Here is a 229,698-nt window from a genome sequence, read left to right on the forward strand (position 1 = left end):
CCGGGCCGACGCACCACGAACAGCTTCACCGTCTCACCGCGATAGGGATCGGGCGACGACACGAGGCAGCATTCCTGGATGGCGGGATGCCGGTGCAGCGTCGCCTCGCACTCGGCCGGCCAGACCTTGTAGCCGGAGACGTTGACCATGCGCTTCAGGCGATCGATGATATGGAAGTAGCCGTCCTCGTCGACCCAGCCGAGATCACCGGTGCGCAGGAATCGCAGCCTGTCGCGCTCGAGAAAAGTCTCGGCATCGGCGTCGGGACGGTTCCAATAACCCTGCATGATCTGCGGCCCAGCCACCACGATCTCGCCGACCTCCCCGCGCGGCAATTCATCGAACGTCTCGGGCGACACGACACGCGCCACCGTGTCGTGCACCGGAATGCCGAGGCATTGGGCTTTCGGCCGGTCGAGTGGATTGAGATGCGTGGGCGAGATGGTCTCGGTCATCCCGTACCCCTCGATGAAATGCAGCCCGAAGCGGCGTTCGAGTTCCGCGGCGACAGCTTCCGGCATCGTCGCCCCACCACCAGTGATGATCTTCAGGCGGGCGAAGGCCTTATCCTCCAGGCCGGCACCCGACAGGACATCGATCACCATCGTCGGGGCGGCGCTCCACAACGTCACGCCATAGCGTTCGAACAAAGGCCCCACGAGGTCACGATCCCAGCGCGACATGATGACCAGAGACGCGCCGGCGGCGGCACAGCCGTTGAGCGAGAGCTGCATGCCGGCGACATGGAACATCGGCATGAACCCCGTCAGCACCGTGTCGTCGTCGTAGCCGTACCAGCTTGCCTGCAGGAGCGCCGTATGCAGCACGCTGGCGTGGGTGTGCTTGCACGCCTTGGGCTTGCCCGTCGTCCCGGAGGTGTAGGGCATGACGCAGAGATCGCCTGGTTCCGTCCTGTCGGGGAGCGGCGGCGCTGATTCGGCAAGCGCTTCCTCCCAGGCGATAGCACCGACCGGCAATGGCGCCGGCAACACGCTCTCGGCGATGACGGACGGCAGGCGGAAGGGCGTGTCGGCCGGAATCTCGTCGCCATAAGTCGCGATGACAAGATGCTCGAGCGGTGCCGGAACCAGCGACGCATAGCGATCGAGCAGCTCCGCCCCGATGATCGCCGTGCGCGCGCCGCTGTCGGTGGCGAAGTAACCGAGTTCGTCCGGCGTGTTCATCGGATTGACGGGAACCACAACCGCTCCGGCGCGGACGATCGCCTGGTAGCCGATCACGAAATGCGGTGAGTTCTGCATGCCCAGCAGGACGCGATCGCCCTGGCGGACGCCACATCGATGCTGGAGAAAGGCCGCAAGTCGCTCCACGCGGCCCAGAAGATCGGCGAACGTGATCTCCGCACCGTAATAGGCGATCGCCAGCGCCTCTCCCCGCCGTGCCGCCGTTAGCCTCAAGGCCTCGCCGAGACTTCGCGGCAGTGGGCCGAGGTGGCGCGGCACTCCCGCAGGCCAGAAGTCTGTGCGACTGTCGGAAGCTGGCCTACCCATTCTCGTTCGCCCCGTCAGTGTGCCTTGTTCATCAGGGTATTGTGCTCGCGATCGGCGAGTTCGAGGCTTTCATCGAGAATGCCCAGCAGGCGATCGGATTCCTCGTCCGAGATGATCAGCGGCGGTGCCAAGAACAGCGAGGTCTGTTCGCCGCTGGTGCCGACCACGGCGCCAAGCGACAGCGCCTTGGCGCTGACGCGCGAAGCAATGGGCGGTTCCAGCGTATCGGCAAGCCACTGCCGCCAATCGGGACCATGCAGCTCGATGGTCCAGTGCAGCCCTTGACCGGCAATGCGCGCGACGCTCGGGTGCCGCCGCCCGATCTCCCTCAAGCGATCGGCATAGCGCCGCTCCAGCTCATGCACGCGGCCGAGTAGCCCTTCGTCGCGAACGATGCGGAGATAGGCGCTCACCGCGGCCATCGCCAGGGGATGGCCGCGCAAGGTTCCATAGTTCTGCCAGCTCTTGCCCTTGAGCTCGGCGACCACATCCTTCGACAGCACGATGGCCGCAACCGCCACCATGCCGCCGCCCAGTCCCTTGCCCAGGGTCACGATGTCTGGCCGGCTCGCACCGCCCTGGAACGCGAACCCACGTCCCGCGCGCCCCAAGCCCGTGACGACTTCGTCGGCGATCCACAGCGCGCCCTCGCGCCGGGCGATGCCCGCGACGGCATCCTGATAGGCGCCATCGTGATAGAAGCCGCCCTGCGTGTAGTCGATGATGACCGCCGCCGACTGGGCCAACTGCGTTGGCGCCTGTGCGAGACGCTGTTCCAAGGTCTCGTTCGATTTCAGATCGGAACCGGCGAGATAAAGAGCACCATCGGGCGCCGGCAGTACATGCACCGGCGCGCACGGCGCCGGCATCTTCGACCCGCCATTCGGCGCGGCGAGGCCACCATGCCAGTGCGGCTGGACCGTGACGTCGCGGCTGAGGCCGACCAGACCATGATAGGCGCGCTCACGCGTCGCGATCGCCTGACGTCCGGTCAGCGCCTGCGATAGCGACAGGGCCACGTCATTGGCTTCGCTACCGCTCAGGCAGAAGCGAACCGCGCCGGCCCATGTGTCTTCGCCGACGAGCCCAATCTCGAAAAGGTCGTCGGCCGCCTTGTCGCGCCCCTGCCAGTTCCATCCCTCGCTCACCATCGGCAAGTCCGCAGCCGCGCGCAGGGCCTCGGCCATCCTGGGGTGACCATGACCAAGCGGGCCGCCGGTGTTGCTGCCGTCGAGCACGGACTGGCCGTTGCTCAGAAAGAAGTAGGCTCCCCGGCCACCGACAACCTGAGGTGACTCGCCTCCTGCATTGAGACCGGTATGGAGCAATCTGCGCATGCCCTATTCCATTCCTTCCTGTACTGGCCCGACCCTAGGGGCATCATGTGGTTTGCGACAGCGCCAGTTCTCGGCGGGTTCAGTGAGCCAGATGCTGTGCGTCTTGGATGATCGCGGCCACGCTGGACAATCGCGGCAGCGCCTCTTCCGCCTTGAGCTGGCCATAGCCAATGAGCAGCCCCTGGCGATCCGGCACGCCCAGGTAACATTGGGAAAGCGGCTGGACGAAGTTGTTCACGGCCCGACTGCGCTGGGAAACGTCGCGATCGCTGACCCTCTCGGCGAGCGATGGCTTGAACAGCGCCGTGAGATGGAGTCCGGCGGGATCCGGTGGAATCTCGAGTTCGTCGGGCAGAAGCTGGCGCAAGGCAGCGAGAACGGCTTCCCGTCTCTCGGCATAGGTTGCGCGCATGCGCCTCAGATAACGAAGCAGATGCCCCTGCCGCAGGAACTCCACGAGGGCAAGCTGAGCGGTGCCGGCCGTGTGGACGTCTATCCGCGCCCGACCGCGGCCAAAGGCTTCGACGAAGCGCGGACTGGCGACGAGATAGCCGATCCTGAGGCTCGGCAGCATCACCTTCGAGAAGGTGCCGAGATAGATCACGCGGCCGCTGCGATCGAGCGACTTGAGTGAGGCAGTCATGCTGTCGCGATGGCGGAATTCCGAGTTGTAGTCGTCCTCGATGATCCAGCCACCATGGCCGTTCATCCATTCCAGCAATTCCTGCCGGCGCTCGAGCCCCATCGTCACGCCGAGCGGGAACTGGTGCGATGGCGTGACGACAGCGAGCTTGGCCTTGGGGGCGCGCCTGATCCCCTCGGCAACGCACAGGCCTTTGTCATCGACCGGCACCGGAACCAGCTTGGCGCCCGCCGCCTTGAGGCTCCAGCGCGCCTCGATGAATCCCGGCTCCTCGACCCAGACTTCGTCACCCGGATCCAGAAGCATACGACAGCAGAGATCGAGCGCGCCGGAACTGGCCGTCGTGACGGCTACCTCCTCCGCGCGACAGAGCAGGCCACGCACCGCCCCGAGATATTCGGCCGTCGCCTCGCGCAGCGGCTGCCAGCCCAGTGGCGACATGTTGGAGGAGGCTGCCTTCGGCGGGTTGGCCCACACCTGCCGCAGCAACCGGGACCAGACGTCAAAGGGGAAGAGAGAGACGTCAGGCGCGCCGGGACTGAAGGGAGACGACAGATCGAAGTCGTACTGAGTCTTCAGTACGGCGCGCCAGCGCTGGGAAAGCCATTCATCGGCCGCTCCCGCATCCATCGCCGGAACCATCGACCCGGACGGTCGAGCAACAGCGGCAACCTCGACGCCGCCGCGAGGGACCGACTGCAGGTAGCCTTCCGAGTAGAGCAGGTCGAACGCGGTCAGGACGATCGCCCGCGAGCAGCCGAGTTCCGCCGCCAGTTGGCGCGAGCCCAGCAGTCGGGTCCCCGCACGCAACCGGCCGTCCAGTATCTGGTTGCGCAGATGGGTGGCAACCTGCTGATAGAGCGGCAGATCCAGATTGCGGTCGAGTCCCGCGCCCGCCATCGACATGCGCTGCCGCGATGCTCCGGTTGTCATGCGATGTCCCATGACGACCGCGCCGCTTCAGCCTGCCGAAACCGGCGCACCGAAACCGCCGCCGCCACAGCCCTCCAGCGTCACGAGATCGCCGGCCTTGAGCAGCATGTTCGTCTTGCCCGAGATCCTCTCGACCTTGCCGTCACGCTCGAGCGTGATCCTGAACGGCAGTCCGGGTTCGCCGCCCTTGAGGCCGTAGGTCGGCATGACCGATCGCTCCACGCAGCTCGTCAACCACATGGTGGGTGCCAGCACGCGATAGCTGCGGATCACGCCGTCGCCGCCACGATGCCGGCCTGCGCCTCCGGAACCGCGCCGGATCGCCTGACGTTCGACGCGGATCGCGTAGTTGGCCTCGATGACCTCGGTGGGCGTGTTCGAGGTATTGGTGAGATGCACGCGCGTGGCGGGACAGCCGTCGCGGTCGTGACGCGCCCCTTCGCCGCCGCCATGGACCTCGTAGAGCATGCGCCATGACTGGTCCGGCATCGGCTCGGCGAAGGCGAGCAGGCCGGAGGTCGCGGGTCCGCCGGCCGACAGGCGTTCGGGAATGACGTTCTCCATGGCGCGAAAGACGGCATCGACGATTCGCATGGAGGTCTCGTGATTGCCGGCGGCAACCGCGGCACGCCAGCCCGGATCGAGGATCGAACCTGGCCGCGTGATCACCGTCACCGGCCGTAGCGCGCCGGCATTCTGCTGCATCTCGCGCCCGCTCATGATGCGCGCGGCATAGACGACCGCGGACGCGGCGATGAAGGGCGTCGTGTTACAGAAATTGGCGACGCGATCGCTCGAGCCGGAGAGATCGAAGGTGGCCTCGTCACCGCGAATCTCGATACGGACATGGATGCGCGCTGGCTCGCCATTGGGGCCGCCGTCATCGAGGAAGTCCTCGCCCTCGTAGATACCGTCGGGCAGCTCGGTGATGGCCGCGCGCATCTCGGCTTCGGACAGATCGTGCAGCCGTGCCATCATGGCTTCGAAGGCCTCGACGCCGAACTGGGCGCACATCTCCTGGATGCGCCGCTCGCCGGCCGCCGTGGCGGCGATCTGCGCCAGCAGGTCGCCCTCGCAGGACACCGGATCGCGCACATTGGCGAGGATGAAGTCCAGCACCGGCTTGTCGAGCTGACCGGCCCGCACGATCGGCATGGGTGGAATGCGGATCGCTTCCTGATAGGTGTCGACCGCCTGCGAGAGATAGCTGCCTGGCCAGGTACCGCCTACGTCCGGCCAATGCGCCAGGCTGACGGCGAAGGCCACCAGATTGCCGCCGACGAAGACAGGCCGCGCCACCTTGACGTCATTGAGATGATTCCCGCCGAGCGCGCCGACATTGTAGATGATGGCGTCGCCCTCGCGCATGGTCGCGGCCGGATAGACCTTCAGCAGCTCGGGAATGGTGTAGGACATGGCGCCGAGGTGGATCGGGATGTCGCGCCCCTGTCCGACCAGGCCGCCCGCCCCGTCCGTGATCGCCGACGACAGATCGCCCGCCTCGCGCAACAGCGGCGAGCGCGCCGATCGCGTCATGACGAGACTCATTTCTTCGGCCGCCGCCGACAGTCCGTGACGAACGACCTCGATGACGAAGGGATCGAGCCTGCTCATGCCGCCCTCTTGGTAAGAAAGAGATTGCCGCGATTGTCCGGCCGCGCCTGCCAGCCGGGCGGCACGATCACCGTCGACCAAGCATCCTCGATGATGGCCGGCCCTTCGACCACGCCGCCGAGTTCCTCGCGCGGCAGGATCTCGGTACGGATGGCCTCGGGCCCGTCGAAATAACAGTCTCGGGCGCGGCGCGGCGATGGCGGCCGGTCCGAGGTCGGCCGTGAGAACGGTGTCGACGAGGGCTTCAACGCCTGCACGCGCACCGCTTCGATGACGCAGGCCTCGCCAGTGGCGTAGCCGAAGAGTGCCTGATGGCGCCGGTGGAAGTCGGCGCGTAGCGTCGCGGGATCCAGCGGCATGGCGAAGCGGATCGGCAACGTGTCGCTCTGCGCCGCGTAGCGCACGAGGGCGACGTATTCGAGCGCAATCTCCGTTTGGGGAATACCGTTGGCGATCAGCGGTGCCGTCGCCTCGGCCACCAGATCGTCGACGCGCTCGGAGAAATACGAGGAGGTCATGCCCTCCATCGGCACGCGCAGCGTGCGCTGCTGCAGGAAGGAGAAGTCCGCCGTCAGGCAGCCCAGCGCTGAGAAGGCGCTCGATGCGGCCGGCACGATGATCTCCTTCAGCCCGTAGATGTCGGCAAGGCCGGCGGCATGCATCGGTCCGCCGCCGCCGAACGCCAGCAGTGTGCAGTCGCGGCCGTCGATGCCGCGTTCGACCGTCACGCGCCGGAGCGCCCGCGCCATGGTGGCATTCGCGACCCGGATGATTCCCAGTGCCGTATCGACGAGGCCGAGCCCGAGCCTGTCGGCAATAGGGGCGACGGCACGCCGCGCTGCCTCGACATCGAGCTTGATCGAATCGCCCAGCACGGCCTCGGGGTCGAGATAGCCCAGCACGGCATTGGCATCGGTGATCGTCGGCAGTTCTCCGCCACGTCCATAGCAGGCCGGACCGGGTACCGATCCGGCGCTTTTCGGCCCCACGGTAAGACCGCCCGGCCCGAGATTGACGATCGACCCGCCGCCCGCGCCGATGGAATGGACCGCGAGCATCGGTTGGCGCAACGGCCGCCCACCCATCATGCGCGTGTCCGTCATCTCGGCCGCACCATCGACGATCAGGCAGACATCGGTGGTGGTACCGCCCATGTCGAAGGTCAGCACGCGCGGCCGATCCAGATCGCGCGCGATACGTGCCGACGCCGAAACGCCCGCCGCCGGCCCCGACATGGCCATCACCAGCGGACGCCGCTTGGCGGTCGGGATCGGCACCATCGCGCCGGCCGAATGGAACACCTGAAGGCCCGCGCCGAGAGGCAGCTTCTCCTCGAGCTCGGTCAGGTATTCGACCGCGATCGGCATGGCTGCAGCGTTGAACACGGTCGAGGAGGCGCGCTCGTATTCACGTGCCTCGGGATTGATCTCGTGCGAGACGCAGAGGTTCGGCACCGCCCCCTTCAGCCGCTCCGCCAGCATCCGTTCATGGATGGGATTGGCGTAGGAATGCAGCAGGCAGATCGCGACGCTCTGCACCTCGTTGGCGCGCAGCCAGGCGACCAGCCGCTCGATCTCCGCCTCCTCGAGTGGCTGCAGCACCGCACCGCTGTGATCGAGACGTTCCTTGAGGCCGAAGCAGAGCGCGGGCGGCACCAATGGCGGCGCCTTGGGCGGCACGTCGAGGCGATACAGTTCGTCGCGGCGATAACGCGCGATCTCCAGCACGTCCTCGAAGCCCGCCGTGGCGACCAGCGCAACCTTGGGCAGTCGGCCCTCGACCAGCGCATTGGTGACACGGGTCGTGCCATGCACGAAGCGGCGCACGTCTCCGGCGCCGAGTCCGACCGCCGCCAGCGCTTCCAGCATGGCGCGTACCGGCGCGTCGGGCCGCGACGGAACCTTGGCCGTGCGGGTCTCGTGGCTGCCGGTCTCGACGGCAACGATATCGGTGAACGTCCCGCCGATATCCGTCCCGATATCCCAGAGTCTGGTCCGCACGTCCTTAGTCTCCTCGTTCTCCAGTCATGGCGGCCTGTCAGGATGCGGCCTGCAGCCGGTGCTCGAAATGCGGAATGGCCGCCAGCAGATCGCGTGTGTAGTCCGTGCGAGGCGCGCGGAACAGCACGTCGCTCTCGCCTTCCTCCACGACGGTGCCGCGGCGCATGACGACGATGCGCTCGCACATCATGCGTACGACATTGAGGTCATGGCTGACGAACAGGAAGGCGAGTCCGCTGTCGCGCCGCAGGTCGTCCAGCAGCTTGAGCACGACCGCCTGAACCGATACGTCCAGCGCCGCCGTTGGCTCGTCCAGCACCAGGAGCCGCGGGCCGACCGCGATGGCGCGGGCGATGCCAACGCGGGCCTTTTCGCCACCAGAAAGCTGATGCGGGAAACGCGACAGCAGTCGCCGCGGCAGGCCGCAACGTTCGGCCACTTCCTCGACGCGGCGCCGCAACTCGGCGCCGTCCTTGATCTTCAGCAGGCGCCGGACCGGATGGGCGATGCAGTCGAAGGCGGAGAAGCGCGGGTTGAGGCTCTCGTGCGGATCCTGGAACACGATCTGGATGTCGCGGCGCAGCGGCGATGCGTGGAAGTCGCGGGCCGGCACGTCGCCGATATCCTCGCCGTCGAAGACCACGCTGCCGCCGTCATGGTCGATCAGGCGGCAGATCATGCGCGACAGCGTGCTCTTGCCCGATCCGGACTCGCCCACGAGACCGACGCTCTCGCCGCGCTTCATCGTCAGCGACACCTGGTCGACGACGGGGCTGCCGCTATAGCGCTTGGTGACCGCCTGAACATCGAGCAGCAACGGCGTTCCGCGTTCCTCGGGTGGCCGCACGATCGGGGCCGCGGGCGGTGCCCCGACGAGATCATTGACGGTCGAATCGAACGTCGGCGAGGCCGCCACCAGCTTGCGCGTATACGGATGGGTGGGATTGCTGAAGAGCTCAAGCGTCGGCGCCCGTTCCACCACCTGCCCCTTCTCCATCACCATGACGTTGCGGCAGTAGCGCGCGGCGAGGCCGAGATCGTGGGTGATGAGGATCAGACCCATGTTGCGTTCCGCGATCAGCCGAGTCAGCAGGTCCATCACGGTCTTCTGCGTCGTCACGTCGAGACCGGTCGTGGGTTCGTCGGCGATCAACAGTGCGGGATTGCAGGCGATGGCCATGGCGATCATGACGCGCTGGCACATGCCGCCGGAGAGTTGTTCGGGATAGGCGTCGAACCGGCTTTCGGCGTCGCGGATGCGCACCGCCTCGAGGAGCTCCAGCGCCCGATTGCGCAGCTCGGCCTCGGGCGCGGCGTTATGAGCCGACAGGGCATCCATGATCTGGCGGCCGATCGGCCGGATGGGGTTCAGCGCGGTGCGCGGGCTCTGGAAGACCATCGAGATGGCCGCACCCCGTAGCGTTTTCATCCGCGCCGGCGCCGGCCGCGTGATGTCCTCGCCGCGGAACACGATCTGCCCCTGCTTGATGCGCGCCGAGCGGTCGAGGAGCTGCATCACCGAGTAGGCGGTGACCGACTTGCCCGAGCCGCTTTCGCCGACGATCGCCAGCGTGTCGCCAGCCGCCAGCTCCAGTCCGATGCCGCGCACGGCATCGACGACGCCGCCCCGCGTATGGAAGGCGACATGGAGGTCGCGAACGACGAGCAGCGATCCGTTCATGTGCGCATCCGCGGATCGAGGATGTCGCGCAGACCATCGCCCAGCAGGTTGAAGCACAGCACTGCCAGCATGAGCGCCAGGCCCGGGAACGCGACCAGCCACCATTGGCCGGTGCCGATGAAGCGCGCACCCTCGGCGACCATGATGCCCCATTCCGGGGTCGGTGCCTGGACACCGAGGCCGAGGAACGACAGGCCGGCGGCATTGAGGATCGCCCAACCGAGATTGAGCGAGATCTGCACCGCCATCGCCGGCAGGATGTTGGGGATCAGGAACCACAGGACGATGGAGAAGCGGCCTTCACCGCCCGCCCGCGCGGCCTCGACCCAGCCGGCATTGCGCCGCACGCTGACCTCGGCACGGGCGAAGCGGATATAGAACGGCAAGTTGATGATGGCGGTGGCGATGACGATGTTCTCGACCCGGTTGCCCAATGCGGCGACCAGCGCCATCGCCAGCACGAACAACGGAAAGGCCATCAGCACGTCGACCAGACGGCCGACCCAGCGGTCGAGCGCGCCGCCGGCGTAACCGCACAGCGCCCCAATGACGGCGCCGGCCACGAAGGACAGGCTGACGGCGGAAAAGGCGATGGCGAGATCGAGCCGCGCAGCGGTCAGGAGCCGGCTGAGGATGTCGCGGCCGAGCTGGTCCGTTCCCGCCCAATGCGCGGCCGACGGCGGTTTGAGCGCGTTCGACACGTTGGAGACGATCGGATCGTAAGGCACGATCCACGGCGCCAGAATCGCCAGCATCACCAGGGCGAACATCGCGGTGGCAGCAATGGCGGTGACGGGGTTGCCGCGAAGCACCCAGCCGGCATGGCGAAGCGTGCTGTTCACTCGATGCCCATTCTCGGGTCGACGACGCCGTACAACATGTCGATGGTGAGGTTCACGAGGACAAAGATGGCGGCGATGAGCAGCACGAAGCCCTGCACCGGCGCATAGTCGGAGGCCAGCAGGGCATCGAGCGCATAGGACCCGATGCCAGGCCAGGAGAACACTTTCTCCACCAGAACGTTGGCGCCCAACATCGTCGAGAAGACGACGCCGATAATGGTCAGCACCGGCAGCATGGCATTGCGCAGCCCGTAGACCAGGATCACGCGCCAGTCGGCCATGCCGATGGACCGCGCGGTGCGGACGAAGTCGCTGCCAAGGGCGGCCAGCATCGAGGCCCGCGTCATGCGGGCCAATGGAGCAAGCACGAACAGCGCCATTGTCGCAGCCGGCAACACAAGCTGCGAGAAGGCCGCCCGCCAGCCCTCGAAATCGCCGGCCAGGGCGAAGTCGATCAGCAGGAAGCCGCTAATATCCGGCGGCGGCGACGAGAAGACATCCAATCGTCCCGTCGGATCGGGAGCAAGACCAAGCACGTAATAGAAGGCGTAGATCAACAGCAGGCCCGAAACGAAAGTCGGCACGCAGACTCCGAGCGTGCACAGGACCCGCACGCCGTGGTCGATCACGGAGTTCGGCCTCAGCGCCGCGGCGATGCCGAGCGGCAAGGCGAGCGACAAGGCGATGACCAGGGCAAAGAAGGTGAGCTCGAGCGAGGCCGGTAGCCGATGCGCCAGATCCGAGACGACCGGCTGGCCTGTGGTCATGGAGCGGCCGAGATTGCCGGTCGCAACGTCACCGAGATAACGCATCAGCTGCACGGGTATCGGACGGTCGAGTCCGAGTTGCTTGCGCAGCTGCTCGATTTCCTCCTGACCCGCGTTCGGTCCGGACGCGAAGAAGGTGGCCGGATCGCCCGGCAGGACGCGCATCAGGATGAAGGTGAAGACGACAACGCCCAGCAACGCCGGCAGCGAGGCAAGCAGTCGCCTCGCCGCCCGTCGACCGATGTTGCGGAGCGCGCCCAACGCTCAGGACCGACGCAAGTCGCGGTAGTCCACCTGACGGTGGAACCAGTAGGTGAAGCCGTCGACATTGGGCGCCATGACCGCGTCCTGGTTGGGTTGCCACAGCATCAACGCCGGATCCTGACGGCCGACGATCGTGATCATCTGCCTGCACATGGCTGCGTATTTGGCCGGATCGGTCTCGAAGCGCGCTGCCTGCACGAGCCGGTCGAGTTCGTCGTCCTTGAAGCTGCTGAAATTCCAGCGCTGGTCGCCATTGAAATAGGTCCGCAGGAAGTAGTCCGGCGCCGGCAGCCACGCGGTGCCCGTCTCCAGGAAGAATGGCAGCCGACGCTCCACTTCCATGGTGGCAAGCTGGGCATCCGGCATCTTCTGGATCGAGACCTCGATGCCGATCTTGGCCAGCGCCTCCTTCAGCAGCGCCGCGGCGGGTTCAGCTGCAGCGGCCGCGCCGGCCGCGAAGGCGAAGCTGGTCGCGAAGCCATTGGCGAACCCGGCTTCGGCCAACAGCGCCTTGGCCTTGGCAAGGTCGGTGCGCAGCGGCAACGGCTGCGGGAAGGAGTCATTCGGAGCCTCGGACCAATCGGCGCCAAACAACTTCCGGCCGCGACCGAACAGAGCTGCCTTGAACATGTCCTCGTAGGGCAGAGCCGCCGCGATGGCCTGGCGCACCTTCACGTTGTCGAAGGGTGCCATGCGCGTATTGAAGACGATGGCCGTGAAGCCGTTGGTCTGCGGGATCGCCACCAGCTTGACCTTGCCCCGCTGCACCAGCGGATCGATGTCGCTGGACTGAAGATCGATCGAGAGGTCGGCGTCGCCCTTCTCCAGCAGGCTCGCGCGGGTCGCGGCCTCGGGCACCGTCTGGGCGATGATGCGGCGGAAGAAGGGGAGCTTGCCGTCGACGCCATTCTTCCAGTCGTCGTTGCGCTTCAGGATGGTCTGCTGTCCGGGCTTGTGCGACTCGACCATGTAGGCGCCGCCGGCCGCGGTATTCTCCTTGAGCCAGCTCTGGGCCCACGGATCTTCCGTCGTCGCGTTCTTCTTCGCCAGCGTGCTGTTGAACATCGGCGCCAGCGGGATACAGAGATTGGCGAGCGCCAGGCGATCGGGACGCTCCAGCGAAACCTCGATCACGCCATCGCCGACGACTCGGAACTGTTCCGGCTTGACCAACGAGCCGGTGCTCAGCTGCGCCGCGGACAGCGACTTGGCACTCACGGCACGGTCCAGCGACCACTTGACGTCAGCCGCCATAACCGGCGTCCCATCATGCCAGCGCGCGCCCTGCCGCAGGTGGAAGGTCAGGGTGCGACCGTCCGCCGAGCGGTCGATCTTCTCAGCCAGTTCGCCGCGGATCGTGTCGAAATCAAAGATCCAGTAGCCGTTGACCTGCTTGCGGCCGAAGGAGGCCAGCCGGTCATAGACATTCATGGCGAGGCCAAACACTTCGCGGGTGCTGCCCGGAGCCGTGGCATCGAGGGAATTCAGCGTCCCGCCCATTACCTGACGAAGCGTCTCCGCCCGGGATTGCGCCTGGGCTGCAGGAACCGATGCGAACGCGCCCAAGGCTGTGCTGGCGCCGGCGGCGAGCGCCGCTTTAAGTCCTTGGCGGCGGCTGACGAGAACTCCACGAGACTTCATGACCCAACACCCCTCAAAGCTGCCCATGAGCCCGCAGCGCGCGCGCCCTTCCCTTCTGGCCTATCGGACCTCACCTGATAGGCGCCATGAAAGGTCCAGATTCTACCCAAGTCTCTGAGCCAGACACCTGCAATTCCGCATGCAGTTCGCGTGCCGGGGGTGCGGCATGAACGATTCGTTCGAATCGGCGGAGGACCGGCCGCGTTCCATTTCGCCGCCAGGACATACGCTGCAATTACCATTCCAGGATACGGAAGATCATCCGGGCAAGTTTCAGCCCTGGCCCGCAGATCACGGTCCGCGAGAAGTGTGGGCGGTCCAACCGCCAGGTCTGTGGGTCCTACCTGAAGGGAGGTTCGTCGAAGCTGCGCAGCTTGCGCGAGTGAAGCGAACCCAATTCACCGCGCAGGATGTCGATCGCTTCCAGTCCGATCTGCAGGTGCTCGCCGACGGCCCGCTGATAGAAGCTGGTCGCCGCACCGGGCAGCTTGATCTCGCCGTGCAACGGCTTGTCCGACACGCAGAGCAAGGTCCCATAGGGAACGCGCAGCCTGTAGCCCTGCGTGGCCAGGGCGGCGCTTTCCATGTCGACCGCGATGGCCCGGCCGAGATTGATGCGATGCCGCTCCTGCGACCAGCGGAACTCCCAATTGCGATCGTCGTAACTGACGACGGTCCCCGTGCGCAGGCGCCGCTTCAAGGCGTCACCGCGTTCACCGGTGACGCGCTCCGCTGCGACCTGCAAGGCAAGCTGCACCTCGGCCAGGGCGGGTACCGGCACTTCCGGAGGCACGAGATCGTCGAGGATGCGATCGCGGCGCATATAGGCATGCGCCAGCACATAGTCGCCGATCGTCTGCGACTGCCGCAGGCCACCGCAATGCCCGATCATCAACCAGCAATGCGGCCGCAACACCGCGAGGTGATCGGTGGCGTTCTTGGCGTTCGATGGCCCCACGCCGATATTGACGATGCTGATGCCGCCTCGATCGTCCGATCGCTGAAGATTGTAAGCCGGCATCTGGAAACGATGCCATGGCGCACCGGCGATGGCGGCAGCGACCGCAGACGGATCGTCGCCCCGTCGTACGGTGGCGCCGCCGGGCAAGGCGAGCTGGCTGTAGGGGCTCGCGTCGCGACCCAGCTCCGCCATCGCCCAGGACAGGAACTGATCGACATAGCGCTGGTAGTTCGTGAACAGGATCCACGGCTGGATCGTGCGCCAGTCCGTGCCCGTGTAATGCATCAGCCGACGCAACGAGAAATCGACGCGCAGTCCATCGAACAGGGAAAGCGGGCGAGAGCGCCGCTTCTCGAAGACCCAGGTACCGTCGGCGATCTCGTCACCCACATTGGCCAGGACGGGAGTCGGAAAGTGGCGCGCCAACTCGTGGACCGGAAGATCACTTCGGATGAACTCGTCGCCGGCCTCGGTGACGAAAGGATAGGGAATTTCCTGCTCGCTCACCCCGACATCGATCGTCGCCCCGAACTCCTCAGCCAGCGGCCTCAACTGTTCGAGAAGATAGCGGCGAAAGAAGGCCGGCTGGGTGATGGTCGTCGAGTAGAGACCCGGCGCCTGGAACTTCGCCCAAGCCCGCCGGGTAAAGTGTACGGCGCCTGAGGGCTGCCAATCGACGCGCAATTCGGGGTAGCGGAACTTTCCTCTTTCCTCAGGCGTCGGCACAATTCCGCGCCGCGTGAAGCGGGACAGTGCCTCGCGCAGAGCGCCACTCGCCTCGGCATGAAGACGCTCGAGGCGATCGACCGCCTGGTCCGGCGTCAATCCCGACCGTCCGGTTCCTTCAGCGCTTGTCATATCCATCGGAGTGCAATGATCTCCCGAGAGGAACGACCAGGCCAGATCCGCACGGGAGCGGATGCTGCAAGACACTAACATATGGTCGATCGGCGCTCCATGCGAGGGCAGGTTCACATATCCGACATATGACATCGATAGAGCAGCATCAGCCGAGAGAGCCAGGTTCGGCACAGCAAACGAGTCACAAAGGAAAGAGCCGTGGGAAACGCACTGCCATCGATCAAGGACACCGCATCCGTCGGATACGACACTCATATCCATCCCACTGCCGTCGTCAGGGACTCGAGACTCGGGAGCTACGTCGATATCGGAGAACGGGTGACGCTCGATGAAGTCATCATGGGCGACTTCAGCTACATCGCTCGCGATGCCATGGCCATCTACACCACGATCGGCAAGTTCTGCTCGATCGCCGCGGCAACACGCATCAATCCCGGCAACCATCCAATGTGGCGGGCGACGCAGCATCATTTTACCTATCGCAGCAAACGCTACGGCATGGCCGATGCCGATGACGACGCATTCTTCCAGTGGCGGCGCGACGCCCATGTCTCGATCGGACACGATGTCTGGATCGGCCATGGGGCGGTTCTGCTGGCAGGCGTATCGGTCGGGACCGGAGCCGTGATCGCAGCCGGTGCCGTTGTCTCCAAGCCTGTCGATCCCTACACGATTGTCGGCGGCATTCCGGCCAAGGTAATCAAGAGACGGCATCCGGCCGCCATCTCCGAGCGACTGATGGCGTTGGCGTGGTGGGACTGGCCGTTCGAGCAGCTGAAAGCCGCCCTTGCCGACTTCAGGACCCTCAGCGTCGAGCAATTCGTCGAGAAGTACGAGGCTCAGTAACGCTCGACGCAGCGACAAGTCGCTCGAGGACGGCGGCATGCTATAAGTCAGTCGGCAAAACCGTCGATTGAGCGATCGCGATGCAATTCAAGGCTGGTGCGTTTCCGACAGTCGTCGGCGCCTTCTTGTCGATCTGGGCGCTATCCCTGTCTGCGTCGGCCCAGACACCTCATCTGACACCGTACGTGGTCGACGTTCTGGCGGCGCCAAGGACGATGTATGGCGCCGACGACAGGCGGCACCTCGTCTATGAACTGCGCATCGCCAATCCAACCAGCTCGGAGGTCAAGCTTTCCGCGATCCACGTCATCGACAGCGATACCGGCAAGATGCTGCTCGAACTCGGACGCGACGATATCGCCAAACGCTTCTCGATCGGTGGACGACGAGGTGCCGAGTCGGCGGATCTCGGTGTCGGCCAGTTCGGCGTGCTGTTCGCACACGTGGCCCTCGACCCCGGAATACCAACGCCGAAATCGATCGCCCACCAGGTCACGGCGCAGCTGGTGGACCGCGGTCTTTCGATGACGACGACGGTCGGCCAAATCTCGGTCGAAGACCCTCCGCCGGTGGTCCTGGGCCCGCCCCTGATCGGCAAGGGCTATGTCGCTGGCGACGGCTGCTGCGACACGATCCGCCACGTGCGAGCGCTGTTGCCCCTCAACGGTCGCTTCGCGCTGGCCCAGCGCTTCGCCATCGACTGGGAGCAGGTAGATGGGCAGAACCGATTGGTCAACGGCAACACCAAAACGTTGTCGAATTACACCATCTTCGGCAAGGAAGTGATCGCTGTCGCCAATGGGACCGTGGTTGCCATCCGCAACGATCTGCCAGAGCAGGTCCCTGGCAAGCTGCCGAAGAATCTCGATGTCGCCGAGGCCGACGGGAACTTCATCGTGCTCGACATTGGCAATGGCGCCTACGTCCTCTATGCCCATCTGCAGCCGGGCAGCGTCAAGGTGACCGTCGGCGCGAAGGTACGGCGCGGGCAAGCGCTGGCGAAGGTCGGCAACACGGGAAACAGCCAGGCGCCGCACTTGCATCTTCACGTGATGGATGGTCCCTCGCCGCTGCTATCGAACGGCATCCCCTACGTCATCGACGAGTTCAGATTGACCGCCGTCGATCGTGCCGGCACCGCGGACTTCGACAAGGCCGAGGCGACCGGCGCTCCAATGACGCTTTCGCCGCAATCGCCACCGCAGCAGAAGAAGAATGTCCTGCCGATGGATCTAATGGTGGTCGATTTCTCGCGAGATGCCGCCGCCGATGAACGGAGCAGGTGATCTGTCGGCGCGACGCTGACGACGCTCGCCTTTTCAGTCCCGGGCCACGATCTGGCGGTCGGCGACGATGCCGGCGAATTTCCCGATCGTGCTGTCGAAAAGCTTGGCGAATTCCGCGCCGCCAAGTCCGATGGGATCGAAGCCGAGTTCGCGCAGCCGTACCGCCACTGACGCGTCGTTCAGGGCGGCGAGAACCGCCGCATGCACGCGCAGGCGAACATCTTCAGGGGTGCCTTTCGGCGCCAGGAAACCCATCCAGGTCGCCTGCACAAAACCCGGCGCGATCGTCTCCCCGACCGTCGGGACATCTGGAAACGCCGAAGCCCGATGGGCACTGGTGACAGCCAATGGCACCAGCTGGCCAGCGTTTGCCTGCTGCGCGCCCGCGGAAAACGTGATCGTGGCGGCATCTATGTTACCGGCGATCAGGTCCTGAATCAGAGGACCGCCGCCGCGATAGGGAACGTGCGTGACGGCGAGATTGCCCGCGGCCTTGAATACCAGTTCGCTCGTGAGATGCTGTGAACTGCCGATGCCCGGCACGCCGACATTGAGCTGGCCGGGCCGAGCACGCGCCGCGGCCGCCAGATCCTGGATGGACCGGAGGCCGGACTTGGGATGGGTGAACAGGCCCTGCGGCGCCGAGATGGCGAGGCTCACGGGATCGAAGGCTGGCCGCAAGGGCGGCGTGCCGGCGATCGGCAACGCCTCGGTTGCCGCGAAGCTGTCGTTGGCCAGCAGCAACGTGTAGCCGTCCGCTGCCGCACGCGCCGCGGTCTGGGTGCCGATGCGCCCCGAGCCACCGCCGATATTGTCGATGACGATGGCCTGTCCCAGCTCCTTTGCGAGCGCGGCCTGGATCACGCGACCGAAGGTGTCGACGCCGCCACCGGCCGGCCAAGGAACGATGACCCGTATTGGCCGAGCGGGATACGATTCCTTGCCATGGGCCACCCATGGCGCCATCGCGAACGAAGCCGACAAGAATCTCGCGAAGGTTCGACGACGGATCGACATGCTCTTCCCGACAGTGGTTGATCCGCTCGACCATCGTCGAGGGGAGGAGCCGGGTAAATAATCGGAAAAACCAAAGTTCAGCGGTCGCGGGAAATCCCCTTCTGCGGCCCGATGTCCCGGCAGAGCGATCTTCCATCATGGCCAGCGACGTCGCTCCGCCTGTCGCGCTCCAGGTCGATCGCTACTCCCGCTCGGGCACCGGCACATTGAAGGCATTCAACGTCGTTGAGACGAGACAGTACAGCCCGACCAGATAGATGAGCTCATTCGCGCCGTGCTGCCCGAACAGCGCGACGGCGCGCGCATAGCACGGTTCCGGCAGCACGCCGCCGGAGGTGAGGGAAGACGCGACATCGTAGGCGCACCCTTCCTCCTCGGAAAGATCGTCGGGACGGTTGCCCGCCACCAATGTCGAGAGCCGCGCCGGACCCATGCCTTCCTTCTCTGCCACCGCGACATGGGCATAAAGTTCGTAGGCTGCGCGAAAATGAGCCCCGACGACCAGGATGGCGATCTGGCGAACCGAATCGGGCAGGCTCGCCTGCATCGTCATCGCCTTGGTGAGATTCCAGATAGCGGCGCCGATTATGGGTTCGTGCAACCAGGCATTCCACGGACCGATGAGCGATCCATCATCCGCCATATTGCGAAAGGCATTGAAGTTGGACGCCATGCCCTTGCGCATGTCGTCATACAAGGCGCGCTGTTCGGAAGACAATTCCGACGGCGGGATGAGCGGCAGACGCATTGGCACCTCCAAATGTGCGAGGCAACGTACACGCAATAGACGCGCCAGAGTCGCAGCGCTCGACTCTTAGCGCGACTCCGGACAGTCCGGCACCTTGTGCATCTCCAGTGCCTGAAGGTCCGCGGTGACGGTCGCGATGCCTGCATCGACCGTCAGGCGATCGAGCACGCCTGTATTGAAGAGCTGGGCGCGAATGGAGAACAGCGCCTTCGGATTCTCCTCGCGTGCCCGCTTGAAGGTCATCAGCACCGGCCAGGATTGCGCCGCCGGCACCGCGACCGGGTCGAGCCAACGCGGCGCAGCGCGCAGCGATTCCGAGCCGACTTGCCGAACATCGATCTGGAAGACGTCGCCCATTGCCTCGGCGCTGAACATCAGCGTGGGAGAGAACGCCGCCTCGGCGCGCAGTTGCTCGACCAGCCGCCCAATGGCGGCAACCGGCATCAATGTCGGCGGCGGAAGAACGAGCTGCTCGGGACCGACCGCCGAGATGATCTCCGCACGGATCTCGTTACCGGCATGCTCGACCGTTCCATGCGTGTCGCGGTGAGCGCCATTCTCGATCTGGACGGCACGATACCGAAAGGCGCTGCCGTCGCTCGGCTCCTCGCCGTCGAGCTTCGACGCGATGCTCACTTTCAAAGACGGCGTGAAGGCAATCTCCGAAGAGAGATCGCGCTTGATATGCCAACCGCTGCAATCGAGGGCGATGTCCTGCACGGCCGTGCCAATTCGTGGCGCATTGGCAGCGCTGCCAAGCCGTAAGGCGTATTCGGCGCGGTGGGGCTGAAGCTGCGCGCTCGCCGGCTGCGATACCAGCAGCACCGCTGCGACGATGGAAAATGCTTCTCCCCTCATGAGCGCAGCTTGCTCAGCACCGCCGCCCGGGTCAATCACGCATGCTCCAGGCGGGCGATGCTTCATCCAAACAATAGACAAATCCGCGTCATTGCCCTTCAATGCAACTCATCAAAAGGGCGAGCACAATGAAAATTGGATCGCAAGAGCATCGCGACGCTTTTTGCCGGCATTTTGAGCAGACTTACACCGAATACGATCCTCATACCCTTCCTTGGCCGGAACTCGACGAAGCGGCGTTGCAGCGCCTGCGGACTGTGCCCTTCTGGGCGGAGGTATTTTACACCGAGCGACGCGCCGGCGCGATTGTCGCAGCCTTCACTGAAACGGTAAGCGATCCGGTTCTGAAAGAAGCACTGGCCCTGCAAGGCCGGGAAGAAGCCCGGCATGCCGACCTGATCCGGGTCATGATCGACAAGTATGGACTGGATGCTCCTGAGCGGCCGCTGGAAGATATCAGCGACAACATCGACAGGCGCTTCAAGGATTTCGGCTTCGGGGAATGCCTCGATTCCTTCCTCGGCTTCGGCCTGTTCAAGATCGCGTGGCAATCGGAATTCCTGCCGAAGGAGATGCTGCAGATCTTCGAAACCCTGATGTACGAGGAAACCCGGCACATCGTCTTCTTCGTCAACTGGATGGCCTACACGGAAGCGCAGCGCGGATGGCTGTCGCGCACCCTGCTTCCCGTGACGAGCTTTCACTATTACACGCGCGCGCTGCGTCGCATGATGGGCCTTGCCCAACGCAGCAAGGAAATGAACGACGGCAAGAACTTTGCCGCCACCCAGGTCAGCATGTTCCTGGATGGTTTCAACTTCCGTCGTTTTCTCGAGGATTGCTATTCGGAGAACAGCCGACGCATGGGCGCATTCGATCCGGAGTTGCTGCGCCCGAGCTTCCTGCCACAACTGGCGGAAACTGCGCTCAAGGCGCTCCGCCTCTGGAATACGCGATCCAATCTGGCGCCCGATTCGGCAACCTCGAGCTGATGCTCCCGCGCTAGAACCAGCGCGCGCTGCTCGGTGGCAGCGCCAGCAAGGCGGGACGGAACAGCAGCGTCACCAGCATCTCCCAGCCGAGCGAAATCATCAGCAATCGGCCCATGCTGGCCGTCCCCGGATGCGTCGATAACCAGAGCGCACCGAACGCCGTGGCCGTGGTCATGGCGCTGAAGATCACGGCCCGCATCAGACTCGACTTCAGCATCGCGGTCTCGCCGGACCGCCATGCCATGACGAAATAGATATTGAAGACGACACCGACACCGAACAGCAGCGGCAAGGCGATGATGTTCGTGAAGTTCAGCGGCAGATCGAACGCCGCGCAGGTCGCAAAGGTCAGCAGACCGCTCAACAGCACGGGCAACAGTGTCAACACCACATCGCGTGGACGACGCAGGACGATCGCCAGCAGCAGGATGATGGCGACGATCGAATAGGCACCGGCCTGCAGGAAAGCATCCACGACGCTGTCGCCCGAAGCGCTGGTGGCGATCGGGCTGCCCGTCGCATCGGGCGCGATGTTCTGGATTGCCTTGGCAAAGCGCCGGAGGGCAGCATTGTCTTCCTGCCCGCTTTGCGGCAGCACCTGGATGCGCGACCGGCCGTCCTTCGTGATCCAGTCGGCCACCAGCGTTGGCGGCAGACTTTGCACCGTGACCGGGCTCGCCTTCAGCATGGCTCGCATCTGATCGAGCACGATGCGCAGCGGCACCGTGACCACGGCGGCGGCCCTGGCACGGGTCTCGGGCGTGGCCTTCTCGAGACGCTCGAGCGCATCCGCCAGATGAAGAGCCGATAGAGATGCGGAGTCCTTCCCGTTGGCCGCCGCCTCGCGCAACGCAACCGCGGTCGAAGCAAGCACCTGCTTCAACTCCTCGTCAGAGGGCGGTGCCGCCAGCGTTCCCGGCTCGAGAGCGGGTCCCACTTGACTGGCGGCGTTGTGAATCAGCGCGAGCTTCTCCTCCTGCTGCGAAGGGATGAAGCTCTCGAGCGTCACGGTGCGAGACACTTCGGGCAGCCCGTCGAGCAGACGCGCCAGCGCCACCGATTTGGGCAGCGACGGCGCCAGGACGTTGATGGCGTTGGGTGTCCAATCGGGATCCGAGGACAATGCCTGCAATGTCATCATCGACTCCGACTTCGGACTCTTGAGGTCCAGCGGATTGAAGTCGAAACGCACCATCGGCAGCAGGCCGGCGGCGACGACCGCGGCCAAGGCCGACAACGCCAGCACCCCGGCGCGTCGGCGATGCACGAAGATGTCGATCGGTGCCAGGACCGTGAAGCCCACCTCCGTCCGTCGCGCGGCCGGGAAGCGCAGAAGCACCAGAAGCGCTGGCAGCAGCACGATGCTGAGCACGAAGGCGACGATCATGCCGAGACCGGCGATGGTTCCCAGTTCGGCGACGCCGATATAGGTGGTCGGCAGAAACGCGAAGAAGCCGAAGCCGATCGCCGCGGCGGACAGTGCCAGCGCCCGTCCGATCCCGCCCCCTGCCGCGACGAGGGCAGCCTCGCGGCTCGGCTGGACCAGTCGCTCCGCCAGGCTGCGCACGCTGAACTGGATGCTGAAGTCGACGCCCAAACCGACGAAGAGCGGAATGAAGGCAACCGATATGAGATTGAAACGCCCCGTCGCCAGCAGGCCGACCGCTGCCGTGATAACGAGCCCGATCGCCGTCGTCAGGACGATCGCAAGAACGACCCGGACGGATCGCACCGCAAGCCACAGGATGCCGAGCAATGCAGCAACCATGGCGCCCATGATCAGGTGGGCATCTTGGGCCAGCGTTCCGAATTCCTCGTCCGCAAGCGGCACGGGGCCGGTCAGGTGAACGATGATGCCGTGAGCCGCATCCAGTCCAAGCGATTGCGCCGTGCTGCGGATCGCCTCGCTTGCCGCCATTCCTGGCTCGAGGGCGGTGTAGTCCATCACCGGCTGGACGAGGATCACATGCCTTGTCTCACGCGGACTGGCCGGCACTCCGGTGATCAGCGTTCGCCAGGAGAAGAAGGCCGGCTGCCCTGCCAGGACCTTGTCGAACGTTTGCCCGAGGGCCGCTGCCACGGGTTCGATGTCGTGCAGGGATGCCTGACCGTACTTGACCCCCTGCAGCAGGGTCGACAGTGCGTTCAGAACACCGCGCAAGCTCGGGTCTGCGGCAAGCGTCGCCAGAAATGGCTTGGCGTGAACAAGCCCCTGCGTCGTGGCTGCGACCTGATCCCGAGGCAGCAGCAGCAAGCCGTTCTGATCGAAGAACGGTCCACCATCCGGCCGCTGCACGGTTCGGAAGGACTTGGGTTGTTGCTCCAAGGCAGCCGCCAGTCGCTTGGCGGCATCGTCCGCCAACTCGGGCGTCGTGCCGTCGATCACGACCATGGTCAGATTGTTGAGCTGCGGGAAGGCCGCTTCGAAGGCAAGCTCGCGCTGCCGCCATTTCAACTTGGTCGAGATCAGCTCGGCGGTGTCGGCCGTCATGGCGAAGTGCTGCGCGGTATAGACCAGCGCCGCGACTGTGAAGCCGATGGCAGTCAGCAGCACCAGGAAAGGATGGCGGGTACTGAACGCAACGGCGCGTCCAATCAGTGAGGCTTTGGTGGGCACGAACCCCTCAGAGGCAACGAAGCAAAGGTGGCGGCGATAACCCGCACGCCCAACGGAGTGCGGGCGTATCGCACCGGCGATGGTTCCGCAAGGTAACCGCCCGAGCATTGCCCAAGCACGGCCAGAGACGCCAAGGCATTGAGGTAACGCCAGAAAACGCCGGCGTATCCACCGCAAAGACCCTTTTTCGTGAAGTGCCAATCAAGGTCGTCCACACCTGGAATAGCTCTACCGCCCGGGCCTGCGTCCTACCCTTGTATTCTGCGTGCACGATGAAGCTTTAACGCATGGCCAGACGTACCTTTACGCACACTCGCGCGGTATTACTGCCAAGTTTCCTGACCAGAAGAGCGGTATAAGCTGGCCCCGCTCTCGATTGAGGTCGGCTGCCAGAACTTGATGTTGCAATTCTGGTAAACTGGCTCGTAAGCACCAAATTCCGATTGCGACCTGCACGCCGATAGAGGAGTTGATCTGGATGCGCGTTCTACTGGCTCAGCCCCGAGGCTTTTGCGCGGGCGTCGTGCGGGCAATCGAGATTGTCGAACGGTCCTTGGAACGGTTCGGTGCCCCGGTCTATGTGCGGCACGAGATTGTCCATAATCGGCATGTGGTTGAAAGACTCGAGCGCATGGGGGCCGTCTTCGTCGAATCGCTGGACGAGATTCCCGACGGCGCGACCACGATCTTCAGCGCCCATGGCGTGGCGCAATCGATCATCGACGAGGCCGTTTCACGCGGCCTCCCGGTACTCGACGCAACCTGTCCGCTCGTGTCGCGAGTGCATCTTCAGGGCAAGCGGTACGTGGCGCGTGGCCGCGCCCTGATCCTGATCGGTCACGCCGGCCACCCCGAGGTCGAGGGCACGATGGGCCAGGTCGAGGCCCCGGTCCATCTCGTCTCGACGGTGGAAGACGTGGCCCAGCTGCCGCTGTCGCCGGATACACCGGCTGCCTATGTGACCCAGACGACCTTGAGCGTCGACGATACGCGCGGCGTGATCGCAGCGCTGCACGAGAAGTTCCGCGATCTCGAGGGACCGGACGTTTCGGACATTTGCTACGCCACGCAGCATCGCCAGTCGGCTGTGCGTGCCTTGTGCGAGGCGGTGGACCTGCTGCTGGTGGTCGGCAGCCGTAACAGCTCGAACTCGAATCGCCTGTGCGAGATCGGCTTGGAAAAAGGTCTGCCGAGCTATCTCATCGGCGATGGCAGCGAACTCGACCCGGCCTGGCTGACCGGCGTGAAGACGGTCGGCGTGACAGCCGGAGCCTCGGCGCCGGAAGAACTGGTTCTCGATGTCATCGAGGCTCTGCGTCGCCATGCCGACGTGCAGGTCGAGCAGATGGACGGTGTCCGCGAGGACATCGAATTCCGCCTGCCCAACGAACTCAGGACGCCGCCCGCCAAGCCGGCTGTCACATCCAACCAGTAGAGGAGCGGTCTCTTGGGTATTCCTTTGCTGCAAGCGGTGCGGATCGGCACCTACGTTCTTCGTCAGCATCTCGCCCGTCGCGAGCGCTACCCGCTCGTGCTCATGCTCGAACCCTTGTTCCGCTGCAATCTGGCCTGCGCCGGCTGCGGCAAGATCGATTATCCAGACGAGATCCTGGATCAGCGCCTGTCCTACGATGATTGCATGACCGCGATCGACGAATGCGGTGCTCCGGTCGTCTCGATCGCCGGCGGCGAGCCCTTGCTGCATCGGGAGATGCCGAAGATCGTCAATGGCTTCCTGGCGCGCAAGAAGTTCGTGATCCTGTGCACCAACGCGCTGCTGCTCGCCAAGAAGATCGACGATTACAAGCCGCACCCCGCTTTCACCTGGTCGATCCATCTGGATGGCAACCGCGCGATGCACGACAAGTCGGTGTGCCTGCGCGGCACCTATGACAAGGCGGTGGAGGCGATCCGGCTCGCCAAGTCCAAGGGCTTCCGCGTCAGCATCAACTGCACGCTGTTCAACGACGCCGATCCCGCCCAGGTCGCCGAGTTCTTCGACGAGATGAAGGCACTGGGGCTGGATGGCATCACCGTTTCGCCCGGCTATGCCTACGAGCGCGCGCCCGATCAGCAGCACTTCCTGAACCGCACCAAGACCAAGGAACTGTTCCGGGGAATCCTGTCGCGGGGCAACGGCGGCAAGAAGTGGCCCTTCAGCCAGTCGATCAACTTCCTCAATTTCCTGGCGGGCAACGAGAGCTATCACTGCACGCCCTGGGGCAACCCGACCCGAACCGTCTTCGGCTGGCAGAAGCCGTGCTATCTGCTCGGCGAAGGCTACGCCAAGACCTTCCGTGAGCTGATGGACGATACGGCGTGGGAGAAATACGGCGTCGGCAACTACGAGAAGTGCGCCGACTGCATGGTCCATTCGGGCTTCGAGGCCTCAGCCGTGAAGGACATGATGCGCCGGCCGCTAAAAGCTCTGTCCGTCACCCTGCGCGGCGTGCGGACCGACGGCCCGATGGCGAAGGACATTTCCATCGATCATCAGCGGCGGGCCGAGTTCGTGTTCTCGGATCACGTCCAGCGCAAGCTAACCGAGATCCGGACCGGCAAGGCCGCGCCCGAGAAGGCGGTGGCCGCGGAGTAAGGCCCGGAAGGCCTTCTCCGCCTCCCATCCCGTGCGGATCAGGGCCGGAAGCTGGCGCGGATCCGCCAGCAGCGACCGCAGAACCGCCGCTATATCCATCCCGCCGTCCGGACGCATGCCGACTTGGGCGGCTCGCGGCAGGCTTCGATGCGCTGGATCACAGACGACGCGGGCTGCGGCGAACGGCAGCCCCAGGCGCTGCGCCACGCGGGCCGCGATATGCGATTCCATATCCACCGCGGCCGCACCGGTCGCGCGATGCAGGGCGGCCTTGTGCGTTCGCTCGACGATCATCTCGTTCGAGCCCAACAACGGTGCTCGCGTCGCGCCAGGCAGAGCCGCCACGAGCCGTTCTGTCCAGGCAACATCTGTCGAGATCGAGTGCGGGCGATCGAGGACGGCCGTCGCCACCACCCATTGGCCGACAACCAGGTCCGGAGCCAAGCCGCCGGCGATGCCGATGCTGATCAGGCCGCTCTTGCCTGCACCGAGCTGTTCGAGCCGGACTTCCAGCCGTTCGTGATCGCCGCCGCCAGCGATGATCTCGAGGTCCGGTCCGGCAAGCAGGTGCCGCTCCCGCTCCAGTCCCGTGGCGACGAGAATCGTCACATGCCGTACGCCACCCGCCGGCTGTTGGCGCGCTTCAGGTTGCGGTAACGCGCCAAAGCCCAGAGCGGGAAGAAGTTCGGGTAGCCGTGATAGCGTAGATAGAACACGCGCGGAAAGCCGCCGCCGGTATAGGCATCCTGAGACCACAGACCATCCTTGGTCTGTGTACGGCTCAGATAGCCGATCCCGCGCTCGACCGCCGGATGATCCGCTTCGCCCGCTGCCATCAGGCCCAGCAGCGCCCAAGCCGTCTGCGAGGCGTTGGAGGGCGCCGGCTCGTGGCCCTTATAGTCGAGCTTGTAGCTGGTGCAGTCCTCACCCCATCCGCCGTCGGCGTTCTGGATAGCGATTAACCAGTCTGCCGCCTTGCGCACGCTCGGCCTCGCTCCGTCGAATCCCGCTGCGTTGAGCGCGCACAAGGCAGACCAGGTGCCGTAAATGTAGTTCACGCCCCATCGTCCGAACCAGCTGCCATCCGCTTCCTGATCGCGCTCCAGATAGGCCAGAGCGGCCTTCATCTGCGGACTTTCAGGCGTTTGACCCAACTGGGCCAACATGCTGATGCAACGGGCGCTCACATCGGCCGTGGGAGGATCCAGCAACGCGCCGTGATCGGCAAAAGGGATGTTGTTGAGATAGAGGTCGACATTGTCGGCATCGAAGGCGCCCCAACCGCCGTTCTGGCTCTGCAGCCCCACCGTCCACTCGACGGCGCGGGAAACGGGCTCGTCATACGCTTTGCCACCCGCAGCCTCGCGCCGCGCCCGGTCCATCGCCATGACTACGACGGCCGTGTCGTCGAGATCGGGATAATGCGCGTTGCGATACTGGAAGGCCCAGCCGCCGGGCCGTACATCCGGCCGCCGCTCAGCCCAATCCCCCTTGACCTCGAGCTCCTGTAGCGGCTTCAGCCATTCCAACCCATGCCGGGCCGCTTCGTCGGCCTTCTCTCCGCCAACCTCCAGCATGGCATGGACCGCAAGCGCCGTGTCCCAGACCGGAGAAACGCAAGGCTGGCAGTAAGCCTCCTCCTCGCGGATCACCAGCAGCTTCTCGACCGAGCGACGCGCGATGGCGCGCAGCGGATGCTCTGGCGGATATCCCAGCGCATCGAACATCATGACGCTGTTGGCCATGGCCGGATAGATCGCTCCGAGACCGTCCTCGCCGTTCAGGCGCTCGCTCACGAACGCCACGCAGCGATCGATGGCGCGTCGCCGCATCGATTTCGGCCAGAGCGGCTCGACCCTCTTCAGCACCCAGTCGAGGCCATTGAAGAACAGCGCCCAGGCGCGCTTCTGATGCGTCGCCGCGCGCTCCCGTGTGACCTTTCTGGATGGCTCGGCAAAGAGCTCGGGAATGCCGATCTTGCGTGGATTGCGCGCCCGACGGCGCAAAGCGGCCAGGACCAGCAGCGGCACGATCACCGTCCGCGCCCAGTAGGACATGCGCGACAGATGGATCGGGAACCAGCGCGGCAGCAGGATCATCTCCACCGGCATGGTCGGCACATGGTTCCACGAAAGCTCGCCGAACTGCGCCAGCAGGATCCGGGTGAAGACATTCGCCTTGGCTGCTCCGCCCTGCGCCAGGATGGCCGCTCGCGCCCGCACCATATGTGGCGCCTGCGGATCGTCTCCGATCATCTTGAGGCAGAAGTAAGCCTTCACCGAAGCGCTGAGGTCGAACGCGCCATCGTGGAACAGAGGCCAGCCGCCATGGTCGCCCTGGATGCGCCGCAGATAGACTCCGATCTTGCGTTCGAGTTCCGGCGCGTCCGGCTCGCCAAGATACTGGCGCAGCAGCACATACTCAGAGGGGATGGTCGCATCGGCCTCGAGTTCGAACACCCAATGCCCATCCTGTCGCTGCTGACGCAACAACGCCTCCGTCGCCCGCTGGATGTCGGCTTCGAGCATGGAAATATCGATCATCGCGTCGTCCCTGAACCAGTCGCCAGACTGGCCGCCACTTCGCCGGAGCGAAGCGCCCCTTCGATCGTTGCCGGCAGCCCCGTCGCCGTCCAGTCGCCTGCGAGAAACAGGTTGTGCCAACGCGTGGCTGCCGCTGGCCGTCGCGCTTCCTGTGCCGGCGTCGCGGCGAAAGTGGCTCGCTTCTCCTTCACGATCCGGGTCGGCGGAACCGGACCTTGCAAATCATGTACGGCAGCGACATCGGCCCACAGCAGCGACGCCAGCCGGTCCGTGTCCATGTCGAGCAGCCGGTCGGCGGCGCTCACCGTCACGGACAGACGATCGTGAAAGGCAAAGACCCACTCGGCCGTGCCGCCGACCAATCCCGTCAGAGAGGCGGCACGAGGCGGCGGAGCGATTCGGAAGTGCCCATTCACGATCGCATTGAAGGCCGAAGGCGTTTTCACGTCCGGCAGCAAGGACTGGGCAGTCCAAGGCGGAACGGCGAGGATCACCTGCTCTGCCGCGTCCACCTGCTGTTCGCCGTCGTCGAAATGCAATGCCGCCACCCGATCTTCAGCCAACGTAATCGCCCGCAGCGGACGTCCGAATCGGATCTCCGCTCCCTGTCGTCCCAGATGCATCAGCGCGGGATCGACAAAGGCGGCAGCGAGGCTCGGCGTGGCGACCAGCGGTCTCGTTGCATGGCCTCCCCTGGCGAGCGTCTCGCGCACGACGGCACCGGCGAGATCGGCTGACCCTTCCTTCGGGTCCGTATTGAGCGCCGACACCAGCAGCTGTTTGAGGAACATGTCCCACAGCGGCCCCCGGCAGGAGAGCACTTCGTCGATGCGCCGCCCCGGGTGACGCCGCATCAGCGTCGCGAAGGCGAGGTACTCGAGCGGGTTGGTACCGGGAACCCGCCGATGCGAGTCGAGAATCCACCATGGGATCGGTCCATCGTTCGGACGCAACACCCATCGCCTGCCGGTGCCGAGATCGAAGAACGGGAATATCGGATGATCGGGGCCAGTCAGCCGATCGGCGGCGCCGATCGCCCGAAGATAGCGCGTGACTGCGACGTTCCCGGACAGCACCAGGTGATTGCCATTGTCGATCACCGTATCCAGCACGCTGTCATGATAGGAGCGGCAGCGCCCGCCGGCCTGCTTCGCCGCCTCCGACAGCACGACACGCAGGCCGCGATCCGCAAGCACGACCGCAGCCGACAGACCTGCAAGTCCGGCACCGACGATGTGGATGCGCGGCGGCTCAGCCATAGCCCTCATGGCAGCAGGCAGCATCTCGCAACGATGGCGAGCAGGCGCGGCTTGCCGATCCGGACACGCCGACGCGGCGGCTTCCATCCTTCGGTCCGCATGTCCTCAAGCATGGCACGATAGACCGCAGACATCAGCCGCGGCGCCAGCAGGCGACCTCGCGGCCGCGCACGCATGACCCGGTCCGCCGCCGAAAAATGTTCGGCCGCCTCTGCCGCCAGCGCGCGGCATGTGTCATCGACGCGGACATCCTGGACTGCCGTAATTGGATCCGATGTCGTGATTCCTGCCGCGACCAGAAGCTCCCGCGGCAGGTAGAGCCGACCAATGGCGGCATCCTCGTCGAGATCCCGCAAGATGTTTGTAAGCTGCAGTGCCCGCCCGAGACGGTCGGCGAGTTCCAGCCCGGGTGCCTCGTCCATGCCGAAAATGCGCGTCGACAGGCGTCCGACCGCGCAGGCGACTCGATCGCAGTACAGGGCGAGCAGATCCAGATCGGGAGCCTGGATATCAGAGACGACGTCCATCTCCATGCCGTCGATCACGGCAAGGAAGTCCGGCTTCTTCAAGCCGAACGCCTGAACCGGGCCCTGCAGGAAGTCCGCCTTGCCCGCCGGCCGGCCGGCATAGAGCGCCTCGATATCGGCGCGCCACTGCTTCAGTTCGAGGGCGCGCTGGTCCCGCGACCGCGTGCCGTCATCGGCGATATCGTCGACCAGGCGACAGAATGCGTAGATCGCAAACATCGCCTCGCGCTCGGCCTTGGGCAGGATACGCATGGCCGCGTAGAACGAGCTGCCGGACACCTGCGCGCGCAGCGCGGCCGCATCGAAGGCCTTCGTCGCCGTCATCCCCGATTGCCCGGCAGTGCGGCCTGTCCATGGCCGAACATTCGTCCGATACGACCGATCGCTACCGCTGCGGCGCCATAGGCTGCGAGACCCGCCATCTCGACCGCATTGTGGTGCACTCGCTGCGACAAGGGATCCCGTCGGCGGAGACGTGCGCACAGGCTCTCGGCCAACGTCTGGATCACGCCAACTTCCAGCGCGAGTCGCCGATCGGCAATGCGCCCAGCGAAGGGCCGCGACAGATCGAGCAGCGCATCCGTGCGGTGTGCCAGTCCGGCGATCACGATGCGCAGAGCCCGAGACGCTTGCGAGTCGGCCAGGGCCTCGGTTCCGATGCCTTCGGCGGCAAGAACATCGAGCGGAATATAGACCCGATCCAGCGCGCGATAATCCTTGGCGCAATCCTGCAGATGATTGATCACCTGCAAGGCGGCGCAAAGCGCGTCGTTCATCGGCCAGAGCGTCCGCGACTCGCCATGCAGGTCGAGCACGAAGCGGCCGACGGGTGCCGCCGAATAGCGGCAATAGTCCATCAGCTCCGCCCAGTCGGCGTAGCGTTGCTTGACGACGTCCCTTCGGAAGGCCTCGAGTAGGTCGAGGGCATGCTGGTCGGTCAGGTTGCGCACCTGCAGGACACGGCGCAGCGCCTCGCCTTCGGGGCTTCCGCCGGCATCGCCGCGCAGTCCGGCCTCCAGCCGAGCGAGTTGCTCGAACTTCTCTTCCGGTCCCGCCGTCGCGTGATCGGCAACGTCATCCGCTGCCCGCGCAAATCGATAGAAGGCCAGAATCGGCGCGCGCAGTTCGGCGCGGACGAGGCGAGAGGCAACGGGAAAGTTCTCGTCCCCGTGCCCCTTGCCCGAGGCGAAGTCGGCGGCGCGGCTCACGAGTCCCCCGTGATCGCCTGCGCCCGGCCTTTCCACATGCCGCCTCGGCCGCGCCACACGGCGACAGCCGACTGGACGGTGAAGACGGTATAGGCGGCGGCTATGGCCGGAAGAGCGACACCCCAGAGCGGGGAGCGCCGATAGAAGCGAAGCATCGGCAGGAACGACATCGCCATGAGAAGCCACGCGCCCGCTCCTGCCCCTTGGGCCAGGCCGTCGCCGAATAGGGCGAGAACAGGGGGCGCGAGATAGGTCAGGGCCATGCCCGCTACAGTACCCGCAAGCAACAGCGGCGAATAGCCAAGCTGGGCGTAGGCGGATCGCGAGATCATGCGTCCGATCTGACGAAGACTGATGTAAGGCCGCAGGCTCCGGGCACGATGCGTAAGGCCGAGCCAGATCGGACCCTGCTCCTTCAGTCGTCGGGCGAGGGCGCAATCATCGATGATCTCGGCGCGAACCGAGGCGAGCCCCCCCGCCTTCTCCAGAGCCTCCCGCCGCACGAGCATGCACCCGCCGGCGCCGGCAGCGAGCTTCAGATCCGCTCGCGCCACCCAGGAGAACGGATAAAGCATCTGGAAAAAGAACACGAAAGCCGGAATCAGGAAGGCCTCGGCGCGAGTCACACAGGACAGTTCCGCCATCAATGAGACCAATGCACGATCCCCGTGCTCGGCCCGCGCGACGAGCGCCCGCAGATTGTCTGATGAATGGCCGATATCGGCGTCGGTCAGCAGCAGGTAATCTGGCAAGTCGTCCGACACGAGCGCCTGCTGGACGCCCTGCTGTAGCGCCCACAACTTGCCCGTCCATCCTGGCGGCAACGCCGCGCCGTTCACGATTTCCAGCGGCCGGCCGGTTCCGAGAGTGGCCGCCACGCGTCTCGCCGTCGCTGCGGTGCCGTCGTCGCTGTCGTCGTCGACGAGGATGACCCGGAAAGTGCCGGGATAATCCTGGCGCAGCAAACTGCCGATCGACTGGCCGATGACATCCGCCTCGTTGCGCGCCGGCACCACGGCCGTCACGCTCGGCCAACGAACCGGATCGGCCGGCACATCCTTGTCGTCGCGTTCGCGCGCCAACCAGTATCCGCCTCTGGCCAGCACGAGATAGAGCCAGATCGCCAGCGCGACCAGGCCGACAATGGTGCCGCCCGTCATGCCCATCAAGCTCGTCATGCCAAGTATCCAGCCTGGCGGAACCAGGCCAGCGCATCGACCACGCCTTCCTGACAGGGGCGGCTGCGATAGCCCAGTTCACGCTCGGCCTTGGCCGAGGTGAAGAACATGTGATAGCGCGACATGCGCAATGCATCGACCGTGAGCAGCGGCTCCTTGCCGGTAAGGCGGGCGACAGCCTCGGCGCCGAACGCCAGCGGAAAAAGCGGACCGCGCGGCAGCTTGATCCGCGGCGGCCGCCGACCGGTGAGCGTCGCGACAACGCCCAACAGTTCCCGCAGCGACAGGTTCTGTCCGCCGAGGATGTAGCGTTCGCCGATCCGCCCGCGCTCGAAGGCAAGGAGATGCCCTTCGGCAATGTCGTCCACGTGGGCGAAGTTCAGGCCGGTATCGACGAAAGCCGGAATCTTGCCCTGCGCGGCATCGAGCAGGATGCGCCCCGTCGGCGTCGGCCGGATGTCGCGCGGCCCGATGGGCGTGGTCGGATTGACGATGATGGCCGGCAGCTTGTCGCGCAGGATCAATTCCTCGACGACCCGCTCGGCCATCGTCTTGCTGCGCTTGTAGGTGCCGATGGCGTCCTCGACGGACATCACAGCGGTCTCGTCGACCGGACCGACCGCTCCGGCGAGCCGAAGCGTCGCTACGCTGCTGGTATAGACAATGCGCTCGACGCCGGCACGAAGCGCCTCCTCCATCAGGTTGCGCGTTCCCTCGACATTGGCGCGCAGGATCACCGCGGGATCGCGTGCCCACAGGCGATAATCGGCCGCGACATGGAACAGGTACCGGACATCGTGCAGAGCAGTCTTGAGAGACTCGCGGTCGGTGAGATCGCCGGTCACGACCTCGCACTCCAATCCGCTGAAATTGCCGCGCGGGCTGGTCGGGCGCGCCAGGGCGCGGACGCGCATGCCGCGGGCAATCAGCGCCCGCACGACGGACGAGCCGAGAAATCCCGACCCGCCTGTCACAAGAACAAGCTCTCCCTGCCGCATCGGCCCAGTCATTGCAGAATCACCTTGAAGCCGGTCGATCCCGGCTTCTTTCCCTCTCGTCTTATCAGGCCTGCCGGCGGGCTCAACCCTCAGGCTGGATGTTCGCGCGAGGCTTCCTGCGCGCCCATGGCCTTGTAACGAACAGGGCGATTCTGGCCAATGCCGGTACCGTCGTCGGACGCACCAGGCGCGCATCATAGCCAGAGAAGCGGCGATCGTTTTCCTCCAGGCTGAGCGTCAGGAGATCGCGGATCTCGATATTCCCCTCGGTCACAGCGCTGGCGCTGTTCGCCGTGAAATTGCTGTCGGCCTGCTTGTTCTTGACGCCGCCGCCAATCCCGCGGGCAAGCCCGATGCGTTCGCGGGCGATCGCGAACCAGACTGCGGCGACCCTTGCTTCGAATTGGAATCGGCGCCACCAGGGCAGGCTCGCCCGATGCCATGCCAGCCAATTGGCGAACAGCAGGATATGCCGGCATTCCTCCTGAACGACCGGCTCGAACGTCTCCACCAGTTCCTTCGGAAAGAATCCGGAGCGCCGCGCCAGTTCGAACAGGCCAAAGGCAAAGAAACTGTCGATGCATTCGGAGAAGCCAGTGATCAGATAAACCCATTCCGGATCGCGCGGCGCCTCGAACGTCGGCTCGGGCGCCAGAGGGATGGCATAGGCCTCGACGAGCTTGGCCAGCACCTCCTTATGGCGATGCTCCTCCCATGCATTCAGCATGATCGCTCCCCGGATCTCGGGATCGGCGATCGTCCTTGCATAGGCGGCAAACCGCAGCCGGGCCCTGCCCTCGGTATGGACCGCGATGTCCCAGATCGGCAGTGACGTGACGCGGCGCGCTTCCTCCGGACCCAGCTTCGGCCAGGCAATCACCGAAGGCCGGTACGGGTTGAAGGTCTCGCGAAACATCCTGCACACTTCGCGCTTGTGGGCGTCCGAGCCTGGCTCGAGAGAGCCGGCATGAGCGCTCGTCCAGAAGCGCATCGAGCGATCGGCTGCCTCGATGGTTGCGGATGTCACGGGCTCGATGGGCTCTTTGGGGGGATCGAAAGCGAGCACGCTCGCCAGAAGATCGTCGCTTTGAAGCATCCGCTTCCTTGGCCTCTACTCTTGCGGCCATATTATTGCATTCCGTCTTTCAATCGTAGCCAAATCCCCGCAATTCATGTCATTTTTGCAGGCTTCGGCAAGAACTGCACGGCCCGTCGAAGACCAGTCATCTCGACACAACCAAGGCTCGCATGTGGGAATGCCGCGGGCACGAGCAATTCGGCTGGCCGATTGACATGGATCATGGGCGACACCGATCGCCTCCCAGTCATCTAGGCGAGCTTGCTTACGGGAGGGAAACGGATGTCGAAGAAGAAGAATTCGGACGAACAGAAACTCTCGCGCAAGGTCTACGAGCAGGAGCTGAGGAAACTGCAGGTTGAGCTTTGCTATCTGCAGAACTGGGTCCGCAAGAGCGGCGAGCGGATCATCATCGTGCTCGAAGGTCGCGACGCGGCCGGCAAGGGCGGCACGATCAAGGCCATCACCGATCGCGTCTCTCCGCGGGTCTTCCGCGTCGTTGCGCTGCCGGCGCCGTCGGACCGCGAGAAATCCCAGATGTACATCCAGCGCTACATCGAGCATTTCCCGGCGGCAGGCGAGGTCGTGATCTTCGATCGCAGCTGGTACAACCGTGCCGGCGTCGAATACGTGATGGGCTTCTGCACGCCCGACCAGCATCAGAGATTCCTGGAACTCTGCCCCAACGCCGAGAAATTCATCGTCGAAGGCGGCATACGACTTCTGAAGATCTGGCTGGAGGTGGGCCAGGAGGAACAGGAACGCCGGTTCCGCGCCCGCATCGACGATCCCATCCGGCAATGGAAGCTCAGCCCAATGGATCTTGAGTCCTTCCGCCGCTGGCACGACTACTCCAAGGCGCGCGACATCATGCTGGACTATACGGATAGCATGCACGCGCCGTGGTATCTGATCGACTCCAACGACAAGAAGCGCGCCAGGTTGAACTGCATCAGCCACATCCTGTCGCAGATCCCCTACGAGCGGGTCGAGCACGAGAAGGTGAAGCTGCCGGAGCGGTCACAAAAGCGAAAATATGACGATGCCGCAACATTGGCGCGGCGGAAGTTCGTCGATCAACGATACTGAAACCCTTGTCGCCAGCGGCCGCCGGCCAGCTTGGCATCACACGGGCCAGTTGACCTATCTCAATGTCCGATTGCTCCGCAGCGCCGATCCTTCACAAAGGCATTGATTTTCCACGCTAGAGGATAGGCATGCTCAATCTGCCAACAGCCAAGGACCTGCAGACCAAGATCGCACTCGCCGAGGCGGAGAAGGCTTCGGCTGCCGCGAAGGCTCACGACGCGGCTGAAGCGGAGAAGCAGGCCTTCCTGGACCGGCTGACCCGTCCTTCCGGACTGAGCGACGAACAGGTCATCGAAAAGGCCGCCCATATCATCAATCGGGCGGTCGAGAACGGGCTGACCTCCGTCCAGGTCTTCCGCTTCCCCAATACCATCTGCACCGACGATGGCCGCGCCATCGACGAGCATGAGGAAGGCTGGGAAAAGACGCTGACCGGCATTCCCCGGGAGATTTATTCCTTCTGGGAGCGGCAGCTCAAACCACGCGGCTACCACATCAAGTACGAGATCATCGACCGCAAGGGCGGCTTGCGCGGCGACGTCGGCATCTTCCTGAGCTGGGGATAGCGACCAGCTAGATCACTGCGAGAACTGTTATCCGATTCGCCTGTTCGGAGGCCTGCCATGTCCGGTGCGAACCCGCTGGATTTCATCAGTGAGTACTGGATCGATGCCTGGCAGCGGTCGGTCCTCACCCTCGACGTGCTGCGCCAGCGCGGCAACATCTATCTCGAGCACAGCGCCCGCAATGCGCCGCACGTCCTGAAGTTCAAGGCCGAACTGGTGCGCGACGGCCGCACCCTGCCGCGGCCGGTGAACTATGCGCTGGTGCGTATCGTGCCGACCGAGGGTCCGGAAACCGACCCGACATTGCGCCCCTTCGTCGTCGTCGATCCGCGTGCCGGACACGGTCCCGGTATCGGCGGCATGAAGCAGGACAGCGAGATCGGCGTCGCCATGGCCGCCGGCCATCCCTGCTACTTCATCGGCTTCCTACCCAAGCCGGAGCCGGGGCAGACCATCGAGGATGTCTGCGTCGCCGAGGCGGCGTTCCTCGAGGAAGTCGCAAAGCTGCATCCCCAGTCGGAAGGAAAGCCTGCCGTGATCGCCAACTGCCAGGCCGGCTGGCAGATCATGATGATGGCGGCCCTCAATCCCGAGCTGACGGGCCCGATCGTTCTCGCCGGATCTCCCTTGTCCTACTGGGCCGGAGTCCGAGGCAAGAATCCGATGCGGTATCTCGGCGGTGTGCTGGGCGGCACGTGGATGACGGCCCTCGCCGGCGACATCGGCAAGGGGATCTTCGACGGCGCCAACCTCGTCGCCAACTTCGAATCTCTCAATCCGGCGAATACCTATTGGGAGAAGGGCTACGGCGTCTATTCCAAGATCGATACCGAAGCGCCGCGCTTCCTCGACTTCGAGACGTGGTGGGGCAGCCCGGTCCTGCTGAATGCCGAGGAAATGCAGTGGATCGCCGACAATCTGTTCGTCGGCAACAAGCTGTCGTCTGGAGGTCTGCGAAGCTCCAACGGCGTGCGCATCGACCTGCGCAACATCAAGTCTCCGATCGTCGTGTTCTGCTCGTGGGGCGACAACATCACGCCACCGCAGCAGGCCTTGGGCTGGATCAGCGATCTCTACGACGACGAGACCGAGATCGTCGCCAACGGCCAAACCATCGTCTACACGACCCACCAGACGATCGGGCATCTCGGCATCTTCGTTTCCGGCAAGGTCGCGACCAAGGAACACGCCGAATTCGCCAACTGCATGGACATGATCGATCTGGTGCCGCCGGGCCTGTACGAGGCCGTGATCACCGAGGTCGAGCCAGATACGGCGAATCCGGAACTCATCAAGGGCAAGTACCTGTTCCGACTCGAAGCGCGAACAATGGCCGACATACGCGCCTTCGGCGGCAACGACGAAGCGGACGACCGTCGATTCGCCACAGCGGCCCGGGTGTCGGATGTGAATCTCGGTCTTTACCGGACCGTCGTTCAGCCTTTCGTTCGTGCCGCGGTTACCGACGAGACGGCGGAATTGACGAGAAGCCTGCATCCCAGCCGGCTGCGCTTTGCGACGTTTTCGGATCGCAATCCGTTCATGCAGCCGATCGACGAGATGGCGCAATGGGTTCGAGCCAATCGAGCACCGGTCTCGCCCGACAATCCCCTGACGGTCATGGAGACGGTCGTTTCAACGGCCATGACGACGTGGCTCGACGGCTTCAGGGCGGGGCGCGACGCCATGACCGAGGCCCTGTTCCTCAGTACCTACGGCGCTCCCGTTCTGCAGGCCCTCACCGGCTTCGGGCCTGGGGTGGCTTCTGCCCAGCCTCATATCGAGCGTGATCTGGCCCGCGAAGCGGTCGCCGCCGCCACGCGCGGCCAGCTCGAGGAGCAATTCGAGCTGGGCGGCCTGACGGAGGCCGCCGTGCGCGGCCTGATCTATATCCGCATGAAGGCCAAGAGCGTGGACGAACGCGGCTTCTCGATGATCTGGGCCATTCGCGGTCTGCGACCCGCGTCGGAGCGGATGCATCTGGCCGACATGAAGAAACTGATGCGGACGCAGTACCTGCTGCTGCGTCTCGACGAAGAACGCGCCATCAAGGCGATTCCGAAGCTGCTCCCGGACGATCGGGAGGCGAGACGGGAGATACTGGACCTGCTGCGCAAGGTCCTGGAAGCGCAAGGAGCGCTGACCGATGAGGAGACGGAGAGGCTACGGCTTGTCGAAGGACTGTTCGACGTCGCGACGCTGCCGCTGACGAAGAAGAAGGAGATCTCTCCTCCTTCCCTGCAGTCTCCCCTTGCGATGGCGCCGGTCGCTCACGAAACGAAACACTAACTCGGGCCGCTCTTAGGCCTCGCGACAGGGCATCGCCGTGATGGTGGTGATGCCCTCAGTGATGCGTCCTGTATTCCTGAAAGAGCACGAACAACATCAGGATGCACGGAACGCCGAAGAAGATGATGACGTCCCACGGTGTCACGTAGTCCGTCAGGACAGGAGGTATAGGATTCATCGATCTCTCCCCTCAATCTGCATCGCAATCTGCGTCGACACTGATTATGGGTCAGTCGCGTCGTCACACTTTGCGCTGGATCAACTATAATCGAGCAACCTTGGCTTTGTGATTAGCTGATTGATTTTTCTTCTTGCGGTCGGTCGCCGCTGCGGCCACACGCCCCCGCCTCGACCGCTCCGGCACCTTCTCGTCTCGCGACAGGTTGTCGTGCCGCTCGTCCATGAGCCGGTAGTCCATCGTCAGCTCCTCGCCGGCCGCGATGTCGCGTAGCGCATGATAAGTGACATCGCCATCATCCGACCCGACATTGGGATCGGCCGAGTGATTCATGTACCACCCGGTCGAGATGCGCAGGAAATCGAGAGGCGCCCAGTAGCCGCCACGGGTTCGAATGCCGAATCTCTTGAAGAGAAGAGCCTGGGGCGAGCTGTGCGCCTCGCGCAACGGGACCCAACGGCTGTCCTTGCCGTCCCAGCAGCGAACGATTTCATCTTTGCGGATGGGACGGTCTGCGAAGCATCCAATGCCATGGATCGCCGACGGACCAAGATAAACGAATGCCTTGCTGATCTTACGCTTCATGCCGGTGCTGTTAGCACCAAAGCCGACGCCAGGACCAGCCTTCTCGACAGCAAGGCACAAGTCGGAACAGTTACGGAGTCGAGAAGGTCAGCGTCCCTTTTTCATTCCCCTCTGCCGACCATCAGGCCGCCCTGGACCGCGCCGTGGACGGTTGAAACGCGTTCGCGACCACCTCTCCGATCTGTGCACTTCCGGCCCTGGCAGCCTCCGGCCGATCCGCGCGATCGAGCAAGGGGAAGACGAGCTCGGCAAAGCGATACGCTTCCTCGAGATGCGGATAGCCGGACAGGATGAATGTATCGATTCCGAGGGCTTGATATTCGCCGATGCGTGCGGCGACGGTCTTTGGATCACCGACGAGGGCCGTCCCGGCACCGCCGCGCACCAGGCCAATTCCCGCCCACAGGTTCGGGCTGATCTCCAGCTGGTCGCGCCGCCCGCTGTGAAGCTCGGCCATTCGACGCTGCCCCACCGAGTCCATGCCAGCAAACGCCTTCTGTGCCTTGGCGATCGTCTTGTCGTCGAGATGGCTGATCAGCGACTCTGCAGCCGCCCAGGCTTCCTCGTTCGTATCGCGCACGATCACGTGCAGCCGGATACCGAAACTCACTGTCCGTCCCTTGCGCGCGGCGGCGATGGAGACCGTCGCCAATTTTGCCGCGACCTCGGCTGGGGGCTCGCCCCAGGTGAGATACTTGTCGACATGTTCCGTGGCGACGTCGATGCCGGCCGGCGAAGAGCCACCGAAATAGATCTGTGGACCGCCGACCTGGACCGGCGGAAACACGAGTTGTGCGTTCTCGACCTGCAACCGCGAGCCTTGCTGCGTTACGGCTTCGCCACGCAGCAGGCGGCGATAGATACCCAGGAATTCACGGGTTACGGAATAGCGCTCGTCGTGGTCGAGGAAGATCCCCTCGGAACGGCTTTCCGACGGATCGCCGCCAGTAACGACATTGATCAGAAGCCGGCCGCCGGACAGGCGGTCGAGCGTCGCTGTCATGCGTGCCGCGAGCGTCGGCGACAGAAGGCCGGGCCGCACGGCCACAAGATAGCGGAGCCGTTCCGTGACCGGCGCCAGCGCCGAGGCGACGAGCCACGAATCCTCGCAGGACTTGCCGGTCGGCAGCAGGACGCCGAAGTAGCCGAGGGAATCCGCCGCCTGTGCGATCTGACGCAGATAGCCGAGATCGACAGGACGGGCACCGATCGTCGTGCCGAGATAACGGCCATCGCCGTGCGTCGGCAGAAACCAGAGAAAATTGGCGTCCTTGCTCATGACGAACTCCCTTGAGCCACATATCCCGCATCGCTGAACAGGCGGCGCAGCACCTGCTCCTCCAGCGCCGCGATTTCCGGCGATCCGCGACGTCGCGGCCTCGGTAGATCGACATCGAGTTCGAGCGTCACGACGCCATCCTCGATCAGCACGACGCGATCGCCCAGCACGATGGCCTCGGTGACGTCATGGGTCACCAGGACAGCCGTGAAGCCCTGCTCCTGCCAGACCTGTTCGACAAGGGTCTGCATATCCATGCGAGTCAAGGCATCGAGCGCCCCCAAAGGCTCATCGAGCGCCAGCACGTTCGGCCTGCTCGCCAGGGCGCGCGCCAGCGCCACGCGCTGCTTCTGCCCTCCCGACAACACCGACGGCCAATCCCGCGCCCGGCTCTCCAGTCCAACGGCGGCAAGCTTCGCCAGGGCGTGTCGTTCCGCGCCCGCCTCATAGCGTCGATCGCCGAGCCCGACCTCGACATTGTCGATGACCCGCGCCCAAGGCAACAGGCGCGGCTCCTGGAACATCAGGCGCGCGACATGGGAGCTGTGCGCGCGGGGAAGAGAGTCGAACAGCACGTCTCCCGAATTGGGTTCGTCCAATCCCGCCAGGATGCGCAGCAAAGTGCTCTTGCCGCTGCCGCTCTTGCCGATGACGGACAGGAATTCCCCCGACCGAACGTGAAGGTCGACACCCTGCAAAACAGCATGACTGCCAAAGGCCTTTGTCAAACCGCGCACCGTGAGTGACACACCGCCGGGCGGCGTTTCGGGAAAATCGGCTTCCGGCTCCTCGATCGGCAGCAGCCGTTCGTCGAGCAAGGCCCGGACGAGAATGTCATCGACCATGTCAGCCCTCCTTGGTCACGCGCTGGAAAGCCGGATGCCACTGCAACGTCGCACGCTCGAGCAGCCGGGCGACGCTGTCGGCGAGTTTGCCCAGGGCTGCGTAGAGCAGGATGGACAGGACGACGACATCGAGCTGCATGAACTCGCGAGCGCTCATGGCCATGTAGCCGATGCCGGCATTGGCAGCGATCGTTTCGGCAACGATCAAGGTCAGCCACATGATGCCCAGCGCGTATCGCAGGCCGACGAAGATCGATGGCAGCGCGCCGGGTAGAATGACACGCGCAAGAAGCTCCGACCGGCTCATGCCGTAGGATCTGCCCATCTCCACGAGATGCGGATCGACATTGCGGATGCCGTGATAGGTATTGATGTAGATCGGGAAGAACACGCCGAGCGCCACCAGGAAGATCCGCGCGCTGTCCTCGATGCCAAACCAGAGGATGACCAGCGGCACCATGGCGAGATTCGGAATGTTCCGGATCATCTGGAACGTCGTGTCCGTCAATCTTTCGCCGATCCTGGACACACCGTTCACAAGGCCGAACGCGAGCGCGAGACCACCGCCGATCAGAAGGCCGATGGCTGCCCGCTTGGCACTTATGGCAATATGAGCCGCGAGCTCTCCGTTGGCACCCAGGCGCCACGCCGCCGCGACCACCTCGCTCGGCGCCGGCAGCACATTGGCAGGAAGAACGCCGAGCTGTGCCGCCAGCTGCCACAGGGCCAGCAACGCGGCCGGAACGAGCCAGCTCGCCCAGTTCGAGTGCAGGAACCGCCGCACGGTATGGCGCAGGCGAGGTCCAGACGCCCCAAGGACGTCCATGGCCGCTGGCTGCTCGAGAGTGATCTGGGACTCGCTCATGTGCGTGGTTCCCACTTCCAGACGATGTCGCGCACGACGATCTTGTTCGGGATCAGCCCGAGCTTGTGAAAGCGATCGGCGACCCGTTGCTGCTCCTCGATCACGCCTTCGTCGAGGGGAGCGATCCGATATTCCGTGCGCGCCACGGACCGCTGCCAGACCGCGAGATCAATACCGGTGGCCTCGACCAGCACGCGGGCAACGGCATCGCGGTTGGCCTCCGCCCACGTAGCCACCTTGGCGAGTTCCTCGTTGACCGCCGAAATGACCTCCGGATTCGCCCGCGTATAGTCGCTGTTGCCGAGAAAGAACGCGTTCTGCTTCGCGATGCCTTGTGCCGTCGCCAGTACCCGCACGCCGGGGCGCGTCTCCGCCACGGCGAAGTACGGATCCCAGATCGTCCAGGCATCCAGTGCGCCGTTCTCGAAGGCCGTGCGCGCATCCGCCGGCGCGAGCTGCACCGGAACGATGTCGTTCCAGGAAAGTCCCGCTTTCTCCAAGGCTGCAATCGTGAGGTTGTGCGCGCTGGAGGCACGCGCGAATCCTACTCGCTTGCCCTTGAGGTCAGCCAGGTTCTGGAGCGTCGAGCCCGGCGGCACCAGAATGGCCGAGCCGGAGCCACCCGCCTCGACAGCGGCGACGTAGAGCAGCTTGGCCTTGGCGGCCTGGGCAAAGATCGGCGGCGCATCGCCTGTGACGCCGTAGTCGAGGCTCCCGACATTCAGCGCCTCGAGAAGCGGTGGACCGAACGAGAACTCCGACCATTTGACGTCGACACCGAGAGGGTTCAGGCGCTTCTCCAGAACGCCCTGCTGCTTGGCGATCAGCAGCGTGCCGCTGCGCTGGTAACCGAAGCGCAGCTCTTTGGCCTTGGCCGGTTGCGCAATCGCTGGGGCCGCAATCAAGGCTCCCGGCACAGCAGCAAGCAGATGCCGTCTGGTAATCATGTCTCTCTCCGAAAAGTCGTGCTGGAGCGATAGTGGGCCGCGATCTCGATCAGCGGCGCGCTGAAGGCCTATGCGATCAGCAGGATCTACACGGCGGCGGTCCGCAAACGATGTCGAACGACAGGAAGATCATGCGGTTGAAGGTGGCCCGCTGACAGCAAAGGGTCAATGAAACGAGTCCATCGATTTGCGATCGAGATGGAGGCGTTTTTGCTTCGCCATCGCCTTGAAGGAATTGGCCGTGAGCGAATGCCTGTGTCGCCCTCGGCCCTAGCCATAATGCCGATAGGCGAAGGCATGCGAGAGCGATTGCGCCTCTTGTCGCGCCGTCTCGATGATCGAATGGTCGGGCGAGAGGGAACAGACGGGGTCGGCCCGGGAGGCGTCGCCGGCGAGGAGGAAGGCCTGACAGCGGCAACCGCCCCAATCGATCTCGCGCCGGTCGCAGCTCCGGCACGGCTCCGGCATCCAGCCGGTACCGCGAAACCGATTGAAGGCCTCGGAATGGTACCAGATGTCGGCCAGGCTGCCGTCCCGCACGGACGGGACGACAAGGTCCGCGATCGTCTGAGCCGCGTGACAGGGCACCACCTTGCCGGCAGGGGTGACATTCAGGAACTGCCGACCCCATCCATTCATGCAGGATTTCGGTCGCACCGCGTAGTAATCGGGAACCACATAATCGATCGTGAGCACGCCCTTCAGCCGCTCGCGCGTCGTCTCGACAAGGCCGGTTGCGGCATCGAGCTGCTCCCGCGTCGGCAACAAGGCCCCGCGATTGGCCAAGGCCCAGCCATAATACTGGACGTGGGCGATCTCGATGCGGCGCGCCTGCAGCGCCACCGCCATCTCGATCATCTCCGCCAGTCCGGCGACGTTCTGGCGATGGACGACCACGTTGAGCGTCAGCGGGAGCCCCACGGCCCTGACCGCCTTCGCGAACGCGATCTTCTTTTCGTGCGCCCTCGGCAGGCCGGCAATGCGGTCGCCGCCGTTCGAGGTGGAATCCTGGAAGCTCAGCTGGACATGCTTCAAGCCCGCGGCGGCGAATGTTTGAAGTTCGCGCTCGCCGCCCAGCGTGCCCGACGTGATGAGATTGCTGTAAAGGCCGCAGCGACTGGCTTCGCCGATCAGCGCGGCAAGATCGCGACGCACCATCGGTTCCCCGCCCGAGAAATGCACCTGCAGCACGCCGAGCGCGGCCGCCTGCGTCAGGACCCGACGCCATTCCTGTTCCGGGAGTTCGTGGCTGGCGCGGTCGAGCTCGATGGGGTTCGAGCAATAGGGGCAACGCAGCGGACAGCGATGCGTTACTTCGGCAAGCAGTGCGAGAGGCGGCTCAATCCGTGACGCCATCGGCGAGCACTCCCTTGTCGGCGAGGTCCTGCAGCATGGCGGTGACGTCGCGGGCAATCAGCTCGCGCGGCGCCTGGCTGTAGCGGGCAGCGAGCGTGTCGATGATGGTTCCCACGCCCGTCTGGCCGTCCATCAGCTGCAGGATCTCGACGGCCTGCTCGTCCGGCAACATCAACCGCTCCGGCGCCATCATGATCCAGCGCTGCCGCGTCTCATCGAAGCGGAAGACGATGTGCGGCGCCAGGCGCAGGATGGAAGCGGCGGAGACGACGAGCCGATCCATGTCGGGCTATTCCGCTGCAGGAACGAATGCGCCGGGAGGAATCAATCCGGGGTCGACATAGGCCAGGTAGAGCGCATCGAGCTGCGCCCACAGGACATCGCACTTGAACCGCAAGGCGGCGAGGACGGCCGCCTGCTCGGCCGCCGTCCGCGCCTCCGCCTTCACATAGCGCAGCGCGAAGTCGACATCCTGCGGCGCCTGTGTCAGGCGCGGCGTGAAGTAGGCCAGCGTCTCCTCGGTGATGAAGGCATAGCCAGCCAGCATGCCGCGGACTCGATCGGCAATGATGCCAGGCGAGAACATCTCGGTAAGGGACGAGGCAATGCCCTCAAGGATCAGCCGGTCGCGGACAAAGTTCACATAGGCTTCGACGGCAAAGCGCGTCCCCGGCAGGATCCCGTCGGTCGACTGGACATAGGAGCGGTCGAGTCCCACCCCTTCGGCGAGCTTGAGCCAGCGCTCGATGCCGCCGGTCCCGGGACCATCGCCGTCGTGGTCGATGATGCGACGGCGCCATTCGCGACGCAGCTCCGGAGCCGGCATCTTGGTCAGGGCGTGCGCATCCTTAATGGGAATCATCGCCTGATAGTAGTAGCGATTGAGTGCCCAGGCCTGCACCTGTCCGCGCGTGAGCGCGCCGGCATGCAGCAGGCGATGGAAGGGATGAAGATGGTGATAGCGCTCGGCGCCGATAGCGCGCAGCGCCGCTTCGAGTTCATCCGGAGCCAGAACGCGGTCGGTCGCAGTCGAATCGATATGGACGTTCATGGGCTCACCTCCATGCCGTCATAGGCAACCTCCCATCCGGCCTTCATCACGAGCCGCCGCTCGACCGAGTCGTCGAGCAGGATCGGATTGGAGTTGTTGATGTGCACGAATATCTTGCGCCGAACGGGAATGTCGCGGAACGCCGCCATCGTTCCCTTATCTCCGCTCACGCTCATGTGGCCCATGCGCGCGCCCGTCTTGGGGCCAAGACCGAGGCGGATCATCTCGTCGTCCTCCCACAGCGTGCCATCGAACAGAACGACGGATGCGCCGGCCAGACGCTGCTTCAGGCGCTCTGTCACTTGAGCGCAACCGGGGATGTAGATGAGCCGCTCTCCCCTCGCCCGCACCTCGACACCAACCGTGTCCCCGGGCTCGCCTTGCAGGTCCGCCGGTGACGATCCCCGTTCGAGATAGAGCGCCACTTTACCGGGCACATCGAACAGCTCGACCTCCAGCCCACAGGCGCTCCCATCGACATGACGCGGTTCGAACGGTGCATTCAGCGCCACGCGCTCGCGGCGGACGCAGTCGCGCGCCAGCACATCGAAAATCGGATTGGCCTCCAGAACGGCGAGCACGCGGTCACTGCCATAGACCGTGAAGGGCTGTCGCTCGCGCAGATGCAACAAACCGGCGATGGCATCGACGTCGGCACCCGTAAGCATCACGCCCTCGATCGGCGATGACCGCAGCCCCTGGCGCGGCTGGATAAAAGGTTGCGCCTCGATCTGCTGACGCAGATCGGGCGAGGCATTGATCACAAACCACCTCTGCCCATCGCCGCTGATAGCCAGCGACGCTTGCATGCGAGGGCGCGCTGCCGCATCGCCGGCACGCGCACGGCGGCAGGCGACGGCATTGGAATTCCATTGTGGAAATCCGCCACCCGCTGCTGCTCCCAGGACGACGGCCTTCATGGTGACCGTCGCTCGCTCGTGCCGACGGCCTTCAGGCCGTCACGGTTACAGATCGGCGCAGGCGTAAGAGTTGATTTCCATTCCGACGGCGATCTCGACGATACGCGGGGTCTTCCAAGCCATGGGGCACTCCCTGAAATGGATGTTGGATCATGTCGACGATTCGAACGGGGTGTCAAGGTTTGCCGGCGAGATAGGTTGCGATCATACGAATGTCCTCGTCGCGCAGTGTGACGGAGACCTCCATCATCGTGCCCATGCCGCGGCCGCGCCGCTTGGCGGCGCGAAAATCCGACAAGGCCTTCACGAGATAGTCGGGCCGTTGGCCGGCCAGCCGCGCCGTCTCGCCTTGCCCGGAGAAATCCGACTTGTGGCAACTGTCGCAGTGGCGCGGCTGGATCAGTGCGGCCACGGCCGCGTCGTCCACATGAGCGTCGGACGCGATCGGCGGCGGCGCGGGCAGGGCAGCATAATAGGCGCCGAGATCGCGGATGTTGTCGTCCGTCAGCTTCTTGGCGATTTCCTGCATGGCCTCCACCGTCCGACCGCCGTCACGAATGAAGACCAGCTGATACTGGATAAAGACATCGGGCTGGGCAGCAAGCGACGGCACGCCCTCGGTTACGGACACACCGTCCTTCCCATGGCAGGCCGCGCATGTCTCCACGAGATCCTTGATCTCGGCCGGCGGCTCCGCGGCTTGGGCGCGGGCGACAGCCATGGTCGACAGCAGAGCCATCGAAGCCGCCAGAGAACGGATCGACCAATGAGGCATTGGACCAGCGGCTTCCGGGTGGGTCGGCTGGAAGAAACGTCTCTCCGCCCGCGAGGTTGCGTGGGCAGAGAGACAATCGGCGCGCGCTACTTGTGATAGCTGATCTGGTAGATGGCGCCGGCCTGATCGTCGGCCACCAGAAGCGAACCGTCGGGCGCCTGCAGGATGTCCGCCGGCCGACCGAGGATCTTCTGGTCGTCGAGCCAGGACTCGGCAAACACAGTGTCCTTGGCCTGCTTGCCGTCGGGACTGACGGAGACGAAGTTGATCCGGTATCCGTTCTTCTTGTGCCGGTTCCACGAACCGTGCTCGGCGATGAAGATGCCGTTCTTGTACTCGGCCGGGAACTGGTCGCCGGTGTAGAACTTCATGCCGAGCGGCGCGACATGCATGCCGAGCTTCACCACCGGCGGCGTGAATTCGGAACATTTGTGGCCCATGCCGAACTTCGGATCGACGACGTCGCCCTGATGGCAATAGGGATAGCCGAAATGCTCGCCAAGGCGCGTCACATGGTTGAGCTTGTCGCTGGGAATGTCGTCGCCCAGCCAGTCGCGCGCGTTCTCCGTGAACCACAGATCGCCGGTGCGGGGATCGACCGCGCCGCCGACGCTGTTGCGGATGCCGAGCGCCACCACCTCCGCCGTCCCGTTGGCCGGATTCACCCGGCGATACTGCGACACGCTGGTCGGCGGCAGGCAGATGTTACAGGGCGGTCCGAGCGGGACGTAGAGCCAGCCCTTGCCGTCGGGAATCAGATACTTCCAGCCATGCGGCACATAGGGTGGCATGTCGTCGTAGACCACCCTGGCCTCCGGCGCCTTCTCGAGATTGGCTTCCGGATTGTCGTATTTGTAGAGCTTGTCGATATCGATGACGTAGAGCGCGTGATCCATGAAGGCGACACCGGTGGGCATGCGCAGCCCGGTGATGAACGGCTTGGCGACGCGCTTGCCATTGACCTCAGTGACGGCGCTGACGGTGCCCTTGTCGAAGGTGCCGACGAACAGCGTGCCCTTGTCCCCCCATGCCATCTGGCGCGCCTGCGGGACGTTGGCGGCCCAGACGCTGATCTTGAAGCCCTCGGGTAGCTTGATACGGGCGAGGATCTTGTCCAGCTCGGCCGCCGGCGTCGGCAGGGGCTGGCCGGCGTTGGGCGTCAGCCCCTTCTGATCCTTGGTTTCGTCGCCCAGGAACCAGTCGTCGGGCGGATGCATCCAGAAGTCCTTGCCGTTGGACTCGTAGTGCTTGAGGTCCTGGGCCTGGACCGACAGGGAGCCGCAGCCGAGTACCGCCAGGGCGGCACCGACAAGGTACGCTTTGGACAAAGCCGTTTCTTGCCGTCTCATTCTGGTGTCTCCTCTCTTGGTCGTACAGGAGACGCATCGGTTGAGTTCGACGCTCTGCGTCTACTGCCGAGCGAGCAGGCTATGCCGGCCCATCAGACCGAGCAAGACAGCGGCCGCGCATATGAGCGGCACCCTCAGCCGCACAGCGCATCGGCCCGGCTTTACCTCGCGCAAGCGCCTCGGTACCTACTGGATCGAAGCGGCTGCCGATTTCCCGGAGCCCGAGGCTGAATCAAAAAAGAGGCTGCAGTGACTTTACCGCTCGAAGGAGTTCGCGTGATCGAAGTGGGCCAGGCGCTGGCCGGACCTCTGGCCGGCGTGCTGCTGGCCGACATGGGAGCGGACGTCATCAAGGTCGAGAAGCCGGACGGCGGCGACGACGCCCGCATCTGGGGCCCTCCCTTCGGGCCCGACGGCGTCACCTCGCTCTACTTCCACAGCCAGAACCGCAACAAGCGGTCGGTCGTCCTCGACCTCAAGTCCGCGGCCGACATCGATGCCCTTCATCGGCTGTGCGAGGACGCCGACATCCTGATCCAGAATCTGCGTCCCGGCGTGGTCGACGAGATCGGCATCGGGCCGGAGGCGATGCTGAAGCGGCATCCGCGGCTGATCTACTGCTCGATCTGGGCCTTCGGCTACAAGGGACCGATGCGCCTGAAGCCGGGCTTCGACCCGCTGCTGCAGGCCTATGGCGGCATGCTGAGCGTGACGGGCGGGCCGGACGATCCGCCGACCTTCTGCGGCGCCTCGATCAACGACAAGGCCACCGGCATGTTCTGCACCATCGGCGCCCTGGCGGCGCTGCGGATGCGTGACCGCACCGGCAAGGGCTGCCTCGTCGATACGTCTCTGTTCGACTCCGCGGTGCATTGGGTCGACGGCCAGCTCAATGCCTATCTCGCCACCGGCATCCCGCCGAAACGTCACGGCACGGGCTCCGGCGCCATCGTCCCCTACCAGGTGTTCGATACGACCGACCATCCGGTCTGCCTCGCCGCCGGCAACGACCGCCTGTGGGCGCGCGCGGCCAAGGTGCTGGAGCACGCCGAATGGGGCACCGACCCGCGCTATGCCACCAGTGCACGCCGGGTCGAGAACCGCGCCGAGCTGGTTGGGCTGATCGCGGCGGTAATGCGGACCAAGAGCCGCGAGCACTGGCTCGCCGCCTTCGAGAAAGCGGGCGTGCCCTGCAGCCGGGTCAACGACATCCCGCAGCTTGCCGAAACCGAGCAGCTCGCCGCCTCGGAGATGGTGCAGGACCTTCCCAACGGCGGGCCGCGCGTGCTTGGCCTGCCGATCTCGTTCGACCGCAATCGGCCGCGCTCGGCCCGGCCGGCACCCAAGCTCGGCGAACATACTGCCGAGGTCCTGGGGCGTCTGGCGAAGCGATAGCCGGCTCGGTCCGGACGACGTGCCTAGGCGCCCGCCCGGAAGCCGCGCACGATCAGCGCATTGAGGCGCTTGGCGAAGCCGGCCGGATCGGCCGGAACCTCGCCATCGAGGATATGCGCCTGGTCGAGCAGGAGGGCGGCGATGTCCTTCACGTCATCGCCGCAGCCTGCGCTCTGGGCCGTCGCCAGCATGCGCACCAGCTCGTGCTTCATGTTGAGCTCGAGGATGGGCTTGGCGCCGCCGCCGCGATTCTGCCGCGCCAGCAGGCGCTCCAGCTCGCGGTCGCGGCCCTGGGCGCTCGCGACCAGGCACGCCGCACTCTCGGTCAGGCGCTGTGACGCCCGCACTTCGGAGATCTGATCGCCCAGCGCCTCCTTCACCGCCGTGAGGATCGCCTGATCCTCGTCGGAGGAAGAAGGCTTCTCTTCCTTGGCGCCGGCCTCGTCCAGCAGCGGGATCAGTCCGAAATCGAGATCGCCCTGGCTCAGCGACTTCAGCGGCTTGCCCTCGAACTCCTGCGGCATCATCGTCCAGAACGCGTCGATGGGATCGGTCAGCAGCAGGACCTCGACTCCCCTCGCCCGCGCGGCCTCGAGCTTGGGATTGGACTTGAGGCGATCGATGCTGTCGCCGACGAGATAATAGATCTCGGTCTGGTTCGGCTTCAGATCGGCGACATACTCCTTGAGCGAGCGCAGCGTGTCGCTTGCCGTGGTCGAGAAGCGCGTCAGCGCCAGGAGCTGCGCGCGACGCTCGTGATCCTCGTACAGCCCTTCCTTCACGATGGGACCGAAGGCACCCCATACCTTGGCGAAGGCATCGGCGTCCTTGGTGGCGAGCCCTTCGAGCTCGTTCAGCACGCGTGTCGCCAGGCCGCTGCGGATCTGCTTCACCTGCGGATTGTTCTGCAGCATCTCGCGCGACAGGTTGAGCGGCAGGTCCTCGCTGTCGACCACGCCGCGCACGAACCGCAGATAGGCCGGCAACAGATCGGCATCGTCAGTGATGAAGACGCGCCGGACATAGAGCTTCACGCGGCCCTTGCGCGCCGGATCGGACAGATCGAACGGCGGCGTCGTCGGCACGAACAGCAGGACCGCATAGGATTGCCGGCCTTCCACCTTGTAGTGCAGCGTCAACGCCGGCTCGTCGAAGGCCATCGCGATGGAGCGATAGGCCTGCGTGTAGTCCTCCGTCGTGACCTCGGACTTCGCGCGCTGCCACAGGGCGCTGGCGGCGTTGACCTGCCGCGCCTCGCCCTTGTCGTCGACCAGCTCGATCGGAAAGAGGATATGATCGGAATAGGCGCGGACGATGCGCTCCAGCTCGAACGCCTGCAGGTAGCGGGCCGCATCCTCCTTGAGATGGAGAACGATCCGGGTGCCGCGCGGCACTGCCTTGGCCTGCTCGTCGCTGGCAGCGGCGACCTCGTAGCCGGCCCCGCCCGCAGAAATCCATACCCATGTCTCGGACGTACCGGCCTTGTGGCTCACGACCTCGATCCGGTCCGCCACCATGAAGGCGGAGTAGAAGCCGACGCCGAACTGGCCGATCAGCCCCAGCCCTTCCTTGGCGTCCTTCAACCCCTGCAGGAACGCCTTGGTCCCCGACCGCGCCACGGTGCCGAGATTGTCGATCAGCTCCTGGCGGTCCATGCCGATGCCGTTGTCGGCGATGGTCAGCGTCTTGGCGGCGCTGTCCGGGATCAGCCGGATGGCGAGCTTGTCGTCTCCCGCCAGCAGCTCGGGCCGGGCGATGGCTTCGTAGCGGATCTTGTCGCAGGCATCCGAGGCATTGGAGATCAATTCGCGAAGGAAGACATCCGTTTCGGAATAGACCGAGTGAACCATCAGGTTCAGCAGTTCGGCCACCTCGGCCTGAAATTGATGCGTCTGGGCGCTCCCAGTGTCCCCGTTCATTTCAACTTTCCACGTCGAGTGATTTGAGCCGGCGCTGGATATAGTCCGTTGATCGGATTGGGCAAGTAGGCTGCAGCCAGCTAGCCGATGGTGAGCGCATAATCCCGCCCGTCCTGGGCGCCCGACCGGCCGGAACGCAGAGTGAATCGCAGCACCACCCCGGCCGGCAGCTGGTCGGCCGGCAGCTCCGCCAGCTCCAGGCCGAGGCCGATCGCCCGGGTTTCGATCTCCCCGCTCTGTCGCCAGTCATCGACCGTCCACCGCACCACCGTCGGCTCCTCCAGCACGAGGCGCAGGGCGCATCCCGAGGGCAGCCGCCGGATCATGGCGCGCCGCGACCAATGGCGATGCCGGGGCACCACCGGCTTACCGCCATAGCGCCGCGCCACGGCCGACGACTGGTCGACCGGAACCCGTCCGGCCAAGCCGGTGGCCAGCTTGACGAACTCCGCATGCGCCCACACCAGCGGCATGGCCGCACCGGTCGGCTTTCCCGGATAGAGGAAAGCAGCGGGCAAGGCCTCGCGATCCCACACCTGCTCCGGGAACAGCCCGCCGCGGCCGGCCATCCGCCGCATCGCTTCGAGATACGGGAGCGGATCGGCACCCGCCACCAGCGCGTAGTGACCGCGCTCGCCCGTCAGCAGCGGCCACGGCCGCCCGATGCCGTCGCCCAGATAGGGAAGTCCGCCCTCGCGCTCGCCATAGCCATCGCCATTGTAGCGGTACCAGACCGGGCCGGACGGCGTGTCGACCTTGATCGTGCCGTCGACGACCTTGAGCGTGTCGAGCACGACCTTGTGGTCGGGCCGCCTCAGCCCGAATCGCACCAGTTGCAGGAAGCCGGTACTGACCTGATCGAACGCGACGATCTCGGCATCGGGTCCGCGATTCTTCATGGGGATCCGGTCGGCCAGCGCGCCGCGGTCTTCGAGCACGCGCGCAGGCGCACAGCGGACATAGTACGACTCGGCGCCGAAGCGCGCAGCAAGCGGTGTCCCGGTTGCCGCAGTCCAATCCTCGATGCTGGCGTTCCAGTCGTCGGCGACGGCGCGCGCGATCTCGGCCAACGGCTCGTCCAGGAATTCGGCGCCCGCGACCAGGGCGGAGATGCAGGTCGCGAGGGTGAAGGCATTGATGCCCGAGATCTCCTCCCAGCGATCCTGGTCCGATGACGGCCCGGTCCGTATCAGGAATCCCAGCGCGCCCCGCACCATGTCGACGACCTTGATGTCGCCCAGCGCGTCGCGCTCCGCCAGGGCCGATGCCAGCAGGACGGGCCAAGCCACCTCGTCGAGCTGAACGCCGGTCCAGGACGGCGAGCCACCCAGCCACTGGTTCTGATACCAGCGACCGTCGGGAAGCTGCGTCGCGATCAAATAGCGCAAGACGTCACGCGCCTCGTCGAAGGCGCCGAGCGCCACCAGCGCCAGCGCGCTCTCGACGAGGTCGCGCGGCCAAACAAGGTGATAGCCGCCGATATCGTCGCGGCTGTTGCCCCACGGAATCGAAAGGCTGGCCACCATCGCGCCGGGAAAGGTCTTGTCCTGGTGCGTGCGCAACACCATGGCCGACAGGCGCACCGGCTCGCGCAGGCTTTCGGGAATGCGCCCATCGATGTCGAGACCGGCGTGCCAGTTCCGCCACCGCGAGACATGGTCGTCCCATACCGCGGCGAAATCCTGAACCAGCGCCGAGATCGCCAGCGTCGCGGCCGCCTCCTTGCTGCCGCCGAAGGCGAGCGCCAGCGTGACGCGCCGCGGCAGTTGACCCATGAGAGCGACGTTGCCCGGTCCGGCCTGGCGATAAGACCAGCTCATGCAGCCGTTGCGCTTGAAGTCCTGCCATCCGTCGCTGCTACCAACATAGCCCGCGCTGGCCATGCCCCAGGCATCGACCTGGTTCTCGTCGACCGCCGCCAGAGCGAGGCCGAAAGGTCCCTGCTCGGCCGCGAGCACCGTATGTCCGCGCTCGGCATAGACCGTTGCCGTATTGCCGTGGCCGGTTCCTCCCAGATGAGGCGCCAGCAGGGCATAGGGAAACAGCGTCTCGTCGCCCTCGAGCGTCAGTTCGATCAGGAGCACGTCGCGCTTGGGATCCGGGGCGATGCGCTGCCTGATGCGGAAGCGCTCGTGCGTATGGACGATCTCGGCGGCTGGAATGCCCGGATCGGGCGTCTGCACCCGATGCGTGCCCAGTCGCTTCACCTCGACCCAGAAGCCCTCCCCGTCGCCGACAATGAAGCCCAGATCGCGGATCTGTGGCAGGTCCACGCGCGGATAGTAGACTTCGTTGACGATGCCGTAGCCGATCGTGAACCACAGGCGCGACGGTCCGAGCGCCGTGCCGACCACGTCCTTGGCGCTGCTGGCCCAGGTCGGAAGCATGCCGGGCGCACCGGGCGCGAATTCGGCTGCCTCGCGTGGCGTGCGGGGGGATCCTCGCAGAGTCGCTCGCGGCGACTGCAATCGATTGAGGTCGGTCGAGCTGGCAGGCGCATCGTCGTGGTCGATCGGCACTGGGCCCTCCGTCGAGATCACGCAATCACTGTCAGACTGGGTCGTCCACTGCTGCGCCGTCGAGGCAGCTGACCAAGTTCCCGGCCGGCGCGACCGGTCGAGCTTGAACCTCGGGCGCCATGGAACGTTGCAATCGGATATCCGACCGTCAACCCCATGCCACAAACGATCTCACCAGAATGTCCCGCACCCACGATATCGTGGTCATTGGCGGATCCGCCGGTGGCCTGGAGGCACTGCGGCCCCTGCTGGCACGGCTGCCGGTCGGGCTGCCCGCCTCGATCCTCATCGTCCTGCATGTCGGACCGGTCAGCTATCTCCCGGAGATACTGGATCGAATCTGCCCCCTTCCCGTCGTGGCCGCCAGGAGCGGGGAAATGCTCCAGCACGGTAAAGTCTATATCGCCATTCCGGGGGTCCACCTGCTGGTGCACCACAACCACTTGCTGTTGCGGCGTGGTCCGCGCGAGAACCTGTCCCGCCCTGCCATCGATCCCCTCTTCCGATCGGCCGCCGCGTGCTGCACGACCCGGGTAATCGGCATTCTGCTTTCGGGCGCCCTGTCCGACGGGGTGGCGGGTCTGGGGACCATCAAGCGCTGCGGCGGCATCGCGCTGGCGCAGGATCCCGATGATGCCCTGGTCCCGGCCATGCCAGCCAACGCCCGGCGCGCCGTCGATCTCGATCTTGTCCTGCCGATGGCCGAGATGGCGGAGGCACTGGCCGCGCTGGTGCAAAGGCCGGCGCCGCCGCCTGTCGAGGTGCCCATGGACATCCAGCTGGAGACCGCCATTGCCGCCCAGGAGCTGGCCGACATGAAGGTGGACGACATCCTTGGCAAACCGTCGCGCTTCACCTGTCCCGAATGCCAGGGCACGTTGTGGGAAATCCGGGACGGCTCCATGCTGCGATTCCGCTGCCATGTCGGACATGCTTTTAATTCCGAGGCCGTTCTTGCTGCCTATGGCGAGCAGATCGAGAATACCCTGACGCGGCTGCAGCGGTCGCACCAGGAGCGTGCAGCTCTCGCGCGAAGGATGGCGGAAAGCGAGCGAGCAGAAGAAAGACATCATCTCGCCGATGAACTGGAGCGGCGAGCAGACGGGTACGACGAAGATGCGTTATTGGTTCAGCACCTGATGCGTACCGGATTTGTCGGCCCAAGAGACGAGAGCCGAGACGATGAGCCAGGAGATACAAGACAAGATGGCGAGATCGGAAGCTAGCGGCGGTGCGCCTGTGGCCGACGATGCAGCACCCCTTCCCGTGGTGCCGATTGTCGGTATCGGTGCATCCGCCGGTGGCTTGACCGCTCTGGAGATGCTGCTGCCGCCCATCAAGCCGGGAAGCGGGCTGGCTTATGTCGTCATTCAGCATCTCGACCCAGATCACGAGAGCGCCCTGCCCTCGCTGCTCGAGCGCAGCACCGCCCTTCCCGTGGCGGTCATCACGAACGGCATGGCCATCGAGGCCGATCGCATCTACGTCCTTCCCCCCAATGCCGGGGTCGCGATCGAGGACGATCGGCTTCGTCTGGCGGAGTTGCCGAGGCCGCGCGGTCCGCAAACCCCGATCGACGGCTTCTTCACGTCCCTGGCGGAGGCGAGAGGCGAGCGGGCGGCGGCAGTCATTCTCTCCGGCTCGGGCAGCGACGGCACGCTTGGCCTGCGCGCGATCAAGGAACATGGCGGACTGACGATCGCCCAACGGGGCGCCGAGTATGACGGCATGATGCGCAGCGCCGTGCAGACAGGGATGGTCGATGTCGTGCTGCCCGTCGCCGAGATCCCGGCCAAACTTGCCGACTATTTCCGTGACCTGGATCGCCGCAAGAGCCAAGCCGAGGGCCAGGGAGCGCGCGATGCCCTGACCCAGATCCTGGCGCTCCTGCGCGCGCGCACCGGTCACGACTTCAGCGGCTACAAGGACAGGACCGTCGCCCGTCGGGTGCAGCGTCGCATGCAGGTCCTGCAGATCGATACGGTCGCGACTTTCATCGAGCGACTGCGCAAGGATCCGCAGGAGGTCGATCTTCTGCTGCAGGATCTTCTCATTGGCGTAACCAACTTCTTCCGCGACCCACAGGCGTTCGCCGCACTGGAAGAGAAGGTCATTCCGTATCTGTTCGAGGGCAAGGGACCGAACGACACGATCCGGATCTGGGTTCCCGGTTGTTCCACGGGAGAAGAAGCCTATTCGATCGCCATCCTGCTGCGCGAGCATCTGCCCAAGGGGCAGGCGGGTCCCAGGCTGCAGATCTTCGCCAGCGACATCGACGAGCAGGCGCTGCAGACTGCCCGGATCGGACGCTATCCGGCGGCGATCGCGGGAGACGTGGCGCCCGAGAGGCTGGAGCAGCATTTCGTCCGCGAGGACGGCACCTATCGTATCGCTTCGGACCTGCGCGAGATCTGCCTGTTCTCCGCCCACAATCTGCTGCACGACGCACCGTTTTCGAAACTCGACCTGATCTCGTGCCGCAATCTGCTGATCTATCTGACTCCAGAGCTGCAGAACCGCGTGATCCCGCTGTTCCACTATGCGCTGAACGAGTCGGGCTATCTGTTCCTCGGCAGCTCCGAAAACCTCACCAGGCACGCGCGGCTTTTCTCCACGCTCGACAAGCCGCATCGCATCTTCCGTCGCCGCACCCCGATCGAGCGCCGTCTGCCCGAATTTCCTCTCACGACGACGGAGGGAGCGCGACATCGCACGCCTGCCGCACAGCGCATAGTCGCGGATCCGGACTCTCTGCAATCGCTGGCGGAACGGCAGCTCCTGGAGCGTTACTCGCCGGCCTATGTCGTCATCAATGCCGAAGGGGATGCCCTGCACGGCTCCGGCCGGACCGGGAAATATCTCGAACTGGCGCCCGGCGCGCCCAAGATCGATGTCTTCAGCATGGCGCGCCAGGGCTTGCGGCCAGACATGCGCGCCGGCGTCCACAAGGCGGCGAGCACCGGCCAGGTCGTGGTCCAGAAGAACGTGATCGTCGGCACCAATGGCGGGCGCCAGACCATCGATCTGATCGTCCAACCGCTGCGAACGGCCCCGGCTCACGATCCCCTCTACATGATCGTGTTTCAGGATATCGGCGGCATCAAGAACGGCCAAGAAGCCAATGGCGCGGTCGACGACGAGGATCTCGAGAGTGCCGGTCTGCGGCAATTGGAGACGGAGCTGCGGGCCACCAAGGAGCGGCTGCAGACAACGACGGAAGAACTCGAATCCACCAACGAGGAGCTGAAATCCGGCAACGAAGAGCTTTCCTCCATGAACGAGGAGCTCCAATCGGCCAACGAGGAGCTCGAGACCTCGAAGGAAGAGCTTCAATCGATCAACGAGGAGCTTCAGACGGTGAATGCCGAGCTGAATTCCCGTGTCGAGGACCTGAGTCGGGCAAACTCCGACATCGCGAACCTGCTGGAAAGCACGCAGATCGCCACGCTCTTCCTCGATCGCGATCTGAACGTGAAGAGCTTTACCCCGGCCGCCAAGGACGTCTTCCGACTGATCGAAAGCGACATGGGCCGGCCGATCACGCATGTGCGGGCCTGCTTCAAGGCCGACACGGTGCAGGACGATGCCGAGCGCGTTCTCCGCACCCTGAGCACGATCGAGCGGCAGATCGAGGGTGCCGACAACGGAGCGCGCTACGTCATGCGCATGATGCCCTACCGCACGGTGGACAATGTCATCGCCGGCGTGGTGATCACCTTCGTCGACGTCACCAAGATGAGCGCCGCCGAGGCGCGGATCAATCAACTCACCCGCGACCTGCGAGACCGCATCCAGAGCCTGGAGATCCTGCTCGATGTGGTGCCGGTTGGCATCCTCATCCTTCAGGACCGACAGAAGATCGACGAGATTCGCGTTAACCGCTATGGAGCGCAGCTCCTGGGCCACGGCGCCCAGGGTGAGGCGGGAAGCGGACCGCGGCTCCTGAGCGCCGGCGTGAGGCTGTTCCAGGGAGATCGCGAGCTTCCCCCGGACGAACAGCCGCTGCAGCTCTCGACGCGGTCGGGTCACGCAGTCGCGAACTTCGAAGGTCAGCTTCTGCGGCCGGATGGAGAACGCCGCGATGTGATGATCACCTCGACTCCGCTGTTCGATGACGCCGGCAAGACGCGCGGAGGGATCGCAGCGATCGTCGACATCTCCGAGCGCAAAAACGCCGAGGCACGCCAGCAGATCCTGCTCTACGAGCTTCAGCACAGGGTGAAGAACATCATCGCCACGGTGAGCGCGCTCGCCAATCGCAGCCTGCCGACCGAAGGCCCGATGGCCGCGATCGGGGAGGCCTTCCAGGGCCGGCTGCGCGGCATGGCCGCCACGCACGAGCTTCTGTCGCGGGCGAACTGGCGTGGTGCACCGCTGGCCGAGCTGATCGAGGCCGCAACCCGGTCGCTGACCGGCTTCGAAGGCAGCAATGTCGACGTCCACGGCCCAGACGTGCTGATGACCCCGGCGGCCGCGGCAACACTCGGTATGGTGTTCTACGAGCTGGCCACGAACGCGGTCAAATATGGCGCGCTTTCGAAGTCGGGCGGCCGGGTCGATATTGACTGGCAGGTGACTGGCAGCCCGACCATCAAGACCCTTTCGCTGACCTGGACGGAGTCCGGCAGCAAGCCGATTGCGCCCGACGCGCGCGCGGGCTTCGGCATGACTTTCATCAAGCGCAGCATCGAGTACGAGCTCGCCGGCAAGGCCGATATGGAGCCTACCGCGGACGGGCTGCGTTGGAAGATGGATTTGCCGTTCGCGCAGAATGTCCAGCATGCCTAGGAGTCGGCCGCGATGCCAGTACCGGGGAGGGAACTCGAGGGGCTGAAGATCCTGGTGGTCGAGGACAACTTCCTGGTGGCCGAATATCTGCGCGACATGCTGGAAGATCACGGCTGCGAGGTCGTGGGCCCAGCGCCGCGCGTCCGCCTTGCCCTTGACCTGCTGCAAGGAGAATCGAAGCTCGATGCCGCGATCCTCGACATAAACCTGAACGGGGAATTCTGCTTTCCCATCGCGACAGCCCTGAGGGCCGCCTCGATCCCTTTCCTCTTTCTGACGGGCTACGACGACGACACTATCGTGCCGGCGGATTTCAAGAGCACGCGGCATCTGCCCAAGCCCGTGGAACGGACCCAGCTGCTGGAAGCGATCCTCGAAATCCACGGCCAGCCGGGGTCGTGACGGGCCGCCGCCATTAAATAAATGGAAATATAATGAAAACGGCTTCTCGGGCGGCATGAGCGACTAAGGACTTCCCACTCTGCCGCCACAATACGCTCCGGCACGTCTCTCGACCGATTCCGGTCGTCAATGCCCGACGGAGACGCAAGCTTCGGTGCCCGACCTCCGCCGGCTACAGCGCGATGACTTTTCGCGGAATCAAGCCGTCGCCCCGACGCAGGCGCTGCTATGCTACGAGCGTCAGGGCGACGCCCGAAGCAAAAGTCATCGCGCTTTAGCAGTCGCCTCCCGCCGGTACATCTTCCGATCCCCAGCAGATCTCGCCCGCCTCGCGCATCAAGGCGCCATAATCGAGGATCTCGACCACGTTGCGCCGGGCCCGGATGACTTCGCGCGACTCAAGCATGTGCAGGGCGACCGTCACGCCCGATCGGCGGACGGCCAGCATACGGGACAGGCTGTCATGGGTGATCGCCAGGGTCTTGCTGCCCAGCCGGATCGAAGCCGTCAGCAGGCGCCGCGCCAGTCGCTGCTCGATCGTGCCATAGCCAATGGCAAGACTGTTGCGGGCCATGTGGCCCGTAAATCGGTAGGCGGCCGCCAGAAGCGCGCTGTACAGTTCCGGCAGTGCCTGCAACTCGGGAACGATGGCGGCCGGAAGCCGCCATGCTTCACCCCGATGCTGGACGACCGCCTCCACCTCCGAGCCGGTGGAAGCCAGCAGAGCACCGATGCCCGTCACGCCTTCGCGGCCGACCAGGCCGACTTCGATCCGCTTGCCGTTCGTGGATACCGCCCGGACAGAAATCAGGCCGCTGACCGGAAAGTAGACATGGCGAATCTCGGCGCCCGGCGTTTCCAGCACCTGGTCGACATCGAGCGTCGCGCGCTCGAGCCGCGGTAAGACGGCACGCCAATGGGCCGCCGAGAGCCGACCGAGGACGAGGTTGCCGCGGTCCACGTCCTGCCCTCCCGAGGTAAGGGTGGCCAGGGCGCTCTCGAATTCCCGATCGTCCAGCGGCTTGAAGAGCCGCGGCCGGTCTTGGAATTCCGGTGGAAGAACGTAGTTGGGGCCGTATCCCGTCAGGAACAGGAACGGGATCTCCCGCTTCCTGAGCTGGTCGCACAGCGGGAAGCTGGTCGTGCCGCGGAGATCGATGTCCACGACCGCGCCATCGACATCGTTCTGGCACAGGAACTCGACCCCGGTCTCGACCCGTCCGACAGCGGCGGCGACATCGCACCCGCATCGCTTGACCATGTCGCAAACGGCCTCGGCGGTCAGGTAGCTGTCCTCGACAACGAGGATCTTTGGCTTCGGCTGTTGCTGGGCAACCAACATCTTCCAACTCCCCAAATGCACGAATGGGTTGAACGCACAGCCGGGTACGCCGTTCGGTGCGAAAGCGTCCCGCCTGTTGAGGCGCGAAGGTGGATAGAGAGGGCCACAGCTTGCCTGCGCCAGTCCGCCAATTCAAGCGGGCGCGACAGAAAGAGCAATCGGGCGTCGTTTGCGGCAGTGATTGCAGGAGGTGAGCCGATGCGACAGCGGCTGTGCAATCGAGTTGGCGCATGTGCACGAGGGCGCTGCACTCCATCCGCCGGGAGTCGGCGGCCGCCACAGCGGGGGAGAACGAGCAGCATGGCGACCGCCGACGGCGCCGCTATTGGGGATGGCAGGGCAGCGCCAGTGGCACAACGCCGGTGTCGTCCATCGGTGCCGCGAATTTCGTAGGCGGGATGCAACTGTGCACAAGCGCACCGCTCGCAAGGCCGATCACGTCCAGCCACCGCCAAGGGCCTTGTAGAGCGAGACGAGATCGGTCGCCAAAGCCTGATGGCTTTGCGCCAGCTGGTCCTGGGCCGACAGGTAATTCGACTGCGCCGACAGCACATCGACGTAAGTCACGAGGCCGCCTTGGTATTGCTGGATCGCGATCGCCAGGGACGAGCGTCCGAAGGCAACCGCCTTCTCGAGCGACTGAAGCCGTTGCTGCTCGGTGACGTAGCGCACCAGCGCATCCTCGACGTCCTTCACGGCGCCCAGGATGGTCTTCTGGTAGGAGAGATAGGCCTGCTGCTCTTCCTCCTGCTTGGCCTTGATGTTGGCGCGGATCTGGCCGCCCTTGAAGATCGGCCACATGATCGATGCCAGGCCGATCTGTCCGAAATTGCCGGCTGAGAACAGGGTGCCCAGGGCGTTGCCCGAGTAGGACAAGGCGCCCAACAGGTTGAACTTGGGATAGAGGTCGGCGATCGCCACGCCCTCCTGCGCCGTGGCGGCGGCGAGCTGCCGCTCGGCGGCGCGTACATCGGGCCGTCGGCGCAGCAGATCGGATGGCAAGCCGACGGGCAGCTGTGGCGGCACGGGCGGCAGCGGCCTCACCGGATCGAGCTCGGACGCCAGGCTCTCCGGCTGCTCGGCCATGAGGATGGCGATGGCGTGCTCCATGACACGGATCTGCGCCACCAGCAGCGGGATCTGCGCCGTCGTCGAGGCCAGCAAGGTCTGCTGCTGGTTGACGTCGAGCTCGGTCACGAAGCCGGCCTGGCGACGGGCGCTGATGATCTGCAGCGTATCGGTCTGGCTCTTGGCCTCGCCGCGCAGGATCGCAAGCCGCGCCTGTGTCGCGCGCAGGCCGAGGTAATCGGCAGCAATCTCGGCCGTAAGCGTCACCTGGGCATCCCGCGCCTGCCACTGCGCCGCCTGGGTGCCCGCCCGCGCCGCCTCGACGCTGCGACGCACGCCGCCGAAGACGTCGATCTCCCAACTTGCATCGAAACCCGCTGAATAGAGCGTGACGTTCGTCGAGGTCGGCGTCGTGTTGCTGCTGGCTGCCGCAGAAGCAGCGGACGCTGCCGCCACCGAACTGGCAGCGGCCGCGGCGGGAGAGGCGCCGCCGATGCCGGCGGCGATGTTGGAATTGGAGTGCAGCTTCACCCCGGCACCGGAAAGGTTGAACTGCGGCAGGCCGGCGGCGCCGGAAATGATCTCCTGCTGACGCGCCTCGCGCACCCGCGAGGCCGCAATCCGGAGATCAAGATTCGTCTTGAGCGCGCGATCGATCAGGCCGTGCAATTGCTGATCGTCCAGCGTCGTCCACCAGTGCGAAAGATCGGCCTCGGTGGGCAGCGGCACGCTGATCGGCGCATCCTGGGCCCGCAGGCTCACGCCCTCATAGGAAGACGCCGTCTGCAACTCCGGTTCGTGATAGTCCGGACCGACCGCGCAGCCCGCGACCGACAGCGCGGCCGCCAGGGCGAGCGGGCGCCTCAATGACCAGCCGCGGGAGCACCCGCGCCCGCCTTCGGCTTCTGCATGAGCAGGACCAGCGGCGTCGCCGCCAGCACGACCAGCATCAGCACGTGAAAGACATCGATGTAGGACAGCATGTTCATCTGCTGTCCCAGCGTCTGATAGAACTGAGCGATCGCCGCTTTCGCCGCCTGGGCGTGGGAGAGCCCCTGGTTCATCAGCACATGCGTCATATGATCGATGCCAGAGGCGTAGTTCGGGTTGAGCGGATTGAGGCTCTCGACATATTGCGACTGATGCACCTGGCTGCGCCGCGCCAGCATCGTCTGAACCAGTGAGATGCCGAACGTTCCGCCGAGATTGCGCGACACGTTGAGCAGTGCCGACGCCTGATTGTTCTCGCGCGGGCGCAGGCCGACATAGGCCGCGCTGGTGATGGGAATGAACAGGAACGGCAGGCCGACTGACTGGATCAGCCGCGCCGTGGCGGCGTTGGCGAACGACATCTGCGTATCGAGGGTGCTCATGTTCCAGAGCGCGATCGCCTGGATCGCAAAGGCCGCGCCGATCAGGTAGCGCGCATCGACGCGACCGGTGAGGAAGCCGCTCAGCGGCATCACCATCAGCGTGGCGGCGCCTCCCAGGGTCAGAGCCAGGCCGGCATCGGTGGCGGTGTAGCCCAGCACTTCCTGGAGAAGCTGGGGAATGAACTGCGTCGTGCCGAAGATGATGACGCCCATCACCAGCATGAAGACGTTGGCGATCATGAAATTGCGCTGGCCGTAGAGCTGGATGCGGACGATGGGTTCGTCACGCGTGAGCTCCCAGGGGATGAAACACAGAAGCGCCACGGCGCTGGTGATGGCGAAGGTCGTGATCATGCCGCTGGAGAACCAATCGTCACGCTGCCCCCGGTCGAGCGTGACCTCCAGGCAGCCGAGAAACAACGCGACGAGCACGAAGCCCTGCCAGTCGACGTTGAGCCCGCGCTTCAGTAGCGCCTCGCGGGCCTTCACCAGCGCCGGCGGCTCGGCGACGAAGGCGCTGACGAGCGCCAGCGACAGCAGGCCGAACGGCAGGTTGATCAGGAACACCCAGCGCCATGACCAGTTGTCGGTGATCCAGCCACCCAGGGACGGTCCCAGGATCGGCCCGACGATGACGACGACGCCGTAGGCGGCGAAGGCCGCGCCGCGCTTGGAGGGCGGGAACGTGTCGACCATCATCGATTGCTCGACCGCCGCCAGCCCGCCGCCGCCGATGCCCTGAAGGACCCGCGCGATCACCAGGAAGGCGAGGTTGGGCGCCATGCCGCACAGCAGCGAGGCGGCGGTGAACAGCGCGACGGAAATCATGTAGTAGCGCTTGCGGCCCAGCACGTCTGCCAGCCAGCCGCTCACCGGCACCACGATCGCGTTGGCGACCAGGAAGCTGGTGATGACCCAGGTCGCCTCGTCGTAGCTCGCCGCCATCCCGCCGGCGATATGGGCAAGCGCCACGTTGGCGATGGAGGTATCGAGCACCACCATGAAGGTGGCGATCGAGATCACGGCGATGATGGTCCAGGGGTTGCGATCGCCGGCGACCGAGCGCTCCGGCGTCCAGCCCGCATCCGCCGCCGGGCGCGCCATCAGCGCACCTTCACCGTCGGTACGACGCTCATGCCCGGGCCGAGCAGGCAGTCCTTGGGCGGGTTGTCGAGGACGATCTTGACCGGCACGCGCTGCACGACCTTCACGTAATTGCCGGTGGCATTTTCGGGCGGCAGGATGCCGAAGGCCTGGCCGGCGCCACGCTGCACCGAGTCGACATGGCCGCGGATATCCTCGCCCGGACAGGCATCGACCTCGATGGTCGCCGCCTGTCCCGGCCGCATGTAGGTCAGTTGCGTCTCCTTGAAGTTGGCGGTGACCCACAGTTGCAGCGGGACGATCGCCATCAGCTCCTGACCGGGCGAGATGTAATTACCGACGGCGACGCTGCGCTGGGCCACATGGCCATCGATCGGCGAGACGATGTGCGTGTAGGAAAGATCGAGCTTCGCCGCCTCGACCTGCGCCTTGTAGACGTCGATCAGCGCCTTGGAACTCGCGATCTGGGCGCGCGCCGCTGCCAGTTGCGCCGCCGTGTTGGTCGCGGTCGCCACGGCCTGATCGAGCTGCTGCTGCGCCACGGCCTGCGGCGTCGTCTTCTGCAGGGTGCGGTAGCGCTCGAGATCGCGGCTGGCATTCTCGGCCTGCGCCGCCGCCCCCTTCTCGGTGGCCAGCGCCTGCTGGTACTGCGTCTCCGCCTGCTCTTGCTGCGCCTCGACCTGTGCAAGCTTCGCCTGCACATCGGCCGGATCGATCTCCACCAATGGCTGGCCGGTGTGCACCTGCTCGTTGTCGTTGACGTAGACCTTGGTCACGCGGCCGGAGATCTGCGGCGAGAGATGCACGATATGCGTGTCGACGAAGGCATCGTCGGTATCCTCGTAGTGACGGGCGTTGAGCCACCACAAGACGCCTGCCGCCACCACGGCGGCAATGACCACGAGCGCACCAAGACGAACGAGAGGCCGACGGAAGAAGCTGCGCTTCTTCTCCGCCTCCTCGTGATCCTGCTTCTGCTCCTCGTCGAGCGCGGCTCTTTCGTCGTGGTCGTGCCAGTCCGGGCGGCTGGATGAATCGCGATCGTCTTTTTCGCGCGCAGCCGCACGCCTGCCTTCGTCCGGCGCCATTGGGACTGTTCCTGGAACAACTCGGGACACAACGTCCCTCGCACGGTCGGGTTCCAGGCATCCGTGCCGGCATGCGGTCGCAGACCCGGACAGGCTTCGCGACTTTTGTGTTAGCGTGCGCGCCGATATCGCGAACCCGCCAACGACCAGGAGCCGCCGCTTGGCCACCCCTACCGAGGTCCTGCTCTGGACCGATTCGCCCGCCGCCTATCTGGATGCCATCAAAGTCGCTGGCCTGGAGGATCGAGTCCATATTAGCACGCTGCCGCGCAAAGACCGTCCTGGTATGGACCAGCTGACCAGGACCGAAGTCCTGATGGCAGCCGTCGTCCCGCCCGGCCTGCTGTCCACCATGCCGAAGTTGCGCTGGGCGCAGGCGATGACGGCCGGTGTCGAAGGATGGCTCGGCCTGCCCGATCTGCCGGACGGTCTCGCCCTGACCTGCGCCCGCGGCACGCACCGCGAGTCGATGCCGGAAAATATCCTGGGTGCGCTGCTCTACGTCGCCAAGCCATACGCCAAGGCGGTCGAGAACCAGAAACGCGGTCAGTGGATCCATACCGTGGCGCAGCCGCTGACCGGCAAGACACTCGGCATTCTCGGCCTGGGGGAGATCGGCCAGGAAGTGGCGCGGCTCGCCTCGTCCTTCGGCATCCGGGTCATCGGCACCAAGCGCCGGCCGACGGCAATGCCGCATGTCGACGAGGTCCTGTCCCCCGAGAGCACACCGGAAGTGCTGGCGCGATCGGATTTCCTGTTGCTGCTGCTACCGGCGACACCCGAGACCGACAACTTCATCAATGCCGAACGGCTCGGCCTGATGAAGCCCACCGCCTGGCTGTTGAATTTCGGGCGCGGCCATCTGATCAAGGACGAAGACCTCATCGCCGCGGTCAAGGGCAGGACGATCGCCGGCGCCGTGCTCGATGTCTTCCGTCAGGAGCCACTTCCAGCAGACCATGCCTTCTGGAAGACGGACGGCATCATCGTCCTGCCGCATATCGGCGGCCCGCATCCGCAGCGCGACCAGATCGTCGCGCGCCTGTTCGTCGACAATCTGGGACGCTTCCTGCGAAACGAGCCGCTGCGCCAAGTGGTCGACCGCAGCGCCGGCTATTGATCAGAGGTCAAGAGAGAGAAACGACATGCTGCGCCTGCCTTATCACAATCGCTACAGTTACTCGCCGATCGTCGAGCGGCCGGATTACTCCTGGCCCGGCGGCAAGCGCCTCGCCGTCTATCTCGGCCTCAACATCGAGCATTTCGCCTTCGGCGCCGGCGACGGCCATCTTCTGACCGTTGCCAATCCGCCTCCCGATCCGCGCACCTTCGCCTGGCGCGACTACGGCAACCGTGTCGGCGTGTGGCGCTGCCTGGAACTGTTCGACGAGCTCAATCTGCCGGCGGCGCATCTCATCAACACCACAGTATTCGATTACGCGCCGCAGATCGTCGATGCGCTGAAAGCGCGGGGCGACGAATTCATCGGCCACGGCCGCACCAATGCCGAGCGGCATGGCCATATGTGGGAATCTGACGAGAGGCGATTCCTCGAGGAAGTGCGGGATGCCATCGAAAAAGCGTCCGGCAAGCGGCCGCGCGGCTGGATGGCGCCCTGGATGGCCTCCACCCATCACACGCCCGACCTTCTGAAGGAAGTCGGCTTCGACTTCCTGATGGATTGGCCGGCGGACGATCAGCCGCTGTGGATGAAGACGCGCTCGGGTCCGCTGATGAGCGTGCCGTATCCGATCGAGATCAACGACAGTCCGCAGATCCTAGTGCGCCACCATTCGCCGGAAGAGTTCCGGGACTTCATCATCGGCCAGTTCGAGGAACTGCTGCGCCAGTCAGCGAAGCAACCGCTGGTCTGCGGCATCGCTCTGCACACGATGATCGTCGGCCAGCCCTACCGGCTGCGCCTGCTGCGGGAAGCGCTACAGCACATCGTGAACCATCCGCAGAAGGACAAGGTATGGTTCACTCGCCCGTCGGAGATCTACGATCACTGCGCCAACCTGCCGAAGGGCACGATGGTGCCGCCGCCGGCGTGAGCCGCCAGGAAGTCGAGCAGCACCGCATTGAACCGTTCCGGATCGGTCACGTTCATCGCGTGACCGCCCCAGGCGCCGATGCGCAGCACGCCGCCGTCGAGCGCCTGAGATAGCCGCTCGGACTGGGTATAGGGCACGAGAACGTCGTCCTTCGCCGCGACCAGCAGCACAGGAAGTTTCAGATCCGGCAAATAGGCACTGGCATCGAAGCGCAGCAGCGCCTCGATACGGCGGATCAGGTTGTTGACGCCCTGGAAGCCCGCCAGCGCATGGGCATCTTCCTGCACCATCCGCGCCTCGTTCGCCGCCAGCCATGCTGCCGGATAGAGGAAGATCGGCTGCGCCCGCACATAGGCTTCGATGCCGGCCTGCTTCAGCAGGGCCAGGCGGATCTCGAAGCACCGGCGCGTGTGGGCATCGGCGACGGCCCATCCGTTGACGACCGACAGGGACTGCAGACGGTCGGGCATCCGCGCCGCGAGATCGAGGCCGATCAGCCCGCCCAGCGCATGGCCGACGAAGTGGCATGATTCGGTATCGGTGGCGTCGAGTATCTCGATCACCTTGTCGGCCATGTCCGAGATGCTGTGGCCGACGGACAGCTCCGTCGAGCGGGCGCGTCCGGTTCCGGTCTGATCATAGGTGATCACGCGGTAGCGGCGCTTCAGCGCGGCGAGTTGGGGTGCCCAATAACCCGCGGCGCCGCCAAGGCCGGACGACAGAAGAACGGTCTCCGCCCACGGCCGATCGCTCTCGTGGACGTCGAAGGTCATGGCGGCGTCAGCCTTGCTTGCCGACATGGGCGATGGTCGCAATCTCCACCAACGCCTCCTTCTTCACCAGCCCGCATTGGATGCAGAACCGCGCCGGCTTGTCGCCCGGAAAGTACTTGGCATAAACGGCGTTGACGGCGGCGTAGTTGGCCCAGTCGGTGATGAAGATCGAATTGAAGGTGACATCGGCCATCGTGCCGCCGGCCGTCTCGATCACCGACTTGATCTGCTCCAGCACGAACTCCGTCTGTTTGCCCGCATCGCCGACGTGAACGACGTTTGCTTCCTTGTCGAGCGCCAAGGTCCCCGCCACATAGACCACCCCATCCGCCATCGCCCCAGGCGAATAGGGCGCCAATGTCTTGCCGGTACCGGCTGGAATAACGGGAACCATCGGCATCAGGAGCCTCCTTGCGGCCGGGCGAGTGGGTTGGCATTGGCGGTCAGCGCCGTCCGGAATTCGGCCACGGAAGACACCCAGCCGAAGAACTTCTCGATATTGTAGAGGGATGCTTTCTGGATGAAGTCCGGCCCGGCATGATGGGTCGCGTCGTGCAGCACGACACCGAAATACTCCAGGAAGAAGCCGTCACGCAGCGTCGACTCGACACAGACATTGGTGGCGATGCCGGTGAAGACCAGAGAGCGGATGCCCCGCGCCCGCAGAAGGCTGTCGAGGTTGGTGTTGAAAAAGGCGCTGTAACGCGGCTTCTCGACGATGATGTCACCCGGCTGAGGTGGCAGCGCCTGCACCAGCTCATAGTCCCACCCGCCCTTGGCCAGCAGCTTGCCTTGCAGCTCGGGGCGCTTGCGCATCGTCTTGAGCGCATTCGACTTGTGCCAGTTGGGCGATCCGGGCCCGCCCGCCTCGACGTAGTCGCGATCCCAGCCGTTCTGGAAGAAGATCACCGGCATGCCCGCGGCCCGCGCTGCGGCCGTGGCATCCTGGATCTTCTCGATCGCCGGCGCCGCGCCCGAAATGTCGAAGCCGGCAATGTCGAGATAGCCGCCGGGCGACGCGTAGGCATTCTGCATGTCGACGACGATCAGCGCTGTCTCGGCGGGGCGGATCATCAGTGGTTCTGGCGTTGCGGGAAGATAACGCGCGGCCGGATCGTCGACCGGAAAATAGCTTACAGGGGTGCTCATGCGGCGGCACTCGCAGGGGCTGGGATATGCTGGCGGCAGGCCATCAACGGCTGGATGCGCTCGCCGAATGTTTCCGTGCCGCTTACGAACTCATCGAACGTCAGCAGCACGCCGGCAAGACCAGGAACGGTCGCGACCTCGTCGAGCAGGCTGGCAACGGTGGCATGTGATCCGACCAGCAGGCCGATATTGAGGTTCACCATGGAGCTCGGATCGATGGCATGGCGGACGTTGCTGTCGCCGCCGGAGGACTTGTCAGCCGTGGCCTGCTCGACCATCCAGGCCAGAGCCTCCAGATCGGCGCCGTCCTTGTATCGCTCGTACTTGGCCCGCGCCTCCTCGTCGGTCTCGCCCGTGATCACCATGAACAGCGCGTAAGCGGCAACCGGCCGGCCTGTCTTCTCGGCCGCGGCTTGCATCCGTCCGACCGTATCCGAACAGGCCGTCGGCGTGTTGATGCCCTTGCCGAAGCAGAAATTGTAATCGGCATGCTTGGCGGTGAAGGCCATCCCGGCGTCGCTGGTACCGGCACAGATCACCTTCATGTCGGCCTGCGGCCTCGGGCTGAGCCGGCAGTCGTTCATGGTGAAGAACTCACCCTTGAAGTTCGAGACCCCTGTCGTCCACAGGTCCCGCAGGACCTGGACGTATTCGGCTGCATAGTCGTAGCGCCGGCCGAAATACTGATCTCCCGGCCACAATCCCATTTGCGAATATTCTGGCCGCTGCCACCCGGTGATCACATTGAGGCCGAAACGGCCATTCGAGATCGAGTCGATGGTGGCGCACATGCGCGCGGCGATCGCCGGGGGAACGACGAGGGTCGGAACGGTCGCGAACAGCTTGATGCGCGAGGTGACAGCGGCGAGGCCCGCCATCAGGGTGAACGATTCCAGGTTGTGATCCCAGAACTCGCTCTTGCCGCCGAACCCGCGCAGCTTGATCATCGACAGGACGAAGTCGAGCCCATAGCGCTCAGCGTTCAGCGTCACCTGCCGGTTGAGCTCGAAGCTCGGCTTGTATTGCGGCGAGGTCGTGGAGATCAGCCAGCCGTTGCTGCCGATCGGAATGAATACCCCGATTTCCATGCCCTTTCAGGCAGCAAAACCTGTGCCATCCGCTCACCTGGAAGAGACGGCCTTAGGCTTTCTTCTTGCGACTGGCGGTCTTCTTGCGGCTTGCCGACTTCTTCCGACTTGCCGTCTTGCGCTTGGGCACTTTCTTGCCCTTCTGGCGCGCCTCCGACAGGCCAATGGCAATGGCCTGCTTACGGCTCTTGACCGTGCCGCCCCGGCCTCCCTTGCCGCGCTTGAGCGAGCCGCTTTTGCGCCGGCTCATGGCGCGTTTCACATCCTTGCCGGCGCTGCGGGAATAGCGCGCCATGTCACCGCCAGAAGATGGCGAGCAGGATAATGATCGGCAGCGGAATACCGATCAGCCACAGGAGAAGTCCGCGTCCAAAGCCCATAACGACCTCCTCTGCGTCCACGTATTGGGACGTGCGTTTCTGGACCGATAACGAGGGAGCGAGGATGGACGTTGCGTCCAAAGGACCGGCGCCGGGAGCCGAATGCCGATCAGGGATGCGCGCCACCGGCAGCGATGAACACGACGGTGGTATCGGCCGGCACCCCTTCGAACTCGGTGCGCGCCAAAGCCAGCGCCTGCTCGGCCGAGCCACCTCTGGCAAGCTCGACGATATGCGACCCGAGAAGGATGATGATATCCGCCAGCGCTGCGCCGCCGCCGATCTTCGACGTTGTCCGGCCAAGCAGGTGCCGGAGAGTCGCGAGCCCCTGCTGCGCGACGGATCGCGTGACGGTGGCAGCGCTGCGCCGCAGCCGGATCGTCCCCTCCAGATCGACCACCCGCACGGCCGGCCGACCGGCATCGCGCAAGACCGCCTGAAGAACGAACAGACTGTCCGTCGCCGCGGCGACGCGGATGGCGTCGACCGGCACCGCCATCGACTCTGCAGCGATGCGGCAAGCCTGCCCCTCGGTAATGGCCTTTGCGACCCGTGTCCGCATTCCACAGGCACCTGTCGCCACGGCACGGACGCGCTGGGTATAAGGATCGATCTCGATCCTGACCTCGACGGTCTCGGGTGCCGCTCCCTGGCGGACGACAGCCTCGAAGGCTTCTCGCTTCAGCGCTCGCAGGTCCTCGGGCTGAGGGTCCGGAATCAGGCGTTCGACCACATCCCGCACCAGAGCCAACGCCACGCCGATCGAGGAGATCACCTCGGCATCCTTCGAGATGACGGAAGCCAGTTCCAGGCGCTCGGCGAGGAAGGGCACCAGCGCCCCGGCACCGCCGCCCTGCCCTACCAGCATCGCCTGATCCCGGTCGAGCCCGTATTCACCGATCAGCTGCAGCACCACCGATTCGATCTTTCGCGCCGCCGCCTCGAGTATCGACCGCGCCACCTCCTCGACGGTACGACCAAGCATCGAAGCCAGGGGCAGCATTGCCGCACGGGCCGCTTCCGCGTCGCCGCAGGCATGCATACCGGGCTTGGCATATCCCAGCACGTTCGCCGCGCAGGTGAGGGTGATCGCATGCAGGCTGCCGTCCGTCGCGCGCACGGCCACATAGTCTGGCGGATCGTCCGGCGCCGGGCGAAACAGCTCGATCTTCCCTTCCCTCAAGACGTCCGCCTGGCCGAACGCCGCATAAGGCAGGCCTGCGATGTGCGCGCTGCGCGGCCCGACATCGAACAGGGCCCCTTCCCGAACGCGCACCATGCTTCCACCGGCGACGCCGATCACCCGGACGTCCAGCGAGCTGACATAGGTGTCGTGGCCGCCCAACCGCGCATATTTCACAGTCGGCTGGCCGTTGCGGATCACGCCGATATTGGTGCTGGTGCCGCCGACTTCGAAATAGATGCCGTCGGAGACACGCAGATGCATCAGCGCTCCGGCCACGCTCGCGGCCGGGCCTGACAGCATCGTCATCGCCGGGCGTCGTCTCATCTCGTCGGTATCCATGACGCCGCCATCGCCACGCATGATCATCAACGGCGCGGCGATACCCGCCTCGCGGATGCTGAGCTCGGTCATGGCCGCTGTTTGGATCATGCGCGGCAGGATGCTCGCATTGACGACGGCCGTACGGGTGCGTGTTGCCAGGCCGTAGAGCCCCGAAACCTCGTGCGCCGGCGAGACCGGAATTCCCCTCACGCGGCCGGCCTCTTGAACAGCCTGCTCGCAGGAACCATCGTCGACGGCAAAGGCACTCGTGGCGACAATCGCCTCGGCCCCCTGTGCGCGCAGTTCATCGATGGCGGCAAGAGCGGCGGCCTCGGTCAGCGTCTCGGTCGTCAGGAACCGATGGTCTGGTCGCAGGGATCGACCCGGCGCCAGCTCGATCGCGTCGATCCGGCTTTGCTGCCGGGCCAGATCGGCCAGCTGTTCGCTGGCGATGCCGATTACCCCGACCCGCGCCACGTCGCCTTCGAGCAGCGCATTGGTCGCCTGTGTCGTACTGTGGGCAATGAACACCACGCTGGCAGGCTCCACGCCGGAGCGTGCCAGCACCTGTCGGAACACGTCGATCACGCCACGTGCCACGCCTCGGGCATTGGTGTGGGTCGTCAGCACCGACGCGCGCTCCACGACCTCCAGGGTGTCATTGTCGATCAGCACCGCCTTGGTGAAGGTGCCACCGACATCGATGCCGATGCGGTACGCTCTTTTCTCCATGCGGCCGGCATAGTGACGCCACCGCGGCCGGAAGCAAGATGCCCTATTCGAGATCGATCAGGGCGATGCCGAGCTCCGGCCGCTTCCTCCGGCGCAGATGGGCTGGAGTCTCGACGATCGTCACCTCCAGGGTCGGACGAACGATGCCGGAGAGGAAATGGCCGCCCCGGACCGACCCATCCTGAAGGCCAACGACAGCATGCATATGCAAGCTCGGCTTCCCGTCATCGCCGATCGCAATGTCGCCGACCAGGCTCAGCCCCTCGCACTGTTCGTCGATATCGATCGGCCGATACTTCTTCGCCTTGAGGTCGAACCAGCCCACGGTGACGCGCTCGAAAGCTCCCAAGGCCGTGAAGGAGGCCGCCGTCAGACCGGTCTCCGCTCCGAAGGCGCTGATGGCCTGGAACGCCTCCTCTCCGGCATCGAGAACCAGAACGAATGTCCGTTCGCCGCGGCTTTCCCAGACCAACTTGGACTGCATCCAGAGGCTCCCTGTGCGCTCGGGATGGAACGGCGTCGTCCGGCGATCGTTGCGTACCGTCGCCAAAAGGCGATGCATGCGCTATAGGATCTGCAACAAGGACATTCGCCCTCCCGTTCTACTGTGATGCGCTTCCGCTTCCTGCCCACAACCGCAATCGCCGCCATGGCGCTGCTCGGCGGCTGTGCCGGCGCCGGCGACATCGCGGGTACGGATTACGCCCCCGAGTACGATTACAGCGAGTTCTACGCCGTCACGAACAACAAGACGTTCAGGGTCATCGTGTCGGGAAATCCCTTTCCGGACATGTCGCAACAGGAGATGGAGCGCCGGCTGCTGCCCGTGATGCAGGCGAACAAGCCGCAACCTAATCTCACCTTCACCTATGCCGTTCCGGTCGAGGAACCGCGCCCCGACTACAGGCTGGTGCTGGTGTTCAATGCGGCGACCGACCTGACCGCGGCGCGCGTGTGCGCCAACCAGATCCGCCATAAGCCGGTGCCGGCCCGTCCGTTCGACCTGTTTGCGGTATACTGCCGTAACGATCTGGCCCTCTCCCAGAGCACTGCCTGGACACCCGCAACCGGTCCCGACGATCCGCGCGTAGGTCAGCTCTTCTCGAGGCTCTTCATCGTTCTGTTCGATCCTTTCCGCCGCCCGCGCCCCCATCCTTTCCCGTTCATGGTGTTCTAGGCGAGGAATTGCGCGTGGGCGTGGTGATGATGGCTGCCGGCGAAGCGGTCGATATGCAACGGCTCCTTGGCGAGACCGGGACAGAAGGATCCCACGACTTTTCCAAGCTTCTCATATAGAGCGCGGGCCGGCCGATTGGCGGCCTCCAGGCGAGCACGCGCCTTCTCTGCCTTGCGCGCCAGCTCGTGGAGGTCGACCGTCAGGAGCTTCCGGTTCTCGACGATCATGCGTCCGCCGACCATGACCGAATGAACGGCCGTGCCATCCTCGCTATGCACGATCTGATTGGTGGGATCGTTGCAGGGAATCCAATTCACATGGTCGAGGTCGAGGAACACGATGTCGGCCTTGTAGCCGGTTTCGATCCTGCCGATCCTGTCGCCGAGCCCAAGCGCGCGGGCGCTGCCGACGGTGGCGGCCTCCAGCACCTCGTCGGTCGTGATCCAGCGCTGCCAGTCCGGCCCCTGGACTTTCGACGCCATCGAGGCCAGCCGCATGTTCTCGTACATGTTCTGATTGTCGGAGCAGGAGGCGCCATCGGTCCCGATGCCGACATTGACCCGGGCATCGAGCAGGCCCCGCATATCGGCGATGCCATTGCCGAGTCGCATGTTGCTTCCCGGATTGTGGGAGACGGACGCTCCCTTGTCGCCCAGCCGTTTCATGTCATCGGCATCGAGCCATACGCCGTGCGCCACCGTGAAATTCGGGCTGACCATGCCCAGCTCGTCCAGATAGGCAGTCAGCGTCGAGCCGTACTGCCTGTAGCCTGCGATGACTTGGACCTTCGACTCGGCCACGTGGCTGTGCAGACCGGTGCCATAGTCCTTGGACAGCTTGAGACACGCCAACAGGAACGCACGCGAGCAATGGTGCGGAATGGTCGGCGCGACGGCAAGGTGGACGCCCTGGCGGCTCAGTTTCCAACCATGCAGCGCCTTCTTCATCTGGGCCACGCTCGCCTTGTACGGAGCCAGGGCGAACCGTCCGACGTCCTTTTGCAGGGCCGGCGGCAGACGCTCCATCAGGCCGGGGATCGCATCGAAGAAGCTGGTGTCCGCCACCATGGGAGCAAGCACGGCGCGCATGCCGACATCGGCGTAGGCCTGGCCGACAGCGGTCAAACCCTCCACCGTCGGCATCGGGAACTCGCCGGTGAGGTCGTACGCCGCGGTACAGCCCTTCAAGACCATCTCCGCCGCGCCGATGAGGCTCGACAGGTATTTGTCCTCGAGCGTGCGATGGCCGTTCATCCACGAACCGGCCGTGAGAAGCAATTCGAGTGTGACGCAATCCACCAGCCCCTTGGCGAGATTGCCATGGCTATGCGTATGCCCGTTGACCAGCCCCGGATGAAGAAGCCGGCCTTTGGCGTCGATCACTCTCGCTTCGGGCGGAGCAGCGAGGCCCGGTGCTCCGATCTCCGCGATCGTGTCCCCCTTCAAAAGGATGTCCGCTCTGGGTGCCGCATGGGCACGAATATCAAGCAGACGCCCACCGCGGATAACCGTCATCGCCGCCCTTGCCATTGTTCCCCCGCCTCTGCTTCGACAATGTGTCCAAGCCTATTCTGAGCAAGAGCGGGGCCATCAGCCAGACAAGCAAAAGCCCGCCGGACCTGGATGTCCGGCGGGCTCCTGTCTCCAGGTAGCGAAGCTACTGCACCATCACCCGGCCAGCCGGATCGAGGACGACAGCGACCTCGACACCGTTCTTCACCGCCCGGCCTCGCCAGGTACCGTCGGATTGCTGGCTCAAGCCCTTGACGTCGGTGAAGCCGGCGGACTCGATCTGAGCGCGTGCACTGGCAAGACCCGCCGTCTGGTTCTGGGAGTCGATCGCGCCGGCGCGGGGGGTGCCCGTCGTCGACGGCGGCAAGGCGGGGCTACCGGTTCCCGAATAGGACGTCCCCGGCGGCGGATTCGTAGCTCCCGGCTTCAAGGGAGCATTCTGGGCCAAAGCAGCGCCCGACAGGGCGAGAATGCCCGCGGCAGCAATTGTCAGAGTTGTCTTCATGGTGATCCTCTCCTGTGTGATGGCCGCGCTGATCCAGCGGCTCGGCTGGAGTGGCATCGACCGTGATCGATCGATGACTGCGATCTCCTGCAGATTGCCGTCTGTGCGGCGATCCCCCTTAAAATGCCGTCGGTCCTCCGAGGTTGCCTCTGTACGCCGGCAACCCGAGCGCCACCGTCCCGTTCCTGCCTGCAGGACTGCTCGAAGGGATGGACGATGGCTATCAGACCACCGCGCAAGAAAGAGGAAGCCGCCGGCCGCTATAGCGGGACCGATCAGCAAAGCGTGCCCGAATACGGACACGGCAATCACAAGCAGGGGCAAGCCGCCGCCGAAGCCCCCGACCAGGAAGGCAAGCCGTGGCAGGGTCCACCGCATCGGCGCGAAGGCGAATACGGCTATCGGCGCGACGAGGGAGCCCACGGCCGCGAGGTCGACGGCGATATCCCCAGGAAGCCTCGCCGCGGGCACAAGGCCTGACGTGCAACAGGGCGCTGCGGAGGGACGTTGATCCTGCGTCCCTCTCATGCGGAGACGTCCATGCGTGCCAAGGATCACGAGACCGAACATCACGACGCCAGGAATTGCGAGGATCGCGCGCAGTCTTCCTCCCACGACCGCGCTTCCCGTCGATCGGTTGTTGCCGGCGCCACGACGGGGCTGGCGGCGATGGCGCTGGCGGGTGCCGCAGGCGCACAGCCGGCCCGGGTTAACCAGGCGTCGGCGCCCACGGCGGGGCCTGCCCTGAAGAATCCCGTTACGGAGTATCCGCGACCGCCGTTCGAGAAGCAGCAGCAGCCCTGGCCCGGTCTCGCCAGCAAGATGACGCCGCGGCCAGATCATGGCGAGCAGAGCTACAAGGGCTCCGGACGACTGGCGGGTCGCAAGGCCCTGATCACCGGCGGGGATTCGGGCATGGGGCGCGCGGCCGCGATCGCCTTTGCGCGGGAAGGCGCAGACGTCGCCATCAACTACCTTGCTGCCGAAGAGCCGGACGCGGCGGAGGTCGAACATTTCATCACCGCGGCCGGACGCAAGGCGGTGAAATTGCCTGGAGACATCCGGAACGAGGCCTTCTGCGCCAAGCTGGTGTCCGACGCTGCGCGAGAACTCGGCGGCCTCGACATTCTGGTCAACAATGCCGCGCGCCAAATATCGCAGAACTCCATTCTCGACATCACCACCCAGCAGTTCGACGATACGTTCAAGACGAACGTCTACGCCATGTTCTGGATCACCAAGGCCGCCGTGCCCCTGATGAAGCCCGGCGCCACCATCATCAACACGGCGTCGATCAACGCTTACGATCCGAGCGAGAACATCGTGGATTATGCCGCCACCAAAGGCGCCATCATGATCTTCAGCAAGGGTCTCGCAAAGCAGCTCGCGTCGAAGGGCATTCGCGTCAACGCCGTGGCGCCGGGCCCGGTCTGGACCCCGCTTCAGGTCACTGGCGGGCAGCCGACGGACAAGCTACCGCAATTCGGCGGCAACACACCGATGGGACGTCCTGGCCAGCCGGCCGAGCTGGCCCCTCTTTACGTTCTGCTGGCGTCGGACGAATCGAGCTATTCCACAGGCCAGGTTTTCGCGGCGGTCGGTGGCCGCGGCGGACCGTAAGGGTGCTCAGTCGGCTGCTTTCGCAGCCGCCTGCCGGCGGGCAAGCCATTCGCCCATGGCCTGTTCCATGGTCATGAACGCAGCGCCGCCGGCTGCCAGACGCTTGATCAGCCGCTCCAGCATCATCATACGGTGACCGCGCCCGATGACGTGCGGATGGAACGTGTAGGTCAGAATGCCGAAGTCGGGGCAGACCTCGGTCATGTAGGTGAAGTCGTCGACGAAATTCTCGAGAACGGCATTGGCATTCATCAAGCCGGCCTGAATCGAGCCGTTCGGATTGCGCATGTATTCGAAGTGGGGAAAATCATCGAGTGACCAGCTGATCGGCATCTCGATCAAGGGCGTCTCGCGACCGCGCACGAACGGCTCCTTGAGTTCGACCACGTCACCCTGGCGCGCATAATAGCAATCGTAGTCGTGCCCCATCAACGAGCTGTCATATTGGATGCCGTGCTTGAGGAGCAGTTCGATCGAATGGGGTGAGAGATCCCAGGCCGGGGAGCGATAGCCGCGTGCATATCTTCCACTCACGCGCCTGATCGAATCGTTACCCCGGACGATCTCTTCCTCCTCCTCCTCACGGGACAGCGTTACCGGCAGGCGGTGCGTCCAGCCGTGATGCGCCAGCTCGTGACCGGTCTCCACGTAGGGCATGACTGCCTGCGGCGAACTGTCGATCGTGTGGCCGGGCGTGAAGAAGGTGGCTTTGATGTCGTACCTGGCCAGCAATGCGACCAGCCGCGGAATCACAACCATATCGTACTCACCGCGCGAGACCGCCGTCGGCGACGTCAGGCCTCGGGCGATGAAGCCGGACAAATGATCGTGATCGAAAGTCAGACAGACGATATGGCGGCCCATGTCACCCTCCCGCTGGAAGAGCACGGAGCATATCGGGCTCTCCCGGACCGGTCACGACAGATGCAGCGGTACGGCGATCAGGGCTTCAGCAGGTAAGGTTTGGCCTCGCGGTCATAGTCGGCATAGCCCAGCGTCGTCCGCAGTTCCGCCGGCGCCATGGCGCTCTTGGCCTCTGCCTCCCCCGCTGCGAGCGCGGCGAGCCCAGCCTTCATGCCGGCGGCGGCCGGAGCCAGCATTGCGGTCGGATAGGTACCGATCTTGAAGCCGAGCGCCGCAGCCTCCTTCTGTGACGGCGTCGCGCGGGGTGCACCTGGCGACAGGACCACGAAGGATGGCTTTCCCTTCGCCGCCGCCACAGCGCGCCGGATCTCTCCTTCGTCCGCCGGCGAATCGAGGAAGAGGATGTCGGCCCCCTCCTCGACATACATCTCGATGCGCGCAACCGCTTCGTCGATGCCCTGCGTCGGGCGGCAATCGGTGCGGGCGAGCACCAGGATGCCCGAGTCCTTGGCCGCGGCCACGGCGGCCCGGATTTTCATGCGCGCCTCCTCGCGCGGCAGGCAGGGCTTGCCGGCGGCAGTCAGGGCGCGCGGCGTGATCTTGTCTTCGATCAGGATTGCCGCGGCGCCGGCCCGGCCATAGGCCCGGACGGTACGCTGAACATTCATCGCGTTGCCATAGCCGTGATCGCCATCGGCGAGGACGAGCAGATCGGGCGCGGCGCCGCGCACCATGTTGAAGGCGTCGAACATCTCGCCAAACGAAATAAGATCGAGGTCGGGCCCACCGAGCCGGCTGGCGGCGACACAGGAGCCGGACAGAAACGCCGTCTTGAAGCCGGCCGCGGCCGTCAGTTTCGCGGTAAGGCCGTCCCACACCGCCGGCATCACGACAAAGCCGGGCTCGGCAAGCAGGGCGCGCAGTCGATCGGGAGCAGTCATCTCGTGGTCCTTCCTGAGCGGGTGCGGGACCATAGGCTGCCCCCGATGCAAACGCCAAGCACTTGACCGTCCCGGTCTCACTCCGCATCGTCTGTCAAAATAAGAGAGTCTGGGAAGGAAACACCGATGAACGGCACGCGCGGGGCGAAGGTCGCCTGGACGCCGTCGGCGACGCTGCCCAAGCAGCGAGTCTCTTTCGCCACGGTCGGTTACGAGGAAATGGTGGCCCGTGCCCGACGCCTTTCGCCCGTCATCGCGCAGCGGGCCGAGGCATGCGAGCGCTTGCGACGCCTCCCGGACGAGACCGAACAGGACCTTCACACCGCGGGGCTGTTCCGGATGGTCCAGCCGACGCGCGTCGGCGGCGCGGAGCTCGATGTCGGCATCTTCATCGACACCTGCACCGAGATCGCCAGGGTCTGCCCTTCGACGGCCTGGAATCTCGGCAACCTCGCCAGCCATCACTGGATGCTGGGCTATTTCCCACCAGAGACGCAGGACGAACTGTGGGATGCATCACCGGACGTGCTGATCGCAACGTCGCTGGTCTTCCCCGCCGGGCGCGGCCGGAAGGTCGATGGCGGCTACGAGATCTCCGGACGATGGCCACTGTCGTCGGGGGTCGACAACTCCGACTGGAACATGCTCGCCTTCATGGTCCGCGAGCGCGACGACGGCCCCCCCATCGATCAGCGTCTGGCGCTCGTCCATCGCTCGCAGTACGAGATCATCGACACATGGCACGCGGTCGGCTTGTCGGGCACGGGCTCGAAGGACGTTGCCATCAAGAGCCTGTTCGTGCCCGAGCGGCGCACGCTCTCAGCCTGGGACCTGAGCGGACGTCCGCATCCGGGCCTCGCCGTGAACAAGACACCCTTGTTCCGGCTGCCGATGCTTGCCCTCGGCCCCTATATCCTTTCGGGAGTGATGCTCGGCTGCGCACGCGGTGCCTATGAGTCGGCCGTCGGCGGGGCGCGCAAACGCAATGCGACGATGACTGGCCTTCCCGTGGGCGCGAGCCAGTCGGTTCAGATCAAGGTCGCCGAAGCAGGGGCGCGAATCGATGCCGCCGAACTGCTCATGCGGAACGTCTGCGAGCATGCAATGACGGCGGCCCGCACCGGTGCCGAGCCGGCGCATGAAGACAAGGTCCGCTATCGCCGCGACGCGTTCTTCTCCGTTCGCATGTGCCTCGAAGCCGTCGACATCTTGATGGGGATCGCGGGTTCGGGCGGACTCTATCTCGGCAGCAGCATGCAGCGTCTGTTCCGGGACGCACACGCCGCCAACGCCCATGTGATGTTCTCGCCGGACGTCCAGGGCGCGATCTTCGGCCAGCACGCCCTCGGTCTTTCAGGGCCGCCGCCAGTTCTATGACAAGGCATCTGTAGGAGTGGCAACGAGTAGCAACGCGTTCACACATCATAAACGGGAGGAAGGTCATGCGTATGGAGCGTCGAACGTTCGGAAAGCTGGCCGTTGCCGGTACTGCCGCGAGCATCATTGGCAAGGCGAGTGCGCAGAACAAACCCCTGACCATCGGCTTCGGCATGGCCCTCACCGGCAGCCTGGCCCCCAATGGCAAATCGGCGCTGCTTGGCATGCAGATCTGGGAGGAAGACGTCAATGCGCGCGGCGGATTGCTCGGACGCCCCGTGAAGCTCGTCTACTACGACGACGCTTCCAACCCCTCGAACGTTCCCGGCATCTACACGAAGCTCCTCGACGTCGATAAGGTCGACATCGTCACCAGCGGATACGCGACCAACATGGTGGCACCGGCAATGCCGATCGTGATGCAGCACGACCGCACCTTCTTCTCGCTGCTGGGGCTCGCGGTGAACTCCGAGTTCCACTATCCGCGCTACTTTTCGATCACTCCCACGGGAGGACCGAACCCGAAGGAGTCCTTCTCCCAAGGCTTCTTCGCCGTCGCCATGGAACAGAACCCCAAGCCGCAGACCGTCGCCCTTACGGGCGCCGACGCCGAGTTCCCGCGCAATGCCCTCGACGGCGTGCGGGCACAGCTGAAGAAGCTCGGGCTCAAGATCGTCTACGACAAGACCTACCCGCCCAACACCGCCGACTACACACCGGTCGTTCGCGCGGTCGCGGCCACAAATCCTGATATCTATTTCTCGGCTTCCTACCCGGCTGACACGGTGGGCATCATCCGCGCCGCGCACGAGATCGGCTTCAAGCCGAAGCTGTTCGGCGGCGGCATGGTTGGCCTGCAGGCCACGGCCATCAAGACGCAGCTCGGCCCGCTGTTGAACGGCATCGTCACCTATGATTTCTGGCTGCCCTGGGCCGGCTTCGCGACTGATGAAGGCCGCGAACTCATCAAGAAGTACCAGGCCCGGTCGGCGGCCGCGGGCGTCGATCTCCTGGGTTATTACCTGCCGCCCTTCGGTTATGCGCTGTGCCAGGTCGTGGAGCAGGCCGTGAAGGCGACCGGCGGCACCAACGACGACAAGCTGGCCGAGTATGCGCGCAAGAACACCTTCAAGACCGTGGCCGGCGATATCCGCTTCAATGCCGAGGGCGAGTGGGAGGAATCGCAGGTCATGGCGGTGCAGTTCCAGGGCATCACCAGCAACTCGGTCGATCAGTTCCGCGATCCCAAGACGGAGGTGATCCTGTGGCCAACCAAGTACCGGACCGGCAATATCATCTATCCCTACGATCCCAGTAAGTAGCGATGGCTGGGCGCGCCGACGGAGCGGCGCGCCCCTCAAGCGCCGAGATAGAATTCCCGGATCAACTCGTTGTTGTTCAGCGCTTCCGCCGACTCTCCGGCGAAAGCGATACGGCCATGCACGATCACATAGCCGCGGTCGGCGATGCGCACGGCCTGGGTGAAGTTCTGTTCGGCCATCAGGACGGTGAGATTGAAGCCCTCCTTCAGCTCCTTGATCTTGTCGATCGTTCGACTGACCAGCAGCGGTGCCAGCCCGACCGATGGCTCGTCGATCAGCAGGATGCGAGGCGAGGACATCAGCGCCCGAGCCAAGGCCAGCATCTGCTGCTCGCCGCCGCTCATGCTGCCGGCGAGCTGGCGCGATCTTTCCTTCAGGCGTGGAAAGGTCTCGAAGCAGAAGTCCAGGTTGCGGGCAATGGCTGGCCTCGCGGTCGGCCGATAGGCCCCCAGCAGCAAGTTCTCGGTCACCGTCTGCTTGGGGAACAGACGCCGGCCCTCCGGGACGAAGGCGATCCCGAGATCGACGATCTCCTCCGTCGATCGGCCGACGAGCTCGTGCGAAGCGCCGTCGATCGTCGCCATGATGCTTCCGGAGGAAGGCCGGACAATGCCCATGATGGCCTTCATCAAGGTCGACTTGCCGTTACCGTTGGTCCCCAGCAGCGCCACCGTCTGGCCCGCCCCCACGGTCAACGAGACGTCCTCCAGCACCCGCACGGCACCGTAGCCCGCATCGACGTTCGAGACTGTCAGGCTACTCGCCAAGGTAGGCCCTCACGACTTCGGCATTGCGCACCACATCCTTGGGAGCGCCATCGGCAATCTTTCGGCCGGCGACCAGGACGACCAGACGCTGCGACAGCTCCATCACCGCCCGCATGATGTGCTCGATCATGATCACCGTCACACCCTGACGATTGAGTCGGAACAGCAATGCGATGATCTCGTCCACTTCGGTGTGGGACAGGCCGGCCATCACCTCGTCGGCAAACAGCAGTTTGGGCTGCGCCGCCATGGCCCGCGCGAGTTCGAGTTTGCGCATTTCGATCTGGGTGAGGTCGCGCGGCAGGCGATCGGCCTTCTCCGCCAATCCGACCTCCGCCAGCAGATCGAGGCAGCGCGCTTCGATTTCCGTTCCAGTGAGCGCCTGGCCGCCCCGGGCATTGACCGCGTAGAGGATCGGAATGCGCAGGTTTTCCGCGAGCGACAGGGTGGTGAAGGGCCGCGGAAGCTGGAAGCTGCGGGCCAGCCCACTGCGCGTGCGCTCGTGGGCCGTCAGGCGATCCAACGCCTTGCCGCCGAACCGGACCTGGCCCATGTCGTGCCGCAGTGTGCCACAGATGCAATTGACGAGTGTCGACTTGCCCGAGCCGTTGGGCCCGATCAGCCCCAGCCGCTCGCCCTCCTGGACCTCGAGGTCGATATCCTGCAAGGCCGTGAAGCCGCCGAAGCGCTTGCCGAGTCCGGCGATCTCGAGCAGCGCCGTCACCGCTTCCTCCGAAACAGGCCGACGATGCCCTCGGGCGCGGCGATGACGAAGGCGACCATGAGCACGCCGGCCACCAGAACGTTGGCCGCCGACGAGATCGTCACTCTGATGTATTCCTGAAGCCCGCCGACCAGCACCGCACCGACGACCGGTCCAAGCCAGCTCGACGTGCCGCCAATCAGCGGCATGGCGATGGCATTGACGGCGTAGTTCAGGCTGAAGCCGGACGCAGGATCGAGATAGGTGACGTAATAGGGCAGTGGCGCGCCGGCCATGCCCATGAAGCCGCCGGAAAGCACCGTCGCGATGAGCTTCAACTTCAGGGTCGGCACCCCCGACGCTTCCGCCGCTCCCTCATCGTCGCGAATAGCGGCGAACCCGTAGCCCAGCGCCGAGTGCTCGATCGCACGAGCCGTCGCCACGGCGATGACGCAAAGGCCCAGCATGACCAGAAACAGGTACTGGATGTAGTCACCACCGATCAGCGGCGCCATGCGCGGCCGCAGCACATAGGCACCGCGAGCGCCGCCGACGAAGTCCCAGTTGGTGATCAAGGTCTGCACCACCACCGCCAACGCCAGCGTCGCGATCGAGAAGAACACACCGCGCAGGCGCAGGGTCAGATACCCCATGCCCAAGCCGACAAGTCCCGCCAGCGCGCCGCCGATGATGACCATCGCCGGCAGCGGCAGCGACGGTACCACCTTGTAGAGGAACACGCTGGAATAGGCGCCGATGGCGAAGAAGGCGGTAATGCCGAAATTCACGTAACCGGTATAGCCGCCGAGGATGTTCCACGCCGTCCCGAGGACGATGTATTGCAGCACCACATAGCCCGCGAAAAAGGCATAGCTGATGTTGAGCCAGCGCCCGAAGGCGAACAGGGCGCCGGCGACAACGAGCAGCGCGAGCAGAAAGGGAACGCCGCGCATGACCGGCGCAGCACTGGTTGGTTTATCGGCCAAGGATACCACTGGGCCGCACCGCTAAAGTTACGAGGAGAACGCCGAACGAGACGGCGGGCGCCCAGGACGGGCCGAAGAAGGTCGCCGTCAGGCTCTCGACGACACCGAGCGTGACCGCCGCGATCACCATGCCGGAAAAGCTGCCAAGCCCGCCAAGAACGCAGATGGCAAACACCCGACCGATATATTCGCGGCCGATCGACGGTTCGACCGGCTGGATGATGATCAGGATCGCGCCGGCGATGGCCGCCGTCGCGAACGAGAGGCCGAACGCCATGCGCTTGATCCGGGTCGGATTGGCCGCCATCAGCCGCAGAGCCAGCTGATCCTGGGCAACGGCCTCGATGGCCCGGCCGGTAAAGCTGCGGCGCAGGAACATCTGCAGTCCGATCACCATCAGCATCGACACCAGGAACGGCACGAGGAGACGGAGGGGCAGTTCGAGGAAACCGAGATGCAGGCTGGGCCCGATATAGACCGCTTGGACCAAGCGGTAGTCGACGCCGAAAATCAGGACCAACGCGACTTCGGTGATGAACATGAGACCGAAGAAGAAGGATAGCCCGCGCAAGGACTGATCCTGCCGACGCTCGAACGAGACGTAATAGACCTGGTAGACAGCGACACCGAGCAGATAGAAGGCCGGCAGCGCAATCACCGCCGTCAATAGCGGATCGAGGCCGAGAACCGTGTTCGCCAGATAGGCGACATAGGATCCCAACAGGATGAAGGCCGGATGGGCGATGTTGACGATATCCAGCATGCCGAAGGAGATCGCCACGCCCGTCGAGACGGCGGCGTAAAAGCCCCCCAGCAATATCCCGGATACAATCGCGTTCACCAACAGGCCGAGCGATCCATCCATGGTGGATCAGTCCACGCGCGCGCCGACGAAACGGCAGAGCCGCTGCGACATTGATCTTCCTCCCGGTACGCGGCGATTTGCTCGCCTTTCTGACGGCAGTGTGCGCTCGGCGAGGGACGCTTGCCTAGTACCGATTTTCATTAGCGCGTCGTTTTTGCGTCCCTGCCCAGTGATTCCCACGGTAAAAGAGGCGGTCTGGCTGCCCGGGCGAAAGCAGTCCCCGAGAAGTCACAAGCATGGGAAGTGGAGGAAGGGCGTCGGATGGATAGTTTCGACTACGTGATTGTCGGCGCCGGGTCGGCCGGCAGCGTGCTCGCCAATCGGCTGAGCGAAGACGGCACCGTGACCGTCTGCGTGCTCGAGGCCGGTCCCCGCGACTGGCATCCATTCATCCATATCCCGGCCGGCTTCATGTACACGCTGGTCGATCCCAAAGTGAACTGGCTCTATTCCGCGGAGGCGAGCGAATGGACGGGCGGACGCCGGATCGCGGCACCCCGCGGCAAGACCCTGGGCGGCTCGAGTTCGATCAACGGCCACATCTACAATCGCGGCCAGCGCCTCGATTTCGATGGCTGGGCGCAGCGGGGCAATCGCGGCTGGGGCTATGCCGATGTCCTGCCCTACTTCCGCCGCAGCGAACGCCGCATCGCCCACGAGGTCGATGACACGTTCCGCGGTCGCGAGGGCCAGATGCCAATCACCGATCTGGAGTGGCGAGATCCGCTGTGCGAAGCGTTCATCGAGGGGGCCGTCGAGATGGGCATCCCGCTGAATCGCGACTACAACGGCGCCCAGCAAGCCGGCGTGAACTACGTCCAGCGCATCATCCGCAACGGCCGACGCGTCAGCGCGGCGCGGGGCTATCTCCATCCGGCCATGAAGCGGCCGAACCTCACGGTCAGGACCAACGCGCACGCGACGTCCATCGTGCTGGAGGGAAAGAAGGCGGTCGGCGTCCGCTATCGCAAGGGCGGGCGAAACGGTCCGGAAATCGAGGTCCGGGCGCGGCGAGAGGTCATTCTGAGTGGAGGCTCGGTAAACTCGCCGCAGCTCCTGCAACTGTCGGGCATCGGACCGGCTCCCCTCCTTCAATCGCTCGGCATCGCCGTGCAGCACGAGTTGCCTGGCGTAGGCGAGAACCTGCGCGACCATTACGCGCCGCGCTTCGTCGCCCGAGTCAAGAACGCCGAGACGATCAACGAGAAGTCGCATGGCCTGAAGCTAGCCGGCGAGGTCATGAAGTATTTCGTGTCGCGCAAGGGCATCCTCGCCCTCAACCCGACGCTCATCTATGTGTTCTGGAAGTCGGACGAGCATATCGACAACTACGACCTGCAGCTCACCTTCACGCCGGCGAGCTACAAGGAAGGCGTCCAATCCAAGTTGGACGATTTCCCGGGCATGACCATCGCTTCCTGGCAACAGCGACCGGACAGCGTGGGCTACGTTCGCGCGAAATCGGCCGACCCGTTCGTCCATCCGATCATCCAGCCGAACTACCTCGCCGCCGAGAGCGACCGGCGAGTCCTGCTGGCCGGCATGAAGTTGGCCCGGCGGCTGTTGGCATCGAGACCGCTCAGCAAGTACTACGATCGTGAGGAATTCCCCGGATCACAGGCCCAATCCGACGAGGACCTGCTGACGGCCGCCAAACAGCGCGGCACGACCACATTTCACTTGATGGGAACTTGCCGGATGGCACCGGACAGCGATCCCACCGCCGTCGTCGACGATCAATTGCGAGTCCGCGGCATCGATGGCCTGCGCGTCGTCGATGCGTCCATCATGCCAACCATGCCCTCCGCGAACCTAAATGCATCAGTACTGATGATCGCAGAGAAGGCATCGGACATGATTCGCGGCAAGCAGGCATTGGACCCGGTGATATTGGCCGACTGACAGCCTAAAGCGCACACGGTGCGCAATTGCGCCGTGATTTTCCTTGTTGGCAAGACGAGCGGTTGAGGCGAATAGTAGCGACGGTGTTGGGGAACATGCGCCCTCGGCCGCCCAAGGATGATCGCGCCGCTTAGCCTTTCGAACGTACTGACTGTCGCCGTCGCCGTATTGTGTCTCTGGACATCCGGCTCCCAATCGTCCGGCGGCATCGTGAAGCTTTGGCGTCTCGCCGTGCCGCCCGGTCTGGCTGCCGTGGTTGCCCTCGTTCTGCTGGCCGGCGTGTTCAATGCGACGATCGCGCACGACGCCGAGTGGGCGATCGGCGCGGTCCTTGGAGCGGCAATCGGCCGGATGCGCGGCTGGATGATGTGCATCGAATCGGATCAGAGGTGGGGCTTGGTGAAATTGCCGCGCTCCGTCGATGGTCTCGCGGCGGCGTTCGGCCTCGTCGTTCTGTCGATGATCGACTTTACGGGCGCCGCCCTGGAGGACCCGGTGATCGAGCCGCAATATGTGGCGGCAGGAGCCGCATTATGTGCGGGCTACCTCGTCTTTCGGGCCATCGCCATGACGTTGCGGGCCAGTCGTGCGCCGCATGTCGAACTCTACGACGCCAGTTCGGCCCGCTAGGCGTCGACCCGTCGTTAACGCTCGAACACCAAGTCGCCGGTGTAATGGCGCGCCTCCCAATGATGGCGCTCGAGTTCGGGGTCGAGATGTTCTTCGGCCGGCCACCCCAGATCCAGATAGGCAACGAGCGTCCAGCCACTCGGAACATCAAGAATCCGGGTGACGGCAGCGGGATCGAGAATCGAGACCCATCCCATGCCGAGCCCTTCGGCGCGAGCCGCCAGCCACAGCGTCTGGATGGCGGCGACGACTGAATAGCGCACCGTCTCGGGCATGGTCTGGCGGCCAAGCCCGCTGCCAGTGATGCTGCTCTCGTCCGAGAACACGGCGAGATGGATCGGCGCTTCCTTGAGGCCGGCCAACTTCAATCCGGCATAGGTTGCGCGCTGTTGCCCATCGTAGTTCTCCAGCGCCTTGGCATTGGCGGCAGCAAAGTTCTCCCAGACGGCGCGGCGCCGCTCCGTCGACTTCACCTTCACGAATCGCCACGGTTGGCTGAAACCCACCGACGGGGCGTGGGTGGCAAGTTCGATCAGATCGTCGAGCAATTTCTCCGGCACCGGATCCGTGCGGAACCGCCGCACATCGCGTCGCCACAGGACCAGATCGCGAAATGTCGCGCGGAACGTCGCATCGAAAGGAAGATGAGTATGCGGCCCCTGCTTTGGATCGGTCATGGCGATCCTACCCCGATGGCATGGAAGAACGTGCCGGTGACGGACCCGCGGCGCGCTCCGGACTCCGTAACGGGCAGATCATCGGCGTCGCGACAATCGACCACCGGATCATCGCCGATGGACAGGATCGAGGCGTAGTGGAACTCATGGCCCACAATCTCACTTCCTTTCTTGCCGAGGAGGCAATCGGCCTGCAGCCGCGCGAGCCGATACCCGAGATGCAAGCGGCGTTGGGCGAACGACGTTTCAAGCTGGAGCAATCCGGCCATGGCGTGGCGGACGCCTTCGGCATCGACCAGCCCGTCCCCCAGCACCATGTAACCTCCGCATTCGCCATGGACCGGCACGCCGCGAGCGGCCGCACCCCGCAGCCCCTTCAGGAAGCGCTCTGCCTGCGCCAGCACCCCTGCATGCAATTCCGGATAACCGCCCGGCAGCCATACGGCATCCGCGTCAGCTGCTGGCGCCTCGTCGCGCAGCGGCGAAAACGGCATCACTTCGGCGCCTGCATCGCGCCATTGCTCCAGCAGATGCGGATAGAGAAAAGAAAAGGCCGCGTCCTGCGCGACGGCGATGCGCTGGCCCGGCGGCGGCAAGGACGCAAATGGAGAAGGCCGAAGCGTCGCGGGCCGCGCGCTATACTCCAGTGCAGTCAGATCGACCGACTCCGCAAGCACGTCGGCCAGCGCGTCGAGTCGATGCTCGACATGCGCGGTCTCGCCGGCCTGCACCAAACCGAGGTGGCGCTCAGGGAGAACCAGACTCTTGTCCTGCAAAACGGCGCCGAAGAGTTTGACGCCGATCCGCTCCAGCGCCGGCTGGATCAGGGCCAGATGCCGTGGACTGGCCACGCGATTGAGAATGACACCGGCGATTTCGACATCGTCGCGGTAGTGCATGCAGCCGGCGACAAGGGCCGCCGCCGTTTCCGTCTGGCCCTTCACATCGAGCACCAGCACCACAGGCCAGCGCAGAAGTGCCGCGACATCGGCCGTCGCGCCTCGGCCGCGAACGCCATCGAACAGGCCCATCACGCCTTCAGCGACGGCAATGTCGGCCGGATGCCGCACGACCAGATCGATCAGCTGCCCCGGCGCCATGGCCCAGGCGTCGAGATTGAAGCTTGGCCGACCCGTGGCGACGGCGTGAAAGGCCGGGTCGATATAATCTGGACCGCATTTGAATCCCTGCACCCGGCGGCCCCGGCGCGCCAGGCCACGCATCAGCCCGAGCGCAATCGTCGTCTTGCCCGAGCCCGAACGCGTCCCGGCAATGACGAGACCACATTGGGTCATCGCCAACCAACGAGATTGGCCAGCAACTGCGAGCGCAGGCCGGCCACGGCACCGACCACCAGAAGCGCCGGCGCGCCGATCCCTTCTCTCGCCGCGTCCGCCGCAACCGACCCAAGCGTGCTCTCCAGCACGCGTTCTCCTTCCGTGGTCGCCGACTGTATCAGGGCCACGGGAGTTCGCTCGCCCATCCCTCCTTGCCGCAGTGCGGACACGATGTCCTCCAGTTGCGACATGGGCATGTAGAGGATGATGGGCTGGCCGAGCTTTGCCAGCGCGGCCCAGTCCGTGGTCGAGGTGCCGTCTTCGGCGCGATGGCCAGCGGCCAGGATCACGGCGTGATTGGTGTCGCGCGTGGTGGCCGGAATGCCGGCAAGTGCCGCAGCCGCCAAGCCGGAGGTGATGCCCGGAATGATGCGAAAGCGGATACCGGCCGCCGCCAGAGCCGATGCCTCGTCCCAGCCCCTGCCGAATACGAAGGGATCGCCGCCCTTCAGCCGCAGCACTCGTCGGCCAGCGCGGGCGCGCTCGATCAGGATCTCGTTGATGTCGCGCTGATGCGGCGACGGCTTGCCGCCGCGTTTGCCGGCGGGAATGAGTACGGAGTCAGGTCGGCGAAGATCGAGCGCGCGACGATCCACCAGGGCGTCGTGCACGATGTCGTCCGCTGTCGCGAGCGCGTGCAGGGCGAGCAGCGTCAACAAACGCGGATCGCCGGGGCCGGCACCAGCGAGCCAGACCTCGCCGGCGGGAAAATCTGGCATGGGCGGGAAGCCGGGAAAGCTCATTGGTCGCGTCCCCGGAACCGGCGTTGATAGGCAACGTCGTAGAGAGCACTGTTCCGGAAATCCCGCGCCGACAGCACTCTGCCAACCAGGATCAGCGCCGTGCGCTCCATCGGGCTCTTGCCGACTTCGGCGACAATGGTGCCGAGTGTGGCACGGACGATACGTTCGTCGGGCCAACTGGCGCGGTAGGCGACGGCAACGGGACAATCCGCACCATAGAAGGGCACAAGCTCAGCCACGATCTTGTCCAGCACATGGATCGACAAATGAATGGCGAGCGTTGCCCCCGTGGCCGCGTAGGCCTTGAGATCTTCGCCGGAGGGCATGGCCGAGGCGCGACCGGAGGTGCGGGTCAGCACCACGGTCTGTGCCAGCTCGGGCAAGGTGAGTTCCTGTCCCAACGCTGCCGCCACTGCCGCAAACGACGGCACGCCGGGTGTCACAGTATAGGGAATTCCCAGTTCGTCGAGCCGCCGGACCTGCTCCCCCAGCGCGCTCCAGATCGACAGGTCACCGGAATGGAGGCGCGCCACGTCCTCGCCGGCATCGGTCGCGCGTTGGCATTCGGCCACGATCTCGTCCAGCGACATCGGCGCCGTATCGACGATCCGTGCGCCTGGCGGGCAATGATCGAGCAGAGCCTTGGGCACCAGCGATCCAGCATAAAGGCAGACCGGGCAACGGCCGATGAGATCGCGGCCACGAACGGTGATGAGGTCGGCCGCGCCGGGACCGGCGCCGATGAAGTGGACCGTCATCGACCGTCTCCATCCGCCAGAGCGCAGGTGGCCCGCGGCGTCGACACGCGCGCCCCGAGCAGGCAGCCGTTTTCGCCTGCGACGACCAGCGCACAGGCTTCCGCGACCGAGGGGACGCCCTTCGCCTCCAGGACGCGGGCGGACCTCGTCAAGATCCGATCCGCCACGCGGCCAAGTTCGTCGATGGTGCAGCCTCTCGCGGGTACGCCGAACCGCCTCGCCGCGTCCACAAAGGCGGGCTCTGCGGCCTTCCCAGCCTCGGTGGCCAGCGCCTCCAGCCGACCGGCAGACACTTTGAACACACTCAACGCCATCCGTACCACCTGCTCGATTTCGTCTGCCGAGGTGGCCGTGCGGCAACCCACACCCGCGACGATCATGATTTCCTGACCCGCCATTGGACGATCGGCGCAGCCAGCCGCCAAACGAAGGCTTTGCTATCGCCGCTCCCGGCCTTGCCCGATCGCGCCACTTCGAGGCGCACCAACTCGCCACCATGGCGTTGAAGCAGCTCGATCAGCCGCGCTTCGGAGGCCAGCGACACGGCATTGGCCACCAGCCGGCCGCCTGGCTTGAGCGCCGACCATGCCGCCTCAAACACAGCCGCCTTCGACAGGCCACCGCCAATGAAGATCGCGTCGGGCGTGGCGAGGCCGGTCAGGGCGTCCGGCGCCTTGCCTTGAACAATCCGAAGGTCCGGGGTTCCCAGGCTCGCCGCGTTGCGGGCCGCACGCGCAGCGCGTTCCGGGTCGGCCTCGATGCCGATCGCCTTCAGGGAAGGATGCCGCAGCAACCACTCGATTGCGATCGATCCGGCGCCGAGCCCGATATCCCACAGCAACTCGCCCTGGCGCGGGGTCAGGGCCGACAAGGTCACTGCCCGGACCTCACGCTTGGTGAGCTGCCCATCATGCTCGAACAAAGTGTCATCGAGGCCCGATGCCAAGGGCACGATCATGGCATCGCCAGTAGCAACGACCTCAACCGCCACGATATTCAGCGCGGCCACGTCGCCAAGGTCAAACGATGCCGCCGTGGCCTTGCGGATGCGTTCCTTCGGTCCACCGAGATGTTCCAGCACCGTAATCGATGAAGCGCCCATGCCCCGCGCGGTCAGGAAGGCCGCCAGCTTGCCCGCCGTTTCTCCGTCCCAGGACAAGGCGAGGATACGGGCCGCCGGCTGCAAGGAGCGAACGATACCTTCGAGGGCCCGGCCATGGAGACTCACCAACGACACGTCCTGCTGCGACCATCCAAGACGCGAGGCCGCCAAGCTGAATGCCGATGGCTGCGGCAGGCACAGCATTTCGTCGGCAGCGACCGAGCGCATCAGCATGTCGCCGACGCCGTAGTGGAACGGATCGCCCGTGGCCAGGACGGCGACCGGCCGGCCACGGAGCTTCTCGATCTCCGGCAGAGCCTTGCCGATCGGGCTGGGCCACGACAATCGTTCGCCGTGAATGAGACTATCGGCCAGAGCCAGATGGCGCTTGCCGCCCAGCACCAGTTCGGCTTTCGAAATGAGGTCGCGCGCGACTGGCGACAGACCATCGACGCCATCCTCGCCGATGCCGATGATGGACAGCCAACGTCCGCCGCGGCAGGGTGCGGCTTCACCAGTCATGAGCATGCCCCTTCGCGTTCTGATCCTCGGCGGCACGACCGAAGCCTCGGCGCTCGCACGTCTTCTCGCCGACGATCCGCGATTCGCGGCGACCCTCTCGCTCGCCGGCCGAACAGCAGCACCGAGCAGACAACCGCTGCCGACGCGGATCGGCGGCTTTGGCGGCGCCGATGGTCTCGCCCGGTTCCTGCGCGACGAACGGATCGAGCTCCTGATCGACGCTACACATCCCTACGCTGCGCAGATTTCTGCCAACGCCGTAGCCGCCAGCCACGCCGCAGCGGTACCGCTCGCTTCCCTGCTGCGCCCGGCCTGGAGCATACAACCCGGCGACCAATGGCAGACCGCGCGCACGGCGCGTGAAGCGGCCGAGACGCTCGGGCCGATACCACAGCGCGTGTTCCTGAGCCTTGGACGGCAGGAGCTGCATGCCTTCGTCGCGGCGCCGCAGCACCATTATCTGGCACGCGTGATCGATCCACCCGACACGGCAGCCCTGCCGCCGGACCTCCGGCTGCTGCAAGCACGCGGTCCGTTCGACCGCGACGCCGAAGTCCGCCTCCTCTGCGATGAACGGATCGACATTCTCGTTTCCAAGAATGCTGGCGGTGCGGCGACCTACGCCAAGATCGAGGCCGCGCGCGAACTTGGCCTGCCGGTGATGATGATCGCCCGTCCCGACAAACCTGCCGGAGACGTCGTGGCCGACGCGGAGCACGCCCTGGCCTGGCTGGAAAGCCATCTTCACGCCCCTCGTTCGCGGCGCGGCGTGTAGATCCACCGCCCAACCTGGCGCGTCGTGCTCGCACCGATGATGACGAGCGTACGCATATCCGCCATCGAACCGTCCGCCATGCCCAACGTTGTGCTGACGACCTTGGCCTCGCTCGTGCCGGCCGCACGGACGAACAGCACGGGAGTCGCAGCATCCTTCACCGAGCGCAGCAGGACGAAGGCTTCCGCCAGCTGACGCGGGCGTGCCTTCGATGCGGGATTGTAGAGCGCGATCACGAAATCGCCGTGCGCCGCCGCCTTCAGACGACGCTCGATCGTCGACCACGATTTCAGATTGTCCGACAGCGATATGGCACAGAAGTCGCCGCCCAGTGGCGCGCCCACTTCCGCCGCTGCCGCCAACATGGCCGTGACGCCGGGCTCGACGCGAATATCGAGCGTGCGCCAAGCCGGATCGCCCACTTCGACAGCTTCGAAGACGGCGGCAGCCATGGCAAAGACACCCGGATCGCCGCCGGAGACGACCACCACGTCCCGCCCTGCCGCCGCGAGAGACAGCGCGTGGCGGGCGCGATCGAGCTCGACCCGGTTATCCGACGCATGTCGGCACTGGCCGGCCTTCATCGCCGGGATGCGATCGAGGTAGGGGCCGTAGCCGACGAGATCGGTCGCCTTTGCAATGGCGGCCTGGGTCGCTGGCGTCATCAGTTCGGCCTTGCCTGGGCCTGTTCCCACGACCACCAGTGAGCCGCTCACAGCCGCCTCCCCTCGCCCGGGATGAGCACCATGGCGAAATAGGCGCCTTGCGGTTCGCCGCACTCGGCCAGCGGCAGGATGCGCTCTTCCTGCATGGTGCCGCGCTCGACATAGATGGCGCGTGACAGCAAGCCGGCGGCATCGACGGCCCGCCTGACCTTGCCGAGATTCTTGCCCACTTTCATGATCACCGCGGCATCGGTGCGGCGCAGGCGATCGACCAGCTGCTCTTCCTCCAATGTCCCGGGCAGAACCGACAACGTATCGTTGCCCCAGGTGATGGGCACGTTGGCGCGCGTCCAGCAACCCGACATGCCCGTCACGCCGGGCACGACCTCGACAGGAAAATCCGCCGAGAGACGACGCCACATATGCATGAACGAACCGTAGAAGAACGGGTCACCCTCGGACAGCAAGCCCACCGACTTCCCTTCGCGCAGCAATGACGCCAGCGAGGCGGCGGTCTCGCGATAGAAATGACCGATCTGGTCCTGGTAGTCGGGATGCTCGGCCGGCAGCTCGTCCGTGACAGGATATTCGAAGCGCCGTTCATCCCGGTCGTCCTTCATCAGCGGCGCGACGATCCGCCGGGCATTTCCTTGCTGGCCGCGTTTGGCGAAGAAGGCAACGACATCCACCGAGCGCAGCAGGACGGTGGCGCGCAAGGTGAGATAGCGCACATCACCCGGGCCAACACCGATGCCATAGAGCGTGCCCGCTTGCACTCCGCCCGCCAGGGCCTCCAGCGAAATCATTCTGCCTCGCTCGCCAGCGCATTGACCGCGGCGGCGGCCATGGCGCTGCCGCCCTTGCGGCCCTTGACGATCAGGAAGGGCACACGGCCATCCGCTGCCAGCGCCTCTTTCGATTCCTTCGCGCCGACGAAGCCGACGGGCAGGCCGATCACGGCCGCCGGTCGCGGCGCCCCTTGATCGAACATCTCGAGTAGGCGGAACAGGGCTGTCGGTGCATTTCCGATCACGACGAGGGAGCCGGCCAATTGGTCACGCCACAACTCCATGGCCGCCGCACTGCGCGTATTGTCGATCTTGCGTGCCAGCTCCGGCACCGAGGGATCGTCGAGCGTGCAGATCACCGGGTTCCCGGCAGGCAAGCGCGCCCGGGTGATACCGTTTGCGACCATCTTCGAATCGCACAGGATCGGCGCGCCCCCGATCAGCGCCCAGCGGGCATTATCGGCAAAACCGGGCGACATAACGATGTCGCGCGCGACCTCGACCATGCCGCAGGCGTGGATGATGCGAACCGCAACCCGCTCCTCGGCCGGCGAAAAGCGCGCGAGATCGGATTCGGCGCGGATGATGGCAAAGGAGCGACGATAGATTTCCGCGCCGTCGCGAATATAGGCGCGTGGATCAGCCATGGAGTACTGCTCGCAGTTCGTTGGATTGGATGGTTCCCTGGGGAGTGTCGCGCGTCGTACCGCGCCGGACGACATGATAGCGGCCGGCGTCGCCCACCAGGACAAGATCTGCCGGCTCCGAGCGCGCACAGCCCTTGATGCAACCGGAGACGTGGGCCGTGCCGGTCATGCCATGAGCGGCCAACCATCGGGCCGCTGCACGGCTATCCACCGTTGCCGAGTTGCAGGACGGCGCGCCTGGACAGGCGTCGACTCGCAGCAGGGGATCCCTGGAATCTACGATCAGACCGAGTTCGGCGCCGCCTTCGATCAAGCGGCCGTCTTGCACGTCGACATACAGGATACGCCAGGGCGAAAGGCGGAATTCGGATGCGCCCGCATCAGTTGCCCGCGCCGCCAGACCGCGAAGTTGTGCCGCCTCGATCTGGCCGAAAGGCACGGCAATGCCAGTCGCTCCTGGCAGCAACCCTAAGGGACGATGCTGCTTGACCTCGATGTGCCCGATCGGCTCGAGACTCGGACTCACCGCCGCAAGCAGCTCCTGCCACTGCGCCTCCGACAACTTGCGCATGCGGTTGCAGGTGCCCAGCGTCAGGAACGCCCGCGCCGCCGTCAGAGCCGCCGCCAGCGCCTCGTCCGGCGTTCCGAGGCCGATCCATTGAGAATCGAGGCGTAGCGCGATCCGCTTACCGATAGCAGACAAGGCGATATCCACCCGCTCACCCCGGATCGATGCGACCCCGCCACCATCGACGAGCCAACCGAACTTGGCCGGCAAGCCGGCGAGCGTGCGGTCCGTCGCGAGGACCGCAGTGAGCCTGCGCGCAAGCGGCCGCACGTCGACCGCGTCCGGATCGAGACCCGCCAGCGGCCCCACCATGATGTTGCGCGCAGCTTCCGTCTCGACATCGCGGTCCAGAAGGCCGAGTGCGTTCAGGGCCGCATGCAATTCCGGCAGCGCATCGTGAGGCAATCCGCGGATCTGGAGATTGGCCCGTCGCGTCAGTTCAAGATGCCCGTTGCCCAGCCGGTCGGCGATGTCCGCAAGCGCGCTCGCCTGCGACAGAGTGAAGGCGCCGATCCACGGCCGCACACGGGCGATCCATCCGTCGCCGCTTTCCATCGGCCGCAGGGCGCCGGGACACCAGCCCTTCACGGAGGGAGCGACGACCGCACTCACGATCCGCTCCCCATGGCATGCGCCAGTTCTTCTTTCACCGCATTGCGTCGCGGGATCCAAAGGCCTCGGGCCAGCGCGTCCTGCAAGCGGGCCACCATGGCCTCGACCGCGGCCGGGTTCGCCTTCTTCATCGCCGACAATCTGGCCTCGTCGCCAAAAAGCGCCGCGTGCGTCGCATCGAACAGATGGCTCGGAACCACCGATGCCAGGGCGGCGAAGGCGTAGAGAGCGTCGACGCCCTGCGCGATCTCGGCGACTCCACGATGGCCGTGATCCAGCATACGCTCGAGCCAGCGCGGATTGGTGAGGCGGCCGCGCACGATGCGCGCAATCTCCTCGGCCAGGCGCCGGGCTTTCGGAGCCTCGGTTGCACTGGTGTCGAGGTGGTAGAGTTCCGGCGTGTTGCCGAGCAACGCTGCCGCTGCGGCGAAGCCGCCGGCAAAATCAGCCACGCCGTCGCCATCGAGGATGTCGCGCTCGCGGTCATCCTGCGGATGCACGAGCGCGTCGGCCGCCGACACTCGATTCCGAAAGCCGTTCCCGGCAGGCCGCATGCTGTCGACGCCGCCGTACGCGTGTGTGACAGCGGACAGGTACGCCGCGCCAAGGTCGTCGCGCGAGTGCCAGACGCCGTCGAGAGCCATGTCGCCGGCTCGAGCGCCATAGTTGCCGGGTGCCGCGCCGAAGACCCGCGCCAGATCGCCGCCCTTTCGGCACGCCTCGGCCAACGGATTGTCCGCGGAGTCCTCGTCGAGCGCCGCCACGCGTTGCACGGCCATGTCGAACAGCGCGATCTGCGCTTCGAAGATGTCGCGAAAGAGTCCGGAGATGCGCAGCGTCACGTCGATCCGTGGCCGATCGAGCGCCGCCAGCGGCAGCACCTCGATTCCGATCACGCGACTGGAGGTCTTGTCCCAGGTCGGCCGTACGCCAAGATAGGCGAGAGCCTGGGCCAGATCGTCGCCTCCGGTGCGCAGCGATGCCGATGCCCAGAGATCGATGACGAGCACGCGCGGATAGTCGCCGTGATCCTGAAGATAGCGGCGGACCACCTCGTCGGCCGCACGCTTGCCGATCGCTGCCGCCGTGGTCGTCGGAATCGCACGCGGATCGATCGAGGTGAGGTTCCGGCCGGTCGGCAGCACATCGGCGCGTCCGCGCGTCGGCGCGCCTGCCGGTCCGGGAGACACCCGCCGGCCGTCGAGCGCAGCCAGCAAGGCCCGTCGTTCCGAAACAGCACACGCCTCGAGAGCGGATTCCGGTACTCTGATGGCGTTGGCCAGAGCGCCTGCTGCGGTGGCTTCAGGCATCCGGCCGAAGATGTGCAGGCCATCGCGAATGCTGAGTTCCTTGATATCGCACAGCTGCGCATCGAGCTTGGCGATCGCGTCCCGCGCCGCTTCGCCGCGCACGAGGCCGCAGTCCGCGGCAAGCCCGTTGCTCCAGGCGCGATCGACGATCTCCTCCTCGAGATGACGCAACCGGCGCGCATCGAGCCCATCGGCAGCCGCGTACTCCTCGATGATGCCTTCCATTTCGCCCAGGGCGCCGTGCAATCCAGCGTTTCCCAGTGGCGGTGTGAGATGGCCGATCGTGACGGCAGCCAGCCGTCGCTTGGCCTGCACCGCCTCGCCAGGGTTGTTGACGATGAAGGGATAGATGACCGGGACCGGCCCCAGCACGACCTCGGGCCAGCATTCAGTCGACAGCGCCAGCGCCTTGCCCGGCAACCACTCGAGTGTGCCGTGCGTGCCGAGATGGATCAGCGCATCGATCCGTTCAACCTCGCGCAGCCAGGCATAGAGCGCGACATAGGCATGTCGCGGCGGGCAATTCAGATCGTGATAGCCAGACTTGCGATCGCCCGCTGCGCCGCGATTGGGTTGCAGCAGCACCAGCACCTTGCCGCAGCGACGAACGGCAAGGCGGAAATCCTGTTGGGGCTCGCCCCAGGTCTCACGCAACGCGCGTTGCAGGCTTTCCGGCAAAGCTCGGAGCTGTTCCCGGTAGAAGGCGAGCGGGATATCGATGTGTTCTACCGGTGCATCCAGCAACGCAGCGATGCCTTCGTCAGGCACGGCGGTATCGTAGCCTTCGCCCTGCAAGAGCTGCAGGATCTCCCCGGTGCTGGCGGCCGTATCGAGCCCGACTGCGTAACCGGCCCGGCCACCACGTGCAGGATAATCCGACAGGACCAGCGCCAGCCGGCGCTCCGATCGCGACGTCCGCCGCAGCTTGGTCCACGCCGATGCCAACCGCGCGACATAGTCGATGCGGTCCGGTTCCGTCACGTGACGGACCGCAGCGAATTCGAGCCGCGGATCCATCGGCATCTCGGCCTTGAACGAGACCGCTCTTGTCAGCAGCCGGCCATCCAGTTCGGGCAGGACCACATTCATGGCGAGGTCGGCGGGCGACAGGCCACGACCGGACTTGCGCCACGCCTCCTCAGCGCTTCCTGACAGAACGACCTGCAGCACCGGCACGTCCGCGGCGTCCAGCACCGTCGTGTCGTCCTCGCGCAAGGCGGAGAAGGCGGTGGTGTTGAGGATCACCGCCGGCTGCCGCGTCGCAATGAGTTGCACAAGATCGGCCTCGATCGCCGGGTCCTTGAGACTGCTGACCGCGATGGCGACCGGCGCCAGTCCCTGGCTATCGAGCGACGCCATCAAGGCGTCAATAGGGGCCATGTCGCCGGCGATCAGATTGGCGCGATAGAAGACGATCAGGGCAGTGGGCCGGCCAGCCTGCGACGGCCCAATCACCGTCAGGGACCCCAGCGGAACGGGCGCCGTCCACGTCGTTTCATGGCCAAGCAGAGACGCGACATATCTCAAGGCCTGGCCGAGATTGCCGGGACCGCCTTCCCGGAAGAACCGATCGAGCAAGGCGACTGCGTCGGCAGCCATTGTCGACATCGCCGCCAGCCGCGCATCCTCGCGATCGTCGCCGGGCAGGGCCGCGAACAGGATGCCATGGTCTCGTGCCGCGTCGGCAATGTGCTCCAGGCCATAACGCCAGTAATCGAGACCGCCGAGACAGCGCACGATGACGGCGCGCGCCTTGGAGACGACCTGCTCGACATAGAGGTCGACCGACATCGGATGCCGAAGCCGCTTGAGGCTCGCGAGGCGAAGCGTCGGCAGCTGCTCGGCGTCCCGTTGCCACGCCGCGGCCAATGCCGACAAATCACTGTCGGAGAAGGACAGGACAACGATGTCAGCCGGCGATTGGCCGAGGTCGATCGCAACATCGGCCTCCTCCAGATTCGCCAGCTGTGTCGCCAGAACGTGCATCGACGGCGCGCCTCAGCCCGCGACCAACGTTTGGATCGCAGTCTGGTCGAGGCCCTTCTCGCCAATCACGACCAATCGGCCACGCCGCACCTCGTCGCTCGACCAGCGACGATCGAACTGATGCTGGATGCGCGCCCCGACTCCCTGCACCAGAAGGCGCATCGGCTTGCCGGCAATATCGACGAAGCCCTTGAGGCGCAGAATGTCGTGGGCCATCGCCGCCTTACGCAGCCGGTCGATCAGCACCTGGGGTGACTCGAAAGCAGGCAGATCGACGATGAAGGTGTCGAAATCGTCGTGATCGTGCTCGCCCTCCAAGTCATGATGCGAAGGGCGATTGGAGAGATCGCTCTCCGCTTCCGCGCCCAGGCCCAACAGCACGGCAACGGGCACTTGTCCGTTCTGCGCCTCCACGACCTTCACGGCGCGCGGCAAGGTCTTGCCGATCTCGCCGGTCACTGTGCTTCGCTGATCGGCAGACAGCAGATCGGCCTTGTTCAGGATCACGAGGTCGGCGCACAGCAGCTGGTCCTCGAACACCTCCTCCAGCGGATTGTCGTGATCGAGCGACTCGTCGCTGGCCCGCTGCCGGGCGATCGCTTCGGGATCATCGGCAAAGCGGCCGGCGGCAACCGCGGCGCCGTCCACCACCGTCACCACGCCGTCCACCGTCACGCGCGAGGCGATCTCGGGCCAGTTGAATGCTTTCACCAGCGGCTTTGGCAGGGCGAGGCCCGAGGTCTCGATGACGATGTGCTCGGGCGGCGACGGACGGTCGAGCAGGTTCTTCAACGCCGGCACGAAATCGTCGGCGACCGTGCAGCACAGGCACCCATTCGCCAGCTCGACGATCGCATCCTCGGGGCAATTCTCGACCCCACAGTTTTTCAGGATCTCGCCGTCGATGCCCACGTCGCCGAATTCGTTGACGATGACGGCAAGTCGGCGTCCCTGGGCATTCTCCAGAACGTGCCGGACAAGAGTGGTCTTTCCGGCGCCTAGGAATCCCGTGACGATGGTGCAGGGCACTTTGGCCAGCGAGCTCATGCGATCTCCTTTGCGACGACCGGCAGCGGCGGAATGCGCGCGATGGTGTTCTTGCGGACATGCTCCGGGCGGCTTCGCCAGGCCGGAAGGCCATCGGTGGCCTCGCGGTGCAGACGCGCGAAAGCCAGCATGTCGGCGGCATGCTGCTCGGGATCGAGCTGGCCGATCACGTAGGTCCACTTGCCAGGTGCCGATACCGCGGCCGTGCAGCCGCGCTGGCAATTCGACAGGCATTCGACAGGAACGACCGCGAGGCCCTCGGCACCCTGCCGCAGCGACTCGAACAGCTGCGCCCCTGGTCGGGGCTCCTGTGCGTCGTCGCGGCCCGCACGGCATGTCACGCAGACGAACAGCGTGGTAGGCGGTCGATCGAGCAAAGCCAAACGCATCCTCCGTCGTTTGCGTCCCGTGAGGGGTCCGCTTGCTGCCACTCCGACGGAGCCCAAAGCGCGATCGGCTTCGGGTTGGCCTGGCCTTCGCGACTCCCCGCGCGAGGCTCGGATGCGGCATTACGCGACGGCAGGTTTCCTGGCTCTCGGGTCGCCGCCTCCGACCACCTTCCCGGGTTCCCTTGCGGTACTTCCAGTGGCTTCCTGGCCGTCAGCTCGCCGACTACAGTTGCGGGGGCAGCCGCGGATTGAACCGCGTTCCCTTTTCATCCCCGAAGGGCACCGTCGCCCGCTTGATAGGAGCCGCCCGCCTTGATGACAAGGGCTTTGCCGTCCATTTTGGTCGCATGACGACAGCAAATGACGAGCAGACGCGCCACAAGGCCAAAATGGCCAATCGCAAGGCGATCCAGGACGCGGAGGTCGCGGCCAAGACTGTCGAGAAGGGCCTCCTGATCGTCCATACCGGCAAGGGGAAGGGCAAATCCACGGCCGCCTTCGGCCTGATGCTGCGGGCCCTGGGCCGGGGCTTCCGCTGCGGTGTCGTTCAATTCGGCAAGGGGGCGTGGCAATCCGGCGAGCGGACGGCCATCGAGCGATTCGGCGATCAGGTCGAATGGCACACGCTGGGCGAGGGCTTCACCTGGGAGACGCAGGACCGCCAGCGCGATGTGGAGGCCGCGCGACGCGCCTGGGCCGCAACCCGGAAACTCATGGCCGACCCCACGATCCGGCTGATCGTGCTCGACGAACTCAATATCACCCTGCGCTACGACCATCTCGACGTGACCGAGGTGGTCAGCGCCCTGCAGGCCCGGCGCAACGACCTGCACATCGTCGTCACCGGACGCAATGCCAAGCCCGAGATGATCGACGCCGCGGACCTCGTGACGGAGATGACGCCCGTGAAGCATCATTTCGCCGCCGGCGTAAAGGCCCAGGAAGGCATCGAGTTCTGATGACGGCCGCAATCAAGGCGCGTGCCCTGATGATCCAGGGCACGGGTTCCGATGTCGGCAAGTCGTTGATCGTCGCGGGACTGGCCCGTGTCTTCACGCGGCGCGGCTTGCGCGTCCGTCCCTTCAAGCCGCAGAACATGTCCAACAATGCCGCCGTGACTGCCGATGGCGGCGAGATTGGCCGCGCGCAGGCACTGCAGGCGCGCGCCGCCCGGGTGATGCCGAGCGTGCACATGAATCCCGTGCTGCTGAAACCCCAGAGCGACCTCGGCTCGCAGGTCGTTGTGCAGGGCAAGGTCGTAGGCAATGCCAAGGCCCGTGAGTATCAGGCGCTGAAGCCCAGCCTGATGGCGGCCGTGCTCGACAGTTTCGCCCGACTTGGCGCCGAGGCCGATCTCGTTCTCGTCGAGGGTGCGGGCTCGGCGTCCGAGATCAATCTGCGCGCGGCCGACATCGCCAACATGGGCTTTGCGCGCGCCGCCGACGTCCCCGTGGTGCTCGTCGGCGATATCGATCGCGGCGGCGTTATCGCGAGTCTGGTCGGCACGCGTGAAGTCATCGATCGGGCCGACGCGGCAATGATCGAGGGATTCATCGTCAATCGCTTCCGCGGCGATCCATCGCTGTTCGCCGACGGCATGAGGATGATCGCCGAGCGCACGGGCTGGAAGGCGCTCGGCCTCGTGCCGCACTTCGAGGCAGCGCATCGCCTGCCGGCGGAGGACGCCCTCGGCCTACCGATGAATCGGGATGACCACGGCCTGAAGATTGCCGTCCTCGCCTATCCCCGTATCGCCAATTTCGATGATTTCGACCCGCTGCGCCTCGAACCGTCGGTCGACTTGGTGTTCGTGCGCCCGGGGGAGGCTATTCCCGGCGACGCGCGCCTCGTCATCCTGCCTGGCTCCAAGGCCACGATTGCCGACCTCACGGCGCTACGCGACGCCGGCTGGGACATCGACCTCAAAGCGCACCTCCGGCGCGGTGGTCACGTGCTCGGCATCTGCGGCGGCTACCAGATGCTCGGCCGCACGGTGGCAGATCCACACGGCATCGAGGGACCACCCGCCACCGTGGAGGGATTGGATCTGCTTGCCGTGGACACGGTCCTGGAGGGTGACAAGGTGCTGATCGAGATCGCGGGCCATACGGTGGAAGGCATCCCCTTCAAGGGATACGAGATGCATGTCGGCCGGACGACCGGCGCCATCGCCCCCCTCCTCCAGCTGGGAAACGACCATGATCGGGGCGCGGTCAGCCCTGACGGACGGATCGCCGGTTGCTACATCCACGGCCTGCTGAGCGACGATCGGCAACGTCGACACTGGCTGGAACGGATCGGCGGCAAGCCCTCGGCATTCAACTACGAAGCCGATGTCGATGCCACGCTCGACCTGCTCGCCGATCATCTCGAAAAGCATATCGATTGCGACCGGCTGCAGGCAATCGCGCGTGTCCCCCAGCTCAAATCAATACGCTGAGTGCCAGGACAACGCCGAGTGCCGCTAACTGGAAACCGCAGGCCGTACGGTACAGGACGAGCGCCGAGCGGATATCGCTTGCCGCGACGCGCGTCCTGCCGTCTCCCATCCAGGGCGCGTCGATCTTTTCTCCGTCGTAACTGCGCGGCCCCATGAGCCGTATGCCGAGCGCACCAGCCATCGCCGCTTCGGGCCATCCTGCATTGGGCGAATCGTGCTGGCGCGCGTCCCGCAGAGTCGTTGCCAATGATCGCCGAGCCGATAGACCGGGCAGCCACAAAGCGCCCAGCACGAGCCACAGAGCCGACAGGCGCGACGCCGGCAGGTTGGCCAGATCGTCGCTGCGGGCAGCGGCCCATCCGAAATGCAGATAGCGCTGGGTCTTGTGGCCGATCATGCTGTCGGCGGTATTGATCGCCTTGTAGGCCAACGCGCCAGGCAAGCCGGCGACGGCAAGCCAGAACAAGGGCGCAACGATGCCGTCGGAGAAGCTCTCGGCCAGGCTCTCGATCGCGGCACGGCTGACGCCCGCCTCATCCAACTCGTTGGTGTCCCGCCCGACGATCATCGCGACAGCCTGGCGCCCGGCGAGCAGACCGCGCGCTTCCAGGGCGTCCGCCACCGCCGTCACGTGGGTATCGAGGCTGCGCTGGGCCAGCAGCGTGCTGGCGACGACGGCCAAGACGATGAAGGCCAAAGCCGCGGGCAGCAGAAGATGAAGTACCCTCGAAATCAGAACACCAATGACCGCCGCGCCCGCGATCAGCACCAGCATCAAGACGATACCGTGCACTCTTTGCTGCAGTTCGGAGTGCTCCTCGGAATTCCACGTCTTGTCGCCCCATGTTATGACGCGCGCGATCCAGGTGACGGGATGGCCGATAGTACGGAAGACAAGATTGGGATAGCCGACGACGGATTCGATGAAGGCGGCAAGAAGAGCAAGACCGACGGACATGGCGCTGTGCCTATCATGGGCAACGCGATCGTCAAACTGACATGAGGGCCGTCCTGCATGGCGGCGACCTGAGCGCCGCCCGCCGCCGCCACCCGGATGCGCCGCAGCCATGGCTCGATCTGTCGACGGGCATCAATCCGGTCGCCTACCCGGTCGGCACAATCGCCGGCGATATGTGGTCGCGCCTGCCCGACGGCGAGCAGGAGCGGGCGCTCATCGCCGCCGCCGCGCGTCGCTATGGCGTCGCCGAGCCCGCGCGTCTGGTGGCTGCGCCGGGAACGCAGGCCTTGATCCAGCTCCTACCCCGTCTCGTCGCGCCGTCGCGCGTGGCGATCGTCGGCCCCACCTACGAAGAGCATCAGGTGGCCTGGCGCCGCCAGGGGCACGATGTCCGGATCGTTGCCGACATGGCCGATGCCGCCACCGCCGACGTCATCGTGGTGGTGAACCCCGATAATCCGACGGGACGGCTCCTGGCTCGGACCGAGCTGCGGGCGCCGCGAACGCTGCTGGTCGTGGACGAAGCCTTCATCGACTTTCTGCCTGCCACGGCGAGCGTGTCAGGGACATTGCCGCCGCGAACGGTGGTCCTTCGCTCCTTTGGCAAGACCTACGGCCTGGGCGGCCTGCGCCTGGGTTTCGCCATCGCCGAACCGGACCTCGCGGCCCGTCTGCGCGACGAGCTTGGACCCTGGGTCGTTTCTGGTCCCGCCCTGGCGGTCGGTCGCACCGCGCTATTGGACAATATGTGGTTGCAAGCCACGAAGGAGCGCCTCGAAGAAGATGGCCGACGCCTCGACGCCATCCTGACGGCAGCCGGATTCAAGCCGCTGGGCGGGACGCATCTCTTTCGTCTGGTCGAACAGGCTGACGCCCCGATCATCGTTCAGCGCCTCGGCGAACACGGCATCCATGTCCGCTCCTTCATGCGACAGCCACAGTGGCTGCGCTTTGGCCTGCCGGGAGACGACGCGGCGTTTAGACGCCTCGCCGCCGCCCTTGGCACACTCGCATCGTGACGGTTCGATAAGCAATCTCGCGCTCGACACGAGATCGCCTCATGCGACGCTGCCGCAAAACTTTGGCGTCTCGGACCCTGGCTAGGTAAGGTCGGCCATGGCAGATCTGAACGATAGAATTCTTGCGCTGGCAGGCGGCGTGGGCGGCGCCAAGCTCGCCCTGGGGCTGGCCGGCGAATTGCCACCCGACGCGCTGACGGTCGTCGTCAATACGGCGGACGATTTCGACCATCTCGGCCTCAGCATTTCCCCCGATCTCGATACGGTCATGTACACGCTGGCCGGAGTCGCCAACCCCGAGACGGGCTGGGGCCGCCGTCAGGAGACCTGGACGGTCATGGAAGCGCTGGGGCAGCTTGGCGGAGAGACCTGGTTTCGTCTCGGCGACAAGGATCTCGCCACGCATATCGAACGCACACGCCGGCTGCGGACCGGAGAGACGCTGTCGGCCGTCACCCGAGATCTTGCCCGACGGCTCGGCGTCAGGTGCGCCATCGTCCCGATGACCGACGATGCAGTCCGCACTATCGTCACCACCGACCAGGGCGATCTCGCCTTCCAGGACTGGTTCGTGCGTTTGCACTGCGAGCCCGCCGTTCGCAGCCTCCACTTTGCGGGCGCGGCGACAGCCACGCCGCACCCCGTGCTCCAAGATCCCCCCGACCTGCGCGGCATTGTCATCTGCCCGTCCAATCCCTTCGTCAGCGTCGCGCCGATCCTTGCCGTTCCCGGCGTGCGGGACATGATCGAACGGCTGAAGGTTCCCAAGGTCGCTGTTACGCCCATCGTCGGCGGGCAGGCCATCAAAGGACCGGCCGCGAAAATGCTGGCCGAGCTTGGCCACGATGTTTCCGCGCTCGGCGTGGCACGTTACTATAAGGGCCTGATCGATGGCTTCGTGCTCGATCAGGCCGACGCAGGGCTCGCCCCCGCCATCGAGGCGTTGGGCATCGAGGTGCAGGTAACGGATACCATGATGCGCAACGACCTCGACAAACGCCGGCTCGCTGCGTCGACCCTCGATTTCGTGGACGCCCTCGCCCGCTCTCTGCAACACTCCTGACGATGCTTGTCGCCGTCGTTCCAATGAAGGCCCTGGAACTCGCCAAGAGCCGCCTTGCCAGTGTGCTCGATCCGCCGCGGCGACGCGCCTTGGCCCAGCAGATGCTGGATCACGTGCTGGAGACGCTGCGCCGGGCAGGCGTCGAGCGCATTCATGTCGCGGGCAGCGATCGCGGCGAGGGCGATCTCAACGCCGATGCGGCGGCGGCGGCACGCCTTGTGGAAGCGGAGGGGGCTACCCAGCTTCTGCTGGTGACGGCGGACCTGCCTTATCTCTGCGTTGAGGACATTGCTGCCATGATCGAGGCTGGACGGGAAAGCGCGGTGGTCATCGCCGAAGCCAAGGACGGCGGCACCAATGCCTTGCTGCTACGTCCGCCGACCATCCTGGGCTTTGCTTTCGCCACGCACCGTCCAAGCGCCGGATTGCATGCCGAACGCGCAAGGTCTACCGGTATCGAGCCGGCTTTCGTGCGCCGGCCCGGCCTGGCCCGCGACATCGACACCCCAGCCGATCTTGCCGCGCTCGTTTCCGATCACCCCGTGTATCGTGTGTTCCGCCATGTCGCCTGAAGTCGAGCAAATCCTCGCCCAAGCCAGCGACCTGCCCAGCCTGATGCGGAAGGCGGCGGCGATTCGCGACGCCGCCTTCGGCGATCGCGTGACCTTCTCCAAGAAGGTCTTCATTCCGCTCACGCATTTGTGCCGAGATACCTGCGGCTACTGCACGTTCGTCCATCCGCCCAAGCGCGGCGAAGCAGCGTATCTCTCCCCCGATCAGGTCCTGGCGATAGCCCGCGCCGGCCAGGCGGCGGGCTGCGCCGAAGCGCTGTTCACGCTCGGCGACAAGCCGGAACTGAAATGGAAGCCGGCCGCCGAGGCACTCGCGACCATGGGATATGTGTCGACACTCGACTATCTGGCGGCCATGGCCGAGCTGGTCTTCAAGGAGACCGGTCTGCTGCCGCACCTCAATCCCGGCCTGATGGATGCCGACGATCTTGCCAAGCTGCGCCGTACATCGGTGTCGATGGGCATCATGCTGGAGAGTGTGGCCGCTCGACTCTGCGAACGCGGCGGTCCGCATTTCGGCGCTCCCGACAAGGATCCGGCCGCCCGCCTCGCCACGATCCGCGCCGCGGGCAAGGCCAAGGTGCCTTTCACCAGCGGCATCCTGATCGGCATCGGTGAAACCCGCGCCGAACGGATCGAAGCGCTGCTAGCTTTGCGCGATCTCCATCGCCTGTATGGTCATCTTCAGGAAATCATCGTCCAGAATTTCAAGGCGAAGCCCGGCACGCGCATGGCCCAGGCGCCGGAGCCTTCGTTCGACGAACTGCTCTGGACCGTTTCCGTCGCCCGCCTGATCTTCGCGGACACGCTTTCCATCCAGGCGCCGCCGAACCTGCAGGAACCGGGCTACGGCCGACTTATCGAGGCCGGTATCGACGATTGGGGCGGCGTCTCGCCCGTAACACCCGACCATGTGAATCCGGAACGGCCTTGGCCGGCGCTCGATGCGCTGGCAGCCGAGAGTGCCAAACACGGCAAGGTGCTGACCGAACGTCTGGCCGTCTATCCCCGCTATGTCCACGACAAGGCATGGATCGATCGCGCCTTGCGTCCGCGCGTGCTGACGATGAGCGAGGCCAGCGGCCTGCGGCGCGACAACGACTGGCGGCCTGGTCTTGTCATGGAGCTGCCGGACGCCGATGTCCGAACGCTGTCCCAGCCGGCCGTGCGGCCAAGCGACAGCCTCGCCCCCAGCATCGATCGCGCCATGCGAGGCGACGATCTCAACGAAGACGAGATCGTCCGCCTGTTCGCCGCACGCGGTGCCGACTTCGCCGCCGTGGCGCAGGCGGCCGACACGCTGCGCCGCGAGACCGTCGGCGACACGATCTCCTATGCCGTCGTGCGCAACATCAACTATACGAACATCTGCTATTTCCGCTGCGGCTTCTGCGCTTTCTCGAAAGGCAAGCTGGCCGCCAATCTGCGCGGTGCGCCGTACGACCTCACGGTCCAGGAAATCGTGCGCCGAGCCAAGGAGGCCTGGGATCGCGGCGCCACCGAAGTGTGCATGCAGGGCGGCATCCATCCCGACTATAGCGGCGAATACTATCTCGAGGTCTGCCGCGCGGTGCGCGAGGCAGTGCCCGGCATGCATGTCCATGCCTTCTCGCCGCTCGAGGTCTGGCACGGCGCGACGACGCGCAACCGCTCGATTCCGGACTTCCTGACCGAACTGCGCGAGGCCGGCCTCGGCAGCCTGCCGGGAACGGCGGCGGAAGTCCTCGACGACGAGGTGCGCGACATCCTGTGCCCCGACAAGGTCTCGACACAGCAGTGGCTCGACATCATGCGCGCCGCCCACAAAGCGGGCCTGCGTTCCACTGCCACCATCATGTTCGGACATGTCGACCGGCCCATCCATTGGGCGCGTCATCTGCTGCGCCTGCGCGACCTGCAGAAGGAGACGGGCGGCTTCACGGAGCTGGTGCCGCTCCCCTTCGTCGCCGCCGAAGCGCCGATCGCGCTCAAGGGCGAGGCGCGGCTGGGGCCGACTTTCCGCGAGGCCGTGCTGATGCACTCGATCGGCCGCCTGGCGCTGCACCCGCACATTCCCAACATCCAGACTTCGTGGGTGAAGATGGGCATCGAGGGCGCCCGGCATTGCCTGAATGCCGGTGCCAACGATCTTGGCGGCACGCTGATGAACGAATCGATTACGCGCGCCGCCGGCGCCGAGCATGGCGAGGAGCTTCCGCCCGACGCGATGGAAGGCCTGATCGCGAGCCTCGGCCGGGTCTCACGCATCCGCACCACGCTCTACGCCGACGCCGATGCCGAGCGTCATCTGGCGGCACACAGCGCCCAGCCCCTGGAACCGATCACGCTCGAAATCGCGACCCGCTGGGCCGGCCCCGCGACGGAACAGGACAAGCGCCGCAATCTGCCCCGTCCGCGAGCCTGACGCTCAACCTTCGGCGCTTCTCGTCACCCCGAGCGCCGCGCCCGGGGTGACGGCCATGGTTTAGGATCGCGCTACTTCACCTCGACGATATCGGCGACGGCGACCTTCCGGTTCTTCACCGTCTGCAGCACGACATAGTGACCCATCGAGTTGTGGTCGTCGAAGGTCACGGTCTTGCCCAGGAGGTTGTCGATCTTGACCTTACGCATGGCCTCCATGACCTTCTGCCCGTCGGTGCTGTTCGCATCCTTGATCGCCTGCGCGATGATGCGGATGCACTGGTAGCCGGCCCAGGTCTGCAGGTAGGGCTCTGACTTGTACTTGGCCTTGATCTTCTCGACGAACGCCTTGTTCAGGGGATCGTCCACCGTAGCATTGTAGACCCAGGCGCTGATCGAGTTCTCCATGCCCCCGGCCTCGATGATGGGCTGGTTGCGGCCGCCCAGTTCGACACGGCCGGTATAGGGAATGTGCAAGCCGAGCTGCATCGCCTGGCGGAGAAAGTTGATCGAATCGCCGCCCAACTGGAACGTCGCGATCGCGTCCGGGCGCAATTGCTGCAAGCGGGTCAGCAGGCTGGTGAAGTCCGGCGTGTTCTGCGGCGGAAAGTCGGTCGATACGATCTTCACGCCGGCCTTGTCGGCAACGGCCTTGAAGGCGTCTGCTCCACCGCGTCCGAAGTCGGTGTCTTCGCCCACGATCGAGACCGTCTTGAAAAGCTTCTTCTGACCGAGATAGATGCCGAGCGCATCCATCATGGCGCTGTCGGACGGGCTGATGCGAAATGCGTATTCGTTACGCCCCGGACCGGCCAGCTCGGTGATCTGTGGGTTGGAGGCGATGCCTGTGATCATCGGGATCTTGGCATCGGCGATGATCTTCATCGTGGCGAGATGAACCGAGCTGCAATGCGCGCCCTCGATCGCGACGACCTTGGCCTCCACGAGCTTGTTGGCGACGTTCACCCCTTCCGAGGGATTGCACTTGTTGTCGAGCACCATCAGCTCGACCTTGCGCCCGCCGAGCAGGCCGCCCGCGGCGTTGATCTCGTCGACAGCGAGGTTGGCACCCCACATTTCCCATTCCGACGCGACCGCGGCGGGACCGGTCTTGGGCGTCGAGACGCCGATCACGATCGGCTGCGCGAGGACCGGCCCGGCGCCCAACAAGAGAACGGCCGCAACCGCCGACAGCAATTTCCCCTTCATCATGTCCCTCCGCTCACACTCCCCAGGGTCAACAACGTAGCAGACGGCATGCCAAGCAAACGCGAGATGCGCAGGGCCGCCGCCGTCACCAGGGGCTCGACGCTCGCCAGCGTCAGGCCCGAATCGAGATACTTCGGAAACGCCACGCTCAGCGCCGCGATGACGGCACCGGTGCGATCGCAAATCGGCGCGCCGACCGAGAGCACGCCCGGAATATTCTCCTCGTTCACCAGCGCGAAGCCCTGACGCCGCACCTTGGCGAGCGAGGCGACGAGCATGCCGGGATCGGTGATCGTATGCGGCGTGATGGCAGTGAGCTTGCGCGGGCCGAGGACCTTGCGCGCCTCGCCATCGCTCAGCGATGCCAGCAGCACCTTGCCGGCACTGGTACTGTGCAACGGCATCTCGCTGCCCGGGCTGACCTTGATCGCGACCGGACCGTCGGCCTGCACCGCCAGCAGATAGATCGCACGTCCGCCGCGCAGGACCGAGACGAAACCGTTGAGGTGATGCTGGTGCGCCATCTGCTCGAGCTCGCGCCGTGCCGCGACGACATAGTCGAATGCGCCCTCGCCGCTCGCCCCCAGCGCCAGTGCGCGGTGGCCCAGGCGATAGCGCGCCGTGTCTCTGTTCTTCTCAAGGTAACCGCGACCGGCCAGGGAGCTCACCAGGCGCTGCACGATGCTGGGGCTCAGGCTGCAGCGGCGCGCGAGTTCACGAACCCCCAGCTCCCCGCCTTCCGCCGCCACCGTTTCCAGCACGTCGAGTCCGCGTTCAAGAGACTGCGACCGCGCCCGCTTTTTGGGCTCGACACGCGCCGTTTGAGGCCGCGGTGCGAGGATCACACGCCGGCCCGGGTGCTTGGGCGCCGTCATCTGGGCTGTGCCGTATATCGGTACATCGTTTCGATAGTTGCAGGGTCACAGGATTCGCGATTATCTGTCAACTGCCCTCCATGGTCCGGGATTTGCAGAGCCGCGACGACAATGACCATCGACGCCACGTACCTCCTTCAGCTCACGCTGAACGGCATCGCGCTCGGGCTGCTGTACGCCCTGATTGCCGTCGGTCTGTCCCTGATCTTCGGGGTGATGGAGATCATCAATTTCGCGCATGGCGAAATCCTGATGCTGGGCGCCTTCGCGATGACGTTCGCCCTGCCGGTGCTGGGGCTGCTTTACTGGCCGGCCCTGGCCGCGGCGATCCTGGCCACCATGCTGGCGGGTCTGCTCATCTACGAGGTCCTGCTGGCGCGTCTGAGGACGGATGAATTCGAGCGCAGCATCCTGATCACGCTGGGCCTGTCGATCATCCTTATCCATACCGCGCAGTACTTTTTCACCGCGACGCCGCGGATGGTCGACACGCAATACGGCTTCGACGGGGTCGAGATCGGGACGATACGCCTGACCTGGACACGGCTGATCGGGGCTGCGGCCGCGCTGGTGGCCTTCGCCGGACTCTATCTCACGCTGCGGTTCACGCAGTTCGGACGCGCCATGCGCGCGATCGCGCAGAACCGGGAGGCGGCACTGATGGTCGGCATCCGGCCGCGCGTCGTGGCGCGCAACGCCATGATCCTCGCCGCCGGACTGTGCGGCCTGGCCGGTTCGGCAATTGCTCCGATCCAGCTCGTCACGCCCTATATGGGGCAGTTCCTGATCTTCAAGGCCTTCGCCTTGGTGACGATCGGCGGGCTCGGCAATATTCCCGGCGCGGTCGTCGCCGCCGTCGCGCTGGGCCTGATCGAAAGCTGGGTTGGCGGCTTCTTCGCCAGCGCCTGGCAGGAAGGAGCGGTCTTCCTGGTGATGATCGTGGTTCTGCTGCTGCGGCCGGAGGGCCTGTTCAAGCGCGGAGGCATGCGCGTCGGATGAAGCTTGCCGCAGCTCTTCTCGCGGCACTCGCCTTCGCCGCGCTCCCTGTCCTGACGTCTTCCAACTACGTCGTCGGTGTCGGCATCTCGGCGCTCATCTTCACCGCAGCCGCGGCGGCGCTCAATCTCGTCTATGGTTTCACCGGCTTGCTGTCGTTCGCCCAGCTCGGCTTCTGGGGCATTGGCGGCTATACCGCCGCGCTGACCGTCGTGTCTCTTGGCGGTAGCTTCTGGACCGGTCTTCTCGCCGCGGCGCTGTTGAACGCGGTGATCGCCGTGCTCGTTGGTTACCCGATGCTGCGGACCAACCGGCATGCCTTCGTCATCTCCACCCTCACGTTTGCGCTTCTGGTTACCCTGATCGCCCGCGACTGGGTCAGCCTCACGCGCGGCCCGTTGGGCATCCCGGACCTGCCGGCACCGCAAGCTTTCGGTCTTCTCTTCGACACGCCGCGGAAATTCTACTGGATCGCCTGGATCTTCTCGGTCGCGGCAATCGCCTTCCTGTTCGCGCTCTGCAGCTCGCGGATCGGCCGCACGCTCGTGGCCATCAAGCAGAACGAGCCTCTGGTGCGGGCGCAGGGCATCTCGCCCATGCCCTACAAGCTCACCGCCTTCGCGCTCAGCGCCGCCATCACCGGCGCGGCGGGCGGCGTCTACTGCTTCAATCTGCGGATCATCGACCCGAGCTTTCTCGATTTCTATTACATGCAGACCTTCCTGATCATCGTGATCATCGGCGGGGCCGGCAGCTTCTGGGGCGTGATCGCCTCCGGCATTGCCCTCTCCGCGCTGCCCGAGGTTCTGCGCTTCTCCGACGATTTCCGCATGATCATCTATGGCGTGATCCTGGTGATCGCGATGTTCGTCATGCCCTCGGGCGTCGCCGGATTGCTGCGTGAGCGCCGCGTCGCCCGGATGCGCGAGGCGTTGCGATGAGCGCTATCCTTCGCGTTTCCGATCTGCGCAAATCCTACTCCGGCATCCATGCACTTGACGGCGTCTCCTTCGACGTCGAAGGCGGCAGCATCACCGGATTGATCGGACCGAACGGCTCCGGAAAGAGCACCGCCATCGACTGCATCTCCGGCTTCCAGAAGCTGGACGGCGGCACGGTGACGCTCGGCGGCACCGATATCACCAGCCGACCCGCGCATCTCATCGCGCGCGCCGGCCTGATGCGCACATTCCAGACGGTACGTGTCTATGACCGGCTGTCGCTTGCCGATAATCTGGCGATCGCCGCCCAGCAGTTCGATCCGGCCGGCTGGATCGACGAATTCCTGCGCACGAGGCGCTATCGGCAGGCTGTCGAGTCGTCAGAGCAACGGGCCCGCCAACTCGTCGAGTTGATCGGCCTGCAACGCTATTACGAGGCCGAGACAGGCATCCTCTCCTACGGCCAGAAGAAGCTGGTGGCGCTTGCGGCGGCGCTGATGCCGCACCCCAAGATCGTCGTCCTCGACGAGCCGGTGGCGGGCGTCAATCCAAGCCGCATCCGCGAGATCGAAGTCGCCCTGCAGCAGCTCAACCGCGCCGGCGAGACGTTCCTGATCGTCGAACACAATGTCGAGTTCATCACCACACTCTGCCACCAGGTGATCGTGCTGGAGCAGGGCCGCAAGCTGACCGAGGGCACGGCGGCGGAGATCCACACCGATCCCCGTGTGCTCGAGGCCTATCTCGGCATCACGCCGGAGATGGCCGCAGCGGAAGTGCGGGGGGCGGCATGAGCTCGCCCGTTCTCGAACTGGTCTCGGTGACGGCGGGCTACGGCGACAATCCGATCGTGCGCGATTTCTCCGCGCGGCTGCAGGCGGGCACGATCACGACCCTGATCGGCGGCAACGGCGCCGGCAAGTCGACGCTCCTGCGCGCCATCTATGGCACCAACAAGTTCTTCTCCGGCCAGATCGTTTTCAAGGACGAGCCCGTCGAGCGCCTGCCGCCCTGGGAACGGCTGAAACGCGGCATCGGCTTCGTGCCCCAGGGGCGGTGCAACTTCCCGGCCATGAGCGTGGGCGAGAATCTCAAGATGGGCTGCTATACGCTGGCATCGTCACGCCACGACGTCGCCATCGAGCGCGTGGTCAGCCTGTTTCCCCTGTTGCGGGAGAGATGGCGCACCGAGGCCGGCAACCTGTCGGGCGGCCAGCAGCAGATCCTGGAAATGGCGATGGTGCTCCTGCTCCAGCCCAGCCTGCTGTTGCTCGACGAGCCGTCGCTCGGCCTGTCGCCGAAGATGCAGGGCGATGTCTTCGCCACCGTGCAGCGCATCGCTGCAACGGGCGTGACGGTCCTGGTCGTGGAGCAGAATGTGCGCGGCGCGCTCTTGATTTCGGATCGCGCGCTGGTGATGGAACAGGGGCGCAAATTCATGGAAGGGCCGGCCGCCGAGGTGCGGACCGATCCGCGTATCCGCCAAGCCTATCTTGGTGGCAATATCCAGACGGCAGCGTAGGAAGGTATTGGAGTGATGGACAAGGCAAGGCTTGCGGTCGATATCGGCGGCACGTTCACCGATCTCGCGCTCGAAGCAAACGGCAAGCGAACGAGCGTGAAAGTGCTCACGACGCCGCGGGCACCGGAAGAAGGCGTTCTGACCGGCATCGACGAGATCCTGAAGGCATCGGGGCTGAAGCCCGCCGACTTCAGCCTGATCATCCACGGCACGACGCTCGCAACCAACGCCATCATCGAGCGCAAGGGCGCCAAGACCGCGCTGGTCGTGACCGAAGGCTTCCGCGATTCGATCGAGATGGCCTTCGAGCACCGCTTCGAGCAGTACGACATCTTCATGCAGAAGCCGACGCCGCTGGTGGCGCGCGATCTGCGGTTCGGCGTTCCCGAGCGCCTGGACGGACGCGGCAACGTGCTGATCCCGCTCGACGAGGCAGCCGTCCGGGCGCTGGCGCCCAAGCTGAAGGCCGCCGGCATCGAGGCCATCGCGATCGGCTACATGCACGCCTATCTCGACGGCACGCACGAGCGCCGGACACGGGACATCCTGAGCGAATTGCTGCCGGGCGTCTCGATCACGCTGTCGAGCGAGGTGTCGCCGGAGATCCGCGAATACGAGCGCTGGTCGACCGCCGTCGCCAACGCCTATGTCCAGCCGGTGATGGATCGCTATCTCGGCCGTCTCGACAAGGCACTGCAGGAGCGCGGCTTTGCCTGCCCGCTGTTCATGATCACCTCGGGCGGCGGCCTGACCGCGCTCGACACGGCGCGCAAGTTCCCGATCCGCCTGGTCGAATCCGGCCCGGCGGGCGGCGCGATCCTGGCCGCCTCGCTGGCCAAGCAGTGCGGCCTCGACAAGGTGCTGTCCTTCGACATGGGCGGCACGACGGCGAAGATCTGCCTGATCGACGATGGCGAGCCACAGCATTCGCGCACCTTCGAGGTGGCGCGGCAATACCGATTCATGAAGGGTTCGGGCCTGCCCCTGCGCATTCCCGTGATCGAGATGGTCGAGATCGGCGCGGGCGGCGGCTCGATCGCCCATGTCGATTCGCTGTCGCGCATCAATGTGGGACCGGAAAGCGCCGGCGCCGAACCCGGCCCGGCGAGCTACGGCCGCGGCGGCACTGAGCCCACGGTCACCGATGCCAACGTCGTGCTGGGCCGCATCGATCCCGCCTACTTCGCCGGCGGGACCATCACGCTCTCCCTGGACAAGGCCGGCGCCGCCGTCGACAAGGCAGTCGGCAAGCCGCTGGGCCTGAAGCGCCTCGACGCCGCGTTCGGCATCAGCGAGATCGTCGAGGAGAACATGGCCAATGCCGCCCGCGTCCATGCCGTCGAGCGCGGCAAGGAACTGCAGAACCGGACCATGATCGCCTTCGGCGGCGGCGCCCCGCTCCACGCGGCGCGCCTGGCCGAAAAGCTCGGCATCGGCCGCGTGATGGTGCCGAAAGGCGCCGGCGTCGGTTCGGCGGTCGGCTTCCTGATGGCGCCGGTGGCTTATGAGGTCGTGCGCAGCCGGTACGTCCAGCTCGATCCCGAGAAGTTCGACCCGGAGTACGTGAACAGGCTCTTTGCCGAGATGCATGCGGAAGCCGAGGCGATCGTGAAGGCCGCCGCCCCGCAGGCCAAGCTCGTCGCCACCCGCACCGCCGACATGCGCTATCGCGGTCAGGGCCACGAGATCACTGTCGACCTGCCGGCCGGCGCGTTCACGGCAGCGTCTCGCGAAACGCTCGTGAAGCTCTACGAGGAGGGTTACGCCGCCACCTTCGGTCGGACCATTCCCGGCCTGACGGTGGAGATCATGAACTGGACGCTGCGGCTTGCCGCCGAACAGCCGCCGATGCCGAAGAGTCCGCCGCAGCCGGCCGACAAGGCGGCAACGCCGCGCCACAAGCGCCCGGTCTACGACGCCCTGGATCAGGACCTGACGGAGATTCCTGTCTATCATCGCAACGACCTTTCGGTCGGCAGCTACGTCCCCGGCCCCGCCGTTATCACCGAGGACGAAACGACCACCATCGTTCCCAAGAGCTTCGCGGCGCGCGTCAGCCCGATTGGCGCCATCCTGCTGGAGAAGGTGTGACCATGAACATCAACGATCCTCTTTCGCCCATCCGCCTGCAGCTGATGTGGGACCGCCTGATCGCGGTCGTCGAGGAACAGGCGCTGGCCCTGATCCGTACCGGCTTCTCGACCTCGACGCGCGAAGCCGGTGATTTGTCCGCGGGCGTGTTCGACCTGGACGGCGCCATGCTCGCCCAGGCGGTGACCGGCACGCCGGGACACATCAACTCGATGGCGCGGGCCGTGCGGCACTTCCTCGACAAGTTCCCGGCCACGACCATGAAGGAAGGCGACATCTTCCTCACCAACGACCCCTGGAAAGGGACCGGCCATCTGCACGACTTCACCTTCGTCACGCCGACCTTCCGGCGCGGCAAGATGGTGGCGCTGTTCGCCTCGACCTGCCACGTGGTCGATATCGGCGGCCGGGGCATGACGACGGATGCCCGCAGCGTGTTCGAGGAAGGCCTCTACATCCCGCTGATGCGCTTCGCCCATGGCGGCAAGGTGGACCAGACGCTGGTCGATATCGTCAGCGCCAACGTGCGCGAGCCGGTGCAGGTGGTGGGTGATCTCTACTCGCTGGCGACTTGCAACGAGATCGGCTGCCGCCGCCTGATCGAGATGATGGACGAGTTCGCGATCGACGATCTCGGCCGGCTCGGCAAGCACATCCTGGAGAAGTCCAAGCAGGCCTCGCTCGAGGCGATCGGCAAGATCAAGCCGGGCGAATACACCTTCTCGATGCGCATCGACGGCTACGACAAGCCGATCGACCTGGTCGCGACGATGAAGATCGGCCCGACCGGCATCGACGTCGATTTCGCCGGCACATCGGGTGTCTCGGCCTACGGCATCAATGTGCCGGTCTGCTACACCGAGGCCTATTCCTCGTTCGGCGTGAAGTGCATCGTGGCGCCCAAGGTGCCCAACAACGAAGGCTCGTTGTCGGTCATCCGCATCACCGCGCCCGAGGACACGATCCTCAACGCCAAGAAGCCGGCACCGGTGGCGGCGCGTCATGTCACCGGCCAGATGCTGCCGGACGTGATGTTCGGCTGCCTGCACCAGGCGCTGGGCGGCCAGGTGCCCGCCGAGGGCACATCGTGCCTGTGGAACCTGTTCGCGCTGGGCGGGCCGGGCGCCACCGACGGCGATCCGGCCGAGACCGTGCATGCCCAGCAATTCAGCGTGATGAGCTTCCACGCCGGTGGCACCGGCGCCCGGCCGGGTCGCGATGGCCTCTCGGCCACCGCCTTCCCGAGCGGCGTGCGCAACGTGCCGATCGAGGTCAACGAAGCCGTGTCGCCGATCGTCGTCTGGAAGAAGGAATACCGCCAGGATTCCGGCGGCGCCGGCGAATTCCGCGGCGGCCTGGGCCAGATCATGGAAGTCGGCACGCTCGACAAGGCGCCGTTCGCCCTCAGCGCCTACTACGATCGCATCGACCATCCGCCGCGTGGTCGCGACGGCGGCCACGACGGCATTGCCGGGCGCGTCACCCTGTCCTCGGGCAAGGTGCTGCGCGGCAAGGGCCTGCAGACCGTGTCGCAGAAGGATCGCGTCATCATCGCCATGCCCGGCGGCGGTGGGCTCGGCGATCCGCGCAAGCGGCCGGTCGCGGCGGTGGCCGACGATGTGCGCCAGGGCTTCATCTCGGCCGAGGCGGCGCGGCGCGAATACGGCGTCGCCGTCACCGACGACGGCAGGGTCGACGAGGGTGAAACCGCCAGGCTGCGCGCCGTCGCGGCCGAGTAAGGGAGACCAGACGCATGCGCGTAAGTGCCGGCCTGCCGACCGGAATGGAAGGCCTGACCTATCCGATCCCGTTCTCCGATCCGGAGAACGTCATCAGGATCGCGCAGGCGGCCGAGAAATTCGGCTACGACTCGGTGTGGGGCAACGACCACATGACGACGCAGAACTACGTGCGCGCCGAGTTTCCCGTCCCGCCCCGCTTCTGGGAGCCGCTGGTCACCTACGCCTTCGTGCTTAGCAACACCAAGACCATCAAGGTCGGCACCGGCATTCTGGTGCTGCCCATGCGCCACGATATCGTGGTGGCCGCCAAGCAGATCGCCACGCTCGACCATTTCGGCAAGGGCCGGCTCGAGCTCGGCGTCGGCATCGGCGCCTATCGCGAGGAATTCAAGGCGCTGCAGCCCGACAGCCGGATGGAGCGCGGCGACATCGTCGACGAGGGCCTGCAGGCGCTCAATCTTCTCTTCAACCAGCGCGTCGCGAGCTTCGACGGCAAGTTCTACAAGTTCAAGGACGTCGAGCTCTGGCCCAAGCCCTATCAGAAGAAGCTGCCGATCTATGTCGGCGGCAACAATGCCAACAACATCCGCCGGACCGTGCAATGGGCCGACGGCTGGCTGCCGGCCGGCATGCATGTCGACCGGCTGCGCGCTGGCGTGCAGAGCCTGCGCGAGGAGGCCGAAAAGGCCGGCCGCGACTGGCGGACCATCGAGGTCTGCCCGCAATTCATCGTCCATGTCGGCAGGACACGCGAAGCGGCGATCGAGAACTTCCGCAAGAGCCAGATGAACAAGCATCTCATCTCGCTCAGCAAATCGACGCTCAAGGGCCAGGGCACCGCGAGCCATGAGGACATCAACTTGATCGGCACGCCGTCGGAGATCGTCGAGAAGGCGCTCGCCTTCCGCGAGGCCGGCGTGACGCATCTCCTTGGTCTCTACTTCGCGGCCAATTCCGTCCCCGAGCTGCTGGATCAGATGCAGGTCTTCGCCGAGGAGGTGATGCCGAAGGTGAAGTAGCTCACCTTCGGCTCATTCCCTGCCGTCGAGGCTACGCAAACGCCTTGCGGATTCGCGCCCAGTCGGCGAGCGCCTGTTCCTGTCCCGGGATGAGCTGGATCGTGAACTGCGTATAGCCGGCGGCGCGCAGCTGCTCGATGCGCCGCTTGATCTCCGCTTCCGTCGCCGTGAAGGACGTGCTGCGGATCAGGTCCGCGGTGACGAACCGCTTCTCCTCGGGCTTCAGGAACATCAGGTGCCCGCGATGGTTCTCGAGGTAAGGGGCATCCCTCGGCTCGAAGGTGCGCGCCAGCGCGATATAGCCTTCCAGTTCGGGCCGCCCCTTCGAGGGCATGCCCGTCGTTCCCGGCTTGAGCCCCGCCAGGGCTTCGTCGGCCGCGCGATGCAGCATCACCGCCGCCCGCGGCCCGGCCTGCGCCAGGGCGCGTTCCGAATCGGCCGGCTCTCCCTCCTCGAGGACACAGCCCAGCGCGAAGGCGGTGGCCTTGAGGTCGTCGACCGGATGGTCAGCCGCGAGCCACGCGGCGCGCATGGCCTCGACCTCGCGCGCACCGTGCTCGGCCGAGGAGACGAAATCGATCCAGCCCGCCTTGAGCTTGGCGGTCAGCTCGCGCGTGTGCGGGCCGAACGCCGACAGGTGCAGCGGGATCGGATCGCGTGTGTTGAACAGCGGCAGCTCCGGATTGAGGAAGCGGATCTTGCGCTTCTGCCCTTCCATCTCGAAGTCGATCGTCTGGCCGCTCAGCAGGCCATAGACCTGCTGGATGTAGGTCTCCATGTCGCGCACCTTCATGGCGCCGAAGCCCATCGCGCGGCGTGCGGTGAAGCCGGTGCCGACACCGAAGTCGATGCGGCCCGGCGCGAGTTGGTTCAGTGAGGCAAGTGCGTTGGCCGCAACCGGCGCGATCCGGTTCGACGGCACCAGCACGCCGGTGCCGAGACGGATCTTGTTCGTATTGACCGCCGCCGCGCCCATGGCGACGAAGCAGTCGGCGCTCAGCATCTGCGTGTCGTAGAACCAGGCGTGACTGAAGCCGAGCTCCTCGGCGCGCCGCACGACCTTCCACGAGTCGGCTGCCGTCGGCAGGGCAATGCCGAAGTCCATCGTTTCCTCCTGTTGTCGTTGATCGTTCTAGGTGTCGGCCAAGGCCTCCAGTATCCGGTCGCGCGCGGCAAAGTCGCCGTCGGCATGGACCGGCTGCAGGCAGACATGGGTGGCGCCGGCCTCGAAATGGGCGCGCAGGCCCTTCCTCACGGCGTCCGCGTCACCCCACAGCACCATGGCGTCGATGAAACGGTCGCTGCCGCCATCGGCGAGATCCTGCTCGGTGAAGCCGAGGCGCAGCCAGTTGTTGCGGTAGTTCGGCAACACCAGGTATCGCGCCAGTTCCTTGCGCCCGAGTTCGCGTGCCCGCGCGGGATCGGTTTCCACCGTCACCTTCTGCTCGACCGCCAGGACCTTGTTGGGGCCGAGGATCTTCGCCGCCTCGGCGGTGTGCTTGGGCGTCACGTTGTACGGCACCGCACCCATCGACTTCTCGGCGCTGAGCGCCAGCATCTTGGGGCCGAGCGCGGCCACCAGCACCGGCGCCTCGGTATCGGCAGGAAGATCCTTATGGATACCGTCGAGATAAGCCCTCATCGTGGCTACGGGCTTGTCGTAGCGATGACCACGCAGCCCCTCGACCATCGGGATATGGCTGACGCCCAGGCCCAGCATGAAACGTCCGCCATAGAGGCTGTTCATGGAGACCATCGCCCGCTGGGCGGTGAAGGCGTCGCGCGCGTAGATGTTGGCGATCGAGCTGCCAACCATCAGCCGCTCGCTTTTCGACAGGAGATACGAGGCCAAGGACATCGACTCGTAGCCGCGCGCCTCCGGATACCAGAACGCGGAATAACCACACGTCTCCACGGTCCGGATGAGATCGGCGAGCTGCGCGCCGTTCAGCTTGTCCGTCGAATACCAAACGCCCAGACGTCCCAGCTTCATGACTGTCTCCTTCTTCGGATGCGTGTAGCATACGCCGAACACAGCAACGGGACAGCACATGCAGATCGGAGTCGTCGGCCTCGGGCGAATGGGTGGAAACATCGTGCGGCGGCTCACGCGTGCCGGGCATGACTGCGTGGTCTACGACGCAAATCCTGCTCCCGGTGCCGCTCTGGCAAAGGAAGGCGCCACCGCCGCTCAGTCTCTCGCAGCAGTCGTGAAGGCGCTTACGCCCCCACGGACGGTGTGGGTGATGCTGCCCGCCGGCAAGATAACCGAAGACACCATCGCCGAACTCGCCGGGATGATGCAGCCGGGCGATGTCGTCATCGATGGCGGTAACACAAACTTCAAAGACGATGTCCGCCGCGGCAAGGAGCTCGCGTCGAAAGGCATCAAGTATCTCGATGTCGGCACGTCAGGCGGCGTGTGGGGACTGGCGCGCGGCTACTGCCTGATGATCGGCGGCGATACCGAGGTGGTGAATCGGCTCGATCCCATCTTCTCCGCCCTCGCCCCCGGCCTGGGCTCGATCGAGCGCACGGAGGGACGCGAGCAACTCGATGCACGCGCCGAGCGCGGCTACATCCATGCCGGTCCGGTCGGCGCCGGTCATTTCGTGAAGATGATCCATAACGGCATCGAGTACGGCATGATGCAGGCCTTCGCCGAAGGCTTCGACATCATGCGCAATCGTGCTTCGGAAAAGCTGCCGGCGGACGAGCGGTTCGACCTCAACCTTGCCGACATCGCCGAAGTCTGGCGGCGCGGCAGTGTCGTGACGTCGTGGCTGCTCGACCTCACGGCCAGCGCGCTGGCCAAGGATGCGAAGCTCGAGCAGTTCTCAGGTCATGTCGAGGATAGCGGCGAAGGCCGCTGGACCATCGAGGCGGCGATCGAGGAGGCGGTGCCGGCGGACGTTCTGGCGGCCTCGCTGTTCGTGCGCTTCCGGTCGCGCCAGCAGCACACTTTCGCGGAAAAGGTCCTGTCGGCCATGCGGCTGGGCTTCGGCGGGCATGTCGAGGCGCCGAAGAAGTAACGAGTTTCATCACGGAGGACAGGCGATGCGCGTTGGCGTCTTCTATTTCCCCACCGACTACGGCATCGACATGTCGGAGCTCGGTCGCGCGCTCGAGGATCGCGGTTTCGAGTCTCTGTTCGTGCCCGAGCACACCCATATCCCGCTCAGCCGCAAGACTCCCTTCCCCAGTGGCGGCGAGTTGCCCAAGCGCTACTCGCACACCCACGATCCGTTCGTCGGCCTCTCCTTCGCCGCAGCGGCCACGCGGAAGCTGATCGTCGGAACCGGCATCCTGCTGGTGCCGCAACACGATCCCATCGTCACGGCCAAGGCCGTCGCCAGTCTCGACCAGCTTTCGGGCGGGCGTTTCGTCCTGGGAATCGGCGGCGGCTGGAACGTCGACGAGATGGAGAATCACGGCGCCCGCCATGCCACGCGCTTCAAGCAGATGCGCGAGCATATCCTGGCGATGAAAGCGCTGTGGACGGAGGAAGCCGGATCGTTCCACGGCGAATTCGTGAACTTCGACCCCGCCTGGTCGTGGCCCAAGCCGAAGCAGAAGCCGCATCCGCCCATCCTGCTGGGCGGCGAGACCGATCATACGCTGCGCCGTGTCGTCGATTACTGCGACGGCTGGTTCCCGCGGCCGCGCGACGGGTTCGAGCCGGCCGCGGCGGTCGAGCGTCTGCGCCGCATGGCGGCCGAGAAAGGCCGCGATTTCTCGACGCTGTCGATCACCGTCTTCGGCGCACCCGCCGACGAAGCGACGCTGGCGAGCTACCAGAAGGTCGGCATCCAGCGCGCCCTGCTCGCCATTCCCGATCTCGGCCGGGACGAAATCCTGCGCCATCTCGACACGATCGCGCCGCTGGCGAGGCCCTACGCGTGACGGTCGCCGTCGGCCTCGGCCTGATGGACTTTCCCTTTGCGGGCGCCGCCGACTACTGGCGGTGGGTCGATCTTTGCGAGTCCGGCGGTGTCGATTCGATCTGGCAGACCGATCGGCTGGTAAGCCGCCAGCCGATCCTCGAATGCATGGCGACCATGGCGGCGCTGGCGGGACGCACACGTCGCCTGCGCTTCGGCATGAATGTCGTGTCGCTGGCGCTGCGTGACCCGGTGCTGCTGGCCAAGCAATGCGCCACCATCGACGTGCTCTCCGAGGGCCGCCTCCTCCCCGCCTTCGGCATCGGCAGCCCCGTCGGCCCCGAGTGGCAGGCCCTGAACTTGGATACCCGCACACGCGGCAAGCGCACCGACGAAGGGTTAGAAATCATCCGCCACCTGTGGCGCGAGGACAGCGTCGATTTCGACGGCACGCATTATAAGCTGCGCGGTGCATCGATCTCGCCCAAGCCGGTGCAGCCCGACCTGCCGATGTGGATCGGCGGCTCGTCCGATGCCGCCATCCGTCGCACCGTGCGCTACGGCACGGGCTGGCAGGGCGGCGGCGAGACGCCGGAGCAGGCGGCGCGCATCGTGACGGCCATCAAGGAGGCCGCCGCCGGTGCAGGGCGCTCCATCGAGGAAGATCACTACGGCGCGAGCTTCCCGTTCTATTTCGGGACACCGCAGGATCGGGCCGTTACCGCCGCCATGACGGCCTACAGCAAGCGCACCGGACGCGAAGCACAGGACTACTTCGCCGTCGGCGACGCCGCGACCATCGTCGAGCGCATCGCCCGATATGTCGAAGGCGGCGTGGAAAAATTCATCCTGCGTCCAGTGGGCGCCGACGGGCCGGAGGTTCTCGCTCAGACGCAGCGGCTCATCGAACAGGTCCTGCCGGCCGCCGCGACGCGCTGGCCCAAGGTCGTCAAGCAAGCATAGGCTGAACTGTGAGGGAGGAAGGCATGCATATCGGCGCGGCAATGTTCTTCACCGACTACTCCATGACCCCGGCCGAATTGGCCCGGGCGCTGGAAGAGCGTGGCTTCGACTCGCTGTGGGCGCCCGAGCACTCGCACATCCCGCTGTCGCGCAAGTCGCCTTTCCCGAGCGGCGGCGACCTGCCGAAGAAATACTACGATGTCATGGATCCGTTCGTGACGCTGACGGCGGCCGCGACGGCAACGAAGAGCTTGAAGGTCGGCACCGGCATCTGCCTCGTGGTCCAGCGCGATCCGATCCAGACGGCGAAGCTCGTCGCCTCGATCGACCAGGTCTCGAACGGCCGCTTCCTGTTCGGGGTCGGCAATGGCTGGAACAGCGACGAGATCGAGAATCACGGTATCCCGTTCAAGAGCCGGCACAAGGCGGCGCGCGAACGAATCGAGGCGATGAAGGCGATCTGGACCAAGTCCAAGCCCGAGTATCACGGCGAGTTCGTCAATTTCGATCCCATGATGACCTGGCCCAAGCCGGTGCAGAAGCCGCATCCGCCGATCCTGGTCGGCGGCGCCTTTCCCTACGCCGCCAAGCGCGCGCTGCGCTACGGCGATGGCTGGATGCCGCATCGCGCACGACCCGACTACGAGAACGTGCGCGACCTGCTGCCCAAGTTCCGGCAGATGGCCGCCGAAGCCGAGCGCGATCCCGCCACCGTTCCCGTCACCATCTGGGGCGCCAAGGAAGACGACGACATGCTGAAACGCGACCGCGACGCCGGCGTCGTCCGCGTCATCATCAGCCTCGACTCGGCAAAGTCCGACGTCATCCTCCCCCAGCTCGACCGCTGGGCCAAGTTCGTGCAGGCAGTGGCCTGACCTGAATCCTGGTCCTCATCGGAGCGCGCAACTCCAGTTGCGCTCACGTCATGCAACATGTCCACCGACGCAATGGCCGGCATCGCATGAAGCGCCACTGGAGTGGCGCGCTCCCATGAGCCTGAAGGCCATCTACCCTCATCGGAGCGCGCAACTCCAGTTGCGCTCATATCATCGGACATCCCCGCCAGCGCAATGGCCGACATCCCATGAAGCGCCACTGGAGTGGCGCGCTCCCATGACCCTGAAAGCCGCCCTCCCTCATCGGAGCGCGCCACTCCAGTGGCGCTCATGACTGCGAAAGGCTGGCATTCCCGTGGATATCTGCCGCATTTCGACTCGCCGGAGACCATCCAGTTCCTGACCTTCCGCCTCGCCGACAGTCTGCCGCGCGAGGCGATCGACGCGCTCCGGGCAACACCAACGCTCTCCGACAGCGAACGTGATGCTCTCCTCGACGCGGGCGCCGGCGCTTGCTGGCTGAGGCGACCGGAGATCGCCCGTATTGCGGAAGACGCTTTGCTTCACTTCGACGGACAGCGCTATCGGCTCTTCGCCTGGACCATCATGCCGAACCATGTGCATGCCCGGATCGCACCGCAGCACGGCTTTCGCCTCGGCGAGATCGTCAGCTCCTGGAAGCGCTTCACGGCCCGGGCGGCCAACCGCGAACTCTGCCGATCAGGCGCGTTCTGGCAGGACGACTACTGGGACACCTACATCCGCAACGAACGGCACTTCGAGTCGACGATCGCCTACATCGAGAACAATGCGGTGAAAGCGGGCCTGGCGGCACGGCCATCCGACTGGCCGTGGAGCCACACGCGCCGGTGTGAAGGCTGATGTCTTATGAGCGCAACTGGAGTTGCGCGCTCCGATGAGAGTGGACGACCTTCGGACTCATGGGAGCGCGCAACTCCAGTTGCGCTCATGACCCGATAAGGCCGGCGATCGCGCAGATCGCCCCTGACACCCGCTCCGACGAGGCTTAGCGGAACATATCCTCGGCGGCGGGGCGGATCAGCTCCGATGCGGGCGTCGGTGCCGCGCTCCAGGAGAGGCCGCGGACGAGGACGGCGGGCTGGGCTTCATCGCCCTGACCCATGACCAGTGACGCGGCCGCGGCGATCTCGTCGGCGAAGGCGGTGATGCTCACCTGCAGGATGCGGCCGAACATGTCGGGCTTGCCGCGCAGGTCGATCATCGAGGGCAGGCCGGCAGCACCGATCGCGATACCGACGGTGCCACGGCGCCACGGACGGCCGAAGCTGTCGATGATCACGACGGCCAACTCGACCCCCAGCAATTCGCCGAGCCGCTTGCGAAGCGTGGCAGCGCTGGCGTCGGGATCGCGCGGCAGGAGCAGGGCACGCTCGACGCCGTCCTGCGGCGCGACGTTCGACTGGTCGATGCCGGCATTGGCCATGATGAAACCCAGCCGATGCTCGACGATCAGCACGTTGGGCCGGCTGCGCACCACGCGCACCGACTCCGACAGGACCAGCTCGACCAGCCGCGGATCCTTCTGCACCTCGGCCGCGAGCTCGATGGCGCGCGGCGACGGAGTCACCGACGACAGCTCGACCATCCGCCCTTCGGCCTTGGACACGATCTTCTGCGCCAGCACCAGCACGTCGGTCGGCTGCGGCGGAAATCGCGCGCTTTTGAGGCCGGCGGCAACCAGCGCCGCCAGATCGTCACCCGCCTTCACGCGAGGAATGCCAGGAACCGCGAGCAGTTCCACGGCCTTGATGGCCGCCATCAGCCGAACCGCTTGTGCAGGCGCGGCGTCACCTGTTCGCCGAACAGCTTCAGGAACCGTTCCTGGTCGGGACCCGGCGCGTGGAAGACGAGATGGCGGAAGCCGAGATCGACATAGGGCGCCACCTTCTCGACCAGCTCGTCGGGATCGTTCGACACGATCCAGCGGCTCGCCGCGCGCTCGATCGGCAGGGCATCGGCCAGGCGCTGCATCTCGACCGGATCCTCGACCGACATCTTCTCTTCCGGCGTCAAGGACAGCGCCGCCCAGTGCCGCGTGTCCTGCAGCGCGCGCTCGCGATCGCTGTCGAACGACACCTTGACCTCGATCATGCGGTCGTAGGGCTGCGCCTTGGGCTCGGTCGCGGCGGCGATACCCTCGGCGACCTTGGGCAGCAGCGTCTCGGTGTAGAGCTTCCAGTCCTTGCCACTGGTGCAGATGAAGCCGTCGCCCGAGCGGCCGGCGTAGCGCGCCACCAGTGCGCCGGCGGCGGCGACATAGATCGGGATCTCGACATCCGGCCGATCGTAGATCGTCGCCTTCTCGGTCTTGTAGTACTCGCCCTCGAACGATACCCGCTCCTGGCGCCACAGCGTGCGCATCAGCGTCACGGCCTCGCGCAGCCGCGCAAACCGCTCCTTGAAATCGGGCCAGGGTTGGCCGGTCGAGGGCACTTCGTTCAGCGATTCACCGGTGCCGATGCCCAGGATCACGCGCCCCGGAAACATCGAGCCCAGCGTGCCGAAGGCCTGCGCCACGATCGAGGGGTGATAGCGGAAGGTGGGCGTCAGCACGCTGGTGCCCATGACCAGCCGCGACGTACGCGCGCCCAGGGCGCCCAGCCAGGTCAGCGAGAACGGCGCATGGCCGTCGACATGCTTCCAGGGCTGGAAATGATCGCTCACGAACGCCGAGTCGAACCCGGCCTCCTCGGCGAGACAGGCGAAATCGAGCAGCTTGGCCGGCGCGAATTGTTCGGCCGACGCCTTGTATCCGAGCTTGAGCACGGCGAATGTTCCTTGTCTGTCTGGAGACGATTCCTAGCACATACGTCGGAATGGTCCACGCGCCTCCGCGTCCTCTCATCGAGAGGCGATAGGGCGGCCGAACTTGCGCTCCAGGAACTTGCTGTATCGGGCCATGGAGAAGCAGAAGCAGAAATAGATCAGGCCGGTCATGACATAGACCTCGACCCCGTAGCCCTGCCAGACGGGATCGGCCAAGGCGATGGCGCTCGAGCTCAGCAGGTCGAACATGCCGATCACCAGGACAAGGCTGGTATCCTTGAAGAAACTGATGAAGGTATTGGCCAGGGGCGGAATCACGAGCCGCAGCGCCTGAGGCAGAACGACGAGTCGTCGACTCTGCCAGTAGGTGAGACCGAGTGAGGCCGCCGCTTCATATTGCTGCTTGGGCAAGGCCTGCAGACCGCCCCGCACCGCTTCCGCCAGATACGCTCCAGCGAACAGGACGATGGCCAGTTCGGCGCGCAACAGATTGTCCGGCACGATCGCCATCGGCAGGAACAAGGGCATCAGCATGCTTGCCATGAACAGGAGGCTGATCAGCGGCACGCCGCGAATCAGTTCGACATAGAGCACGCAGAGAATGCGCACGGCCGGCAGCATGCGCGACTGTCGGCCGAGCGCCACGAGGACGGCGAGGGGGAAGGCGAAGACCAGTCCCATCGTCGCCAGGATCAGGGTGAGCGGCAGGCCGCCCCATTGCTCCCGCGGCACAGGCGCGAGGCCCAGAACGCCGCCCGACATCAGCACCGCGATCGCAATCAGCGCCGCGCTCCACAGCAGCAGCAATTCCCGGCGCCAGAAGCGCGGCAGGGCGGACAGAGCGAACAAGCCGACGAACAGCAGCACGACCATAGCCGCGCGCCACTGTTCGGCGATGGGATAGCGGCCGAACAGGATGAGCCGATACTTGTCGCCGATCACCGCCCAGCAGGCTCCCACGCCCCGTGCCGCGCGACAGGCGGACGGATCGAGTTTTCCGGCCGTATCCGTGCCGACGCTCCAGACGCTGTCGACCAGCGACCAGCCGACGAATTCCAGGCCCAGTTTCAGAAGCAGGTAAGCCAGCGCCAGCGTGACCAGGCTGGACCATAGGGACTTGAAGAGGTTGGCGCGGATCCAGGCGAAGGTGCGTCTCGCGGCCGCGCTGCTGCTCGGCGGCGGCTGGCGGTCCGCAAGGGCTTCGAGGATCACCGTTCCACGAGCGCGAGGCGCGCGTTGTACCAGTTCATGAATAGGGAGATGCTGAGGCTGATGCCCAGATAGACGAGCATGATCAGCGCGACACCCTCGATCGCCTGACCGGTCTGGTTCATGGTGCCGTGCACGATGGTGACGACATCGGGATAGCCGATCGCCACCGCCAGCGAGGAATTCTTGGCGACCCCGAGATAGATGCCGGTCATCGGCGGAACGATCACACGCAAGGCCTGCGGCAACACGATCTTGCTGAAGATCGGATAGGGACACATTCCCAGTGCCCGTCCGGCATCCCACTGGCCAGGCCCCACCGACTGGACGCCGCTGCGCACGATCTCGGCGGCATAGGCGGAGTGATAGAACACCAACCCCGCGACCAGCGCGGCCAGCTCGGGCGTGATCACGCTGCCGCCGCGGAAGGCGAAGCGATCTCTCACCGGGACATCGAGATCGAAGGGCGCGCCGAGCATCATCCAGGTCGCCACTGGAACGACCAATAGCGCAACGCACGCGACTGGCCAGATCCGCGGACGGCGCCCGGTCGACGCCTGGACACGGCTTGCCCGACGAGCCGCCAACACGGTCGCGGCCAGTCCGGCCGCCAGAACCGCGATCATCCATCCATATGCCGGGTGCCAGACCGGAACCGGTAGCCGGATGCCGCGATTCGACAGGAACACGTCAGGCAGCAGTTCGATGGCATTGCGCGCGACCGGCAGCGACAAGAGGATCGCGTACCAGAACAGAAGATGCAGCAGCAGCGGAATGTTCCGCAGCACCTCGACGTAGCTTTCGGCCAGTCGCGCCAGCAGCCAGTTGTCCGACAATTGCGCGACACCCACGACAGCGCCCAGCAGCGTCGACAGCACCACGCCAATTGCAGCGACCTTCAATGTGTTGAGGATCCCGACGAGCAGGGCACGGCCGTGCGTATTGATGGCCGGATCGTAGTCGATCATGTGCTCACCGATCGGGAGACCGGCCGTCCGCTGAAGGAACGCGAAGCCCGTGGCGACGTGCTGCTGCGCGAGATTGGCAGTGGCGATGGAGGCCAGATACCAGCCGGCCGCCACAGCGGCTCCCACGATCAGGACCTGCCAGAAGATCGCCTGCAACCGCAGGTCGGAGCGAAAACCGGCAAGGCCGCGAACCCAGCCAATGGGACGCCCAGGACGATCCGAACCGACGGCCGCAGGCGCGAATCGGGGTGCCGCTGCCGGGAGGGCCAGACTGACGGGCTGGGCTGCTTGTCGGTCACTGAACACGGCTCCCACTTCCTCCAGGTCGATGGCCAGCGATCAGTTCCGGGAACGACACTCCGAGAAGAATACGGGCGATGGCCCGCCAGCGCTGACGATTGTTCAGCGGATGGGTGGCGCGAATTGCAGGCCGCCGGCCTTCCATAGCTTGTTGATGCCGCGCGGCACCCCGTAAGGAGTGATGTCGCGATCCCACATTTCCCCGTAATTGCCGACCTGCTTGATGACGTTGAACGCCCATTTGTTGTCGAGGCCGAGGGCCTTGCCGAGATCGCCCTCGAGGCCCATCAGGCGGCGCACTTCCGGCACCTGGCTCTTCAGCGCGTCATCGACGTTGGCGGCGGTGATGCCCTGCTCCTCGGCCGCAACCTGGGCGAAGAAAGTCCACCGTACGGCATCGAAGAACTTGTCGTCTCCCTTGCGCACCATGGCGCCGAGAGGCTCCTTGCTGATGGTCTCCGACAAGAGGATATGGTCCGAAGCCTTGTCGCCCTGTTGATAGCGGAAGCCGGCAAGCGCCGACATGTCGCTGGCATAGACGTCGCATCGGCCGGACAGGTAGGCCCTCTGCACTTCCTGCAGATCCTTGATCAGGATCGGTGTGTATTTCATCTTGTTGCTGCGGAAGAAGTCCTCCACCACCAGTTCGGTGCCGCCGCCGGGGGAAATGCAGACGGCGGCCCCATCGATATCCTTGGCCGATTTGACGCCGAGCGTCGCTTTCACCAGAAAGCCGGTCCCGTCGTAGAAATTGACGCTGGCGAACATGGCGCCGAGATTGGCTTCGCGTCCGAGGCTCCAGGTCGTCGACCGATACAGCATATCGACCTGGCCCGACTGCAGGAGTGGAAACCTGCTCTCGGGCGTGGCCGGGACGAACTTGACCTTCTGCGCATCGCCCAGGATCGCTGCCGCCACCGCGCGGCAGGAATCGGCATCCAGACCGCGCATCACGCCCTGGCTATCCGGAAACGAGAACAGAGGAGACGTCCCGGCGACGCCGCAGATGAGTTCGCCGCGCGCGCGGATCGCCTCAATGGTGGGCGAGCCTTGGGCCAGCGCCCCGGAGACGCTGGCCAGCAGGATGGCTCCCGCAACGATCCCCACCCGCACTCGCAACGCACTCATCATCGATGCTCCCCTGCTATGGCCTGTTTCCGCGACGACGCGCTACCGGAAGGCCGGCGTCGCGGGATCGAGAGGAACGTTTGGAGCCTTGCGGCCCGCGCTATGGACGCCACCGCGTTCGGCGCCGCGCTCGACCTTGATCCACTTCTCGGCCAGCGCTTCGGGCAGTTGCGGACCGTCGGACATGGACAGCCAGATTCGCATCAGGTGGCGTTTGCGATTCTCCTCCGGCCAGTCGCGATATTCCTCGCGGGCGTGATAGACGACCGGATTGTGGAGATAGACGAGATCGCCTGCTTGCATGGCAATGCGCAAGGCGATGTCCGGGTCGTTGCAGATCTCGCGGAACAGCCGAATCGCGGCCCACTGGGTCTCGGACATCGGCACCGCGTCGGGATAGCGCCGCGCCGATTCCATGTACTCGTCGAGCGGGCCGTAGCTCGCGAAATGACCATCCTGCATCATGAAGACGGGGATGGCCGCCCACGGCTTCATCCCCTCGGGAATTTCACCGCGACGATCCTCGTTCACGGGTTGGTAGAGCGCATGGCACAACTCGGGATCGCGTCGCAGCATCTCGTCATGCACTGTCACGGCGCTGACGATGGTGCTTTCGCCTCCCTGCATCGCCGGCTGGATGCACATCAAGCCGAGCAGGTCGCATGAATCGGAGTGGCACTGGAGCTCCACGGTCGATTGGGTCAACCGGCGCCCGAGATCGCCCGGACGATCGCCGACATCGATGACGTGGCCGATGAGATGCCCGTTACGGTTCTGCGGCACCGGATCGCCCAGATGCCGCGACAGGCCCCAATAAAGCCGAATCAGCGTTTCGTTGTCGTAGCGGTCGACCGGCAATCCGCGCAGGAAACCGAAGCCGAATCGCTCGACGCAATCCTTGCGCAACTCGGCCAGCTTGGCCGACAGACGTGGCAGCGGAAAGTCCTTGGCCGTGATGGCCATGATGTCGAGGCCGGCGGCGCGGGTCGCGGCAACGGCCGCCTCGATTTCGGCGATGTCGCCATCGTCGACTTCGTGGATCCACTCGGCTCCGTCGCGAATTTCTTCGCTGCGCCAGGCGAATTCACCGCCGATCGGGCCGTCGGAATATTCGATGGCTTCAGGCTGAATTCCCATGTCCTTGCTCCCCTCCGCTCGACCGCAGTCGTCCGCCGGTTGGGAAGCATCGGGTCCACCTGTGGTGGCCGGCATGGCATAACCAACCTGTATAGACATGTTGGTTATCCGGGTTTTGGATGACGTTTTCGTGGATCGCAGCCGACATTGTGATGACGGCGTGAACGAATCAGCCGGGAAACTGGACCCGCAACTCCAGCCGGTCGCCGCGAAAGCGCGTGACGCAATATTCGACCGGACGGCCTGTCGCGGTGTCCATGTTCAGGCTCCTGACCTGCAACACCGGCTGGGACGGATCGATACGCAAGAGCTGCGCGTCGCCCTCGTCCGGCAGCATCGTCGAGATCATGGAACCGAGTCGGCCGAGCTTGATGCCGCCGCGGTCGGCCAGGAAACCGTGCAGCGATCCCTCGTTATAGTCGGCAGCCACGTATGGGACGATGGCGTACGGCAGAAACTGCGACTGAACGCAGAAGGGCTGCTCGTCCACGGAGCGCACCGCCTCGATCGCGATCATCTGATCGCCTGCCTCCAGGCCCAACTGCTGCGCGATGTCATCTGTGGCACACGTTACGGTCTTGCGCAGGATCCTGGTGTCGGCGGAATGACCGCTATCCTCGATCATCATGGTAAAGCGCGTCGCCGGGCTGAGCTTGTAGTCGATGGCGCCCGGCAGCACGTGGATGCCCACGCCGCGCTGCCGTCTGACAAGTCCGCCCGAAACGAGAACGTCGACAGCCCGCCTCAACGTGTGCCGGTTGACGCCGAAGCGGGAACTCAAGGCCAGTTCGGACCACGGCTTGCCGATGTCGCGGCTTTCCAGGATCTCGGCCTCGAGAACGTCGGCGATCTGCCGATAGATCGGCATCGATGCGCCGTCCCTGCCTGGCCGAGCGCGCAGGCTCGCTGCGTTCGATCCCTTCGGCCGCGGCATCCTCTTTCTCCCGAGCTCGTTCGATCCCTGCAGGCCTATCATATAGATCGAAATCGCGCGTTCAGGCCAATCGTCGATCACACTGGTTGCGATTTGCCGGAGTTCGTCTCGGCACGCGCCGTGCCGCGATGCGCATGCGACCCGCCTGGGCGAGCTGAATTGTTTGGTCGAGGGCTTGTCTCCAGCCGCACGCCCGGCAAAGGTTATTCAAGTCCGCCAAATCAGAAGAGCATCGGCGGCACAGAGGGGAAACGCCCATGCCACTCGAAGCGTCAGTGTCGACCGACGATCGAGAGGGAGGCACGCCATGAAGTTCACCCTGCATTTCGGCAACAACAACTTTCCCGACCTGGCCGGCGCGACGCGGTTCGTTCAGTTGGCCGAGGCCGCCGGCTTCGACAGCGTGCTCGCCATCGACCATGTCGTGTTCCCGCACGACTACAAATCCACCTACCCCTATTCCGCCACCGGCCGCCTGTTCGGCAGCCCGTCCGACCCGCTTCCCGACCCGCTGATCTGGATGGCCTTCATGGCCGCCGCGACGACGCGGCTCCGGTTCATGACCGGCGTCATCATCCTGCCGCTGCGCCACCCGCTGGTGCTCGCCAAGCAGGTGGCGACACTCGATTTCATGAGCCAAGGCCGAATCGAACTCGGCATCGGCGTCGGCTGGCTGAAGGAGGAATTCGAGGCGCTCGGCGTGCCGTTCGAGAAGCGCGGCAAGCGTACGGACGAATACATCGCCGCCATGCGCGCGCTGTGGGCAAACGACGGGGCGAGCTTCACCGGCGAGTTCGTGAACTTCACCGAGGTGAGCTGCAATCCGAAGCCGATCAAGGGCCGCGTACCGATCGTGATCGGCGGCCATTCGGAAGCCGCGGCGCGGCGGGCCGGGCGGATCGGCGACGGCTTCTTTCCCTCGATCGGCGCCCAGGTCGACACCCGGCCGCTGTTCGACATCGCACGGCGGACGGCCGAGACAGCCGGTCGCGATCCCGCCGCGATCGAGATGATCGCCGGCTGCCCCGAGCTGCTGCCGGGCGCGAGCGGCGATCCGCAGGCCGCGCTGTTGGAGCGCAAGGAGCGCGGCATCGGTCGCATCGTGGTGCCGGTCGGCCCGTTCCTGCCCGACCTCGAGGAGACGCTGGGCCGGTTCGGAGAAACCATCATCAAGCCATTCGGCCGCCTCTGACACCACCGGGACAGGTTGGGACAGGCGGGACGCGCGGGACAGGCCGGGACACGGGGGACGGCGGGACAGGAATAGCCATCGCCTTGTTCTAGAAGAAGAAATCCGTCCCAACGCGGCGGGACGGGGAGAGGACGGTCAAAGCACCGTCTTGGCGAACCACTCCACCTGGTCCTCGAACTCGGCCATCGAGTCGGCGGGGATCATCAACGCGCAGGCATGATCGACACCGATCTTCTTCAGCCCCTCGACCTTCTCGCGGATGAGGTCGGGCGAGCCGACGAGGTTGGCGACCACCTGCTGGGAAAGATCGCGCCCCGTGTAGGCGAGCGACTTGCGGTGCGCGACGAGGCCCGAGGCCATATAGCGCCGCTCCGCCTCCTCGGCTGTCTTGGCGATGGTCAAAGAGAATTGCGGCGCGATCTCGATCGCCGCCGGATCGCGGCCGAGTTCGGCAGCGCGCGCCTTGAGCTGGCGGATGCGCTCGGCGAGCTCGGGCCAGGGGCGCCACCCCGGCAGCCAGCCGGTGCCGATCCTGGCCGCACGCTCGACCGCCGCCATGTTGTGGCCGCCGATCCACAGCGCGAAGGGATCGCGCTTGGGCTTCGGATACATCTCGATGTCGCGCACGGCATAATACTTGCCCTCGTGCGTGACGCGCCGCTCGCTGAACAGGCGCTGCATCAGGGCGATGCCTTCATCCATCATCTCGCCGCGCTGCGCCTTGGGGGCGAGCCGCGGCGCCCAGGCGGCGAACTCCTCGCGATAGGCGCCGATGCCGAGCGCCAGGATCAGCCGCCCGTTGGAGAGCTGGTCGATCGTCGCCGACTGCTTGGCGAGCCAGAACGGGTCGCGCATGGGCAGCACCGCGAGCGCCGTGCCGACCTCGAGCGTGGTCGTCGCCGCCGCGCAGAACGACAGCACCGACATCAGCTCGTAGAAGTTGGGCGGCGAGTCGGGGAAGAGATCGCGCACGTAGTGCTGGCTCTGGATGTGGTCGTTGCCCCACACCGAGTGATAGCCGAGCCGCTCGCACAGTTGCGCCATGCGCACGAAATCACCGGGCTCCACGAACGGGATCGGATACATCACGCCTTCGAATCCCGTCGGCAGGCAAATGCTGAACTTCATGTCGGCTTACCCTCGTGCCGCGGCCAACGCGGCGGCGATGCTCGAAGCATCGTCCATGCCACCGATGATGACTTCGTCCAGGCCGATGGCGCGATATTCCTCGAGCCGCGCCTTCACCTGGGCTGGCGTGCCGCAGGCCGCGTGACGCCGCACGACGTCGTCGCTTACCAGCCGGTCGACCTCGGCCCAGTTCTCGGACGCGTAGGCACTGGCCAGGGCCGCCTGATCGAGCGTGGCGCCGCCGAGCCGGATATTCTCGGCATGATGCGCGCCGCGCAGCACGAAGCCGATCGGCCGGCGGATCGGATCGATGCCTTCCTTCTCGGTGGCGCCGAGCCTGGTGTAGACGATACCGAGCTTGCGGAACGGCTTGCCGGCCGATCCCTCGGCCGCCTGATCGAGGCAGGCTTTCACGAAGGGCGGCGAGGTCGCCGCCGAGATCAGAACCCCATCTGTCTCGCGGCCTGCGAGCTGCAGCATGTTGGGCCGCGACGCCGCAATCACGATCGGCACGTCGCACGGCGCGTTGGCGAGGCGGCGTCCGCTGACATTGAAGACCTTGCCGTGGAAATCCGCCATCTCGCCCGCGAACAGCGAGCGACACACCTTCACCGCTTCGCCGATGGTGACGAGCGGACGGGCAGCCTCGATGCCCGCCGCCTTCAGGTCGGCCGGTGCGCCGGCACCAAGGCAAAGCGTGACGCGGCCGGGATACATCTCCGCCAGGCTCGCCGCCGCCATGGCGATGTAGACCGGATGGGTCGTATAGGGGCTGAGGGCCATCAGCGCGATCTTCAGTCGCTTGGTGGCGCCGAGCGCCAGCGCCGCCGTCGTCACGGGGTCGCGCAGGAACAGATGGCAGGCGATCCAGAGCGTCGATGCGCCACCCTCCGCCGCCGCACGCGCCTGGTCGGGAATGGAAGTGATGGGAGCGCGCCCATCCATGGCAATGCCGAAATCAGCCATGAGAAAATCCGTATGTGTTTTTGAGGGCGGTCAGCAGGTCCGGCAATCCGCCGGAGACCAGGGGCGGCTCCGGCAGGGCCGTTTCGATCGGTCCCGGATCCTTGAGACCGGAAGCCGTGAGAAGCGCGACGCAGCGGTCGTGTGGCTTGATGATGCCTTGGCCGCGCAGCCGCTCGATGGCGGCGAAGGGAGCGGCGGAAGAAGCCTCGGGCCAGATGCCTTCGCGGGCGGCGAGCGTCACCACCCAGCGCCGCATTTCGTCGTCGCCTACGGTCACCGCCGTGCCCCTGGAGCGGCGGAGCACGTCGAGCGCCTGCACTGTCGCCTGCGACGCACCGATCGAAGTGGCGATGGAGGGCGCATTGCGGGCAATCTCGGGCGGCATGGGATCGCCGCTCTCCAGTGCCGCCGGCAACGATCCAGATACCTCGGCCGCCACGAAGCGCGGCGTGCGCTCGATCCAGCCCAACGCCTTCAGCTCCTCGAACCCCTTCCACATGCCGTAGAGCGCATCGCCGTAGCAGACCGGCAGCACGCACCAGTCGGGCGGCTCCCAATCGAAGGCTTCCGCGATCTCGAAAGCGATCGTCTTGTAGCCTTCCATGCCATAGGGATTGCTGCCGACGACCAGCCCGAAGAAGGGCGAGGTCGGATACCAGCCCAGCTCCTTCACGCCGAGCGACTGCAGCCGCCAGCGATCGGCCTTGTCGGCAACCTTCACCACCATTGCGCCGTAGGCCCGCATCTGCAGGACCAGAGGACCCGCCGAGCCGACGAAGGTGAAGACGATACACGGTATGCCCGCCTTGGCGGCATAGGCAGCCGCAGCCGCACCGGCATTGCCGGAGGAACTGGAGGCGATGACCTTGGCGCCGAAGTGCCGGGCCATGGTCAGCGCGCCCGAGGCCAGGCGGTCCTTGAACGACCAGGTGGGATTGCGCGATTCGTCCTTGATCCACACATCGCCCAGGCCCAGCGACGATGCCGGCAGGAGCGGCGTGTTGCCCTCCCCCAGTGTCACGGCATCGGCGGCCCGTGCGTGCAGAAACCCTTCCCAGCGCCACATCGAAGAGGCGCGGGAGGTCGGCTTCGCCCGATCCAGGCCGGCGCCGGGTGCCTCGTCATAGGCCACGGTCAGATTGGCCGGAGCCCCTTGGCTTCGGCAGCTCGGACAATCTTCCGCATAACGATCAGGGGGATGGCGGGCGCCGCAACGAACGCAGACAAGCGCACTGGGAACAGGCATTTGGCCGTCACGTTGGCGTCCTGTCTGCGATACGTCAACCTGGATGCCTTTGGGCAGAATGCCCTCTAAAGTGCAGATCGATGTCGACCCTGCTGATCAGCCATCCGGCGTTCCTCGAACACGATCCCGGCGAATTCCATCCCGAATGTCCCGACCGCCTGCGCGCGGTGATGGCGGCGCTCGAGAACGAGTCCTTCGCGCTCTTGCAACGCGCCACCGCGCCGGAAGCGACGCTCGAGCAGATGATGCGCGTGCATCCGCAGGCCTATATCGAAAGCATCCTCGCCATCCGACCGCCCGCTGGCGAGGTGGTGATGATCGATGGCGATACCGGGATGAGTGCGGGCAGTGCCGAGGCGGTCGTGCGGGCCGCCGGCGCGCTGGTGGCTGCGGTCGACGCGGTCATGACCGGCGAGGCGGAGACCGCTTTCGCCGCCGTCCGTCCGCCGGGACACCATGCCTCGCCGGACATCCCGGGCGGTTTCTGCCTCTTCAACAATGTCGCCATCGGCGCCCGCCACGCGCAGGCGCATCACGGCATCGAACGCGTCGCCATCCTCGATTTCGATGTCCATCACGGGCAGGGCACACAGACCGTGGTCGAGCCGGATGCTTCCCTGTTCTACGGCTCCTCGCATCAGTATCCGCTTTATCCCGGCACCGGCACCGCGCGCGAGCACGGCATTGCCGGCAACGTCGTCAACGTGCCGCTTGCCGCCAATAGCGGCAGCGCGCAATTCCGTGCCGCGTGGAGCGAGCGCATCCTGCCGCAGCTCGATCGGTTCGCCCCGGAACTGCTGATCCTCTCCGCCGGCTTCGATGCCCACCGTCGTGATCCGCTGGCGCAGCTCCAGCTCGAGACCGACGACTTCCGCTGGGTTACCGAGGAACTGCTGACCATCGCCGATCGCCACGCCAAGGGCCGGGTCGTATCGGCGCTGGAAGGCGGGTACGACTTCGAAGCCCTGGCCGCCTCGGTCGCCGCGCACGTTCGCGCCCTGATGCGCGTCTGAACCAGCGACAGGCGACCGACGTTTGCGTTCGGTGCTTTGCCCTTGACCCCCAAATGCCCGAGGCGTATTCGCCCCGGCGGTCGCCGAGGAATGTCGGCGGTCTTCACAACGGAAACACAAGATGGATAGCCACCCACGTCGCGCTGCCCTTGAGGCGGCGTTCCGATTCGAGAGCTTAACGCTCGACCGGATGTGTCGGGTGGGCGAGGGCAGTCGGCTTAGCGCTGGCTGACGCGTTCATCCTCGTGGCCGGTCGGGCCAGGGGATGAACATGCGTAGTGTACAAATTTCCAGCGTCCGGCTGGTGCCGAAACAGAAAATTAACAAAGTCGCAGCGAGGGCGATTTCGCGGCGCGGCGCGATCCGTGATACGGAGACGCCAATGAAGGCGTTTGCTTGCTTTGGGGTTGCCGCGGGCGGTATCGCGGCTGCGATCTCTCTCCTCGCGGTGCGGCCTGCCTTGGCAGCCGACCCCGTCCCCGCTTCAGGTTTCTATGCCGGCGCGCATATGGGCTACCTGTTCGGGAACGCGACCGCGACCCTGGCCGATCCGACGGGAGGCGTCGCCTCCGCCGGCGGTACCAGCCCCTACGGCACGCTCGCCGGCGGCGTCCAGGCAGGGTACCAGTGGATCACGCCGTCGCGCTGGATGCTGGGCCTCGAGGCCGATCTCACCTTCGCCAATTTCATGGACCTGAGCGACACGCTGTCCTATCGCGCGACAGGCACAGGCACGGCCAACGAGCAGCTCGAGTTCCTCGGCTCGCTGCGCGGCCGCGTCGGATACACGTTCGGCGCCTGGACGCCGTACCTGACCGGCGGCCTCGCCTTTGCCAGCACCCGCTTCTCGCGCACTGACCTGACGACCGGCAACGAAGACGCGACGCCGGGCCAATGGCGGACGGGATACACGGTCGGCGGCGGTGTCGATTACATGCTCGATCCGCGCTGGTCGGCGCGTCTCGAATATCTCTATACCAATCTAAGCCTGCGCGGCTTCAGCTTCGCGTCCGCGCCGGCGTCCTACAGCTCGCAGTACAGCCTGAACGAATTCCGCGTCGGCCTGAACTACCACTTCGGCGCACCGGACAAGGCCCGCGAAACACCGCCGGAAGCGGAAGACCTCGGCCCGGGCACCTGGGAAGTCCATGGCCAGTCGACCTTCATCTTCCAGGGCTATGCGCCCTTCGGCGCGCCCTATTCCGGACAGAACAGCCTGCCGCCCGAAGGCCAGTCGCGAGAGACCTGGACCAGCTCCCTGTTCCTCGGCATGCGCCTCTGGAAGGGCGGCGAACTCTACTTCAATCCGGAATTGCTGCAGGGTTTCGGCGTCGCCAACACGACCGGCGCCGCGGGCTTCCCCAATGGCGAGGCGCAGAAGTCGAACTTCCCCTTCCCGCGCTTCAACATCTCGCGGCTGTTCCTGCGCCAGGAGTTCGGCCTTGGCGGCGAGACCGAGACGGTCGAAAGCGACTACGGGCAGCTCGCCGGCAAGAAGGACGTCTCGCGGGTCACGGTGCAGATCGGCAAGTTCGCGGTGCACGATCTCTTCGACACCAACGACTACGCCCAGGACCCGCGGGTCGATTTCCTCAACTGGTCGATCTGGGCTTCCGGCGCGTTCGACTACCCGGCCGACCGCGTGGGCCTGACCTACGGCGTCGCGGCCGAACTGAACCATCCGCAATGGGCGGTCCGTGCCGGCTATTTCCTGGTCGGCAACGCACCGAACGCCAATGTCATGGACTGGAACCTGTTTTCCCGCGGCGGTTACGTGGCGGAAGGCGAATTGCGCTATAACGCGTTCGACCATCCCGGTGTGTTCAAGGTCGGCCCCTGGCTCACCAGCACCTTCTCGGGTTCCTACAGCCAGGCGGTCGCGCTCGCCAATGCCAACCCCGGCCTGACGGCCAACGACACCATCGCCCAGACGCGCCAGGGCCGGGTGAAGTACGGCATCTACACGAACCTGCAGCAGGAGATCAGCAAGGAACTCGGCGCCTTCGCGCGCTGGAGCTGGAACAACGGCCAGAACGAAACCTCGGCCTTCACCGATATCAGCCAGAGCGTCTCGTTCGGCATGCAGCTCAAGGGAAATGCCTGGGGCCGCGAGAACGACGTGATCGGACTGGGCGCTGCGTTCAATATGTTGTCCGCCTCGGCAGCCTCCTACTTCGCCGCCGGCGGCATGGGCGTTCTTGTCGGCGACGGCGCCCTTTCCTATGCCTCGGAGAATGTCTTCGAGACCTACTATGCGCTGCAGCTCATCAAGGGGCTGACGGCGACGGTCGATTACCAGCTCCTGGTGAATCCGGCCTACAACACGGTGCGAGGACCGGTGAACGTCTTCTCCGCCCGACTGCACGCCTTCTTCTGATGTGATGCTTTTGGCCCGGCGCTTTATCCACCAAGTGCCGGGCCCTTATTGCACCGCACAAGGGAAGCGTCATAGGACGGACATCCAGCTTTCACACGACCTGCATACGGTGGCGGCTCACGAGGAGTTCGCCCATTATGTTGTTGTCTCGTCGCCGATTGGTGGCCGCTACCGGTTTCACGACCGCGAGCCTGATCCTTCCCCGCATCGCCATCGGCCAAGCCGACAACCGGCCCACGATCACCATCGCCGTTCAGCAGATCTCGAACAGCGCATCGCTGGAACCGCTGCGCGAGCAATCCAATGTCGGGTCGCGCACCTTCTCGTTCCTGTTCGAAACGCTGATCATGCAGAACCTGCTCGGCCAGCTCGAGGCCGTGCCGGGTCTTGCCGAGAGCTGGAAGCGCATCGACGAACGGACGGTGGAATTTTCCCTGCGCAAGGGCGTGCGGTTCCACAACGGCGACGAGATGACGGCCGACGACGTGGTCTTCACCTTCAGCCGCGACCACATGTTCGGTCCCGACTACGACATCACCAGCAACAAGACGCTGTTCACCAACGTCGTCGTGCGCGATTCGGGTGACGGCAAGAAGCTGCCGCCGGAACTGCCGGCCGTCGCCAAGCGTCTCTTCCCGGCGCTGGAGAAGGTCGAGGCGGTCGACAAGTACACGGTCCGCTTCGTCAACCGCACTCCGGACGTCACCCTGGAGGGCCGCATCGGCAGCCTCGGCGCCAACATCATCTCGCGCCGCGCTTTCGAAGAGGCCAAGAGCTGGGCCGATTGGGCGCGATCGCCGGTCGCCACCGGGCCCTACAAGGTGCGCGAATACACGCCCGACCAGTCGCTCGTTCTCGACGCTCACGACGACTACTGGGGCGGGCGGCCGCCCCTCAAGACCGTGCGGCTGATGGTGGTGCCGGAAGTGGCGGCGCGCATCAACGGTCTGCTGGCCGGTCAGTTCGACTTCATCTGCGACATGCCGCCGGATCAGATCCCGACCATCGAGAAGAATCCCAAGTTCGAGGTGCTGGGCAGCACGATCGTCAACCATCGGCTGACGGTGTTCGACATGCATCATCCGCAGCTCGTCGATCCTCGCGTGCGCCAGGCCTTCAGCCACGCGATCGATCGGCAGGCGATCGTCGACAGCCTGTGGTCCGGCCGCACCCGCGTGCCTGCGGGACTGCAATGGGAGTTCTACGGCCCCATGTTCGTCGAAGGCTGGACGGTGCCGGAATACAGCCTCGACAAGGCCAAGGCACTGCTCAAGGCCGCCAACTACAAGGGCGATCCGATCCCTTACCGCCTTCTCAACAACTACTACACCAACCAGGTCGCGACGGCGCAGGTGCTGGTCGAGATGTGGAACCAGGCCGGCCTCAACGTCCAGATCGACATGAAGGAGAACTGGCAGCAGATCTTCGACACCAACAAGCAGCGCGCCGTGCGCGACTGGTCGAACAGTGCCGGCTTCAACGATCCGATCTCCTCGATCGTCGCCCAGCATGGGCCGCAGGGTCAGCAGCAGCAGGCCGGCGAATGGACTAACGCCGAGATGAATCGCCTGTCCGACGCCATGCAGGTCGAGACCGACATGACCAAGCGCAAGGCGATGTTCAAACGCATGCTGGAGATCTGCGAGCGTGAGGATCCGGCCTACACGGTGCTGCACCAGAACGCGACCTTCACGGCCAAGCGCAAGGACATCCGCTGGAAGGCCTCACCTTCCTTCGCGATGGAATTCCGTTCGGTCAACTTCGCCACCTGAGGCGCGGACAGTGCGCACTCCTCTCGTCGCCATCGAAGGGCTCACGGTCGATTTCGGCCATGGGCCGCAGAGTTCGCGCGCCGTCGACGGTATCACGCTCGAGATCGCGGCGGGCGAAGCCCTCGGAGTCGTGGGAGAATCGGGATCGGGCAAGAGCGTCACCTGGTTGGCGGCTCTCGGTCTCCTTCCGGCAAAGGCGCAGATACGGGGCTCCGTGCGGCTCGACGGGCGGGAACTGATCGGCGCGCCGCAGCGCCATCTCGAAGCGGTGCGCGGCAAGCGCATCGCCATGATCTTTCAGGATCCGTCGAGCTGCCTGAATCCGGTTCATCGCATCGGCTGGCAGCTCGGCGAGGCGCTGCGGCTGCATCGCGGCCTCGATCGCCGCGCCGCCGATGCCGAGGCGCTGCGCCTGCTCGATCAGGTGGGGATCGCCGATGCCCGGCGGCGTCTCGGTGACTATCCGCATCAGCTTTCCGGCGGCCTCAACCAGCGCGTGATGATCGCCATGGCGCTGGCAGGCCAACCCGACCTGCTGATTGCCGACGAACCGACCACCGCGCTGGACGCCACGATCCAGGCCCAGATCCTCGATCTCCTGCGTTCCGTGCGGCGCGATACCGGCATGGCCATGGTGCTGATCAGCCACGATCTCGGTGTGGTGGCCGAGAATGTCGATCGCGTGGCCGTCATGTATGCCGGCCGTCTGGTCGAGGAAGCACCCGGCGCAGCGCTGTTCTCGCGGCCATGCCATCCTTATACGCAAGGCCTTCTCGCCGCCTTGCCGGAACTCGCCGGCGGCCGCCGCCGGCTGGTCGCCATTCCCGGCACGGTCCCCGAGCCCGGCAGCGTGCCCACAGGCTGTCGCTTCGCGCCGCGCTGTCCGGTAGCAGATTCTGGATGCGCCACCGAAGCACCGCCGATCCAGGCCTTCGACCGGCAGCATCGCTCGATCTGCCATCGCCGCATCGATCCCGGATTCTCCGTCTGGACCCTGCCGAAGGCAGCCGAATGACTCCTCTTCTCGAGGCCGTCGACCTTCATCGCCATTACGCCGTGCGGACCGGCCGCAACCCGTTCTCGGCCAAGGCGCTGCTGCGCGCCGTGGACGGCGTGTCGTTCCGGATCCAGCCGGGCCGGACGCTCGGGCTCGTGGGCGAATCGGGCTGTGGCAAGTCGACAACGGGCAAGCTCGCGCTCGGCCTGATCCCCCCAAGTGCCGGCGAGATACGCTGTGAGAGCGAGCCGATGCCGGCCGCGGGCACCGCTGCCTGGCGCACCCTGCGGCGGCGTCTCCAGATGGTCTATCAGGATCCGCTTGGCGCGCTCGACCGGCGTCTGCCGATCGGTGAGCAGATCGCCGAGCCGCTCGTCATCCATGAGCAGGCCAAGCCGGCAGAGCGGCGCGAGCGGGCGCTGTCGGTCATGGAGGCGGTCGGCTTGCAGCGGCACCTGCTCACCCGCTATCCGCACGAACTCTCCGGTGGCCAGCGTCAGCGCGTCGTCCTGGCGCGCGCCCTGATCACCGAGCCACGGCTGCTGGTGTGCGATGAACCGATCTCCGCGCTCGATGTATCGATCCAGGCGCAGGTCGTGAATCTGTTGCTCGACCTGCAGGAGCGCCTGGACATCGCCTACCTGTTCATCAGCCACGACCTTCGGGTGGTGCGGCAGGTAAGCCACGAAGTCGCGGTGATGTATCTCGGCCGCATCGTCGAGCGGGGCGAGGCCGAGAACGTGCTCGCAGAGCCGGCCCACCCCTACACGCGGGCACTGGTTTCAGCCATTCCAACAGTGGGCAGCAAACGGGAGCGCATCCTGCTCGGCGGCGACCCGCCCAGCCCCGCGAATGTGCCGCCCGGCTGTTCGTTCCATACGCGCTGCCCTTTCGCGACGGCGCAATGCCGCAGCGAGATTCCGACACTGCAGCCGTTGGCCGACGGCCGCGACGTCGCCTGCCATCGCGTCCACGAAACCCCTCTCCGACTCGTCGCCTGATGCTTCTGTTCGCAACTTCGCGCCTGCTGCGTGCGGCGCTGACCATCCTGTTCGTCATGACTTTCGCCTTCGTCGTGCTGCGCGCTTCGGGCGATCCGGCTTTGCTGATCCTCTCCGTCGACGCGCCACCCGACGCTATCGCTGCCTTCCGCAAGGCCTGGGGGCTCGACCAGCCGCTCTGGCAACAATATCTCAGCTATATCGGTCACGCCCTGACCGGCGACTTCGGCAAGTCCATGCGCGACGGGCGCCCCGCCATCGACCTCGTGATGGAGCGGGTCCCGGCCACCCTCGCCCTGACCCTGCCCGCCCTTGCGCTCAAGATCGGAATCGGCATCCCGGCCGGCATCTACGCAGCGCTGCATCGGAACACCTTCGCCGACCGCATGACCATGGCGCTGTCGGTGGCCGGTTTCACCATGCCGAGCTTCGTGCTGGCGCTGCTGCTGGTGCTGATCTTCTCCGTGACGCTCGGCTGGCTGCCGGCCAGCGGCAACGAGTCGCCCGCAAACGCGATCCTGCCCATCATCACCTTGGGCACGGCTGGTGCGGCGATCATGGCCCGCTTCACGCGCTCGGCCATGCAGGAAGTATTGGGCCAGCCCTTCGTGCGGGCAGCGTCGGCCAAGGGTTTGGCCTGGCGCCGCGTGATCTCGCATCACGCCTTGCCCAATGCCGCGATCCCGACCGTCACCATCGTCGGTTTCATGGTCGGCAGCCTGGTCGCCGGTGCCGTCGTGGTGGAAAGCGTGTTCGCCTGGCCTGGCATCGGCCGGCTGCTGGTGTCATCCGTCGCCAATCGCGATCTCGCCGTCGTGCAGGCGCTGCTGATGGTGATCGCGGCCTGGATGGTCATGGCCAATCTCGCCGTCGACCTCGCCTATGGCTGGCTCGACCCGCGCGTGCGCTCGGCCGTCGGCGCCACCGGCCATTGAGGAGAGCGAAGATGGCTTTGAACGACGCCGCGGTCCCGCCCGCGCTTCCGGCCTTCGGCCTGTCCCGCCTGTGGCGACGCCTGCGTCGCGTGCCGCCGCTGGTCACGCTCTGCATGCTGTGGCTTGCCGTCATGATCGTGACGGCGCTGGCCGCGAACCTCATCGCGCCCTATTCGATCACCGCCTTCGACCTCAAGGCGAGGCTCGTACCGCCACTCCTGTTCGGCGGAAAGCTCCTGGCCCATCCACTCGGGACCGACGAGTTGGGCCGCGATGTGCTGTCGCGCCTGATCGTCTCCATCCGCATGAGCCTGCTGATCGCCTTCTTCGGGACGCTGATCTCGACGGCGCTGGGGACCATGCTGGGCTTTCTGGCCGCCCATTTCCGCGGCAAGGTCGAGCAGCTTGTCCTGATCGCCATCGATTTCCAGGCCAGCATGCCGTTCATGATCATCGCGTTGAGCGTGCTCGCCTTCTTCGGCAACAGCCTGGTGCTGTTCGTCGCGCTCATGGGCTTCAATGCCTGGGAGCGCTATGCCCGCATCACGCGCGGCCTCACGCTCGCCGCCAACGAGCAGGGCTATGCCGCAGCGGTACGGCAACTCGGCGCCGGCCCGGCGCGGATCTACGGCCTGCATATCCTGCCGAACATCGCCTCGACGCTGATCGTGTCGATGACGCTGACCTTCCCGGAGATCATCCTGCTCGAGAGCGGGCTTTCGTTCCTGGGGCTGGGCGTGCAGCCGCCGCTGACCTCGCTCGGCAACATGGTCGGCTACGGTCGCGAATACATCACGCGTGCACCCTGGATCATGCTGGCGCCGGCAAGCGTGATCGTGCTCACCACCTTCTCGATCAGCCTGTTGGGCGACTGGCTGCGCGATCGCCTCGATCCGACCTTGCGCTGACGAACCCTGCGGCAACAGTGGGCGTCAGAGGGCGCCGCGCAGTTCCGTCGTGTAGGAGACCAGCTTGCCGTCGAGGAAATCGATGCGGGTGCGGTTGAAGACGCGCGAGGGCGGCCCGTCCCATTCGACGATCGAGTAGGCGCTGCTTGCGGGCGCACCCGGCGTGACCAGGCTGCCGGAGCAACCCATCACCTGGATCGTCTCGTCGTAGCTCATGCCCCGGCGCAGAGCCGCGAGCTTGTCGGTCGTGGCGCCGCACCCTGACGCGCAGCCCGGCAACAGCACCGCCACTCCGAGCAAAAGCAATGCGCTCAGCAGCGCAGCGAGCAGCTTCATATCGACCTCCTGTCCTGCGCGAGACACCGGCATCGATCTAGATCCGCTCGCCGGTTGTCTTCGCGGGTCCATCGGTCGTGGCATTGGACGAGGTCGGCGCGGAGTCCGGCCATGGCTGCGGCTTGGGTGGCTTGGTCGGTGCCTTGCAGGTCGCGCGCTGCGCGGGATTGAGCGCGCCGGTGCTGTCGCGGTTCCACCAGCCGCCGCCCAGCGCCTGGAACAGCGCCGCCGTATCCGAGTAGCGGGCCGCACGCGCCTGCACGAGGGCCATCGCCGCCGACTGGTACGTGAGTTCGGCGTTGAGGATGTCAAGGATGCCGGCATCGCCGGCCGCCATCCGTCGCTGCGTGATCTCGAGGCTGAGCTTGGCGGCGCGCTCGGCATCGGCAGCCGCCTTCAAAGTGACTGCATCGTTCTCGAGAGCCCGCAGCGAGTCCGCGACGTTGCGGAAGGCCGTCAGCACCGTGGAGCGGTACTGGGCCTTGGCCTGCTCCCAGGTGGCGACCGCGGCCCGACGCTTGGCCGAGAGGGCACCGCCATCGACCAGGGTCTGGGTGATGCTGGTGGCGCCGCCGGCGAAGGTGGCCCCCAGCTCGGGACTGAACAATGTCGCGAGATCCGTCGCGGTCGAGCCGAAGCTCAAGCCCAGAGTGATCTGCGGCAGCATGTTGGCGGTCGCGACACCGACATCCGCCGCCGCCGCATGCACGTTGGCCTCCGCCGAGCGCACGTCGGGCCGCTGCTCGACCATGCGCGAGGGCAGGCTTACCGGCAGCTCCTGCGGCAGGGTCAGGGCTTCGAGCTGGAAGGTTTCGGCCGGAATGTGCGCGGTCGTCTGGCCCGTCAACTGCGCCAGGAGATGCCGCTGCTGGCTGAGCTGGTTCCTGAGCGGCGGCAACAAGGCCTCGCTCTGGGCCAGCGCCGCCTGCTGGGTCGCGACGTCCGCCAGGGCCGACTGACCGATCGCCATCCGGCGTTGCAACAAGGCGAGACTCTGCCGCTGGATCTCGATGGTGCGTTCGGTCGCCGCGATCTGGCCGCGCAGGGAGGCTTCGGTGACCGCCGTGACCACGACATTGGACGACAGGCTCAGATAGGCCGCCTCGAGCAGGAAGCATTGCGACTCAGCCAATGCCTCGAGCGATTCGGCCGCGCGCCGGTTGCCGCCCCACAGATCGAGGACATAGGTGACGTTGAGCAGCCCGTTGAACAGGCCGTACACCGTGTTGTTGTTGGAGGGTACCGGCGCCAGGGCGGTGCTGGTCTGATTCTGCGTCGCCGAGCCGCTCAGTCCGACCGTCGGGAACAAGGTCGCCCGCTGTGCCTTGGCGGTTTCCTGTGCCGCCTTGAGGGCCTGGATCGCCGACTGGATGTCGGGATTGGCCTTCATCGAGCGGTCGATCAGATCGTCGAGCGGCTTGGACTTGTAGACCTGCCACCATTGGGCCGGGATATCGAGATCGCCGACGAAGCGTTGCGCCTCGCCGCCCAGCACGTCCCTCGTGGCGACGGTTTCCGGCGCCGTGCCCGAGGCGAGGTAGGTCTTGTCCTTGGGCGGATCGGCCCGCACGAAGTCCGGGCCGACAGTGCAGCCGGTCAAGGCAAGGACAGCCGCGACCTTGGTGGCGGCGGCGGCCGGAGCGGACAGCCGGCGAAGAGCGGAGGTGATCATTCTTCGTCCTCCTCGGTGGGACGATCGGGGCTACGTGTATAGGGCCGGAGGAAAACCGCGCGGATCGCGGGCGCGACAATCAGCAGCATGAGCGGGCCGAGCAGCATGCCACCGACCACGACCGTCGCCAGCGGCCGCTGCACCTGACTGCCGATCCCCTGCGAGATCGCGGCCGGGAACAGGCCGACACCGGCCGACAGAGCGGTCATCAGCATCGGCCGCATGCGCTGCTCGGTGCCCTGGAAGATCGCCTCGCCGAACGACAGGCCGCGATCGAGCAACTCGCGGAAATAGGTGATGTTGAGGATGCCATCCATCACTGCGACACCGGCGAGCGAGATGAAGCCGATCGCCGCCGACACGCTGAAATTCTCGCCCGTGACGTAGAGCGCGATGACGCCGCCGGCGATGGCGAACGGAATGCCGGCGATCGCGATCAGGCTGTCGCGCAGCGTGTTGAAGAGGCCGTAGAGCAGGACGAGGATCAGCAGAAAGGTGATCGGGATGATGATCATCAGCCGCGCCGTCGCCTTCTGCAGATTGTCGAATTCGCCCGACCACAGAATGCGATAGCCGGTCGGCAGTGAAATATGCTGGGCGATCCGCTCCTGGGCCTCGGCCACGGTGCTGCCGAGATCGCGCCCGCGCACGCTGAACTTGATGGGGATATAGCGGGCGCTGCTTTCGCGATAGATGAAGGAGGCACCGGTATCGAGCGAGATGTCCGCCAGCTCGCTCAACGGCACGTAGGCATTGCCCCCGTTGGGCAACTGATACCCGACCTTGATGTTCCGGATCGTGTCCAGGGACTCGCGATAGCGCCGCTGGAGCCGCACGGCCAGATTGAACTGGCGATCGGCCTCCAGCACGGTGGTCGCGGTCGTGCCGCCGACGGCCGCCTGCACGATCGCGGTGACGTCGCCGCTGTTCAATCCGTAGCGCGCCGCCTTCTCCCGATTGACGCGGATATTGAGATTGGGCTGGCCAAGCACATGGAAGATGCCGAGGTCGGCGACCCCCTCGACGTCGGCCATCTCGGTCATGACCTGGTCGGCGATCTTCTCCAGCATCGTGAGGTCCGGTCCGACGATCTTGACCGAATTGGCGCCTTTGACCCCGGACAGCGCCTCCTCGACATTGTCCTGGATATACTGCGAGAAGTTGAACCCGACGCCGGGCAGCGCCTCCTCCAGTTCCTTCTGCAGGATCTCGGTCAGCTTGTCCTTGGTCAGGCCGGAGGGCCACTGGTCGAACGGCTTCAGGGGAGCGAACAGCTCGACGTTGGAGAACGGCGAGGCGTCGCTGCCATTGTCGGGCCGTCCATGTTGCGACACGACCGTCAGAATCTCGGGATGCCGCAGCAGGACATCCCGCATCTTCTTGGTCGCCGCGACGCCGGCCTCGAGGCCGAGCGTGGGCGGCATCGAGGCGCGGATCCAGAAGTTGCCCTCCTCCAGCGCCGGCAGGAACTCACTGCCCAACTGGGTCGCCAGATAGCCGGACACGGTGAGAAAGGCAGCGCCCAGCGCCAGGGGCAGAGCGGTATGGCGAAGGGCCCAGCGCAGGATCGGCGTGTAGGCGCCGCGGATCGCGCGCACGATGATCGTCTCGACTTCCTCGACATGCCGGGGCAAGACCAGCGATGCCAGAACCGGCGTGACGGTGAAGGTCGCAAGCAGGGCGCCCGAGAGCGCGTAGGCATAGGTCCGCGCCATCGGGCCGAAGATCTGGCCTTCGACGCCGCTCATGGTGAACAGCGGCAGGAACGCGGTCACGGTGATGGTGGCCGTGAAGAACACGGCCTTGTCGACCTGCAGGGCGCTGATGAAGATCAGCCGCAGCCTGTCGGTCCACAGCATCGCGCTGCCGTGCCCGCTCGTCGACGCGGTGGGATCGGTACCCCACAGGCCCTCGCTGAGATGCTGGAGCAGGCGCTGGCGCGCGTCCTGGTTGCCCTGGAAATTGCGGAAGATGTTCTCGACCAGGATGACCGCGGAATCGATGATGATTCCGAAGTCGACGGCGCCGACCGAGAGCAGGTTCGCATCCTCGCCGCGCAGGACCATGATCAACACGGCGAAGAACAAGGCGAAGGGAATGTTGGCGCCGACGATGATGGCGCTGCGCAGGTCTCCCAGGAACACCCACTGGATCAGGAAGACCAGCAGGCATCCGAAGACCAGATTGTGCAGAACGGTGTGGGTCGTCACCGACACCAGCGTGCTGCGGTCGTAGTACGTCACCACCTTCACACCCGGCGGCAGGCTGCCGTCGGAATTGATCCGGGCGATCTCGGCCTCGACCTTGGGCAGGATCTCGTTGGTGTGCTGGGTGCGGCCCATGACGACGATCGCGGCAGCGATGTCGGGATCGTGGTCGCGGCCGGCAATGCCCAGTCGCGGCACGTATCCGACCGAGACGGTCGCTACATCCTTGATCTGGATCGGCAGGCCGTTGTTCTGGCCCAGCACCACGTTCTCGATGTCGTTGACCTTGTATCCGTCGAGCAGATTGTTGGTGCCGCCGTCATCGACGAGGCCGAGTCCCCTGATATTGACGGATTGCTGGCCGATCGTGATCTCGCGCCCGCCGACATTGACATTGGCGTTGCCGAGCGCGGTGATGATCTGGGGAATCGTGATGTTGTAGGCTTCGATCTTGTGCAGATCGACATCGACGTTGAACTGCTTGGTCGTTCCGCCCCAGCTGTTGATCTGCACGACGCCGGGAATCGTCAGCAGCCGCCGCGCCACGATCCAGTCCTCCACCGTCCGCAGATTGGTGAGGCCAAAGTGGGGCGGACCGACGATCTGGTAGCGCACGATCTCGCCCACCAGGCTCGATTGCTGGATCTGCGGCACCTGCGTGCCCGGCAGGTTCACGCCCTGCTGAAGATAGACAGCGGCGTTGGCATAGGCCGTGTTGTAGTCCGTGCCATAGGCGAAGGTGACGCGCACGAAGCTCAGCCCATAGAACGAGGTCGAGCGGATATTGACCACGCCCGGCGTCGGATAGAGCGCGATCTCCATCGGGATCGTGTAGTACTTCTCCATCTCCTCGGCGCTGAGACCGGGCGCTTGCGCCGTGATCTCGAGAATGACGGGAGCCGGATTGGGATAGGCTTCGATATTGAGTCGCGTGAAGGCGAACACGCCGGCACCCAGGAACACCAGGACGGCGAGCACAATGATCGGGCGGCGTGTCAGCCCGAACTCGAGAATCGACTTGAGCAAATTCGGCTCCGTAAGCTACGCGGATCGACGATCAGCCCGCCGGGCTGATCAGGAGCTTGTTGCTCAGGAAGACCGCGCCCTCGGTGGCAATCAGCTCGCCCGGCGTCGCGCCCTCGAGAATCTCGGTGAAGCCCTTTTGCCGAAGCCCGATCTTCACCGTGCGCTTCTCGAAGTGGCGGCGATCGGTCGTGACCCAGAGCGTCATCGTGCCATCGCCTTCGCGCACCACGGCGGCATCCGGCACCGCCACCGCGTCGCGCGTGTCGCCGACCTTGATGGTGAAGGTCGCGAACATGCCGGCGCGCAGCAGGCCATCGGGATTGCTGATCTCGGAGCGGACCCCGATGCGGCGCGTCTGCATGTCGACGGAGGCTCCGACGACGACGATCTGGCCGTCGAACTCCCGCCCCGGCAACGCGGCCACGCGCACCTTCACGGGCTGGCCGACCCGCAGGTCGGCGCTGTCCGCCTCGACGGGATTGGCGATCATCCACATGAGGGATGTGTCGGCGACGGTAGAGGGGGCTGGTGCATTCCCCGGCTGGACCAGCAACCCGGGGGCGCCGACGCTCTGCGTGATGACGCCGTCAATGGGGCTGCGAACGATCAGGATCGGATCCGCCTGGCGGTTGGCGATGATCCGGTCGATTTCCTCGTCCGTCTTCCCGAAGATGCGCACGGCATCCCGGGCAGTGTGCAATGCGCCCTCCGCCGCCTGCTGGTCCGACGTCGCCTGGTCGACGTCCTTCTGCGCGCCGCCACCGCTCCTCAGATTCTCCGTCACCCTCTTGAGGGTGCGCGCCTGCAGGATGGCGACGCCCGCCGCCGATATCAGCGTATTCTCCGCCTGGAGCAGATCGGGACTGTCGACAGTGAAGAGGACTTGGCCGCGCCGCACGCGATCGCCGGGCCGGCCGAAGGTCGCCACGATGCGTCCCTGATAGGGCGTGAACACCTGGACCAGCATGTTCTGGTTGAAGTCGATATTGCCGACGGCCTGGCGCACGAGCTCGAAGTCGGCGCGCCCGATCGGGCCGACGCGGAAGGCGGCCGCCTGGCTTTCCGTCAGCTCGACTTCGACCTTGGTCGGCTGGACCGGCGCGCGGCCCTGGCGCGCGGCCCTTTCGGAAACGTCGACGCTGGGGCTCCGCGGCTGCAAAAGCCACCATCCGGCTACGGCGATCGCACAGAGGGCACCAACAACCAGCCACACTCTCGGAGGCGAGAGCAGCGACCTCAGCCAAGCCTGCATTTAATCAATCCCCCAACGCGGTATCCCACTGCGACCGTCAACGATTAACGAGTCGAGAGTACACCCCCGTCCTTACATCCATCTTTCCAATGACAACGGCATGACGTCAACCAACGCCCACAACCTGCGGTAAGGCCGCGATCATGTAGCCAACGCCCCGAATGGTATGGATCTGGACCGTCGCTCCCGCTTCCTGCAGTTGCCGGCGCAGGCGATGGATGTAGACGTCGACGGTATTGGTCTCCTGCTCGCCCTCCATCCCGAAGAGCTGCGCCTCCAGGTAGCGGCGCGGGACCACGGCGCCATGATGCCGCATCAGGATCTCGAGCAGCACGGTTTCGCGCAGGCGCATTGGCAGGACCCTGCCGGCAACATTCACTTGCCGGTTGTCCAGGGCCAGCGCGACGTCTCCGGCTTTCAGGACATCCTTCAGAAGAACACCGGGGCGCCGCAACAGGGCCTGCAGGCGGGCGATCAGCTCGTCGGCGGAGAACGGCTTGGCAAGATAATCGTCCGCTCCCTCCCGCAGCCCCCTGACCTTGTCGTCGAGACTGTTGCGGGCCGTCGTGATCAGGACGGGCATGGCATGGCCGGCGTCGCGCAGAAGCCGCAGGAAACTCAAGCCGTCGGCATCCGGCAGGCCGAGATCGAGAATGACGGCGGCATACTTGACCGACTCGACCGCCTCTCTCGCCGCCTTGGCGCACAGCGCCACATCGGAATCGAAGCCCGCGCGTTGCAGATGATCCGCGAGGATGCCGGCAAACGTCTCGTTGTCTTCGACGATAAGCACTCTCATCGACAGACACTCCCCTTCCGCCGTCGCGTATCAGGGGCGTCTTCGAGCGGCAACCGCCAAGGCGTTAAGGTTGGCGTAATTCAAACGGCGTCGTCAGCTTTGGGTAATGTGGTGCGAAACCACATCACCCGTGACGCAACGAGAGAACTACTCGACTCCGAGATAGACGCGCTGCACGTCCGGGTTGTCGGCCATGACCTTGGCCGGGCCCTCCAACACTGTCCGGCCGACCTGCAGCACATAGGCATGGTCGGCGGCCTCGAGGGCGACATCCACCGACTGCTCGGCCAGCAGGATCGTCTGCCCTTCTTTGTGAAGGGCGGCGAAGCTGTCGTACATGGTGTCGACGATCGCCGGCGCGAGACCGAGGCTCGGCTCGTCGAGCAGCAGCAGTTTGGGCTCGCTCATCAGAGCGCGGCCGACAGCCAGCATCTGGCGCTCACCACCCGACATGGTCCCCGCCCGCTGCGCGCGGCGCTCGGCCAGACGCGGGAAGACGGTGTAGACCCGATCGAGGAGACGCGGAACGCGCGCCCTGTCCGCCAAGGGTGTCGCGCCGAGCAGCAGATTGTTCTCGACACTCTGCTGGGCGAACAACCGCCATCCTTCGGGCGAGAGGGCGAGACCCTTGCGAACGATGGCATAGGCCGGTTGACCCGCGATGTTCTCGCCGTCGAACACGACCGAACCGCGCGAGACCGGCACGATGCCGGCGATGGCGTTGAGGGTCGTGGTCTTGCCGGCGCCGTTGGAGCCCAGCAGCGCCACGACCGATCCGCGCGGCACTTCGAGCGATACGTCGGCGACGCCGATCAGGTCGCCATAACGGACTTCGAGATGGTCGATCTTGAGCAGAGGGCTGGTCACGACTCACCCGCATGCCGGACCTTGCGCCGGCCGAGATAGGCTTCGATCACATGCGGATCGCTGGTCACCTCGCGCGGCGTGCCGCGGGCGATCTCGCGACCCTGGTGGAACACGACCACACGCCGCGTGAGCGAGGTGATGACTTCCATCAGATGCTCGACGATCACGATCGTGACGCCGCCGGCATGGATGCGGCGCACGAGCTCGATCGCCTCGCGGACCTCGGTCGGCGTGAGGCCGGCCATGGCCTCGTCGAGCAGCAGCACCTTGGGTTCCGAGGCAAGGGCCCGCGCGATCTCCAGCCGCTTGCGCCCGGGCGTACCGAGGCTTTTCGCCGGGGCATCGGCGAGGCGGCCGAGGCCGACGCGGTCGAGCACCTCTCGCGCCTTGGCCTGCGCCTCGCGTGCATTGTGATGCCGCAGCAGGGCGCCGATCGTGGCGTTGTCCAGCACCGACATCGATTCGAAGGTCAGCGGCACCTGGAAGCTGCGCGCCAGGCCGAGCCGCGCCCGCTCTTCCGGCGGCGCTGTCGTGATGTCGGTTCCAGCGAAGCGAACCGTACCGGAGGTCAACGGCATGTCCCCGGTGAGGCAGTTGAAGAAGGTCGACTTGCCGGCGCCGTTCGGCCCGATCAGGCCCAGAATATCGCCTTCCTCGACCGTCACGGACGCGTTGTCGACCGCCTTGAAGGCGCCGAACATCTTGGTGACGCTTTGCGCCTCAATCAGCATGGCCGCTCGCCGGATTTGCCGTGGACACAGCGGGCTTCTCGGCCGTCGGCCGACGCTCGAACAGCGACAGCAGCCCGGCCGGCAGGAAGCGGGCGATGATGACGATGATCGCCCCGTAGACGACGAAGGTGATGCCCGCCCCCTCTCCGCCCAGCAGGCTGTTCGACAACTCTTCGACCGGCACCAGGATCAACGCTCCGACCAGCGGGCCGAAGAGCTGGCCCGCGCCGCCCAGGGCCGCCATCACCACCATCTTGACCGACAGCAGGATGCCGAAGCCCGACTCCGGATCGATGAAGCCGAACATGCAGAGATAGAGAGATCCCGCGAGCGAGGTGAAGGCGGCGCTCAGCATGTAGGCGTAGAGCTTGTAGCGACCGGCCGAGACACCGAGCGAACGGGCGGCGCGTTCGCTGTCCTTGATGGCGCGCAGATAGAAGCCCATGCGACCGCGCTCGATCCACCACGTCATCCCCAGCAGGAAGGCCAGCACGGCGAGGAAGATGTAGTAGTAGGGCATCGCCGACATGAAGGAGAGGTCGAACACGGTGCGCGGCATCGCCGGACCGCCCAGGCCCTGCGCGCCGCCCAGCCAGTCGCTGGTCGAGCTCAGCACGCGCACCAGCTCGCCGACCGCGATGGTCGCCATGCTGAAATAATGCCCGGACAGGCGCAGCGTCGGCACGCCGATCACGGCGGCGACTCCCACGCTCAGCAGCATGCCGAGCGGCGCACCGACAATCGGCGGCAGGTCGGCATGGACGAAGGCGACGACGGCGGAATAGGCGCCGATGCCGAAGAACACCGCGTGGCCCACCGAGACCTGGCCGGCATAGCCGCCGACGATATTCCAGGCCGAGGCGCCGATGGCGGCCAGCAGCACCAATGCGCCGAGACGCTGGTAGACCGGCGACTCGAGCGTCAGAAACGGATAGATCAGCACTGCCACGAGCAGCGCGAGCTGGATCAGTCGACGCGCGTTCATGCCTTGCCCATCAATCCCTGTGGCCGGAACCACAGCACGAGCACGAACACCGTATAGACGATCACGTCCTTGTAGACCGGACCGATCAGGAAGGCCGACAGCGATTCGATGACGCCGATCAGCAGGCCGGCCACGAGCGCACCCAGCACGCTGCCGAAGCCCCCCAGCGCCACGGTCACGAAGGCCACGATCGACAGGGTCTCGCCGACCGTCGGCGAGGTGTAGAAGAACGTGGCGATCAGCGCGCCGGCGATACCGGTCGCCGCGCCGGCGAGGCCCCAGGCCAGCGCCTGCATGCGCTGAGGCCGGATTCCCATGAGCTGCGCCGCGACCGCGTCTTCCGAGACGGCCAGCATGCGGCTGCCGACAGATGTCCGCGTCAGGATGAAGTGCAACAGCAGCGTGACCGCCAGCCCCACGAGGCCCGCCAGGACGCGCGCGCCCTCGAACCGGATGCCGCCCACGATGAAGGAATGACCGACGAGATCGTCGGGCAGGGTCTTGAAGTTCGCCCCGAAGATCCACAGCGCGCCGTAGCGCAGGAACAGCGCCAGGCCGAAGGTTCCCAGGATCTGCGCCAGCATGGGACCGCGCATGATGTGACGCACGAGCAGGAAATAGCTGACGATGCCGAGCGTCGCGATCAGGATGGCCGCTACCGGCACCGACGCCCACGGCCCGCCGCCCAGCGCCGTCCACACGACGACCGCCGTGTACATGCCCAGCATGACGAAATCGCCGTGCGCGAAGTTCACGACGTTCATCATCCCCCAGATCAGCGTCAATCCCGAGGAAAAGAGCGAGTACACCGCCCCCAGAAGCAGGCCGCTCACCACGACCTGCACGAGTGTCATGCCCATCAGAACCGCTGCCCCATCACCAGCGATACGCCCTTACCAGCCCTTGTAGGGCAGAACCAGGGGATCGGTGGCGCGCGCCTTCGGCCAGACCGAAACGTACTGGCTGTTGCGAAGCTGCGTGACCAATGTAGAAGCAAGCACATTCTGACCCTTATCGTCGAACTTCACGCCGTCGTAGCCCGCCACGAGCTGATCGGGCTTGAGGTCCGTCGCTTTTAGCGCATCCCGGATCTTGGCGGGATCGGTCGAACCAGCGCGGTTGATCGCATCGGCGACGACGAAGAAGCCTTGCAAGACCCGGGCCGAGACGTCGTCGAGCCCATCGCCGCCGGTCTTCTTCTTGTAGAGCGCATCGAGGATGGCCGGCACGCTGCCGGGCTTGCCGGGCGCGAACACCGAGCGGCTGATCAATCCCTCGGTGACCGACCCCATCGCCTTGGTGAAGGCGGGGTCGTTGAAGCCGCCATCGTCGGCGATCAGGATCGCCGGCTTCCAGTTCACTTCCTTCATGGTCTTGGCGTAGAGAATCGCGTCGGACGTATAGGAGACGAAGATCACGACGTCCGGGTTCTTCTCCTTGAGCTGCAGGACCTGCGGCTGCACGTCGGTCGAATTGGCCGAATAGGCCACGTTCATGGTGATGTTCAGCCCGTCCTTCTTGAAGGCATCGGAAATCACGCTCGAGACCGAATTCCCGTACTCGGTGTTCTCGTGCACGAGCGCGATCGAATCGACCTTACGGCCAGCCGCCTGCTGCTCCTTCAGGAAGGTCGAGTAGGCCTTGGCGAAGTCCGCCGCCACCGGCGTGGTCCGGAAGAACCACTTGAAGCCGCGTTCGGTCAGGTTTGCCGCGACCGATTCGGCATTGAGGAAGGGAACGCCGTAGCGCTCGGCGACGGCGCTGGCCGTCAGGGTGATGCCCGACTGGTAGCAGCAGATGAGCGCGGCGACTTTCTCCTCGGTGATCAGGCGCAGCGTCTGGTTCTGGCCCGCAGCCGGCGTGCCCTGATTGTCGGCGATCACCATCTGGATCTTGGCACCCTTCAAGCCGGGCAGGCCGCCACCCTTGGCGAGCGGGAAGATCTTGGCGAGCTCAGGATTGCCGTTGTTGATGATGTCGGCCCCCATCTCGAAGGCCATCTTGGCGTAATTGCCCGTGCTGGCGGAGTTGCCGCTCAGCGGATAGACGGCGCCGATCTTCACCGTCTCCTGGGCGAAAGCCGGAAGAGCGATGGCCAGCGCCACCAAAGCGGCGCCGGCCCGGATTGCTCCGTGCACAATCTTGACCATGTTTTCCTCCCTGTATTCTTTTCTTCTGTGCTTCTTATTCTGGCCTGCGAGGGCCAGCTTACTGCGGCCACCCCTTGTAGGGCAGAATCAGCTCCGCTGTCGCCTTCGCCTTGGGCCATACCGGCACATACTGGCCGTTGCGCATCTGGATGATCAGGCTCGAGCCCAGCGTGTTCTGTCCCTTGGAGTCGAACTTGACGCCATTGTAGCCGGCAACCATCTGCTCCGGCCCCATGTCGGTGGCGACGAGTGCCTCGCGGATTTTGGCGGGATCGGTCGAGCCGGCACGATTGATGGCATCGGCGAGGACCAGGAAGCCCTGCAGTCCGCGCGCGGAACCGTCGTCGAGGCCATCGCCGCCGCTCTTCTTCTTGTAAAGCTCGTCGCAGATCGCCGCGATGCTGCCCGGCTTGCCGGGGGCGAAGGCGGAGCGGCTGATCAGGCCCTCGACCTGCGATCCCATCGCCTTGACGAAGGCGGCGTCGTTGAAGCCGGCATCGTCGGCCATGAGAATCGCCGGCTTCCAGTTCAGCTCCTTCATCGTCTTGGCATAGAGGATGGCGTCCGACGTGTAGGAGATGAAGATCACCACATCCGGGTTCTTCTCCTTGAGCTGCAGCACCTGCGGCTGCACGTCGGTCGAGTTGGCGGAGTACGGAACCTGCAGCCCCACCGTATGCCCTTCCTTGGCGAACAGGTCGGCGATGGCGGTGAAGGTGGACTTACCGTACTCGGTGTTCTCGTAGACGATCGCGATCTTGTCGGTCTTCTGACCGGCGGCCTTCTGCTCCTTCAGGAAGTCGGAATAGGCCTTGGCGAAATTGGTGGCGATCGGCGTCGTGCGGAAGAACCACTTGAAGCCGCGCTCCGTGAGATCGGCCGCGGTCGACTCCGGCGTCAGGAACGGGATGCCGTATTTCTCGGCCACGGCGCTGGCGGTCTGCGTGATGCCCGACTGGTACGAGCCCATCACGGCCGCCACCTTCTCCTGGGTGATCAGGCGCAGGGTCTGATTCTGCCCGGCTGCCGGCGTGCCCTGGTTGTCAGCGATCACCAGCTCGATCTTGGCGCCCTTGAGACCGGGCAATCCGCCGCCCTTGGCCAGGGGCAGCAGCTTGGCCAATTCCGGATTGCCGTTGTTGATGAGGTCGGCGCCCAGTTCCGCCGCGATCTTGGCGTGCGTGCCGGCGCTCGCGGCGTTGCCGCTCAGAGGATAGATCACCCCGATCTTGACGGTCTGCTGCTGCGCGGCCGCGGGCAGGCCCAACGACAGGACAGACGCGGCGGCACCCGCAGTGAAGGTGCGGCGGACGATCTTACTCATTGAAATATCCCCCAAGAACAGCGGTTTTGCGTGTCGGAAGCGATGTTGACACAACGATCCAGCTCAGCAAACCCGGTAGCGCGCTACGGTCGCAGCGTCGAGCTCGATGCCGAGCCCCGGCCCGTCCGGCAGCAGGATATGCCCTTTCTCCAACTGCAGCGGCGTCTTCAGAAGCTGGGTGCGCAGCGCATTGTCGCTCATGTCGTATTCCAGCATCTGCGGATGGGGCGGATGATCGGTATGCGGTCCGGCCGGCAGGGAGGCGATCAGATGGCAGGCCGCCGCCAGTCCTACGGCCGCGCCCCAGACGTGCGGCGCCAGGCGAAGATTGGCGGCCAGCGCCAGCGTGGCGATGCGCTTGGCTTCGGTGATGCCGCCGACGCCCGGGATGGATGGCTGCACGATGTCGATGCAGCGGCCGTCGATCAGGGCCTTGAAATCGCGGATCGTATGGTGGGCCTCGCCAGCGGCGATGGGAATGGGAGAGCGGGCGCGCAGCTCGGTGTAGCCGGTGAAATCGCCCGGCGGCAGCGGCTCTTCGATCCAGTGGATGTCATAGGGCTGAATGGCCCGTGCGCACTCGAGCGCGACGTCGACCGTGTAGGCGCCGTTGATGTCGACCAGCAGCAGCTTGTCCGGCCCCAACGCCTCGCGCGCCTGGCGGACGCGCTCGACATCGCTCTTGATGCCACGCCCGATCTTGATCTTCGCACCGGCATAGGGATGGCCGGCGGCCTCGGCCAGCATGTGCGGAAGCTGACGAGCCGGATCGTCGGAGAAGAAGCCGGTGGAGGCATAGGCAGGGATGCGGGTGGTCCGGCAACCGCCGATCAGGTCGCAGAGCCGGATGCCGAAGCCCCGGGAGATCGCGTCGAGCAGGGCGACATTGATGCCGGCCAGACAGGCCGTCAGCTGGTTGCCGACGCCAAGATGATAGATCGCGTTCCGGATTCGCGCTTCGATATGCTCGAAGTCGAAGACGCTCTTGCCGACGAAGAACGGTTCGACCATGCGGAAGTATTCGCGCGTGATGAACGGATTGCCGAAGGCTTCGCCGATGCCCGTTACTCCTGCATCCGTTTCGACTTCGATCAGCCCGGCATGGCGCCGGAAGCCGACGCCGCGTGACATACCGAAGGCCTTTTCCGGTGCGAAGGCATATTCGAGACCGATGAAGGAGAGGCGTCGGATGGTCGGCATGGCGGCTCCTGCGATGGTCGGGTTATGGTGGAGCGTGAAGTCCAACCCAGCCGATCGGCCAAGGCAACCGGAATGACAGTCTGCGAAACGCGCTTCCGCACCGGACGGCCACGGCCATGATCACCCGACTCGATCCCGCGACCTATCGGCGAACACCGTGGAAGAACGGCGGCGGCATCACGACCGACATCGCCGAACACGACGATCTCTGGCGCTTCGGTCGTACGCCGATCGTCGCGGGCGGCCCCTTCTCCGACTATGCCGGCTTCGATCGCCTGCAGGTCCTCGTCGCCGGCCGCGGCCTCGTGCTGGAAACTCCCGAGGGCGAGATCGACGTCCGCACGCCCTTCCAGCCAGTCCGCTTCGCCGGCGAGACTCGCATCGTCAGTCGGCTCGAAGCCGGACCGGTCGAGGTTGTGAATCTGATCGGCCGGCGGACGGCGGTGACCCTCGACCTCGTCGTCCTCTTCGGCGGACAGCAGCAATGGCTCGACGCCGGCACGCATATCGTCTACTGCCCGCTTGAAGCGGCAACCGTCGAGACCGGCAAGGATTGTCACCAACTGGCGACAGATCACGGCTTGCGCATCGCCGCCGGGCACTCGACGATGCTGACCTGCAGGGACGGGCGCGTCATCGTCGCCAGTATCGTGTAGAGGGCATCGTCCAGGGGATTGTCGCATGCAGAGTCTGGTCAACATCGCGGGCCGTTCATGAAAAGAGCGGTGCTTCGCCTTTCGCTGGCGCTCGGGATGCTGGCGGCGGCTGTCACGACGGCCTCGGCCGCAAACATCAAGCTGCTCACGACCGGCGCCTATCGTCCCGTGGTTCAGGACATCCTGCCCAACTTCGAGAAGCAGAGTGGGCACAAGGTGACGGTCGTCAGCGACACCGCGGGTGCCCTGATCCGGCGGCTGCGGTCGGGCGAAGCCTTCGACGTGATCGTCCTGACGTCCGACGGCCTCGATGCCCTCGCCGACATCGGCACCGTATCGGCCGACTCGATCACCCCCTTGGCCAGGGTTGGCATCGGCGTAGCCGTCCCGCTGAGTGCGCCGCAACCCAATCTCTACAGCGTCGAAGCCTTCCGCCAGACGCTGCTCGGCGCGCGCCGCATCGCCTACATGGACCCTAATACCGGCAGCACCAGCGGCAACGCGATAGTCGCTATCTTCCAGACGATGGGCATATCGTCCGAGGTGGCAAAGAAAACCGTGCTGGTGCGCATGGGCCCTGCCGCCGACGCCGTCGCGCGGGGCGACGCCGACATCGCCCTGCAGCAGGCCAGCGAAATCAAGCTCGTGCCGAGCGTGCGGTTTGCCGGCCTGATCCCGGCCCAGGTCCAGGTCTACACGACCTACACAGGCGCCATCTCCGCTGCCACACAGCAACAGGATGCGGCGACGGCTCTGCTGTCAGCACTTTCGGATCCGGGCAACGAGGCCATCCTGAAGCGGCGCGGCCTCGAGGCGCCCTGATCGCGGATCAGTTCCTCAAACCAGTCCGACCTTGCTTGGCGTGAAATCGGGAAAGGCGGCCGCGACCGCCTGAGGTGTGCGCAGCGGCCCGGCCATCAGTTCGGCGACGATGCTGCGGATATCCGTCGTCATCGCCAGATCGACGGCGTTGTCGAGCCGTTCGGAAGACAGGCCGGGCCAACGGCCGTGCATCCTGCCCCCGGCGATGCCCGGCGCCGAGACGATGGTCACGCCGGCATGCCCGTGATCGGTGCCGTTGCTCTTGTTGGAGCGCAGGCGACGACCGAATTCGCTCATCACCACCAGCACGATCCCGCCAAGCCGATCGTGCAGATCGGTATGGAAGGCCGCCAGGGCCCGCGATAGCTGGCCCACCAGCAGGGCAAGCCGCGGCGGCTGGTTCTCGTGCGTATCCCAACCGCCCATATCGACGGCGAAGGCGCGGATGCCGAGATCCATGCGGATGACCCGGGCAACCGATTGCAGGCTGCGGCCGATCTCCGTTTCCTCGTAGACGGCTCCGCCGCTTGGCTGATAGGGCGCCACCTTGCCGTCCGGTTCACGCAGATGGCCGTCGATCAACGAGATGCCGGCCAGCGTGTCCCGTGCGGCACGATCGTAGAGACCGCCATCGGCGCCGATCAGCCGCTTCAGCACGTTGGCCGCCTGCTTGCCGCCGGGCAGGTTCATGCCGCCCTTCAGATCGAGGGCGCAGATCGTGTCGGCATGTCCCGCCAAGGAATCGGGAAGTCCGGGAGTCGCCGAAAAGACCGGCGCCTTGGCCTTGCCGATGGCGCCCAGCCAGCGCGCCATCCAGCCGCCACCGACATGCGCGACCTCGTCGGGATTGGAAATCCCGCGCTCGATCAACTCCTGCGCGCCGAAATGACTGCGCGTGCCGTTGGCGAGACCGGACGCATGAACAAGCGCAATCCGCTTGTCCTTGTAGAGATCGTGCATGGCAGCCATCTCGGGATGCAGCCGGAAATCGAGACCGGCCGGCGCGCCGCCGAGTTCGAGGGCAGGCTTGTCGCCATCCGCCAGCAGCCGCATTTCGGGCGGACGGTCGGCCACGTAGTTGCGGTCATCGACCGGGGCCACGACGCCCAGCGAGTCCATGCCGCCGCGCAGGAAGATGGTTATCAGGATCGGACCGTTGTCCGATGCCGCCACCGGGGGTGTGGCGAAAGCCCGAACGGACGGCGCCAGGGAGAGCGCCGTGGCGGTGTAGAGGAGCGTGCGACGCGTCAGCATGGCATCACCTGACCTGGAAAGCGGGAGTCATGGCGCAATAAGCGAGGATCTGCCGTGATAGCGGCAGCGCATCCTTGCGCGTATCGAACGGCATGCCGGGCTTGAGCCCCATGCCATCGACGATGGCTCGTGCGACAGGCGGCGGCGCCTCGACACCCAGCAGCCGATGATGGGCAACGCTCACCGCTTCCTCGGCTGTCGCCTTGTCGGCCACCGCCGTTGCCGCATGGGTCGGCCCGGCCTTCCACACATCGTTGCTCAAGCCCAACAGCAGTTCCCATCGTCGACGCATCATGTTGGAACTCAGCCAGTAGTCGTTGTCATCGGGATGGCCGGTCGGAGGCCCCCAACCGAACAGCCGCTGACCGCTGCCATCGAGTTCGCCCAACAGGCCAAGCGTCGGCGTGACAGGGATGGTCGCGGCGCGGGCGAAGGAAGCATAGAGTTCCAACGGCCGCTTCACCTTGGCACCGCCCGACCGGCGGAAGGCGTCGCTGCGGACAATGGCCTCGACGGTCCGGGCGATCTGGTCCGGCTTGCGGCGCTCCTCGCTCCACACCTTCACCGCCGCGTTGACCAGAGCCGGATCGGGATTGTCCGACACGAGCCGGCGGCAAAGCTTGCCGCAAACGAAGCGCGCCGTCGCCGGATGATCGGCCACGAGATCGAGGACGCGCCGCCCATCCGCCATCGGCGGCTGGTAGGGATCGAACTCGGTGGCGAGCACGCGCTTCTGGTAATTGTCGTGGAAAGTTTCGACGTAGGTGAATTTGCCCGTGACCGGGAGATGGCGACCGGCGCCGATGCCGGCGCCATCCTCGATGGTCCAGCCTGTGAAGGCGCGAGCGGCTTCGTAGACGTCCTGGTCGATGTAGCCTTCGGGGTGGCCCTGCAGCGCGCCCGGCACCTCGCGCCACTTGTTGTACAGCGCATTGAGATAGGCCGGACGGCCGAGCGTATGGAGTTCGAACAGTTCGCGACCGTAATTCTCGTTGGCGGCGCCACCGCGTGACGAGCGGCCGTTGAGATAGATCAGCATGGCCGCGCTGGTCGCCACCGCTTCCAGCATTTCGCGGAAATTGCCGAGCGCATGACGGCGGATCACGTCGCTGTCGTAGGTCGGCAGCGCCACCGCCACGAGCTGGTCGCCAACCGCGTTCACGTTGAAATGGTTGTGCCAGAAATCGACCAGCACCTCGCGCAGCTGCCAGCGACTGTGCACGGCCCGGATCAAGGTCGCCGCCGCGACGGCGGTCCGCAGGAAGGATCGCTCCTGACCCGGCACCTCCTTGCCGACGGTCTTCCAGTGCTCCTCGATCGGCCGGAAGATCACCGAGATCGGCCGGTCCTCGTCTACCTCGGCTTCCGGCGTCTTGCTGGAATATTTGAGCCGCAGCCGCGTGGCATTGATGGCGTCGCGGCAATCGTCCTCGGGTGGCGGCTTCAGCTGCTGCGCCAGCCACGCACCGGTTCCCATCTTGCGGATGGTCGCCAGGTCGGGATCGCTCGGCCCGAAGGCCAGTTTGTTCAGGGCAGTGCGCGGATCGACTTCGAAGCTCATCGGCGCTCTCCGGAGATCCTTCACGAGTGGGATGTGCCGATACTTACGTTTCCATTCTTGTCAGGATTGCGGCTTACAGTCCGGTGACAACTTCCATCCGGACGGGACGCCCTGGCCGCCAATGGGACCGGCCTTCTCGCGACTCCAGTGGCGATCTGAAACTCGCGAGATCGCGCCTTCTCTGCAACCGGATCGTCCGCTACCGCTGGCCGATAACGGCAGCCTCGCGGGGTGTTGATCCGCCGCGAGCGGGCGGACGGCGCCATCGGTGCTATAGCCGTCGGTGCGATCGCTCCCTCCCACCGACTGCTCATGCGGAAGACGGCAATGTCTCAGCCTTCGACTGACGACCCGCGCTACAAGCTCGCCTCGATTCTCGCACCGCCGCAGCTGGCCAGGCTTGGCGCAATCGGCGCGACGCTGATCGCCGCCACGGCCGCGTTCGCCTGGACCGGCGGATACTTCTCGCCCAACCGTCTCGATCAGAGCCGGATGATCGACGCATTCGAGGCGGACAACGGCGTCCATCCGGGATTCCGGCGCAATCACGCCAAGGGTGTCTGCGTGGACGGCACCTTCGACAGCAACGGCGCTGGCGCGCGCGTTTCGAAGGCGCAAGTGTTCCAGCCGGGCCGCGTACCCGTCTTCGGCCGCTTCGCCTTGTCCGGCGGTGTGCCGATGGTGGCCGACGCGCCGACGATCGTGCGCAGCCTGGCGCTGAATTTCAGCCTGCCGGACGGTGAAGCCTGGCGCACCGCCATGATCAACATTCCCGTATTCCCGCTCAAGGATCCCCGCGCCTTCTACGAGCAGTTGGTTGCGTCGCGGCCCGATCCGAAGACCGGCCACCCCGACCCTCAGGCGCTCGCTGCCTTTGTCGCCCACCATCCCGAGACCGCCCAAGCGATGGCAATCATCCACGCCCGGGGCTTTTCCTCGGCGTTCGCCAATGCGACCTACAACGCGTTGAATGCCTTCCTGTTCACATCGGCAGCCGGGGTGGCGACGCCGGTGCGCTGGTCGGCGGAGCCGGTCGATGCGTTTGTGCCTGCGCCGACGGCGGCGGACGGCGACCAGAACTATCTGTTCGAAAGCCTGATCGCGCGCGTTCAGGAAGCACCCGCGCAGTGGCACCTGATCCTGACGATCGGCCAACCCGGCGATCCCACCGATGACGCGACGCTGCCCTGGCCCGCTGATCGCGAGCGCATCGATGCCGGGACGCTCAGCGTGACGCACATCACGGCCGAGAGCGACGGTAACTGTCGTGACGTCAACTTCGATCCGCTCGTGCTGCCCGACGGCATCGCCCCCTCGGACGACCCGCTCCTGTCGGCACGCTCGGCCGCCTATTCAACCTCGTTCACGCGGCGCGCAGGCGAACCCAAGACTCCCAGCGCTATCCAGACGACGAACCAGCCGGCAACGAGCCAAACCGCGACGAGGCCCTGACCATGATCAAGCCCTTCTCCCTGCTGTCGCGCCTGCTCCATTGGACAATGGCGATCCTGATCCTGGCGATGCTGTTCATCGGCGTGGCCATGGTCTCGTCACTGTCCGACTATCATCGCCTGGTTTCGATCCACAAGCCGCTGGGCATTCTCATCCTGATCCTGGTGGCGGCGCGACTCGCGAACCGGCTCATCAACCCGGCGCCCCCTCTGCCGGCCGGCATGCCGCCGCTGCTGCGCTTCGCCGCACATGCCTCTCACTGGCTGCTTTATGGATTGATGTTTGCCCTGCCTCTGGTCGGATGGGGCATGCTGTCGGCAGCGGGCTATCCGATCGCCCTGATTGGGCCGTTCCACCTGCCAGCGATCCTGCCGCACGACGCGGTGCTCTATGCCGTCCTGAGGCCGCTGCACACGGTGCTGGCCTTCGCCCTCTTCGCGACCTTCCTCGCCCACCTGGGCGCCGCCCTGATGCACGCCGTCGTGTTTCGCGACGGCGTGTTCCAGAGCATGACGCGCTGATCGGTCCTGACGCGGCGTCAGCCCTTCTTCAGTTCGGCGATCGACTCCGCCCAGGCGTTGATCGTGTGATCGATGTCGGCCTGGGTGTGCGCCAGGCTGACATAGTATTTCGACTCGCCCTTCATGATGCCGCGCGCCCGCAGGAGCTGGTTGAAGCGCGTGGCCAGGGCCTTGTCGCCCTTGAGCGTGTCGCGATAGTCGCGCACCGTCTGGTCAGTGAACAGGACGTCGAACAGCGGCGGCTCGCCCACGATCTGCGCCTTGATGCCGGCTTTCTTGAGCAGCCCGTCGAGCGCCGCCATCAGGGTCCGGCCGCTGGCGAAAACCTGTTCGTATGTTCCGGGACGCTTCAGCACCTCGAGCGTGGCCAGACCGGCGACGGCTGCAACCGGATTGCCGGACAGCGTGCCGACCTGGAACAGGAAATCCTCGTCGGCGACGGCCAGCTTGTCGAAATGCGCCATGATGTCGGCACGGCCCGCGATCGCTGCCAGGGCGAAGCCGCCGCCCACGATCTTGCCCAGTGTGCAGAGATCGGGCGTGACGCCGTAATATTCCTGTGCCCCGCCATAGGCGAAGCGGAAGCCGGTGACAACCTCGTCGAAGATCAGCGGAATGCCGTGCTCCTGCGTGATCCGACGCAACGCCTGCAGGAAGCCCGGCGCCGGCGGCAGCAGGCGCTGGAACGGCTCGACGATCACGCCGGCCAGTTCGTCCTTGTGTTCCTTGATCAGGCTCTCCGCCATCTCGACATCATTGAAGGCCGCGATCAGCATCTCGTCCTGGACGCTCTTGGGGATGCCGGCCGAATCGGGAATGGCGCGCGGGAAATTGCCGGGATTGCGGGGCGCCATCGACATCAGGGCGTAGTCGCTCATGCCGTGATAGCCGCCTTCGAACTTCAGGATCTTGTCGCGGCGGCGGAAGGCGCGTGCCGCGCGCATCGCATACAGATCGGCCTCGGTGCCCGAGCAGACGAAGCGCACCTGCTCCGCGCACGGGACGGCGTCGACGATCGCCTCGGCCAGGGCGATGCCGTGCCGGTTGTTGCCGAAGTAGGTGGTTCCAAGCGGCACCTGCGCCTCGACCGCCGCCGTCACCTCGGGATGAGCATGGCCGATGAACATCGGGCCGGAGCCCAGCAGGAAGTCGACATATTCGCGCCCGGCCTCGTCCCAGATGCGTCCACCCTTCCCTTCCTTGAGGACGACCTCCGCCGGCATGTTGCCGAAGGTGCCGCCCGGCAAGACCCGTTTGGCGGCTTGGACGAGATCAGCAACAGGATCGGCGACCTGGACGGACATGGAGCACTCCCACACAGATGAATTGGGTCAATGACTTCAGCTTACTCCGCCGGACGTCCGCGACATCGGCATAATCCCTATGATCGGCCATGAAATTTCCGGCGCTTGCCGATGCCAGCGGGAGCCGTAAAACAGCGCCATGTTCATCCGCCCCGTCAAGGGCGTCCTGTTCGACATGGACGGCCTGCTGATCGATACCGAGGCTGTCTATATCGAGGCGCTGCAGGCCGCCGCGCGCGCCATGGGCCGGGAAATGCCGCTCGCCTTCTGCCATTCCATGATCGGCATTCCTGGTCCGATCTGCGACGGCATGATCAGCGATTTCTATGGTCCCGGCTTCTCCCTGGACGTCTTCAGCACCCATTTCGACGCGCACGCCCGTCGTGCCTTCGAAGCGGGCGTGCCGGTGAAGTCCGGAGCGGTCGAGTTGCTCGACTTTCTCCGCGACCGCGGCCTGCCCTTGGCCATAGCGACTTCCTCGAGCCGGGCGACTGTTGCCAGGCATCTCGGCCGCGCCGGGCTTCTCGATCGCTTCAAGGCGATTGCCACCCGCGACGACGTGATCAGCAGCAAGCCGCATCCCGACGTCTATTTCGAAGCGGCGCGGCAGCTCGGCATACCCGCCGAGAGTTGCATCGCCCTGGAGGATTCGAATGTCGGCCTCGCCGCCGCACACGCGGCCGGTACCATGGCGATCATGGTGCCGGACATCCTGACGCCGACCGACGAGTCACGGGCGAAATGCCTCCATGTCGCTGAGGACCTCGCCTCGGTCCTGCACCTTCTGCGGTCGACGCTCGCACCGTAGCGCCTTCGGAAGGTGAAAGTGTCGCCGTTGCCTGGATTGCCGGCAGTAATCCGGCGATGATCGTCGACCTGTTCGCCTGCGATGGCCTGGAGCCAGCTACGTTCGAGGCCGCACCTACTTCGGCATGTCCTTCATGTTCATCACCTGGCCGCCCGGCATGACGATGTCGCCCGGCTTGCGATCGGCGGGACACGGTCCGAGGTAGGTGAGGTTCGACACCATATGCGCGCCCTCGCTGTCGACCTCGACCTTGATCGCCTTGTCGAAGTCGCCAATCGCCGTGCCGGTCGCGGTCTTGCCGTCGCACGTTCCCTTGAAGGAGTAGCCGCCCGGAACCTTATGGAATTCCTGGCTGCAGCCCGCACGATTCCTGCCCATGGCGGAGAATTGCTTTTCCGTCGCCTCGTCGATGCACATCTGCATCGTCATGGTCTGACCGCCGCCCATGGTCATCGCTTGCTGCCACATGCCCGGCTTGCGATGCGGGGGATCGTCGTCGGCCCTCGCCGACGACATCGCGCCAGCGACGATGAAGCCTGCGCCAAATACGAATGCCATGGTTGCGATGGGATGTTTCATGGACTGTGCTCCTTGCCTGACGATGACAGAGTGCGATTTGGAAGATTCCAGGTCTAGTGACTTCGGTCGAACCTAGAACTTCTCGACCCAGGGCCGGACCTCGACTTCCCAGCTCCAGGCGCTGCGATGTTGCTGCAGAACGGCCCAATAGGTTTCGGCGATCGCATCGGGATCGAGCAGGCTGTCGGGTGCATCCGACGGAACGGGTCTGCTGGCGCTGCGGATGCCACCATCGATCACGAAATGCGCGACGTGGAGTCCTTTGGGCGACAGTTCGCGGGCCATCGATTGCGCGAGACCGCGCAGCGCGAACTTGCCGAGGGCAAAGCTGGCAGAGAGCGGGAAGCCCTTCACACCCGCCGTCGCTCCCGAGAGCAGGATCGCGCCATGCCCGTGCGGCAGCATGCGCCGCGCCGCCTGCTGCGACACGAGAAACGCCCCGAAGGCGCTGACCTCCATCGCCTGCCTGACCTCCTCTGGTGGCAGATCGATCAGTGCGCCGCGAACGCGGGCGCTGGCATTGTAGACGACGACATCGGGGGCGCCGTTCTTCGCTTCGACCGCCTGAAAGAGTGCCGCAACGTCGTTCGCGTCGACGGCGTTGCACTGATGGACGGAGGCTCCCGTTTCGGTCGCCAAGGGTGCGAGCTTGTCCGTCCGACGCGCGGCGAGAGCCACCGTCAGGCCGTTGCGGTGGAACAGGCGTGCCAGCGAGGCGCTCAGACCGGGGCCGGCGCCGACGATCAGGGCAGAGCGGTAGCGGGGCTTTTCCATGGTGCCTCGTTGTTCGGTTGTCGATCCGGGTATAGGTTACAATAAATCAGCGGAAAGGATCTGCCATGGACACGATCGCTGTGGCTGGACGCATCGATGTCATTTCCGACGCCATCTGTCCGTGGTGCTACATCGGCAAGCGGCAGCTCGAACGGGCGCTGACGCTGCTGGAAGAGGAAGACAAGCTCCGCTTCGGCGTGATGTGGCATCCTTACCAGCTCAATCCCGACATGCCGGCCGAGGGCGTCGACCGCGCCACCTATCGCGCCGCCAAGTTCGGCGGTCCGGAGCGTGCGCAGGAGATAGACCAGCGCATCACCGAGACCGCGGCGACAGTCGGCCTCGAATTCCACCTCGAAAAGCTCACCCGTACCCCCAACACGGTCGATGCCCATCGGGTCATCCGCTTCGCGGCGCAACAGGGCCTGCAGGACTCGGTCGTGGAGGCGCTGTTCAAGGCCTATTTCTGCGAAGGCGCCGATATTGGCGATCGTGAGTTGCTGGCCGCCATCGGTGGAACGGGCGGCCTCGATCCGGATGCCGTGTGGAAGATGCTGGCCAGCGACGAGGGCAAGCGCGAGGTGCTGGCCAACGATCAGATGGCCCGCAACGCCGGCATCCAGGGCGTGCCGAGCTTTGCCCTGCAGGGTCACATCCTGTTCTCCGGCGCGGTGCCGGCCGAGGAGATGGCGAAGGCGTTCCGGCGCGCCTGGGAAATCCTCAAGTCGCGCGCTGCCTAGCGCGTCGCTCCGCGGGTCGTGCTCAGGTCGGGTGATGTCAGCGAGCCCTTGACGATCGTGACATAGCGATCGTCACCGCTCTGCAGCGTGACCGTGGTGTCGATCGTATCGTCGGCGAAACTCGCCCGCCCGTTGATATTGGCCACGGCATTGTTGGCGCCACTCACCTTCTGGTCCTGGATGGCCAGGCCGCCGGCACTCAGCGTCATCTGACCGGACGTCGGATTCTCGCGGTCGATGAAGCTCTTCAGGACTTGCGCATCGAAGGCCAGTCCCGAGCTGAAGATGCCGCCGACGCTGGCAGCAAAATGCGCGAAGGCGGTCGATCCCTCCACGACGACGGGATGAAGGTAGCCGCTGACGGTGCCGGCCCCGGATAGCGCATTGCGGATGTCCTGGGATGAAAGCCCCTGACCCGTGATGTGCAGGCCAGTGGCGTCGACCTTGCCTTCGATCGCGATCGAGAAGCCCGATGAGGTCAAGGTATTCTTGCCCATGGTGGCGCGCAGGAACTGGTCGAGCGCCATGCCGCGAAGATCGCCGGCGAGATCGATCGACAGCGCCGGGCCCGACGCATCGATCTTCCCGGCAAAGGCGACGGCGCCGCCATAGAAATCGCCGGTGAGTTTCGACAGCGTCGTCACGCCGTTGCTCAGCACGGCATCGATGGAAGCATGCCCGATCTCGAGCGAGGCCAGCGTCATCGTTTCGGCTTCGAGGGTCAGCTTGGCGTCGAAGGCGCGCAACGCCGTCAGATCGATCGGCTGCTGCGTCGTCGGGCTTGGGGTCGGCGCCGGATTGCCTTCGACCGGCGCGACATGGGCGATGGACTTCGGATCGATGCCCAGCCACCGATCGACTTTCAGCACACCCGGGATCTTGAGATCTGCCACGATCTTGAGATGGGCATCGAGCGTCGCGTCGAGCCGGCCATTCATGCGGCTGCCGCGGGCACGGAGCTCGCCGTTGAAGCTGGCCTTGTCCGCCGTGCCCTTCAGGCTGCCGGTTGCCCGGATATAGCCGACGCCCGACATGGCGCGGCCGCTCGCGACGGATACCAGCGGGCCGGCATCCTTGGTGTGAAGGAAGAAGCTCTGAAAATCGTAGGCAATGGGTTGCGTGAAGGTCAGCGTTCCGGAAACGCGGCTTTCCGCATCCAGGAAGTTCATCGCCACGTCGCGCACCGTCACCGCGGAAAAGGTTCCGGCGACGGCGCCGCTTGCCGTCAACGGGCCGATCTTGCCGTTGAGGAACCGCGGCAACCGGACATAGTCGAGCAGCCGGTCGGCGTCGGATGCGGCAATGTCGAAGCCAAGATCGAACTTGGGCACGCTGCCGAAATCCTGAACTGTGCCGTGCAAGCCGAGCCTCGCCCCCACCACATCGGCGATCTTGAAGCCGGCGAGCTGCATCAGATTGCCCTGCAGCGTCGCGTCGCCCTGCACGTCCTTCAGGGTCTGGCCGCGGAAGTCGAGACTGCCGACCTTCAGCTTCAGCCCGATCTTAGCGGCGTTCGGATCGGGCGCACCGGAAACCGCGTTCGCGGTCGTCGCCTCCGGCTTTGGCAGATAGGAGTCGAGATCGAAGCGATCCATCTCGGCATGAAGCGTCGCCGCCAAGGGCATCTTGAGGAACACCGTCCCGCCAATGGTGCCGCTGGTTCCATCGAGGGCGAAGCGACCGTCGGTGATCTGCAGACTGCCGCGGGCGCTGGCCACCTTGCCGTCGATCTTCAGCGTCTGCAGCAGGGCCCGGGACACGCCGCTCATATCGACCTCGAGCCAGCCAAGCGTCTGGCGCAGGTGATAACCGACCAGGCCGAAGCGACCGCTCGCGGTATCGACGTCGATCGTCATATCGCCCGGCAGTCGCGCCTTGAACCGCGGCAAGCTGGCCACGCCCTTCTTGATGTCGAGGACCAGGGACAAATCCCGGATGGCGTCCCGTCGATAGGTGGCTTCGGCGACATCGATCGTGAGATCGGCATCCATCTCCGACCAGGGCGAGGTGGCGGGCTTGGGAGCACCGGCCACCGCCGCCTTGACCGCGGCCGGCGCGAAATCGATCGGGCGTTCCAGGATCGCGAGCCACTTGTCGATATCGAGACGCGACAGCGAGAGCCGGCCGGAGAGGCTGCGCGACGGCGCCAGCCCCAACACGAGGGACCCGGTCGCCGCATCCTGCCCCATGCGCATGTCGAATGTGTTAGCCGCGATCTGCGCCGCCGAAACGACGACGTCTCCCTCGAACGAGAACCGGCCAGCGCCCGAGGTATCGAAATCGGGCGCCGTTCCTCCCAGGGCGCTCCAGACGGCGTCGACGAAATCGCTCAGCAGTCCCGTCTCGACCGAGAGATGGCCGCGCGCCGTCCCTTCCGGCGTCACGGCATCGAGCGTGCCCTTGAAGTCGAGCTTTCCGCTCGATACTTCCAGCGAAAGCTCGGCGGCATGGCCCTTCGCCGTCGCTTCGCCGACGCTGGCGGCGAGCTTGAGCGGGATGCCGTTCACCGTGGCGCGGCCATCGATCTCGAACGGTCCTTGGAACGAGGTCACCGATGCCGTGGCGTTCACCTCCTCGGCGGCGATGGTCTTCTCGTTGCGCGGGTTCCGGTAGGTGATGGTACCGTTCACGATCGCCAGCCGACCGATTGCCAGATGCATGCCCTTGCTCGGGGCTCCCGCCGCCTGTGTCGACCCGCCGCCAGGATCGAATTGCCAATTGGGCTTGCCGTTGGCGTCCGTTTCCAGAGCGATCGTCGGGCGGTAGAGCGTCAGCGTCCCGACCTCGATCCGGCCCTGCAACAAGGCCCACCAGGAAGGTGTCACCGCGACCCAGCGCACGTCGATCATCTGCGCGCCCTGAGCGCCGACGGCGTTGGAGAAGTGCACGCGTCCGGCGCCGATGCCCGGAACCGGGAAGACCGACAGCTTCATCGGTCCGTCGATCACCAGTTCACGCCCGGTGGCGGCCCGCACGGCCTCGATCATCGCTGGCTTGTAGGCTTCGACGTCGATTAGACGCGGCAGCAATGCCAGCGTGGCCGCGATCGCCGCCACAACGCCGACAGCAACGGAAATCTTCCAGCGCAAACGCATCGACGACTCTCGCCCAACTCCACCGGATCGGCCCGGACCATACGACGGCCGCTGCGGACAGGGCATCAATCCAAAGAGTGACCGGGCCTGTCGGCGGCCTTTATCATCGTACAATCAAGGCGTCTTCCCGCACAACGAAACCTCCAATCCACGCCACTGTGTTAGGCTCCAGGGCAAGACGCTGCGGCTCGACACGCGGCGCGAATGGGAAGGAAACGACAATGCGGCCACTGATCATGTTGGGCAGCCTGCTGGCTGCCCTTGTCTGCGCCAGTCCGGTCTTCGCCCAAAAGAGCGGCGGCATCCTGAAGATGTATCACCGCGACAATCCGCCGAGCGCCTCGATCCACGAGGAGGCGACCAACTCGACTGTCGTTCCCTTCATGGCCGTGTTCAACAATCTGGTCCTTTACGATCAGTCGAAGCCGCAGAACAGCCCCGACGACATCGTCCCCGATCTCGCCGACTCCTGGAGCTGGAGCGCCGACGGCAAGGACCTGACGTTCAAGCTGCATCCGGGCGTGAAGTGGCACGATGGCCAGCCCTTCACGGCCGAGGACGTCGTCTGCACGCTCAACCTGCTGACCGGAAAGGGCGAGGACAAGCTGCGCCGCAATCCGCGCCTGACCTGGTACACCAACGTCGACAGCACGAGCACCAATGGCGACCTCGAGGTGACGATCCATCTCAAGCGGCCGCAGCCGTCGTTCCTGTCCCTGCTGGCCTCCGGATACTCGCCCATATACCCCTGCCATATCCCCTCGGCGCAGATGCGCACCAAGCCGATCGGGACGGGTCCCTTCAAGTTCGTCGAGTTCAAGCAGAACGAGGGCATCAAGCTCACCCGCAATCCCGATTACTGGAAGAAGGGACGCCCCTATCTCGATGGCATCGAGTTCACCATCGTGCCGAACCGAGCCACGGCCATCCTGAGCTTCGTCTCGGGTCGCTTCGACATCACCTTCCCGTGGGAAGTGACGATCCCCTTGCTCAAGGACGTCAAGACGCAGGCGCCCAACGCCGTCTGCCAGACGACGTCGATGAACAACAGCACCAACCTCATCATCAATCGCGACGCGCCGCCGTTCGACAATCCCGAGCTGCGGCAGGCCCTGTCGCTGGCGATCGACCGCAAGGCCTTCGTCGACATCATCAACCAGGGCGATGCGCAGCTCGGCGGCGTGATGCAGCCGCCCACCGACGGCGTCTGGGGCCTGCCGGCCGACATACTGGCCACCATTCCCGGCTACGGCCCCGATGTCGCCGCCAATCGAGAGAAGGCGCGGGCGCTGCTGAAGAAGGCGGGCTACGGGCCGGACAAGCCGATGAAGCTCAAGATCGCCACCCGTGGCATCTCGCTCTACAAGGACCCGGCCGTGATCCTTGCCAGCCAGCTCAAGGAGGTCGGGATCGACGCCGACGTCGATATCATCGAGACCTCCCAGTGGTACCCCAAGATCGCGCGCAAGCAGTACTCGGTCGGGCTGAATACGACCGGCAACGGCGTCGACGACCCCGACCAGAACTACTTCGAGAACTTCTCCTGCAAGTCGGAGCGCAACTACACAGGTTACTGCAATCCCGAGATCGAGACGTTGATGGAGCAGCAGTCGGCGGAGACCGACAAGGACAAGCGCCGCAAGCTGGTCAACGAAATCGACCGCAAGCTGCTCGAGGACAATGCACGACCCATGATCATGTGGAACCGCGCCGCCATCTGCATGCAGCCCTACGTCAAGGGCTATGTCGCACAGGTGAACAGCGTCTATAACGGCTTCCGCTTCGAGGACGTGTGGCTGGACAAGTGATGCCGTTGGGCGGCCCCAACACCCGATCCTTCAGGCGCTGAGACGGCGCCTGAGCTTGTTGACGGCCTCGTCCAGGCTCGACAGGAAACGCGACCGATCCCGGCCAGTCATGGGTTTCGGTCCGCCCGTCATCTCACCCATCGCGCGCAGGTTGGCCAGTAGCTCGCGATTGGCCATCGCCATGCCGATCGACGACGGCGTGAAGGGTACGCCGGTCGAGCCGATCGCCATCGCGCCCTTCTTGAGGCTGCGATCGGCGAGGGGAATGTCGGCAGTGACGACGATATCGCTCGCTCCGATGCGTTCGACGATCCAGTCGTCGGCGGCATCGAAGCCGTCGCTGACCACCACCCGCTCGATGCGGGGATCGCGCGGTACATTGATGAAGGTGTTGGCAACGACATAGACCTTGAGACCGTACCGTTCGGCGACGCGATAGATTTCCGCCTTCACCGGACAGGCGTCGGCATCGACGTAGATCGAGATCGATGTCGTCATGCCGATGGGATCACGCCAGCACCGCGATCTTCTTCCGCTCGATCAGCTTCGTGTCGATGGCGGCTCCCAGGCCCGGGCCGTTGGGGACATGCACTAGGCCGTCGCGACCGACCACGATGTCCTGCTCCAACCCGTATTTCTGGGCCGCGTCCGGCAGCAGGACCTCGAAGAATGTCGTGTTCCGGATCGCGGCGATGACGTGCAGGTTGGCGACGTTGTTCAGCGAATTGCCGCCATGATGGACTTCGTAGTTCATGCGGAAGGCCTCGGCGAGATGCGCCGTCTTCACCAGCGTGGTGATGCCGCCCTTGACCGCGACGTCGCCGCGCAGGAAGTCGGTCGCCTGATGCATGAGCCAGGGTTGATAGGACTCGAGCCCGGAGATCGGATATTCGGTGGCGAGGATCGGGATCGAGAGCTGCTGCTTCAGCTTCACGTAGTTGTAGATGTCCTGGTCGTGCAGCGGATCCTCGTACCAGAAGAAATCCAGCTCCTCGGCTGCCTTGCCGACGCGGACCGCGGCCGGATAGTCGTAGGCCCAGGTCGAATCGAGCATAATCGTGTAGTCGCCGACGGCGTTGCGCACCGCCTCGCAAACCTTGATGTCGGTCTGCCACTGCGTCGGCGGATGGATCTTGTAGGCGGCCCAGCCCTGCTCCTTGTACTCGACCGCTTGCTCGGCATAGGCCTCCGGCGAAGACAGAACGGCCGAACTCGCGTAGGCGGGAACCGACTCGCGATAGGTGCCGAGCAGGCGATGGATCGGCTGGCCCATGACCTTGCCGACCAGATCCCACAGCGCGACATCGACGGCACCGATGGCGCGAACGCCGGCGACGCGCTGCTTGCGCCAGAGGTCGGCCACGATGGCCTCGCGCTGCAGCGGATTGCGGCCGAGCAGCACCGGCTTCAGATGCGTGATGAGCCCCTGCCCGTCCGTCGTCGCGGAATTCGACGCCGAGCCGAGAAAGGCATTGCCCTCGACGCCGTGGTCGGTGCGCAGGCTCAGCAGGCCGAGCGCACTCGAGCCGGCAAAGCGACTGTGCAGCCCGTATTGCGTCGGCGGAATGTCGTCCCAGGCGAACAGAGTCAAGGAAACGTCAGTGATCTTCATGCGCCCTCCCAGACCTTTCTTTCCGTTGCATAGGGATCGCTTTCGACCCGGCACTCGGTGTCGAAGATCATCGTCGGCCGATCCGAGGTCGAATAGGCCGGCCAATCCGGCAAACCGCCATGGCCAGGTCGGCCTGTCCGCGCGAAGGCGATCCATGCCCGCGCCATGCGCTCGCCGAGCGCAAGACGGGCGGGATCGTCACCGGTCAGCGCTGCTGACGGAAGATTGTTGAAGACGAAGGGAATCTCGAGCGTGTGGCACGAGCGCAGCCGGCCGCCCAGCACCGGCGTTTCCCAGGCGAACAGATAGACGAACACGTCGCTCTTCTGGGCGAGCTTGCGCTCGGCGATGGCGAGGGAGAGGCTTCTCACGCCGAGATCGCCGACGATGGCGAGGCCGATGCGGTCGGCGCTCAGCTCGGGCTGGGCCTCCCGATAGGTCGCGATCACCTCGCCGGCACGCGCGCCGAGATACGGCGTCATCGCCTCGGTCAGATTGTCGAAGGTGGCCTCGACGACCCATGGCAGGTGACCCAGGAACAGCGCCATCTCGTCCTTGTTGGTCCCGATCATCAGCGGCACATGCGCGGAAACCGCCGGTGCCGATGGCGCAAACGGGCCACCAGGGAAGATCGCGCCGTCGATCACTGGGTTGAAGCCTAGCCGGCGGCGGTCGGCGAAGGAGGCGCGGCCGACCGTCGACTGCACCGCATTCTGCGCCTCGAGGATCTGCTCGGCCGGCAGCGTCCGCAGCTTGTCGGCGTCGTTTGGCGCCAGGCCAAGCGCATCCAGCACTTGTCGCGCGGTCTTCGTTCCGTCCTCGCGATTGGCCATCTGCAGCGCCGGCCCGCTCTGGATGATGGCCTTGTGAAAGAGACCCTTGGCCGAAGGCATCGCCATCAGGACGCTGACCTTCGCCCCGCCGCCGGACTCGCCGAAGATCGTGACGTTGCCGGGATCGCCGCCGAAGGCAGCGATATTGTCGCGCACCCATTCGAGAGCGGCGACGATGTCCTGCATGCCGACGGTGCCCGCCCCGGCAAAGGCCTCTCCCGCCAGATCCTCCAGATGGAGATAGCCCAGCGCGCCCAATCGATGGTTGATCGAAACCACGACCACGTCATCGAGGCGGCAAAGATTGGCGCCGTCGGACCACGGCGAGGATCCCGACCCGGTGATGAAGGCGCCGCCATGGCACCAGAACAGAACCGGCCGCTTCGTGCCGTCGAGGCCCGAGGTCCAGACGTTGAGATAGAGGCAATCCTCCGCCGTCGGCTCCCGGCCGCCCAAGGTGAACAGCTCGAGCAGATCCGGCGGCAGGTCGAACACATTCTCCGCCTGGATGGCCCGGTTGCCGTAAGACGTTGCCTCGCGCACGCCGGACCACGGCGCGACCTTCTGCGGCGCCCTCCAACGCAAGGCATCCACGGGCGGCGCGGCATAGGGAATGCCTTTGAACATGATGACGCCACGGTCACGAACGCCGCACAAGCGGCCGCTCGCGGTTTCGACGATACAGCCGTCCGCCATGCGCATTTCTCCTGAAGCAGTCTCAGTATAAGCTCAGCGGATGAACGACAAAGCAAAAGCCGAACTGGCCCCGACCGGCGTTCTGCGTGCCGGTATCAATCTCTCCAACTTCCTGCTGGTCACCGGACGCAGCGCCAATGGCGATCCGGAAGGCGTATCGCCCGACATGGCGCGCGCGATCGCCGATCGCCTGGGCGTTCCGGTGAAGTACGTCACCTTCAAGTCGCCGGGGGAACTCGCCGACAAGGTCGACGACGATGTCTGGGACATCGGCAATATCGGCGCCGAGCCGCAGCGCGCGGCGAAGATCGCCTTTACCGCCGCCTATTGCGAGATCGAGGCGACCTATCTGGTCCCGGCCGGCTCGCCCATCCAATCCATCGCCGATGTCGATCGCAAGGGCGTGCGCATCGTCACCTCGGCGCGCTCCGCCTACGGGCTGTGGCTCGAGAACAACATCAAGCAGGCGACTCTCATTCAGGCCCCCGGTCTGGACGGCGCCCTCAACAAGTTCATCGACGACAAGCTCGACGTGCTGGCGGGTCTTCGTCCCGGTCTCCTCAAGGATATCGAGAAGCTGCCGGGTGCCCGCATCCTCGATGGCAAGTTCAGCGCCGTGCAGCAGGCGGTCGGTACGCCCAAGCGCAATACCGCAGCGGCCGAGTTCCTTGCCGCGTTCGTGGAGGACGCCAAGAAATCGGGGCTGGTCGCGAGCTTCATCGAGAAGCACAAGGTGAAAGGCCTGTCGGTCGCGCCGCTGGCCTGATCACAGCTCGCTGCGCACGAACTGCCGGAACTCCGGCGTGCGCGGTGCGGCGAACAGCTCCTCGGTCGGACCGATCTCCCACACCTTGCCTTTGTGCATGAAGACGACGAGATCGGCGACCCTGCGGGCAAATCCCATCTCGTGCGTCACGGTGATCATGGTCATGCCGCGACGCGCCAGATCTTCCATGACGCCCAGCACTTCCGCCGTGAGCTCGGGATCGAGCGCCGATGTCACCTCGTCGAACAGCATGACCTGTGGCTGAAGGGCCAGCGAACGGGCGATCGCGACACGCTGCTGCTGGCCGCCGGAAAGCTGCTCGGGATAGGAGGCTGTCTTGTCGGTGAGGCCGACCAGTCCCAGCACGTCCGCCGCCCGCTTCCTGGCTTCTTCCTTCGACTGCTTCTTCACCAGCGTCAGCGCCAGGGTGATGTTGCGTTCGACCGTGAGATGCGGAAACAGATTGTAGCTCTGGAACACCATGCCGACATCGCGGCGCAACTGCGCGCGGGCGGCACTGCCGGGCGTGCCGACGGCGTGCCCGCATACGGCGATCGTCCCGCCCTGTATCGTTTCGAGGCCCGCAATACAGCGCAGCAAGGTGCTCTTGCCCGACCCCGAACGGCCGACGATGGCGACCGTCTGGCCGCGTGCCACATCGAAGCTGATGCCGTCCAGGACACGCAGCGGCCCGAATTCCTTGATCACGCCGGCGATGCGAACGACGGCATCAGTTTCTTCCGGCATGAGCCTTCCTCTCGAGATGGCGACTGGCGAGCGACAGCGGATAGCACAGCGCGAAATAGATGGCGGCCACAGCGCAGAAGATCGTGAACGGCTCGAAGGTCGAGTTGTTGACGATCTGGCCGGCCCGCGCGAGCTCGACGAAGCCGATCACCGAGGCGAGTGAGGTGTTCTTCACGATCTGCACCATGAAGCCCACGGTCGGCGGGATCGCCACCCGCAACGCCTGCGGCAGCACGACGTAAGTGTATTGCTGGAAGCGATTGAGGCCGAGGCAGTCCGATGCCTCCCACTGGGTGCGCGGCACCGCCTCGATGCAGCCGCGCCAGATCTCGCCCAGGAACGCCGCGGCATAGACGGTAAGCGCAAGTCCAGCCGCCACCAGCGGGATCAACTTGTAGCCCAGGATGCCGAGGCCGAAGTACGACAGGAACAGCACGATCAGCAGCGGCGTGCCCTGGACGATCTGGATGTAGACCGTCGCCAGCGCCCTGGCGAGCCGCGACCGCGACACGCGCATCAGCGCGATCGGCAGGCCCACGACCGTGCCGCCCACGAAAGCGATCAGCGACAGCAGCACGGTCCATTGGGCCGCCGTGACGAGATAGAGGAAATGGTTGACGCTGAGCTGGGTCACAGGGCCGTCCCCAGCCGGCGCTTGCGCTCGAACAGTACGAGCGCCAACAGCCAGAACGCCAAGCGGTACAGCGCCGACAGCGCGAGATAGACGACGGCGACGACGATATAGACTTCGAAGCTGCGATAGGTGTCCGACTGCACGAGGTTGGCCGTGGCGGTCAGCTCCTCCGCCGAGATCTGCGACGTGATCGAGGAGGCCAGCATCAGCAGCACGGCCTGGCTCGACAGGGCGGGATAGACCCGTTCCATCGCCGGCAGCAGCACGACATGGATAATCGCCTGCAGCCTGGTCAGTCCCAGACAGTCGGCCGCCTCGAGTTGCGTGCGCTGGATCGACTGGAGTCCGGCCCGCATGATCTCCGTCGTATAGGCACCCATGTTGACCACCAGCGCGATCACGGCCGAAACCTCGGCCGACAGCTTGAGGCCGAGGCTGGAGAGGCCGAAATAGACGATGAAGATCTGGACCAGAAGCGGCGTGTTGCGAATCAGCTCGACATAGCCACCGACGAGCCGGCGCAGGACGGCGCCGCCGTAAACACGACAGAGGGCGCAGATCGTGCCGACCGCGAAGCCGAGCGCGATCGACACGACGGTGAGCTGCACGGTCAGCCAGGCGCCGGCAACGAAGGCCGGCCACTTCTCGGCGAGGAACGAGAAGTCGAAGTCGTACGACATGGCCTATCCAGCGGGAACCGACGGAACGAACCTCATCCGCCGACCTTCAGGAGCTGATCCGGCTGGATGTCCACGCCGTGATACTGTTTGTAGATCGCTCCGAGCTTGCCATTCTTCAGGTTGGCGCGGACCCAATCGTCGACCCATGCCTTGAGCTGCGGCTCGTTCTTGCGCATGCCGATCGCCAGATAGAAGGTCTGCATGGTGATCTTGGGTTCGACGGCGCGGGCCGGATTCTTCCGGCTGATCGCCGGCAGAAGCGAGCGTGCGGTGGCCAGGATATCGACCTGGCCCGAGGCGACCGCCAGCGCCATGGTCGCATCGTCTTCGTAGCGCACGAGTTGCGCGCCCTTGGCCTGCTGCGTCAGATCGGTGTCCTGGGTGGTGCCGCGCACGACCGCCACCTTCTTCCCGTCGAGGTCGGACATCTGCTTGATCGGCAGCGACTTCAAGGCCGCCACGACCGACGGATGGTCCGCATAAGGCACCGAGAAATCGACGACCTTGGCGCGGTCCGGCGTGATCGACAGGGTCGAGACCACGAGATCCGCCTTGTGCGTCTGCAGGAGCGGGATGCGGGTCGGTCCCGTCGCGGTCACGATCTCGAGCTCGACGCCGAGATCCTTGGCCAGCAGCCGCGCCAGATCGACATCCGAGCCGACGGGCTGCATCTTGTCGTCGGTCATGCCGAAAGGCGGGATGGCGAGATCGATCGCGATCCTGACCTTGCCGGCTTTGCGGATGTCTTCCAGCGTGTCGGCCCGGGCCACGGCCATTGCCGACAGCAATCCCAGCAGGACCAGTGCGCACAGGCGCAGCGGTGACGTCTTCTTCACGGCGGCACCTATTGCTTGGTGATGACGTCGGGAAGATCGCTGCCGTGATACTTCTTGTAGATCTCGTTGAGATGGCCGTTCTTGAGGTTGGCCAGGATCCACTTGTTCACTTCCTCGAGCAGGCGGGTCTCGCCCTTCCTGACCCCGACCGCGAGCTTGAAGCTGTCGAGCACGAACTTCACCTCGACCTCGCGCGCCGGGTTCTTCTTGGCGATCGGCGCCACCAGCAGTTCGGCCGTGGAGAAGATGTCGACCTGGCCGCTGAGAAACGCCTGCGCCTCCGTGGCGTCGTCCTCATAGCGCACCAGCTTCATCCCCTTGGGGCCCTCCTTGGTGAGCTGCGTGTCGTGCGTCGTGCCGCGGACGGTGCCGACCGTCTTGCCGTCGAGATCGGCCATGCTCTTGAGGGCGATCGACTTGGGAGCGGCGATGACCGTCCGCAGGACCGCGTATCCCAAGGAGAAATCGATCACCTTGGCGCGTTCCGGCGTGATCGACAGGGTCGAGATCACGAGATCGGCCTTGCCCGTCTGCAACGCAGGAATGCGCGACGCGCCGGTGGTCGGCACATGCTCGAACTCGAGTCCCCAGTCCTTGGCGAGAGCGCGGGCGGTGTCGATGTCGGACCCGGTCGGCTGCATCTTGTCGTCGGTCATGCCATACGGAGGCACGCCGAGATCGACGGCAATACGGATCTTGCCGGCCTTCTTGATGTCATCGAGCTGATCGGCGGCAGCAATCCCGTTGACGCCGACGATCGCCGCCAACGAAAGGACGATCCCCATCACATAGCGCTTCATCGTTTCCTCCGGTCATTTATGGGCTTCTTGTTGAACTAGCGGCCCGCATCCATGTCGGCGAGCTTTGCCACGCGACGGCGGAACTCCTCGGCCGTCGAGAATTTTGCGTCGAGGTAGGCGGCGAGCAGGTCCTTCGCGAGCCATGGGCCGACGATCTGCGCGCCGATGCACATCACGTTGACGTCATCGTGCTCGACGCATTGGTGGGCGGAGTGCACGTCGTGGCACACCGCGGCGCGGATGCCTTTCATCTTGTTGGCGCCGATCGAGGCGCCGACGCCGGTGCCGCAGACCATCAGGCCGCGCTCGGCCTGGCCGGAGGTGATGGCCGCCGCCACCTTGCGGGCGATGTCGGGAAAGTCGACGGGCGCTGGATCGTATGAGCCGACATCGATCACGTCGTGACCCTGCTCGCGCAGAAACGCCAGCAACTCCCCCTTCATCGGGAACCCGGCGTGATCCGATCCGACGACGATCTTCATGGGCGTTTCTTTCCCTGGGGCTTGTAGTGCGAGATCAGATTGCGGCGGCGCAGGTCGTCGCCGATGGCGAAGTGTTCGCGCAACCGTCGGTCCGCGGCGTCGGGATCGCGCTGGGCCAGCGACAGGAACACCTGGCGATGCGCTTCGACGAGGCCCGACGTGATCGCCGGTTCGCGGAAGGTGTCGCGCCGGCGCTCGACATGGCTGCGCATCAGAAGCGGCGAGATCGCCTCGTAGATCTTCATCAGGGCGGCGCTGCCGGCCGCCCGCACGATGGCGAGATGAAAGGCGTAATCGGCCTCACCGCCGCGCTCGGGATCGTCGAGCGAGTCCACCAGCCGATCGAGGGTCGAGGCGATCGCCTGGAGATCGCGTTCGCTGGCGCGATCGCAGGCGAGCCGGATGGCCTGGCATTCGATCGCGATCCGCGCCTGCAGGACGTCGTCGAGGATATTGGGTTCGGGCGCGAGGCACAGGGTGAGCGCCTGTCCCAGCACCGAGGCATCGGCGCTGCGCACAAAGGCGCCGCGACCGTGCTGGATGTCGAGGAGCCCCAGCATGGCGAGGGACCGCAGGGCTTCGCGCAGCACCGGCCGGCTCACACCCAGCGCCAGCGCAAGCTCGCGCTCCGCCAGCAACCGGTCTCCGGCCTTCAGCTCTCCCGACAGCAGCCTGTCGCGGAAGAACGTGAAGACGCGCGCCGCGCCGCCAACCGTCTCCTCCCCCTCTTGCCGGACGATATCGAGCATTTGCCCTCGCGGTCAGTCCGTGGTCAGACCACTGTAGCGGGCCGGAGCAGTCCGTCAATGCATCGACCGGCACTCCGGGCCATGCCGGTGCCGCAACGCAAAAGACAGGAAATTGGGCGAATTCGAGGACGGTTCCCCTCGGCGCCGTGAATTTCGCAGCCAACCTTCACCAAGTCGCTTGCGTTGAAGGCCAACACAAATCGGAGGTTCGAAGCCAATGGCGCGCGACGTACGCGACATGCCAAGAGGATTGATTGCGCCGCTTTCCCAACTGCAGCTCGCTCTGCTTCGCAGCATCGCCGACGGATATGTGCTCGCTCTGCCCGACGAGCACCGTGCGCGGTTGCTGCATCTGGAACTCGTGCGACCCACGGAGAGTGGCCTGGTCGTTACGGAACTCGGCCGCGAGCGCCTCGTCTCCGACCGGTGACGGTACAACCGATATGGGCCCTTCCATCAGCAACCCTCCGTCCGAACCGAACGTTTTTTCGCGACAGGTGCCATCCCGGCAGCTGCCATCAGGAGAGGAGAGTCATGGACCAGTCCAAGAACAATCCGCAGCAGAAGCGGGAACAGCAACAGCGCCAGCAACAGCAGCGCGAACAGCAAAATCGCCAGGGCAGCCAGCAGCCGGCGCAGAAGCCCCAGAATGAAAGCGCCGGCAAGGCCGATCAGGACGAATGCTAGGCCACGGCTACGGGCGTGCGGGGCGGCTCCCGCACGCCTCCTCGGCCGGATTGCCGGGGCAGCGAATTCGAAGGAGCGCCGAATGAACGACGTGCCCGAGAAGCCCAAGCCCGTGCCCGTCGCACCGCCGACACCCGGCAAGACAGATCCGATCCCGCCGGAAATGCCGCCTGTAAATCCGACCTCTCCGGAAGACGTGCCGCCGGCGCCGGTCCATCCACCGGGGCCACCAGGGCCGGTCGCTTCCCGGGCTACTCCTTGACCGCGCCGGTCAGGGACGAGACGTAATAGTCGACGAAGAACGAATAGAAGATCGCGACGGGCAGCGAGCCCAGCAGCGATCCGGCCATCAACGATCCCCACTGATAGACGTCGCCCGACACCAGCTCGGTCAGGATCGCCACCGAGACCGTCTTCTTTTCGCTGCTCTGGATGAAGGCGAGCGCGTAGATGAACTCGTTCCAGGACAGCGTGAAGGAGAAGATGCCGGCCGAGATCAGGCCTGGCACCGCCAGCGGCAGCGTGATGCGGCGCAGGATCTGCAGGCGCGTCGCACCGTCGATCAGCGCGCACTCCTCGAGTTCGTAGGGAATCGACTTGAAGTAGCCGATCAGCAGCCAGGTGCTGAACGGCACCAGGAATGTCGGATAGGTCAGGATCAGGGCCAGCGGCGAATCGAACAGGCCGAACTGGTTGATGGTGGTGGCCAGTGGAATGAACAGGATCGACGGCGGCACCAGATAAGCGAGATAAATGCCGAGACCGACATACTGGCTGCCCTTGAAGCGCAGCCGCTGGATCGCGTAGGCCGCCAGCACGCTGGAGAAGATCGAGAGCGTGGTCGAGGCGATGGCGACGCCCATCGTGACCATCAGCCAGTGCGGATAGCTGGTCTCGAACAACAGGTGCTTGATGTGCTGGAGGGTCGGGCTGCCGATCAGGAACGGATTGAAGTGCTTGTAGTCGTAGAGCTCGCTGTTCGGCTTGAACGACGTCACCGCCATCCAATAGAACGGGAACAGCAGCACGACCACGAACAGCATCAGCGGCAGGTAGATGGTCACGAACCGCCGCGTCCGGCTGTCCCAGGCCATCTGGTCGGGCGCGACCGCCGCCTTCGATGCGCTCTCGACGGTGGTGTCAGTCATCGCCTTCCCCCTGCTGCCACTTGCGGCGCGACAGCGCGAAATAGCTGAACAAGGTCGCCCCCACCAGGAACGGGATCATCGCAACCGCGATCGCCGCCCCCTCGCCCAGCTCGCCGCCGGAGATGCCGCGCTGGAACGCCAGCGTCGCCATCAGATGGGTCGAGTTCAGCGGCCCGCCGCGCGTGATCGCGTAGACGAGCTGGAAGTCGGTGAAGGTAAAGATGATCGAGAAGGTCATGACGATCGCGAGGATCGGCATCAGGAGCGGAAAGGTGATGTAGCGGAAGCGCTGCCATGGCGAGGAGCCGTCGAGCAGCGCCGCTTCGTACAGCGAGGGCGAGATGGTCTGCAGGCCCGCGAGCAGCGAGATCGCCACGAACGGGATGCCGCGCCAGATGTTGGCGGCGATCAGCGACCAGCGCGCCGGCCATGTCGTGCTCAGGAAGTCGAAGGGTCTGGAGCGGATGTGCAGGATATCGACGGCGAGATACGAGAAGACTGAGAACTGCGGATCGTACAGCCACCAGAAGGCGAGCGCCGACAGCACGGTCGGCACGATCCACGGCAGCAGGATGACGGCGCGCAGCAGGCTCTTGAAGGGAATGTGGTTGTTCAGCAGCAGCGCCAGCCACAGGCCGAGCGCGAACTTCCCGAACGTCGCCACGCCGGTATAGAAGACGCTGTAGAAGACCGCGCTCCAGAACTGCGGATCGTCGAGCAGATACTCGAAGTTCTCCAGGCCGATGAACTGGCCGGCGCGGCCGATCTTGGTGTCGGTGAAAGACAGCCAGATACCGAGCCCGAGCGGATAGGTCAGGAAGACCAGCAGCAGCCCGAGCGCCGGCAGCAGGCATACGAAGACCAGGAACGGCTTGTAGTCGAACAGCTTCATGAGCCAGTTCGGCTGCGGCTTCGCGCGCGCCCAGTCGGTCATCGTGGCGACGGTCATGTCTCCTCCCCTGCCGGGGGCGCGCCACTCCAGTGGCGCGTCTCGTTATGATCGAAGGAAAAGACGCGTCACTGGAGTGACGCGCCCCCAGCTCCTTAGCGGTAGTAACGCTTGCTGCGGCGTTCGGCTTCCTTCGCCGCCGCCTCGGGCGTCGCCTGGCCGGACGCCACCGAGGCGAACATCTGGACCAGGATGTATTCCGCCTGGACGGTGCCCGCGGCCTGCGTGATCGGGCCCTTATAACCGGTCCAGTACTGGTTCTTCATGGTATCGCGGTAGATCGCGATCTTGGGATCGCTCTCCCATACCTTGCTCTTGTCGTAGGCCGCCAGCGGATGCGACCAGTAGCCGAGGCAGCCGGTCAGCCATGGATCGTACTGCTCCGCCTCCATCATGTAGGCGAGATAGGCCTTGGCCGCATTCGGGTACTTCGAGTGCTTGAAGACCATGCTGTTCAGGATCGTGCCCGACATCGGCGCGGTCTTGGCGACGCCCTTCACGAGCGGCGCGTGCTCGGTGTCGGCGGCGATCGCCTTGGTGGCGGGATCGTTCTTCAGCGAGAAGTAGAGCGACACGCCGTTCGCGGTCAGGAACAGCTCGCCCGACGAATAGGCGCGGTTGTTGCTGATGTCGTTCCACGACATCGTCCCCGACACGAAGTTGGGATAGAGCTCCTTGACGTAGTTGATGGCCGCCAGCGTTTCCTTGCTGTTGATGATGACCTTGCCGTCCTCGTCGACCAGAGCGCCGCCATGAGCCCACAGCATCCAGTTCGCGAAGCCGTTGGCGTCGCCGACGGCATTGCCGAGCGCGAAGCCCGCGGGCTTGTTGATCTTCTTGAGGGCCTGGCAGAGCTTCAGGAATCCCGGCAGGTCGTCGGGCACCTTGTCGAAGCCGGCCTCCTTGATCGCCGAACTGCGATAGACGAGCGGGCCGCCCGAACCGCCCATCGGCAGGCCGATCCAGTTGTTGGTCTTCGCCTTCTTGCCGTACTTCTCGCCCAGGAACAGCCAGCCGCCGTACTTCTTGCCGAGATATTCGGCGACATCGCTGAGCTCGATCACCTTGTCGGAGTAGATGTGCGGATCCTCCGCCCAGCCGATCACGATATCGGGACCGGCGCCGGTATTGGCCGAGACGGCGGCCTGCTGACGGATGTCTTCCCAGCCGACCAGGTCGACCTTGACCTCGACGCCGAACTCCTTGGCGAACTTGGCGCTGTTGGCGCGGAAGATCACCTCGTCCGGCTCCACGAAGCGGGCGGGACGGATCAGCTTGAGGCTGGCGCCCTTCTCGATATCCCACTTCGGCCGCGCGACATCGGCGGTGGGAATGGTTTGCGCGGCCGCCGTTCGCGCGAGCGCCAGTGCCGCCGCCGAGGCGCCGAGTGCCAGGGCCTCACGCCTGCGGATGATATAGACCATACTGCTTCCTCCTCTTAACTCGACTTCTTGTTGTCTTAGAGCCTGCGACCCGATTGCTGGTCGAACAGATGGACGAGCGACGGGTCCGGCATCACCGGCAGGATCTCGCCAGGCTTGGCCGTCACGCGTTCACGGAAGGCGCCGATCACCGACTGGCCGCCGATCTTCATCATCACCTGCGTCTCCGAGCCGGTCGGCTCGACGACCTGGACGGTCGCGGGAATGCCGTTGCCGTCAAGCCGGAGATGCTCGGGCCGCACGCCATAGACGGCGGGACCTTCCTTCGCACCAATCCCGCCGTTCGGGCCGTTGGTCGGCAGCGGCCAGGTCGTGCCGTCATCCATGCGCAGCACGCCGCCTGTCACCGTCCCCTTGACCATGTTCATGGCCGGCGAGCCGATGAAGCCGGCGACGAAGAGATTGGCCGGCCGGTCGTAGAGATCGAGCGGCTGGCCGATCTGCTCGATGTTGCCGCCGTTCATGACCACGATCTTGTCGGCCATCGTCATCGCCTCGATCTGATCGTGGGTGACGTACACGGTCGTCACCTTGAGCCGCTGATGCAGTTCCTTGATCTCGGCGCGCATCTGCACGCGCAGCTTGGCATCGAGATTGGACAGCGGCTCGTCGAACAGGAACACTTGGGGATTGCGCACGATGGCGCGGCCCATGGCGACGCGCTGGCGCTGACCGCCCGAGAGCTGGCGCGGATAGCGCTGCAGGAGCTGCTCGAGGCCGAGGATCTTGGCGGCGCGCCCGACTTCCTGCTCCATGACCGCCTTCGGCGCCTTCGCCAGGGTGAGCGAGAAGGCCATGTTGTCGAACACGGTCATGTGCGGATAGAGCGCGTAGTTCTGGAACACCATCGCGATGTCGCGATCCTTGGGCGGCACCGTGTTCACGACCTTGCCGCCGATGGCGATCTCGCCGGAGGTGATGTTCTCCAGGCCCGCCAGCATGCGCAGCAGGGTGGACTTGCCGCAGCCGGACGGCCCGACCAGCACCACGAACTCACCGTCAGCCATATCGACGCTTACGCCGTGCAACACTTCGAGCGGCCCGAATGCCTTGCGCACGTCACGGATTTCAACCGTCGCCATTACTCCTCCCACTCTACGCGTAGCAGCTTCGCCGCTTCGACCTCACCGGCTCTTGGTGGCCGGTTCGTTGCGCGGATCATAGCAAACGTCAGTGGGACTGCGAGCGGTTACTGACGCAACTGTGACCGGGTTACCCTCCCGTTCGCTTGTCGAAAAATGCTGTCGCGGCCAAAATGGCGACAACCACCAACGGGAGATCTCTTTCCATGGACAACTCGACCCTCGCGACGACCTGGGCTCCGCGCCTTCTCAGCATCCTCCGAATCATGTCGGGCCTGCTGCTGCTGGAGCACGGCACAGGCAAGCTTCTGCACTTCCCGACCGGAGTCGTGCCGGCAACATTCAATGTCATGTCGATGCCCGGCTACGCCGGCATCATCGAGCTCGTGTGCGGCATTCTTCTGGTGCTGGGCCTGTTCACGCGTCCGGCCGCGTTCATCGCCTCGGGCATGGCCGCCGTCGGCTATTTCCTGGTCCATGCACCGATGGGCTTCTTCCCGGTGCTCAATCACGGCGAGACGATCGCGCTCTATTGCTTCGTCTTCCTCTACATCTTCGCCGCCGGCCCAGGCCCCTGGAGCATCGACGCCGCGCGCAGGAAGTAGCGCTTAACCGCTCTCCTCCGACACGCTAAGGAGTGATGGGGTGGCGATCGCATAGTTGCGATTGCCACTCCCTCACAAAGTCTGGAAAGCGTTCGGGAGGATGGTGTGTCTCAGTCAATTCGTTTGCCCCGGCAAGGTCGTTTGCCTCGGCGTCGGTTTGCAACCCTGGCAGGCCTCGCCGCCGTGGCGGCGCCGTTACTCGCGCGCGGCGAGTCGCGCTGGAAGCCCGAAAAGCCCATCACCATCTACAATCCTTTCGCCGCCGGCGGCGTGACGGATGTTCATGTCCGCCTGCTGGGCGAGAGCGTGTCCCGGATCTTCGGCCAGCAGGTCATCGTCGATGTGAAGCCCGGCGCCGCCGGGACGCTGGCGCCGGCCATGCTGCTGAATGCCAAGCCCGACGGCTATCAGCTCGCCGTCATGAGCATCAACAGCCTGCGCTACCCGCACTATCAGAAGACCAATTGGGATCCGCTCAAGGACTTCACCTATATCTGCGGATTGTCGGCCTACACGATGGGCATCGTCGTGCGCAGCGACTCGCCGTGGAAGACCATCGACGACATGATCGCCGCCGGCAAGAAGGAGCCGGAGAAGTACAACTACGGCACCAGCGGTACGGGCGGGACCGGCCAGCTCATGATGATCGAGGTCGAGCAGAAGACCGGCGCCAGGTTCACGACCGTGCCCTACAAGGGCGGCGCCGAATGGATGCAGGCCCTGATGAGCGGCCAGGTCGATTTCATTGCCGATGCCGCGCAATGGGCACCGTTCGTCGACGACGGCAAGTGCCGCGTGCTCGCTTTCGCGACCGAGGCGCGCATTCCGAAATACAAGGATACGCCGACCCTGATCGAGCGCGGCATCGACGTCGTGGGGCAGAGCCCGTACGGCCTGGTCGGGCCGAAGAACATGCCTCCCGAGATCGTGGAGTCCCTCTATGCGGCCTTCAGGCAGGCGATGGCGGAGCCGAAGGTGAACGAATATCTCGACAAGTTCATCCAGCTGCCGTGGTACAAGACTCCGGCCGAGTATCGGGCCTTCGCCGAGAAGTACTATGTCGAGGTGAAGCCGCTGCTGATCAAAGCGGGACTCGCCAAGGAGTAGGAGGCGATCATGGCGCTCAAGCGCGTGGCTCTCGAAATCGGGATGGGCACGGACATTCGCGGCGGCGATTACACCAAGGCCGCGGTTCGCGCCCTGCGCGACGCGCTGTGGCACAATTCGCTGACTGTCGCCTCTGCCGTCGGCAAGTCGAGCGACGACATGCAGGTCGAGGTGCTGATCGGCGTGCCGCACCCCGAGCAGGTGGACAAGGCCGAGGTGCTGAAGGTGCTGCCGCACGGCACCGGCACCGTGAAGGTGGTCGAAGGCGGTCTCGAGATCGCCAACGAGGCCGGCACCGACAAGACCGTCATCGCGCAGGCCGCCGCCGTCGTGCGGCTCGATCTCTGAGGAGTCCAGCCATGGCCCAGAAGCGCGTGATCCTCGAACTCGGCACCGGCAACGATCTGCATGGCGGCGACTACACCAAGGCCGCGTTGCGCGCGGTGCAGGATGCCCTGCATCACAGCTCGCTCACCATGATCCGCACCCTCAAGGTCGATCCTCGGACCGGCATGTTCGTCGATGTCACGATCGGCGTGCAGCAACCCGACAAGGTCGATCTCGAGAAGGTGCGGGCGTCGCTGCCCTACGGCATCGTCACGGTGAAGGCGGTGAAAGGCGGACTCGACGTGCCCGATCCCGAAGGCAACGACATTGCCGTCATCGCCAGCGCCGCGGTCGCGGTCCGGCTGGAGCTTCCGTAGTCAGCGTCCCCGGCGGACCTGACCAACAGCCACCAGCCCCAGGCCCACCACGATGGCGGCAATCCCGGCGATCGTCGGGATCGGGACGGTCTTCTCCTCGTCCGCGGTCACCTTGAGCGGGCCGGCATCGACGACGGTCTTCTGTTGCGTGAACGAGATGTTCTGGACGACCAGCCCGGCGATGCCGAGCCCGATCAGGACAATGCCGACAATGGCGAGCGATCTCATGCCAGCGCAAACGCGGAAGCACGAGCGAAGTTCCGCCTCAGCCTTTCAGCAGCATCCCGAGCCCCTGCTCGATGGCGGCCCGCGCCCGCGCGGCAAGCTCCTCGTCGGTGGCGCTGCTGACCGGGTGATCGATGACGACAAAGGCATAGCCCGGCAGACCGAGCACGCGACTCATCATCTCGGCGGCGCTGACGAAGCGGGTCGTCATCACGCCAAAGGCGGGAACGCCTTCGCGTTCAGCGGTGACAGCGTCGTGCAGACTGCACGATGAACAGCTGCCTCAATCTCCAATGCCGGAGACGACCGCATCCCATCGCTTGATCTCGGCGACGATGTGCGCATCGGCCGGTGCGCTGTAGTTCGACTTCGTCCGCAGCACGACATCGGCGACGCCATGCTCCTCGCGGAGAATGCGCTCCAGATGGCCGAAGAAGCCCTTGGTTCCCTTCTTGCCGTTGGAGATGAAGCCGATCGTCTTGCCGGCCAGCGTGTCGAGGCGCGGCGCCGTCTTGCCGGCGGGCGCGGCCTTTTCCGACGTCGGATCCAGGACGATGAATGACATGGCGGTTCCTCTCTATCTCTTCATTCTTTCGGGGGCTCGCAATCGATGCACACGCCCATGGGCAGCGTGACCGCATGGCTCTTGTTGCCAAGCCAGGGCGGAATGATGGCGCCGAAGCCACCGGCCGGCCCGCCGGCTGCGATCACGAGCAGCTGGTCGGGCGATTCCATGGCGGCATATTCCTTGTCGGCGCGATCCTTCACCACCGCGCCCTTGCCGACCTCGCGCCATTCGCCGCGCTTGATGCGGGCGCGCTCGTGGATGAAGTCGGCGATCTTCTTCTTGTCCCACCGGGCCGCGCGCAGGTGATCGCGCAACTGCTTGGGGATCACGATGGCGTAGTTGCCGGGATGGATCGAGTAGTGACGCATGTTCGCCCGCATCTCGGCGGCGAAGGTCTCGAGGATCTCCTCCGGCTTCGTCGTCCACTCGTTCATGATCTGGCGCGGCGACCCTGCCGCCATCACCGTCACCGCCGAGGCCTCTCGCTCGACGCCGCGCACGGCATGCAGCGGCAGCCAGTCGGAATCCTCCTCATCCTCGGCCAGGCAGTAGCTGAACTTTCCCGGATGGCCCAGCGTCGAGCGGTCGATCACGCCCGGCCGCACGTCCATGAGGTTGATCAGGCAGAGGCGGATGGCGCGCCCGATCACCGCCGTGGCGCGATCGGAATTCCCCAGCGCATTGAACGAGCCGGTGGCGCCAAGTTCGAGCCGGATCGGACCGTTCAGCACGACGAGAACGGCGCAGCCGCCCGTACTGGCCGTGGCGCCATGGGCGAGGAACGGCTCCTGCATCATCGCGGTCCAGGCCGTGACGACGACCGGAAAATGCATCGGCAGGCAACCCGCCATCACGGCGTTGATCGCAAGCTTCTCGGCCGTGATCGCCAGCCCGCGCACCGGCTCGATGCCGATCAGCTGATCGGGCGGCATCATCGCCCACTCGAGGCAGGCCTTCACTGACTCCGGGGTCGGCGGAACGATCGGCAGGCCGTCGGTCCAGCCGCTGGAGTGATAGAGCTCCTGCACCGCCTCGATGCTGTCGGCCTCGTAGTTGCGCGATGTGAGCTGCACGGGACCCTCCTTCAGCCAGCATAGTCCCGCCGAGGGCTATGCCAACCTGAAGCTGATAAGGAGAATTATTGCGAAAAAGGTATCAATCGCCCTGCTGCCGCCAGCGCTCGCGCAGCAGCGCCATCAGGCCGGCGGCGGCCGGCGTCGCCTCGCGCTCCCGCAGCGTGATCAGCCCGATGCGCCGCACCAGGCGAGGTTCGGCCAGCGGGACGACCTTCACGCCCGGCACCGGCGGCCCTCGCGTCGCGCCGCCCGGCACGACGCCAACGCCGACACCGGCGCCCACCAGCGCCAGCAGCGTCGCGATCTGCGTGACGACGACGCGCTGGCGAAGCTGGACGCCCGCCGTGACGGCAGCGGCATCGATGGTGCGCCGGGTGCGCGATTCCGTCGGCAAGGCGACGATGGGATGCGCCGCCAGTTCGGCGAGACTGATGCTGCGGCGCTTGGCAAGCTTGTGGCGGGCCGGAACGACGGCATGGAACACCTCGCGGCCGAGCGGCATGCCGACCGCGAAGTCCGGCAGCTCGTCGACATAGCTGATGCCGAAGTCGGCGACCCCGCTCCTCACATCGTCGAGGATCGAGGCATAGACGCCTTCTCTTATATGGATCTCGACGCCAGGGCGGCCGCTGCGATAGGCGGCGATCATGCGCGGCAGCACGCCGCCCGCCACCGACATCACGCACGACACGACCACCAGACCACGCCGCTCCTGCGCCACCTCGCGCACGCTCTGCACGGTGATGCCGAGATCGTTCAGCATGCGCTCGGCGACAGCCGCGAATTCGCGCCCGGCCTCGGTGATCTGGACACGCCGCGTGCTGCGATCGAACAGGCGGACACCGAGTTCCGACTCGAGCTTCTGCAACAGGCGCGTCAGCGCCGGCTGCGACACTCTGAGACGTGCCGCCGCGGCGATGAAGCTGCCGTATTCGGCCAGCGCCAGCACCGCTTCGAGCTGACGCGCGCTGAGATCGGGAAGCGGAGCTCTCATGATCCTGACCCTGCACCAGATGATGCGCCCGGGCGAGAAATCCGGCATTGACTTTCGTTGCGTTTATCGCAATATTCGATTGCGAGTGCCCGGCTCCGCAGGCCGAGCATGGCAGGAGGGACGCGGCTCACGAGACCCGGATCGACGGACGAGCACCAGTTAGCGCAGTTAGCGCTAGTGCGCTGCCCACCGATTATGTCCTCTCCGCCACGCAGTGGGGGAGAGGAAGGGACCCGTTGCGAAGCAACGGGGAGGTGAGGTGGCGCTTGACGCAGAGGCAATGTCTGAGCGCAGGGCGCGATAACCCACCTCACCCTCCCATCGCTACGCGATGGGCCCCTCCCTCTCCCCCCACGAAGACGTGGGCGGAGAGGTGTTAAAACCGGCAGCCTCAGGCCGCCATCCGCTCCCGGTTGTGCTCCTTCAGGATCGGCATCACCCACTTGCCGAAGCGCTCCGCCTCCTCGTCGTGCAGGTAGCCCGACAGGCAGAAGGAATGGCAGCCGAGATCGATGAACTTCTGCAAGGTGTCGGCGCATTGCTCGGGATCGCCGACGACGGCGATGCCGGCGCCAGGCCGCACCTGCGTGATGCCGGTCCAGAGATGCGGCTCGATCGTCTCGCCGATCGCCGCCAGCTCGCGCACGCGTCGGTTGGCTTCCGACGTGGCGAAATGCTGCTTCACGAACGTCTTCTGCGACTCGCTGGCATGGGCCACCAGTTCGTGCGCGAAGTCCCACGCCTCCTTCTCCGTCGGGCGGCAGACGATCTGCAGGCGCATGCCGAAGCCGATCTCCCGCTCCCGCCCGTGCCCGGCGGCCATGGTGCGGATCTCGGCCATGTTCGCGCGGATGCGATCATAGGTATCGCCCCAGAACAGATGCACGTCGGCATGCCTGGCCGAGATTTCCCAGGCCTGCCGGCTGCCGCCGCCGAGATAGAATTTCGGATGCGGCTTCTGCAGCGGATAGGGACGGATCTGCGCCCCCTTCAGCTGATGGAACTTGCCGTCGAAATGCAGCGGACCATGGGTGGTCCACAGCGCCTTCAGGATCGAGACCTCCTCCTCCATGATCTCGTAGCGCTCTTCCTTGCCCCATTTGATGCCTTCGGCCGCGTTCTCCGTCTCGCTCTGGCCGGCGATCAGGTTGATGCAGATGCGCCCGCCCGACAGCTGGTCGAAGGTCGAGATCATCTTCGCCAGCAGCACCGGGTTGATGTAGGACGGCCGCGCCGCCACCAGCATGCGGATCGACTTCGAGCGCGCCACCATCATGGCGCTCGAAATCCAGGCCTCCCAGCACGCCGTCTGCACCGGTACCAGCATGTATTCGAAGCCCGCCGCCTCGGCCGCACCAACGATGCGATCGAACAGCGCCAGCGACGACGGCACCTGCGCAGCCGGTACGCCATAGGCCGTGGTGTCACCGGCGGTCGGCAGGAACCAGCCGAATTCGAGTCTGCGCTGCATTGGACGTTTCTCCCTTTGTTCAAGCTTAGCGCAAATCCCAGCAGCGGGGACACAAACGCTCCAAGCCGCCCGTTCTGCAGGGCGACTGACGCTCCGACCGTGTCAAAGCTGGCGCAGCGACACCCTCTCGATGGCATGATCGCCGCCCTTGGACAGGACGATGTGAGCGCGTTCGCGCGTCGGCAGGATGTTCTCGCGCAGATTGACCGCGTTGATCTCCGACCAGATGCGCTGCCCGACCTCGCGCGCCTCCTTCTGTGGCAGATCCTTGTAATGGTGGAAGTACGATGCCGGCTTCTGGAACGCGGTGCGCTGGAGCATCAGGAAGCGCTCGACATACCAGGCCTCGATGTCGGCGGTCCGCGCGTCGAGGTAGATCGAGAAATCGAAGAAGTCGGAAAGAATGACCGAAGCCGGCCGGCCGCCCGGTCCGCCGACGACGCCGGGCTGCAGCACGTTGAGACCCTCGAAGATCAGCACATCGGGTCGCCGCACCACCTGCCATTCGTCGCGGACGATGTCGTAGGCCTCATGCGAGTAGACCGGGGCGCGCACCTCGGGAACACCGGCCTTGATGTCGGCCAGGAACCGCACCATGCGACGGGTGTCGTAGCTTTCGGGGAAGCCCTTGCGGCGCACGAGCTGCTTGCGCTCGAGTTCCTGCAGCGGAAACAGGAAGCCGTCCGTGGTCACCAGGTCGACCGTGGGCGTTGCCGGCCAGCGCGCGATCAGCGCCTGCAGGACACGCGCGAAGGTGCTCTTGCCGACCGCGACGCTGCCGGCGATCGCGATCACGTAGGTACGGCCGACGAAGGGGCGGCCCAGGAACGTGTCGGTGACGCCGTTGAGGTTGCGCGCGGCCCGGACATGCAGCTCCAGCAGACGCGACAGCGGCAGGTAGACCTCGGCGAGTTCGTCCAGCGACACGCTGTAATTCATGCCGCGCAACGCGACGAGCTCGTCATGGGTGAGCGTGAACGGCGTATTGGCCCGAAGAGCCGCCCATTCGGCGCGGCTGAAAGTCTGATAGGCGTCCGCCCGCATACACACGCTCCTGCGAAGAACAGCGCCATGTTTAGGAGGATTCGCGCCGGACGCAATTCATGCTGGCGACGACGTAAGAAAATCGTCACCATCCGGCCCGGTTCGGGGGAGTAGTAGATGTATCAGCACGGCAAGCGGCCGACCATCGCATCACGGCACGGCATGGTGGCGGCGGCGCATCCTCTGGCGGCAGCCGCCGGAGCGCGCGTTCTCGGCAATGGCGGCACAGCGTTCGACGCGGCAGTCGCAACGGCCGCGACCTTGAACGTCGTCGAGCCCTACATGTCGGGACTGGCCGGCCGCGGCGTGGCGACCTGCTACATCGCCAAGGAACGTCGCATCCGCTGTCTCGACTTCGTCGCCCCCATCCCGCTGAACTTCCCGGTCGACAAGCTGAGCCGTCGCGACCAGCTGATGCGCGGCGCCTTGCCGGTCGGCGCGCCCGGCAATCTTGCCGGCTGGTGCGAGCTGATCCAGAGCCACGGCCGCAAGAAGCTTCCGGAACTGTTCGCGCCGGCCATCGCCATCGCGCGCGACGGCTTCCGGCTGATCGAATTCAATATCGAGGAGATCCGCGCCGCCGGGCCGGACCTCGCCAACCATCAGGCGCTCTACCCCGAATGGTCGCGGGTCTACACGGGCGGACAGGGCACCGTGTCACCCGGCTTTATCCTCAAGCAGCCGGATCTCGCACGCACGCTCGAGGCGCTGGCTCAGGAAGGGCCGGGCCTGCTCTACGGTGGAGCGCTCGGCCAGAAGATCATCGATCGCCTTAGCGAACTGGGCGGCTGCCTGACGATGGACGACTTCAAGGCGGTGAAGCCCAACTGGGTCGATCCAGCGACGGCCGACTATCGCGGCTACACCGTGAACGTGCCGCCGCCGCCGTGCGAGGGCTTCCAGTATCTCTTGACGCTGCGCATCCTCGAAGGCTTCGACCTCGCCGGGACGAAGCGCAACTCGACCGAGCATTTCGACACGGTGCTGCGGGCCATCCGCCTCGCCGCCGGCGTGCGCATCGCAACCGGGGTGCCGAGCCGGCAGAAGCTCGCGGAGATCCTGTCCGACAGCTTCGTGGAGCCTCTGCGCGCCCGCGTGCGCGATGGCCAGCCGATCGTCGGGCCGACGGAGCAGTGGACGCCGATGGAGGGCCAGGCGGCGGCCCAGGAAGAAAGCCACACGACCTCGTTCTCGATCGCCGACAGCGACGGCAACCTCATCTGCGTCACGCAGAGCCTGGGAAGCGTATTCGGCTCGGCGGTGGTCGTCCCGGGAACCGGCCTCTGCCTCAACAACTTCCTCTATTGGGCCGACGTGAATCCCGACAGTCCCAACCGCGTCAAGCCGGGCGGCGCCTTGCCGATGTGCATGGCGCCATCGGTGGTCACGAAGGACGACAGGCCGGTGCTGGCCCTCGGCACGCCGGGCAGTTACGGCATCCTGCAGACGCAGCCGCAGGCGCTCGTACAGTACCTCGATTTCGGCCTGCCCCTGCAGCAGGCGATCGAGTCGCCGCGGGCCCGTCTGACCGACGGTCGCGAGGTGCTGCTGGAAGCGCGTCTGGAAATGGAAGTGCATGAGGCACTGCGCCAGCGCGGTCACAGCGTGACCAGCGGCCCCGCCTGGACGATGAAAGTGGGCGGCATGCAGGGCGTCGCGGTGGATCCGGAAACCGGAATCTTCACCGGTGGCTGCGATCCCCGCCGCGACGGATATTGCGTGCCGGCCTGACGGACCGGCCGGTTATTTCCGCGGACGGGACGGTTCCGAGATTTCGGCGACGGCCGCCCCGACGCTGGCCAGGGCCGCCGCTCTTGGCTCCGTCGCCACGTCGCCCAGGGCAACGATGCCGACCAGGCTCTTGTCCCGGTCGAGGACGGCAAGCCGGCGGACCTGCAACGTCTTCATGCGTTCCAGCACCTCGTCCGCCTCCTCGTCGCAGAAGGCATAGGCGATATCGCTGGTCATGCAGTCCCGCACCAGGGTCTCGACGGGCGACAGGCCGGCCGCGACGCCACGGACGACGATATCGCGATCGGTGATCGATCCCACCAGGCGCTGACCGTCGCAGACGGGCAGAGAACCGACACCCAGCGCCTCCATGGCGGAAGCCGCCTGCTGGAGCGAGGCGTCGGGCGCCACGGTTTCGACACCGCGAGTCATGATCTCCGAAACCTGCATAGGAACGTAATGCGGCATCGAACTTCGGGTTCCCGCCGCGCAACGCCGTTCCATGGTGGTCGTTGTGTCTGCCATGAGCGACCACCACCTGACCCGCCGGGGAATCCTCGGCAGCGGCATCGCCCTGACGGCCCTCCAGAAGACGGCGGTCTATGCCGGCCCTTCCTCCGAGACCGCCCCGTCCTCGGCGCCAGGCGCGGTCGAAAAGGTCGATGTCCGGCTGACGGTCAACGGCATCGGCCATCAGTTGAAGCTCGATCCCCGGACGACGCTGCTCGATGCACTGCGCGAGCATCTTGACCTGACGGGCACGAAGAAAGGATGTGACCACGGCCAGTGCGGCGCCTGCACCGTCCTGATGGATGGCGAGCGGCGCAACGCCTGCCTCAATCTTGCACTGGCCTGCGACGATCGCGAGATCACGACGATCGAAGGCCTGGGCACCGCGGAGCAGCTTCACCCCGTGCAGGCCGCCTTCATCAAGCACGACGGCTTCCAGTGCGGCTACTGCACGCCGGGACAGATCTGTTCCACCGTCGGCATGCTCAACGAGATCGAGCGCGGAATCCCTTCGGCTGCCAGCGCCGACTTGCGCACCGCCATCGAGCTGACCGAGAGCGAGGTCCGCGAACGCATGAGCGGCAATATATGCCGGTGCGCGGCCTATCCCAATATCGCCGCCGCGATCCTGGAGGCGGCCGGAAAGACCAGTGGATGAGACCTTTCACCTATGAACGGCCGGCCGATGTCCCGGCCGCCCTGCAAGCCATCCGCAAACCAGGTGCCCGGTTCATCGCCGGGGGCACGAACCTGCTCGACCTGATGAAGGTCGATGTCGAAGCGCCGACCCATCTCGTCGATGTGTCGCGGCTGCCCCTGGAACGGATCGAGGCGACGGAAGCAGGCGGCCTGCGCATAGGCGCGATGGCGACCAACACATATGTTGCTGCCAACGCCCGGGTGCGGGAGCACTATCCTGTGCTCGCTGCCGCGCTGTTGAATGGTGCCTCCGGCCAACTTCGCAACCAGGCGACGACCGGCGGAAACCTGCTGCAACGCACCCGCTGCTATTACTTCTACGACGTCTCCAAGCCTTGCAACAAACGCAGCCCGGGCAGCGGCTGCTCGGCCTTGCACGGCTACAACCGCATTCATGCGATTCTCGGCGCCAGCGACGCCTGTATTGCCGTCCATCCGTCGGACATGGCGGTGGCGCTCGCCGCTCTCGATGCCGAGATCGAGACGCAGACCGCGGATGGCCAAGGCCGGCGCCTCAAGGTCGCCGATCTCTACCGCCTTCCCGGCTCCACGCCGCATGTGGAGACCATCCTTCAGCCCGGCGAACTGATCACCGCCGTGGTGCTGCCGCCGCCCGTCTCTGCCGGCCAGGTCTATCGGAAGGTCCGCGATCGAGCCTCGTACGCCTTTGCGCTCGTCTCCGTCGCGGCGCTCGTCGAGCTCGAGGGCGACCGCATCCGTTCGGCACGGATCGCCCTGGGAGGAGTCGCGCCCAAGCCATGGCGGGCGGTGGAAGCGGAACGCCGATTGATGGGAGCCAACGCCAGCGCCGCAACCTTCCTCGGCGCCGGCGAGACCACCGTGGCCGAGGCGCACGCCTATGGCCACAACGACTTCAAGATCGCCCTGGCGGCGCGCACCGTCGCCCGTGCCCTGTCGGAAGCCGCCGCGCAGCACAAGGGATAACGCATGCCCAACGCCGTCATCGGTCTGCCGCTCGATCGAGTGGATGGAGTCGCCAAGGTCACGGGCTCCGCGCGCTACGCCGCCGATGCGAAGGCAGGTTCGTCGCCCGCGTTCGGCGCGATCGTCACCAGCACGATCGGTCGCGGCCTGGTGACGAAGGTCGATGCCGAGGAGGCCGAACGGTCGCCGGGCGTGCTGCTGGTGATGAGCCATGAAGACGCTCCCGCCCAGGCGCCGTTCAAGCAGCGCGGCGGCAACCGGCACGCACGCGCCAAGCCGGCTCTGTCGGAGAGCCGAGTCTATTATTACGGCCAACCCGTCGCGCTGGTCGTGGCGGAAACGTTCGAACAGGCCAGAGCTGCGGCAGCGCTGATCCGTCTTTCCTATACGACCGAAAGCGGCTCCTACGATCTCGCCGACGGCCGCAAGCTTGCCTATACGCCCGAAACGCTCGTGGCCGGCAAGGCGGACACGCAGGTCGGCGATTTCGAGCCGGCCTTCGCCGGCGGCGAGGTCAAGGTCGATGCGACCTACACCACGCCCTATCAGAGCCACAACCCGATGGAGCTGGTCGGCAGTCTGGCCGAATGGCAGGGCGACAAGCTCACCGTCCACTGCGCCGCCCAACTGGTCGATGCCGCCCATCACTCGATTGCATCCACGCTCCAGGTGCCGCTCGAGAATGTCGAGGTGGTGAGCGAATATGTCGGCGGCGGCTTCGGCGGCAAGCTGCCGATCTACGCCGATGCGATCCTGGCCGCGTTGGCGGCGCGTCGTCTGAAGCGGCCGGTCAAGGTGGTGCTGACCCGCCAGCAGATGTTCTCCGTCACGACCCATCGTGCCGCCTCGATCCAGCGCGTGCGACTGGCCGCTGGCAAGGATGGCCGATTGACGGCTCTGGCGCACGAGGCCTGGACCCAGTCGGCCCGCGCCGATGAATTTGCCGAAGGCGCGGCCGTCTGTTCCCGAGCGATGTATGCCGCCCCGGATCGAATGACCCGCCACAGAATCGTGGCGCTCGACCTGCCGGTCGCCGATGCCATGCGCGCGCCGGGCGATGCCATCGGCCAGTTGGCCGTCGAGCAGGCAATGGATGAGCTCGCAGAGAAGCTCGACCTCGATCCGCTCGAGCTGCGCCTGCGCAACCAGCCCGATCGAGATCCGGAAAAGAAGATCCCCTTCTCCAGCCGTGCCTTGGTCGCCTGTCTGCAACAGGGCGCGGAGCGTTTCGGATGGTCGCGCAGGCACAAGGTTCCAGGCAGTGTCCGCGAAGGCGCCTGGCTGATCGGTCTCGGCATGGCAGCAGCGATCCGGCCCAACTATCGCCAGGCAGCGCATGCTCGCGTGCGCATGGACGAGGACCGCCATGTGACGGTCGAGATGGATATGACCGACATCGGCACGGGCTCCTACACGATCCTTGCGCAGGTGGCCGCCGAGGTGCTCGAGGTGCCCGTCGAGGACGTCTCGGTGCGGCTGGGCCGCAGCTCCTTTCCTCAGACGCCGGGCTCGGGCGGATCGTTCGGCGCCGCCAGTTCGACCGCGGCGCTTCGAGAAGCCTGCCTTGCGCTGCGGAAGCAGCTCGAGGACGGGAAGCAGCCGGGTAATCTTCAGGCCGAAGCGGGCGCCGAGCCCGGCGATGAATACAAAACCTATTCGCAACACAGCTACGGCGCGCATTTCGCCGAGGTGGCGGTGGACACGACAACCGGCGAGGTGCGTCTGCGCCGCATGCTGGGCGTATTCGACGTCGGCCGCGTTCTCAATGCCAAGACGGCCCGGTCACAGCTGATCGGCGGCATGATCTGGGGCGTGGGGTCGGCGCTGCACGAGCATGCGGTCGTCGACCAGCGTCTCGGCGCGTTCGTGAACAACGACCTCGCCGGCTATCATGTGCCGGTCCATGCCGATATCCCGATGGCGGTCGATGCCGTCATGCTGGCCGGATTCGACGACAAATCGAGTCCGCTCGGGTCGAAGGGCGCCGGCGAACTCGGCATCTGCGCCGCCGGCGCGGCCGTAGCCAACGCCGTCTACAATGCCTGTGGTGTGCGGATCCGCGATTATCCCATCACGCCTGACAAGGTTCTGGGCGGGCTGCTACAGTCCAATCTAGCGCAACAGCGCTGACACGACCCGCGTTTGCGAGCGGACATGCGGCGCGAACCGACCCCAGCCGCGCATCGCGGTGAATTCCTTGGTGCGGACGGCCTCCGGGGAGGCGAGTTCGTAGACCGTCATCCACAGCTTCGCCGATCGACGGCGACCCTCGCCTCGTTCGCTTTCGGCAATCTCGCCGACCGAGACGTAGCGCCGGCCCGACAGGACACCGGGGCAGGACAGCGCGTCCGGCAGGTGCACGTCGTCGTACCAGCGGCTCCATTCCGCCTCGACCTCGGCATCGACCTCCGCCGTCACGATCAGCAGACAGGCAGGCAACGGATATTCGGGCAACTCGTCCTTCGGAAGAGCACTCATCGGCATTCCTCTTGCACGGAAGCGTAAGGCACGATGGAATGCGAACCGACGAGGTTCTTCAAGGGGGAGTGGCGCCATGCGCAAATGGGTCTTGTTAGCTGCTACGGCGTTGGCCGTATTCGGCGCCGTCTCGGCCAACGCCCAGGACACGCCGCGGCGGGGCGGGACGATCCGCATGACCGCGCCCTATGCGGCAAGCTTCGGCAGCCTCGATCCGCAGGCCACACCGCGGGCACAGGACGATATCGTCGGCAAGGCGCTGCATCGCACGCTCTACAATTGGGATACGGCCAACAGCAAGCTGGCGCTCGAACTGGCGACATCGGTCAGCGTTTCGCCCGACGGGCTGGTCTATACCTACAAGCTGCGCGACGACGCCTACTTCCACAACGGCCGCAAGATGACGGCCGACGATATCATCTGGTCGTTCACGCGCATCATGGACGGCAGCAAGGGCTACCCGGGCGCGCGCTACGTCCGCCTGATCAAGGGGGCGATCGACGTCGAGAAGGGCACGGCGAAGGAGATCTCCGGCCTCAAGAAGATCGATGACTACACGCTCGAGATGACGATCACCGACCGCGTCGAGCCGGGATATTATTTCTTCTCCGGCACGACCGCGATCCTGCCGAAGGAAGAGGCCGAGAAGCCGGATTTCGCCTCGCATCCCGTTGGCCTCGGCCCGTTCAAGTTCAAGGAGCATATCCCCGGCAGCCGCGTGGTGGTGGAGCGCTTCGACAAGTTCTACAAGACCGGCAAGCCCTACGCCGACACGCTGCAGGTGCTGATCATGGCCGATGCCGCCGCGCGTGACATCGCCTTCCGCAACAAGGAGATCGACACCTCGATCCTCGGCCCGGCCCAGTACGTCGCCTACAAGGCCGATCCCGAGTTGTCGAAGGGCGTGCTCGAGGTCGCCGAGATGTTCACGCGCTCGATCCAGTTCAACCTGACCAACGGCACCAAGGAGCTCAAGGACAAGCGCGTCCGCCAGGCCATCAACTACGCGATCGACTCCGACCTGATCATCAAGCGTCTGGTCAAGGACAAGGCATATCGCGCCACGAGCTGGCTGCCGCCCTCGTCGGCGTCCTTCGACAAGACGATTAAGCCCTACTCGTACGACCCGGAGAAGGCCAGGAAGCTGCTGGCCGAGGCCGGTCTGCCCAACGGCTTCGAGTTCGAGCTGACGACCAGCCAGAACGAGAGCTGGGGCATGCCGATCGTAGAGGCGATCATCCCGATGCTGGCCAAGGTCGGCATCAAGCTGAAGCCCAAGCTCGTCGAGGCGACGGTGCTGACCGAGATCCTGATGAAGGGCGAACATCAGGGCCTGATCGCGTCGAGCCTGACCGGCCCCGACTCGCTGGCGACGCTGCGCTGCTTCTATTCCAAGACGCCGCGTACGGCCTGCAACTACACCGGCTTCAACAACGCCGACTTCGACAAGCTGCTCGACGATGCCAGCCAGACGGGCGACATGGCCAAGCGCGACGACCTTCTCAAGAAGGCCAACAACATCCTGTTCGACGAGGCGCCGGTGTGGTTCTTCAACTACAACAAGGCCGTGCTGGCACATCAGCCGTGGGTGCACGGCCTGCAGGCCAACCCGACCGAGATCACCCACCAGTACCCCGAGAATATCTGGGTCGACGCGACCTCGCCGGCGAAATAGTAGAAGCAAAAGATCCCTCGCTAAAGCGCGGGGATTACCCCGCGCGACTCGGGATGACACCGTTTTTGTCATCCCGACCATAGCGAGCGGTCCTTAATTCATGCTGTCCGTCCTCACCCGCCGCCTCCTCAACGTCGTTCCGACCTTGCTGTCGGTCATCGCGCTGGTCTTCCTGCTGTTCAGCGTCCTGCCCGGCAGCTTCATGTCGAGCATGGGCGAGGATGGCCGCACGACCATCGATCCGGCGGTCATGGAACGCATGAAGAAGGAGATGGGTCTCGACGATCCGCTGCCAACGCGCTTCGCCAAGTATGTGGCAAGCGTGGCGGTGGGTGACTTCGGCAAGTCGTTCCGCACGCGCGAGCCCGTCACCAAGCTGATCGGCCAGCGCATCTGGCCGTCGCTGAAGCTCGTATTCGCCGCCATGGCCTTCGCGATCGCCATCGGCGTGACCCTGGGCTTCTTCGCCGCGCTGAAGCCCGGCAGTCCGGTCGACACGATATCGATGGTCGGCGCGATTTCGGGCCTGTCGCTGTCGCAGTTCTGGTTCGGCCTGATGCTGATGTATCTCTTTGCCCTCAAGCTCAAATGGCTGCCGAGCTTCGGCTATGGCGACGGCGGCCTCTCCCATCTGATCCTGCCGGCGGTGGCGCTGGGCGTCGGCCCGATGGCGTTGCTGGCGCGGACGACGCGCGCCGCCGTGCTCGATGTGTTGAACGCCGATTTTGTCCGTACCGCCCGCAGCAAGGGCATGAGCGAGCGCCTGGTCGTGAAGTGGCACGTGCTGCGCAATGCCCTGGTGCTGGTCATCACCATTGTCGGCCTGCAATTCGGGTCGCTGATGGGCCAGGCCGTCGTGGTCGAGAAGCTGTTCGCCTGGCCGGGCGTCGGCTCGCTGATGGTCGACTCGGTCTTCCAGCGCGACATCCCGGCGGTGCAGGGCTGCATCCTGATGATCGTGCTCTTCTTCCTCGCCATCAACACGCTGGTCGATATCGCCTACAGCGTGATCGATCCGCGCATCCGGTATCGCTGATGAAGCTGCCCCTCAAGCTGCCCAGACTGAAAGGCGGCACCTCGCTGTGGGTCGGTGGCGCGCTGGTCGGACTCGCGATCACGGTCGCGATCGCGGCGCCGCTGATCGCCCACACCGACCCGGTGCTCGACGCCAACCTGATGAACGCCGAGATCCCGCCCGACGCGGAATATTGGTTCGGCACGGATGCACAGGGCCGCGACATCTATTCGCGCATCGTCTACGGCTCGCGCATCTCGCTGACCGTGGGCGTGGTGAGCCAGATCCTGAACAGCCTCATCGGCGTCACGCTCGGCCTCACCGCCGGCTACTGGGGCGGCTGGTGGGACGACGTCGTCAGCGGGCTCACCAACCTGATGCTCGCGATTCCCTCGCTGGTCTTCGCGCTGGCGATCATGGCGATCCTGGGACCGGGCCTGGTCTCGCTGCTGGTGGCGCTCGGGCTCACCGCCTGGTCCTATTCCTGCCGGGTCGCGCGCGCGCAGGTGCTATCGCTCAAGAGCCAGGGCTACATCCAGGCCGCGCGCATCCTGGGCTATGGCGATCTGCGCATCATGTTCACGCAGGTACTGCCCAACGTCCTGGGTCCGCTGATCGTCATCGCCACGCTGGGCATGGGCAGCGCGATCCTCTCCGAAGCGGCGCTGTCGTTCCTCGGCCTCGGCATCCGTCCGCCCTTCCCGAGCTGGGGCAGCATGCTCTCCGAGGCTCGCGACCAGATCACGACGGCACCATGGCTCTCGGTCTTCCCGGGCCTCGCCATCTTCCTCACCGTGCTCGGCCTCAATCTGCTGGGCGACGGGCTGCGCGATATCCTCGATCCGCAATCCAAGACTCGCCGGTCATGAAGGCGCGCGCATGACCCAGCCCCTGCTCAAGGTCGAGGACCTGCGCATCGCCCTTGCCGGCGATGGCGTCACGCACAACGCGGTCGAGAACGTCTCCTTCGAGATCGGCCGCGGCGAGGCCTTCGGCCTGGTGGGCGAATCGGGCTGCGGCAAGAGCATCTCCGCGCTGGCGGTGATGGGCCTGCTGAAGCGGCCGCTCTCCGTGGCGAGCGGCAGGATCGTGCTCGACGGAAGGGAGATCCAGGACGCCTCGCCTGCCGAATGGCGCAACCTGCGCGGCAGCAAGATCGGCATGATCTTCCAGGAGCCGATGACGGCGCTCAACCCGCTCTCTCCGGTCGGCCGCCAGATCGCCGAGATGTTTGTGCTGCACGAGGGCGCAGGCTGGACCGAGGCGATGGACCGTGCCGAGGAAGCGCTGCGCCAGGTTCACGTGCCCTCGCCCGAGCGACGCATCAAGGACTTCCCGCATCAACTCTCGGGCGGCATGCGTCAGCGCGTGATGATCGCCATCGCGCTTGCCTGCGGACCCGACCTGCTGATCGCCGACGAACCCACGACCGCGCTCGATGTGACCGTGCAGGCCGAGATCATCGACCTCATGCGCGAGCTCTGCGCCGCCAAGGGAACGGCCATCCTGATGATCAGCCATGATCTCGGGCTGGTCGCCAACATGTGCAGGCGCGTGGCCGTGATGTATGCCGGCCGCATCGTCGAGAGCAGGCCGGCCGACGCGATCTTCGCCACGCCAAGCCATCCCTACACGCAAGGCCTCGTGGACTCGCTTCCCCGGCTCGGCGAGCGCTCCCGGCGCGGCCGCCAGAAGCTGCGTGAGATCACGGGCGTCGTACCTGCAATCTCGTCGTACCCATCAGGTTGCCGCTTCAATCCGCGCTGCCCGGCGGCGACCGAGGTCTGCCGCGAAGTGGCGCCCGGCATTTCCCCGCTTCCCGACGACGGCCTCGTCCGGTGCCATCACCATGGCTGATACGCTGCTTACCCTCGACGATGTCGCCGTGCATTTCACGGTCGGAAGCTCGCTCAGGGGCGGCCTCAAGACTCTGCGCGCCGTTGACGGCGTCACGCTCGAGGTTAGGCCGGGCGAATGTCTCGGCCTCGTCGGCGAATCCGGCTGCGGCAAGTCCACCCTCGCCCTCACCATCATGGGCCTGGTCGCTCCCAGTCACGGTCGCGTGGTGCTCGACGGCGACGATCTCGGCAAGCGTTCCCGGCTCGAGACCGCGCGCCTGGTGCAGATGGTGTTCCAGGATCCCTACGCGTCGCTCAATCCACGCCAGACTGTGCGGCGGACCCTGGCAGACCCCTTGCGACTGCAGGGCGTGGACAAGGCCGAGGTCGACGAGCGGGTCATGGACATGCTGGCCAAGGTCGGCCTGCGCCGCGAGCATGCCGACCGCTACCCGCACGAATTCTCGGGCGGCCAGCGCCAGCGCATCGGCATCGCCCGCGCCCTGATCCTGAGGCCTAAGCTGGTGATCTGCGACGAGCCGGTATCGGCGCTCGATGTCTCGATCCGTGCCCAGATCATCAACCTGCTGCTCGAGCTCAAGGACGAGATGGGCCTCTCCTACATCATGATCAGCCACGACCTGGGCGTGGTGGAGCATATGAGCGACCGCGTGGCGGTGATGTATCTCGGCCGCATCGTCGAACAGGGCGGCTGGCAGGAAATCTTCGAGAATCCGCGCCATCCCTATACGCGCGCGCTGATCGCGGCGATTCCCGATCCGTTCAATCGCGTCGGCATCACGGCCAAGGCCAAGGCGAAGGGCGAAATTCCAAGCGCCCTGAACATGCCGTCGGGCTGCCCCTTCCACCCGCGCTGCCCGCTCAAGGCCGATCGCTGCGTGGCCGAGCGCCCGATGCTGGAGGCCGTGTCGCCGGCGCACTACGCCGCCTGCCATTTTCGCGACCGGATCGACTGATCATCGGTCCCTGGCATCGGCGGCGGGGAGACCTACATTGAGGCCGATGCACGCACAAGATATCGACCGTATTACCGATTGGGTCATTCGACGCGGACTCGAAGGCGTTTCCGAACCGGACCTCCTGCGGGATTTTTGCCTCAAATGCTGCGCGGCCGGGCTCGAGATCACCCGGGGGCTGGCCTTCATCGATACGCTTCATCCCGTGCACGAAGGCCGCATCTTCCGCTGGCGCGGCGATGGCACCGAGGAAACACCGGTCGCCGAATACGGCCCGAGCAGCGAAGGCCAGGCCGCCGAATCGTGGCAGCGAAGCCCGTTCTTCCACCTGCTGCAGTCCGGCGGCGAGGAGTTGCGGCGGCGCATCGGCTTCGGCGAGCCCGCCGACTTCACGATCATCCAGGACATGAAGGACGCGGGCCATACCGACTATCTGGTTTTCATCCATCGCTTCGCCCGCTCCGGTGTCATCGGCGAGATGGATTGCGTCTGTTCGGCTTGGTCCACTCGCCACCCTGGCGGGTTCAGCGACGCCGACGTCGCGGCGCTGCGCCGCCTGGTGCCGGCGCTTGGCCTCGCGATCAAGAACGCCGCCTTGTCGCAGATCGCGCGAACCCTGGTCGAGGTCTATCTCGGCCGCGATGCTGGCGCGCGCGTCCTCGATGGCCGCATCCAGCGCGGGGTCGCCGACCGCATCGAATCGGTGTTGTGGTTCTCCGATCTGCGCGGCTTCACGGCCATCACCGACACCGCACCGCCGGACGAGATCATTCCCCTGCTGAACGACTACGCCGATGCCGTGATCACCGCGATCCGCGACGCCGGCGGCGATGTGCTGAAGTTGATCGGTGATGGAACGCTGGCGATCTTTCGCGACGACGATCCGGCCATGGCCTGCGCCAGGGCGCTGAAGGCGGAGTTCCTGATGCGCCGTAACGTGCGCGAGCTCAATGCCCGCCGCGCCATGGAGGCGCGCCCGGTCACGACCGTCTATCTCGGCCTGCATATCGGCGAGGTGTTCTTCGGCAATATCGGCAGTACCGACCGGCTCGATTTCACGGTCGTGGGTCCGGCCGTGAACGAAGCCAGCCGTATCGCCTCGATGTGTCGCTCCGTCGATCGCCCGCTGCTGGTCTCCTCCGCCTTCGCCCAAGCGCTGCCGGGCGAGAAGCGCACCAAGCTGGTTTCCGTCGGGCGTTTCGCGTTGCGCGGCGTCGGCCGTGCCCAGGAACTCTTCACCCTCGATCCGGCGCTCGTCTCGCTCGAGCCGGAGAACGAAAACGCCACCGAGCCGATTCGCTAGGAAAAATTCCGCTTACCGGCTTGCGCCTTTTCCTCGCAGATGCCTACGATGACGGCAATTAAGCGCTGTCCAAAGAGGCAGTGTCTTCTGGGAGGAAAATATGGGTCAGACCAAGCGTCGCAGCGTGATCAAGCTTGCCGGCAGCGCGGCTGCCGTCGCCTCCACCGGCATGGCCGGAATCCTCGCCACGGGCCGCACGCCCGCCTATGCGCAGACCAAGACCGTGCACTGGTTGCGCTGGGTCGATTTCGTTCCAGCCTCCGACACGCTGATGCGCAAGGAGCTGATGCCACAAGCCGAGAAGGATCTCGGCATCAAGATCAACTTCGAGACCGTGAACGGCAACGACCTGCAGCCGCGCACCACGGCCGCCATCCAGTCCGGCACCGGACCGGATCTGATCCAGGCCTTCAACAACACGACCTACATCTACGGCAACAGCGTCGTCGATCTCAGCGATCTCGCCGAGGATCTCGGCAAGCGCGAGGGCGGCATCTACAAATACGCGCGCTCGATCTGCAGCGACGGCAAGATGTTCATGAGCATGCCGTGGGCGGTCATCGGCGCCATGATCGCCTATCGCAAGTCGTGGTTCGATGAAGTCGGCGCGACCTCCTTCCCGAAGACCTGGCAGGAATACCGCGACGTCGCCAAGAAGCTGAAGGCCAACGGCCATCCGGTCGGCCAGACGCTTGGCCATACGTTCGGCGACGCGCCGACCTTCACCTATCCCTATCTGTGGTCATGGGGCGGCAAGGAAGTCGAGGCCGACGGCAAGACTGTCGCCATCAACTCCAAGGAGACCGTGGAGTCGGTGAAGTTCATGGCCGGCTTCTGGAAGGACGGCTGCGACGAGGGTGCGCTGGCCTGGGACGACACCAACAACAACCGCGCCTTCCTGTCACAAACCATCTCGGCCACGCTCAACGGCGCCTCGATCTACATCGAGACGCTGCGAAAGCCCGATCAGTACCAGACCGAGAAGGGCACGCCGATGAACAAGGACATCCTGCACTCGCCGCTGCCGGCAGGTCCGGCCGGCCAGTACGGCATGCATCTGCTCCAGTCCGACATGCTGATGAAGTATTCGAAGAACCAGGACGCGGCGAAGGAGTTCCTGAAGTGGATCCACGCCGAGAAGAACTTCGAGAAGTGGTTCGTCTCCCAGAAGGGCTTTGCCACGCCCTGCACCGCCAAGTGGGAAGAGCACAAGGTCTGGACCGAGGACCCCGTGATGGCGCCGTTCAAGGTCGCCGCCAGGCTCGGCCAGGCGCCGGGCTATGCCGGCTTGCCCAACGGCAAGGCCGCCGAAGCGCTCTCGAAATACATCGTCACCGACATGTACGCCAAGGCCGTGCAGGGCATGCCGGCGGAGGATGCGGTCAAATGGGCCGAAGGTGAGCTGAAGAAGATCTATTCGGCATAGGCGCCGGCCAGGCAGCGGCAGCATCGAGAAGCGAACTCGAACGCGGGTGGATGGACGATGACGGTAACTGCTTTGGGAACCGCACGGGTGCGTCGGCCTTCCGTCCGATTGCGCAGGCTGGAGGATGAGCGCTGGCTCGCTCTCGCGCTGCTGTCGCCCACCGCGGTCCTGCTCGGACTCTTTATCGCCTACCCTTTTGCCGAGGGCGTGCTGCTGTCGCTCAGCAGCGCCAAGGTCGGCGACCCCGGTGTATTCGTCGGCCTCAAGAACTTCGCCAAGCTGGCCGACGACAACATCTTCTGGACCGCGGTCTGGAACACCTTCTGGTACACGGGCGTGACGACCGTCTTCAAGCTCGGGCTCGGCCTGTGGCTCGCCATGCTGCTGAACCGGCACTTCAGGGGAAAGGCGCTGGTGCGCGCCTTCATCCTGTTGCCGTTCATCATCCCGACCGTGCTGTCGACCTTCGCCTGGAAGTGGATGTTCGATCCCACCTTCAGCGTCATCAACTGGAGCCTGTTCCATCTCGGCTTCATCAAGGCGCGCATCAACTGGCTGGGTGACCCGACCCTGGCCATGACCTCGATCATGATCGTCAACATCTGGCGCGGCGTGCCGTTCTTCGCCATCAGCCTGCTCGCCGGCCTGCAGACGATCAGCCCGGAGCTGAACGAGGCCGCCGCCATCGACGGCGCCCGGCCTTGGGCCCGCTTCTGGTATGTGACCTGGCCGCTGCTGCTGCCCGTCACGATGGTGGTCATGCTGTTCTCGGTGATCCAGACCTTCGCCGACTTCCAGCTCGTCTATGTGATGACCGGCGGCGGCCCGGCTAACGCCACCCATCTGTTCGCCACCTACGCCTACCAGATCGGTATCGTCTCCGGCCTGCTGTCGGAGGGCGCGGCGGTATCGCTCGCGATGTTCCCCTTCCTCTTCATCATCGTGGTGGTGCAGCTCCTCTACATCCGCCGAGTCGAAACGCGATGAGCCGGGAGACACGCCCATGATCGAAGGTGCTCTGTGGCGGCGCTGGGTGTTCTACAATATTCCGCTGGCGCTGTTCGTCTTCGTCTTGCTGTTCCCCTTCTACTGGATGATCATCACCAGCTTCCGCCCGGACGGCGAACTGTACCGGCCCTGGAACGCCGTCAACTACATGCCGTTCTGGACCAACCATCCGACCCTCGAGCATTTCCGCTACCTGTTCGAGGAGACGGATTTCGGGCGCTGGATGGTGAACACGATGTTCATCGCCGCCACCTCGACGCTGATCTCGCTGTTCTGCGGCGTTCTGGCGGGCTACGCGCTGGCCCGCCTCAACTTTCCCTGGGCCGGAAGCCTCGGCACGCTGATCTTCATCACCTATCTCGTGCCCCAGACGCTGCTCTTCATCCCGCTGGCCGAGATCATCCGCGACTTCCGCCTCGGCGACTCCCCCTGGTCGCTGATCCTGACCTACCCGACCTTCCTGATCCCGTTCTGCACCTGGCTGATGATGGGATACTTCAAGGCGATCCCGAAGGAACTCGAGGAGTGCGCGCGCATCGACGGCGCCTCGCGCTGGAAGGCGATGCTCTACATCGTCATTCCCGTCGCCGTGCCCGGCATCCTCTCCTCCGGCATCATCGCCTTCACCCTGTCGTGGAACGAATTCATCTACGCCTTGGTCTTTCTCTCCTCGCCGCAGGAGAAGACTGTGGCCGTGGGCGTGACCTCGGAGCTGATCCGCGGCGACGTGTTTTTCTGGGGCTCGCTGATGGCCGGAGCCCTGCTGGGCTCCGTCCCCGTCGCGATCGTCTACTCCTTCTTCGTCGAACACTATGTCTCGGGCCTGACCGGCTCGGTGAAGGGTTAGGACCATGGCGGAAGTCACTCTGCGCAAGCTCAACAAGCGGTTCGACGGCTTCCACGCCGTCAAGGACGTCGACCTCGACATTCGCGATCGCGAGTTCGTCGTCCTGGTCGGCCCCTCGGGATGCGGCAAGACCACGACCCTGCGCATGATTGCCGGGCTGGAGGCGGTGAGCGATGGCGAGATCCGCATAGACGACTCGGTCGTCAACGAGGTGCCGCCGATGGATCGCGACATCGCCATGGTGTTCCAGAACTACGCGCTCTATCCGCACATGAGCGTCGCGGCCAACATGGCCTTCGGCCTCAAGATGCGGAAGTTCGAGCGCAGCGAGATCGACCAGCGCATCCGCCGCGCCGCCGGCATCCTCGGCATCGAAAGCCTGCTCGATCGCAAGCCGCGCCAGCTCTCCGGCGGTCAGCGCCAGCGCGTCGCGCTCGGTCGCGCGATCGTGCGCGATCCCAAGGTCTTCCTGTTCGACGAACCGCTCTCCAACCTCGACGCCAAGCTCAGGGTGCAGATGCGCGTCGAGTTGAAGAAGCTGCACGAGCGCCTGGCCGTCACGTCGGTCTATGTCACCCACGACCAGGTCGAGGCCATGACCTTGGGCGATCGGGTCGTGGTGATGAAGGACGGCGTCGTTCAGCAGGTGGGCGAGCCGCTCACGCTCTACAACAATCCGGCCAACCGCTTCGTCGCCGGCTTCATCGGATCGCCGGCCATGAACTTCGCCGACGTCACGCTGCGCGAAAGCAATGGCCGCATGGCCGCGGAAGCGGACGGGCTCAGGATCGAGTTGCCCCCCGAACTCGCCGCGCGCGCCCGTGCCCATACGGGAGCCAAGGCGATCCTCGGCATCCGGCCGGAGAATATCCATGTCGCCACGGCCGGCGATGCCCCTGAGCATTGCTTCGATGCCGGCATCGAGGTGGTCGAACAACTCGGCTCCGAAATCCTGCTCGACACCCGTGTCGGACCGGCCCTGTTCGTGGCGAGCATCGAACCGACCCTGCAGGTGCGGCCTCATGACAAGCTCCGCCTTGCGCTCAGGCCCGAGCGCCTGCACCTGTTCGACGCCCAGAGCGAACAGGCGATCTGATCGTCACGCGCCGGGCACGACCGGGACCGACCTACTGCTTCGGTCCGCTCCAGCTTTCCAGCGCGTCCCACTTGGCCTTGCGCTGCTCGTCACGTGACTTCTTGAAATCATGCTCGAACGGCGCCGTCTCGAATGACCCGTAGGTCGGATTGGCGATGACCAGCCAGTCGTGCCCCCAATGGGCCTTGTCCTCCTCGAACGCTTTCAGCCGCTCCGCGTCGCTCGACCGGAAGCGATCGTCGAAATCGCCGAAATTGTCGCCCAAGTTCAGCAGGATGCGATAGTCCCTGGCGATCACCGCGCGACGCGTGCTCTTGAGGCTGCCCCAGTCCGGCTTCTCGTTCTGCATCAGGAAGGTGTCGACGTTGCCGCCCATGGGGAAGCCGAGCGTCGCCATGTTCTCGCGCGTGTCCTTCTCGGTCTCGATGCCGCGATTGGTGATATAAAACACCTTCACGCCTTTGGCGTCGGCATACTGCGTGAACTCGACCGCTCCCGGTATGGCACGCGAGATCCGGGCGGCGCAGAATTCGTCCCAGGTCCTGGTGCTGAAAGTCTGGTTGTTCTTGAGCAGCCACACCTCGTACGGCGAGTTGTCGAGCACCGTCTCGTCGATATCGAGGACGACCGCTGGCGGCAGGTGCTTGAACTCTCCCTTTTGCTCTCCCGGGGCCGCGGTCCAGCTCGGATCGGCCAAAGCCTGGTCGAGGCGAATCCTGGCCAGCGCATAGACCGTCAGAGCATTGCCCTTGTATTCGACGGCGCGCTGCGTCCACAGCGTCGCCAGCAGCAGGTCGTTCGGAGTCGGAGCCGGCTCGTCGGCCCGCACACCGGCCACCCCGATTGCCAGGGCAAGGCCGGCCACCACACATGTTCTGACCATCCTCATGGCTCGATCCTGCTCAGGAGTCGTTGCTTGGTGTCGCTGTCGGCGAAGGACGAACGGATCGCCGTCCGCGTGATGTGCCGCAGCGTCCGCGCATCGAGACCGGCATCATCATATTCCGCGCCCAGCGTGGTCCGAAAGAAGGGCGGATCATCCGAATTCAGGGTCACCGGCACGCCCGCCTCGATCAGGCGATGAAGCGGATGGGCCGCCCGATCGGGATAGATGCCGAGCGCGATATTGCTGCCCGGGCAGACCTCCAGCACCGTTCCACGCCGCGCCAGTTCCTCCATCAGTCGCGGATCCTCGGACGAACGCACACCATGGCCGATGCGCGTGACCGGTAGGGCGCGGATGGCCGACCAGACGCTCTCCGGGCCGCGTACCTCGCCGGCATGGACGGTGCAGCCGTAGCCCTTGTCGTGTGCCAGACGGTAAGCCGGTCCGAAGTCGTCCGGTTCGAACCGGGCTTCGTCGCCGCCCATGCCGAAGCCGACGACGTAAGGGTGCGGCTCGGCCACCATCCGCTCGACCATGGCAAGCGCGCGCTCCGGCCCCAGGTGCCGGATGCAGATGATGATGATGCGGCCGACGATGCCGAACTCGCGCTGCGCACGATCGATGCCGGACACCAGGGAGGCCAGCCACTCCTCGTAGGGGATGCCGAGAGCCTTCGGTCGCTCCGGCGAGCAGAACATCTCGACATAGACCGCCCCCTGCCTCGCGGCTCTCGCGAGATAGGAATAGATCACGTCACCGAAGTCGCGCGATACCTTCAACACGCCGCACACACGATCGTAGGCGCCGAGGAAACTCAGGAAATCGCGCCATATGTAGGTATCGTTCGGCCCGAACAGGCCGTCCGGCAGCGCCAGGTCGTTGCGCGCGGCGAGCTCGCGCGCCAGGAACGGCGGGATCGAGCCCTCGAGATGGCAGTGGATTTCAGCCTTTGGGATCACTCGAAGCCTCGAAGTTCCATAGTGGGGCGTTGCAGCCAGTTGTCGCTGTCATACACCGCTCGGCCATCGATCACGTGCAGGGCATAGGCGTGGCGCGAGCGATCGGAGCGGTTGGCGGCACTGGCATGCGGCAGCAGCCCGTGCAGGATGACCAAGGAACCGCGCGGCACTTCCAGCGCGATCGGCTCATGCGCGGGCCACGGCGTGCGATCGAGCACGGTGGTGACGAACTCCTCGCCCTGGCGATGGAAGCGCTGACGCAAGGAACCGCGATGCCCGCCGGGCGATGCCAGCAGGCAGCCATTGTCGCGATCGGCATCGTCGAGGGCGAACCAGAAGCCCGTTACGGTCACGGGATCTGTGTGGAGATAAGTCGCATCCTGGTGCCAGCCGACTTCGCCGCCGATGTGCGGTTGCTTGAAGATGTACATCGACTGCAGCAACAGCGGCTGCACGATCCCCAGTTCGCGTGCCAAGGCGGCCAGGCGCGGCAAGCGCGAGAGGCGGTCGAAGACGGGATCGAGATCGTGCAGCGCATGGCCGATCTTGTTGAGGCCCCGCTCGGTTGGCTCGTTCGTCGCCTCCTCCTCGAAGAAGAAGCGGATAGCCTCGCCCGATTCCTGGAAGTACCGATCGCGCGCGTGGCGCTGGTCCTGCGTGGAAAAGACGGTGCGGGCAGCAGCAGGCTCGAAATCCGCCACCAGCGCGGCGGCGCGACGCTGCAGCGTGTCGCATTCCTCGGCGGACAGGAATCGCTTCAGAATCGCGAAACCGTCCCGCTCATAGCTTTCAGGATCGAAGCCGGTCATTGAGCGACGCGCCCCATGATCACCGGCTTCGCCGGCGGGGCCGGATCGTCGATGCGGATCGCGGCCTGCACCAGCGCGATTGCCTCTTCGGCCGAGGCATCGCTGCTGGCATGAATCAAACAGAGCGGATCTCCCGCTCGAACCTGGGCGCCGATGCCGACCACACCCGTCAGGCCGACTGACGGATCGATCGCATCGTCGGCGTGGCTGCGACCGCCGCCAAGCCCGACCACCGCGATTCCGACCTGGCGCGCATCCATGGCCACGACATGGCCGGGGTGCTGTGCCGGGCAGGCGCGCACGACGGGCGCCGGCGTCAGGTACTCGCCGGATCGCTCCAGGAAATCAGCCGGACCACCCAGGGCGGAGACCATACGCCCGAATCTTTCGGCAGCCCGCCCATCGGCCAGGGCTGCTTCCGCCCGAGCACGGCCAGCTGCGAGGCTCGGCGCAAGCTTGGCCAGCATCAGCATCTCGGCCGCCAGCGCCATCACCACCTCGTGCAGCCGCGTATCGCGACGCCCTTCCCCCTTTAGATAGGCAACCGTCTCCGCAACTTCGAGGGCGTTGCCGACATCGCGGCCGAGCACACAGTCCATGTCGGTGATCAGGGCTGTCATGGGCAAGCCGGCGCGATGGGCCACCGCCACCAGGCTTTGCGCCAGATCCTGCGCCATGGCCTCCGTGTCGCAGAAGGCGCCGGAGCCGCATTTGACATCCATCACCAGCCCTTGCAGGCCAGCGGCGATCTTCTTGCTCAGGATGGAGCTCACGATCAGCGGGATGGATTCGACCGTGGCAGTAACGTCCCGTACGCCATAGAGGCGTCGATCGGCGGGAGCGAGGTCGTCGGTCTGGCCGATGATGGCGCAGCCGACCTCGCGCACGACCCGGCGGAAGGTCGCCACGTCCGGCTGCGTCTCGTACCCGCTGATGGAAGCGAGCTTGTCGAGCGTGCCGCCGGTATGGCCCAAGCCGCGTCCGGAGATCATCGGCACGAAAGCGCCGCAGGCTGCCACGATCGGCGCCAGCATCAGGCTCACCTTGTCGCCGACACCGCCGCTCGAATGCTTGTCGATGACTGGACCAGGCAGGTCGAGACCCGCCCAGTCCAGCGTGAGGCCCGACCGCGCGAGACCGAGCGTCAACGCCACGCGTTCCTCGAGCGTCATGCCGCGGAAGAACACTGCCATGGCAAAAGCCGCGACCTGTCCCTCGCTCAGGCTGCCGTCGACGATGCCGCGGACGACGAAGGCGATCTCCTCGGCCGTAAGGTCCTTGCCGTCGCGCTTGCGGCGGATGATCTCCTGTGGAAGCACGGCGCTAACCGTAGGTTTCCAGGAAGGCGCGCAGCAGACGCCGCAGATCGCCCGAGGCAGCGCTCGCGACGGCGATCGTGTGATCATGGCCAAGCGCGCCCGGCACCAGCCCGGCCGCGTAGTTCGTCATCAACGACACTGCCGCCACCTTGAGCCCGGCATGGCGGGCCAGGATAGTCTCCGGCGCCGTCGACATGCCGACAGCACTGGCCCCCAAGGTGACTGCGGCACGGATCTCGGCGGGCGTCTCGAAGCTCGGTCCGCAGAACCAGATGTAGACGCCGTCGTGGCACCGGATGTTGACACCCCGGCCGATCTCCAGGAGGCGACGCACCAGGACCGGATCGTAGGCGTCGACCATGTCGACGAACGGCTTGTCGCGCACCCCGAACAGCGGATTGGCGCCGGTGAAGTTGATGTGATCGGTGATGACCATCATCGAGCCCGGCGGCATATCGAGCCGCAGACTGCCGGCTGCGTTGGTCTGCACCAGGGTCTCGCATCCGAGCTCCGCCAGAGCGCGGATCGCCGGCGCCATTTCGTCCGCCTTGCCCGATTCATAGTAGTGGACGCGACCCTGCAGGATGGCGACGGGCGTCGAGCCGACATGGCCCAGCACGAGCCGGCCGGCATGGCCGCCCACGGAAGGCTGCGCAAAGCCCGCCAGCTCGGCATAGGGAATCGTCGCCACCGCGTCCGCCTCTTCGACCAGGCCGCCGAGGCCGGAGCCGAGGAGGAGAGCGACCCTGGGTGTGAAGCCCGGCGCCCGCGCCTTGATCGTCTCGACCGCGCTCATGCGAGATGCTGCGGGCCGAAGGACAAAGGGAACAGCTCGCCCAGCGTCACGGTGCGATGCAGGCCGTCGGGGCCGCAGAGATGGATCCTGGCATCTTCCGCCGCAAATTCCCGCAGCTTCTGACGGCAGCCGCCGCAGGGTGTGATGACTTCGGGTCCCGGACCGATCACCACGCATTCCAGCACGCGCCGCTTGCCCGCCGCCACCAGGGCGGCGATGGCCGATGCCTCGGCGCACAGGCCTTGGGGATAGGCTGCATTCTCGACATTGCAGCCGCCATGGATGCCGCCTTCCTCGTCGCGCACGGCGGCGCCGACATGGAACTTCGAATAGGGCGCATAGGCACGCAACATCATCGTCCGCGCGAGATGGAGCAGGTCGTCCATGTCAGGGCTCCTTCTCGTAGGGAATACCGATCGCCTTGGGCGCCACGGCGCGTCCGATGAAGCCAGCCAGCAGGAACATGGTGAGAAGATACGGCAAGGCCTGGATCAATTGCACGGGCACTTCGCCGAAACCAGGTACCCGCACCCCCTGCAGGCGAATGGCGACGGCGTCGAGCAGACCAAAGACCAGGCAGGCGCCGAACGCCGGCACCGGTCGCCATTTGCCAAAGATGATGGCGGCCAGGGCGATGAAGCCCTGTCCAGCCGTCATGTCGCGACTGAAGCCTGCATTCTGGGCGATGGAGAGATAGGCGCCGGCGAGTCCCGAAAGCAGGCCGCAAAGCAGGACGGCCAGGTAGCGCAGCCAGCCCACCGAAATGCCGGCCGCGTCGACTGCCAGCGGCATCTCGCCGACGGCGCGCAGCCTGAGCCCGAAGCGCGTGCGCGCCAGCAGCCACCAGGTGAGCGGCACCGACAGGAGCGCGACATAGACCAGGATATTGTCGCCGGCCCGGGGCGAGAAGAGCGGCATCAGCCGCTGGCCAGGCTGATCCAGCGCCGGCGTCTGGCCGCCGCGCGCGAACCAGGCATTGCCCAGCACGACCGTGAGACCGGCGGCAAGGATGTTGAGCGCCACGCCGCTCACCACCTGATTGCCGCGATAGGTGATGCAGGCAAGGCCGTGCAGCAACGCCATGGCCTCAGCCGCCGCGATCGCCGCCGCCACCCCCCACCACGCCGACCCCGTCACCGCCGAAACCGCGGCGGCGAAAAAGGCGGCCGTCAGCATCTTGCCCTCGAGGCCGACATCGACGATGCCGCTCCTCTCCGAGAACAGCCCACCCATGGCGCACAGGATCAGGGGCGCCGCCGTCCGCACGGTCGCCGCCAGCATCAGGAAGACGAAAGCCGACAGATCGCCCGTCATGGCGCCTGCCGGGGCCGGAACGCGGCGAGCCAGGGACGAGGCAGGTTCACCAGCGCGCCCGAGAACAGGATCACGAGTCCCTGGATGACCACGACCATCTCGCGGGTGATGGCGGGAACATCGAAGGCGAGTTCCGCCCCTCCCTGCTGCAGCGCGCCGAACAGCAAGGCGGCGAGGGCGACGCCAAGCGGGTGATTGCGGCCCATCAGGGCGACCGCGATTCCGGCGAAGCCATAGCCGGCCGGAAAATCGAGCACGAGGCGATGATGCACGCCCATCAGCTCGTTGACGCCGACGAAGCCCGCCAACGCCCCCGACAGGCACATGGCGACCATGGTCATGGAACGCAGGTTGGTGCCGGCATAGAGGGCGGCTTCGGGATTGTGGCCCATGGCGCGCAACGCGTAGCCCCAGGGCGTGCGCCACAGGAACAGCCACACGCCGACGCAGCAGGCGAGCGCCAGCACGATCGACAGGTTGAGCGGCGAGCCCGCCAGTGCCGGCAATTGCCCGGACGGTCCGAAGCCGCGGCTTTGCGGCGTCATCGAACCGGGCGCGATCAGGACATTGACCAGCAGATAGACCATCAGCGCCGAAGCGACGAAGTTGAACATGATGGTGGTGATGACGATGTGGCTGCCGCGCCACGCCTGCAGCCAGGCCGGCACCGCCGCCCATGCGGCGCCGAACAGCGCCGCCGCGGCGATGGCGATCGGCACCATCAGCCAGATCGGCAGATATTGATCAAGCGCGAGAATAGCGACGCCGCAGCCGAGGCCGCCGAGATAGGCCTGCCCTTCTCCGCCGATGTTGAACAGGCCACCATGAAAGGCGACGGCCACGGCAAGGCCGGTGAAGACGAAATTAGTGGCATAGTAGAGCGTGTAGCCGATCGATTCAGGCGATCCGACCGCGCCCAGGACCAGAAGCTTCAGTGCCTGCAGCGGATCGACGCCGACGATCATCACGATCACGCCGACCGTGAGGAAGGCGAGCGCGATGTTGATCGCCGGCAGGACCAGGATTTCGACCCAGGCTGGCAACGATCGGCGCAGCCCCGTCATGCCGCCTTCATCCCCGCCATCATCAGGCCGAGGGCGCGTTCGCTGGCCGTGCCACCCGCCGATTCTCCGACGATGTGCCCGCTCGACATGACCAGGATGCGATCGGACAAGGCCAGGATCTCGTCGAGTTCCACCGACACCAGGAGGATGGCGCAGCCGCGATCGCGACAGCGGACCAGCTCGCGATGGATGAACTCGATGGCGCCGATATCGACGCCCCGCGTCGGTTGGCCGACCAGCAGCACCTTCGGTTCGTGCGAGATCTCGCGCGCCAGCACCAGCTTCTGCTGGTTGCCCCCGGAGAATTGCGCCGATCGCAGACCGGGCAGCGGCGGCCGGACATCGAAGCGCTGCATCAGCTCCGCGCAATAGGTGCGGACAGCCGGTCGGTCGATGAGGTGGTGCGGACTGAACCGCGCCTCGTTCTGATATCCCAGGATCGAGGTCTCGGAAGCGTGGAACGCGGCGACCAGGCCTTGCCGCAGGCGATCTTCCGGCACATGCGCCAGACCGAGCGCTCGCCGCTCCGCCGGATCGCCGGGATGGCCAGCATCGAAGGTGCGGCCGCAGATCGTGATCGTTCCTCCCGTCGGCGCACGCATGCCGGCCAGCACCTGCAGCAGCTCGGTCTGGCCGTTGCCCGAGACTCCGGCGATGCCGACGATCTCGCCGCCATGCACCTCGAGATCGATACCGTCGAGCAGCCCGATGCCATGGCGATCGACCAGCGACAGGCCTTCGGCACGAAGCAGCGCTGGCCCGCGCCGTGCCGGCTGGCGGTCGACGCCCAGGCGAACCTTGCGGCCGACCATCAGTTCGGCCAGTTCATCCGGAGTCGTGTCGACTGTGCGCCGCTCGGCCACCACCTCGCCTTGCCGCATGACGAAGACCTGATCGGTCACCGCCATGACCTCCCGCAGCTTGTGCGTGATCAGAATCACCGTGACGCCACCGTCGCGCAGTACGCCGAGGATACGGAACAGCCGCTCCGTCTCCTGCGGCGTCAGCACGGCGCTCGGTTCGTCCAGGATCAGGATGCGGGCGCCGCGCAGCAGCACCTTCAGGATCTCGACCCGTTGCTGCTCACCGACCGACAGGTCGGCGATGCGCGCATCCGGATCGATCGACAGCCCGTACTCGCGCTCCAGGCGCGCGACCTCGGACCGCGCCGCCGCCATGCCGCGCCCCAGCAGGAACCCGCCCTCGGCGCCCAGGACCAGATTCTCCAGCACGGTGAAGCTGTCGATCAGCATGAAGTGCTGATGCACCATGCCGATGCCGTGCGCGATGGCATCGCGCGGACTGCCCATCTCGACGCGTTCGCCCTCGACACGAATCTCGCCGGAATCGGCCCGATAGAGCCCGTAGAGAATGCTCATCAGCGTCGACTTGCCGGCACCGTTCTCGCCAACCAGGCCGGTGATGCTGCCTTTCCGGATGGTCAGCGAAACGGCGCGCACGGCATGGACGTCGCCGAACGACTTGTCGATCGCCCGCAGCTCGATGGCCGGGACCGCCGTCATGGCCGGCATCGCAGTCACCGGCAGGAATTGTCGCTCATGTAATCGTGGACCTCGATCTTGCCGGCGATGATGTCGGCCTTGGCCTGTTCCACCTTGGCCTTCATCTCGGGCGTGATCAGTTTCTCGTTGTATTGGTCGATGGTCCAGTCGACGCCGCCTTCCTTGAGGCCGAGCACCGAGCTTCCGGCGTGCCAGCTCCCGGACTGCATCGCCTTGAAGCTCTGATAGGCCGCGAGATCGACGCGCTTGATCATCGAGGTGAGCATGGTGCCGGGGTGCAGATGGTCCTGATTCGAATCGACGCCGATCCCGTACTTGCCGCGATCCTTGGCGGCCTGCAGCACGCCGATGCCGGTGCTGCCCGCGGCGGCATAGACGACATCGACGCCGCGATCGAATTGCCCCTTGGCCAGCTCGGCGCCGCGGCCGGGATCGTTCCAGGCGGCCGGCGTGGTGCCGGTCATGTTGGAGATCAGCTCGGCCTTGGGATTGGCGTATTTGATGCCCTGCTCGTAGCCGCACAGGAAGCGGCGGATCAGCGGGATATCCATGCCGCCCACGAAACCGACCTTGCCCGTCTTCGAGGCCAGCGCCGCCGCCACACCGACCAGGAACGAGCCCTCGTGCTCCTTGAAGGTGATGGACTGCACATTGGGCAGGTTCACGACGCTGTCGATCAAGGTGAAGTGCGTCTTGGGAAACTCCTTGGCCACTTTCTCCAGGGCCACGCCCTGGGCGAAGCCGACCGCGATGATGGGATCGTCGCCACGCTGCGCGAAGCGCCGCTGCGCCTGCTCGAACTGCGTCTCGTTGCTGGGCTCGAATTCGGCGATGGGGATCTTGGTCTCGGCCTTGAATTTCTCGGCACCGGCGCTCACGCCCTCGTTGAAGGATTTGTCGAATTTTCCGCCAGTACTGTAGACGATGGCTGGCTTGATCGGGGTCTGCGCCGCGACCGTCTGGGCGCCCAGCACCACGCTCGCCAGAGCGACAAGAAACGAACGACACCGGCTGCCCATTCTGGCTCCCTTATTCTTGATGCGAGTGTGGACCGGCCCGGCCTCCGGGTCTAGGCCGGGAGCCACGGCATGGTCCTTGCACCCAGGCGCCGACGGAGAGGAAACATGGCCGACTACGATCTCGTCATCCGCAACACCACCATCGCCACCGCAGCCGACGTGGTGAAGGGCGATATCGGCATCACCGGCGGCCGCGTCGTGGCGCTGGGCGAGCGACTCGACAAGGGCGGACGCGAGATCGACGCGACGGATCTGATCGCCATGCCGGGCGGCATCGACGCCCACGTCCATTTCGACCAGGACACCGCCGACGGTTCGGTCTTCTGCGACGATTTCGAGAGCGGCAGCCGTGCGGCGGCCGCTGGCGGCACCACCACCATCCTGCCCTTCGCCTATCAGAACAAAGGCCAGTCGTTGCGCGATGCGGTCAACAAGTACCATCGCCGTGCCGAGGGCAAGTCGCTGATCGACTACGCCTTCCATGTGATCCTGTCCGATCCCAGCGAGAAGATCATGGGCCAGGACTTCCCGGCGCTGGTTGCCGACGGCTACACCTCGTTCAAGGTCTACATGACCTACGACGACGTGAAGCTCAGTGACCGCGAGATGCTCGATGCCCTCGCCGCCGCGCGTCGCGAGCAGGCGATGCTGATGATCCATGCCGAGAATTCCGACTGCATCGGCTGGCTGACCGAGCAGCTGGAACTGAAGGGCATGACGGCGGCCAAGTTCCATGCCACCTCGCGCCCCTTCGTGGTCGAGCGCGAGGCCACGCACCGCGCCATCTCGCTCGCCGAGCTGCTCGACGTCCCGATGCTGCTGGTGCACGTCTCCGCCAAGGAGGCGATGCACGAGATCCAGCGCGCCCAGGCGCGCGGCCTCAAGGTCTATGGCGAGACTTGCCCGCAATACCTGTTCCTGAGCGAGGAAGATTTCGAGAAGCCGGGCGAGGAAGGCGCCAAGTGCGTCTGCTCGCCGCCGCCGCGCGGCACCGACAATCAGGAGCATATCTGGACCGGCCTTTCCGCCAACACGTTCCACGTGTTGTCGTCCGACCATGCCGCCTTCAAGTTCGACGACGTGCGCGGCAAGAAGCTTCCGGGCGCAGCCCAGAGCTTCCGCAAGATCCCCAACGGCGTGCCGGGCGTCGAGACGCGGCTGCCGCTGCTCTTTTCCGAAGGCGTCAACAAGGGCCGCCTCACCCTGCAGCAGTTCGTGGCGCTCTCCTCCACCAACGCCGCCAAGATCTACGGTCTGCATCCGCGCAAGGGCACGATCGCCGTTGGAGCCGATGCCGACATCGTGCTGTGGGATCCCAAGCGCAAGGTGAGTCTCACCAACTCGATCCTCCATCACAATTGCGACTACACGCCCT

212 protein-coding genes and 1 riboswitch (2 of these 213 only partly in view) are annotated in these 229,698 nt (G+C 65.3%); of the genes, 78 read left to right on the forward strand and 134 right to left on the reverse strand.

Going from position 1 to position 229,698, the window contains the following annotated elements; genetic code table 11:
* The 10 genes from B5D62_RS12145 to B5D62_RS12190 all read right to left on the reverse strand — a co-directional run.
* Window positions 1-1,511, reverse strand: the 5' portion of a protein-coding gene (locus B5D62_RS12145) for a long-chain-fatty-acid--CoA ligase (protein WP_085934122.1). The gene continues 184 nt to the left of window position 1, outside the view; the window shows 1,511 of its 1,695 coding nt (coding positions 1-1,511); the start codon lies at window positions 1,509-1,511; its stop codon lies off the left edge, out of view.
* A gap of 14 nt (window positions 1,512-1,525) precedes the next feature.
* Window positions 1,526-2,848 carry an aminotransferase class III-fold pyridoxal phosphate-dependent enzyme gene (locus tag B5D62_RS12150; protein WP_085934123.1) on the reverse strand — a complete coding sequence of 441 codons (1,323 nt, stop codon included), beginning with the start codon at window positions 2,846-2,848 and terminating at the stop codon, window positions 1,526-1,528.
* Between the two features lie 79 nt (window positions 2,849-2,927).
* Window positions 2,928-4,424: a MocR-like pyridoxine biosynthesis transcription factor PdxR gene (pdxR, locus tag B5D62_RS12155; RefSeq protein WP_231714788.1), complete on the reverse strand. Its 1,497-nt coding sequence runs from the start codon at window positions 4,422-4,424 to the stop codon at window positions 2,928-2,930.
* A gap of 27 nt (window positions 4,425-4,451) precedes the next feature.
* Complete coding sequence (locus B5D62_RS12160) at window positions 4,452-6,038, reverse strand: hydantoinase B/oxoprolinase family protein (protein ID WP_085934124.1); 1,587 nt, start codon at window positions 6,036-6,038, stop codon at window positions 4,452-4,454.
* A complete protein-coding gene (locus B5D62_RS12165; protein WP_085934125.1) occupies window positions 6,035-8,038 on the reverse strand; it encodes a hydantoinase/oxoprolinase family protein in 2,004 nt (667 codons plus the stop codon). Before B5D62_RS12165 ends, B5D62_RS12160 begins: the two co-directional genes overlap by 4 nt.
* 37 nt (window positions 8,039-8,075) lie before the next feature.
* Complete coding sequence (gene nikE, locus B5D62_RS12170) at window positions 8,076-9,719, reverse strand: nickel ABC transporter ATP-binding protein NikE (RefSeq protein WP_085934126.1); 1,644 nt, start codon at window positions 9,717-9,719, stop codon at window positions 8,076-8,078.
* Window positions 9,716-10,561, reverse strand: a complete 846-nt coding sequence (locus tag B5D62_RS12175; protein WP_085934127.1) for an ABC transporter permease — start codon at window positions 10,559-10,561, stop codon at window positions 9,716-9,718. Before B5D62_RS12175 ends, nikE begins: the two co-directional genes overlap by 4 nt.
* A complete protein-coding gene (locus B5D62_RS12180; protein ID WP_231714789.1) occupies window positions 10,558-11,589 on the reverse strand; it encodes an ABC transporter permease in 1,032 nt (343 codons plus the stop codon). The genes B5D62_RS12175 and B5D62_RS12180 overlap by 4 nt, the downstream gene beginning before the upstream one ends.
* 3 nt (window positions 11,590-11,592) lie before the next feature.
* Window positions 11,593-13,233, reverse strand: coding sequence for an ABC transporter substrate-binding protein (locus B5D62_RS12185; protein WP_085934128.1), 1,641 nt, complete (start codon window positions 13,231-13,233; stop codon window positions 11,593-11,595).
* Window positions 13,234-13,573: 340 nt separating this feature from the next.
* Window positions 13,574-15,052 (reverse strand): AMP nucleosidase, encoded by a 1,479-nt coding sequence (locus tag B5D62_RS12190; RefSeq protein WP_085934740.1) that lies wholly within the window; start codon window positions 15,050-15,052, stop codon window positions 13,574-13,576.
* A gap of 201 nt (window positions 15,053-15,253) precedes the next feature.
* Here B5D62_RS12190 and B5D62_RS12195 point away from each other — a divergent pair, with 201 nt between their 5' ends.
* Together B5D62_RS12195 and B5D62_RS12200 are read left to right on the forward strand one after the other, a co-directional pair.
* Entirely contained in the window at window positions 15,254-15,901 is a 648-nt protein-coding gene (locus B5D62_RS12195; RefSeq protein WP_231714790.1) for a DapH/DapD/GlmU-related protein, read from the forward strand.
* Window positions 15,902-15,981: 80 nt separating this feature from the next.
* Window positions 15,982-17,187, forward strand: coding sequence for a M23 family metallopeptidase (locus tag B5D62_RS12200; RefSeq protein WP_085934129.1), 1,206 nt, complete (start codon window positions 15,982-15,984; stop codon window positions 17,185-17,187).
* A gap of 33 nt (window positions 17,188-17,220) precedes the next feature.
* Here the strand turns inward: B5D62_RS12200 and B5D62_RS12205 are convergent, their stop codons facing one another.
* From B5D62_RS12205 to B5D62_RS12215, 3 genes are all read right to left on the reverse strand, one after another.
* Window positions 17,221-18,171 carry a tripartite tricarboxylate transporter substrate binding protein gene (locus tag B5D62_RS12205; protein ID WP_170920902.1) on the reverse strand — a complete coding sequence of 317 codons (951 nt, stop codon included), beginning with the start codon at window positions 18,169-18,171 and terminating at the stop codon, window positions 17,221-17,223.
* 214 nt (window positions 18,172-18,385) lie between these two features.
* A complete protein-coding gene (locus tag B5D62_RS12210; protein ID WP_085934131.1) occupies window positions 18,386-18,952 on the reverse strand; it encodes a carboxymuconolactone decarboxylase family protein in 567 nt (188 codons plus the stop codon).
* A 66-nt stretch (window positions 18,953-19,018) separates the two neighbouring features.
* On the reverse strand, window positions 19,019-19,810 hold the full coding sequence (locus B5D62_RS12215; RefSeq protein ID WP_170920903.1) for an EipB family protein: 792 nt from the start codon (window positions 19,808-19,810) through the stop codon (window positions 19,019-19,021).
* 101 nt (window positions 19,811-19,911) lie between these two features.
* Here B5D62_RS12215 and B5D62_RS12220 point away from each other — a divergent pair, with 101 nt between their 5' ends.
* On the forward strand, window positions 19,912-20,802 hold the full coding sequence (locus B5D62_RS12220) for a hypothetical protein (protein WP_085934133.1): 891 nt from the start codon (window positions 19,912-19,914) through the stop codon (window positions 20,800-20,802).
* 10 nt (window positions 20,803-20,812) lie between these two features.
* Here B5D62_RS12220 and B5D62_RS12225 read toward each other — a convergent pair whose 3' ends face one another.
* The gene (locus B5D62_RS12225; protein WP_231714791.1) at window positions 20,813-23,419 is read right to left on the reverse strand and encodes an MMPL family transporter; all 2,607 of its coding nucleotides are present in this window, start codon (window positions 23,417-23,419) and stop codon (window positions 20,813-20,815) included.
* A 478-nt stretch (window positions 23,420-23,897) separates the two neighbouring features.
* Here B5D62_RS12225 and ispH point away from each other — a divergent pair, with 478 nt between their 5' ends.
* Together ispH and hpnH are read left to right on the forward strand one after the other, a co-directional pair.
* Window positions 23,898-24,854 (forward strand): 4-hydroxy-3-methylbut-2-enyl diphosphate reductase, encoded by a 957-nt coding sequence (gene ispH / locus B5D62_RS12230; protein ID WP_085934742.1) that lies wholly within the window; start codon window positions 23,898-23,900, stop codon window positions 24,852-24,854.
* A 12-nt stretch (window positions 24,855-24,866) separates the two neighbouring features.
* Window positions 24,867-26,015: an adenosyl-hopene transferase HpnH gene (gene hpnH, locus B5D62_RS12235; protein WP_085934135.1), complete on the forward strand. Its 1,149-nt coding sequence runs from the start codon at window positions 24,867-24,869 to the stop codon at window positions 26,013-26,015.
* On the opposite strand, the gene B5D62_RS12240 is transcribed toward hpnH, so the two are convergent.
* The 8 genes from B5D62_RS12240 to B5D62_RS12275 all read right to left on the reverse strand — a co-directional run bounded on the left by B5D62_RS12240 (window position 25,959) and on the right by B5D62_RS12275 (window position 34,824).
* Entirely contained in the window at window positions 25,959-26,624 is a 666-nt protein-coding gene (locus tag B5D62_RS12240) for a phosphorylase family protein (protein WP_085934136.1), read from the reverse strand. The genes hpnH and B5D62_RS12240 overlap by 57 nt on opposite strands.
* Window positions 26,621-28,558 (reverse strand): squalene--hopene cyclase, encoded by a 1,938-nt coding sequence (gene shc / locus B5D62_RS12245; RefSeq protein ID WP_085934137.1) that lies wholly within the window; start codon window positions 28,556-28,558, stop codon window positions 26,621-26,623. The genes B5D62_RS12240 and shc overlap by 4 nt, the downstream gene beginning before the upstream one ends.
* Entirely contained in the window at window positions 28,555-29,817 is a 1,263-nt protein-coding gene (gene hpnE / locus B5D62_RS12250) for a hydroxysqualene dehydroxylase HpnE (protein ID WP_085934138.1), read from the reverse strand. The genes shc and hpnE overlap by 4 nt, the downstream gene beginning before the upstream one ends.
* A gap of 5 nt (window positions 29,818-29,822) precedes the next feature.
* Window positions 29,823-30,668, reverse strand: coding sequence for a presqualene diphosphate synthase HpnD (gene hpnD / locus B5D62_RS12255; RefSeq protein WP_085934139.1), 846 nt, complete (start codon window positions 30,666-30,668; stop codon window positions 29,823-29,825).
* On the reverse strand, window positions 30,665-31,552 hold the full coding sequence (gene hpnC, locus B5D62_RS12260; protein WP_085934140.1) for a squalene synthase HpnC: 888 nt from the start codon (window positions 31,550-31,552) through the stop codon (window positions 30,665-30,667). The genes hpnD and hpnC overlap by 4 nt, the downstream gene beginning before the upstream one ends.
* Window positions 31,549-32,730 (reverse strand): glycosyltransferase, encoded by a 1,182-nt coding sequence (locus B5D62_RS12265; protein ID WP_231714792.1) that lies wholly within the window; start codon window positions 32,728-32,730, stop codon window positions 31,549-31,551. Before B5D62_RS12265 ends, hpnC begins: the two co-directional genes overlap by 4 nt.
* Window positions 32,727-33,740, reverse strand: a complete 1,014-nt coding sequence (hpnA, locus tag B5D62_RS12270) for a hopanoid-associated sugar epimerase (protein WP_085934141.1) — start codon at window positions 33,738-33,740, stop codon at window positions 32,727-32,729. The genes B5D62_RS12265 and hpnA overlap by 4 nt, the downstream gene beginning before the upstream one ends.
* 70 nt (window positions 33,741-33,810) lie before the next feature.
* A complete protein-coding gene (locus tag B5D62_RS12275) occupies window positions 33,811-34,824 on the reverse strand; it encodes a hypothetical protein (RefSeq protein WP_231714793.1) in 1,014 nt (337 codons plus the stop codon).
* 264 nt (window positions 34,825-35,088) lie between these two features.
* Between B5D62_RS12275 and ppk2 the strand changes: the two genes are divergently transcribed.
* The 3 genes from ppk2 to B5D62_RS12290 all read left to right on the forward strand — a co-directional run bounded on the left by ppk2 (window position 35,089) and on the right by B5D62_RS12290 (window position 38,750).
* Entirely contained in the window at window positions 35,089-35,895 is an 807-nt protein-coding gene (gene ppk2, locus B5D62_RS12280) for a polyphosphate kinase 2 (protein ID WP_085934142.1), read from the forward strand.
* A 128-nt stretch (window positions 35,896-36,023) separates the two neighbouring features.
* Window positions 36,024-36,461 (forward strand): hypothetical protein, encoded by a 438-nt coding sequence (locus B5D62_RS12285; protein ID WP_085934143.1) that lies wholly within the window; start codon window positions 36,024-36,026, stop codon window positions 36,459-36,461.
* 57 nt (window positions 36,462-36,518) lie between these two features.
* Window positions 36,519-38,750, forward strand: a complete 2,232-nt coding sequence (locus B5D62_RS12290; RefSeq protein ID WP_085934144.1) for a DUF3141 domain-containing protein — start codon at window positions 36,519-36,521, stop codon at window positions 38,748-38,750.
* A gap of 55 nt (window positions 38,751-38,805) precedes the next feature.
* Here the strand turns inward: B5D62_RS12290 and B5D62_RS34180 are convergent, their stop codons facing one another.
* From B5D62_RS34180 to B5D62_RS12350, 13 genes are all read right to left on the reverse strand, one after another.
* A complete protein-coding gene (locus B5D62_RS34180) occupies window positions 38,806-38,928 on the reverse strand; it encodes a hypothetical protein (RefSeq protein ID WP_269435098.1) in 123 nt (40 codons plus the stop codon).
* A gap of 84 nt (window positions 38,929-39,012) precedes the next feature.
* The gene (locus tag B5D62_RS12295; RefSeq protein WP_085934145.1) at window positions 39,013-39,513 is read right to left on the reverse strand and encodes an SET domain-containing protein; all 501 of its coding nucleotides are present in this window, start codon (window positions 39,511-39,513) and stop codon (window positions 39,013-39,015) included.
* Between the two features lie 121 nt (window positions 39,514-39,634).
* Window positions 39,635-40,792 carry an FMNH2-dependent alkanesulfonate monooxygenase gene (ssuD, locus tag B5D62_RS12300; protein ID WP_085934146.1) on the reverse strand — a complete coding sequence of 386 codons (1,158 nt, stop codon included), beginning with the start codon at window positions 40,790-40,792 and terminating at the stop codon, window positions 39,635-39,637.
* Complete coding sequence (locus B5D62_RS12305) at window positions 40,789-41,637, reverse strand: ATP-binding cassette domain-containing protein (RefSeq protein WP_085934147.1); 849 nt, start codon at window positions 41,635-41,637, stop codon at window positions 40,789-40,791. Before B5D62_RS12305 ends, ssuD begins: the two co-directional genes overlap by 4 nt.
* Before the next feature lies 1 nt (window position 41,638).
* A complete protein-coding gene (ssuC, locus tag B5D62_RS12310) occupies window positions 41,639-42,502 on the reverse strand; it encodes an aliphatic sulfonate ABC transporter permease SsuC (protein WP_218191042.1) in 864 nt (287 codons plus the stop codon).
* Window positions 42,499-43,449: a sulfonate ABC transporter substrate-binding protein gene (locus B5D62_RS12315; protein WP_170920904.1), complete on the reverse strand. Its 951-nt coding sequence runs from the start codon at window positions 43,447-43,449 to the stop codon at window positions 42,499-42,501. Before B5D62_RS12315 ends, ssuC begins: the two co-directional genes overlap by 4 nt.
* A 270-nt stretch (window positions 43,450-43,719) precedes the next feature.
* Window positions 43,720-44,805, reverse strand: a complete 1,086-nt coding sequence (pqqE, locus tag B5D62_RS12320; RefSeq protein WP_085934148.1) for a pyrroloquinoline quinone biosynthesis protein PqqE — start codon at window positions 44,803-44,805, stop codon at window positions 43,720-43,722.
* Window positions 44,789-45,088: a pyrroloquinoline quinone biosynthesis peptide chaperone PqqD gene (gene pqqD / locus B5D62_RS12325; RefSeq protein ID WP_085934149.1), complete on the reverse strand. Its 300-nt coding sequence runs from the start codon at window positions 45,086-45,088 to the stop codon at window positions 44,789-44,791. The genes pqqE and pqqD overlap by 17 nt, the downstream gene beginning before the upstream one ends.
* Before the next feature lie 6 nt (window positions 45,089-45,094).
* On the reverse strand, window positions 45,095-45,856 hold the full coding sequence (gene pqqC, locus B5D62_RS12330) for a pyrroloquinoline-quinone synthase PqqC (protein WP_085934150.1): 762 nt from the start codon (window positions 45,854-45,856) through the stop codon (window positions 45,095-45,097).
* Complete coding sequence (pqqB, locus tag B5D62_RS12335; protein WP_085934151.1) at window positions 45,853-46,776, reverse strand: pyrroloquinoline quinone biosynthesis protein PqqB; 924 nt, start codon at window positions 46,774-46,776, stop codon at window positions 45,853-45,855. Before pqqB ends, pqqC begins: the two co-directional genes overlap by 4 nt.
* 45 nt (window positions 46,777-46,821) lie before the next feature.
* On the reverse strand, window positions 46,822-46,899 hold the full coding sequence (gene pqqA / locus B5D62_RS12340) for a pyrroloquinoline quinone precursor peptide PqqA (protein ID WP_085934747.1): 78 nt from the start codon (window positions 46,897-46,899) through the stop codon (window positions 46,822-46,824).
* A 52-nt stretch (window positions 46,900-46,951) separates the two neighbouring features.
* Complete coding sequence (locus tag B5D62_RS12345) at window positions 46,952-47,515, reverse strand: c-type cytochrome (protein WP_170920905.1); 564 nt, start codon at window positions 47,513-47,515, stop codon at window positions 46,952-46,954.
* A 122-nt stretch (window positions 47,516-47,637) separates the two neighbouring features.
* The gene (locus tag B5D62_RS12350; RefSeq protein WP_085934153.1) at window positions 47,638-48,900 is read right to left on the reverse strand and encodes a PQQ-dependent sugar dehydrogenase; all 1,263 of its coding nucleotides are present in this window, start codon (window positions 48,898-48,900) and stop codon (window positions 47,638-47,640) included.
* A gap of 249 nt (window positions 48,901-49,149) precedes the next feature.
* Here B5D62_RS12350 and B5D62_RS12355 point away from each other — a divergent pair, with 249 nt between their 5' ends.
* On the forward strand, window positions 49,150-50,295 hold the full coding sequence (locus B5D62_RS12355; RefSeq protein WP_085934154.1) for a CaiB/BaiF CoA transferase family protein: 1,146 nt from the start codon (window positions 49,150-49,152) through the stop codon (window positions 50,293-50,295).
* A 23-nt stretch (window positions 50,296-50,318) separates the two neighbouring features.
* On the opposite strand, the gene htpG is transcribed toward B5D62_RS12355, so the two are convergent.
* Both htpG and B5D62_RS12365 read right to left on the reverse strand, forming a co-directional pair.
* Window positions 50,319-52,214, reverse strand: coding sequence for a molecular chaperone HtpG (gene htpG, locus B5D62_RS12360; protein WP_085934155.1), 1,896 nt, complete (start codon window positions 52,212-52,214; stop codon window positions 50,319-50,321).
* 80 nt (window positions 52,215-52,294) lie between these two features.
* Window positions 52,295-54,733, reverse strand: a complete 2,439-nt coding sequence (locus B5D62_RS12365; protein ID WP_218191043.1) for a glycoside hydrolase family 15 protein — start codon at window positions 54,731-54,733, stop codon at window positions 52,295-52,297.
* Window positions 54,734-54,912: 179 nt separating this feature from the next.
* Here B5D62_RS12365 and B5D62_RS12370 point away from each other — a divergent pair, with 179 nt between their 5' ends.
* From B5D62_RS12370 to B5D62_RS12380, 3 genes are read left to right on the forward strand one after another with little or no spacing between them, the layout of a single operon-like run.
* Window positions 54,913-55,959 (forward strand): chemotaxis protein CheB, encoded by a 1,047-nt coding sequence (locus B5D62_RS12370; protein ID WP_170920906.1) that lies wholly within the window; start codon window positions 54,913-54,915, stop codon window positions 55,957-55,959.
* Complete coding sequence (locus tag B5D62_RS12375) at window positions 55,940-59,521, forward strand: CheR family methyltransferase (RefSeq protein WP_170920907.1); 3,582 nt, start codon at window positions 55,940-55,942, stop codon at window positions 59,519-59,521. Before B5D62_RS12370 ends, B5D62_RS12375 begins: the two co-directional genes overlap by 20 nt.
* 12 nt (window positions 59,522-59,533) lie before the next feature.
* Complete coding sequence (locus B5D62_RS12380) at window positions 59,534-59,923, forward strand: response regulator (RefSeq protein ID WP_085934158.1); 390 nt, start codon at window positions 59,534-59,536, stop codon at window positions 59,921-59,923.
* A 274-nt stretch (window positions 59,924-60,197) separates the two neighbouring features.
* Here the strand turns inward: B5D62_RS12380 and B5D62_RS12385 are convergent, their stop codons facing one another.
* The 4 genes from B5D62_RS12385 to B5D62_RS12400 form a co-directional block, all read right to left on the reverse strand.
* A complete protein-coding gene (locus B5D62_RS12385; protein ID WP_085934159.1) occupies window positions 60,198-61,265 on the reverse strand; it encodes a helix-turn-helix domain-containing protein in 1,068 nt (355 codons plus the stop codon).
* Between the two features lie 435 nt (window positions 61,266-61,700).
* Window positions 61,701-63,200 (reverse strand): efflux transporter outer membrane subunit, encoded by a 1,500-nt coding sequence (locus B5D62_RS12390; RefSeq protein WP_085934160.1) that lies wholly within the window; start codon window positions 63,198-63,200, stop codon window positions 61,701-61,703.
* A complete protein-coding gene (locus B5D62_RS12395; protein WP_085934161.1) occupies window positions 63,197-64,810 on the reverse strand; it encodes a DHA2 family efflux MFS transporter permease subunit in 1,614 nt (537 codons plus the stop codon). The genes B5D62_RS12390 and B5D62_RS12395 overlap by 4 nt, the downstream gene beginning before the upstream one ends.
* A complete protein-coding gene (locus tag B5D62_RS12400) occupies window positions 64,810-65,898 on the reverse strand; it encodes an HlyD family secretion protein (protein WP_085934162.1) in 1,089 nt (362 codons plus the stop codon). Before B5D62_RS12400 ends, B5D62_RS12395 begins: the two co-directional genes overlap by 1 nt.
* A gap of 160 nt (window positions 65,899-66,058) precedes the next feature.
* On the opposite strand from B5D62_RS12400, the gene B5D62_RS12405 reads away from it, so the two are divergent.
* Window positions 66,059-67,018, forward strand: a complete 960-nt coding sequence (locus tag B5D62_RS12405; protein WP_085934163.1) for a D-2-hydroxyacid dehydrogenase — start codon at window positions 66,059-66,061, stop codon at window positions 67,016-67,018.
* 25 nt (window positions 67,019-67,043) lie between these two features.
* Window positions 67,044-67,952: a polysaccharide deacetylase family protein gene (locus tag B5D62_RS12410; protein WP_085934164.1), complete on the forward strand. Its 909-nt coding sequence runs from the start codon at window positions 67,044-67,046 to the stop codon at window positions 67,950-67,952.
* Here the strand turns inward: B5D62_RS12410 and rutD are convergent.
* The 7 genes from rutD to B5D62_RS12445 form a co-directional block, all read right to left on the reverse strand.
* Window positions 67,904-68,725 carry a pyrimidine utilization protein D gene (rutD, locus tag B5D62_RS12415; RefSeq protein WP_085934749.1) on the reverse strand — a complete coding sequence of 274 codons (822 nt, stop codon included), beginning with the start codon at window positions 68,723-68,725 and terminating at the stop codon, window positions 67,904-67,906. The two genes, B5D62_RS12410 and rutD, sit on opposite strands and share 49 nt — an antisense overlap.
* A 7-nt stretch (window positions 68,726-68,732) precedes the next feature.
* The gene (rutC, locus tag B5D62_RS12420) at window positions 68,733-69,125 is read right to left on the reverse strand and encodes a pyrimidine utilization protein C (protein ID WP_085934165.1); all 393 of its coding nucleotides are present in this window, start codon (window positions 69,123-69,125) and stop codon (window positions 68,733-68,735) included.
* A complete protein-coding gene (gene rutB / locus B5D62_RS12425; protein WP_085934166.1) occupies window positions 69,125-69,874 on the reverse strand; it encodes a pyrimidine utilization protein B in 750 nt (249 codons plus the stop codon). The genes rutC and rutB overlap by 1 nt, the downstream gene beginning before the upstream one ends.
* The gene (gene rutA / locus B5D62_RS12430; RefSeq protein ID WP_085934167.1) at window positions 69,871-70,962 is read right to left on the reverse strand and encodes a pyrimidine utilization protein A; all 1,092 of its coding nucleotides are present in this window, start codon (window positions 70,960-70,962) and stop codon (window positions 69,871-69,873) included. Before rutA ends, rutB begins: the two co-directional genes overlap by 4 nt.
* Before the next feature lie 52 nt (window positions 70,963-71,014).
* Window positions 71,015-71,257, reverse strand: a complete 243-nt coding sequence (locus B5D62_RS12435) for a DUF6496 domain-containing protein (protein ID WP_085934168.1) — start codon at window positions 71,255-71,257, stop codon at window positions 71,015-71,017.
* Between the two features lie 194 nt (window positions 71,258-71,451).
* Window positions 71,452-73,581 carry a hydantoinase/oxoprolinase family protein gene (locus tag B5D62_RS12440; protein WP_085934169.1) on the reverse strand — a complete coding sequence of 710 codons (2,130 nt, stop codon included), beginning with the start codon at window positions 73,579-73,581 and terminating at the stop codon, window positions 71,452-71,454.
* A gap of 43 nt (window positions 73,582-73,624) precedes the next feature.
* The gene (locus tag B5D62_RS12445; RefSeq protein WP_085934750.1) at window positions 73,625-74,065 is read right to left on the reverse strand and encodes a PPC domain-containing DNA-binding protein; all 441 of its coding nucleotides are present in this window, start codon (window positions 74,063-74,065) and stop codon (window positions 73,625-73,627) included.
* Window positions 74,066-74,191: 126 nt separating this feature from the next.
* On the opposite strand from B5D62_RS12445, the gene B5D62_RS12450 reads away from it, so the two are divergent.
* Window positions 74,192-74,758 (forward strand): hypothetical protein, encoded by a 567-nt coding sequence (locus B5D62_RS12450; RefSeq protein ID WP_085934170.1) that lies wholly within the window; start codon window positions 74,192-74,194, stop codon window positions 74,756-74,758.
* Here B5D62_RS12450 and B5D62_RS12455 read toward each other — a convergent pair.
* Both B5D62_RS12455 and B5D62_RS12460 read right to left on the reverse strand, forming a co-directional pair.
* Complete coding sequence (locus tag B5D62_RS12455) at window positions 74,755-76,140, reverse strand: amidohydrolase family protein (protein ID WP_231714794.1); 1,386 nt, start codon at window positions 76,138-76,140, stop codon at window positions 74,755-74,757. The genes B5D62_RS12450 and B5D62_RS12455 overlap by 4 nt on opposite strands.
* Window positions 76,141-76,414: 274 nt before the next feature.
* Window positions 76,415-76,774, reverse strand: coding sequence for a hypothetical protein (locus tag B5D62_RS12460; RefSeq protein WP_139373856.1), 360 nt, complete (start codon window positions 76,772-76,774; stop codon window positions 76,415-76,417).
* A gap of 216 nt (window positions 76,775-76,990) precedes the next feature.
* Here B5D62_RS12460 and B5D62_RS12465 point away from each other — a divergent pair, with 216 nt between their 5' ends.
* On the forward strand, window positions 76,991-77,254 hold the full coding sequence (locus tag B5D62_RS12465; protein WP_085934173.1) for a hypothetical protein: 264 nt from the start codon (window positions 76,991-76,993) through the stop codon (window positions 77,252-77,254).
* 60 nt (window positions 77,255-77,314) lie between these two features.
* Window positions 77,315-78,394: an SDR family oxidoreductase gene (locus tag B5D62_RS12470; RefSeq protein ID WP_085934174.1), complete on the forward strand. Its 1,080-nt coding sequence runs from the start codon at window positions 77,315-77,317 to the stop codon at window positions 78,392-78,394.
* 6 nt (window positions 78,395-78,400) lie between these two features.
* Here B5D62_RS12470 and B5D62_RS12475 read toward each other — a convergent pair whose 3' ends face one another.
* The gene (locus tag B5D62_RS12475; RefSeq protein WP_085934175.1) at window positions 78,401-79,258 is read right to left on the reverse strand and encodes a polysaccharide deacetylase family protein; all 858 of its coding nucleotides are present in this window, start codon (window positions 79,256-79,258) and stop codon (window positions 78,401-78,403) included.
* Between the two features lie 77 nt (window positions 79,259-79,335).
* Complete coding sequence (locus tag B5D62_RS12480; protein WP_085934176.1) at window positions 79,336-80,199, reverse strand: isocitrate lyase/PEP mutase family protein; 864 nt, start codon at window positions 80,197-80,199, stop codon at window positions 79,336-79,338.
* Between the two features lie 126 nt (window positions 80,200-80,325).
* Here B5D62_RS12480 and B5D62_RS12485 point away from each other — a divergent pair, with 126 nt between their 5' ends.
* Window positions 80,326-81,576, forward strand: coding sequence for an acyl-CoA dehydrogenase family protein (locus B5D62_RS12485; protein WP_085934177.1), 1,251 nt, complete (start codon window positions 80,326-80,328; stop codon window positions 81,574-81,576).
* 65 nt (window positions 81,577-81,641) lie between these two features.
* Window positions 81,642-82,898 carry an amino acid ABC transporter substrate-binding protein gene (locus B5D62_RS12490; RefSeq protein WP_218191044.1) on the forward strand — a complete coding sequence of 419 codons (1,257 nt, stop codon included), beginning with the start codon at window positions 81,642-81,644 and terminating at the stop codon, window positions 82,896-82,898.
* A 35-nt stretch (window positions 82,899-82,933) separates the two neighbouring features.
* Here B5D62_RS12490 and B5D62_RS12495 read toward each other — a convergent pair whose 3' ends face one another.
* The 4 genes from B5D62_RS12495 to B5D62_RS12510 are packed head-to-tail and all read right to left on the reverse strand — an operon-like array spanning window position 82,934 to window position 86,219.
* Entirely contained in the window at window positions 82,934-83,665 is a 732-nt protein-coding gene (locus B5D62_RS12495; RefSeq protein WP_085934179.1) for an ABC transporter ATP-binding protein, read from the reverse strand.
* Complete coding sequence (locus tag B5D62_RS12500; RefSeq protein ID WP_085934180.1) at window positions 83,655-84,389, reverse strand: ABC transporter ATP-binding protein; 735 nt, start codon at window positions 84,387-84,389, stop codon at window positions 83,655-83,657. Before B5D62_RS12500 ends, B5D62_RS12495 begins: the two co-directional genes overlap by 11 nt.
* Window positions 84,386-85,354 carry a branched-chain amino acid ABC transporter permease gene (locus B5D62_RS12505; RefSeq protein ID WP_231714795.1) on the reverse strand — a complete coding sequence of 323 codons (969 nt, stop codon included), beginning with the start codon at window positions 85,352-85,354 and terminating at the stop codon, window positions 84,386-84,388. The genes B5D62_RS12500 and B5D62_RS12505 overlap by 4 nt, the downstream gene beginning before the upstream one ends.
* A complete protein-coding gene (locus B5D62_RS12510) occupies window positions 85,344-86,219 on the reverse strand; it encodes a branched-chain amino acid ABC transporter permease (RefSeq protein WP_085934182.1) in 876 nt (291 codons plus the stop codon). The genes B5D62_RS12505 and B5D62_RS12510 overlap by 11 nt, the downstream gene beginning before the upstream one ends.
* A gap of 261 nt (window positions 86,220-86,480) precedes the next feature.
* Here B5D62_RS12510 and B5D62_RS12515 point away from each other — a divergent pair, with 261 nt between their 5' ends.
* Both B5D62_RS12515 and B5D62_RS12520 read left to right on the forward strand, forming a co-directional pair.
* Window positions 86,481-88,121, forward strand: a complete 1,641-nt coding sequence (locus B5D62_RS12515; RefSeq protein ID WP_085934183.1) for a GMC family oxidoreductase — start codon at window positions 86,481-86,483, stop codon at window positions 88,119-88,121.
* Between the two features lie 210 nt (window positions 88,122-88,331).
* Window positions 88,332-88,751 carry a hypothetical protein gene (locus B5D62_RS12520; protein WP_139373857.1) on the forward strand — a complete coding sequence of 140 codons (420 nt, stop codon included), beginning with the start codon at window positions 88,332-88,334 and terminating at the stop codon, window positions 88,749-88,751.
* Between the two features lie 14 nt (window positions 88,752-88,765).
* Here B5D62_RS12520 and bluB read toward each other — a convergent pair whose 3' ends face one another.
* From bluB to cbiE, 6 genes are read right to left on the reverse strand one after another with little or no spacing between them, the layout of a single operon-like run.
* Complete coding sequence (gene bluB, locus B5D62_RS12525; RefSeq protein WP_085934185.1) at window positions 88,766-89,428, reverse strand: 5,6-dimethylbenzimidazole synthase; 663 nt, start codon at window positions 89,426-89,428, stop codon at window positions 88,766-88,768.
* Complete coding sequence (locus B5D62_RS12530) at window positions 89,425-90,723, reverse strand: cobyrinic acid a,c-diamide synthase CobB (RefSeq protein WP_085934186.1); 1,299 nt, start codon at window positions 90,721-90,723, stop codon at window positions 89,425-89,427. The genes bluB and B5D62_RS12530 overlap by 4 nt, the downstream gene beginning before the upstream one ends.
* The gene (gene cobA, locus B5D62_RS12535) at window positions 90,720-91,508 is read right to left on the reverse strand and encodes a uroporphyrinogen-III C-methyltransferase (protein WP_085934187.1); all 789 of its coding nucleotides are present in this window, start codon (window positions 91,506-91,508) and stop codon (window positions 90,720-90,722) included. Before cobA ends, B5D62_RS12530 begins: the two co-directional genes overlap by 4 nt.
* Entirely contained in the window at window positions 91,505-92,266 is a 762-nt protein-coding gene (gene cobM, locus B5D62_RS12540) for a precorrin-4 C(11)-methyltransferase (RefSeq protein WP_085934188.1), read from the reverse strand. Before cobM ends, cobA begins: the two co-directional genes overlap by 4 nt.
* Window positions 92,263-92,664, reverse strand: a complete 402-nt coding sequence (locus B5D62_RS12545; protein WP_085934189.1) for a cobalamin biosynthesis protein — start codon at window positions 92,662-92,664, stop codon at window positions 92,263-92,265. The genes cobM and B5D62_RS12545 overlap by 4 nt, the downstream gene beginning before the upstream one ends.
* Entirely contained in the window at window positions 92,643-93,890 is a 1,248-nt protein-coding gene (cbiE, locus tag B5D62_RS12550) for a precorrin-6y C5,15-methyltransferase (decarboxylating) subunit CbiE (RefSeq protein WP_085934751.1), read from the reverse strand. Before cbiE ends, B5D62_RS12545 begins: the two co-directional genes overlap by 22 nt.
* Between cbiE and B5D62_RS12555 the strand changes: the two genes are divergently transcribed.
* Window positions 93,889-94,665: a cobalt-precorrin-6A reductase gene (locus B5D62_RS12555; RefSeq protein ID WP_218191045.1), complete on the forward strand. Its 777-nt coding sequence runs from the start codon at window positions 93,889-93,891 to the stop codon at window positions 94,663-94,665. The two genes, cbiE and B5D62_RS12555, sit on opposite strands and share 2 nt — an antisense overlap.
* On the opposite strand, the gene cobJ is transcribed toward B5D62_RS12555, so the two are convergent.
* The 7 genes from cobJ to B5D62_RS12590 are packed head-to-tail and all read right to left on the reverse strand — an operon-like array spanning window position 94,635 to window position 102,677.
* Window positions 94,635-95,381 (reverse strand): precorrin-3B C(17)-methyltransferase, encoded by a 747-nt coding sequence (gene cobJ, locus B5D62_RS12560; protein ID WP_085934191.1) that lies wholly within the window; start codon window positions 95,379-95,381, stop codon window positions 94,635-94,637. The two genes, B5D62_RS12555 and cobJ, sit on opposite strands and share 31 nt — an antisense overlap.
* Window positions 95,378-96,136, reverse strand: a complete 759-nt coding sequence (locus B5D62_RS12565; protein WP_085934192.1) for a precorrin-2 C(20)-methyltransferase — start codon at window positions 96,134-96,136, stop codon at window positions 95,378-95,380. The genes cobJ and B5D62_RS12565 overlap by 4 nt, the downstream gene beginning before the upstream one ends.
* Window positions 96,133-96,765 (reverse strand): precorrin-8X methylmutase, encoded by a 633-nt coding sequence (locus B5D62_RS12570; RefSeq protein ID WP_085934193.1) that lies wholly within the window; start codon window positions 96,763-96,765, stop codon window positions 96,133-96,135. The genes B5D62_RS12565 and B5D62_RS12570 overlap by 4 nt, the downstream gene beginning before the upstream one ends.
* A complete protein-coding gene (gene cobG / locus B5D62_RS12575; RefSeq protein ID WP_085934194.1) occupies window positions 96,758-97,945 on the reverse strand; it encodes a precorrin-3B synthase in 1,188 nt (395 codons plus the stop codon). The genes B5D62_RS12570 and cobG overlap by 8 nt, the downstream gene beginning before the upstream one ends.
* On the reverse strand, window positions 97,942-101,241 hold the full coding sequence (gene cobN, locus B5D62_RS12580) for a cobaltochelatase subunit CobN (protein WP_085934195.1): 3,300 nt from the start codon (window positions 101,239-101,241) through the stop codon (window positions 97,942-97,944). The genes cobG and cobN overlap by 4 nt, the downstream gene beginning before the upstream one ends.
* A 12-nt stretch (window positions 101,242-101,253) precedes the next feature.
* Window positions 101,254-102,288 carry a cobalamin biosynthesis protein CobW gene (gene cobW, locus B5D62_RS12585; protein WP_085934196.1) on the reverse strand — a complete coding sequence of 345 codons (1,035 nt, stop codon included), beginning with the start codon at window positions 102,286-102,288 and terminating at the stop codon, window positions 101,254-101,256.
* Window positions 102,285-102,677: a DUF1636 family protein gene (locus tag B5D62_RS12590; RefSeq protein WP_085934197.1), complete on the reverse strand. Its 393-nt coding sequence runs from the start codon at window positions 102,675-102,677 to the stop codon at window positions 102,285-102,287. Before B5D62_RS12590 ends, cobW begins: the two co-directional genes overlap by 4 nt.
* Before the next feature lie 112 nt (window positions 102,678-102,789).
* Window positions 102,790-102,979: riboswitch (cobalamin riboswitch) on the reverse strand.
* Between the two features lie 45 nt (window positions 102,980-103,024).
* On the opposite strand from B5D62_RS12590, the gene cobO reads away from it, so the two are divergent.
* On the forward strand, window positions 103,025-103,636 hold the full coding sequence (cobO, locus tag B5D62_RS12595) for a cob(I)yrinic acid a,c-diamide adenosyltransferase (protein ID WP_085934752.1): 612 nt from the start codon (window positions 103,025-103,027) through the stop codon (window positions 103,634-103,636).
* Window positions 103,637-103,647: 11 nt separating this feature from the next.
* Window positions 103,648-105,117, forward strand: coding sequence for a cobyric acid synthase (locus B5D62_RS12600; protein WP_139373898.1), 1,470 nt, complete (start codon window positions 103,648-103,650; stop codon window positions 105,115-105,117).
* Here B5D62_RS12600 and cbiB read toward each other — a convergent pair.
* Window positions 105,101-106,075 (reverse strand): adenosylcobinamide-phosphate synthase CbiB, encoded by a 975-nt coding sequence (cbiB, locus tag B5D62_RS12605; RefSeq protein WP_085934198.1) that lies wholly within the window; start codon window positions 106,073-106,075, stop codon window positions 105,101-105,103. The genes B5D62_RS12600 and cbiB overlap by 17 nt on opposite strands.
* Before the next feature lie 41 nt (window positions 106,076-106,116).
* Here cbiB and cobD point away from each other — a divergent pair, with 41 nt between their 5' ends.
* The 4 genes from cobD to cofH all read left to right on the forward strand — a co-directional run bounded on the left by cobD (window position 106,117) and on the right by cofH (window position 111,133).
* Window positions 106,117-107,094 (forward strand): threonine-phosphate decarboxylase CobD, encoded by a 978-nt coding sequence (gene cobD / locus B5D62_RS12610; protein WP_085934199.1) that lies wholly within the window; start codon window positions 106,117-106,119, stop codon window positions 107,092-107,094.
* A gap of 97 nt (window positions 107,095-107,191) precedes the next feature.
* Window positions 107,192-108,157 (forward strand): 2-phospho-L-lactate transferase, encoded by a 966-nt coding sequence (gene cofD / locus B5D62_RS12615; protein ID WP_170920908.1) that lies wholly within the window; start codon window positions 107,192-107,194, stop codon window positions 108,155-108,157.
* Between the two features lie 23 nt (window positions 108,158-108,180).
* Window positions 108,181-108,729 (forward strand): 2-phospho-L-lactate guanylyltransferase, encoded by a 549-nt coding sequence (gene cofC, locus B5D62_RS12620; RefSeq protein ID WP_170920909.1) that lies wholly within the window; start codon window positions 108,181-108,183, stop codon window positions 108,727-108,729.
* Window positions 108,719-111,133 (forward strand): 5-amino-6-(D-ribitylamino)uracil--L-tyrosine 4-hydroxyphenyl transferase CofH, encoded by a 2,415-nt coding sequence (cofH, locus tag B5D62_RS12625; protein ID WP_085934201.1) that lies wholly within the window; start codon window positions 108,719-108,721, stop codon window positions 111,131-111,133. The genes cofC and cofH overlap by 11 nt, the downstream gene beginning before the upstream one ends.
* 71 nt (window positions 111,134-111,204) lie before the next feature.
* On the opposite strand, the gene B5D62_RS12630 is transcribed toward cofH, so the two are convergent.
* Window positions 111,205-112,341 carry an ABC transporter substrate-binding protein gene (locus tag B5D62_RS12630; protein WP_170920910.1) on the reverse strand — a complete coding sequence of 379 codons (1,137 nt, stop codon included), beginning with the start codon at window positions 112,339-112,341 and terminating at the stop codon, window positions 111,205-111,207.
* Window positions 112,341-113,216, reverse strand: coding sequence for an IclR family transcriptional regulator (locus tag B5D62_RS12635; protein WP_085934203.1), 876 nt, complete (start codon window positions 113,214-113,216; stop codon window positions 112,341-112,343). The genes B5D62_RS12630 and B5D62_RS12635 overlap by 1 nt, the downstream gene beginning before the upstream one ends.
* Window positions 113,217-113,327: 111 nt before the next feature.
* Here B5D62_RS12635 and B5D62_RS12640 point away from each other — a divergent pair, with 111 nt between their 5' ends.
* From B5D62_RS12640 to B5D62_RS12670, 7 genes are read left to right on the forward strand one after another with little or no spacing between them, the layout of a single operon-like run.
* The gene (locus tag B5D62_RS12640; RefSeq protein ID WP_085934204.1) at window positions 113,328-114,215 is read left to right on the forward strand and encodes a branched-chain amino acid ABC transporter permease; all 888 of its coding nucleotides are present in this window, start codon (window positions 113,328-113,330) and stop codon (window positions 114,213-114,215) included.
* Window positions 114,212-115,153 (forward strand): branched-chain amino acid ABC transporter permease, encoded by a 942-nt coding sequence (locus B5D62_RS12645; protein ID WP_085934205.1) that lies wholly within the window; start codon window positions 114,212-114,214, stop codon window positions 115,151-115,153. Before B5D62_RS12640 ends, B5D62_RS12645 begins: the two co-directional genes overlap by 4 nt.
* Entirely contained in the window at window positions 115,150-115,947 is a 798-nt protein-coding gene (locus tag B5D62_RS12650) for an ABC transporter ATP-binding protein (protein WP_085934206.1), read from the forward strand. Before B5D62_RS12645 ends, B5D62_RS12650 begins: the two co-directional genes overlap by 4 nt.
* Entirely contained in the window at window positions 115,944-116,675 is a 732-nt protein-coding gene (locus tag B5D62_RS12655; protein ID WP_085934207.1) for an ABC transporter ATP-binding protein, read from the forward strand. The genes B5D62_RS12650 and B5D62_RS12655 overlap by 4 nt, the downstream gene beginning before the upstream one ends.
* 15 nt (window positions 116,676-116,690) lie before the next feature.
* On the forward strand, window positions 116,691-118,766 hold the full coding sequence (locus tag B5D62_RS12660) for a hydantoinase/oxoprolinase family protein (RefSeq protein WP_139373858.1): 2,076 nt from the start codon (window positions 116,691-116,693) through the stop codon (window positions 118,764-118,766).
* 2 nt (window positions 118,767-118,768) lie between these two features.
* Complete coding sequence (locus B5D62_RS12665; RefSeq protein ID WP_085934209.1) at window positions 118,769-120,505, forward strand: hydantoinase B/oxoprolinase family protein; 1,737 nt, start codon at window positions 118,769-118,771, stop codon at window positions 120,503-120,505.
* Window positions 120,506-120,519: 14 nt separating this feature from the next.
* Window positions 120,520-121,527, forward strand: coding sequence for an LLM class flavin-dependent oxidoreductase (locus tag B5D62_RS12670; protein WP_085934210.1), 1,008 nt, complete (start codon window positions 120,520-120,522; stop codon window positions 121,525-121,527).
* A gap of 31 nt (window positions 121,528-121,558) precedes the next feature.
* Here B5D62_RS12670 and B5D62_RS12675 read toward each other — a convergent pair whose 3' ends face one another.
* On the reverse strand, window positions 121,559-122,632 hold the full coding sequence (locus B5D62_RS12675; RefSeq protein WP_085934211.1) for an LLM class flavin-dependent oxidoreductase: 1,074 nt from the start codon (window positions 122,630-122,632) through the stop codon (window positions 121,559-121,561).
* 27 nt (window positions 122,633-122,659) lie between these two features.
* Window positions 122,660-123,520 carry a TIGR03620 family F420-dependent LLM class oxidoreductase gene (locus tag B5D62_RS12680; protein WP_139373859.1) on the reverse strand — a complete coding sequence of 287 codons (861 nt, stop codon included), beginning with the start codon at window positions 123,518-123,520 and terminating at the stop codon, window positions 122,660-122,662.
* Between the two features lie 58 nt (window positions 123,521-123,578).
* Here B5D62_RS12680 and gnd point away from each other — a divergent pair, with 58 nt between their 5' ends.
* From gnd to B5D62_RS12705, 5 genes are all read left to right on the forward strand, one after another.
* Window positions 123,579-124,559 (forward strand): phosphogluconate dehydrogenase (NAD(+)-dependent, decarboxylating), encoded by a 981-nt coding sequence (gnd, locus tag B5D62_RS12685; protein WP_085934213.1) that lies wholly within the window; start codon window positions 123,579-123,581, stop codon window positions 124,557-124,559.
* A 25-nt stretch (window positions 124,560-124,584) separates the two neighbouring features.
* The gene (locus tag B5D62_RS12690) at window positions 124,585-125,430 is read left to right on the forward strand and encodes an LLM class F420-dependent oxidoreductase (RefSeq protein WP_085934214.1); all 846 of its coding nucleotides are present in this window, start codon (window positions 124,585-124,587) and stop codon (window positions 125,428-125,430) included.
* Window positions 125,427-126,371 (forward strand): LLM class flavin-dependent oxidoreductase, encoded by a 945-nt coding sequence (locus tag B5D62_RS12695; RefSeq protein WP_085934215.1) that lies wholly within the window; start codon window positions 125,427-125,429, stop codon window positions 126,369-126,371. The genes B5D62_RS12690 and B5D62_RS12695 overlap by 4 nt, the downstream gene beginning before the upstream one ends.
* A gap of 23 nt (window positions 126,372-126,394) precedes the next feature.
* Window positions 126,395-127,246: an LLM class F420-dependent oxidoreductase gene (locus B5D62_RS12700; protein ID WP_085934216.1), complete on the forward strand. Its 852-nt coding sequence runs from the start codon at window positions 126,395-126,397 to the stop codon at window positions 127,244-127,246.
* Window positions 127,247-127,537: 291 nt separating this feature from the next.
* Complete coding sequence (locus tag B5D62_RS12705) at window positions 127,538-128,089, forward strand: REP-associated tyrosine transposase (protein ID WP_085934217.1); 552 nt, start codon at window positions 127,538-127,540, stop codon at window positions 128,087-128,089.
* 145 nt (window positions 128,090-128,234) lie between these two features.
* Here B5D62_RS12705 and cofE read toward each other — a convergent pair whose 3' ends face one another.
* From cofE to phnF, 7 genes are all read right to left on the reverse strand, one after another.
* Window positions 128,235-129,008 (reverse strand): coenzyme F420-0:L-glutamate ligase, encoded by a 774-nt coding sequence (cofE, locus tag B5D62_RS12710; RefSeq protein ID WP_085934218.1) that lies wholly within the window; start codon window positions 129,006-129,008, stop codon window positions 128,235-128,237.
* Entirely contained in the window at window positions 129,008-130,015 is a 1,008-nt protein-coding gene (fgd, locus tag B5D62_RS12715) for a glucose-6-phosphate dehydrogenase (coenzyme-F420) (RefSeq protein WP_085934219.1), read from the reverse strand. Before fgd ends, cofE begins: the two co-directional genes overlap by 1 nt.
* Window positions 130,016-130,090: 75 nt before the next feature.
* Window positions 130,091-131,227, reverse strand: a complete 1,137-nt coding sequence (locus tag B5D62_RS12720; RefSeq protein ID WP_139373860.1) for an amino acid ABC transporter permease — start codon at window positions 131,225-131,227, stop codon at window positions 130,091-130,093.
* Window positions 131,224-132,498, reverse strand: coding sequence for an amino acid ABC transporter permease (locus B5D62_RS12725; protein WP_231714796.1), 1,275 nt, complete (start codon window positions 132,496-132,498; stop codon window positions 131,224-131,226). Before B5D62_RS12725 ends, B5D62_RS12720 begins: the two co-directional genes overlap by 4 nt.
* Window positions 132,499-132,594: 96 nt before the next feature.
* Window positions 132,595-133,620: an amino acid ABC transporter substrate-binding protein gene (locus B5D62_RS12730; RefSeq protein ID WP_085934757.1), complete on the reverse strand. Its 1,026-nt coding sequence runs from the start codon at window positions 133,618-133,620 to the stop codon at window positions 132,595-132,597.
* A 42-nt stretch (window positions 133,621-133,662) separates the two neighbouring features.
* Complete coding sequence (locus B5D62_RS12735; protein ID WP_085934220.1) at window positions 133,663-134,757, reverse strand: TauD/TfdA family dioxygenase; 1,095 nt, start codon at window positions 134,755-134,757, stop codon at window positions 133,663-133,665.
* A gap of 169 nt (window positions 134,758-134,926) precedes the next feature.
* Window positions 134,927-135,625 carry a phosphonate metabolism transcriptional regulator PhnF gene (phnF, locus tag B5D62_RS12740; RefSeq protein WP_170920911.1) on the reverse strand — a complete coding sequence of 233 codons (699 nt, stop codon included), beginning with the start codon at window positions 135,623-135,625 and terminating at the stop codon, window positions 134,927-134,929.
* Between the two features lie 373 nt (window positions 135,626-135,998).
* On the opposite strand from phnF, the gene B5D62_RS12745 reads away from it, so the two are divergent.
* Window positions 135,999-136,883, forward strand: coding sequence for an LLM class F420-dependent oxidoreductase (locus tag B5D62_RS12745; RefSeq protein WP_085934222.1), 885 nt, complete (start codon window positions 135,999-136,001; stop codon window positions 136,881-136,883).
* Between the two features lie 135 nt (window positions 136,884-137,018).
* Here the strand turns inward: B5D62_RS12745 and B5D62_RS12750 are convergent, their stop codons facing one another.
* The 3 genes from B5D62_RS12750 to B5D62_RS12760 are packed head-to-tail and all read right to left on the reverse strand — an operon-like array spanning window position 137,019 to window position 140,109.
* Window positions 137,019-138,011 carry an LLM class flavin-dependent oxidoreductase gene (locus B5D62_RS12750; protein ID WP_085934223.1) on the reverse strand — a complete coding sequence of 331 codons (993 nt, stop codon included), beginning with the start codon at window positions 138,009-138,011 and terminating at the stop codon, window positions 137,019-137,021.
* 6 nt (window positions 138,012-138,017) lie between these two features.
* Entirely contained in the window at window positions 138,018-138,977 is a 960-nt protein-coding gene (locus B5D62_RS12755; protein ID WP_085934224.1) for an LLM class flavin-dependent oxidoreductase, read from the reverse strand.
* Window positions 138,970-140,109, reverse strand: coding sequence for a pyridoxal-phosphate dependent enzyme (locus tag B5D62_RS12760; protein ID WP_170920912.1), 1,140 nt, complete (start codon window positions 140,107-140,109; stop codon window positions 138,970-138,972). The genes B5D62_RS12755 and B5D62_RS12760 overlap by 8 nt, the downstream gene beginning before the upstream one ends.
* Before the next feature lie 194 nt (window positions 140,110-140,303).
* Here B5D62_RS12760 and B5D62_RS12765 point away from each other — a divergent pair, with 194 nt between their 5' ends.
* The 7 genes from B5D62_RS12765 to B5D62_RS12795 all read left to right on the forward strand — a co-directional run bounded on the left by B5D62_RS12765 (window position 140,304) and on the right by B5D62_RS12795 (window position 149,226).
* Window positions 140,304-141,236, forward strand: a complete 933-nt coding sequence (locus tag B5D62_RS12765; protein ID WP_085934226.1) for a histone deacetylase family protein — start codon at window positions 140,304-140,306, stop codon at window positions 141,234-141,236.
* A 382-nt stretch (window positions 141,237-141,618) separates the two neighbouring features.
* Window positions 141,619-143,613 carry a carbohydrate porin gene (locus tag B5D62_RS12770; RefSeq protein ID WP_085934227.1) on the forward strand — a complete coding sequence of 665 codons (1,995 nt, stop codon included), beginning with the start codon at window positions 141,619-141,621 and terminating at the stop codon, window positions 143,611-143,613.
* Window positions 143,614-143,747: 134 nt separating this feature from the next.
* A complete protein-coding gene (locus tag B5D62_RS12775; protein WP_170920956.1) occupies window positions 143,748-145,385 on the forward strand; it encodes an ABC transporter substrate-binding protein in 1,638 nt (545 codons plus the stop codon).
* A 10-nt stretch (window positions 145,386-145,395) separates the two neighbouring features.
* A complete protein-coding gene (locus B5D62_RS12780) occupies window positions 145,396-146,400 on the forward strand; it encodes an ABC transporter ATP-binding protein (RefSeq protein WP_085934229.1) in 1,005 nt (334 codons plus the stop codon).
* Window positions 146,397-147,383, forward strand: a complete 987-nt coding sequence (locus B5D62_RS12785; RefSeq protein ID WP_085934230.1) for an ABC transporter ATP-binding protein — start codon at window positions 146,397-146,399, stop codon at window positions 147,381-147,383. The genes B5D62_RS12780 and B5D62_RS12785 overlap by 4 nt, the downstream gene beginning before the upstream one ends.
* On the forward strand, window positions 147,383-148,318 hold the full coding sequence (locus B5D62_RS12790) for an ABC transporter permease (protein ID WP_085934231.1): 936 nt from the start codon (window positions 147,383-147,385) through the stop codon (window positions 148,316-148,318). The genes B5D62_RS12785 and B5D62_RS12790 overlap by 1 nt, the downstream gene beginning before the upstream one ends.
* Window positions 148,319-148,431: 113 nt before the next feature.
* Entirely contained in the window at window positions 148,432-149,226 is a 795-nt protein-coding gene (locus tag B5D62_RS12795) for an ABC transporter permease (protein ID WP_231714818.1), read from the forward strand.
* A gap of 24 nt (window positions 149,227-149,250) precedes the next feature.
* On the opposite strand, the gene B5D62_RS12800 is transcribed toward B5D62_RS12795, so the two are convergent.
* From B5D62_RS12800 to B5D62_RS12855, 12 genes are all read right to left on the reverse strand, one after another.
* Window positions 149,251-149,562 carry a hypothetical protein gene (locus tag B5D62_RS12800; protein ID WP_085934233.1) on the reverse strand — a complete coding sequence of 104 codons (312 nt, stop codon included), beginning with the start codon at window positions 149,560-149,562 and terminating at the stop codon, window positions 149,251-149,253.
* Between the two features lie 37 nt (window positions 149,563-149,599).
* Window positions 149,600-151,234: an efflux transporter outer membrane subunit gene (locus tag B5D62_RS12805; protein WP_085934234.1), complete on the reverse strand. Its 1,635-nt coding sequence runs from the start codon at window positions 151,232-151,234 to the stop codon at window positions 149,600-149,602.
* On the reverse strand, window positions 151,231-154,467 hold the full coding sequence (locus tag B5D62_RS12810) for an efflux RND transporter permease subunit (protein WP_085934235.1): 3,237 nt from the start codon (window positions 154,465-154,467) through the stop codon (window positions 151,231-151,233). Before B5D62_RS12810 ends, B5D62_RS12805 begins: the two co-directional genes overlap by 4 nt.
* 31 nt (window positions 154,468-154,498) lie before the next feature.
* The gene (locus B5D62_RS12815) at window positions 154,499-155,626 is read right to left on the reverse strand and encodes an efflux RND transporter periplasmic adaptor subunit (RefSeq protein WP_218191046.1); all 1,128 of its coding nucleotides are present in this window, start codon (window positions 155,624-155,626) and stop codon (window positions 154,499-154,501) included.
* Window positions 155,627-155,825: 199 nt separating this feature from the next.
* Window positions 155,826-156,518, reverse strand: coding sequence for a response regulator transcription factor (locus tag B5D62_RS12820; protein WP_085934237.1), 693 nt, complete (start codon window positions 156,516-156,518; stop codon window positions 155,826-155,828).
* 147 nt (window positions 156,519-156,665) lie between these two features.
* Complete coding sequence (locus tag B5D62_RS12825; RefSeq protein ID WP_085934238.1) at window positions 156,666-157,385, reverse strand: ABC transporter ATP-binding protein; 720 nt, start codon at window positions 157,383-157,385, stop codon at window positions 156,666-156,668.
* Window positions 157,382-158,116 (reverse strand): ABC transporter ATP-binding protein, encoded by a 735-nt coding sequence (locus B5D62_RS12830; RefSeq protein ID WP_085934239.1) that lies wholly within the window; start codon window positions 158,114-158,116, stop codon window positions 157,382-157,384. The genes B5D62_RS12825 and B5D62_RS12830 overlap by 4 nt, the downstream gene beginning before the upstream one ends.
* Window positions 158,106-159,101 carry a branched-chain amino acid ABC transporter permease gene (locus tag B5D62_RS12835; RefSeq protein ID WP_085934240.1) on the reverse strand — a complete coding sequence of 332 codons (996 nt, stop codon included), beginning with the start codon at window positions 159,099-159,101 and terminating at the stop codon, window positions 158,106-158,108. Before B5D62_RS12835 ends, B5D62_RS12830 begins: the two co-directional genes overlap by 11 nt.
* The gene (locus B5D62_RS12840; RefSeq protein ID WP_085934241.1) at window positions 159,098-159,961 is read right to left on the reverse strand and encodes a branched-chain amino acid ABC transporter permease; all 864 of its coding nucleotides are present in this window, start codon (window positions 159,959-159,961) and stop codon (window positions 159,098-159,100) included. The genes B5D62_RS12835 and B5D62_RS12840 overlap by 4 nt, the downstream gene beginning before the upstream one ends.
* Window positions 159,962-159,994: 33 nt before the next feature.
* Complete coding sequence (locus B5D62_RS12845) at window positions 159,995-161,251, reverse strand: ABC transporter substrate-binding protein (protein ID WP_085934242.1); 1,257 nt, start codon at window positions 161,249-161,251, stop codon at window positions 159,995-159,997.
* A gap of 58 nt (window positions 161,252-161,309) precedes the next feature.
* A complete protein-coding gene (locus B5D62_RS12850) occupies window positions 161,310-162,575 on the reverse strand; it encodes an ABC transporter substrate-binding protein (RefSeq protein ID WP_085934243.1) in 1,266 nt (421 codons plus the stop codon).
* Between the two features lie 63 nt (window positions 162,576-162,638).
* Window positions 162,639-163,775, reverse strand: coding sequence for a mandelate racemase/muconate lactonizing enzyme family protein (locus B5D62_RS12855; RefSeq protein ID WP_085934244.1), 1,137 nt, complete (start codon window positions 163,773-163,775; stop codon window positions 162,639-162,641).
* 116 nt (window positions 163,776-163,891) lie between these two features.
* Here B5D62_RS12855 and B5D62_RS12860 point away from each other — a divergent pair, with 116 nt between their 5' ends.
* A complete protein-coding gene (locus tag B5D62_RS12860; RefSeq protein WP_085934245.1) occupies window positions 163,892-164,431 on the forward strand; it encodes a HutD/Ves family protein in 540 nt (179 codons plus the stop codon).
* A gap of 69 nt (window positions 164,432-164,500) precedes the next feature.
* Complete coding sequence (locus B5D62_RS12865) at window positions 164,501-165,253, forward strand: substrate-binding domain-containing protein (RefSeq protein WP_170920913.1); 753 nt, start codon at window positions 164,501-164,503, stop codon at window positions 165,251-165,253.
* A gap of 15 nt (window positions 165,254-165,268) precedes the next feature.
* Here the strand turns inward: B5D62_RS12865 and B5D62_RS12870 are convergent, their stop codons facing one another.
* Both B5D62_RS12870 and B5D62_RS12875 read right to left on the reverse strand, forming a co-directional pair.
* Window positions 165,269-166,507: a DUF1501 domain-containing protein gene (locus B5D62_RS12870; RefSeq protein ID WP_085934247.1), complete on the reverse strand. Its 1,239-nt coding sequence runs from the start codon at window positions 166,505-166,507 to the stop codon at window positions 165,269-165,271.
* Window positions 166,508-166,511: 4 nt separating this feature from the next.
* Window positions 166,512-168,068, reverse strand: a complete 1,557-nt coding sequence (locus B5D62_RS12875; protein ID WP_085934248.1) for a DUF1800 domain-containing protein — start codon at window positions 168,066-168,068, stop codon at window positions 166,512-166,514.
* Window positions 168,069-168,395: 327 nt separating this feature from the next.
* Here B5D62_RS12875 and B5D62_RS12880 point away from each other — a divergent pair, with 327 nt between their 5' ends.
* Window positions 168,396-169,520 carry a catalase family peroxidase gene (locus B5D62_RS12880; RefSeq protein ID WP_085934249.1) on the forward strand — a complete coding sequence of 375 codons (1,125 nt, stop codon included), beginning with the start codon at window positions 168,396-168,398 and terminating at the stop codon, window positions 169,518-169,520.
* 2 nt (window positions 169,521-169,522) lie between these two features.
* Window positions 169,523-170,041: a cytochrome b gene (locus tag B5D62_RS12885; RefSeq protein ID WP_085934250.1), complete on the forward strand. Its 519-nt coding sequence runs from the start codon at window positions 169,523-169,525 to the stop codon at window positions 170,039-170,041.
* 17 nt (window positions 170,042-170,058) lie between these two features.
* On the opposite strand, the gene B5D62_RS12890 is transcribed toward B5D62_RS12885, so the two are convergent.
* On the reverse strand, window positions 170,059-171,345 hold the full coding sequence (locus B5D62_RS12890) for an aspartate aminotransferase family protein (protein WP_085934251.1): 1,287 nt from the start codon (window positions 171,343-171,345) through the stop codon (window positions 170,059-170,061).
* A 139-nt stretch (window positions 171,346-171,484) separates the two neighbouring features.
* On the opposite strand from B5D62_RS12890, the gene B5D62_RS12895 reads away from it, so the two are divergent.
* Window positions 171,485-172,153, forward strand: coding sequence for an HAD family hydrolase (locus B5D62_RS12895; RefSeq protein WP_085934252.1), 669 nt, complete (start codon window positions 171,485-171,487; stop codon window positions 172,151-172,153).
* Between the two features lie 114 nt (window positions 172,154-172,267).
* Here B5D62_RS12895 and B5D62_RS12900 read toward each other — a convergent pair whose 3' ends face one another.
* The gene (locus tag B5D62_RS12900) at window positions 172,268-172,732 is read right to left on the reverse strand and encodes a DUF3617 domain-containing protein (RefSeq protein WP_085934253.1); all 465 of its coding nucleotides are present in this window, start codon (window positions 172,730-172,732) and stop codon (window positions 172,268-172,270) included.
* Window positions 172,733-172,804: 72 nt separating this feature from the next.
* Complete coding sequence (locus B5D62_RS12905) at window positions 172,805-173,506, reverse strand: SDR family NAD(P)-dependent oxidoreductase (RefSeq protein WP_085934254.1); 702 nt, start codon at window positions 173,504-173,506, stop codon at window positions 172,805-172,807.
* Between the two features lie 65 nt (window positions 173,507-173,571).
* On the opposite strand from B5D62_RS12905, the gene B5D62_RS12910 reads away from it, so the two are divergent.
* On the forward strand, window positions 173,572-174,246 hold the full coding sequence (locus B5D62_RS12910; RefSeq protein WP_085934255.1) for a DsbA family oxidoreductase: 675 nt from the start codon (window positions 173,572-173,574) through the stop codon (window positions 174,244-174,246).
* On the opposite strand, the gene B5D62_RS12915 is transcribed toward B5D62_RS12910, so the two are convergent.
* Window positions 174,243-177,341: an AsmA family protein gene (locus B5D62_RS12915; protein ID WP_170920914.1), complete on the reverse strand. Its 3,099-nt coding sequence runs from the start codon at window positions 177,339-177,341 to the stop codon at window positions 174,243-174,245. The genes B5D62_RS12910 and B5D62_RS12915 overlap by 4 nt on opposite strands.
* A gap of 236 nt (window positions 177,342-177,577) precedes the next feature.
* On the opposite strand from B5D62_RS12915, the gene B5D62_RS12920 reads away from it, so the two are divergent.
* Window positions 177,578-179,149: an ABC transporter substrate-binding protein gene (locus B5D62_RS12920; RefSeq protein WP_231714819.1), complete on the forward strand. Its 1,572-nt coding sequence runs from the start codon at window positions 177,578-177,580 to the stop codon at window positions 179,147-179,149.
* 30 nt (window positions 179,150-179,179) lie between these two features.
* Here the strand turns inward: B5D62_RS12920 and B5D62_RS12925 are convergent, their stop codons facing one another.
* Genes B5D62_RS12925 through B5D62_RS12935 form a run of 3 tightly spaced genes read right to left on the reverse strand, consistent with a single transcriptional unit; the run spans window position 179,180 to window position 182,290 of the window.
* Complete coding sequence (locus B5D62_RS12925) at window positions 179,180-179,647, reverse strand: YaiI/YqxD family protein (protein WP_085934258.1); 468 nt, start codon at window positions 179,645-179,647, stop codon at window positions 179,180-179,182.
* 10 nt (window positions 179,648-179,657) lie between these two features.
* The gene (locus B5D62_RS12930) at window positions 179,658-180,761 is read right to left on the reverse strand and encodes an enolase C-terminal domain-like protein (protein ID WP_085934259.1); all 1,104 of its coding nucleotides are present in this window, start codon (window positions 180,759-180,761) and stop codon (window positions 179,658-179,660) included.
* Window positions 180,758-182,290 (reverse strand): carboxylesterase/lipase family protein, encoded by a 1,533-nt coding sequence (locus tag B5D62_RS12935; protein ID WP_085934260.1) that lies wholly within the window; start codon window positions 182,288-182,290, stop codon window positions 180,758-180,760. The genes B5D62_RS12930 and B5D62_RS12935 overlap by 4 nt, the downstream gene beginning before the upstream one ends.
* Before the next feature lie 40 nt (window positions 182,291-182,330).
* On the opposite strand from B5D62_RS12935, the gene B5D62_RS12940 reads away from it, so the two are divergent.
* Window positions 182,331-183,056 (forward strand): ABC transporter substrate-binding protein, encoded by a 726-nt coding sequence (locus B5D62_RS12940; RefSeq protein WP_085934261.1) that lies wholly within the window; start codon window positions 182,331-182,333, stop codon window positions 183,054-183,056.
* Here B5D62_RS12940 and B5D62_RS12945 read toward each other — a convergent pair whose 3' ends face one another.
* Genes B5D62_RS12945 through B5D62_RS12975 form a run of 7 tightly spaced genes read right to left on the reverse strand, consistent with a single transcriptional unit; the run spans window position 183,057 to window position 187,984 of the window.
* Window positions 183,057-183,803 (reverse strand): amino acid ABC transporter ATP-binding protein, encoded by a 747-nt coding sequence (locus B5D62_RS12945; RefSeq protein WP_085934262.1) that lies wholly within the window; start codon window positions 183,801-183,803, stop codon window positions 183,057-183,059.
* Entirely contained in the window at window positions 183,787-184,437 is a 651-nt protein-coding gene (locus tag B5D62_RS12950; protein WP_085934263.1) for an amino acid ABC transporter permease, read from the reverse strand. Before B5D62_RS12950 ends, B5D62_RS12945 begins: the two co-directional genes overlap by 17 nt.
* Entirely contained in the window at window positions 184,434-185,117 is a 684-nt protein-coding gene (locus tag B5D62_RS12955) for an amino acid ABC transporter permease (protein ID WP_085934264.1), read from the reverse strand. Before B5D62_RS12955 ends, B5D62_RS12950 begins: the two co-directional genes overlap by 4 nt.
* Window positions 185,118-185,149: 32 nt before the next feature.
* Window positions 185,150-185,953: a transporter substrate-binding domain-containing protein gene (locus tag B5D62_RS12960; RefSeq protein WP_218191047.1), complete on the reverse strand. Its 804-nt coding sequence runs from the start codon at window positions 185,951-185,953 to the stop codon at window positions 185,150-185,152.
* 8 nt (window positions 185,954-185,961) lie between these two features.
* Entirely contained in the window at window positions 185,962-186,753 is a 792-nt protein-coding gene (locus tag B5D62_RS12965; RefSeq protein ID WP_085934265.1) for a transporter substrate-binding domain-containing protein, read from the reverse strand.
* 35 nt (window positions 186,754-186,788) lie between these two features.
* Window positions 186,789-187,235: a ribose 5-phosphate isomerase B gene (gene rpiB, locus B5D62_RS12970; protein WP_085934266.1), complete on the reverse strand. Its 447-nt coding sequence runs from the start codon at window positions 187,233-187,235 to the stop codon at window positions 186,789-186,791.
* Complete coding sequence (locus B5D62_RS12975; RefSeq protein WP_085934267.1) at window positions 187,232-187,984, reverse strand: FadR/GntR family transcriptional regulator; 753 nt, start codon at window positions 187,982-187,984, stop codon at window positions 187,232-187,234. The genes rpiB and B5D62_RS12975 overlap by 4 nt, the downstream gene beginning before the upstream one ends.
* Before the next feature lie 217 nt (window positions 187,985-188,201).
* Here B5D62_RS12975 and B5D62_RS12980 point away from each other — a divergent pair, with 217 nt between their 5' ends.
* From B5D62_RS12980 to B5D62_RS32880, 3 genes are all read left to right on the forward strand, one after another.
* The gene (locus tag B5D62_RS12980; protein ID WP_085934268.1) at window positions 188,202-188,414 is read left to right on the forward strand and encodes a hypothetical protein; all 213 of its coding nucleotides are present in this window, start codon (window positions 188,202-188,204) and stop codon (window positions 188,412-188,414) included.
* A 104-nt stretch (window positions 188,415-188,518) separates the two neighbouring features.
* A complete protein-coding gene (locus B5D62_RS33350; protein WP_170920915.1) occupies window positions 188,519-188,671 on the forward strand; it encodes a hypothetical protein in 153 nt (50 codons plus the stop codon).
* 82 nt (window positions 188,672-188,753) lie between these two features.
* Window positions 188,754-188,933, forward strand: coding sequence for a hypothetical protein (locus B5D62_RS32880; protein WP_139373862.1), 180 nt, complete (start codon window positions 188,754-188,756; stop codon window positions 188,931-188,933).
* On the opposite strand, the gene B5D62_RS12985 is transcribed toward B5D62_RS32880, so the two are convergent.
* The 4 genes from B5D62_RS12985 to B5D62_RS13000 all read right to left on the reverse strand — a co-directional run bounded on the left by B5D62_RS12985 (window position 188,923) and on the right by B5D62_RS13000 (window position 193,292).
* Entirely contained in the window at window positions 188,923-189,765 is an 843-nt protein-coding gene (locus B5D62_RS12985; RefSeq protein ID WP_231714820.1) for a carbohydrate ABC transporter permease, read from the reverse strand. The genes B5D62_RS32880 and B5D62_RS12985 overlap by 11 nt on opposite strands.
* Before the next feature lie 46 nt (window positions 189,766-189,811).
* Window positions 189,812-190,711, reverse strand: a complete 900-nt coding sequence (locus B5D62_RS12990) for a carbohydrate ABC transporter permease (RefSeq protein WP_231714821.1) — start codon at window positions 190,709-190,711, stop codon at window positions 189,812-189,814.
* Window positions 190,712-190,863: 152 nt separating this feature from the next.
* On the reverse strand, window positions 190,864-192,192 hold the full coding sequence (locus tag B5D62_RS12995) for an ABC transporter substrate-binding protein (RefSeq protein WP_085934271.1): 1,329 nt from the start codon (window positions 192,190-192,192) through the stop codon (window positions 190,864-190,866).
* Window positions 192,193-192,227: 35 nt separating this feature from the next.
* Window positions 192,228-193,292, reverse strand: coding sequence for an ABC transporter ATP-binding protein (locus B5D62_RS13000; protein ID WP_085934272.1), 1,065 nt, complete (start codon window positions 193,290-193,292; stop codon window positions 192,228-192,230).
* 206 nt (window positions 193,293-193,498) lie between these two features.
* Between B5D62_RS13000 and B5D62_RS13005 the strand changes: the two genes are divergently transcribed.
* The 4 genes from B5D62_RS13005 to B5D62_RS13020 all read left to right on the forward strand — a co-directional run bounded on the left by B5D62_RS13005 (window position 193,499) and on the right by B5D62_RS13020 (window position 195,708).
* A complete protein-coding gene (locus B5D62_RS13005; RefSeq protein ID WP_085934273.1) occupies window positions 193,499-193,897 on the forward strand; it encodes a DoxX family protein in 399 nt (132 codons plus the stop codon).
* Between the two features lie 141 nt (window positions 193,898-194,038).
* Window positions 194,039-195,004 (forward strand): tripartite tricarboxylate transporter substrate binding protein, encoded by a 966-nt coding sequence (locus B5D62_RS13010; RefSeq protein WP_170920916.1) that lies wholly within the window; start codon window positions 194,039-194,041, stop codon window positions 195,002-195,004.
* Between the two features lie 9 nt (window positions 195,005-195,013).
* A complete protein-coding gene (locus B5D62_RS13015) occupies window positions 195,014-195,352 on the forward strand; it encodes a Lin0512 family protein (protein ID WP_085934275.1) in 339 nt (112 codons plus the stop codon).
* A gap of 11 nt (window positions 195,353-195,363) precedes the next feature.
* Window positions 195,364-195,708: a Lin0512 family protein gene (locus B5D62_RS13020; RefSeq protein ID WP_085934276.1), complete on the forward strand. Its 345-nt coding sequence runs from the start codon at window positions 195,364-195,366 to the stop codon at window positions 195,706-195,708.
* Here the strand turns inward: B5D62_RS13020 and B5D62_RS13025 are convergent, their stop codons facing one another.
* From B5D62_RS13025 to coaA, 6 genes are all read right to left on the reverse strand, one after another.
* Complete coding sequence (locus B5D62_RS13025) at window positions 195,709-195,936, reverse strand: hypothetical protein (protein WP_085934277.1); 228 nt, start codon at window positions 195,934-195,936, stop codon at window positions 195,709-195,711.
* Window positions 195,937-195,973: 37 nt separating this feature from the next.
* Window positions 195,974-196,498, reverse strand: a complete 525-nt coding sequence (locus B5D62_RS34260; RefSeq protein WP_273701405.1) for a UGSC family (seleno)protein — start codon at window positions 196,496-196,498, stop codon at window positions 195,974-195,976.
* A 20-nt stretch (window positions 196,499-196,518) separates the two neighbouring features.
* Window positions 196,519-197,574, reverse strand: coding sequence for a hypothetical protein (locus B5D62_RS13035; RefSeq protein WP_085934279.1), 1,056 nt, complete (start codon window positions 197,572-197,574; stop codon window positions 196,519-196,521).
* 82 nt (window positions 197,575-197,656) lie between these two features.
* Entirely contained in the window at window positions 197,657-198,571 is a 915-nt protein-coding gene (locus B5D62_RS13040) for a LysR family transcriptional regulator (protein ID WP_085934759.1), read from the reverse strand.
* Between the two features lie 391 nt (window positions 198,572-198,962).
* A complete protein-coding gene (locus B5D62_RS13045; RefSeq protein WP_085934280.1) occupies window positions 198,963-200,042 on the reverse strand; it encodes an LLM class flavin-dependent oxidoreductase in 1,080 nt (359 codons plus the stop codon).
* 102 nt (window positions 200,043-200,144) lie between these two features.
* Window positions 200,145-201,086 carry a type I pantothenate kinase gene (gene coaA, locus B5D62_RS13050; RefSeq protein ID WP_085934281.1) on the reverse strand — a complete coding sequence of 314 codons (942 nt, stop codon included), beginning with the start codon at window positions 201,084-201,086 and terminating at the stop codon, window positions 200,145-200,147.
* Between the two features lie 117 nt (window positions 201,087-201,203).
* On the opposite strand from coaA, the gene B5D62_RS13055 reads away from it, so the two are divergent.
* Window positions 201,204-202,817 carry a gamma-glutamyltransferase family protein gene (locus tag B5D62_RS13055; RefSeq protein WP_085934282.1) on the forward strand — a complete coding sequence of 538 codons (1,614 nt, stop codon included), beginning with the start codon at window positions 201,204-201,206 and terminating at the stop codon, window positions 202,815-202,817.
* Window positions 202,818-202,829: 12 nt separating this feature from the next.
* Here the strand turns inward: B5D62_RS13055 and B5D62_RS13060 are convergent, their stop codons facing one another.
* Window positions 202,830-203,249, reverse strand: a complete 420-nt coding sequence (locus B5D62_RS13060; protein ID WP_139373863.1) for a CBS domain-containing protein — start codon at window positions 203,247-203,249, stop codon at window positions 202,830-202,832.
* 91 nt (window positions 203,250-203,340) lie between these two features.
* On the opposite strand from B5D62_RS13060, the gene B5D62_RS13065 reads away from it, so the two are divergent.
* Genes B5D62_RS13065 through B5D62_RS13075 form a run of 3 tightly spaced genes read left to right on the forward strand, consistent with a single transcriptional unit; the run spans window position 203,341 to window position 207,101 of the window.
* On the forward strand, window positions 203,341-203,985 hold the full coding sequence (locus B5D62_RS13065) for a 2Fe-2S iron-sulfur cluster-binding protein (RefSeq protein ID WP_085934760.1): 645 nt from the start codon (window positions 203,341-203,343) through the stop codon (window positions 203,983-203,985).
* A complete protein-coding gene (locus B5D62_RS13070) occupies window positions 203,982-204,971 on the forward strand; it encodes an FAD binding domain-containing protein (protein WP_085934284.1) in 990 nt (329 codons plus the stop codon). The genes B5D62_RS13065 and B5D62_RS13070 overlap by 4 nt, the downstream gene beginning before the upstream one ends.
* Before the next feature lie 3 nt (window positions 204,972-204,974).
* Window positions 204,975-207,101, forward strand: coding sequence for a xanthine dehydrogenase family protein molybdopterin-binding subunit (locus B5D62_RS13075; protein WP_085934285.1), 2,127 nt, complete (start codon window positions 204,975-204,977; stop codon window positions 207,099-207,101).
* On the opposite strand, the gene B5D62_RS13080 is transcribed toward B5D62_RS13075, so the two are convergent.
* Window positions 207,084-207,449 (reverse strand): DUF4286 family protein, encoded by a 366-nt coding sequence (locus tag B5D62_RS13080; protein ID WP_085934286.1) that lies wholly within the window; start codon window positions 207,447-207,449, stop codon window positions 207,084-207,086. The genes B5D62_RS13075 and B5D62_RS13080 overlap by 18 nt on opposite strands.
* Window positions 207,450-207,525: 76 nt before the next feature.
* On the opposite strand from B5D62_RS13080, the gene B5D62_RS13085 reads away from it, so the two are divergent.
* From B5D62_RS13085 to B5D62_RS13130, 10 genes are all read left to right on the forward strand, one after another.
* On the forward strand, window positions 207,526-209,124 hold the full coding sequence (locus B5D62_RS13085; protein ID WP_085934287.1) for an ABC transporter substrate-binding protein: 1,599 nt from the start codon (window positions 207,526-207,528) through the stop codon (window positions 209,122-209,124).
* Window positions 209,125-209,224: 100 nt separating this feature from the next.
* Complete coding sequence (locus B5D62_RS13090; protein ID WP_085934288.1) at window positions 209,225-210,160, forward strand: ABC transporter permease; 936 nt, start codon at window positions 209,225-209,227, stop codon at window positions 210,158-210,160.
* The gene (locus B5D62_RS13095) at window positions 210,160-211,008 is read left to right on the forward strand and encodes an ABC transporter permease (RefSeq protein ID WP_170920917.1); all 849 of its coding nucleotides are present in this window, start codon (window positions 210,160-210,162) and stop codon (window positions 211,006-211,008) included. Before B5D62_RS13090 ends, B5D62_RS13095 begins: the two co-directional genes overlap by 1 nt.
* Window positions 211,009-211,018: 10 nt before the next feature.
* Window positions 211,019-211,996 (forward strand): ABC transporter ATP-binding protein, encoded by a 978-nt coding sequence (locus B5D62_RS13100; RefSeq protein WP_085934289.1) that lies wholly within the window; start codon window positions 211,019-211,021, stop codon window positions 211,994-211,996.
* Window positions 211,989-212,954, forward strand: coding sequence for an ABC transporter ATP-binding protein (locus B5D62_RS13105; RefSeq protein ID WP_085934290.1), 966 nt, complete (start codon window positions 211,989-211,991; stop codon window positions 212,952-212,954). Before B5D62_RS13100 ends, B5D62_RS13105 begins: the two co-directional genes overlap by 8 nt.
* Before the next feature lie 46 nt (window positions 212,955-213,000).
* Entirely contained in the window at window positions 213,001-214,257 is a 1,257-nt protein-coding gene (locus B5D62_RS13110; protein WP_085934291.1) for an adenylate/guanylate cyclase domain-containing protein, read from the forward strand.
* Window positions 214,258-214,357: 100 nt separating this feature from the next.
* Window positions 214,358-215,683 carry an ABC transporter substrate-binding protein gene (locus B5D62_RS13115; RefSeq protein ID WP_085934292.1) on the forward strand — a complete coding sequence of 442 codons (1,326 nt, stop codon included), beginning with the start codon at window positions 214,358-214,360 and terminating at the stop codon, window positions 215,681-215,683.
* A gap of 57 nt (window positions 215,684-215,740) precedes the next feature.
* Window positions 215,741-216,670 carry a carbohydrate ABC transporter permease gene (locus B5D62_RS13120; protein WP_085934293.1) on the forward strand — a complete coding sequence of 310 codons (930 nt, stop codon included), beginning with the start codon at window positions 215,741-215,743 and terminating at the stop codon, window positions 216,668-216,670.
* A 16-nt stretch (window positions 216,671-216,686) separates the two neighbouring features.
* Entirely contained in the window at window positions 216,687-217,538 is an 852-nt protein-coding gene (locus B5D62_RS13125) for a carbohydrate ABC transporter permease (protein WP_085934294.1), read from the forward strand.
* Between the two features lie 4 nt (window positions 217,539-217,542).
* Window positions 217,543-218,634, forward strand: a complete 1,092-nt coding sequence (locus B5D62_RS13130; protein WP_085934295.1) for an ABC transporter ATP-binding protein — start codon at window positions 217,543-217,545, stop codon at window positions 218,632-218,634.
* A 31-nt stretch (window positions 218,635-218,665) separates the two neighbouring features.
* Here the strand turns inward: B5D62_RS13130 and B5D62_RS13135 are convergent, their stop codons facing one another.
* Genes B5D62_RS13135 through B5D62_RS13180 form a run of 10 tightly spaced genes read right to left on the reverse strand, consistent with a single transcriptional unit; the run spans window position 218,666 to window position 228,323 of the window.
* Complete coding sequence (locus tag B5D62_RS13135; RefSeq protein WP_085934296.1) at window positions 218,666-219,523, reverse strand: 5'-nucleotidase, lipoprotein e(P4) family; 858 nt, start codon at window positions 219,521-219,523, stop codon at window positions 218,666-218,668.
* Complete coding sequence (gene add / locus B5D62_RS13140; protein WP_085934297.1) at window positions 219,520-220,479, reverse strand: adenosine deaminase; 960 nt, start codon at window positions 220,477-220,479, stop codon at window positions 219,520-219,522. The genes B5D62_RS13135 and add overlap by 4 nt, the downstream gene beginning before the upstream one ends.
* A complete protein-coding gene (locus B5D62_RS13145) occupies window positions 220,476-221,288 on the reverse strand; it encodes a phytanoyl-CoA dioxygenase family protein (RefSeq protein ID WP_085934298.1) in 813 nt (270 codons plus the stop codon). Before B5D62_RS13145 ends, add begins: the two co-directional genes overlap by 4 nt.
* Window positions 221,285-222,607 (reverse strand): thymidine phosphorylase, encoded by a 1,323-nt coding sequence (gene deoA / locus B5D62_RS13150; protein WP_218191048.1) that lies wholly within the window; start codon window positions 222,605-222,607, stop codon window positions 221,285-221,287. Before deoA ends, B5D62_RS13145 begins: the two co-directional genes overlap by 4 nt.
* 4 nt (window positions 222,608-222,611) lie before the next feature.
* Complete coding sequence (locus B5D62_RS13155; protein ID WP_085934300.1) at window positions 222,612-223,403, reverse strand: purine-nucleoside phosphorylase; 792 nt, start codon at window positions 223,401-223,403, stop codon at window positions 222,612-222,614.
* Window positions 223,400-223,789: a cytidine deaminase gene (locus B5D62_RS13160; protein ID WP_085934301.1), complete on the reverse strand. Its 390-nt coding sequence runs from the start codon at window positions 223,787-223,789 to the stop codon at window positions 223,400-223,402. The genes B5D62_RS13155 and B5D62_RS13160 overlap by 4 nt, the downstream gene beginning before the upstream one ends.
* A 1-nt stretch (window position 223,790) precedes the next feature.
* Window positions 223,791-224,717 (reverse strand): ABC transporter permease, encoded by a 927-nt coding sequence (locus tag B5D62_RS13165; RefSeq protein ID WP_085934302.1) that lies wholly within the window; start codon window positions 224,715-224,717, stop codon window positions 223,791-223,793.
* Complete coding sequence (locus B5D62_RS13170) at window positions 224,714-225,781, reverse strand: ABC transporter permease (protein WP_085934303.1); 1,068 nt, start codon at window positions 225,779-225,781, stop codon at window positions 224,714-224,716. Before B5D62_RS13170 ends, B5D62_RS13165 begins: the two co-directional genes overlap by 4 nt.
* Window positions 225,778-227,304 (reverse strand): ABC transporter ATP-binding protein, encoded by a 1,527-nt coding sequence (locus tag B5D62_RS13175; protein WP_085934762.1) that lies wholly within the window; start codon window positions 227,302-227,304, stop codon window positions 225,778-225,780. Before B5D62_RS13175 ends, B5D62_RS13170 begins: the two co-directional genes overlap by 4 nt.
* A gap of 14 nt (window positions 227,305-227,318) precedes the next feature.
* Entirely contained in the window at window positions 227,319-228,323 is a 1,005-nt protein-coding gene (locus tag B5D62_RS13180; protein ID WP_085934304.1) for a BMP family lipoprotein, read from the reverse strand.
* Window positions 228,324-228,428: 105 nt separating this feature from the next.
* Here B5D62_RS13180 and hydA point away from each other — a divergent pair, with 105 nt between their 5' ends.
* On the forward strand, window positions 228,429-229,698 hold the 5' portion of the coding sequence (hydA, locus tag B5D62_RS13185) for a dihydropyrimidinase (protein ID WP_085934305.1). The gene runs 176 nt beyond the window's last position; only the first 1,270 of its 1,446 coding nucleotides appear in the window; its start codon is at window positions 228,429-228,431; its stop codon lies beyond the right edge, outside the window.

Origin of the sequence: Enhydrobacter aerosaccus (assembly GCF_900167455.1) — a bacterium.
Lineage (GTDB): Bacteria > Pseudomonadota > Alphaproteobacteria > Reyranellales > Reyranellaceae > Reyranella > Reyranella aerosaccus.

Coding starts and splice junctions, on each gene's coding strand:
- B5D62_RS13170 (WP_085934303.1), bottom strand. CDS start 225,781: ATGACGGGGCTGCGCCGATCGTTGCCAGCCTGGGTCGAAATCCTGGTC.
- B5D62_RS12975 (WP_085934267.1), bottom strand. CDS start 187,984: ATGCTCGATATCGTCCGGCAAGAGGGGGAGGAGACGGTTGGCGGCGCG.
- cobM (WP_085934188.1), bottom strand. CDS start 92,266: ATGACGGTCCACTTCATCGGCGCCGGTCCCGGCGCGGCCGACCTCATC.
- B5D62_RS12515 (WP_085934183.1), top strand. CDS start 86,481: ATGGATAGTTTCGACTACGTGATTGTCGGCGCCGGGTCGGCCGGCAGC.
- B5D62_RS13135 (WP_085934296.1), bottom strand. CDS start 219,523: ATGAGGATGGTCAGAACATGTGTGGTGGCCGGCCTTGCCCTGGCAATC.
- ppk2 (WP_085934142.1), top strand. CDS start 35,089: ATGTCGAAGAAGAAGAATTCGGACGAACAGAAACTCTCGCGCAAGGTC.
- B5D62_RS13110 (WP_085934291.1), top strand. CDS start 213,001: ATGCACGCACAAGATATCGACCGTATTACCGATTGGGTCATTCGACGC.
- bluB (WP_085934185.1), bottom strand. CDS start 89,428: ATGACCGATCCAAAGCAGGGGCCGCATACTCATCTTCCTTTCGATGCG.
- B5D62_RS12785 (WP_085934230.1), top strand. CDS start 146,397: ATGACTCCTCTTCTCGAGGCCGTCGACCTTCATCGCCATTACGCCGTG.
- B5D62_RS12215 (WP_170920903.1), bottom strand. CDS start 19,810: ATGAGGGGAGAAGCATTTTCCATCGTCGCAGCGGTGCTGCTGGTATCG.
- hpnE (WP_085934138.1), bottom strand. CDS start 29,817: ATGGCTGAGCCGCCGCGCATCCACATCGTCGGTGCCGGACTTGCAGGT.
- B5D62_RS12845 (WP_085934242.1), bottom strand. CDS start 161,251: ATGGTCAAGATTGTGCACGGAGCAATCCGGGCCGGCGCCGCTTTGGTG.
- B5D62_RS12955 (WP_085934264.1), bottom strand. CDS start 185,117: ATGTCGTACGACTTCGACTTCTCGTTCCTCGCCGAGAAGTGGCCGGCC.
- B5D62_RS13100 (WP_085934289.1), top strand. CDS start 211,019: ATGACCCAGCCCCTGCTCAAGGTCGAGGACCTGCGCATCGCCCTTGCC.
- B5D62_RS12985 (WP_231714820.1), bottom strand. CDS start 189,765: ATGGCCTGGGACAGCCGGACGCGGCGGTTCGTGACCATCTACCTGCCG.
- nikE (WP_085934126.1), bottom strand. CDS start 9,719: ATGAACGGATCGCTGCTCGTCGTTCGCGACCTCCATGTCGCCTTCCAT.
- cobW (WP_085934196.1), bottom strand. CDS start 102,288: ATGAGCTCGCTGGCCAAAGTGCCCTGCACCATCGTCACGGGATTCCTA.
- B5D62_RS12835 (WP_085934240.1), bottom strand. CDS start 159,101: ATGAACGCGCGTCGACTGATCCAGCTCGCGCTGCTCGTGGCAGTGCTG.
- B5D62_RS12555 (WP_218191045.1), top strand. CDS start 93,889: ATGAGCATGCCCCTTCGCGTTCTGATCCTCGGCGGCACGACCGAAGCC.
- B5D62_RS13115 (WP_085934292.1), top strand. CDS start 214,358: ATGGGTCAGACCAAGCGTCGCAGCGTGATCAAGCTTGCCGGCAGCGCG.
- B5D62_RS12475 (WP_085934175.1), bottom strand. CDS start 79,258: ATGGGCCGCCATATCGTCTGTCTGACTTTCGATCACGATCATTTGTCC.
- B5D62_RS12265 (WP_231714792.1), bottom strand. CDS start 32,730: ATGACGAGCTTGATGGGCATGACGGGCGGCACCATTGTCGGCCTGGTC.
- B5D62_RS12570 (WP_085934193.1), bottom strand. CDS start 96,765: ATGGCTGATCCACGCGCCTATATTCGCGACGGCGCGGAAATCTATCGT.
- B5D62_RS12945 (WP_085934262.1), bottom strand. CDS start 183,803: ATGCCGGAAGAAACTGATGCCGTCGTTCGCATCGCCGGCGTGATCAAG.
- B5D62_RS12530 (WP_085934186.1), bottom strand. CDS start 90,723: ATGACCCAATGTGGTCTCGTCATTGCCGGGACGCGTTCGGGCTCGGGC.
- B5D62_RS13085 (WP_085934287.1), top strand. CDS start 207,526: ATGCGCAAATGGGTCTTGTTAGCTGCTACGGCGTTGGCCGTATTCGGC.
- B5D62_RS12305 (WP_085934147.1), bottom strand. CDS start 41,637: ATGGTCGATGACATTCTCGTCCGGGCCTTGCTCGACGAACGGCTGCTG.
- B5D62_RS13000 (WP_085934272.1), bottom strand. CDS start 193,292: ATGGCGACGGTTGAAATCCGTGACGTGCGCAAGGCATTCGGGCCGCTC.
- B5D62_RS12590 (WP_085934197.1), bottom strand. CDS start 102,677: ATGCGTTTGGCTTTGCTCGATCGACCGCCTACCACGCTGTTCGTCTGC.
- B5D62_RS12730 (WP_085934757.1), bottom strand. CDS start 133,620: ATGAGTGCGTTGCGAGTGCGGGTGGGGATCGTTGCGGGAGCCATCCTG.
- B5D62_RS13070 (WP_085934284.1), top strand. CDS start 203,982: ATGAGACCTTTCACCTATGAACGGCCGGCCGATGTCCCGGCCGCCCTG.
- B5D62_RS13040 (WP_085934759.1), bottom strand. CDS start 198,571: ATGAGAGCTCCGCTTCCCGATCTCAGCGCGCGTCAGCTCGAAGCGGTG.
- shc (WP_085934137.1), bottom strand. CDS start 28,558: ATGATCGATATTTCCATGCTCGAAGCCGACATCCAGCGGGCGACGGAG.
- cobN (WP_085934195.1), bottom strand. CDS start 101,241: ATGCACGTTCTGGCGACACAGCTGGCGAATCTGGAGGAGGCCGATGTT.
- B5D62_RS12805 (WP_085934234.1), bottom strand. CDS start 151,234: ATGATCACCTCCGCTCTTCGCCGGCTGTCCGCTCCGGCCGCCGCCGCC.
- B5D62_RS12930 (WP_085934259.1), bottom strand. CDS start 180,761: ATGAAGATCACTGACGTTTCCTTGACTCTGTTCGCCTGGGACGACATT.
- B5D62_RS13075 (WP_085934285.1), top strand. CDS start 204,975: ATGCCCAACGCCGTCATCGGTCTGCCGCTCGATCGAGTGGATGGAGTC.
- B5D62_RS12885 (WP_085934250.1), top strand. CDS start 169,523: ATGATCAAGCCCTTCTCCCTGCTGTCGCGCCTGCTCCATTGGACAATG.
- B5D62_RS12375 (WP_170920907.1), top strand. CDS start 55,940: ATGGCGAGATCGGAAGCTAGCGGCGGTGCGCCTGTGGCCGACGATGCA.
- B5D62_RS12645 (WP_085934205.1), top strand. CDS start 114,212: ATGAAGCTTGCCGCAGCTCTTCTCGCGGCACTCGCCTTCGCCGCGCTC.
- B5D62_RS12545 (WP_085934189.1), bottom strand. CDS start 92,664: ATGGCGGGTCAGGAAATCATGATCGTCGCGGGTGTGGGTTGCCGCACG.
- cofH (WP_085934201.1), top strand. CDS start 108,719: ATGTCGCCTGAAGTCGAGCAAATCCTCGCCCAAGCCAGCGACCTGCCC.
- B5D62_RS12200 (WP_085934129.1), top strand. CDS start 15,982: ATGCAATTCAAGGCTGGTGCGTTTCCGACAGTCGTCGGCGCCTTCTTG.
- B5D62_RS12675 (WP_085934211.1), bottom strand. CDS start 122,632: ATGGACTTCGGCATTGCCCTGCCGACGGCAGCCGACTCGTGGAAGGTC.
- B5D62_RS12890 (WP_085934251.1), bottom strand. CDS start 171,345: ATGTCCGTCCAGGTCGCCGATCCTGTTGCTGATCTCGTCCAAGCCGCC.
- B5D62_RS12900 (WP_085934253.1), bottom strand. CDS start 172,732: ATGAAACATCCCATCGCAACCATGGCATTCGTATTTGGCGCAGGCTTC.
- B5D62_RS13065 (WP_085934760.1), top strand. CDS start 203,341: ATGAGCGACCACCACCTGACCCGCCGGGGAATCCTCGGCAGCGGCATC.
- B5D62_RS13060 (WP_139373863.1), bottom strand. CDS start 203,249: ATGACTCGCGGTGTCGAAACCGTGGCGCCCGACGCCTCGCTCCAGCAG.
- B5D62_RS13020 (WP_085934276.1), top strand. CDS start 195,364: ATGGCCCAGAAGCGCGTGATCCTCGAACTCGGCACCGGCAACGATCTG.
- B5D62_RS12745 (WP_085934222.1), top strand. CDS start 135,999: ATGAAGTTCACCCTGCATTTCGGCAACAACAACTTTCCCGACCTGGCC.
- B5D62_RS13180 (WP_085934304.1), bottom strand. CDS start 228,323: ATGGGCAGCCGGTGTCGTTCGTTTCTTGTCGCTCTGGCGAGCGTGGTG.
- B5D62_RS12490 (WP_218191044.1), top strand. CDS start 81,642: ATGCGTATGGAGCGTCGAACGTTCGGAAAGCTGGCCGTTGCCGGTACT.
- htpG (WP_085934155.1), bottom strand. CDS start 52,214: ATGAACGGGGACACTGGGAGCGCCCAGACGCATCAATTTCAGGCCGAG.
- cobA (WP_085934187.1), bottom strand. CDS start 91,508: ATGAGCTTTCCCGGCTTCCCGCCCATGCCAGATTTTCCCGCCGGCGAG.
- B5D62_RS12435 (WP_085934168.1), bottom strand. CDS start 71,257: ATGGCGCGCTATTCCCGCAGCGCCGGCAAGGATGTGAAACGCGCCATG.
- B5D62_RS12150 (WP_085934123.1), bottom strand. CDS start 2,848: ATGCGCAGATTGCTCCATACCGGTCTCAATGCAGGAGGCGAGTCACCT.
- B5D62_RS12860 (WP_085934245.1), top strand. CDS start 163,892: ATGATCACCCGACTCGATCCCGCGACCTATCGGCGAACACCGTGGAAG.
- cobO (WP_085934752.1), top strand. CDS start 103,025: ATGACGACAGCAAATGACGAGCAGACGCGCCACAAGGCCAAAATGGCC.
- B5D62_RS13090 (WP_085934288.1), top strand. CDS start 209,225: ATGCTGTCCGTCCTCACCCGCCGCCTCCTCAACGTCGTTCCGACCTTG.
- hpnD (WP_085934139.1), bottom strand. CDS start 30,668: ATGACGGCGACGAAGGCCTTCGATGCGGCCGCGCTGCGCGCGCAGGTG.
- B5D62_RS12565 (WP_085934192.1), bottom strand. CDS start 96,136: ATGATTTCGCTGGAGGCCCTGGCGGGCGGAGTGCAAGCGGGCACGCTC.
- B5D62_RS12470 (WP_085934174.1), top strand. CDS start 77,315: ATGCGTGCCAAGGATCACGAGACCGAACATCACGACGCCAGGAATTGC.
- B5D62_RS12765 (WP_085934226.1), top strand. CDS start 140,304: ATGTCGACCCTGCTGATCAGCCATCCGGCGTTCCTCGAACACGATCCC.
- phnF (WP_170920911.1), bottom strand. CDS start 135,625: ATGCCGATCTATCGGCAGATCGCCGACGTTCTCGAGGCCGAGATCCTG.
- cofD (WP_170920908.1), top strand. CDS start 107,192: ATGGCAGATCTGAACGATAGAATTCTTGCGCTGGCAGGCGGCGTGGGC.
- B5D62_RS13155 (WP_085934300.1), bottom strand. CDS start 223,403: ATGAGCGCGGTCGAGACGATCAAGGCGCGGGCGCCGGGCTTCACACCC.
- hpnA (WP_085934141.1), bottom strand. CDS start 33,740: ATGACTGGGCCGATGCGGCAGGGAGAGCTTGTTCTTGTGACAGGCGGG.
- B5D62_RS12680 (WP_139373859.1), bottom strand. CDS start 123,520: ATGAAGCTGGGACGTCTGGGCGTTTGGTATTCGACGGACAAGCTGAAC.
- B5D62_RS12410 (WP_085934164.1), top strand. CDS start 67,044: ATGCTGCGCCTGCCTTATCACAATCGCTACAGTTACTCGCCGATCGTC.
- B5D62_RS13095 (WP_170920917.1), top strand. CDS start 210,160: ATGAAGCTGCCCCTCAAGCTGCCCAGACTGAAAGGCGGCACCTCGCTG.
- cbiE (WP_085934751.1), bottom strand. CDS start 93,890: ATGACTGGTGAAGCCGCACCCTGCCGCGGCGGACGTTGGCTGTCCATC.
- B5D62_RS12290 (WP_085934144.1), top strand. CDS start 36,519: ATGTCCGGTGCGAACCCGCTGGATTTCATCAGTGAGTACTGGATCGAT.
- B5D62_RS12665 (WP_085934209.1), top strand. CDS start 118,769: ATGAACATCAACGATCCTCTTTCGCCCATCCGCCTGCAGCTGATGTGG.
- B5D62_RS13145 (WP_085934298.1), bottom strand. CDS start 221,288: ATGACCGGCTTCGATCCTGAAAGCTATGAGCGGGACGGTTTCGCGATT.
- ispH (WP_085934742.1), top strand. CDS start 23,898: ATGCGCGTTCTACTGGCTCAGCCCCGAGGCTTTTGCGCGGGCGTCGTG.
- rutA (WP_085934167.1), bottom strand. CDS start 70,962: ATGGAAATCGGGGTATTCATTCCGATCGGCAGCAACGGCTGGCTGATC.
- B5D62_RS13080 (WP_085934286.1), bottom strand. CDS start 207,449: ATGAGTGCTCTTCCGAAGGACGAGTTGCCCGAATATCCGTTGCCTGCC.
- B5D62_RS12965 (WP_085934265.1), bottom strand. CDS start 186,753: ATGAAGCGCTATGTGATGGGGATCGTCCTTTCGTTGGCGGCGATCGTC.
- pqqD (WP_085934149.1), bottom strand. CDS start 45,088: ATGGATCGGCTCGTCGTCTCCGCCGCTTCCATCCTGCGCCTGGCGCCG.
- B5D62_RS12895 (WP_085934252.1), top strand. CDS start 171,485: ATGTTCATCCGCCCCGTCAAGGGCGTCCTGTTCGACATGGACGGCCTG.
- B5D62_RS12635 (WP_085934203.1), bottom strand. CDS start 113,216: ATGACGGCGCCCAAGCACCCGGGCCGGCGTGTGATCCTCGCACCGCGG.
- B5D62_RS12920 (WP_231714819.1), top strand. CDS start 177,578: ATGTTGGGCAGCCTGCTGGCTGCCCTTGTCTGCGCCAGTCCGGTCTTC.
- B5D62_RS12870 (WP_085934247.1), bottom strand. CDS start 166,507: ATGCTGACGCGTCGCACGCTCCTCTACACCGCCACGGCGCTCTCCCTG.
- B5D62_RS13105 (WP_085934290.1), top strand. CDS start 211,989: ATGGCTGATACGCTGCTTACCCTCGACGATGTCGCCGTGCATTTCACG.
- pqqC (WP_085934150.1), bottom strand. CDS start 45,856: ATGAACGTCCATATCGATTCGACTGCGACCGACCGCGTTCTGGCTCCG.
- B5D62_RS12160 (WP_085934124.1), bottom strand. CDS start 6,038: ATGAGCAGGCTCGATCCCTTCGTCATCGAGGTCGTTCGTCACGGACTG.
- B5D62_RS12755 (WP_085934224.1), bottom strand. CDS start 138,977: ATGGCTGATTTCGGCATTGCCATGGATGGGCGCGCTCCCATCACTTCC.
- B5D62_RS12385 (WP_085934159.1), bottom strand. CDS start 61,265: ATGTTGGTTGCCCAGCAACAGCCGAAGCCAAAGATCCTCGTTGTCGAG.
- B5D62_RS12875 (WP_085934248.1), bottom strand. CDS start 168,068: ATGAGCTTCGAAGTCGATCCGCGCACTGCCCTGAACAAACTGGCCTTC.
- B5D62_RS12380 (WP_085934158.1), top strand. CDS start 59,534: ATGCCAGTACCGGGGAGGGAACTCGAGGGGCTGAAGATCCTGGTGGTC.
- B5D62_RS12880 (WP_085934249.1), top strand. CDS start 168,396: ATGTCTCAGCCTTCGACTGACGACCCGCGCTACAAGCTCGCCTCGATT.
- B5D62_RS12400 (WP_085934162.1), bottom strand. CDS start 65,898: ATGGCGCCGGACGAAGGCAGGCGTGCGGCTGCGCGCGAAAAAGACGAT.
- gnd (WP_085934213.1), top strand. CDS start 123,579: ATGCAGATCGGAGTCGTCGGCCTCGGGCGAATGGGTGGAAACATCGTG.
- B5D62_RS12925 (WP_085934258.1), bottom strand. CDS start 179,647: ATGACGACATCGATCTCGATCTACGTCGATGCCGACGCCTGTCCGGTG.
- B5D62_RS12840 (WP_085934241.1), bottom strand. CDS start 159,961: ATGGGCATGACACTCGTGCAGGTCGTGGTGAGCGGCCTGCTTCTGGGG.
- B5D62_RS12790 (WP_085934231.1), top strand. CDS start 147,383: ATGCTTCTGTTCGCAACTTCGCGCCTGCTGCGTGCGGCGCTGACCATC.
- B5D62_RS12630 (WP_170920910.1), bottom strand. CDS start 112,341: ATGAAGGGGAAATTGCTGTCGGCGGTTGCGGCCGTTCTCTTGTTGGGC.
- B5D62_RS12285 (WP_085934143.1), top strand. CDS start 36,024: ATGCTCAATCTGCCAACAGCCAAGGACCTGCAGACCAAGATCGCACTC.
- B5D62_RS13045 (WP_085934280.1), bottom strand. CDS start 200,042: ATGCAGCGCAGACTCGAATTCGGCTGGTTCCTGCCGACCGCCGGTGAC.
- B5D62_RS12655 (WP_085934207.1), top strand. CDS start 115,944: ATGAGCTCGCCCGTTCTCGAACTGGTCTCGGTGACGGCGGGCTACGGC.
- pqqA (WP_085934747.1), bottom strand. CDS start 46,899: ATGGCTTGGAAGACCCCGCGTATCGTCGAGATCGCCGTCGGAATGGAA.
- B5D62_RS13130 (WP_085934295.1), top strand. CDS start 217,543: ATGGCGGAAGTCACTCTGCGCAAGCTCAACAAGCGGTTCGACGGCTTC.
- cofE (WP_085934218.1), bottom strand. CDS start 129,008: ATGGCGGCCATCAAGGCCGTGGAACTGCTCGCGGTTCCTGGCATTCCT.
- B5D62_RS13165 (WP_085934302.1), bottom strand. CDS start 224,717: ATGACGGGCGATCTGTCGGCTTTCGTCTTCCTGATGCTGGCGGCGACC.
- B5D62_RS13025 (WP_085934277.1), bottom strand. CDS start 195,936: ATGAGATCGCTCGCCATTGTCGGCATTGTCCTGATCGGGCTCGGCATC.
- rpiB (WP_085934266.1), bottom strand. CDS start 187,235: ATGAAGATCGTCGTCGGATCGGATCACGCCGGGTTCCCGATGAAGGGG.
- B5D62_RS12905 (WP_085934254.1), bottom strand. CDS start 173,506: ATGGAAAAGCCCCGCTACCGCTCTGCCCTGATCGTCGGCGCCGGCCCC.
- B5D62_RS13015 (WP_085934275.1), top strand. CDS start 195,014: ATGGCGCTCAAGCGCGTGGCTCTCGAAATCGGGATGGGCACGGACATT.
- B5D62_RS12735 (WP_085934220.1), bottom strand. CDS start 134,757: ATGGGAATTCAGCCTGAAGCCATCGAATATTCCGACGGCCCGATCGGC.
- B5D62_RS12910 (WP_085934255.1), top strand. CDS start 173,572: ATGGACACGATCGCTGTGGCTGGACGCATCGATGTCATTTCCGACGCC.
- B5D62_RS13005 (WP_085934273.1), top strand. CDS start 193,499: ATGGACAACTCGACCCTCGCGACGACCTGGGCTCCGCGCCTTCTCAGC.
- B5D62_RS12980 (WP_085934268.1), top strand. CDS start 188,202: ATGGCGCGCGACGTACGCGACATGCCAAGAGGATTGATTGCGCCGCTT.
- B5D62_RS12220 (WP_085934133.1), top strand. CDS start 19,912: ATGCAACTCATCAAAAGGGCGAGCACAATGAAAATTGGATCGCAAGAG.
- B5D62_RS34180 (WP_269435098.1), bottom strand. CDS start 38,928: ATGAATCCTATACCTCCTGTCCTGACGGACTACGTGACACCGTGGGAC.
- B5D62_RS12705 (WP_085934217.1), top strand. CDS start 127,538: ATGACTGCGAAAGGCTGGCATTCCCGTGGATATCTGCCGCATTTCGAC.
- B5D62_RS12820 (WP_085934237.1), bottom strand. CDS start 156,518: ATGAGAGTGCTTATCGTCGAAGACAACGAGACGTTTGCCGGCATCCTC.
- B5D62_RS12440 (WP_085934169.1), bottom strand. CDS start 73,581: ATGGAGAAAAGAGCGTACCGCATCGGCATCGATGTCGGTGGCACCTTC.
- B5D62_RS12935 (WP_085934260.1), bottom strand. CDS start 182,290: ATGGCGGACGGCTGTATCGTCGAAACCGCGAGCGGCCGCTTGTGCGGC.
- B5D62_RS12395 (WP_085934161.1), bottom strand. CDS start 64,810: ATGGCGCGCCCGGCGGCGGATGCGGGCTGGACGCCGGAGCGCTCGGTC.
- B5D62_RS12465 (WP_085934173.1), top strand. CDS start 76,991: ATGGCTATCAGACCACCGCGCAAGAAAGAGGAAGCCGCCGGCCGCTAT.
- cofC (WP_170920909.1), top strand. CDS start 108,181: ATGAAGGCCCTGGAACTCGCCAAGAGCCGCCTTGCCAGTGTGCTCGAT.
- B5D62_RS12690 (WP_085934214.1), top strand. CDS start 124,585: ATGCGCGTTGGCGTCTTCTATTTCCCCACCGACTACGGCATCGACATG.
- B5D62_RS12445 (WP_085934750.1), bottom strand. CDS start 74,065: ATGCAGTCCAAGTTGGTCTGGGAAAGCCGCGGCGAACGGACATTCGTT.
- cobD (WP_085934199.1), top strand. CDS start 106,117: ATGAGGGCCGTCCTGCATGGCGGCGACCTGAGCGCCGCCCGCCGCCGC.
- B5D62_RS12795 (WP_231714818.1), top strand. CDS start 148,432: ATGCTGTGGCTTGCCGTCATGATCGTGACGGCGCTGGCCGCGAACCTC.
- B5D62_RS12750 (WP_085934223.1), bottom strand. CDS start 138,011: ATGAAGTTCAGCATTTGCCTGCCGACGGGATTCGAAGGCGTGATGTAT.
- pdxR (WP_231714788.1), bottom strand. CDS start 4,424: ATGACAACCGGAGCATCGCGGCAGCGCATGTCGATGGCGGGCGCGGGA.
- B5D62_RS12855 (WP_085934244.1), bottom strand. CDS start 163,775: ATGCCGACCATCCGACGCCTCTCCTTCATCGGTCTCGAATATGCCTTC.
- B5D62_RS12640 (WP_085934204.1), top strand. CDS start 113,328: ATGACCATCGACGCCACGTACCTCCTTCAGCTCACGCTGAACGGCATC.
- B5D62_RS13160 (WP_085934301.1), bottom strand. CDS start 223,789: ATGGACGACCTGCTCCATCTCGCGCGGACGATGATGTTGCGTGCCTAT.
- B5D62_RS12670 (WP_085934210.1), top strand. CDS start 120,520: ATGCGCGTAAGTGCCGGCCTGCCGACCGGAATGGAAGGCCTGACCTAT.
- B5D62_RS32880 (WP_139373862.1), top strand. CDS start 188,754: ATGAACGACGTGCCCGAGAAGCCCAAGCCCGTGCCCGTCGCACCGCCG.
- pqqE (WP_085934148.1), bottom strand. CDS start 44,805: ATGGCGTCACGGATTGAGCCGCCTCTCGCACTGCTTGCCGAAGTAACG.
- B5D62_RS12295 (WP_085934145.1), bottom strand. CDS start 39,513: ATGAAGCGTAAGATCAGCAAGGCATTCGTTTATCTTGGTCCGTCGGCG.
- B5D62_RS12995 (WP_085934271.1), bottom strand. CDS start 192,192: ATGGTCTATATCATCCGCAGGCGTGAGGCCCTGGCACTCGGCGCCTCG.
- B5D62_RS13055 (WP_085934282.1), top strand. CDS start 201,204: ATGTATCAGCACGGCAAGCGGCCGACCATCGCATCACGGCACGGCATG.
- rutC (WP_085934165.1), bottom strand. CDS start 69,125: ATGCCGATGGTTCCCGTTATTCCAGCCGGTACCGGCAAGACATTGGCG.
- B5D62_RS13120 (WP_085934293.1), top strand. CDS start 215,741: ATGACGGTAACTGCTTTGGGAACCGCACGGGTGCGTCGGCCTTCCGTC.
- B5D62_RS12770 (WP_085934227.1), top strand. CDS start 141,619: ATGAAGGCGTTTGCTTGCTTTGGGGTTGCCGCGGGCGGTATCGCGGCT.
- rutD (WP_085934749.1), bottom strand. CDS start 68,725: ATGACCTTCGACGTCCACGAGAGCGATCGGCCGTGGGCGGAGACCGTT.
- ssuC (WP_218191042.1), bottom strand. CDS start 42,502: ATGAGCGAGTCCCAGATCACTCTCGAGCAGCCAGCGGCCATGGACGTC.
- B5D62_RS12210 (WP_085934131.1), bottom strand. CDS start 18,952: ATGCGTCTGCCGCTCATCCCGCCGTCGGAATTGTCTTCCGAACAGCGC.
- B5D62_RS13175 (WP_085934762.1), bottom strand. CDS start 227,304: ATGACGGCGGTCCCGGCCATCGAGCTGCGGGCGATCGACAAGTCGTTC.
- B5D62_RS12660 (WP_139373858.1), top strand. CDS start 116,691: ATGGACAAGGCAAGGCTTGCGGTCGATATCGGCGGCACGTTCACCGAT.
- B5D62_RS12510 (WP_085934182.1), bottom strand. CDS start 86,219: ATGGATGGATCGCTCGGCCTGTTGGTGAACGCGATTGTATCCGGGATA.
- B5D62_RS12650 (WP_085934206.1), top strand. CDS start 115,150: ATGAGCGCTATCCTTCGCGTTTCCGATCTGCGCAAATCCTACTCCGGC.
- rutB (WP_085934166.1), bottom strand. CDS start 69,874: ATGAGCACCCCTGTAAGCTATTTTCCGGTCGACGATCCGGCCGCGCGT.
- pqqB (WP_085934151.1), bottom strand. CDS start 46,776: ATGAAGGCCGTCGTCCTGGGAGCAGCAGCGGGTGGCGGATTTCCACAA.
- coaA (WP_085934281.1), bottom strand. CDS start 201,086: ATGCGGGCGGACGCCTATCAGACTTTCAGCCGCGCCGAATGGGCGGCT.
- B5D62_RS12460 (WP_139373856.1), bottom strand. CDS start 76,774: ATGAAGACAACTCTGACAATTGCTGCCGCGGGCATTCTCGCCCTGTCG.
- B5D62_RS12370 (WP_170920906.1), top strand. CDS start 54,913: ATGTCCCGCACCCACGATATCGTGGTCATTGGCGGATCCGCCGGTGGC.
- B5D62_RS12190 (WP_085934740.1), bottom strand. CDS start 15,052: ATGACAAGCGCTGAAGGAACCGGACGGTCGGGATTGACGCCGGACCAG.
- B5D62_RS13125 (WP_085934294.1), top strand. CDS start 216,687: ATGATCGAAGGTGCTCTGTGGCGGCGCTGGGTGTTCTACAATATTCCG.
- B5D62_RS12800 (WP_085934233.1), bottom strand. CDS start 149,562: ATGAAGCTGCTCGCTGCGCTGCTGAGCGCATTGCTTTTGCTCGGAGTG.
- B5D62_RS12850 (WP_085934243.1), bottom strand. CDS start 162,575: ATGAGTAAGATCGTCCGCCGCACCTTCACTGCGGGTGCCGCCGCGTCT.
- B5D62_RS12350 (WP_085934153.1), bottom strand. CDS start 48,900: ATGAGACGGCAAGAAACGGCTTTGTCCAAAGCGTACCTTGTCGGTGCC.
- B5D62_RS12345 (WP_170920905.1), bottom strand. CDS start 47,515: ATGGCTCTGCTGTCGACCATGGCTGTCGCCCGCGCCCAAGCCGCGGAG.
- B5D62_RS12485 (WP_085934177.1), top strand. CDS start 80,326: ATGAACGGCACGCGCGGGGCGAAGGTCGCCTGGACGCCGTCGGCGACG.
- B5D62_RS12450 (WP_085934170.1), top strand. CDS start 74,192: ATGCGCTTCCGCTTCCTGCCCACAACCGCAATCGCCGCCATGGCGCTG.
- B5D62_RS12480 (WP_085934176.1), bottom strand. CDS start 80,199: ATGACTGCTCCCGATCGACTGCGCGCCCTGCTTGCCGAGCCCGGCTTT.
- B5D62_RS12915 (WP_170920914.1), bottom strand. CDS start 177,341: ATGCGTTTGCGCTGGAAGATTTCCGTTGCTGTCGGCGTTGTGGCGGCG.
- B5D62_RS12185 (WP_085934128.1), bottom strand. CDS start 13,233: ATGAAGTCTCGTGGAGTTCTCGTCAGCCGCCGCCAAGGACTTAAAGCG.
- B5D62_RS12275 (WP_231714793.1), bottom strand. CDS start 34,824: ATGCTTCAAAGCGACGATCTTCTGGCGAGCGTGCTCGCTTTCGATCCC.
- B5D62_RS12700 (WP_085934216.1), top strand. CDS start 126,395: ATGCATATCGGCGCGGCAATGTTCTTCACCGACTACTCCATGACCCCG.
- B5D62_RS33350 (WP_170920915.1), top strand. CDS start 188,519: ATGGACCAGTCCAAGAACAATCCGCAGCAGAAGCGGGAACAGCAACAG.
- B5D62_RS12990 (WP_231714821.1), bottom strand. CDS start 190,711: ATGAAGCTGTTCGACTACAAGCCGTTCCTGGTCTTCGTATGCCTGCTG.
- cbiB (WP_085934198.1), bottom strand. CDS start 106,075: ATGTCCGTCGGTCTTGCTCTTCTTGCCGCCTTCATCGAATCCGTCGTC.
- B5D62_RS12940 (WP_085934261.1), top strand. CDS start 182,331: ATGAACGACAAAGCAAAAGCCGAACTGGCCCCGACCGGCGTTCTGCGT.
- B5D62_RS12315 (WP_170920904.1), bottom strand. CDS start 43,449: ATGATTACCAGACGGCATCTGCTTGCTGCTGTGCCGGGAGCCTTGATT.
- ssuD (WP_085934146.1), bottom strand. CDS start 40,792: ATGAGCAAGGACGCCAATTTTCTCTGGTTTCTGCCGACGCACGGCGAT.
- B5D62_RS12830 (WP_085934239.1), bottom strand. CDS start 158,116: ATGCTGATTGAGGCGCAAAGCGTCACCAAGATGTTCGGCGCCTTCAAG.